Origin of the sequence: Pseudomonas sp. HD6515 (assembly GCF_024971855.1) — a bacterium.
Lineage (GTDB): Bacteria > Pseudomonadota > Gammaproteobacteria > Pseudomonadales > Pseudomonadaceae > Aquipseudomonas > Aquipseudomonas alloputida.
In genome coordinates, this window is the sequence record NZ_CP079827.1 from 1,622,465 (window position 1) to 1,851,566 (window position 229,102).

The following is a 229,102-nucleotide window of genomic DNA, read 5'->3' on the forward strand; positions in this document are numbered from 1 at the left end:
GTGCCGCTTGCAGTGCCCGTGGCAACCACGGCCGCACGGCCAGCAGCATCACCAAGGCAGCCACGGCATAGATCAGCCACAGTGCAGCCGAGCCCAACCCCTGCACATGCGCGGCCAGTGCCAGTAGCCCGGTCACGGCAATACCCAGGCCGGGTCCGGCGAAAACCAGCGCTCCCAGGCGCTGGCGGTTGTGGGCAGTGGCTACTTGCTGGCTGAGGCTGGTGATCATCACCAGCACCCAGGCGCTGGCTACGCCTGTGCCGAAGCGCAGCAGCAGGTGGCCCCAAAAGCCGTTGGCAGCCCAGGAGGCCAGGGTCAGCAGCACACACAGCCACAGCCCCCCGTGCAGGCGCAGCCGGACCTGGCCTGGCGAGCGGGCGAACATGGCGTCCACCGCACCCACGAAATAGCCCAGGTAATTGGCCGCCGCGACCAGCCCGGCGACTGTCAGGTCGAACTGGCCTTCGGCAATCAGTTGTGGCAGTTGCGGGGTGAGGGCGAAACGACCGATGCCCATGGCCATCATCAGCGCCACGGCGCTGGCGAGCAGTTGAATGAGTGGCGACATGACAGGTCTCCTGCGCGGATGTAAGTGATGGCTGGCAGGTTAGGGTGCTTTTATTTTCAATAAAATTGAATAATGATGATCAAGTTGTTCTGTTTTGGAGAATGCCGTGGAATTCAGCCAACTGCGTATCTTTCAGGCCGTGGCCGAGGAAGGCTCGGTTACCCGCGCCGCAGAGCGCCTGCACCGGGTGCCATCAAACCTTTCCACGCGCCTGCGCCAACTCGAGGAGCAGCTGGGCGTCGAACTGTTCCTGCGCGAACGTCAGCGCCTGCAACTGTCGCCAGCAGGCAAGGTGCTGCTGGACTATGCCAACCGTATGTCCGCCTTGCGCGACGAAGCGCTGGGCGCCGTGCGTGGCGGTCAGCCGGCTGGGGACTTCGTGCTGGGGACCATGTACAGCACGGCGGCGACCCACTTGCCGGCGTTGCTGGCGCGCTATCACCAGGCTTACCCACAGGTGAACCTGCAAGTGCGTGCAGCACCCAGCGGCGAGTTGCTTGAAGGGCTGTTGAACCACTCCCTGGATGCTGCTCTTGTGGACGGGCCACCGAGCCTTGCCGGGTTGGATGGCGTGCCGCTGTGCGATGAGCAACTGGTACTGATCACCAGCCCCGAGCACCCGGCGGTCCTCACCGCCAAGGACGTGGCGGGCAAGGCGGTGTTCACCTTCCGCCAGGGCTGCTCGTACCGCATGCGCCTGGAGGCCTGGTATGCCCATGCCCATACGCCGATGGGGCGGGTGATGGAGATCGAGTCGTACCAGAGCATGCTGGCCTGTGTGATCGCGGGTGCAGGTGTGGCGATGATGGCCCAGTCGATGCTCGACAGCCTGCCTGGACGTGATCGGGTGAGGGTGCACCCGCTGCAGGCACCTTTCGATCAGGCGGTCACCTGGCTGATGTGGCGCCAGGGTATGCGCGGGGCTAATCTGCAGGCATGGATCGACCTGCAACAAAGCGAAACGATTAACCAGTCGTCGGAATGCGCCGCCACGGCTTGATCCGAGTCAAAATCGCCCTTATCTGTAGGAACAGAGGCATGCGTAATACAGGACATAGGGCTATGATCTGTATGAAACATTGCAGGATTGATTTGCCGTGAGGCTGACCCGTCAAGGGGGCATTATGAATAAACCACTGTCAAACTGGCTCCACGACCTGGCCGTCGCCTTGGGGCTGATTCCACCACCCTTGCAGCCGGTGCCGATCCCGACTGATGAAGAGCAGCGCAAACGTCAACCGCGTCGGCGCTGATTAACGACAAAGGCCGCTTCACCCGAGTGGGTGCAGCGGCCTTTTTGTGTCTGCTGATTGTCTATTGCCTGTACTGGCCCTTTCGCGCGTGCAAGCCCGCTACAAACGAAAGGGCCGGTACAGCAGTCAGGCCAGCTTCACCGCCGCCACCGACTTGCGCGACACCAGGCTCACGCCCACAAAGCTCACCAGCCCTACTGCCAGGCTGTAGTAGATCGGGGTATTGGCCTCCAGCCCGTCCAGGAACATGAACAGCAGGGCGGTGGCAAAGCCCAGCGACATGCTGGCAATCGCGCCTGCGGTGGTCGCACGCTTCCAGAAGATCGCCCCGATCAACGGGATCAGCATGCCGCCGACCAGCAGGTTATAAGCCAGGGTCAGGGCGTTGATCACATCATTCACCACCAGCGCGATGCCCAGCACCACCAGGCCGGTGAGCAGGGTGAACAGGCGGCTGGTGCCCAGGCTCGACTGCTTGCCGCCACGCAGCTTGGGCAGCAGGTCTTCGGTCACGGTGGTCGAGGCAGCCAGCAGACCGGCGCTGGCGGTGGACATCATGGCCGCCAGGGCCGCGGCCATCAGCAGGCCACGAATGCCATCGGGCAGGGTGGTCTTGATCATCTCGGCAAAGGCGTTGTTCGGGTTGGCCAGGTCGGGCATCAGCACATGCGCAGCCATGCCGATCGCCGCACAGGCCAGGCCATACAGCACGCAATACACACCGGCGGTGGTGCCGGCTCGCTGACAGACCTTTTCGTCACGGGCGGTGAACACTCGCTGCCAGATGTCCTGGCCGATGAGGATGCCGAAGAAGTAGATCAGGAAGTAAGTGATGATGGTGTCCCAGCCAATGGTAGTCAGCTGGAAGCTGGCCGCTGGCAGTTTGGCCACCAGGGTGTCCCAACCACCGGCCTTGTACAGGCACACTGGCAGCAGGATGAACATCAGGCCGACGGTCTTGATCACGAACTGGACGATATCGGTCAGGGTCAGCGACCACATGCCGCCGATGGTCGAGTACAGCACTACCACGCCGCCGCCGAGCATCAGCGAAGCCCAGAACGGCAGGTCCAGCAGCACCTGCAGGACGGTGGCCATGGCCAGGGTCGAGGTGACCCCGATCATCAGCGCGTAAGCCAGCATGATGACGGCGCTGGCCTGGCGTGCGGTGGGGTTGTAGCGCTGTTCCAGTACCTGGGTCACGGTGAAGATGCGCAGGCGCAGCAGCGGTTTGGCGAGGAACAGGTTGATGGCGATGATGCCCAGGCCCAGGGCTGCGCACAGCCAGAAGCCGGAAATGCCGTGGACGTAGCCCAGGCGCACGGTGCCGACGGTGGAAGCGCCACCGAGTACGGTGGTGGCCATGGTGCCCATGTACAGCACCGGGCCGAGGTTGCGCCCGGCTACCAGGTAGTCTTCATGGGTTTTCGCGCGGCGCATGCCATACCAGCCAAGCCCGAGCATGCCGGCGGTGTAGATCATTACAACAATGATGTCCAAGGCCATTGGGGGTCTCCCGATTATCTTTATTATGGCGAGATCGACCGCGCGGGCGTTTGCACGGCGCCCGGCGGTCTTTTCTTGTGTTGGCGGGCCTCAGTGGCCCTCCCTCATGGCTCCTGCCGGGGTAGAGCGGTATTAGCGACGCACCACGCCCGGTAGCACGCAGAGCATCTCGAACAGCAGGTTGGCACCGAGCAGCGAGGTGTTGCCGGTGGTGTCGTAAGGCGGGGAGACTTCGACAAGGTCACAGCCGATCAGGTCCAGGCCGTGGCAGCCGCGAATGATCTCCATCGCCTGGATGGTGGTCAAGCCGCCGATTTCCGGGGTGCCGGTACCGGGTGCCCAGGCCGGGTCGATGCCATCGATGTCGAAAGACAGGTAAACCGGGCCACCGCCGACTTTTTCCCGCACTTCGGCCATCAGTGGCTCCAGTGACTTGTGCCAGCACTCTTCGGCCTGGACCACGCGGAAGCCCTGGCGACGGCTCCAGTTGAAGTCATCGGCGGTGTAGCCCTGGGCGCGCAGGCCGATCTGCACCACGCGGTCACAGTCGAGCAGGCCTTCTTCCACGGCGCGGCGGAAGGTGGTGCCGTGGGCGATCTTCTCGCCGAACATGTGGTCGTTGACGTCGGCGTGGGCATCGATGTGTACCAGGCCGATCTTGCCGTGTTTCTTGTGCAGCGCACGCAGGATCGGCAGGGTGATGGTGTGATCGCCCCCCAGGGTCATGGGAATGACGTTGTGCTCGACGATCTCGTCATACGCTTCTTCGATGATGCGCACGGCGTCCAGCAGATTGAAGGTGTTGATTGCCACATCGCCGATATCGGCGACCGACAGCGAGTCGAACGGGGCGGCACCGGTCGCCATGTTGTACGGGCGGATCATCACCGATTCGGCGCGGATCTGCCGCGGGCCGAAGCGGGTGCCGGAGCGTAGCGAGGTACCGATATCCAGCGGTACGCCAATGAAGGCGGCATCCAGGCCTTCGGCGCTTTGCAGGTGGGGGAGGCGGAGCATGGTGGCGATGCCGCCGAAACGCGGCATTTCGTTGCCGCCCAGTGGTTGGTGGAGAGTCTTGTCCACGGTGGGCCTCATCAGTCGGTCGATTGTTGTGTTTGTTCGAACCTGTGCCGCCGCGCGCCATTCACGTGTGGTTTGCCGGCGGGCAGGGACATTTCGGCCAAGTCTGCTCAAGGGAGTACCGGGGAAGAATCGCTACCGACAAATACTTAGTTCAGGATTTTCTGAACTAAAGGCGGTAGAGCAGTTAGACTGCGCGCACATACCCTTGTGGAACCGTTGCACCATGGCCTCGACCTTGCCCGACCTGAAACTGCTGCGCATCTTCATCAGCGTGGTGCGCCACCAGGGCTTTGCCAACGCCCAGCGCGAGCTGAACCTGTCGACCTCGGCCATCAGTACCTACATGAGCCAGCTGGAGGGCGCCTTGGGTATCGTGTTGTGCCACCGGGGTCGGGGTGGCTTCAGCCTGACCAGCAAGGGCGAGCTGTTCCATCAGGAAACCCTGCGCCTGCTGGCCGAGCTGGACGGTTTCGAGCAGTATGCCGCCGCCCTCAAGGGCGAACTGCGTGGCACCCTCAACCTTGGCGTGATCGACTCCACGGTCGGTGACCGCGCCTTGCCGCTGGCCGAAGCCATCGGTGCCTACAGCCAGGAGCACCCGGCGGTGCACCTGCACCTGTCGGTGTCCAGCCCCTACGAGCTGCAACTGGGTGTGCAGGACAACCGCCTGGACCTGGCCATCGGTGCGTTTTCTTCGCGGATGAGCGGCCTGCTCTACCAGCCGTTGTACCGCGAACAGCACTGGCTGTACTGCAGCAGCCGCCACCCGTTGTATGCCGAGCGGCGCATTCCCGAGCAGGTGGTGACCCAGCAGCGCATGGTCGGCCGTGGTTATTGGAGCCAGGCCGAACTGGCCCGGCATGGCTTCAAGCACAGTGCGGCGACGGTTGAAAGCATGGAGGCGCAGCTGATCCTGATCCTTTCCGGGGCCTATATCGGCTACTTGCCTGAACACTACGCCCAGGCCTGGGTCGACAAAGGTGACTTGCGTGTACTGTCGCCGTCGACCTTTGGTTACCAGGCCCCGTTCTCGCTGATCATTCGCCGCGGGCGCAGCCGCGAACCGCTGATCCAGACCTTCCGTGACCTGCTGAAAAGCCAGCTCAACGTGGGCTGAGATGCGACGCATTCATGCATTCCGTCGGGAGCGGGTTAAATTCCGGTAAACGCTGGCCGCTAACCTGATAGCGCTCTGCTACATATCAACTTGCGCTGATGATTTCCCCTTATTTCATCCTGCAAGGATCGCCCAAGATGCGCATGAATTTGCCCGTCACTGAGCACGAAAGAACCTTCCCCGGCGATCAACGCCTTATTTCCACGACTGACCTCGGCAGCCGAATCACCTACTGCAACGACGCCTTTGTGGCAATCAGCGGCTTTACCTACGACGAGCTGGTCGGCCAACCGCACAACCTGGTGCGCCACCCGGACATGCCGCCGGCGGTGTTTGGCCACATGTGGGAGACCATCAAGCAGGGCAAACCTTGGATGGGCATCGTCAAGAACCGGGCGAAGAACGGCGATTACTATTGGGTAAGCGCCTATGTCACGGCGATATACGAACAAGGCCGGATCAGTGGCTACGAGTCGGTGCGCTCGGTGCCCACGCGCGAGCAGATCCGCCGTGCCGAGGCACTGTATGCGCGTTTGCGTGATGGTCGCGGCCCAGTGCCGTGGGCTGCTCGCCTGGGGCACGGCCTGGGCCATGGCTGGCCACTGATCGGCGCAGGCCTGCTGTCGGCGGCGGGTTACCTTTGGTTGCCCCCCTATGCGGCGCTCGCGGTGCTGATGGCAAGTCTGCTGCTGGCTTGGTACTGGGTCGAGCACCGGCAGAACCAGGCCATTCGCCGCACGTTGGCTGAGCATCCCAAGGCCTTTACCAGTCCGTTGGTGGCGCTGACCTACAGCGACAACCCAGGCCTGCAGGGCCAGCTCGACCTGGCCATCATCAGCGAAGAAGCCCGCCTGCAAACGGCCCTGACCCGCCTGGTGGATGCCGGGGTCGGGGTAAAGTCGCGGGCGGCGCAATCTTCCGACTTGTCCGATGCCCAGGCGCAGATGCTCGACCGGCAGCGCAGCGAGACTGACCAGTCCGCCACCGCCATCGCGCAGATGGCGGCAACCATCCAGCAGGTCACCCACAATGTGCAGAGCACGGCACACGCGGCAGGTGATGCCGACCAACTGGCGCAGCAGGGCAGCGAGCTGGCCCTGAAGAGCCTGCAAGCCATGGGCAGCATGAGCGACGCGGTCAATGACATTGGTCAGGCGGTCAACGCCTTGGCCGAGCAGACCCAGTCGATTGGCAGCGTGGTCGACGTGATCACTTCGATTGCCGAGCAGACCAACCTGCTGGCGCTTAACGCCGCCATTGAAGCGGCGCGCGCCGGTGAGCAAGGACGCGGGTTCGCCGTGGTGGCTGATGAGGTGCGGTCGTTGGCGCAGCGTACCCGCGCGTCGACCGAAGAGATCCACCATATCATCGCCTCGTTGAGGGCCGGGGCGGAGCGAGCGGTGAGCACTGCCAGCCGGGGCGAGCAGATTTCCCGGGACAGTGTGCACAGTGTCGAGGCGGTGCAGGCGGCGCTGAGCGGGATTGCCGTGGCGGTCAGCCGCATCACCGGCATGAGCCAGCAGATGGCCACGGCATCGGAGCAACAGAGCCATGTGGCTGAAGACATCAACCAGCAGATCGTGAGGATTGCCCAACTTTGCGACCAGAGTGCCGGGCAAGCCAGGCAAGGCGCGGAAATCAGCCAGGACCTCGAGCGCATGGCGGAGTACCTGCATAGCCTGGCGGAAAGGTTCAACCGTTGAAATCGCGGGGCCCGCAAAGCGGGCCCCTGTTATGTGGCAAACTGTCCCCGCCAAGGAGACCGCCATGCCCAGACCCCGCTGCGAGCGCTGCCAGCGCCCGCTCGACCATTGCCTATGCCCACTGATCCCCGCGCTCGACAGCCGCACCCGTGTGATCCTGCTGCAGCACCCCAGTGAAACTGCCCATGCCCTGAACACGGCGCGCCTGGCTGCCCTTGGCCTGAACAATGCCGAGTTGCGGATTGGAGAGGTGTTCGATGACCTGCATGACCTGCTCGCCACCCCCGGATACCACCCGGTGCTGCTGTTCCCGGGTGATGACGCCCAGGTGCTGACAGCTTATGGCGAGGCGGGCGACAAACCTTTGCTGCTGATCGTGCCCGACGGCACCTGGCGCAAGGCGCGCAAACTGCTGTACCTGAACCCATTGCTGGGGGGGCTGCCACGGGTGACGCTGGGGCAGGTGGCCGCTTCACGCTATCGGTTGCGCAAAGCGCCGGAGGCGGGAGCATTGTCGACGATCGAGGCGGTGGTCGGGGCATTGAACACGCTGGAGCAACCGGCCTGCTTCGATGCACTGCTGGCGCCGTTCGAGGCGTTGATCGAGGGGCAGATCAGGGCCATGGGCGTAGAGACTTTTCAGCGTAATCATGGCCGCGAATGAGGGTTGGGGGCTGCTTTGCAGCCCATTCGCAGCACAAAGCAGCCCCGCTACCTAAAACCCGCTCAACGCATCTCAGGCAGACGCGCCTCGGTGCGGACTTCGGTGGTCGCCAGCGCCTCTGGTGGCAACGAAATATGCTGTTTGCTCAGCAATTCACCCATGGTCGCCAGTACGCGGTAGCGCGAGAACTCTTCGGTATAACGCACCTCGGTGTAGCGACGGTCTGCGTTGTACAGCTCGTTCTCACTGTCGAGGACGTCCAGCAGGGTGCGCTGGCCCAGGCCGAACTGGTCCTGGTAGGCCGCGCGCACACGTTTGGTGGTCTCGGCGTATTCGCGCGCGGTTGGCAGCTGCTTGCTGGCGTTGTTCATGGCGTTCCACGCCAGGCTCAGGTTTTCGGTCAACTCACGCAGGGCGTTGTTGCGAATGTCCAGTGCCTGGTTGATCTTGTGCGCGTCGGACTGCAGGCGAGCCTTGTCGCTGCCACCGCGGAACAGGTTGTAGTTCATCTCCACGCCAGCTTGCCAGTCGTTGTTGTTGTGGCCTTTCTCGCCGCCGGTGTTGTTGTTGGCACCGGTTGCCAGAATGGCGTCGAAGCGCGGGTAGAAGGTCGACTTGCCCACTTCGTACTGCCGCTCGGCGGCGTTGACGTCAGCCTGGGCAGACTTGATGTACGGGTTGTTCTGGCGCATGCCGTCGCGGGCTTCGTCGAGGGTGCCTGGCACCTCGCCCCTGATGCTCTGCGGGCTTTCCAGCTCGTCCGGGGCGCGACCGATCACGCTGAAGAAGTTGGCCTCGGCATCGGCCAGGTCGACTTCGGCGGTGTCCAGGTTGTTTTCCGCCAGGGCGCGACGGGCGCGGGACTGGTCGAGGTCGGCGGTGCTGCCGACGCCGCGCTCGTTGCGCAGGCCAATCTGGTCGTTGACGCGCAGGTGAGCTTGCAGGTTGTTCTTGGCCAGCGTCACCAGTTCACGGCGTTTGAGCACTTCCAGGTAGACCTCGACTGCACGCAGGGCGACATCCTGGGCAACGGCCTGGGTGTAATAGGCGCGGGAGGTAGAGACCGCCTCGGTGCGGCCTACTTCATTCGAGGTGTTGAAGCCGTCGAAGATCATCTGCCGCAGGCGCAGTTCGGACTGGGTGTAGTTGAGGGTTTCCTTGTTGTGGTTACCCTCGGCACGGGTCGTGGCGTTGTCCGAGCGCTGGCGGCCATAACCGGCAACCAGGTCCACGGAAGGGTAGTAGCCACCACGCGCGAACTTCACGTCTTCATCGGCCGACAGCTTGCTGTTACGGTTGGAGCTGACTTGTGGGTGGTAGTCCACGGCGCTTTGGACAGCCTCGGTAATCGACATCGCCTGTACGTTGGCACTCGCCAGGGCCAACAGTAAAGCACTGGTGATGGGGTTCAAAACGCGCATGGTACATCTCCCTGATCCTGGAATTGATCCTGCTGTTCGCCAAAAAAATGACGATAAACGTATCGCGTATAGTGTTGCAGGTTTTTAACAACACAGCTAAGTACATTCAACGCGATAGATAAGAAGATTTATTCATATCAAATTGCCATATAAGATCGTTGTTGTCTAATAAGTGTGTATTCAAGGGCACGGAACGAAGGCGGGAAATGCCTCGAAAACCCATGGATACAAGGTCTACACGCGGTTCCAGAACTAATTCGGATAAAGAAGGTGTTGATTAGGCGAAAGCGATATTTGGCGACAAAATATTGTCACTTTGGCTTGTGCAGGGTTTTCAGCCTGAGCAGGTACAAGGTAACCAGCACGGCACTGGTCAGCATGAAGGTACGTGCCCAGAACAGCGGGACCAGGTAGCACGACAGGCCAATGCTGGCCCACATCAGGCCGATGGCGTAGACCTTGCCCTTGAGGGGGATGCCTTCACCACTGAGGTAGTCACGGATCCATGGTCCCAGCTTGGGATGATGGACCAGCCAGTGGTGAAAGCGCGGCGAGCTGCGGGCAAAGCAGGCCGCCGCCAAAAGCAGGAATGGGGTGGTGGGCAAGACCGGCAGGAATATCCCCAGCACCCCCAGCGCGACGCTGAGCCAGCCAGTGGCCAGCAGCAGGTAGCGCACAGGTTGCTCAGTGGTGGCGTGGCTTGAGCAGCGCCGGTTTTTCGTCAGGGGCGTGCAGCAGCAGGAACAGTGCGCTCAGTGCCTCAGGGATCTGCACGATCATGTCATCCTGCAGGTTGGCGTTGCTGGCGATATCGGCGAACTCTGGCTGTTCGTCAAACAACCCCGAACCCACCATGATCGGCAGCAGCATTTCGCTGACTTCTTCCTCGGCGTTTTCGAACCACGCCTCTTCCCGCAGGAACACGCCTTCCATGAAGCCGATGCACCAGCCGCGCAGGTCGGAATCGTCCGGCTCATCGGTCAGGTCGAGCTCGCAGGGCAGGTCGAATTCTTCGTCGCTGGCCAGCTGGCGGGCAATGTGCGCCTTGAGCGCCACCAGGGTGGCCTCGATCTCGGTGCGCTGGGCTTCGCTGGCGTAGTGCGGCTCCTCGGCGAACAGGGCGTCGATCCACTCGCGCTCGGGCACGTCCTCGGCGTTGATCGAAAGAGCGGTGAGGTAGCCGTGTGCGGCGACATAGTCCAGCGCTTCTTCGTGCAGCTCGTCGGCGTCGAGGAAGGCTTGCAGGCGGGTCAGTTGCTCGGCGAAGGACATTACAGGGCTACCTTGGGGAATAAACGATAACGAATTCTAGCACCTTGCAGCGGCAGCGGGGCAAAGGGAACGTCTATCGCCGCGGTGCATGTGCAGCGCGGTGCTGCGGTATACTCCGCGATTTTTCATCCAGGGGCAGGTTTTAACGGCTGCCTGGCAAAAACCGCTTACGCATTTGGCGTGTGCGGGGCGGGTTTTTCGTCCAGCCTTTATCCAGGATGGTACGGCGATTTGGAGTTGCACATGCTCGAACAGGCTCAGCGCGTTCTCAAGGACATCTTCGGCTACGACAGTTTCCGTGGGCGCCAGGCAGCGATCATCGAATGCGTGGCCAATGGCGGCGATGCCTTGGTACTGATGCCCACCGGTGGCGGCAAATCGCTGTGTTTCCAGGTGCCGGGGCTGCTGCGCCCGGGCTTGACGGTGGTGGTATCGCCACTGATCGCGCTGATGGACGACCAGGTCGCCACCCTTGACGAGCTGGGTGTGTCTGCGGCCGCCCTGAACTCTACCCTGACGGCGGAGCAGCAGCGTGAACTGGCCGGGCGCCTGCGCCGTGGTGAAGTCAAGATGCTGTACCTGGCGCCGGAGCGCCTGGTGCAGCCGCGCATGCTCGACTTCCTGCGCGATCTGGACATCTCGCTGTTCGCCATTGACGAGGCCCACTGCGTTTCGCAATGGGGTCACGATTTCCGCCCCGAGTACCTGCAGCTGGGTCAGCTGGCCGAACTGTTTCCGCATGTGCCGCGCATTGCGCTTACCGCTACGGCCGACATGCGAACCCGCGAGGAGATCGTTCAGCGCCTGCACCTGCAGGGCGCCGAGCGCTTCCTGTCGAGTTTCGACCGGCCCAACATCTTCTACCGCATCGTGCCCAAGGAGGCACCGCGCAAGCAGTTGATGGCCTTTCTCGGCGAGCGTCGTGGCAACGCTGGCATCGTCTACTGCCTGTCGCGCAAGAAGGTCGACGAAACCGCCGCCTTCCTCTGCAGTCAGGGGTTCCCTGCGCTGCCGTATCACGCCGGCCTGGCCGCCGAGACACGTGCGGCCAACCAGCACCGCTTTCTCAACGAGGAAGGGTTGATCATGGTCGCTACCATTGCTTTCGGCATGGGTATCGACAAGCCTAACGTGCGCTTCGTTGCTCACCTCGACCTGCCCAAATCGCTTGAGGCCTACTACCAGGAAACCGGCCGGGCCGGCCGTGACGGCCTGCCCTCCGATGCCTGGATGGCCTACGGGCTGCAGGACATGGTGATGCTCAAGCAGATGCTGCAGAACTCTGAAGGCGACGAGCGCCACAAGCGCATCGAGCAGCACAAGCTGGACGCCATGCTGGCGCTGTGCGAAGAAACGCGCTGCCGCCGCCAGTCGCTGCTGGCCTACTTCGACGAAACCCTCGAACAACCGTGCGGGCACTGCGACAACTGTGTCGACAACATCCAGACCTGGGACGCCACCGAGCCGGCCCGCCAGGCGCTGTCGGCGGTGTTCCGCACCGGCCAGCGCTATGGTGTAGGCCACCTGGTCGATGTGCTGTTGGGCAAGGACACCGAGAAGGTGCGCAATTTCGGCCACGAGAAGCTGTCGGTATTCGGCGTTGGCAAAGGCTTGGCCGAGGTCGAGTGGCGTTCACTGTTCCGTCAGCTTGTGGCGCGCGGCCTGGTCGATATCGACCTGGAAGGCTACGGCGGTCTGCGCCTGTCCGACAGCTGCCGGCCGCTGTTGCGCGGCGAGGTGACCTTGCAACTGCGCCGTGATCTCAAACCGCAGACCACGGCCAAAACCTCGTCGTCCAGCGGCGGCAGCCCGGCCAGCCAGCTGGTGCGTGCCGAAGAGCGCGATCTGTGGGAAGCGCTGCGTACCCTGCGCCGCAAGCTGGCCGAAGAACACAGTGTGCCACCCTACGTCATCTTCCCCGACTCGACACTGCTGGAGATGCTGCGCAGCCAGCCGGTCAGCCTCAGCGACATGGCCCAGGTCAGCGGTGTGGGGGCGCGCAAGCTGGAGCGCTACGGCCAGGCGTTCCTCGAAGTGCTGAACAGCAGCGGTGGCACCGACGAGGCACCGAAAGTGGTGCTCGACCTGCGCCACGAACTGGTCAGCCTGGCCCGTGCCGGCATGACCCCGGCGCAGATCGCCGGGCAGCTCAACTGCAGCGAGAAGAATGTGTATAGCCTGCTGGCCGAGGCGCTGGGCCGCCAGGAGCTGAGTCTGGACCAGGCCATCGACTTGCCGGAAGACCTGATGATGGAGGTGCAGGACGCCTTTCTTGATGGCGAGGGTGAGCTGCCACCGGTGTCGGCCATTGCCCCGCAGTTCGGGGCGCGGGTGCCGGAGGGTATACTTTATTGCGTGCGCGCAGCGCTGGCGGCGGAATTCGAATTGTAAACGCATGCAGGATCGAAGGCAGAAGCGCCATCTGCTGACCTTTGTCATGCTTTTTGACGATTATCGAACGCGTAACCATGGCCGAGCCTTGCCTCGTGGGGCAGGGCATGGTTAGCTGCCTAATAATTAGATCTACTCCAATGAGTTCCTTATGCCCCTGAACGACAACCAACACCGCTTTGGCATGCAACTGGCCCAGATGTCCCGAGGTTGGCGTGCCGAGCTGGACCGCCGCCTGGCCGGGCTCAACCTGTCCCAGGCGCGCTGGCTGGTGTTGCTGCACCTGGCGCGCTTCGAAGACGCCCCGACCCAGCGTGAGCTGGCCCAGAGCGTAGGTGTCGAGGGCCCGACCCTGGCGCGTCTGCTCGACAGCCTGGAAGCGCAAGGGCTGGTGCGCCGGCAGGCGGTGCTGGAGGATCGGCGGGCGAAGAAGATCGTGCTGTGCCCGCCGGCCAAGCCGTTGATCGATCAGATCGAGACCATCGCCAACCAACTGCGGGTAGAGCTGTTTACCGGCGTGGACGAGGCGGACTTGCAGGTCTGTATGCGCGTGCATGCCAAGATCCTGGCCAACCTCGAAAAGTCCTGAGCTCCCCCCATCGTTGCAGGTGCAGTGCAAGCCTCAGAAGGTGTGCCCAAGGTTCAGGTACACCGCCTGCTCATGCGCACTGTTGGCGCCGTAGCTGAAGTTCAGCGGCCCTAGAGGCGTCTCCAGCCCCAGGAAGATGCTCGCCGCATTGATGTACCCACTGTCGAATTCGTTGTCATTGTTCCACGCCCGCCCACGCTCCAGCGAGCCGCCGATGTACAGCGGGAAGTCCAGCGGCACATAGGCCCGTGGCGTCAGCCGGCGGTAATAGACCATGCGCAGCAGGCTCACGTTCTGCCCCGATACCGAGTCCTGGCGGAAGCCTGACAGCTCTCGCGCCCCGCCCATCACAAAGCTCGACGTCACCACTTCGGTGTCGTCCAGCGTGCGCCCGTAGCGCCCACCCAGTACGAACGTGTTCGGCCCGCTGCTGATGGCCTTGTCCAGGGTGAACAGCCACTGCCGGTAATCCTGGTCGGAGTCCAGCGACTTGTCGTATTTGCGCAAGGTGAGGCCGATATCCTCGCCATGGTGCGGGAAGTACACGTTATCGAGGGTGTCGAACGAGTACTTCAGCTCGTAGAAACCTTCGTTGAAACTGACTTTGGGCAGGTCCTGGTCGCCGATGCGCACCTCGGCTTCGCCCCAGGCCTTGCCCACGCCCAGGCGCACTTCACCGCTGTTGCCGATCTGCCGGCCTACGTTCAGGCCAAAGCCATAGCGTTCCAGGCGATACTCGGCGACCGGGTCGTTGTCCAGGGTGGCTTCGATGTTCTGCGAGCCCAGGTCCAGGTACGGCGCGATGAAGTAGCGTGAGCCCACATCCAGGGGTTGGTAGAACTCGCTGTACAGCGCTTGCTGGTCACCGATCTGGCCGCGGGTCAGCCATTCGGCGCCAAGGCTGTTGATGCCGTTGACCCGGTAGCTGGCGCCCAGGTTGAAAGCGCTGTCGCCGCGCAGGTCATCGGACAGGTTCAGGCCCAGGCGCAGGTAGTCCGTGCCGCCGCGTCGGCCCCGGGCGTTGATCACCAGGGTATTGTCGTTGCCCTTGTGCACCACGCGGTACTGCACCCTGTCGAAGTAGTCCAGGCCATACAGCGTACCCATGTCGGTCTGCAGGCGGCCCAGTTCCAGCGGTGCGTCGATTGGCTGGCGGATGTACGAGCGGATTACATCATCGCTGACCTTGGAGTCGTTTTCGATCCGGATTGCGGTAATTACCGGCGTGCGCTGGCGCGGCGAGCGGGCCACGGCCAGGCTGGCGTCGCCCTCGAGCTGGCGCAGGGTGGCCAGGCGTGGGTCAAGCAGGCGAGTGGCGCGGTAACCGGCGTCGATCATGTCGCGGGCACGGCCGAAGTCAGTCACGCCGAAGGCGGTCAGCGATGGCTGGATGAGGATGTCGTCGCGGTGCAGACTGGCCAGTTGTTCTTCGGAGTTGCGCCGGGTCATCAAAGTGATCGACTGATTCAGCACGTCGACCACTGTCAGTAATTGCTTGCGATCGCGCAGCGGGGTGCCGATGTCGACCACGATGGCCAGGTCCACGCCCATTTCGCGGGCCACATCCACCGGAATGTTGTCGACCATCCCGCCGTCCACCAGCAGGCGGCCGTCCAGTTCGACCGGGGCGAACACGGCGGGGATCGACATGCTGGCGCGGATTACCTGGGGCAGGTGACCCCGGCGGAACACGACTTTTTCGCCACTGGCGATGTCGGTAGCCACGGCGCGGAAAGGAATGGGCAGCTTATCGAAGTCGCGGGTGTCGGCGGTATGCGCCAGTTTGCTTTCCAGTAGCAGTGACAAGTTCTGGCCCTGAATCACACCCAGCGGCAGGCCCATGCTGCCGTCGTCGCGAAAGCTGAGCTTCTGCTTGACCAGGAAGTCACGGTCATCCTGCTTGCGCCGGAACGGCACATCCTTGCGCGGCGGGGCATCGGAGAGCGCCTGTTGCCAGTCAAGGGTGGTCGCAAGTTTTTCCAGCTCTTCGACACTGTAGCCCGAGGCGTACAGGCCGCCGACCACCGCGCCCATGCTGGTGCCGGCGATGGCGTCGATGCGCACACCCTGTTCCTCCAGTGCTTTGAGCACGCCGATGTGGGCCAGGCCACGGGCAGCACCGCCAGACAACACCAGGCCGACCTTGGGCCTGGCGGGTTCCGCAGCGATTGCCGTAAGCGAGGTGAGTGCGAGCAGAAAACAGAACAGCAGACGGCGCATCGTGACTCTCAAACCGTGGGCTAAAGACCGCTAGTATAAGCGGCCCCTTACCTGGAGATGTTTCACCATGGCTGACAACAAGCCGGAAATCGTCATCACCTATTGCACCCAGTGCCAGTGGCTGCTGCGTGCGGCCTGGCTGGCTCAGGAACTGCTCAGCACCTTTGCCGACGACCTTGGCCGGGTTGCGTTGGAGCCGGGCACCGGGGGTGTCTTCCGCATCACCTGCAATGGCGTGCAGATCTGGGAGCGCAAGGCCGACGGCGGTTTCCCCGAGGCGAAGGCACTGAAGCAGCGGGTGCGCGACCTGGTCGACCCGCAGCGTAACCTTGGTCACAACGACCGCTGATCAGGCGCCCTCGGTCAGTGGCCGCTGCCTGGGCGGCTGCTCGGCAGCCAGGCGGCTGGACAGCACGATGGCGAAGATGATCAGCGCGCCGCCCAGCAGCATGCGCACGGTAGGTGTTTCGGCGAACACTGCCCAGGCCACGGCAATGCCGTAGACCGGCTCCATGCCGAACACGACCGCAGCGGTGCGCGCCTTGATCACTGCCAGGCTGGCGACGAACAGGCTGTGCGCCACCCCCGTGCAGAAAATGCCGAGCAGGGCGATCCACAGCCAGTCCAGGGTCGCAACGTCGGCCAGGCCGGGCGCCGCGAACGGTAGCAGGCACAGGCCCACCACCAGGTTTTGCCACAGTGCGGCCTGCACTGCAGGCAAACGTCCGGAGCCGGCCCGGTTGGTCAGTGACAGCAGCGAGAACAGCAGGCCCGAGAGCAGTGCCCAGAGCAGGCCGCCGGTGGCTTCGCTGGCCAGGTCGAATGCCGGTGTGACCAGTATCAGGCCAATGCTGACCAGCACGACCAAGACGGCTTCGTTACGGTGGATACGCTCGCGGAACAGCAGGCTTTCGAGGATCACCGTAAAGGCCGGGAAGCTGGCGAAGCCGAGGGTGGCGATGGCTACGCCGCCCACTTTGACGGCGATGAAGAAGCTGACCCAGTGGCCGGCCAGCAGCACACCACCGAGCAGCAGGCGGCGCGTATCCTGGCGGCTCACGCGTTGCCAGCCCGGGCCGGCCAGGCTGGCGAACAGGGCCAGGGCGAGTACGGCGAAGGCGGCGCGACCGAAGACAATGATCGCCGGGCTGGCGCTGGCGGCCAGTTTGCCGAAGACGCCGGTAAGGCCGAAGAACAGCGCGCCAATGTGCAGTGCGCCGAGGGCGGTGCGGTGGTTCATGATGGGTCCTTGATGAAGATCTCTACAGGCAGTGCCGGCCCTTTCGCGGGTAAACCCGCTCCTACAGGTTGTGCCGGCCCTTTCGCGGGTAAACCCGCTCCTACAGGTTTTGCACAACCTTCAGGCGGGGGCATCCTGTAGGAGCGGGTTTACCCGCGAAAGGGCCGGTAAAGGCAAAGTCTAAAGCCTCAGGCGAACACGTTCTGTCGCAAGACTGCTGTCAGTTATCGCCAGACTCTCGCCGCAAAGCCAAAGGTGTACACCCGAACGCCCGTAGCATCGCCGCTGAAAAGGCACTTTGCGAGCTATACCCCACCTGCGCCGCAATTTCGCCCATCGGCAGCACGGTCTGCACGATTAGCCGCCGCGCCTTGAGCAAACGCCGCTGGCGAATGTAGTCCATCGGAGTCATCCCGCACTCAGTGGTAAAGCGCGCATGCAGCCGGGCACTGGACAGCCCGGCGATGCGCGCCAGGTCAGCTACCTGCAGCGGGTAAGCCGCATGTTGCTCGATATGCGCATCGAAGGCGCTGTAGGGCAGGCGCTGGCTGGCGTGCACGCTGGCTGCCGCCGTGGCGTTGAGGCTGGCCAGCAGCAGTGCCGCGCCTTGACGGGCAATCAGTGGGTCGTGCACGGGGCTGGTCGCCAGCCAGTCCACCAGTTGCTGCTGGCGCTCATCCAGGCTCACGGCGGCGGGGCGGTCGAGCAGGCGGCGGCTGGCATCGGCATGCTCGCCCAGGTGCTCGCGCAGCCAAGGCTCCCCTGGCACATCAAGCACCAGGCAATCACTGCCGGCATCGCTGGCGCACGTGTGATGAGCACCCGCCGGGACCACGATCAGCCCCTGGCGATCGATGCCGGCGCCATGTCCCTGGACCTCGAACTCCAGGCGGCCGCGCAGGCCGAACACCAGTTGCGGGTGTTCGTGGCTATGGGCGATCAGGCTGTCGCGGTAATGGCGCAGCGAGAGGATCGGGCCGGCGGTCATGGGGGCTTCCTCGCAGGGCAGGCGCCCATTGTGCCTCAATCCCTGCACGCCATCACTCGTCACTGTTTTGCCATGGCGCTGTCATGCACGCCTGCCAGTCTCCAGCAAACTGCGCCGGAGCCTGCCCATGAGCCATGCCGAACTGTCCCGCCCCTCGCGCAAGCAACGCGTGCGTACCCTGTGGATCTCCGACGTGCACCTGGGTACCCGCGACTGCCAGGCCGAACACCTGTCGCAATTCCTCAAGGGCTACCAGGCTGACCGCGTCTACCTGGTGGGCGATATCATCGATGGCTGGAAACTGCGCGGCGGGATCTATTGGCCGCAAGCTCACACCAACGTGATCCGCCGGCTGCTGACCATGAGCAAGCGCGGTACCGAGGTGATCTACGTCACCGGCAACCATGACGAATTCCTGCGCCGCTACTCAAAGTTGATTCTGGGCAACATTCAGCTGGTAGACGAGGCCGAGCACCTGACAGCCGATGGCCGCCGACTGCTGGTGGTCCATGGCGATCAGTTCGATGTGATTACCCGTTACCACCGCTGGCTGGCGTTTCTGGGTGATCGCGCCTACGAATTCACCTTGGTGCTCAACCGCTGGCTCAACCACTGGCGAGCGCGGTATGGCTATGGTTACTGGTCGCTGTCGGCGTACCTCAAGCACAAGGTGAAAGGCGCGGTGAACTTCATCAGCGACTTCGAGAATGCCATTGCCCATGAATGCACCCGTCGTGGGTTTCATGGAGTGGTGTGCGGGCATATCCATCATGCCGAGATACGCAAGGTGGGTGAGGTGGACTACCTCAATTGCGGGGACTGGGTGGAGTCGTGCACGGCCCTGATCGAGCATTGGGATGGCAGCGTCGAACTGTATCGGCTGGCCGAAGCGCAGGCCGTGGCGGCGTTGCGCGAGCCGGCTTAGGGGCCGAGGGCAGAGTGCCGCCAAGCGGCCTCGGACGCTTACAGCCTGAGCTTGCCCAGCAGGATATCCCGGAACATCACGAAATCCCCGGCCAGGCTGTACAGCGGATAGGTAAAGGTCGCTGGCCGATTCTTCTCGAAAAAGAAGTGCCCGACCCAGGCAAAGCCATAGCCGAACACCGGCACGGCCAGCAGCAGCAACCATTTGCCACTGCCAATGGTGTAGGCCAGCAGCGCTATCACCAGGCTGGTGCCGACGAAGTGCAGGCGGCGGCAGGTGGGGTTGCTGTGCTCCCCCAGATAGTACGGATAGAACTCGGCAAAACTGCGAAACTGCGCTGTGCTGTTCATGGCAGTGCTCCGGGATTAATACTTCTGGACAAGATACACGGCGTGGAGCCTGATTCGAGTCTAGAGTGACTGACGGGGCCTACCAGTGACAATAGGCGCCAAATGAGTATCCTTGGGGTTCACCGCAGGAGCGGTTGGTAAAAGAAGCCTGTCATGAGCGAAAGAACAACGTCAGCCAGTTGGGCATCAGGGATCGTGAAGGCACTTGAACTGGAAGGGCTGGATTGCAGAGCCATGTTCAAGCAATTGGGGTTGGACTTTGCCGCCCTCGACGACCCCGATGCACGTTTTCCGCAAGACTCCATGACCCGCCTCTGGCTGCTGGCGGTGGAGCTGTCGGGCAATGAGGCCATCGGCCTGAACATGGCACGGGTGGTCCGCCCGGCGTCGTTCCATGTGGTGGGCTATGCGTTGATGTCCAGCCGCACCCTGGCCGAGGGCTTCGAGCGCCTGGTGCGCTACCAGCGCATCATCGCCGAAAGCTCCGACCTCAGTTTTGTCCTCGGTCCCGAGGGTTATTCGCTGATTCTGACCGTGCACGGTGACCACCTGCCGCCAACCCGGCACAGCGCCGAAGCGTCGCTGGCCTGTGCGTTGGCGCTGTGCAAATGGCTCAGTGGCCGGCCGGTCCAGCCGCGGCGGGTACTGGTGCAGGGGCCGCAGCCGAAGAATGTCGAGCCTTACAAGGTGGCGTTCCATTCGCCGCTGGTGTTCGGCGCCCCACATGATGCACTGGTGTTCGAGCGGGCCGACATGGAGGCGCCGCTGCCGACCGCGAACGAGGCCATGGCGGTGCTGCACGACCGGTTTGCCGGCGAGTACCTGGCACGCTTCTCCGAAAGCCGGGTTAGCCACCGCGTACGCCAGGTGTTGTGCCGCATCCTGCCGCAGGGTGAGCCCAAGCGCGAAACCCTGGCCCAGGCCCTGCACCTGTCGCAGCGCACCTTGCAACGGCGGCTGCAGGAGGAAGGCACCAGCTTCCAGACCTTGCTTGACGACACCCGCCGCGAACTGGCCGAACAATACCTGGCCCAGCCGGGTATGACCTTGCTGGAAACCGCCTACCTGCTGGGCTTTGCCGACCCCAGCAACTTCTATCGGGCGTTTCGCCGCTGGTTCGATGCCACGCCCAGCGAGTACCGCGCCCGCCTGGGCGCGGAAGGCGAAGTGCTCAGTGACGCCAGAACGCCGGCATGCACAACACCAACACCGTGATGATTTCCAGGCGACCCAGCAGCATGCCGGCCGCCAGAATCCATTTGGCCGCGTCAGGCAGCGTGGCGTAGTTGCCCGACGGGCCGATCACTTCACCCAGGCCTGGGCCTACACCCGAAACCGTGCCGGCGGCACCGGTCAGCGCAGTCATCCAGTCCACGCCCAGCAGCGACAGCAGCAGCGCCAAGACACAAATGGTGATGGCGAAGAAGAACGAGAACGTCAGGATCGAACGCACGATGTCTTCATCGAGGCGATGACCGTTGTATTTTTGCTTGATCACCGCGCGCGGGTGAATCAGCTGGTTGAGGCTGGCCTTCAGCAGGATGTAGGCCACCTGGAAGCGGAAAATCTTGATACCGCCGGCGGTCGAGCCAGAGCAGCCGCCAACGAAGCCCAGGTAGAAGAACAGCATCAGCGAGAAGTTGCCCCACAGGCTGTAGTCCCCCAGGGCGAAACCGGTGGTGGTGACCACAGAGGTCACATTCAGCGCCACGTGGCGCAGGGCGTCGAGCCAGTGCAGGTTGGTGCTGTACCAGTACCAGGTGCCCAGTACCAGCCAGGTGACCACCAGCATGCCCAGCAAGCCTTGTACCTGCTGGTCACGAATCAGCGCCTTGCGGTTGCCGCGCAGGGTGGCTACGTAAAGGGTGAACGGCAGGCTGCCCATGATCATCACCACCACCGCCACCCAGTGCACGGCCGGGATATCCCATTTTGCCAACGACTGGTCGGAGGTGGAGAACCCACCCGTAGAGATAGCCGACATGGCGTGGTTGATCGCATCGAACGGGCTCATGCCTGCCCACCAGAAGGCCAACGCACCAAGGATGGAGAAACCGACGTAAACCGCCACGATCGACTTGGCGACCATGTGCGAGCGCGGCATGACTTTTTCCGAGCGGTCGGACGATTCGGTCTGGAACAGGCGCATGCCGCCGATGCGCAGCAGCGGCAGGATCGCCACCGCCATGGCGATGAAGCCGATACCGCCGAGCCAGTGCAGCATCGAGCGCCACATGAGGATGCCCGGTGACATGTTATCGAGCCCGCTGAGTACGGTAGCGCCAGTGGCGGTGATGCCTGACATGCTTTCGAAGAAGGCGTCGGTGTAGCTGATGTGCTGGGTCAGCAGGAACGGTAGCGCGGCGAATACGCACACCACCAGCCAGCTGCTGACGGTCAGCAGGTACATGTCGCGTGGGCGTAGGTGTACATGCTCCGGGCGCCCCTGCACCACCAGGGCCAGGCCGGCGATGAAGGTGATCAGGCTCGACCAGAGAAACGACGGCATGTCACCGGTGCGCTCGAAGATCACCAGGGTCGCCATGGGCACGGCCATGCCGACGGCCAGGGTAATCAGGAAGATGCCGATGATGAAACCAATGATCCTTAAGGTCGGCAACGCCATGTGATCTGCTCAGACTCGAAACGGAAGGGCGCCATTCTACCTATGGGTCTGGTGATGTAAACGCTAGAATGGCCGCACATTCAACTGCCAGGAGGGTAGCCGATGGAGGCTCTCGACGCATTGCTCAACCGTGTTTCCGTGCCACGCCTGACCGACCCGGCGCCCAATGCCGCCCAGCGCGAGGCGCTGTTCCAGGCTGCCCTGCGCGCCCCGGATCACGGCCAGCTGCGGCCGTGGCGTTTTCTTACCATCGAAGGCCAGGGCCGCGAGAAGCTGGGTGAGCTGTTCGCCGAAGCCGTGCAGCACAAGGGCGATGCCAGCCAGGCTGCACTGGACAAGGCCCGTGCGATGCCGCTGCGGGCGCCGTTGCTGATCGTGGTGGTGGCCAGGTTGCAGGACCACTTCAAGGTGCCCAAGTCCGAGCAGCGCCTGGCGGCGGGCTGTGCGGCGCACGGTATTCTGATTGCTGCGCACGCGCAGGGGATCGGCGCGGTGTGGCGTACCGGTGACATGGCCTTCGATGCCCATGTGCACAAGGGGTTGGGGTTGGCCGAGAACGAGGAGCTGATCGGCTACCTGTACGTCGGCACGCCGCTGACCGAGCCGCGGACAGCGCCGGTGCTGGAAACGGCTGATTTCGTCAGTGGCTGGGGTGAGTAACCTGGCCTTGGGCTGATTCAGGTATCAAGGCTTCCGGCCTTTTCGCGGGTGAACCCGCTCCTACAACAGCATCCACATCCCCTGTAGGAGCGGGTTTACCCGCGAAGAGGCCAGGTACCTTTACACCCCATCAACTGCCTGTCGCTTCAGCCAGGGGCAACTCCAGCCTGGCCACAAACCCACCCTGTGGATGATTCTCCAGCACCAGGCTACCGCCATGGCGCTCCGCGGCCTTGCGCGCAATCGCCAGCCCCAGGCCATGCCCCGGTGCTTCCTGCCCTGGCGCGCGGAAGAACGGCTCACCCAGTTGCGCCAGGTGCTCCGCTGCCGCCCCAGGCCCATGGTCACGCACGCTGATCACGATGCGGTCCTGCTCGCGTGCGGCGCTGACCTCGACCGGCTGGCCCGCCGGGTTGAAGCGCAGGGCATTGCGCAGCAGGTTGTCCACGGCACGCTCGATCAGCGTTGGCCAACCCTGCAAGTTCAACCCCGGCTGCGCCTCCAGGCGCACGTCCTGCTCCGGTGCGCTCAGCAGGGCGTCCTTGCGTACGCTGCCGAGCAAGGCATTGATGTCGACGGGTTCGGCATGAGCCTGTTCGGCATCCACTCGGGCCAGGGCGAGGATTTCGCTGATCAGGTCTTCCAGGCGGTCGCACTCGCGGGTCAGGCGTGGCCACAGCGCTTGCCGCTGCTCAGGCTCGGCGCGTTCGGCCAGGGCCAGGGCGATACGCAGCCTGGCCAGCGGCGAGCGCAGTTCGTGGGACACATCGCGTAGCAGCTGGCGCTGGCTGCCAATGGTGCTTTGCAGGCGCGCGCCCATCTTGTTGAAGTCCTTGGCCAGCACGCCAAACTCGTCGCGCCGCGCTGCCAGCCGTGCCAGGCTGTTCTGCTGATAGGTGGTCTGGCCCAGATCGTGTACGGCGCTGCGCAGGCGGCTTAACGGGCGGGTGATGGACAGCGTCACCAGCAGGCTGAACAGGGTCAGCACGACCAAGGCAATGCCCAGGGCGCTGAGTGGCCACAGCAGGCTTTCACGGTGCCAGGCATCCAGCGCCGGGTGGGGGATGCGGTAGATCAGCAAGTAGGTTTCGCCGGTGTCGGGGCTGGTGTATTCCTCGGTCAGCCGGCGCCATGGCAAGCGCCGCTGGTCATTGTGCTGGCGCGCTTCGAAGGCTGCCGCACGGCGTGGAAAGGTACCGGGCACCACGGCCTCACCGCTATCGTCGAGCACCTGCACGTCGATCTTGTAGCGGTCCTTGCGTCGTTCCAGAAAGTGCTGGGCCGCCTCCAGGCCTTCCTGCTCATAGTGCTTGGCCCACTTGCTGGCCAGGGTATTCAGGCCCGGGTGGCGGCTGAGGATCCAGGCGTCCTGGTTGAGCATGTGCCCCAGCAGGATCGACAGGCCTGCGACCAGGGTGATGGCCAGCCAGAAACTGGCCAGGATGCGCCAGAACAGTGAACGCAAGTGCACCTCCTAAACGGGAAAAGCCCGGCCCGCAGTGATGCGGGCCGGGCACGGGGCGGACAGCTTACTGGGCCTTGGCGCCTTTTTCAGCTTTCCAGGCCTGGAACTCCTGCCACTCGGCTTTCTTGGCGGCGCGTTCTTTTTGCAGTTCATCGAACTTCTTCTGCTGGTCAGCCGTGAGCAACTTGCGCACTGCGCTGTCGGTCTTGTCGCGGTTGGCTTGCAGTTCATCCTTCATGGCTTTCTGGTCGGCGGCCGGCAGCTTGGACAGGTAGCGCTCGGTAATGTCGCGGCGCTGCTGCATTTGCTCGCCCATCAGCTTGCCGATCTGCTGGCGCTGATCGCGGCTCAGGTCCAGTTGGTGGAAAGGCGCATCACCGCGATGATGCGGGCCGTCGTGGCGCGGGCCGCCATCTGGCATGGCCATGGCTACGGTCGGCAAAGCGGCAGCGAACATCAGGGCGATAAGGGTCTTGCGCATGGTGTCTCTCCTTTCATAGGCCGGTGATTACCGGATGAGCACAGTCTAGGGAGATCACCGTCAAGCGCAGTCAGGGGAGGGTAAAGGCAAAGTAAAGATGATGGGGCCGTGCAGCCCGGCCTTGTGCCGCGAAGGGGCGCGCAGTGGCCCCGGCGTTTTTACAGGCAGTAGTAATAGCCACGGCTACGCAACGCCACAATGCGTGGCCGGCCATCGGCGTGGGGGCCGATCTTCTTGCGCAGGTTGCTGACATGCATGTCCAGGCTGCGGTCGTACAGGGTCAGCTTGCGGCCCAGGCCGATCTGCGCCAGTTCCTGTTTGTCCAGCGGCTCGCCGGGCTGGCGCAGCAGCGCTTCAAGAATACGGCTTTCGGACAGGGTCAGGGTCATTTCGCGGCCATCGATGCTGGCCACGCCCCGCGCAGGGCTGTAGACCAGGTCACCCAGCTCCATCTGGCTGGTTGTGGCGGTGGGGTGGCTGCGGCGCAGCACCGCGCGCAGGCGGGCAGTGAGCTCGCGCGGGTCGCAGGGTTTGGCCAGGTAGTCGTCGGCACCCAGTTCCAGGCCGAGAATGCGGTCCAGCGGCTCGCCGCGGGCTGACAGCATCAGCACCGGTAGCTCGGCATGCTCGCTGCGCAGCTGCTTGAGAAGCTCCAGGCCACTGCCGTCGGGCAACATCACATCCAGTACCACAGCAGCAGGGGCATGCTCGGCCAGGGCCAGGCGTGCGCTCTGCCCATCGTGGCAGGCACGCACGGAAAACCCTTCCTGGGTCAGCCAGCTGCCGAGCAGCTCGCACAGTTCCTGGTCATCATCAATCAGTAACAGCTCGCTCATGACTCACTCAATTCAACCATTGACGGCGGTTATTCGGCCCGCCAGTGGCAAAGATACCGCAGACTGATGGCCTGAGTATAACTGCTGGTGCCGCGTGGCCCTCTTCGCGGGTAAACCCGCTCCTACAGCGGGCTGTGTCCAACCACCGAGATGTGTCCACCACCAATCTGTGTAGGAGCGGGTTTACCCGCGAATACGGTAGCGGCGGCAACGGTGAACAGCGTGTGGAGATTGGCCAGCAGGCTCGGCCCTTTCGCGGGTGAACCCGCTCCTACAAAGGGCTGTGTCCAACCGCCGACGTGTGTCCACCACCAATCTGTGTAGGAGCGGGTTTACCCGCGAATACGGTAGCGGCGGCAACGGTGAACGGCGGATGGAGATTGGCCAGCAGGCCTGGCCCTTTCGCGGGTGAACCCGCTCCTACAAAGGGCTGTGTCCAACCGCCGACGTGTGTCCACCACCAATCTGTGTAGGGGCGGGTTTACCCGCGAATACGGTAGCGGCGGCAACGGTGAACGGCGGATGGAGATTGGCCCGCAGGCCCAGCCTCTTCGCGGGTGAACCCGCTCCTACGGGCGATGGCACAGATCCGAAGGTTTGTGTAGCGAAGAAGGCCGTGCCGTCTCAGGTCAAGGCAGCACTTGCTTGAACGGCTTGACCACAACCTTGTCGTACACGCCGGCAGCGATGTACGGGTCGGCATCGGCCCAGGTCTGCGCCGCCGCCAGCGATTCGAATTCGGCAACGATCAGGCTACCGCTGAAACCCGCTTCGCCCGGGTCGTTGCTGTCGATGGCCGGGTGCGGGCCGGCCAACACCACGCGGCCTTCGGCCTTGAGCTGCTGCAGGCGTTCGATGTGCGCCGGGCGGGCAGCCAGGCGCTTTTCCAGGGAGTTTGCGACGTCGCTGGCGATAATGGCGTAGAGCATGTCAATCCTTGGGTTTGGAGGTAGAAGGGTCATCGTGCAGGTGGCGCGACAGGTACACGCCTTGCGCCACCAGGAAGATCACGGTCATGCCCAGGCTGCCGAACACCTTGAAGTCCACCCAGAAGTCCTGGAAGGTAAAGGCGACGAACAGGTTGGCCGCGCCGCAGAACAGGAAGAAAGCGATCCAGGCCAGGTTCAGGCGCGTCCAGATGGCATCAGGCAGGGTCAGGGCGTGGCCCATGATGCGCTTGATCAGCACCCGATCGCCGATGAAGTGGCTGCCGGCAAAACCCAGGGCGAACAGCCAGTTCACGACAGGAGCTTTCCACTTGAGAAAGGTCTCGCTGTGAAAGGTCAGGGTCAGGCCACCGAACACCAGGCAGGCGATCAGCGTCAGCCACTGGCCCTTTTCCAGCTTGCGCTGGCGCAGGAACAATACGCCGTACACGACCAGCGAGCTGATGATCAGCATGGCTGTGGCGCTGTAGATGCCGCCAAATTCGAAGTGATGGCCGGCGACTTCCATGGGGCGCGGGTCGAGCTTGTAGACGATGAAGAACAGCAGCAGCGGGATGAAATCGATGAATTGTTTCACAATGGCAGCCAGAATCGGGATGTGACGGCATAATAACAAACATCGATTCCAGCGAAAGCGCTCCTCCATGAATGTTGATCTGCACTGTCACAGCACGGCCTCCGACGGCGCCCTGTCGCCTTCGGTACTGGTTGCCCGGGCCCATGAACACGGGGTGCAAGCGCTGGCGCTGACCGACCATGACACCCTCGAAGGCCTGCCCGAAGCGCGCCAGGCCTGCGTTGACCTGGGTATGCGCTGGGTCAGCGGTGTGGAGCTGTCTTGCACGTGGGGCGGCGCGACCATTCACGTGCTGGGCTATGATTTCCCGCTCGACGCACCGCCATTGCTGGCGGCGATTCAAGCGTTGCACCGCGGCCGCTGGCTGCGTGCCGAAGAAATCGACAAACGGCTGGCGGCCAAGGGCATGCCCGGCACGCTTGAAGGCGCGCGCGCCGTGCAGCACGAGCTGGGTGACAGCGGCAACGCCCCGGCGCGCCCGCATTTTGCCGAATATCTGGTGCGTGCCGGGCACGTCAAGGACCGTGGTGAAGCGTTTCGCAAGTGGCTGGGCGCCGGCAAGCTGGGCGACGTCAAGCAGCACTGGCCGACGCTCGACGAAACCGTTGCCACGCTGAGGCAGTCCAACGCCTGGGTGAGCCTGGCGCATCCCATGCACTACGACCTGACCCGCAGCAAGCGCAGGCGGCTGATTGCCGACTATATTCAGGCAGGAGGGCAGGCGCTTGAAGTGGTCAACGGGATGATGCCTGCCGAGCAAGTGGGCACTATGTCCATTCTTGCCCGTGAGTTCGGCCTGCTGGCAAGCGCTGGCAGTGACTTCCACGGCCCCGGCACCTGGGGCGAGATCGGTGCCTATCGGCCTTTGCCCGAGGATCTGCCACCTTTGTGGCGTCGATTCAGCCATGAACAGCCTTTGGCGCTATGAACAGGACGATTACGTGAGCCAATTTTTCCAGATTCATCCGGAGAACCCACAGGCGCGCCTGATAAAACAGGCCGTCGAGATCATCCGCAAGGGGGGCGTGGTGGTGTATCCGACGGACTCGGCCTATGCGCTGGGTTGCCAGATAGGCGACAAGTCGGCAATCGAGCGGGTGCGACGCCTGCGCGGGCTGGACAAGACGCACAACTTCACCCTGATGTGCTGCGACATGTCGCAACTGGGGTTGTATGCCAAGGTCGACACCGGCACCTTCCGCATGCTGAAGGCGCATGTACCGGGGCCTTACACCTTCATTCTCAACGGCACGCGTGAAGTGCCGCGTCTGCTGTTGCACGATAAGCGTCGCACCATCGGGCTGCGTGTACCGGACCACGCCATCACCCTGGCCTTGCTGGCCGAGTTGGGCGAGCCACTGATGAGCGTCAGCCTGATCCTGCCGGGCGACAGCGAGCCGATGACCGACCCTTATGAGATCCGTGAACGGCTGGAGCACCATGTTGACCTGGTGATCGATGGCGGGTTTGGCGACCTCAAGGCGTCGACCATCATCGACCTGTCCGGCGACGAGCCGGAACTGATCCGCGAAGGTTGTGGCGACCCCACGCCGTTCCTGGTCAACGCGTGAGCCAGCTGGAAGCGCCTGAGGCGCCGGCCGAACGGGTCGAAGCGCCTCGGCAACTGCAGTTGGCGCTGGTCTATGGCGAAGCCCTGACCGAGCTGCCGCTGGACCTGTACATCCCGCCGGACGCCCTTGAAGTCATCCTCGAAGCGTTCGAAGGCCCGCTGGACCTGTTGCTGTACCTGATCCGCAAGCAGAATATCGACATCCTCGACATCCCTGTGGCCGAGATCACCCGGCAGTACATGGGCTATGTGGAGCTGATGAAAAGCGTGCGCCTTGAACTGGCTGCCGAATACCTGGTGATGGCTGCCATGCTGGCCGAGATCAAGTCACGCATGCTGCTGCCGCGTTCCGCCGACGTCGAGGAGGAGGAGGGTGACCCTCGCGCCGAGCTGATCCGCCGCCTGCAGGAGTACGAGCGCTTCAAGGCCGCCGCCGAGGGCATCGACGAATTGCCACGGGTCGGGCGCGAGGTGGTGGTGCCGCGCCTGGAAGCGCCGCAGGCCAAGGTACGCAAGCTGTTGCCTCAGGTCAGCCTGGAAGAGCTGCTGATGTCCATGGCCGAGGTGATGCGCCGCAACGACCTGTTCGAAAGCCATCAGATCACCCGTGAGACCTTGTCCACCCGCGAGCGCATGAGCCAGGTGCTGGAGCGTCTCAAGGGCGGTGCCTTTGTGCCGTTCATCGCGCTGTTTGCTGCCGAGGAGGGCAAGCTCGGTGTGGTGGTGACCTTCATGGCCATTCTCGAACTGGTGAAGGAATCGCTGATCGAACTTGTGCAGAATGAACCTTTCGCCGCCATTCACGTGCGGCTTCGCCCGGCGCCAGTTGAAGAACCCGATGAACCTGAATGAACCCCGCGACCTGGCGTCGCTGATCGAAGCCTTCTTGCTCGCTTCGGGCAAGCCGCAATCCCTTGAGCGCCTGTACGAGCTGTTCGAGGAAGCCGAGCGCCCCGAGCCCAAGGTGTTCAGGCAGGCCCTGGAGGTGCTGGGCAAGTCGTGCAATGGGCGTGCGTTCGAGCTCAAGGAGGTGGCCAGCGGCTATCGCCTGCAGATTCGCGAGGTTTATGCCCCTTGGGTCGGGCGCCTGTGGGAAGAGCGCCCGCAGCGCTATTCGCGAGCGCTGCTTGAGACACTGGCCCTGATTGCCTACCGCCAGCCGATCACCCGTGGTGAAATCGAGGACGTGCGGGGCGTTGCGGTGAACAGCAATATCATCAAGACCATGATGGAGCGCGAGTGGATTCGCGTAGTCGGCTACCGCGAAGTGCCCGGCCGGCCGGCGATGTTCGCCACCACCAAGGCGTTTCTCGATCATTTCAACCTCAAGAGCCTTGAGGACCTACCGGCCTTGGCCGAGCTGCGCGAAATGGAACCAGCGCCGCAACTTGACCCGGATGATGCGCCGGTGCCTGCGCACCTGCAGGCGTTGGCGGATGCCAGCCTTGGGGAAGAGGAGGTTGGTGAGCCGAGAGAGGAGACCAGCTTCCGTAGCCTGTTGGTGGAGCTGGATGCCATGGAAGACGGTTTGAAAACCGATTTTGATGATTTGCGGGGAGAAGAGCCTGAGCCTTCGGTGGAGGAAGAGAACAAGGCACAGCCCTGATTGATCTGCTGCCTGTGCTGCCCGCGGAGCGGCCAGCACAAAGCCCATTGGGCAGAAAATCATGCCCAGCCCCACAAAACCCTCTACCCTCCAGTGCGTTCCCCTGATGAACCGCGTATGATGCGCGGCCTTTTGGCGCGTTCGTCGCCAGAAACCTGTTTTCATTCCTACACCGGGAGGTGCCCAGATGAGTGAGCAAGACCTGAAAGAAACCGAAATCACCCCGCCATCCGGCGAAAAGCTGCAGAAAGTGCTGGCGCGCATTGGCGTGGGCTCGCGGCGTGATGTCGAGGCCTGGATCAGCCAGGGTCGCATCAAGGTCAACGGCGTCGAGGCCACCCTTGGCCAGCGCGTCGACCTGCACGACGCCATCGCCGTGGACGGCAAGCTGATCAAGCGCGAGGAGGCCGCCGAGGCCACCCGCCGGGTGATCATGTACAACAAGCCCGACGGCGAAATCTGCACCCGTGACGACCCGGAAGGGCGCCCGACCGTGTTCGACCGTTTGCCACGGCCAAAAGAAGGCCGTTGGATCAACATCGGCCGCCTCGACATCAACACCACTGGCTTGCTGCTGTTCACCACCGACGGTGAGCTGGCCAACCGCCTGATGCACCCGTCCTACGAGATGGACCGCGAGTACGCGGTACGTGTGCGTGGTGAAGTCGACGACGAGATGATCGAGCGCCTGAAAGCCGGCGTAATGCTGGAAGACGGCCCGGCCAAGTTCACCGATATCCAGAAGGCACCGGGTGGCGAAGGCTTCAACCACTGGTACCACTGCGTGGTGATGGAAGGTCGTAACCGTGAGGTGCGTCGCCTGTGGGAATCCCAGGGCATGGTGGTCAGCCGCCTGAAGCGTGTGCGTTTCGGCCCGGTGTTCCTCAATTCGGACCTGCCGATGGGCCGCTGGCGCGAAATGACCCAGGGCGAAATCGACATCCTCGCCGCCGAAGTGGGCCTGCAGCCGGTCGCGCTGCCAGCCATGAAACTCAAGGCCAAGGACAAGATGGAGCGCCTGCAGCGCAAGTCGACCCGTCCGCTGGGCCGTGGCGAGCGCGTGCGCAACCTGCGCCCGGCTCACGAAGGTGCCGCTACTGGCGAACGCCCTGCGCGTCAGCCGCGTGAAGAAGCGCCGCGTAAACCCACCCGTGGCAGCACGGTGGCTGAGCGCCCGAGCGAGATGCGCAAGCGTCCGGGCAAGCCTGATGGCGACAAGCCGGCAGGCCGTGGTCGCGGCAAGCCGCGTGGCTGATAAGCCAGTGTGGTTATCAAGGAACCAGCCTTCGGGCTGGTTTTTTTATGCCTGCGGGAATGTGGACCAAGCCCAAGATATTGAACAAAAAGAATTTTTCGGACGACTGGCAAGTTCTTGAACCGCCTTGTAAAGAAATCTGTACGAATGTGGCCGTTTTCAGTCCGCATTTCAGATCAAGCCCGATCGTGTAAACAAACCTTGCCGGCGCCCCTGTGCCAAAGCCGGATCGTGTCCCGGGAAGTGGTGTAACTGAACCAGCCGAAGGCGCCCTGCGGGCGAAAGAGGATGGTCATCGTGGTTCTTGGCTAACGTTGAGTTTGCGAAGACCAAACACTCACCAGAGAAACCACGATGACCAAGCCCACTATCGCATTGACCGAGTTGGTTGAGAAAGGGGCAGACGCTGATCTGCTCAAGCAAATGATCCAGTTCGTTGCCCAGCGCATGATGGAGTTCGACGTCGAAGGCCTGTGCGGCGCGGGCTTCGATGTCAAAAGCCCAGACCGGACAAATAGCCGTAATGGCTACCGCGATCGTCTTTGGCAAACCCGCGCAGGCGACGTCGACCTTAAGATTCCCAAGCTGCGCCAAGGCAGCTATTTCCCTGGTTTCCTTGAACCTCGACGCACCGCTGAGAAAGCCATGGCGGCAGTCATCCAGGAGGCCTACATCCAAGGCGTTTCAACACGCTCAGTGGACGAGCTGGTCAAAGCCATGGGCATGACCGGCATCTCCAAAAGCCAGGTCTCACGGCTAGCTGGTGAGATCGATGAGCGCGTTCACGCCTTCCTTGACCGCCCGCTTGAGGGCGACTGGCCCTATCTCTGGATCGATGCCACCTACGTCAAAGTGCGGGAGGCCGGACGCATCGTCTCGGTCGCCGTAATAATCGCCGTGGCCGTGAACACCGACGGTGGCCGCGAAGTCCTGGGCATGCGGGTTGGGCCGTCAGAGGCTGAGCCGTTCTGGACAGACTTCCTGCGCAGCCTCACGCGACGTGGCTTGCGGGGCGTGAAACTGGTCATCTCCGACGCCCACGAAGGGCTCAAGGCGGCTGTTTCCAAGGTCTTCAACGCGACCTGGCAGCGCTGCCGTGTGCATTTCATGCGTAATGCCATGGCCCACGTCGGCAAAGGTCAGCGCACCATGGTGGCGGCCCTACTGCGCACAGTCTTCGCCCAGGACAGCCGTGCCGAATGCCATCAGCAATGGCGTTTGGTCGCTGATCAGCTACGCGAAAAATACCCCAAGATCGCGACACTCATGGACGGCTGCGAGGATGAAGTGCTGGCTCACATGGCGTTTCCAAAAGCGCACCGACAGCAATTACACAGCACCAATCCACTGGAGCGGCTTAACGCGGAGATCAAACGCCGCACCGACGTCGTAGGCATCTTTCCCAACGATCCTGCAATCACACGGCTGGTAGGCGCGATGCTGCTGGAGCAGAACGACGAGTGGTGCCTGCAACGGCGTTACATGCAGTTGGAGGCCTTTGAGGCAGTCAGCGATAATCCACAGGCCAAGCTGTCGGCCGTGATCAACTAAACGGCGAACTCAGCGGCCAGAACCATGATGAGTTACACCACTTCCCGGGACACGATCCAAAGCCGTCGCCATGGCGCCAGCCACCCTTGCCCAAACCCCCGTCCCCACGGTGTTATAGCCGCCATTGCCTTGTGCAGGAGCCCGTCCAAAGAGCCGGGCTGACAAAACAACAAATGGAGGCGCCATGTACGCCGATCACTTCGCCTTTGAAGGCCTGAACCACAGGAACGCTGCGTTTTTTCCCGAGGAAACGATGCAACGCGTTGACGCCTGCGCGTTTGCAGGGGTATACAGTGCGCCGCGTTTTACCTGTGACCCTCTTGCGTACCGCGCACTCTTGATCACGCCTGGTTGACCTGCTCCGGCGGCACCTGAGGTCAAGAAACCCAAGGTAACCACCTTGCCCATTCCGCTGCGCCACGAGCGCGGTGGGTCCGATTCCGTCACAGATAAAAACAATGCAGGTGACTTCGTTCATGAGTGGACAAAACATGCATTCAGGCGAGCTAAAGCGGGGCCTGAAGAACCGCCATATCCAGTTGATCGCCCTCGGCGGTGCGATTGGTACCGGCCTGTTCCTCGGCTCGGCTGGCGTGATGAAATCCGCCGGCCCGTCGATGATTCTTGGCTACGCCATCTGCGGCTTCATCGCCTTCATGATCATGCGCCAGCTGGGTGAAATGATCGTCGAAGAGCCGGTGGCCGGCTCGTTCAGCCATTTCGCCCACACCTACTGGGGTGGTTTCGCCGGCTTCCTGTCGGGCTGGAACTGCTGGGTGCTGTATATCCTGGTGGGTATGTCGGAGCTTTCGGCGGTCGGCAAGTATGTTCACTACTGGTGGCCGGAGATCCCCACCTGGGTCACGGCGGCAGCCTTCTTCGTGCTGATCAACGCCATCAACCTGATGAACGTGAAGTTCTTCGGTGAAGCCGAATTCTGGTTCGCCATCATCAAAGTGGTCGCCATCGTCAGCATGATCGGCCTGGGTGCCTACCTGCTGACCAGCGGCAGCGGCGGCCCTGAAGCCACCGTGGCCAACCTGTGGTCACATGGCGGTTTCTTCCCCAACGGCGTCAGCGGGCTGGTAATGGCCTTGGCTTTCATCATGTTTTCCTTTGGTGGCCTGGAAATGCTCGGCTTCACCGCCGCCGAGGCCGACAAGCCAAAGACCGTGATCCCCAAAGCGATCAACCAGGTCATCTACCGCATCCTGATCTTCTATGTCGGTGCCCTGGTGGTGCTGCTGTCGCTGACCCCGTGGGACAACCTGGTCGCCAGCATCGACGCCTCGGGTGGCAGCTACGGCAGCAGCCCGTTCGTGCAAGTGTTCTCGCTGCTGGGCAGTGACGTGGCTGCCAACCTGCTGAACTTCGTGGTGCTGACTGCGGCGCTGTCGGTGTACAACAGTGGCACCTACTGCAACGCCCGCATGCTGCTGGGTATGGCCGAGCAGGGCGATGCCCCGGCGTCGCTGGCCAAGGTCGACAAGCGGGGCGTGCCAGTGCGTTCGATCCTGGTGTCGGCTGCCGTGACCTTCGTCGCTGTGCTGCTGAACTACCTGATGCCGCAAAACGCGCTGGAGCTGCTGATGTCGCTGGTCGTGGCCACCCTGGTGATCAACTGGGCGATGATCAGCTACTCGCACCTGAAGTTCCGTCAGCACCTCGACCGTACCGGCCAGAAGCCGCTGTTCAAGGCACTGTGGTACCCGTACGGCAACTATGTGGTGCTGGCTTTCGTGGTGCTGATTCTGGGCATCATGCTGATGATCCCGGGCATCCAGGTGTCGGTGTATGCGATCCCGGTGTGGCTGCTTGCGATGTTGGCGGTGTACATGGTCAAGTCGCGTCGCCAGGTGAATGCGGGCGGTGCTGTTGAGACTGTGACCAAGTAAGGCGCCATAAGCGGTATGCGAAAACCCGGAGTCAGGTGGCTGGCTTCGGGTTTTTTGTTGCCTGTGCGGGCCTCTTCGCGGGTAAACCCGCTCCTACAGGTACAGCGTTGGCCTCAGGTCAGGTGATCCCGCCAACAATCAGATCTGCTCCAGCAACCACCCCCTGAATGCCCGCAGCGACGGCAGTGCCTCATTCCTCGGCGGGTAGATCAGGTAATAACTACGCTGGCTGGCAAACGCCACACCCGGGCTGTACAGCTCGCCCTTGGCCAGTTCCTCCTCCACCAATATGCGCGGCACCAGCCCGATCCCGATCCCGGCACGTACCGCCTGGATCAGGTGCGAGGTCAGCTCGAAACTCGGCCCCAGCCGCATCGCCCGGTGCGGCAAGCCATGGTGGGAAAACCACTCGCCCCACGCATGCGGGTTGTTGGCCACATTCAGCAGCACCTCTTCACTGATCCGCGCCGGGCTCCAGCCCTGGCTGCCGACGCCGGCCTCCGGCGGCAAGATCACCACCAGCTCCTCGGCATGCAGGCGATGGCAGACAAGCCCCGGCAAGTCGTGGCTGGCCACGCCGATGGCGGCATCGATTTCGCTGGTGTCGAAGTTGATGGTTTCAATGCGTGAATGAATGTGCACCAGCATGCCTGGGTGAGCGCTGTAGAACGCATGCAGCCTCGGCAACAGCCATTTCGAGCCGAAGGTTGGCAGGGTAGCCAGGCGCAAGGTGCCTACCCCCGATTGATAGGCCAGTGCCTGCAAGGTGGCGCTGCGGATGCGCCCCAGTGCCTCGCTCAGCTCGCGCTGGTACAGGCGGCCGACATCGGTCAACTGCACCTGGCGCCCCTCGCGGCGGAACAGGGTCAGGCCCAACTGCTGCTCCAAGGCTTGCACCTGGCGGCTGACCGCGCTTTGGGTCAGCGACAGTTCGGCGGCGGCACGGGTGTAGCTTTCATGCCGGGCGGCGGCCTCGAAAGCCAGCAGCAGTGACATGGATGGGGTCAGGTGGCGGTAATTCATTCATAAAAGTCATTGATAGCGGCAGGATTATCCGTTTGCCCCTGACGCGAAACTACAGGAACATTGGCCTATACGTCATCCCTGCATGCCTCAACCCATGCCGGGGCGACAGGGATCCCGTGATTTAGCCAATATCAAGAGGCCATCCTTCGATGATCGCCCAGCTGTCCACCGTTGCACCGAGCGCCAATTACCCCGAATTCCTCGAAGCCCTGCGCAACAGCGGCTTCCGTGGCCAGATCAGTGCCGACTACGCAACCCGCACGGTACTGGCCACCGACAACTCGATCTACCAGCGCTTGCCGCAGGCGGCGGTGTTCCCGCTGGATGCCGACGATGTGGCGCGGGTCGCCACGCTAATGGGTGAACCGCGCTTCCAGCAGGTCAAGCTGACCCCCCGCGGTGGTGGCACCGGCACCAACGGCCAGTCGCTGACCGACGGTATCGTCGTCGACCTGTCGCGGCACATGAACAACATTCTCGAAATCAACGTGCAAGAGCGCTGGGTGCGGGTACAGGCCGGCACGGTCAAGGACCAGCTCAATGCTGCGCTCAAGCCGCACGGGCTGTTCTTCGCCCCTGAGCTGTCCACCTCCAACCGCGCCACGGTCGGCGGCATGATCAACACGGATGCCAGTGGCCAGGGCAGTTGCACCTACGGCAAAACCCGCGACCACGTGCTGGAGCTGCACAGCGTGCTGCTCGGTGGCGAACGCCTGCACAGCCTGCCGATCGACGATGCTGCGCTGGAGCAGGCCTGCGCCGCGCCGGGCCGGGTCGGCGAGGTGTACCGCATGGCCCGGGAAATTCAGGAAACCCAGGCCGAACTGATTGAAACCACCTTTCCCAAGCTCAACCGTTGCCTGACCGGCTACGACCTGGCGCACCTGCGCGACGAGCAGGGCCGCTTCAACCTCAACAGCGTGCTGTGCGGCGCCGAGGGCTCGCTGGGCTACGTGGTCGAAGCCAAGCTCAATGTGCTGCCGATTCCCAAATATGCGGTGCTGGTCAATGTACGCTACACCAGCTTCATGGATGCGCTGCGTGATGCCAACGCGCTGATGGCGCACAAGCCGCTGTCGATCGAGACGGTCGACTCCAAGGTGCTGATGCTGGCGATGAAAGACATCGTTTGGCACAGCGTTGCCGAGTATTTCCCGGCGGACCCCGAACGCCCCACGCTGGGCATCAACCTGGTGGAGTTCTGCGGCGACGAGCCGGCCGAGGTCAACGCCAAGGTGCAGGCGTTCATCCAGCACCTGCAAAGCGACACCAGCGTCGAGCGCCTGGGCCACACCTTGGCCGAAGGCGCCGAGGCAGTCACCCGCGTCTATACCATGCGCAAGCGTTCGGTGGGCCTGCTGGGCAACGTCGAAGGCGAAGTGCGCCCGCAGCCGTTCGTGGAGGACACCGCGGTACCGCCAGAGCAGTTGGCCGACTACATCGCCGACTTCCGCGCACTGCTCGATGGCTACGGCCTGGCCTACGGCATGTTTGGCCACGTCGATGCCGGCGTGCTGCACGTGCGCCCGGCACTGGACATGAAAGACCCGGCGCAGGCCGCGCTGGTCAAGCCGATTTCCGACGCCGTTGCCGCGCTGACCAAGCGTTATGGCGGCCTGCTGTGGGGTGAGCACGGCAAGGGCCTGCGCTCGGAATACGTGCCCGAGTACTTCGGTGAGCTGTACCCGGCGTTGCAGCGCCTGAAGGGCGCCTTTGACCCGCACAACCAGCTCAACCCGGGCAAGATCTGCACGCCATTGGGAAGCGCCGAGGGCCTGACCCCGGTCGATGGCGTGACCCTGCGCGGCGACCTTGACCGTACCATTGACGAGCGCGTATGGCAGGACTTCCCCAGCGCCGTGCACTGCAACGGCAATGGCGCCTGTTACAACTATGACCCCAACGACGCCATGTGCCCGTCGTGGAAGGCTACCCGCGAACGCCAGCATTCGCCCAAGGGCCGCGCCTCGCTGATGCGCGAGTGGCTGCGCCTGCAGGGCGAGGCGAACATCGATGTGCTGGCTGCGGCGCGCAACAAGGTGTCGTGGCTCAAGGGCCTGCCGGCGCGTCTGCGCAACAACCGCGCGCGCAACCAGGGCCAGGAAGACTTCTCCCATGAAGTGTACGACGCCATGGCTGGCTGCCTGGCGTGCAAGTCGTGCGCCGGGCAGTGCCCGATCAAGGTCAATGTGCCGGACTTCCGCTCGCGCTTCCTCGAGCTGTACCACGGTCGCTACCAGCGCCCGCTGCGTGACTACCTGATCGGCTCGCTCGAGTTCACCATCCCCTACCTGGCGCACGCACCGGGGCTGTACAACGCGGTGATGGGTTCGAAGTGGGTGAGCCAACTGCTGGCCGACAAGGTGGGCATGGTCGACAGCCCGCTGATCAGCCGCTTCAACTTCCAGGCTACCCTGACCCGTTGCCGCGTTGGCATGGCCACGGTGCCGGCCCTGCGCGAGCTGACCCCGGCCCAGCGCGAGCGCAGCATCGTGCTGGTGCAGGACGCCTTCACCCGCTACTTCGAAACACCGCTGCTGTCGGCCTTCATCGACCTTGCCCACCGCCTGGGTCACCGGGTATTCCTGGCGCCGTACAGCGCCAACGGCAAGCCGTTGCACGTACAGGGTTTCCTTGGCGCGTTTGCCAAGGCAGCGATCCGCAACGCCACGCAGCTCAAGGCCCTGGCCGATTGCGGTGTGCCGCTGGTGGGGCTGGACCCGGCGATGACGCTGGTGTATCGCCAGGAGTACCAGAAGGTGCCAGGCCTGGAGGGTTGCCCGCAGGTGCTGCTGCCGCAGGAATGGTTGATGGATGTGCTGCCCGAGCAGGCGCCTACCGCACCGGGCAGCTTCCGCCTGATGGCGCACTGCACCGAGAAGACCAACGTGCCGGCCAGCACCCGGCAGTGGGAGCAGGTGTTCGCCCGTCTGGGGCTGAAGCTGGTGACCGAGGCCACGGGTTGCTGCGGTATGTCCGGTACCTATGGGCACGAAGCTCGCAACCAGGAAACCTCGCGGACCATATTCGAGCAGAGCTGGGCGACCAAGCTGGACAAGGACGGGGAGCCGCTGGCGACCGGTTATTCGTGCCGTAGCCAGGTCAAGCGCATGACCGAGCGGAAGATGCGTCACCCGCTTGAGGTGGTGTTGCAGTACGCTCAGCGCTAAGTTTGAGGCCTTTTGGGGCTGCTTTGCAGCCCTTCGCGGGTGAACCCGCTCCTACGGGGGGATCGTGCACGCCAGGCTGGCGCGTCAACCCTGCAGGGGCGGGGTGGGCCGCGAAGAGGCCGGCACCGGCTTTCAGGCTGCTGTTGTACGGTCCCTGTCCCGACGCCCCTGGCGGTACAAATAGAGGCTCAATACCAACCCACACGCTGCCGCAGCCGCCGCGAACAGAAACATCGAAGCGAAGCCGAACCCCGCCGCCACCGCACCGACCAATGGCCCGGTCACCCCCAGTGACAAGTCGATGAACAGCGAATACGCCCCCACCGCTGCCCCGCGGTTAGCTGCCGACACTTGGTTCACCGCCTCCACGCCTAATGCCGGAAACACCAGCGAGAAACCAAACCCACTCAGTGCAGCCCCCGCCAAGGCCAGTTCGGCGTTGGGTGCCAGCCACAGCATCAACAGCCCAAGCGTTTCCACCGACAGGCAGGCGATCGCCACCCTGAAGCCACCGATGCGATTGATCAGGTTGCCAAAGAGCAGCCGTGCGCTGATGAAACTGGCGCCGAACAGGCTCAGGGTCAGCGCCGCATTGGCCCAGCCACGGCTTGCGTAGTAAAGGGTGATGAAGGTGGCGATGGTGCCAAAGCCGATCGAGCCCAGGGCAAGCCCCGAGCCATGCGGAAATACCTTGCCCAGCACCCGCAGGAACGGCAGGCGTACACCGCTGACGATGGGGGCGGCCTGCTTGGGCCAGGCCAGCAGCAAACCGAGTATGCACAGCAGGATGATGCTCACACCCATGCTCCACAGCCCGAGGCCTTTGACCATCAGCACGCCCAGTGGGGCGCCGATGGCCAGCGCACCGTAGCTGGCGATGCCGTTCCAGGAGATGACCTTGGCCGTGTTTGCGGCACCCACCCGGCCAATGCCCCAGCCGATCGCACCCGAGCCTACCAGGCTTTCGGCGCTGCCCAGCACCAGGCGACCGACCAGCAGGCAAGCCAGGCTCAGCCAAGGTAGGTGAGTGAGGAAGGCGCAGGCCAGCATGAATACCCCGCTGAGCCCGCAGCCAGCCAGTCCGTACATGACCGCCTTCTTGCTGCCGTGGTTGTCGATGATGCGGCTGGCGCCAGGGCGGCTGAGCAGCGTCGCGAGGTACTGCACGCTGATCACCAGGCCGGCGACCACGGCACTGAAACCCAGGTCGTTGTGCACATAGCCGGGCAACACGGCCAAGGGGATGCCGATGTTCAGGTAGCCGATGAAGGTGAACAGGACGATGGAGACGACTTGCCCAGTGACGGCAAGGGATGTGGGACTGCGTGCTGGCATTGGGGATCCGTTGCTGCGGTAAGGATGGCAGTGTGTGCCGCCATCTTAACCACAGCAAGGGTGTTTGCGGGCGAAGCTGTCAGGTTGTAGTCAGTTGGTGTAATCGAGCATCCAGGTCACACTGAACTCGGCTTTCGGGTAATCCAGCCGCAAGCGCGGCAGGACGAAGCCGCCACAGGAGCGACAGGAGTCGAGCAGTGTGAAGACATCGATACGCTCGACCTCGGTGTGGCGGTGAAGCAGTCTGCGGTTCAGCGCGCTGGCGATGTGTCGTTCGGCATCGAGATGTCGCTTATGGACGCGCGTCCACAGGAAATCTGCGCGCCGCAGGATTGGCAGCTCGGTAAACCGCGGGTCTGGTGGGAAAAACTGGTTAACCTGGCGTGCATCGACGTAGTCCACTGCCGGTGTGAGGCGGGGCGTCGGGATGATATGCAATGCGCGCCGGCCAGGGCTGCCTGACAGGGCGAAGAACACCACGCGGCTATGGTCCTTCAGCGTGACGCTGGCAAAGGCCAGGTTGACTGGGTAGAGGTGCTGACGCAAGGCGGCCATCGCGTTGTCGTCCAGCGACTGTGCACCTGCTGTCGGTGTGTAAGGGTGAGTGGCGCCGCGCGCGGGTAGCAGATCGTCCAGTATGCCGAGCATGTGTTGGCGGTCTGCGGCGCTGGTGCCGTGGAATTGCCTCCAGATCGGGATTATCTCCCGGTTCAATGCTGCGATGCCGCGACTGGCGGGGCCCGCCAAAGCGTCCTGGGCCGCGCTCTGCGTGAGGATGTTGCGCGCGTATTCCGGGAGCAGGCGCGACTCCATAGCTTCGATGAACTGCAGGAATCGCGAGGGGTGGCGGAGTTGCCATGTTCGCCCTTGTTCTATCCAGTCGCGCAGCAATCTGACCACGTTATCGACATCGCGCTGCAGGTTGGGGCGTTCGGCGACGATGCGGTAGGTTTCGCTGATTTCCAGGTACCGCTCGATGGCCTCGTGGTCGGTGATCCTCTCGAACCTGCGACGCAGCCCTCTGGGCGGATGTGGCAGCGAAGCTGGCAGTGCCGGGGCATCCAGCAGCCTTGTCTGCCACGCCCAGGGCTGATGAGGGGCGCCATAAAAAACTCCCAGATCGGCCTCGACGATCAACCACTGCTCACCGCGCCAGTCGATCAATGCGCCGCGCAGGGTGCGGCGGTCGGGGATGGTCCGTGCCAGCCCGCCCAGGCGCACGGGAGGGCAGTAGTCGGTAATCTGCCTGACTTGCTCGATCGGCATGTCCGCAGGCAAGCCAAAGCGTAGTTCAGGCGATGGGTCGACCACGATGCGCCTGTGGTACACGGGAGGCGAGATGACGCCAAGGCGTAACTGGGTTTCTTCGACGGGCAAGGCTTTCAATCGCCTGGGGTGATTAGGGGCGTGTACGACGACCTTGCCCTCGCGCACCATGACCTGCGCCCAGATGTCGAAGCGTGTGTGCTGGGGGCGATAACGAATCGGTACCGGCTCGATCCGCACGGTTTGGAAGGCGTGACTGACGTGTTGTCCGAATACGGGTGTGCCGGCGTCATTGGGCAAGGGCGAGAAGTTCAGGGCCATTTGCGCTTCGCCGCCGGTGTAAGGCGGCGGCACCTCGGTGGGTGGCTGGCCGAGTAGCGGCTCATGCGCAACCCGACGTAGCAGCCCCGAGGTGTTCGGTGTTTGAAGGCGATAGGCGGCGCCATGAATGATTGCATCGACCGTGGCATTGTCGCGGGGGATCAGTGTGGCTGTTTCGGGTAGCTCGCGTGGCACCGGACCATGGCTGTCGGGTATCTGGTCAAGTAGCACGGCATCGGGCGTCTGGCCCGGCAGTACCCTTCGCTGCGTCATGAGTTCCCGGGATTCGGGGGCGACCGTCGTCAGTTCGGGCGCGCTGCGCCAGCGCTTGGGCGGGGTAAGGCGCTCGCTGAAGTCGGGCGTGACGGGGATGCTGCTCCAGCGTCGGGCGGCGCGCGCGGCGTTCAGGCGTGCGGTGTTGGCGCTTTGGCCCAGCACGCCGGGAAGCTTGGCCAATGGTTTGAAGGCCCGTCCACCAAGCGTGACTGCCGCGCCTTTCAGCGCGGCGATGTCCAGGACACAAGCCAGTGCATCGCTGCCATCCTCTGGGTTCAGGCAACTCAAGCCCGGTATCAGGTTGGAAAACAACCGTTGCAAGTAGCGCCCAGTGCTCACGGACTGGCGCTTGGCCAGGAATTGTTCATGCGGGGTAGCGCCTTTGCCCAGTGCATGCAAAGCATCCCGATTGCCCAAGGCGATATCGCTAGCGTAATGCCTGGCCAGTGAGTCGAGGCGATCTTGCGTGGGGGCGATGAGCACTTGTCGCAAGGCGGGAAAGTCGGCAGCGATCCACGGCAGTTGTGATTGGTTGTATTCGCTGTAGAGCAGCGTCAATTGCTCGGCCAGGCGCGTCGGCGCTGTGTGGGCAATGAAGTGCGCTTGCCAGTGCAGCCGTTCAGGGAACAGCTCGTAAAGCCAATCGCCCTCTGTGCCCGGGGCATGTACGACGAAACCCTGGGTGGCCGTCTGCATGTGCCAGTCCGCTCTGGGGCTGGAGCCGTACTCAGGTCGGTTATCGTGGCCCACGTAGATCGGCCAGGTCACGGCATAGGCGGTCCAGGGGCCATCACGCAGGCGGTCCTTGATATCTTCCGGCAGGTGGCTCAAGCAGCGGTGCAGGATAGCTTGATAGACGTTGGTGGCACGCTGTTCCCAAGCGCCGAAGGCCACTTCATACCAGGCGGTCACGTCCGGCAGGCGGGGATTGCTTCGGTAGCCTGCGCCATGGTCAAGGTACATCAGCAGGTGCACTTGGCCATCCGCGTTGCGCGACTCGGGCGCTATCCGGCTCTGGAGCAACTGACGACGCGCCTCCTCGAAGCGGTCCGGGAGATCATTGAGGCTTTCAACGTCCCTGACCGCCAGGTAGCGATGCAACGCCAATTGCCATTGCTGGTGCGACCAGGGCGGGGGGAGTTCGAATGATCCGCGCAAGGGGGCCCACACCGCCAGCGTCTTGCGCAGTGCTTCTTCGGGAGCAGGGTCATCCTCGTGCAGGGCCTGGCGCATGACCTGTTCTGCGTTGTCGAAGGTCATCGGTTGCTGGCGGGCGCTGAGTATCAGGGCTCCCTGGCGGATGCTGGCCCAGCGCAGGTCGGGCTCGAAGCTGAAACCGGCCGGGTAGCCACTGAGCAGTAGTTCGGGCGCGAAGCGGCGCATCAGCAGTTCACCGGCCAGTTGCGCAATCGCCGGGGTGCAGGCGAGACGGATTTGCACACTGTTGATCAGGTCAAGGCGGATTTCCTCGACGGGGAGCGTGGCATTGTCCGGGCTGAACAGCTCGAAAGCCATGATCAGCCCCGGCTGGCGGTCATCGGGTGGGTACAACACGTCGATCAAGGTTTGTTCGGCCAAGGCCAAGTGATCGGAGCTGGCATCCCATTCTGCCGAGGCGGCCAGTTCGCCGGCCCATCGGGTGAACATGGACGAATGCAGCACGGCGTCGAGCGCTTGAGCGGCTGGCGCATTCAATGCCGGGCCTGGGAGAAACGCCTTTCCATTTTGATCAGGGGTTATGCCTGCCTCCCGTTCGCGGGCAGTGGGCGGGCGGTAACGCCTGCCTTGTGCATAGACTGTCGCACCGAGGGCGTTGAACAGGTGGACGGCAAGGTGAACACCGGCTGGAGGCTTCAGCAGGTGTCTGGCCAGTGTGGGGAGATCCAGGTAGTTGTCCAGCACCAGTGGACGGGAGGCCGATCGTGGGGGCTGGGGGGGAGTTGGCAAACTGGGGTACAGCAGCAAGGCGGCCGCTACGAAGCAGTCACGCTGGGTCAGGCACACCCGCCGAGCCCAGAGTGCCTGGGCAAGGCTGCAACTGGCATAGGGCCATGGATTGGGCAGGCCTTCGTTCAACCCGGCGATCAGTGAGGCATCGGTTGCCGTGATCACGATATGGGCGAGTTTTGCCTGCAAGGTCGCCACCAGGTTCGCCTCTACTTGGCTGCCGGCGGGGCGTCGCAGGGTGCGGTTGAAGTGCTCACGCGCCGGTTCACGGGCGAAAGCTTCGGTCAGCTGCTGGTGCAGGTCATGATCGCTCAGGTCGACGGGGAACAGGTCTGTGAAGCCCAGTGCCTGGTTGAAATGTTCGCGCAGCGATGTGGCCAGGTCCATTGGACCGGACAGGTCGCTGTGCAGGCGCACGCTTTCGGCGTCCAGGGTGTCTATCCGGGCGAGTAGGTCGGCGGCGTCAGTGATGGATGACATGGCTCTGCCTCTTTGCGGTTGGAGGCACGAGTCTGTGTAGGGAAGGGGCGGGGCAGGTGGTAGTGGGTTGTTACAACGTTGATTTTAGACGGTGTGAAAACGTGATGACGGGGGTAGCCCGCAGGTCAGCCGTTTTCACACAGTCGGGGATGCGCAGTTATTCCTGGTCAGCGCTGGATTGATCGTCACCATCCTGCTCGGCGGCAGCTGCCGGTTCGGCGTGAACGGTCACGGATGGCTCTTCTGGGTTCAGGCTTGGGAAGGGAAGATTCGGGATTTCATGCATCTCGTCGTTCCTCGCAAGTGTGAGTGAAAAGTCTGCGCCAGGCGCGTTTGTGGCTTCAAAAAGCTGGGGCAGGATACACAAGTCTGGATGACAGTTTGGTTTTTTTCCCGGTCGTTTGTCGGTTTTGCGGGCGAACAGCGCACAGATGCCCCATGAAAAAAGGGGCCTCTGGCCCCTTCGTTCTGGTGATTACTTCCGGCCTTCAGCCGTTTCCGCCACCTTGTCAGTGCGTGCGCACATGATGAAGTCGTTGCGGTGCAGGCCTTTGATCGAGTGGCTCCACCAGGTCACGGTGACCTTGCCCCATTCAGTCAGCAGCCCTGGGTGGTGGCCTTCGGCCTCGGCGATTTCGCCCACGGCATTGGTGAACGCCAGGGCGTGCTTGAAGTTCTTGAACAGGAACACGCGCTCCAGCTCCATGTGGCCGTCACGTACTTCGATGTTCCAGTCCGGGATTTCGCGGATCAGCTCAGCCAGCTCTTCGTCGGTGACTTTCGGTGCGTCGGCGCGGCAGGCTTCGCAATGGGCTTGGTTCAAGGCATTCATGAGGTGTTTTCCGGTTCGAGTTGTTATCGGCAAGGTCGCTCAGGCAGCGACCTTGGGTGGAAATTTCGGTGCGTGCAGACCCAGCTGCATGGCTTTATGGACCATGCCCATGATGTCCTCGTGGGCCAGGTCGAACAGGCGCTTCATGTTCGGCAGCACGAAATACACCGGTTGCAGAATGTCGATGCGGTAGGGCGTACGCATGGCCTCGATCGGGTCGAAGGCTTGGTGCTCAGGCTCGTCAGACAGACTGTAGACGGTCTCTTTCGGCGACGAGAGGATGCCGCCACCATAGATTTTGCGGCCTTGCGCGGTTTCCATCAGGCCAAACTCGATGGTCATCCAGTACAAGCGCGCCAGGTACACACGTTGTTCCTTGGTCGCGGCGAGGCCGAGCTTGCCGTAGGTGTGGGTGAACTCGGCGAACCAGGGATTGGTCAGCAGCGGGCAGTGGCCGAAGATCTCGTGGAAGATGTCCGGCTCTTGCAGGTAGTCCAGCTCTTCCGGGGTGCGGATGAAAGTGGCGACCGGAAAGCGCTTGCTGGCCAGCAATTCGAAGAAGGTCTGGAAGGGGATCAGCGCCGGTACCCGGGCAACCTGCCAGCCGGTGGTGGCACCCAGCACCTTGTTGATCTCGCCCAATTGCGGAATGCGGTCATGCGGCAATTTCAGCTGGTCGATGCCGTCCAGGTATTCCTGGCACGCACGGCCTTCGATCACTTTCAGCTGGCGGGTGATCAGGGTGTTCCACACCGCATGCTCTTGCTGCGGGTAATCGATAAAACCATGCGCATCGGGCTCGCGTGCCACGTATTGCGTCTGTTTCATGAGGCTCTCCTGGTGAGGGCTTTTCTTGTTATGTGCAGGACATGCCGAAAGGAATATCCCTTCGCCAGCGGTTTTGCACGGGGGTGGGCCTCGGCCGCGAAGGGTGCTGACGTGGGTTTTCGTAACGATAATTTTACAAAGCTCGGCAAGTGTCGGAAAATTCGAGGCATCTGGTTGATAGAAACCCGGTTTTTGTCAGCTTATCTTTACGAATTTTCCGCGCGGTGTTGAAAAACATCAGCGCTTCGAGAGCCCTCATGCGTATCAAAGTCCATTGCCAGAACCGCATTGGCATCCTGCGCGACATCCTCAACCTGCTGGTGGAGTACGGCATCAACGTGCTGCGCGGTGAGGTTGGCGGTGACCATGGCAACGCCATCTACCTGCACTGCCCGAACCTGATCAACCTGCAATTTCAGGCCCTGCGGCCGAAGTTCGAGGCGATTGCCGGGGTGTTCGGCGTAAAGCGTGTGGGCCTGATGCCCAGCGAACGCCGGCACATGGAGCTGAATGCGTTGCTGGGGGCGCTGGACTTCCCGGTGCTGTCGATCGACATGGGCGGCAGCATCGTTGCGGCCAACCGTGCCGCCGCGCAGTTGCTTGGCGTGCGGGTTGATGAGGTGCCGGGCATGCCGCTGGCGCGCTACGTAGAAGACTTCGATCTACCGGAGCTGGTGCGGGCCAACAAGTCGCGCATCAACGGCTTGCGCATCAAAGTCAAAGGCGATGTGTTCCTGGCCGATATCGCACCGCTGCAGTCCGAGCACGATGACAGCGAGGCGCTGGCCGGCGCGGTGCTTACCCTTCACCGCGCCGACCGAATCGGCGAGCGTATCTACAATGTGCGCAAGCAAGAGCTGCGTGGCTTCGACAGCATCTTCCAGAGCTCGCGGGTGATGGCTGCCGTGGTGCGTGAAGCGCGGCGCATGGCGCCGCTGGATGCACCGTTGCTGATCGAGGGCGAAACCGGTACCGGCAAGGAGTTGCTGGCGCGTGCCTGCCACCTGGCCAGCCCGCGTGGACAGTCGCCGCTGATGGCGCTCAACTGCGCCGGGTTGCCCGAGTCGATGGCCGAGACCGAGCTGTTCGGTTACGGCCCAGGGGCATTCGAAGGGGCACGGGCCGAAGGCAAGCTGGGGCTGCTGGAGTTGACTGCAGGCGGCACGCTGTTCCTTGACGGGGTAGGGGAGATGAGCCCGCGCCTGCAGGTAAAGCTGCTGCGCTTTCTGCAGGACGGCTGCTTCCGTCGGGTAGGTAGCGATGAAGAGGTCTACCTGGATGTGCGGGTGATTTGTGCAACCCAGGTGGATTTGTCCGAGTTGTGTGCCCGTGGCGAGTTTCGCCAGGACCTGTATCACCGGCTCAATGTACTGTCGCTGCACATTCCGCCTTTGCGCGAATGCATGGATGGTCTGGAGGGGTTGGTGCAGCATTTTCTCGATCAGGCCAGTCGACAGATTGGCTGTGCCATGCCGCGCCTGGCACCGGCGGCAATGGACAAACTTGGGCAGTACCACTGGCCAGGTAATGTAAGGCAGTTGGAAAACGTTTTGTTCCAGGCGGTTTCGTTATGTGACGGCGGCGTGGTTAAAAGCGAGCATATCCGCTTGCCGGATTATGGCGTGCGGCAACCGTTGGGTGAGTTTTCGCTGGAAGGGGATCTTTCGCAGATAGTAGGGCGCTTTGAAAAGGCGGTGCTGGAAAGTTTGATAGGTGAGTTTCCCAGTAGTCGGGCCTTGGGCAAAAGACTGGGTGTTTCGCATACCACGATTGCCAACAAGTTGAGGGATTATTCGTTGGGCAAATCGACTGATTAAATGGCTGTAAGTTAATAGCCTGTTAATCAGGTGGTGAATGCTTCGCGGGTGAACCCGCTCCTACAGGTACCGCGCCGCATTCATGGTGTGCGAGGTACCCGTAGGAGCGGGTTCACCCGCGAAGGGGCCCGCAGGGCCCCCGATTCCAAGGTATCAGCCGTTAGAGCAGCCGTTCCCCATCACGCGGTATTCGAGAATGTGCTTCTGGCCCTGGGAGTCCTCGTAGGTCATGCGGGCGGGCACGACTTCGCACACATTGGGCACTTCGCTCATGGAAATGACGCGAGCAATGTCCAGGTGCTGCGAGTAACTGTACTGTTCAACCGGAATCTGCTCGGCATCTTTGGCTTCGCCGGCCATTGCCGCGCCGCAAAGACTGCCAAGTACCAATACCAGTAAAGCTTTCATTTTCTATTTACCTGTCTAAGGTCGTGAGGGGGCACGCGGCGCTTATGGCGCCGCGAGTACAGCGAGTGTTAACTATCGGGATTAGAGGGGGATTAACGTTTGCCTTCGTGGGGGCTGTTACCAGTTGTTAATCGCCTTGCCGTTGCTGGCGAGGTGAATTTTATGGCGGTGGCCAATGCTGAAACAGTGGGTGTTTTGATAAAGTGTTTTGACAGAATCTGTAACAATCCTGTGGCAAACCCCTCGTTTTTTCGTCGGCAAGGCTGTAATGCCCGCGCCAGAGCGTTTTGCCGGAACGGGTGTACCAAATTACTACCAACGTCGAATGGCTTTTGTCGCTCTGGTACAGTTACAAACGGTTCCATACAAAAACAACTATTACACCGAGGTAACACAGATGAGTGCGGCTCCACTGTATCCCGTTCGTCCCGAGGTTGCGGCCACTACCCTGACCGACGAGGCCACCTACAAGGCCATGTACCAGCAATCGGTGATCAACCCGGACGGCTTCTGGCGCGAGCAGGCCCAGCGTATCGACTGGATCAAGCCGTTCACCAAGGTCAAGCAGACCTCCTTCGACGACCACCATGTCGATATCAAATGGTTCGCCGACGGCACTCTGAACGTTTCCTCCAACTGCCTGGACCGCCACCTTGAAGAGCGCGGTGACCAGTTGGCCATCATCTGGGAAGGTGACGACCCTTCCGAGCACCGCAACATCACTTACCGCGAGTTGCACGAGCAGGTCTGCAAGTTCGCCAACGCCCTGCGTGGCCAGGATGTGCACCGCGGTGACGTGGTCACCATCTATATGCCGATGATCCCCGAAGCGGTGGTCGCCATGCTGGCCTGTGCACGCATTGGTGCGATTCACTCGGTGGTGTTCGGCGGCTTCTCGCCCGAGGCGCTGGCTGGCCGTATCATCGACTGCAAGTCCAAGGTGGTGATCACGGCCGACGAAGGCGTGCGTGGTGGCCGCCGCACACCGCTCAAGGCCAACGTCGACCTGGCGCTGACCAACCCTGAAACCAGCAGCGTGCAGAAAATCATCGTGTGCAAGCGCACCGGTGGCGACATTGCCTGGCACCAGCACCGCGACATCTGGTACGAAGACCTGATGAAAGTCGCCTCCAGCCACTGCGCACCCAAGGAAATGGGCGCTGAAGAGGCGCTGTTCATCCTTTATACCTCCGGCTCCACCGGCAAGCCGAAGGGCGTGCTGCACACCACGGGCGGTTACCTGGTTTACGCCGCGCTGACCCATGAACGCGTATTCGATTACCGCCCGGGCGAGGTGTACTGGTGCACCGCCGACGTCGGTTGGGTCACAGGCCACAGCTATATCGTCTACGGCCCGCTGGCCAACGGCGCTACCACCTTGCTGTTCGAGGGCGTGCCGAACTACCCGGACATTACCCGCGTATCGAAGATCGTCGACAAGCACAAGGTCAACATCCTCTACACAGCGCCAACTGCCATTCGCGCCATGATGGCTGAAGGGCAGGCAGCTGTTGAGGGCGCCGACGGTTCCAGCCTGCGTCTGCTGGGGTCGGTGGGTGAGCCGATCAACCCTGAGGCCTGGAACTGGTACTACAAGACCGTCGGCAAGGAGCGTTGCCCGATCGTCGACACCTGGTGGCAGACCGAGACCGGCGGCATCCTGATCAGCCCGCTGCCTGGCGCCACCGGCCTCAAGCCGGGTTCGGCAACCCGTCCGTTCTTCGGTGTGGTACCTGCCCTGGTCGATAACCTGGGCAACCTGATCGACGGTGCTGCCGAAGGCAACCTGGTAATCCTCGATTCCTGGCCGGGTCAGTCGCGTTCGCTGTACGGCGACCATGACCGCTTCGTCGACACCTACTTCAAGACCTTCCGTGGCATGTACTTCACCGGCGACGGTGCGCGCCGCGACGAGGACGGCTACTACTGGATCACCGGCCGTGTGGATGACGTGCTCAACGTGTCCGGCCACCGCATGGGTACTGCCGAGATCGAAAGCGCCATGGTTGCGCATTCGAAGGTTGCCGAGGCCGCAGTGGTTGGCGTGCCGCATGACATCAAAGGGCAGGGCATTTATGTGTATGTCACCCTCAATGCCGGCATCGAGGCCAGCGAGCAATTGCGCCTGGAGCTGAAGAACTGGGTACGCAAGGAGATTGGCCCGATTGCCTCGCCGGATGTGATCCAGTGGGCGCCAGGGCTGCCGAAGACCCGCTCGGGCAAGATCATGCGCCGCATCCTGCGCAAGATTGCCACCGGTGAATACGACGCCCTGGGCGATATCTCGACCTTGGCCGACCCAGGTGTGGTGCAGCACCTGATCGATACCCACAAGGCGATGAACCTGGCTTCGGCCTAATTCCCTCCCCGGCAATACCCCCTGTAGGAGATCACCCAGCCCTTCCGGGCTGCGCTGTCGCGCAGCAAACATGAGGTGTACGGCTTCAGTTCCGCAGCGACGCTGACATTTTGAAAAAGAAAAGGCGGTTGGCCCGGTAGGGCCAGCCGCCTTTTGCTTTGTTAGGGTTCGTGTGCGCGGGACAGAGATCGTAGCCAGCACTGGTGTGTGTCCGCACACCCGCGTAGGAGAGTGATCCGCACGGTATCGGCGTGAAGTCCCTGTAGGCATCAGCTGATTCAGCTGTGACCACGTATGAGAGAGTGAACCCTTTCGCCACCGTGTGCCCCGCGCGCCCTTTATCCTGCGAGGATTCATCATGGCGCGCAAGCCTTCCAAGCAACGCTTTACCGTCGTCCATCCCGATTGCGCGGCGATCGATGTCGGTGGTCGAGAACATTTCGTGGCGGTCGATCCCCGGCACGAAAATCCCGTCCAGTCGTTCACGTCCTTTACTGACGACCTACTCAAGATGGCTAACTGGCTTGAAAGCCTGGGGATCAAGGTCGTTGCCATGGAATCCACGGGGGTTTATTGGATTCCAATTTACGAGATTCTCAGCGAGCGCGGTTTTGAGGTTTATCTCGTCAATGCCAGAGCAACTCGGCAAATCACGGGCCGTAAATCAGATGTGTTGGATTGCCAGTGGATTTGGCAGCTGATGACTCATGGACTGCTCAGAGGCGCATTCCGCCCCGATGATCTGACCTGCTGCGTCCGGTCATTGGTCAGGCAGCGTGCTTCCAAAGTGAAAGACCAGGCGCAGACGCTGAACCGTATGCAAAAGGCCATGAGCCAAATGAACATCCAGCTGGCCAATGTCATCAGTGATATTTCCGGTGTAACTGGCATGAAGATTTTGCGAGCCATCTGCGCAGGTGAACGGGACCCAGTGCAACTGGCTGAACTGACCGACCGCCGCATCAAGGCAGGCAAGGAGGCTGTCGCTCGGAGTCTTCATGGCAATTGGCGGCGCGAGCATTTGCATGCGCTAACTCAGGAATTGGCTGCCTATGACTTCCTGGAGCAGCAAATTGCTGATTGTGACGACGCCATAAAAGCCGCGTTAGAGCAGTTGCCGGTGCTGCAAAACAAGCCAGAGCCATCCAATAAGCCTTTACGGAGCCCACACCGAAACGGTGTCCAACAGACTGAATTGCATCAGACATTGTGGAAAGTTCTTGGCGTGGACCTAACCGCAATTCCAACCATTGGGGTGGACACTGCATTAGTGCTGGCAGGGGAGATCGGTACAGATCTATCACGCTTCCCGTCCTCACAGCACTTCTGCTCTTGGTTGGGACTGGCTCCCCCTACCCGAATTTCCGGCGGTCATCGACTGGCAGGTGGCGGGCCCAAAATAGTCAATCGAGCAGCTCAAGCACTCAAGCAGGCCGCATCCAATGCCCGTAACGACAAGGGTTTCATTGGTGCATCACACCGAGCCAGACTGACTCGAATGGATACCAGCTGCGCCATCAAGGCCACTGCGCATCAGTTGGCACGTCTGGTGTACAACCTGTTAACCAAGAAGCAGGCTTATGTTGAACAAGGTCTTGAGGAGTTTGAAACCAGAAGCCAAGACCGGCAGGTCCGGGCTTTGCTTCGCAAAGCCCGGAAACTGGGGTATCAACTGGTGGCCGCTTGAGTGTTTAGAAAACAATGGGTTGCATTTTGTTTGATGAGAGCGGGCTTGCCCGCGAATGCGTCAGTTCAGGCTAAGCTGTCTCCTGACCTCATGCATTCGCGGGCAAGCCCGCTCTTGCATTGTTACCCGACAATCATCGGTTACTGTTCTGTCACCGGCCCCGCACAGGTTCGGGGCGCCAGGAAACAATTCCGGCCCGTTTCGGTGCATCGGGGTCAGCATTTTGTGCATCAAGGCACGCTGCACTTGCCGTCGTACAAGGGTTTGCCAATAATAGGCCCAGGAATTGCTAGGTCTATAGGTTTTATTTCTTGCGCCATTGCATATTCTGCACTGGCTGTCAACATCGCCCGCGGCGGTTTCAAGCGCTTCTATAAGTAGTTGTCGCTTTGAAGAAATATCGACTACCGGGCTGTCGTTAAAATGCCACTCACTCGCTCGTGGTATGCGGCCTTGGTCGAACCCTGCGCGGCTCGCGTTGTACTCATTCGCATATCGGGCAGCCGTTACCTGCCTTGTATTGCCCCGTACCGATGGAGTTACCTGATGAAGAAGCTCGCACTGCTTGGCGCCCTGGCGCTGTCTGTGTTTTCCCTGGTGTCGCAGGCTGCTGAAAAACCGCTGAAAATCGGCATCGAAGCGGCCTACCCACCCTTCGCCTTCAAGCAACCTGACGGCAGCATTGCCGGCTTTGACTACGATATCGGCAACGCGCTGTGCGAAGAGATGAAAACCAAGTGTACCTGGGTCGAGCAGGAGTTCGACGGCCTGATCCCGGCGCTGAAAGTGCGCAAGATCGACGCCATCCTGTCGTCCATGTCGATCACCGATGACCGCAAGAAGTCGGTCGACTTCACCAAGCGCTACTACCTGACTCCGGCGCGCCTGGTCATGAAGGACGGCACCACCGTCAGCGACAGCCTGGACGAACTGAAAGGCAAGAAGATCGGTGTGCAGCGCGGCTCCATTCACGACCGCTTCGCCAAGGAAGTGCTGGGCGCCAAAGGTGCCACCGTGGTGCCTTATGGCACCCAGAACGAAATCTACCTGGACGTCGCAGCTGGCCGCCTCGACGGCACCGTGGCTGATGCCACCCTGCTGGAAGACGGCTTCCTCAAGACTGACGCCGGCAAGGGCTTCGCGTTCGTAGGCCCGGCCTTCACCGACGCCAAGTACTTCGGTGACGGTATCGGTATTGCCGTACGCAAGGGTGACAAGGCCAATGTCGACCGCATCAACGCGGCGATCGACGCCATCCGTGCCAACGGCAAGTACAAAGAAATCGAAAGCAAGTACTTCAATTTCGACATCTACGGTCCAGACTCGAAGTAAGACGTCGGGTTTCACCTGTGCAATGGTGCAAACAGCAGAGGCTCTGAGGTTTGCACCATTTTTCATTCTCTAGGTCGAGGACCTCATCATGTTGAAAGGCTACGGGGCAGTCATCCTCGACGGGGCGTGGCTGACGCTACAGCTCGCCCTGTCGTCGATGGCCCTGGCCATCGTGCTCGGCCTGATCGGTGTGGCGCTGCGTTTGTCGCCAGTGCGCTGGCTGGCCTGGCTGGGCGATCTGTATTCCACGGTGATCCGTGGTATTCCGGACCTGGTCCTGATCCTGCTGATCTTCTACGGCGGGCAAGACATCATCAACCGGGTGGCGCCGCTGCTCGGCTATGAAGACTATATCGATCTGAATCCGCTGATTGCGGGTATCGGTACCCTGGGCTTCATCTTTGGCGCCTACCTCTCGGAAACCTTCCGCGGTGCCTTCCTGGGCATTCCCAAAGGCCAGGCCGAGGCGGGCGTGGCGTATGGCATGAGCCCTCGCCAAGTGTTCTTCCGCATCCAGGTGCCGCAAATGATTCGCCTGGCCATTCCGGGCTTCACCAACAATTGGCTGGTGCTGACCAAGGCCACTGCGCTGATTTCGGTCGTCGGCCTGCAGGACATGATGTTCAAGGCCAAGCAGGCGGCTGACGCCACCCGCGAACCCTTCACCTTCTTCCTGGCAGTGGCGGCGCTGTACCTGGTGCTGACCAGTGTTTCGCTGCTGGCCCTGAAGTATCTGGAGCGCCGCTACTCGGTGGGCGTCAAGGTGGCTGAACTATGATCTTCGACTACAACGTCGTCTGGGAAGCGCTGCCGATGTACTTCGGCGGCCTGCTGACCACCCTGAAATTGCTGGCGATTTCGCTTTTCTTCGGCCTGTTGGCAGCCATTCCGCTGGGCCTGATGCGGGTATCCAGGCAGCCGGTGGTCAACCTTGCTGCATGGCTGTACACCTACGTCATCCGTGGCACGCCGATGCTGGTGCAGCTGTTCCTGATCTACTACGGCCTGGCCCAGTTCGAGGCGGTGCGCGAGAGTATCTTCTGGCCGCTGCTGTCCAGCGCCACCTTCTGCGCCTGCCTGGCGTTCGGCATCAATACCAGTGCCTACACGGCCGAAATCATTGCCGGCAGCCTCAAGGCGACGCCGCATGGCGAGATCGAAGCTGCCAAGGCCATGGGGATGTCGCGCATGAAAATGTACCGCCGCATCCTGCTGCCTTCGGCACTGCGTCGGGCACTGCCGCAGTACAGCAATGAAGTGATCATGATGCTGCAGACCACCAGCCTGGCGTCGATCGTCACCCTGATCGACATCACCGGTGCTGCGCGCACGGTCAATGCCCAGTACTACCTGCCTTTCGAGGCCTATATCACGGCGGGCGTGTTCTACCTGTGCCTGACCTTCATCCTGGTGCGCCTGTTCAAGATGGCCGAACGCCGCTGGCTCGGCTACCTGGCGCCGCGCAAGCACTGACCGCTTTGTGAGAATCGACAGCATGTACAAACTCGAAGTCCAAGACCTGCACAAGCGCTACGGCAGCCACGAAGTGCTCAAGGGCGTGTCACTGGCGGCCAAGGCCGGCGACGTCATCAGCATCATCGGCTCCAGCGGTTCGGGCAAGTCGACCTTCCTGCGCTGCATCAACCTGCTGGAGCAGCCGCACGCCGGCAAGATCCTGCTCAACAACGAAGAGCTGAAGCTGGTGGCCGGCAAGGATGGTGCGTTGAAGGCCGCCGACCCGCGTCAATTGCAGCGTATGCGCTCACGCCTGTCGATGGTGTTCCAGCACTTCAACCTGTGGTCGCACATGACAGCGCTTGAGAACATCATCGAAGCGCCAGTGCACGTGCTGGGCGTGAACAAGAAGGAAGCCCTGGAAAAGGCCGAGCACTACCTGGCCAAGGTGGGGGTTGCCCATCGCAAGGATGCCTTCCCCGGGCATATGTCGGGGGGTGAGCAACAACGTGTGGCAATTGCCCGGGCATTGGCCATGGAGCCGGAGGTCATGCTGTTCGACGAGCCGACCTCGGCGCTCGACCCTGAGCTGGTGGGTGATGTGCTGAAGGTGATGCAGGCGCTGGCCCAGGAAGGTCGGACCATGGTGGTGGTGACCCACGAAATGGGCTTTGCCCGCGAGGTGTCCAACCAGCTGGTGTTTCTGCACAAAGGCCTGGTGGAAGAAACCGGCTGCCCGCGTGAAGTGCTGGCCAATCCGCAGTCGGAGCGCCTGCAGCAGTTCCTCTCCGGCAGCCTGAAGTAAAAGCTGCATTTTTGCACCAGAATAGGGCATGCTGCGCGGCGAGCGCAGCCTGACCCGGCGCACAGACTCGAACGACCTCAGGTTTCGGACCGTACCCTATGACCACCCAGCGAATCGGTTTTCTCATCTGGCCCAGCACCAGGCCTTTGACCCTGGCGTTGGCCGAGGAAGTGTTGCTGGTGGCGCAGCGTGTGCATCCGGATGTGGTCTACGAGTTGGTCTTCCTGCAGGCCGAGCCTGCGCAGGAAGGCGCCTGGCGGCTGCCGGGCGAGCCGTGGACCGGCCGCCTGGAGGGCTGCCACAAGCTCTTTCTGCTGGCCGACGAGCCGCCTGCGGCGATGGGGGCTGCCTTTTCAGCGGCGCTCAAGCAACTGGCGCGCAGTGGTTGCCTGATCGGTGGCTTGTCGGCCGGTGTGTATCCGCTGGCCATGCTGGGCCTGCTCGATGGGTACCGGGCAGCCGTGCACTGGCGCTGGCAGGATGACTTTGCCGAACGCTTCCCCAAGGTGATTGCCACCAGCCACCTGTTCGACTGGGATCGCGACCGACTGACCGCCTGCGGCGGTATGGCCGTGACCGACCTGCTGCTGGCGGTGCTGGCGCGCGATCACGGGGCGGAGCTGGCCGGGGCGGTATCGGAAGAGCTGGTGGTAGAACGCATCCGCGAGGGTGGCGAGCGCCAGCGTATTCCGCTGCAGAACCGCCTGGGCTCGAGTCACCCCAAGCTGACTCAGGCCGTGTTGCTGATGGAAGCCAACATCGAAGAGCCGCTGACCACCGACGAAATCGCCCAGCATGTGTGCGTGTCACGTCGGCAGTTGGAGCGTATCTTCAAGCAGTACCTGAACCGTGTGCCCAGCCAGTACTACCTGGAGTTGCGGTTGAACAAGGCGCGGCAGATGCTGATGCAGACCAGCAAGTCGATCATCCAGATCGGGCTGTCCTGTGGCTTCTCCTCGGGGCCGCATTTTTCCAGTGCCTACCGTAACTTCTTTGGTGCAACGCCGCGGGAAGACCGGAACCAGCGTCGCAGCAGCAGCCCGTTTGAATTGAGCTCGGCGCCGGCTGAAAAGGGCTGAGATTTCGGTTGGGTTCGGGGTGTATGCCTTGGGGTTGGTGTTGGGTTGCAAATCGAGCGCCGCCCACGCGGCGCTTCGCGGGTAAACCCGCTCCTACGTTTGTTTCGGGCCAGTTATGCCTGTGGCATTTGCGCGCGAACGCCTTGGCGCACACCTCGATATCCCGTCGAACAAACAAGGCGGTCGCGCGCGCCAGGCACAGGAGGGACTGGCCCGAAACAAACGTAGGAGCGGGTTTACCCGCGAAGCGCCGCGCGGGCGGCGCTCGATCTCCCCGTCAACACATTAACATCGCCGTACATCCTGCCCCCTCACAATCCTGTGTGAACACCCGTACATCCCGCCCCCTCACAAACCTGTGTGAACACCCGTTCACCCAGCCCCCTCTCTCCCGTACACTGCGCGATTGCGACAGTGTTTGTCGCATTGCCGAAAGCCTTGTCAAAACTGGGTTTTGCGCTGTAACAAGTTGTCGCTTGGCCGCAAGGACAGGCGCGGATCAGTCCTTACAATCCCCCCATCGCTCGCCACTTCCAGGCCAGCGTTCCTCTTCAGGAGACTCAGATGTCCGTTGAGCAAGCCCCGGTGCAACGTGCCGATTTCGACCAGGTGATGGTCCCCAACTATTCTCCGGCGGCCTTCATTCCTGTGCGAGGCGAGGGTTCCCGCGTCTGGGACCAGTCGGGTCGCGAGTTGATCGACTTTGCCGGCGGCATCGCGGTCAATGCCCTGGGCCACTGCCACCCGGCACTGGTCAAGGCCCTGACTGAACAGGCCAACACCCTCTGGCACGTCTCCAACGTGTTCACCAACGAGCCGGCCCTGCGCCTGGCCCACAAGCTGGTGGACGCCACCTTTGCCGACCGCGCGTTCTTCTGCAACTCCGGCGCCGAGTCCAACGAGGCCGCTTTCAAGCTGGCCCGTCGTGTGGCTCATGACCGCTTCGGTCCGCAAAAGCACGAAATCATCGCCACCGTGAACAGCTTCCACGGTCGCACCCTGTTTACCGTCAGCGTGGGTGGCCAGCCGAAGTACTCCGATGGCTTTGGCCCGAAGATCACCGGTATCAGCCATGTGCCGTACAACGACCTGGAAGCGTTGAAGGCACAGATTTCCGACAAGACCTGCGCCGTGGTGATCGAGCCGATCCAGGGCGAGAGCGGCGTGGTGCCGGCCGACAAGGCCTACCTGGAAGGCGCGCGCAAGCTGTGTGACGAGCACAATGCGCTGCTGATCTTCGACGAAGTGCAGACTGGCGTGGGCCGTACCGGCTCGCTGTATGCCTACCAGCACTACGGCGTGACCCCGGACATTCTGACCAGTGCCAAGAGCCTGGGCGGCGGCTTCCCGATTGGCGCCATGCTGACCACCACCGAGCTGGCCAAGCACCTGGCCGTTGGCACCCACGGCACCACCTATGGCGGCAACCCGCTGGGCTGCGCCGTTGCCTGCGCGGTGCTGGATGTGGTCAATACTCCGGAAACCCTGGCCGGTATCAAGGCTAAGCACGAGCGCTTCAAAACCCGCCTGGAACAGATCGGCCAGCAGTACAACCTGTTCAGCCAGGTGCGTGGCGTTGGCTTGCTGCTGGGCTGTGTCTTGACCGAGGCCTGGCAAGGCAAGGCCAAGGACGTGCTCAATGCTGCCGAGAAAGAAGGCGTGATGGTGCTGCAGGCCGGCCCGGACGTGGTCCGCTTCGCGCCAAGCCTGGTGGTTGAAGACGCCGACATCGACGAAGGCCTGGACCGCTTCGAACGCGCTGTGGCCACGCTGACCAAAGGCTGATCCGCCAGCGGTCCTTTCGTCGGTCCCGGCGCAGCCTCAACCCGAGGCTACGCCGGGCCGGCGATACCCGATTCCAGTGCAGGTGCCTGGGTGCCTGCCGTTTTTCCGTGCCGACGTGAATGGCCCGTATTCCAAAGGAGTGACACCATGCTGGTGATGCGCCCCGCGCAAATGGCTGATCTGAACGACGTGCAGCGCATGGCTGCAGACAGCCCCATTGGTGTCACCTCGCTGCCGGACGACACTGCTCGTCTGGGCGACAAGATTGCCGCCTCTGAGACATCCTTCGCCGCCGAGGTCAGCTTCAACGGTGAAGAGAGTTACTTTTTCGTGCTCGAAGACAGTGAAACAGGCAAGTTGGCCGGCTGCTCGGCCATCGTCGCTTCGGCCGGGTACTCCGAGCCGTTCTACAGTTTTCGTAACGAAACATTCGTGCACGCCTCACGCGAGCTGAAGATACACAACAAGATCCATGTGCTGTCGCTGTGCCACGATCTGACCGGCAACAGCCTGCTGACCAGTTTCTATGTGGCGCCGGAGTTGGTGAACAGTGGCTGGGCCGAGCTCAACTCGCGCGGCCGACTGCTGTTCATGGCTGCGCACCCGGAGCGCTTTGCCGATTCGGTGGTGACCGAAATCGTCGGCTTCAGCGACGATCAGGGTGAATCGCCGTTCTGGGATGCCATCGGCCGCAACTTCTTCGACCTCAACTATGCCGACGCCGAGCGCCTGTGCGGCCTGAAGAGCCGTACCTTTCTCGCCGAGCTGATGCCCCACTACCCGATCTACGTGCCGTTGTTGCCAGACCTGGCGCAGGAAGCCATGGGCCAGGTACATCCGCGAGCGCAGATCACCTTCGACATACTCATGCGCGAAGGCTTCGAGACCGAGCACTACATCGACATCTTCGACGGCGGCCCGACCCTGCATGCGCGCACCTCTGGCATCCGCTCGATCGCCCAGAGCCGGGTGGTCCCGGTGAAGATCGAAGAGGCCCCGGCCAAAGGCGGTCGCCCGTACCTGGTGTGCAACGGCCTGTTGCAGGACTACCGCGCGGTGTTGCTGGACCTGGACTGGGTGCCTGGCAAGCCGGTCAGCCTGAGCGTGGCAGCAGCCGACGCGCTGGGCGTGGGCGAGGGCGCCAGCGTGCGCCTGGTCGCGGTTTGAGGTCTGGCAACAGACGTTTCGGGATTGATGCGTTAGCAGAGTTTCGCGCCGGCCGATGCCGCCGCACAAGGAGATAGCATGATCGTTCGTCCTGTACGCAGCAGCGATTTGCCTGCGTTGATCGAATTGGCACGCAGCACCGGCACCACCGGGCTGACCACGCTGCCGGCCAACGAAGAGCGCCTGGGGCATCGCGTTGGTTGGGCGGAAAAAAGCTTTCGTGGCGAAGCCGAGCGTGGCGACACCGATTACCTGTTCGTGCTGGAAAACGACGAAGGTCTGGTGGTGGGCATCAGTGCCATCGCCGGCGCCGTCGGCCTGCGTGAGCCTTGGTACAACTACCGGGTCGGCCTGACTGTCAGCGCCTCGCAGGAGCTGAAGATCTACCGCGAAATCCCGACGCTGTTCCTGGCCAACGACCTGACCGGCAACTCCGAGCTGTGCTCGCTGTTCCTGCGTAGCGACTACCGCTCGGGCCTCAATGGCCGCCTGCTGTCGCGTGCGCGCATGCTGTTCATTGCCGAGTTCCCCGAGCTGTTCGGCAAGAAGATCATTGCCGAAATGCGCGGCATGTCTGACGAGCAGGGTCGTTCGCCGTTCTGGGAAAGCCTGGGCCGGCATTTTTTCAAGATGGAGTTCAGCCAGGCCGATTACCTCACTGGCGTGGGCAACAAGTCGTTCATCGCCGAACTGATGCCCAAGTTCCCGCTGTACACCTGCTTCCTGTCCGAAGCGGCGCGCAGTGTGATCGGCCGTGTGCACAAAGACACCGAGCCGGCGCTGGCTATGCTCAAGCAGGAAGGCTTCAACTACCAGGGCTACGTCGACATCTTCGATGCCGGCCCGGCCATCGAGTGTGACACTGCCAAGATCCGCGCTGTGCGCGAGAGCCAGACCCTGGTGCTGGCGGTAGGTACGCCAGGCGATGACGCGACCCCTTTCATCATCCACAACCGCAAGCGCGACGATTGCCGCATCACTGCTGCACCTGCACGGTTGGCCGCCGGCACCCTGGTGGTCGACCCATTGACCGCCAAGCGCCTGCGCATGGGCGTCGGCGACAATGTCCGCGCGGTGCCGCTGTCGGCCAGCCGGGAGGCCCAGTAAATGACCACGCATTACATCGCAGGCAATTGGCAGGCCGGCCAGGGCGAAACCCTGCAGTCGCTCAACCCGGTGACCCAGGCCGTGATCTGGCAAGGGCAGGGCGCTGACGCCAGCCAGGTCGACGCTGCCGTGCAGGCCGCGCGGCAGGCCTTTCCGGCCTGGGCGCAATTGAGCCTGGAGGCACGTATCGATGTGCTGGAGAAGTTTGCCGCGCAGCTGAAAGTGCATGCCGAAGCCATGGCCCAGTGCATTGGCGAGGAAACCGGGAAGCCGCTGTGGGAATCTGCGACTGAAGTCACCAGTATGATCAACAAGGTGGCGATTTCAGTACAGAGCTACCGCGAGCGCACCGGCGAAAAGAGTGGTCCGCTGGCCGATGCCACGGCTGTTCTGCGGCACAAGCCTCATGGCGTCGTGGCGGTGTTCGGCCCTTACAACTTCCCCGGGCACCTGCCCAATGGCCATATCGTGCCGGCGCTGCTGGCAGGCAACTGCGTGGTGTTCAAGCCCAGCGAGCTCACCCCCAAGGTCGCTGAGCTTACCGTCAACTGCTGGATTGCTGCCGGCCTGCCGGCGGGTGTGCTGAACCTGGTGCAGGGCGCACGTGAAACCGGTGTGGCGCTGGCCGCCAACCCAGGTATCGATGGCCTGTTCTTCACCGGCTCCAGCCGCACCGGCAACCTGCTGCATCAACAGTTCGCAGGCCGCCCAGACAAGATCCTGGCCCTGGAAATGGGGGGTAACAACCCGCTGGTGGTGGACGAGGTCAAGGACCTCGATGCGGCGGTGTATACCATTGTCCAGTCGGCGTTCATTTCCGCCGGCCAGCGTTGCACCTGCGCGCGGCGCCTGCTGGTGCCGCAAGGCGCCTGGGGCGATGCGCTGATCGCGCGCCTGGTCGAAGTGTGCAAAACCATCACGGTGGGGGCGTTCGATGAACAGCCGGCGCCTTTCATGGGGTCGGTGATTTCGCTGCAGGCGGCTCGGGCGCTGCTTGCCGCCCAGGTTGAACTGGCCGCCAAAGGTGGCGTGAAACTGCTGGAAATGACTCAGCCGCAGGCCGATGCCGCACTGCTGACCCCGGGCATTGTCGATGTCACCGCCGTGGCTGACCGCCCGGATGAAGAGTTTTTCGGCCCGCTGTTGCAGGTGATCCGCTACGCCGACTTCGATGCTGCCATCGATGAAGCCAATAACACCCAGTATGGCCTGGCCGCCGGCTTACTGTCTGATTCGCGGGCCCGCTACCAGTACTTCTGGTTGCGCAGTCGCGCTGGCATCGTCAACTGGAACAAGCAGCTGACGGGGGCTGCCAGCAGCGCGCCGTTCGGTGGTGTGGGTGCCAGTGGCAACCATCGCGCCAGCGCCTATTACGCGGCCGACTACTGCGCTTACCCCGTGGCTTCGCTGGAGACCGCCAGCCTTGCCTTGCCGGCGACCCTGACGCCGGGCGTCACCCTATAACAACAGGTCACGGAGCCTAGCCGATGAAATCCTATGAAGTGAATTTTGATGGCCTGGTGGGGCCTACCCACAACTATGGCGGCCTGTCTTACGGTAACGTGGCTTCGCAGAGCAACAGCCAGCAGGCGTCCAACCCGCGTGAGGCCGCGCGCCAGGGCCTGGCGAAGATGAAAGCGCTGGCCGACATGGGCTTCAAGCAGGGTGTTCTGGCGCCACAAGAGCGCCCGGACGTGGCGGCGCTGCGCCGCCTGGGGTTCAGTGGTAGCGATGCCGACGTTATCCAGCGCGCCGCCCGCGAGGCCATGCCGTTGCTGGTGGCCAGTTGCTCGGCCTCGAGCATGTGGGTGGCCAACGCCGCGACAGTCAGCCCGAGTGCCGACACTGCTGACGGTCGCGTGCACTTCACTGCCGCCAACCTCAACTGCAAATATCACCGCAGCATCGAACACCCGACCACCAGTCGCGTGCTGGGCGCCATGTTCAACAACGAGAAACACTTTGCCCACCACGCTGCGCTGCCTGCCGTGGCACAGTTCGGTGACGAGGGCGCGGCCAACCACACGCGCTTCTGCCGCGCCTATGGCGAGGCTGGCGTGGAATTTTTTGTCTACGGCCGCAGTGCCTTCGACAGCCGTTACCCCGCGCCACAGAAGTACCCGGCCCGACAAACCCTGGAGGCCTCGCAAGCTGTGGCCCGGCTGCACGGCCTGAGCGATGACGGTGTGGTCTACGCTCAACAGAACCCGGCGGTGATCGACCAGGGTGTGTTCCACAATGATGTGATTTCGGTCGGTAACGGCGAGGTGCTGTTCTACCACGAGGACGCGTTTCTCGAGACCGACGCGGTACTTGGGCAACTGCGAGCTAAACTGGCCAGCAAGGGTGGCAACTTCCAGGCCATCTGCGTGCCCAGGGCCGCGGTGGCGGTGGAGGACGCGGTGCGTTCCTACCTGTTCAACAGCCAGCTGCTCAGCCGCGACGATGGTTCCATGCTGCTGGTCGTGCCGGAAGAGTGCCGCAACAACGAGCGGGTCTGGGCCTATCTGGGCCAGCTGACCAGCCAGGGAGGCCCGGTGAAGGAGGTCAAGGTATTCGACCTCAAGCAAAGCATGCAAAACGGCGGCGGCCCGGCCTGCCTGCGTTTGCGCGTGGCTTTGAAAGAAGCGGAACTGGCAGCCGTCAACCAAGGCGTTATCATGACGGCCCCGCTGTATGACACGCTGCTGCAGTGGGTCGACAGGCACTACCGCGATCGCCTTGGCGAAGCAGACCTGGCTGACCCGCAACTGCTGGTGGAATGCCGTACGGCACTGGACGAATTGACCCAGATCCTGAAGTTGGGCTCGGTGTATCCGTTCCAACGCCAACCTTGAAGAGAGACTCTGTAATGACCGACGCCTTGCGCCTGATCCTTGAAGATGAAGACGGCACCCAGCTGGAAACTTCCTGCACCCGCTTTGCTGTGGTCTGGCAAGGCAAGGAAGTGTGGATTCAGCAGGATGGCCGTGGCCAGTTGCTGATCGGCGTGGATGTCGAGGAAGACGACACCGAGTATGCCAACTTGCTGCTGCGCCCGATGGCCACCAATCTGGTCAGCCTGCAGCTGGAAATGGAACCGGCAGAACTTGGCGAAGACGACGATCACGTTCATGGCCCTGACTGCGGTCACCACCACTAAGGAAGCACCTATGCTCGCCCTTGGCAAATTGCTTGAGCTGACCCTCACCGCTCACGAACCGGCTGAGAAGACCCAAGTGACACCCGGGGGCGCGCGTTTGCGATGGCTGGGGGAGGGCGCGCTCGAAGTGCGTCCGGCCGAAAGCGAAGATTGCGGGCTGGACTTGCTGTTGTCCGCCGGCATTCATGGCAACGAAACAGCGCCGATCGAATTGCTCGAACGGCTGCTGCACGGCGTGGCCAACGGCAAGATCAAACCCAGGGCACGGGTGCTGTTCCTGTTCGGCAACCCGGCGGCGATCCGCAAGGGCGAGCGCTTTATCGAACAGGACATCAACCGCTTGTTCAATGGTCGCCATGAGCTGTCCAGCGGGTTCGAAGCACTGCGTGCTGCCGAGCTTGAACAGTTCGCCCGGGTGTTCTTCAGCAAGCCGGGGCGCAACCGCCTGCATTACGACCTGCATACTGCCATCCGCGGTTCGAAGATCGAGCAATTCGCCTTGTACCCTTATAAAGAGGGGCGCAAGCACTCCCGTCGTGAGCTGGCGCGCCTGGCGGCGGCAGGTATGGAGGCGGTGCTGCTGCAAAGCAAGTCGTCCATCACCTTCAGTGCTTTCACCTACGAACAGCTTGAGGCTGAAGCTTTCACCCTGGAGTTGGGCAAGGCCCGCCCGTTCGGCCAGAACGAGCAGGTGAACCTCGACAAGCTCGAAGAGCGGCTGATCCGCATCATCGAGGCTACCGAGCCCGAAAACGAAAGTTCGCTGGATGGCCTGCAGCTGTTCAGTGTTTCCCGCGAAATCATCAAGCACAGCGACAGCTTCCACCTGCACCTGCCGGCGGACATCGAAAACTTCTCCGAGCTGAGCAAGGGTTACCTGCTGGCTGAAGACCTGGCCGAGATGCGCTGGGTAGTCGAGGAGGAGGGTGCGCGCATCATTTTCCCCAATCCCAAGGTCAGGAACGGCCTGCGCGCCGGCATTCTGATCGTGCCGGATTCGGGGCAGCGGCTGGGGTGAGAGCGGTGTCGCCTGTTTCGCGGGTGAGCCCGCTCCTACGGGCACGGCGCCACATTAAGGTCTTGCACATACCCTGTAGGAGCGGGTTTACCCGCGAACCAGGCGACACAGTTTCGGATCCTATCCATGATGAAAACCTTTTAATTCACCGCCTGTTCCCTTTTCCCCTCCCTTAAGCGGTAATTGGCTTGCCAGTGGCGAAACACAGGATTTAGCATCCGGTCATGTCGTTTTCGTTTGCATAGCCCGAAAAACCGTCCAAACGATGGCTTCTATCGTATAAACACACTGCATCAAGACTGCAGGACCGATATAATGCGGCCCTTTGCCGTCGTTTCGTCGACGCGTTTGCCCAACAGGGCCGCCGTTTCCGTGGAAGAACCTATGAAAAGCGCAGAAATCCGTGAAGCCTTCCTTCGCTTCTTCGAAGAGCAGGGACATACCCGAGTCGCCTCCAGTTCGCTGATCCCGAACAACGACCCGACCCTGCTGTTCACCAACGCAGGCATGAACCAGTTCAAGGACTGCTTCCTCGGTGCGGAGAAGCGCGCCTACACGCGTGCTGTCAGCAGCCAGAAGTGCGTGCGTGCCGGTGGCAAGCACAACGACCTGGAAAACGTCGGTTACACCGCGCGTCACCACACCTTCTTCGAAATGCTGGGCAACTTCAGCTTCGGCGACTATTTCAAGCGCGATGCCATTACCTTCGCCTGGACCTTCCTGACGTCTGAGCAGTGGCTGAACCTGCCCAAGGAAAAGCTCTGGGTCACCGTCTACGCCACCGACGACGAAGCCTACGACATCTGGACCAAGGAAGTCGGCGTGCCGGCCGAGCGCATGGTGCGCATCGGCGATAACAAGGGCGCCCCGTACGCCTCCGACAACTTCTGGACCATGGGCGATACCGGCCCGTGCGGCCCATGCACCGAGATTTTCTACGATCACGGCCCGGATATCTGGGGTGGCCCACCTGGCTCGCCAGAAGAAGACGGTGACCGCTACATCGAGATCTGGAACAACGTCTTCATGCAGTTCAACCGTACAGCCGACGGTGTGTTGCACCCGCTGCCAGCGCCGTCGGTGGACACCGGCATGGGCCTGGAGCGCGTCAGCGCCGTGCTGCAGCACGTGCATTCGAACTACGAGATCGACCTGTTCCAGAACCTGCTGGCTGCCGCAGCCCAGGCCATCGGTTGCAGCAATGACGGCCAGGCCTCGCTGAAAGTGGTCGCCGACCACATCCGTTCGTGCGGCTTCCTGATTGCCGACGGCGTGCTGCCGTCCAACGAAGGCCGTGGCTACGTGCTGCGCCGCATCATTCGCCGCGCTTGCCGTCACGGCAACAAGCTGGGCGCCAAGGGCAGCTTCTTCTACCAGATCGTTGCCGCACTGGCCGCTGAAATGGGCGAAGCCTTCCCGGAGCTGAAGAGCCAGCAAGCGCACATCGAGCGCGTGCTCAAGGCCGAAGAAGAGCAGTTCGCCAAGACCCTGGAGCAGGGCCTGCGCATCCTCGAGCAAGACCTGGCCCAGCTGAAAGGCGACGTGGTACCGGGCGACGTGGTGTTCAAGCTGTATGACACCTATGGCTTCCCGATGGACCTGACTGCCGACATCGCCCGTGAGCGTGAACTGACTATCGACGAAGCCGGCTTTGAGCGTGAAATGGACGCCCAGCGTGAGCGTGCCCGTTCCGCCAGCGCCTTCGGCATGGATTACAACAGCCTGGTCAAGGTCGACAGCGCCACCGAGTTCCTCGGTTACGACACCACCGAGGGCCAGGGCAAGATCATCGCCCTGTACAAGGACGGCCAATCCGTTGACCAGCTGGGTGAAGGCGAGCAGGGCGTTGTGGTGCTCGACCGCACGCCGTTCTACGCCGAGTCCGGTGGCCAGGTCGGTGACAGCGGCTTCCTGCAGGCGGGTGCTGCACGCTTCGACGTGCGTGATACCACCAAGACCGGCGGCGCCTTCCTGCATCACGGCGTGGTGGCCAGCGGTGCGCTGCTGATCGGTTCGCCCGTCGAGGCCAAGGTCGATGCCGACGTACAGCACGCCACCTCGTTGAATCACTCCGCCACCCACCTGCTGCACGAAGCATTGCGCCAGGTACTGGGCGAGCATGTACAGCAGAAGGGCTCGCTGGTCGACAGCCAGCGCCTGCGTTTCGACTTCAGCCACTTCGAAGCGGTGAAGCCGGAGCAGATCAAGCAGCTGGAAGACATCGTCAACCGCGAGATTCGCAAGAACACCCCGGTTGAAACCGAACTGACCGACATCGAAACTGCCAAGGCCAAAGGTGCAATGGCGCTGTTCGGCGAGAAATACGGCGACACCGTGCGTGTGCTGAGCATGGGCGGTGATTTTTCGGTGGAATTGTGCGGCGGTATCCACGCCAAGCGCACCGGTGACATCAGCCTGTTCAAGATCATCAGCGAAGGCGGCGTAGCCTCTGGCGTGCGCCGTATCGAAGCCGTAACCGGTGCCGCTGCGCTGGCTTACCTGAACGCTGCCGAAGAGCAGGTCAAGGAAGCCGCACAACTGGTCAAGGGTAACCGCGACAACCTGATCGACAAGCTGTCGGCTGTGCTTGAGCGCAACCGCCAGCTGGAGAAGCAGCTGGAACAGCTGCAGGCCAAGGCCGCCAGCGCCGCCGGGGACGATCTCTCCAACGCGGCCGTTGAGGTCAAGGGTGCCAAGGTCCTTGCCGCCCGCCTGGATGGGCAGGATGGCAAGGCCCTGCTGGCCCTGGTCGATCAGCTGAAGAACAAGCTCGGCCACGCAGTGATCCTGCTGGGCAGCGAGCATGAGGGCAAGGTTGTGCTGGTGGCCGGCGTGACCAAGGACCTCTCCAGCCAACTCAAGGCTGGCGATCTGATGAAACAAGCCGCTGCGGCGGTGGGTGGCAAGGGCGGCGGCCGTCCGGACATGGCCCAGGGTGGTGGCGTCGACGTCGCTGCCCTGGACCAGGCCCTGGCGCTGGCCGTGCCATTCGCAGAGCAGGGACTTTGAGATGAGGGGGTGGAGGGTCTAGTGGCCACACAGGCCACTCCCGTCCACCCCTTCATGTTGGATTGTTTTTTGGGGCCCTGTATGGGCTGAGGCACCATTGAAATGGCGTTGATCGTACAGAAATTTGGCGGCACCTCTGTCGGTTCCATCGAGCGGATCGAGCAGGTAGCCGAAAAGGTCAAGAAACACCGTGAAGCGGGCGACGACCTGGTGGTTGTGCTGTCGGCCATGAGCGGTGAAACCAATCGCCTGATCGACTTGGCCAAGCAGATCACCGATCAGCCGGTTCCTCGTGAACTGGACGTGATCGTGTCGACGGGTGAGCAGGTCACCATTGCCCTGCTGACCATGGCCTTGATCAAGCGTGGTGTGCCAGCGGTGTCCTACACCGGCAACCAGGTGCGTATTCTCACCGACAGCTCGCACAACAAGGCGCGCATTCTGCAAATCGACGACCAGAAGATTCGTGCCGACCTCAAGGAAGGTCGCGTGGTCGTGGTTGCAGGCTTCCAGGGTGTCGACGAGCACGGCAGCATCACTACCCTGGGTCGTGGTGGCTCTGATACCACCGGCGTGGCCCTGGCGGCAGCGCTGAAGGCTGATGAGTGCCAGATCTACACTGATGTTGATGGCGTCTACACCACCGACCCGCGCGTCGTGCCACAGGCTCGTCGCCTGGAGAAGATCACCTTCGAAGAGATGCTGGAAATGGCCAGCCTTGGTTCCAAGGTGCTGCAGATCCGTTCGGTGGAGTTCGCCGGCAAGTACAACGTTCCGCTGCGCGTGCTGCACAGCTTCAAGGAGGGTCCGGGTACCCTCATTACCATTGATGAAGAGGAATCCATGGAACAGCCGATCATTTCCGGTATCGCCTTCAACCGTGATGAAGCAAAGCTGACCATTCGCGGCGTGCCGGATACCCCGGGCGTGGCCTTCAAGATCCTCGGCCCGATCAGCGCTTCGAACATCGAAGTCGACATGATCGTGCAGAACGTTGCTCACGATAACACCACCGACTTCACCTTCACCGTGCACCGCAACGAGTACGAGAAGGCGCAGAGCGTGCTGGAAAACACTGCGCGCGAAATCGGTGCCCGTGAAGTGATCGGCGACACCAAGATCGCCAAGGTCTCGATCGTTGGTGTCGGCATGCGTTCGCACGCCGGTGTTGCCAGCTGCATGTTCGAAGCCCTGGCCAAGGAGAGCATCAACATCCAGATGATCTCCACTTCCGAGATCAAGGTTTCGGTGGTGCTCGAAGAGAAGTACCTGGAGCTGGCCGTGCGCGCGCTGCATACCGCGTTCGATCTGGATGCTCCTGCCCGACAGGGCGAGTAAGGCGCTGCCTGGAAGGGCGCGGCTTGCCGCGCCCTTCGCGTTTCTGCTCGCCGCGCAGGCCCTGTCCTGCCCTGTGCGGCGAGTAACCGGGGCCATGGTCGTCGTCCGCGACCCGGCCCGATATCCAAGACTGTTACCCCTGAATGTTTTGCGTAAGGAGAAAGCTATGTTGATTCTGACTCGTCGGTGCGCCGAGAGCCTGATCATTGGAGACGGCGAGATCACCGTGACGGTGCTTGGCGTCAAAGGCAACCAGGTGCGTATTGGCGTGAGCGCCCCGAAAGAAGTGGCAGTTCACCGCGAGGAAATCTACCTGCGGATCAAGAAGGAGAAGGATGAAGAGCCAAGCCTTTAATTTTTTTGAAGTTTTTTTCAAAAAAAGGGTTGCAAAGGTGAAAGAGGTTCTTTAATATTCGCCTCGTGTTGCGGTGAGGTGGCCGAGTGGCCGAAGGCGCTCCCCTGCTAAGGGAGTATACCTCATAAGGGTATCGGGGGTTCGAATCCCCCCTTCACCGCCATTATTTGCGTAGGGCGCTGTAAACGGTAGGAACGCTAAGTAGTTGTTTTATAACGAAAAGCTTCTTGCAAAAATGTTTCAGCGACCTATAATGCGCGGCAAGACACGGACTCATAGCTCAGCTGGATAGAGTACTCGGCTACGAACCGAGCGGTCGCAGGTTCGAATCCTGCTGAGTCCGCCACTTTTGAAGTGGCTTTGTTTGCAAGGCTGCTTCAATCAACCAGCGGTATCTGGTCTAAAACTGCCAATCGCGGACTCATAGCTCAGCTGGATAGAGTACTCGGCTACGAACCGAGCGGTCGCAGGTTCGAATCCTGCTGAGTCCGCCACTTTCTTGAAGTGGTTCTGCTTGCAAAGCTACTTCAGTCAACCAGTGGTAACCTGGTCTAAAACTACCATCACGGACTCATAGCTCAGCTGGATAGAGTACTCGGCTACGAACCGAGCGGTCGCAGGTTCGAATCCTGCTGAGTCCGCCATACCCCATCAAAAAGCCCGCTCAATAGAGCGGGCTTTTTGTTTGTGCGCCAATGAATTCTTGAGCCTGTCGATCTACGCTCTTCTGTAATGATTGCGGTGTAGTCTTGAGCCGCTGAGCGGCCTCAAAAATCAAATGTGCTTTCTCATCCACAACAACCGTCGCACTGATAGCTTCGAGCGTTGTCCCAGCTTTATCACGCAAACGATTGTTCTGGCCAAAAATTTAAGCGATCTGACAGCTTTAGCAGTGTATGATTGCGCCCGTCAGCCCCGCCGGGGCTTGTGGAAAACCACCATGGACTTACCCAGTAGTTACTCGCTAACACGATTCATACAGAAAGATCTGACCGATTGATTCCCTCGGCGTGCTCCGCTGCTGGGAGTGGAGTTCGCCTATGACCGAAGTAGAAGTTAAAAAAGCGCAAGAAAGCCTGCAGGATCGCCTGGCCCAGGTGGTCGAACTGCTGCAGCGTCAGCGCATGGTCGAAGACCTGACCCATCGCCAGGAAGGCGCGCACAATGACCTGGTGGAAAACCTGGTCCACCGCCAGAACCTCGTCGAGCTGCAGCGCAAGCTCGATGACCTGCACCCCGCCGACATCGCCTACATCCTCGAAGCCTTGCCCCTGGAAGATCGCCTGACGGTCTGGCAGCTGGTGCGCTCGGAGCGCGATGGCGACATCCTGCTGGAAGTTTCCGATTCGGTTCGCCAATCGCTGATCGCCGACATGGACGATCACGAGCTGCTGGCTGCCGCCAAGGAGATGGACGCCGACGAACTGGCCGACCTCGCCCCAGAGCTGCCGCGTGACGTTGTTCACGAGCTGATGGAAACCCTCGATGCCCAGCAACGCGAGCGGGTGCGTTCGGCGCTGAGCTACGACGAGGAGCAGGTCGGTGCGCTGATGGACTTCGAGATGGTCACCATCCGCGAAGACGTCAGCCTGGAAGTGGTGCTGCGCTACCTGCGCCGCCTGAAAGAATTGCCGAACCACACCGACAAATTGTTCGTGGTCGATTACGACGGCATCCTCAAGGGTGTATTGCTGATCAAGCGCCTGCTGGTCAACGACCCGGAGAAGAAGGTGGCGGAGGTCATGGCGACCGACCCTGTCTCCTTCCAGCCCGAGGAAGATGCCTACGATGCAGCGCAGGCTTTCGAGCGTTATGACCTGGTATCCGCCCCTGTGGTGGACAAGAGCGAACGCCTGATCGGCCGTCTGACCATCGACGAAATGGTTGACCTGATCCGTGAGGAAAGCGAGAGCGAAGTCCTCAACATGGCGGGTCTGCGTGAAGAGGAAGATATTTTCGCCTCGGTCTGGCGTTCGTTCCGCAACCGTTGGGCGTGGCTGGCAATCAACCTGATTACCGCGTTCGTTGCTTCGCGAGTGATCGGGTTGTTCGAAGGTTCGATTGAAAAGCTGGTGGCGTTGGCTGCGTTGATGCCGATCGTTGCGGGTATTGGTGGCAACTCTGGTAACCAGACCATCACCATGATCGTCCGCGCCATGGCCCTGGACCAAGTGTCACCAGGCAATACCAGCCGCTTGATGCGCAAGGAATTGGCGGTGTCGCTGATCAACGGCCTGGTTTGGGGCGGAGTGATTGGTGCGGTGGCTTTCTGGCTGTATGGCAGCTGGTCGCTGGGGGTGGTGATGACCGCAGCGATGACCTTGAACTTGTTGTTGGCAGCGCTGATGGGCGTGCTGATCCCGATGACATTGGCTCGCCTGGGGCGCGACCCTGCGATGGGGGCGAGCGTGATGATCACTGCTGTGACCGACAGCGGTGGTTTCTTCATCTTCCTTGGGCTGGCGACGCTGTTCCTGTTGTAAGCCGGTCCTCCCTGTGGGAGCGTCCCACAGGGAAATGCCTTTGCTGCCAATCAGTCATCCACAAAAAAGCCAGCTTACGCTGGCTTTTTTGTGTTCGCTGCAGGCCTCAGGAAGCGTCTGCGGCCATTTCCACATCGTGAGCGATGAGGGCGACCAGGGCGTTCTGCTGGCGGTGGGACAGTTGGCGGAAACGCTGCAGCAACTCGCGCTCATGCAGGGACAGCTCGGGGCTGTCCAGGCGCATGCTCAGTTCATCACCCAGCGCACCTTCCTGGATAAGGCTCTGCTCCAGGCGTGCAATGATCTCGGAGTTCATGCTGCGATGGTGGTTGCGCGCTACCTCGGCAATGCGCTCACGCATTCCGTCAGGCAGGCGGACGACGAACTTGTCAGCAGTGCGGCTCGAATAAATAGCCTGTTTCATTGGGCGCATATAAATTGACCAGAGTTTGGTTCAGGGGAAGCGGTTCTCAAATTGGCCGCACGGGATGGAAGTACGACCGTGGCGACGACAAAATGTTCAACCGCCAGTGAAAAATGGATGCTCATCTTGCCTCATGGTCGCCGTTTGCTTGGCGTCAATTATGTGACAAATAGTGAGCCGGATAAAGGCTTTATGCCAGTACCAATTATCAGAAATGAGCACTGGTTTGAAAAGTTTTACATGCTCTGGCTAGCCTGGCCGTCAGTCTTTTGCCGTCAATAATCGGTAAAACGCAGAAAAATGCCCAGAAAAGCCCTAGAATGCGCCGGTTCTCTCCATAGAGCATAGTGGCTATGCAACATGACGCAAGCGACCGCCGATCAGGGACGGGCCGGTTGATATTTCTGGTTGGGCCGTCGGGTTCCGGGAAAGACTCCCTGATCGACGCTTCGCGTGAGCAACTGGCCCTCGCCGGGGTAGAAATTGCCCGCCGGGTCATCACCCGTTCGGCCGAAGCCAAAGGCGAAGCTGCCCAAGGGGTCACGCCTGAGCAGTTTGATACCTTGCGTGCGCAGGGTGCGTTTGCCATGCACTGGCGGGCCAATGGCCTGGACTATGGCATACCCCGGCAGGTGGACCAGTGGTTGGCGGCGGGGAGGGCAGTGCTGGTGAATGGCTCGCGGGCTTATCTGCCAGAAGCCCGTCAGCGCTACCCGGATTTGTTGGCCGTGTTGGTCGAGGTCAAGCCTGAGGTGCTGCGCCAGCGCTTGCTGGCCCGGGGCCGGGAAACTGCAGAAGAAGTGGAGCAGCGCCTGGCGCGCAGCGCACGCTTGCAAGCTGCAGCCGACCCATCGGTACATGTGCTGGATAATTCTTCCACACTGGAGGCGGCGGTCGCCGCATTTGTTTCGCTGCTTCGCTATCAGGGCGTGCTACCACGGGGATAGCAGCGGCAGAAAAGGATTACGCGAAAAAGCCCAGTTCAGGCATGACAAACGCCAGCATGCTGGTTAACATGCTGGCCATCCCGCTGTGCAGCGCTCGCTGCCGGTCGTAGCGTCTCAGTAGCTCAATTGGATAGAGCATCCCCCTCCTAAGGGGAAGGTTGCAGGTTCAATTCCTGCCTGGGACGCCATTCTCGTCATTCCCATTATTGTCTCCGTTGCCTTTGTCGCCGTCGTGCTGCTGTTGACAGCACCTGCGCTTGGCCAGCGCTGTCATGCATCACGTCCGTGGGCTAACGCCGCGCTTGGGGCCAGCCGCTGACGCATCAGGAAGTACCCCGCCACCACCAGCAGTACCGTCAGCACCGTGAACCAGAATTGGAAACGCGATGCCGGGTCGAACGCCTGGGTGCCGATGACTGCCAGCAAGGCGAACAGCGCAATGATATTGGTGTAGGGGAACAGCCAGGCACGGAAGGCGTTTGGGGCGACCGCTTCGTGGCGGGTTTTCCTGCGCATCGCCACGTGGGCGATGATGATGAAGATCCATACGACCATGACCAGGCTGCCGGTACTCTTGGCCAAGGTCATGAACAGGTCGCCGCCACTGACAAAGTGCACGGTCAGGATCATCGTGCAGATCGACAGGCTCAGCAGCAGTGCATTGATCGGTACGCCCTTGGCACTGGTGCGTGAGAACAGCTTGGGCGCGTGACCGCGCTGGCTCAGCGAGAACAGCATGCGCGAGTTGGAGAACATGAACGAGTTCATCACCGACATGAACGAGACGAACAGCACCAGTTTCATGGCCACTGCAGCACCACCGAACCCGGCCAGGCTGAACAGCGAAACATAGGGCGAGGCCAGGTTGGCCTTGTCGGTCCAGGGCAGGCAAAGGATCAGGATCGACACAGAGCCTACGTAGAACAGCATCACCCGCAGGATCACGCTCTTGATCGCACGGATCACGTTCTGTCGCGGGTTCTCTGACTCACCCGCGGCCACAGCGGCAATTTCGCTGCCGCCAAGGGAGAAAATCACCACGATAACGCCGGCCATCACCGGTGACAGGCCGTTGGGCATGAAGCCGTCATGGGCGGTGAGGTTGATCAGGCCGGGGGCGGGAATCTCACTGTGCAGGCCGAGCAGGATCGAGACGCCCAGCAGCATGAAGATGAGGATGGTGGCGACCTTCATCGCGGCGAGCCAATACTCGACTTCGGCAAACGAACGCACCGAGTAGGCGTTGCTGGCCATGAGTGTCACCAGCATCAGGAAGGCACCTGCCCAGATCGGTAGCCAGGGCAGGAAGTCATGCAGGATGGCGCCCAGCAGTACCGCTTCCAGGGTGATGGTCATCATCGACTTGAACCAGTACAGCCAGCCGACCGCAAACCCTGCCCAGTCACCGAGGTAGGTGTTGGCGTAGGTCGAGAACGACCCTGCATCCGGGTTGCGGCAGGCCATTTCGCCCAGCATGAACATGACCAGGGTGACCACCAGGCCACCAATGAAATACGACAGTATGGCCGCGGGCCCTGCCGATGCGATCAGTGAGCCCGAGCCCATGAACAGCCCTGCACCGATCACCCCACCCAGCGCGATCATGGTGATATGCCGCTGCTTGAGGCTTTGCTTCAAACCGTGTGATTGCATTTCCTTGTCCTCTCTTATTTTAGGAGGGATCCGACATCGTCCCCCTACGCAGGCATCGTCATGCGCCTGCGTCCACGCGTGGCAAATAGCTACCAGCCTGCCACCCTGGACAATAAGGCCAAGGACCTCAAACGAATTCTCTGCACAACATCCTGCCGATTTTTCCTGAGACCGGTCATGGCGCCGGCAGCGTTGCAGTTGACGAAGCCATGCACCACCTGAACATCGACGCCACCGCACGCCTTCAAACCGCTCAGGCTGGGGCGCCTTGGACGAACCGTGGCGCTCTCCTTAGCGGCCGCTGGCATTCCCTCACACCGGGCTTGCCGCTTGTTGCTCTTCATCCACGCCGCCGTCCACCTTGGCGACCTGCTCTTGCGCTTTCTCCTCGATCTTGCGCTTGATGTCTTCTTTCATGCGCTGGGCGATCAACTCGTCGACCTTTGCTTTCATTTCGGGCGGCAGGGCGTCGTACTCTTCTTCGGTCAAGCCTATTTCACGCAGCAGTTTTTCCTTGATCATCTCGCCGGGCGACTTGGACATGAAGTCGTGAAATTCCTGCCGGGCAGTCTTGGACGGCAGAGGTTCTCCGATGACCGGCTCGGTGGTCGCAGAACTCAGGTTTTGCAGCATCACCTTGAATTTGGCAAAGGCTTCTGCACGAGCATCCTCTGCGTTTTGCTGAGCGGTGCTGCCTCCATTCTGCTGTTGGCTCGCCGTGTTGGCGGTGGATATTGGCGTGCGGACCGGTGCAATCTGGGCCACTGCCTGCTCATCGCTGGTGGACCGAGGCTGATGGAGCGTGGGCTGCCAGCTGACGCCGTTAGGGGCGATTATCATGTTTCCTCCTTGGAAATCTCGTTGGCAGGTACCAAGCGCAAAAGCCATGCCAGCGCTGTGCCGGTCGAAATCAGGGCGTTGGCACTATTTCGGTTGCACGCGGGTGGGCATATGCTTGCCCGTGATAGGCATCATCTTGCCGCTCGCGGCAATCAACACCACTGTCGGCAGCCCCTTGATCGGAGCGCAGTTGCTGGGCATCAGGGAGAGCGTCCATGAGTCAAGACACCAGGCCGGTACCTGCCGGCTTCAGTGAACAGCAGTTGCACACCTTGTTCGATTTGATCAGCGACGGCATCTGGGATTGGAATGCCAATACCGGCTACGTTTATCGCAACCCGGGCTGGTACAACATGCTGGGTTATGCCAGCCACTCCATGGCCAACTCGGTATTTACCTGGGAAAGCGTGATCCATCCCGAAGACTACCCCCGGGTAATGGCCCATTTCGAGGCCTATATCAATCAGCGCAACGAGCGCTACCGCATTGAATACCGTTGCCGTTGTCAGGACGGCAGCTACATCTGGATCGAAGACAGCGGCTACGTCATCGCGCATAACGAGGACGGTTCCGTGGCACGCATGCTGGGTGCGCATCGCAATATCGACGCTGGCAAGCGCTTGGTGACGCAACTGGAACAGAAGAACCAGTCGCTGGAATTTCAGGTGGCCGAACGCACCCGTGAGTTGTCCAGGGTGAACCAGCAGTTGCAGCGGCAACTGGACGAAAACCGTGAATTGGCCGAACGCGATGCGTTGACCCGTGTTGCCAACCGTTACCGGCTGGAGAGCGCGTTGCAGCGGGAGTGCCAGCGCGCCCAGCGCTTCCGCCAGCCGTTGTCGCTGATCGCCATGGACATGGATGATTTCAAACCGATCAATGACCGCTACGGTCACGCCCGTGGCGATGCGGCGCTGGTCCGGGTGGCCGAAAGCCTGCGCACCTGCTTGCGCGAACTGGACCTGCTGGCGCGCTGGGGCGGCGACGAGTTCGTCATCGTGCTGCCGCAGACCGCGTTGGGGGAGGCGCTGGATGTGGCGGCGCGCTTGCGCCAGGTGCTGGAGCAGGTGGAGCCGGTGGGTGATTGCCGGCTGACCATGAGCTATGGCGTGGTGCAATGGCTGGAAGGGGAGGACCAGCACGCGCTGCTGGCGCGTGCCGACAAGGCGCTCTACAGGGCCAAGGGGACAGGCAAGAACGCAATTGCCGAGTAGCTAGTGTGGTGTTTCACAAATAACGACCATAATTCGCGGCGCTTTTTGCGCTCATGCGGCGTTGTCGCTCCTCGCCGTAGCTGGGCTACGACTCGTCGCGACGCCTTGCCTGAGCGCAAAAATCGCTCGCGAGTTATTGGCCGTATTTGCAAAACACCACACTAGCCCCTCAAAGAGCGCGCTGTTTTCTGGAGGCTTGGATGGCCTGAATGAAAAAAGACCCGCAGCGCCTCTCGGCGCAGCGGGCCAAATCGGCCTCGGCCGCTTCAGTGTCAGATATGCAAGGCGTGGCCCAACGCGCGCAGGGCGGCTTCTTGCACCGCTTCACCCAACGTGGGGTGGGCATGAATGGTGCCGGCCACATCTTCCAGGCACGCGCCCATCTCCAGCGATTGGGCAAACGCGGTGGATAGCTCGGAGACCGCCACGCCAACCGCCTGCCAACCCACGATCAGGTGGTTGTCACGGCGCGCCACCACCCGCACGAAACCGCTTTTCGACTCCAGGCTCATGGCCCGGCCATTGGCGGCAAACGGGAACTGCGCGACGATGCAGTCCAGGCCCTGCTGGCTGGCTTGTTCCGGGGTCTTGCCGACCACCACCACTTCCGGGTCGGTAAAGCACACGGCGGCAATCGCTGCCGGCTCGAAGCGTCGGGCCTTGCCGGCGATGATTTCGGCGACCATCTCGCCTTGGGCCATGGCCCGGTGCGCCAGCATCGGTTCGCCAGCGACGTCGCCGATGGCCCAGACGTTGTGCATGCTGGTATGACAGCGCTCGTCGATGGCAATGGCGGCGCCGTTCATCTTCAGGTCCAGGCATTCCAGGTTGAAGCCCTTGGTGCGTGGCCGGCGGCCAACGGCCACCAGTACCTGGTCGGCCTCCAGGCGCAGTTGCCCACCCTTGCCGTCGCTGGCCAGCAGGCAGCCATTTTCGTAGCCCTCGACGCTGTGGCCCAGGTGCAACGCGATGCCCAGTTTCTTCAGCGACTCGGCCACCGGGGCGGTCAATTCGCTGTCGTAGGTCGGCAGGATGCGCTCACGTGCTTCCACCACACTCACCTGTGCACCCAGCTTGCGATAGGCAATGCCCAGCTCCAGGCCGATATAGCCACCGCCAACCACTACCAGGTGTTGCGGCAGGGCTTTCGGCGCCAGAGCTTCGGTCGAGGAAATCACCGGGCCACCCAGCGGCAGCATCGGCAGTTCGACACTGCTGGAACCGGTCGCCAGCAACAGATGCTCGCACTGGATACGCTGGCCATCGACCTCGACCTGCTTGCCGTCCAGTACCTTGGCCCAGCCATGCATCACTTTCACCCCGTGCTTTTTCAGCAAGGCGGCCACACCGGTGGTCAGACGGTCGACAATGCCGTCCTTCCAGGTGACGCTCTGGCCGATGTCCAGGCGCGGCGAAGCCACGCTGATGCCCAGCGGCGAGGGTTCGGTAAAGCGCGAGGCCTGGTGAAACTGCTCGGCCACGTGGATCAGCGCCTTGGACGGGATGCAGCCGATGTTCAGGCAGGTGCCGCCCAGTGCCTGGCCTTCCACCAGTACGGTAGGAATGCCCAGTTGCCCGGCGCGGATGGCTGCTACATAGCCGCCAGGGCCGCCGCCGATGATCAACAGGGTAGTCTGGATAATCTGTTGCATGCTCACTCCACGAACAGGCAGGCGGGTTGTTCGAGCAGGCCACGCACGGCCTGGATGAACAGGGCGGCGTCCATGCCATCGACCACGCGATGGTCGAACGAGCTGGACAGGTTCATCATCTTGCGCACGACGATCTGGCCGTCGATCACCACTGGCCGTTCGACCATGCGGTTGACCCCGACGATTGCCACTTCCGGGGTGTTGACCACCGGCGTGCTGACAATGCCACCCAAGGCGCCGAGGCTGGTCAGGGTGATGGTCGAGCCGGACAGCTCTTCACGGCTGGCCTTGTTGTTACGTGCCGCGTTGGCCAGGCGCGAAATCTCGCCGGCATTGGCCCACAGGCTGCCCGCTTCGGCGTGGCGCAGCACGGGTACCATCAGGCCGTTGTCACCCTGGGTGGCAATACCCACATGCACCGCGCCATGGCGGGTGATGATCTGCGCTTCGTCGTCGTAGGTCGCGTTGATCTGCGGGAAGTCACGCAGCGCCACGACGAGGGCGCGCACCAGGAATGGCAGCAAGGTCAGCTTGCCACGGCTGTCGCCGTGCTTGCTGTTGAGTTGCTGGCGCAGGGCCTCCAGGGCGGTGACGTCGATTTCCTCGACATAACTGAAGTGCGCGACCCGGCGTTTGGCGTCCTGCATGCGCTGGGCGATCTTGCGGCGCAGGCCGATCACCGGCACCTGCTCGCTGTCGGTGCGCTTGGCATAACCATCAGGTGCTTGCCCGGCATTGCTTTGCGGCTTGCTCATGAAGGCGTCGAGGTCTTCGTGCAGAATGCGCCCGGCCGGGCCGCTACCATGCACATAACGCAGTTCGATACCGGCGTCCAGGGCGCGTTTGCGCACGGCCGGCGAGGCCAGCGGCTTGTCGCCCGGCTGGCGCGGCACGATGGGCGCAGCTTCGTGGTTGGCGGGCGCCTGGTACACGGCGGGTTTTACGTCTTTCTGCGGTTCCGGCTTGGCTGCAATCGGGGCGGCCGGGGCCTCTACCGTTTTTGGCTGAGGCACGTCCACATGGTTGCCGCTGCCTTCCACTTCGATGCGGATCAGTTCGCTACCGACCGCCATCACTTCCCCGGGCTGGCCACCCAGGGCCAACACCTTGCCGCTGACCGGCGAGGGGATTTCCACAGTGGCCTTGTCGGTCATGACGTCGGCCACCACCTGGTCCTCGGCGATGATGTCGCCGACCTTGACGAACCATTCCACCAACTCGACCTGCGCGATGCCTTCGCCAATGTCCGGCATCTTGATGACGTGCGTGCCCATTCAGACCTCCATGACCTTTTTCAGTGCCGCACCTACCCGCGAAGGGCCGGGGAAGTAAGCCCATTCCTGTGCGTGAGGGTAGGGGGTGTCCCAGCCGGTGACGCGCTCGATCGGCGCCTCCAGGTGGTGGAAGCAGTGCTCCTGCACCAGCGCCACCAGCTCGGCACCGAAGCCGCAGGTGCGGGTGGCCTCGTGCACCACCACGCAACGGCCGGTCTTTTTCACCGACTCGACGATAGTGTCCAGGTCCAGGGGCCACAGGCTGCGCAGGTCGATCACTTCGGCATCGACGCCGCTTTCTTCGGCGGCCACCTGGGCCACGTACACCGTGGTGCCGTAGGTCAGCACGGTCACGTCATTGCCAGGGCGGGTAATGGCGGCCTTGTCCAGCGGTACGGTGTAATAACCGTCGGGCACGGCGCTGTGCGGGTGCTTCGACCACGGTGTTACCGGGCGGTCGTGGTGGCCATCGAACGGGCCGTTGTACAGACGTTTGGGCTCCAGGAAGATTACCGGGTCGTCGCATTCGATCGAGGCAATCAGCAGGCCTTTGGCGTCATAAGGGTTGGACGGCATCACGGTGCGCAGGCCGCAGACCTGGGTGAACATCGCTTCCGGGCTCTGGCTGTGAGTCTGGCCGCCATAGATGCCGCCGCCGCAAGGCATGCGCAGGGTCAGCGGGGCAATGAACTCGCCGGCCGACCGGTAACGCAGGCGGGCCAGCTCGGAGACGATCTGGTCGGAGGCCGGGTAGAAGTAGTCGGCGAACTGGATCTCCACCACCGGGCGCAGGCCATAGGCACCCATGCCCACGGCGGTACCGACGATGCCGCTCTCGGAGATGGGCGCGTCGAACACGCGCGATTTGCCGTACTTGTTCTGCAGGCCTTCGGTGCAGCGGAACACGCCGCCGAAGTAACCGACGTCCTGGCCGTACACCACCACATTGTCGTCGCGCTCAAGCATGACATCCATGGCCGAGCGCAGGGCCTGGATCATGGTCATGGTAGTGGTGGCCATGGCGGTTTCCGGGTTGATGCTGTTGTTGTGGTCGTTCATCTCAAACCCCCAGTTCCTGGCGTTGACGGCGCAGGTGTTCGGGCATCTCCTTGTACACATCCTCGAACATCGAGGCGGCGCTCGGGATGTGCCCGTTAGCCAGGGTGCCGTACTGCTCGGCTTCTTTCTGTGCGGCAATCACCGCAGCTTCGAGCTCGGCCGTGACGGCCTGGTGTTCTTCTTCGGACCAGTGGCCGATCTTGATCAGGTGCTGCTTCAGGCGGGCGATCGGGTCACCCAGCGGGAAGTGGCTCCAGTCATCGGCAGGGCGGTACTTGGAGGGGTCGTCCGACGTCGAGTGCGGGCCGGCACGGTAGGTGACCCACTCGATCAGGCTTGGGCCCAGGCCGCGGCGGGCGCGCTCGGCAGCCCAGCGCGAGGCGGCGTACACGGCGACGAAGTCGTTGCCGTCAACCCGCAGCGAAGCAATACCGCAACCCACACCACGGCCGGCAAAGGTGGTCGACTCGCCACCGGCGATGGCCTGGAAGGTGGAAATGGCCCACTGGTTGTTGACCACGTTGAGGATGACCGGGGCGCGGTATACGTGGGCAAAGGTGAGGGCGGTGTGGAAGTCTGACTCGGCAGTAGCGCCGTCACCGATCCACGCCGAGGCGATCTTGGTATCGCCCTTGATCGCCGATGCCATGGCCCAGCCGACCGCCTGCACGAACTGGGTCGCCAGGTTGCCGCTGATGGTGAAGAAGCCGGCTTCGCGCACCGAGTACATGATCGGCAACTGGCGGCCCTTGAGGGGGTCGCGCTCGTTGGACAGCAGTTGGCAGATCATCTCGACCAGCGACACGTCGCGGGCCATCAGGATGCTTTGCTGGCGGTAGGTCGGGAAGCACATGTCGGTGCGGTTCAGCGCCAGCGCCTGGCCGCTGCCGATGGCTTCTTCGCCCAGGCTTTGCATGTAGAAGGACATCTTCTTCTGGCGCTGGGCAACCACCATGCGGCTGTCGAAGATCCGCGTCTTGAGCATGGCGCGCATGCCTTGACGAAGGATCTGTGGGTCGATGTCTTCGGCCCAGGGGCCTTGCGCATCGCCTTGCTCGTCGAGCACGCGGACCAGGCTGTAGGACAGGTCGGCAGTGTCGGCAGCATCGACATCGATCGCGGGTTTACGGGCTTGACCTGCATCGTTGAGGCGCAGGTAGGAAAAATCGGTCTGGCAGCCTGGCCGGCCGGTGGGCTCGGGCACATGCAAACGCAGGGGGGCGTACTCGTTCATGCTTTTTACGCTCGCTCGGGTATTTGTTTTTGTGAGCTCTGAAGCGGCCGCCGCTGAGTACCGGCTTGTGACTGGTAAGTCAGCGTCACCTACATCTTAGTGGCCCGGCAGGAGAATTTTTCTCTCAAGTTGATTGCCTTTGCGGAGCGGGGCAGATAAACATTCCGCATAAACACAAAAAACCGGTGATTTTGTCTTATGCGCAAACTCGATCGTACTGATATCGGCATTCTCAACAGCCTGCAAGAGAACGCCCGCATCACCAATGCCGAGCTGGCACGCTCGGTGAACCTGTCGCCCACGCCTTGTTTCAACCGGGTGCGGGCCATGGAAGAGCTGGGGGTGATCCGCCAGCAGGTGACCTTGCTGTCGCCTGAGGTGCTGGGGCTGGATGTGAATGTGTTTATCCATGTCAGCCTGGAAAAACAGGTGGAGCAGTCGTTGCATCGGTTTGAAGAAGAGATCGCCGAGCGGCCCGAGGTGATGGAGTGCTACCTGATGACCGGGGACCCGGATTACCTGTTGCGGGTGCTGCTGCCGAGCATCCAGGCGCTGGAGCGGTTTCTCGATTACCTGACGCGCTTGCCGGGGGTGGCCAATATTCGTTCGAGTTTTGCCCTGAAGCAGGTGCGCTACAAGACGGCGTTGCCGTTGCCGGCCAATGGCATGACCTTGCGGGAGTAGGGGGGGCTGTGCCGGCCTGTTCGCGGGTGAACCCACTCCTACACGGGGCGCACCCACCTGTAGGCGCGGGGTCACCCGCGAAGAGGCCGACACAGGCACCTATATAGGCTGCTTGATATTTTAAACACCCGCAGCCTATGTTGTTGTCAGCCTACAACAACAAGGACAAGCTTCATGAGCACCGCTCAGCTCCAGGGCATCGATGAAATCGAATGCGTCACCCCCGACCTCAACGGCGTCCCGCGCGGCAAGGTGATGACCGCCGACGGCTTCCTCGAAGGCCGTCGCCTGCAGATGGCCCGGGGTGTGCTGCTGCAGTGCATCATGGGTGGCTACCCAGCGGCGAAGTTCTACGGCAGTGATGACGGCGACCTGGCACTGGTGGCCGAACCCAGTCAGGTCCACCGCCTGCCCTGGAGCAACGACGGCCGTGCCTTGGCCATCTGCGATGCCAACGAGCTGGATGGCCGGCCCTCGGCACTGTCCACCCGGGGCCAGCTAAAAGCCGTGATAGCCCGCTATGCGGCACTGGGCCTGGCGCCGGTAGTGGCAACCGAGCTGGAGTTCTTCGTCTTTGCCCCCAACACAGACCCGCAGCAACCGTTCCTGCCGCCTGTAGGCAGCGATGGCCGCCGCGAGCTGGGCCATTCGGCGTTCAGTGTCAGTTCCAACAACGGCCTGCGCCCGTTCTTCAAGGAGGTGTACCACTGCATGGCCGCGCTCGGTCTGCCACGTGACACCTTCATGCACGAAATGGGTGTCAGCCAGTTCGAGATCAACCTCCTGCACGGCGACCCGCTGCTGTTGGCCGACCAGACCTTCCTGTTCAAGCACCTGCTCAAGGAAGTGGCGCTCAAGCACGGGCTGACCGTAGTCTGCATGGCCAAGCCGCTGGCGCGTACGCCCGGCAGTTCCATGCACATTCACCAGAGCCTGGTCGAGGCCGGCAGCGGGCGTAACGTGTTCAGTGACGAGCAGGGCCTGCCGACAGACACCTTCCACCACTTCATCGGTGGGTTACAGGCGTGCATGGCCGACTTCACCGCCCTGTTCGCGCCCAACGTCAATTCCTACCAGCGCCTGTGCCACCCCTATGCCTCGCCGAACAATGCGTGCTGGTCCGAGGACAATCGCGCTGCTGGCTTGCGCATTCCGGCCAGTGCGCCGGTAGCGCGACGGGTGGAGAACCGCCTGCCTGGCGCCGATGCCAACCCGTACCTGGCCATTGCTGCCACCCTGGCCGCCGGGCTGCATGGCATCGAGCAGCGCTTGCAACCATCGCCAGCCATCCAGGGCGAATTCGAAGTGCCCGAGCACCTGAGCCTGCCGTGCACGCTGCACGCGGCCCTTGAAAGGCTCAAGCGCAGCGCGCTGGCGCGGGAACTGTTCGGCAGCGAGTTCATCGAAGGCTACATTGCCAGCAAGACGCTTGAGCTGAGCGATTTCTTCGACGAGATCACGCCGTGGGAGCGCCGGGTCCTGGCGGCACAGGCCTGAGCGCGACACAACCTGCACCGGGCACGCCCCCGCAATGCCAAATAGCTGTCGGGGGGCCTGCGCCAGGCGGTTTTTGCCTTTATGCTGCTAGCACCCAAAACTGCCACCTGACCAGGGAGCTCCACGGGACGTATGCGAAATGTATGGAAGCCGTTTCAGTCGTTGTATTTCGCCGCGCTGATGATGTTGATCGGCTCGGGCCTGCTCAGCACCTACCTGGCCCTGCGCCTGGCTGCCGACCACGTCGACAGCCTGTGGGTGGGTGCGTTGATGGCGGCCAACTACTTTGGTCTGGCGGTTGGCGGCAAGGTTGGCCACCGGCTGATCGGACGGGTAGGGCACATACGTGCCTATGCCACCTGTGCCGGTATCGTCGGCGCTGCGGTGCTCGGTCATGGCCTGACCAGCTGGCTGCCGGCCTGGGTCGGGCTGCGCATGATCGTCGGCCTGGGGATGATGTGCCAATACATGGTCATCGAGAGCTGGCTCAATGAGCAGGCCGATGTGAAACACCGGGGCGCGGTGTTCAGCGGCTACATGATTGCCTCGTACCTGGGGCTGGTGCTTGGCCAGTTGATTCTGGTGGTGCACCCGCAGCTCGGCCCTGAGCTGCTGATGCTGGTGGCGATGTGCTTTGCCCTGTGCCTGGTGCCCGTGGCGATGACCCGGCGTATTCACCCGGCGCCCTTGCGCCCGGCACCGATGGAGCCGAAGTTTTTCATCAAGCGCGTGCCGCAGTCGCTCAGTACGGTTTTGGGCTCGGGGCTGATTGTCGGCTCGTTCTACGGTCTGGCGCCTTTATATGCGTCAAGCCAGGGGATGAGTACCGAGCAGATCGGTCTGTTCATGGGTAGCTGCATTTTTGCCGGCCTGCTGGTGCAGTGGCCGCTGGGCTGGTTGTCTGACCGTTATGACCGGGCGGTGCTGATTCGGAGTGTGGCAGTCGGGCTGGCGCTGGCGGCTGCGCCATTGGCAATACTGCCCAGTGTGCCGCTGGAGTTGCTGTTCGGTATCGGCTTCCTGATCTCGCTGCTGCAGTTCTGCCTGTACCCGCTGGCGGTTGCCTTTTCCAATGACCACGTGGAAAGCGAGCGCCGGGTATCGCTGACGGCGATGCTGTTGGTGACCTACGGTGTGGGGGCATGCGTCGGCCCCCTGGCGGCAGGAGTTCTGATGAAAGTGCTGGGCGCGCAGATGCTGTATGCGTTCTTCGTATTCTTTGCCCTGGTGCTGGTCTGGCGTATTCGGCCGAAAGCGGTTACCGGCCTGCATCAGGTGCAGGACGCACCGCTGGGCCACGTGGCGATGCCGGCGGCCGGTTCGCCGTTGTCGGCGGCGCTGGACCCGCGGGTGGATGAGCAGACGGTGCAGGACATGATGCAGGCGCCGGTGGCGGCTGAAGATACCGAGGATGAAGAGAAGGGCGCGCAGCAACAGGCGCCTGAACCTGAAGAGGTCAGCAAGTCGGTGTAGGAGCGGGTGTACCCGCGAAGAGGCCAGCCCAGCAGAAACACAAATGAAAACGCCACCTCAGCAGGTGGCGTTTTCTGTTTTACCGACCGACGATCAATAATCGTCCTTGTCGAACCGCCGCGCTTCACGCTGCAGCTGGTACACAAAACTCTCGATCTTGCGTTGAGCCTGGCCGCTCAGGTTGTGGAAGCGTACGCCGGCAAAGGTGGTGTTGATGCGCTCTTCATAGTGCAGATGACGCAGCTCGACCATGGTGTCCACCAGGCCCAGTGGGTTGCCCGCCTTGAAACGCTCATACACCTGGCCCAGTTGCAAACGGTCTTCGACATTGCCTTCAAAGCGCAGTTTGCAGCCAGTGGCCGAGATATCCAGCAGCTTGCCTCGCATGGCGCCGTTGCCCTTGAGGTGAGCGCCGTCGAGGATGATGTCGACCAGCTGCGATAGCTTCAGCGCGGCGCGGAAGGCGTTGCGGCGCTGGTGATAGGTCATCTCTTGCGGCAGGGCGCCGCTGTAGCAACGGTGGCCGTCGACTTCGCTGATTTTCAGCGTGTTATCGCATTCCCAGGCGATGCGTACACCATCGTGGAAGCCTTCGACACGGAAGTGCTCGCCGTTCTCAATGAATTTCTCGCCGTCACGGGGGATCATCTCATCCAGTGCCAGGGTGTTGCTTTCGCGGTCCACGTGCACCACATAGCTCTGGAAGCGCTGGCTGCGGTCATGGAAGGTGATGATCAGGGGGTCGTGGCTTTCCTGCAGCTGCCGCAAGTTGGCCGCAATCTCCAAGGGGGTGCTCAACACCTTGGGTGGTTGCGGGGCATCGGATTCATTGAACACAGCTTTTCGTTCTCCAGGCAAAAGCGACACACGCAAGTAACGGCATTTTGCCACTATGTTCTGTGCCTTGATAGAAAAATCACACTTGGCTGAGCGCGCGCGGCTTGGCCAGCGGCGAGGTGCTGCCACGGCTGTCGTAGAGCGAAGGTGAGTCGCCGCCCTGAAGGATGCGAATCTGGTTGTTGGTGACGTGTTGCTGCACCTGGATGATCCGGCCATTGGTCTGGTTGACCTGCTGGCACTCGTCCATCAGTTGCGACAACATGTCGAGCCGCTGCAGCATCACATCACCATGGGGTGACTGCGCGGCTACAGCCTGCATACCGGTGCGGTCGGCACTCAGGCCCAGGCTGCCGAGCAATTGGCTGCGGCGCTGGCCGTGCTGCTCGAGCAAGATGATCAACGACTGCTTGCGCGCCAGGATTTGCTCCAGCAGCGGCATGTCGCGGCCATGCAGGGCGATTGCTTCCTTGTGCAGAAGGTCGAGCAGTTCCTGCATCGGGGCAATGTCATCTTCGATCAGTTGCAGCAAGGTGGTGTCGTGCATGGCTAACTCTTGGCTTTTCTGGCGTCCGTGAAGTCAGCGCGCCGTACGGTCAGCGCTGGGCTTCGAAATCAAGCAGTTTGCTGGCGACCCGGCCGGCATCGACCTGGTAGCTGCCGTCGGCGATTGCCTGCTTCAACTGGGCCACACGGGCGCTGTTGACCACGGGCTCGTCGCGCAGCTTGTCGCTGATTTTCTGCAACTGCTGTGCCTCCTGGCTGAGGTGTACCGCCTCTCCGCTGGCGCTGGTGTCTTTCACCGCTTCCTGGCTGGCTGCCGGTTTTTCGGCGCTGCCGGACGCGGTGTTGCCGCGCACGCCGCCCGTGACGGACGGAGAGTTATTCAAACGACTGAAGTCGATGACCATGATCAGAAACCTCTGGGTATTTGGACGCTTGCCTTGTTTTCGGCCAACCCGATATAAACTTTAGGCACAAATGCATTGCCGCCTGTCGGCAAGCCCGCGAACCCGTGTTCTGACACAGTTTAGGAAAAGCGGTTCCTCACTGCCAGCGCAATCTGGTGGCTGGCCTACATACTGACCTCGACTTGGCCCGGGCCGGTCACCCTGGCCTTGACCACGCGTTTTGAATTGAGGTTGCGTACCCGGATCTGCTCGCTCAGGCCGCCCTTGCTCAGGGCTTCGCCCGGCATGCGTACACTCAGGCTGCCACTGCGGGCAATGATCACCACCTGGTCACCCTTGCGCACCACCTCGGCCTGTTCCAGGTGTTGCGGGGTGAGCACTTGGTCGATCACCGTGGGGCGCAGCATCTTCATGCCCACCGCCTGGTCCAGCTCGGTCAGAAAGCCCTGGCCCAGGGTGCCGACATCGCGCTCGCGCAGGGCCACGTCACCTTCGCCGACCGTGTTGTCGCGCTTGAGCGGGCGGGTCACCACCACCACGTCGCGGAAAAGTCGCACGGTGGCCGGCACAAATACCGTCCACGGTGCTGCGCCGTTGCAACGTACCCGTACCGTCACCCGGCCCAGCGGCTGGGCCGGGCTTTCCAGTGAGGCGTCCAGCTGCTGACTGCACAACGGCATGCGCAGGCGTGGGTCCAGCGGGTTGACCTGGATTTCATAGCGGCCGGCGGTCTGGGTAGTGGACAGATAATCTTCAATGGTGAATTCAAGAAACCCTTGGGTGACACCGATAAGCTGTTCAGGCAAGGTGAACGCGTTCGCCACCGTGCGAACGCCGGGCATCAGCAGGCACAGCGTGGCCAGCGGGCCAGTCAGCAGGCGTGTCAATCGTCGGGAAAATGTCGTTTTCGTGTGCATGACACTCAAAAAAGCAAAGCCCGTGCCGACTCGCTACCTGAGTTGCAACGAAAGGCTGAAACGTTAAGGAGTCTGGCATGGCGGGTGTTATGGATTCGGTCAACCAGCGCACGCAGCTGGTGGGGCAGAATCGCCTGGAATTGCTGCTGTTCCGCCTCAATGGCGAACAGCTTTACGGCATCAATGTGTTCAAGGTCAGGGAAGTACTGCAATGCCCTGCGCTGACCCTGCTGCCCAAGGCGCACCCTGTGGTGCGTGGCGTTGCCAATATTCGTGGGTCGACCATCCCGATCCTCGACTTGTCGATGGCCACCGGGTTGCGACCGCTGCAGGAAGACACACGCAACAGCTTCGTGATCATCACCGAGTACAACACCAAGACCCAAGGCTTCCTGGTGCATTCGGTGGAGCGCATCGTCAACATGAACTGGGAAGAGATCCATCCGCCACCCAAGGGTACTGGCCGTGATCACTACCTCACCGCGGTCACCCGGGTGGACAACCGCATGGTCGAGATCATCGACGTGGAGAAGGTGCTGGCCGAAGTGTCGCCGTCGTCCGAGTCGGTATCGGCCGGTGTGATCGATGCCGAAGTGCAGGACAAGGCGGTGTTGATGCGGGTGCTGACCGTTGACGATTCGTCAGTGGCGCGCAAGCAGGTCAGCCGTTGCCTGCAGACCGTAGGGGTCGAGGTGGTGGCGCTCAATGATGGCCGTCAGGCGCTCAACTACCTGCGTCAGCTGGTGGATGAGGGCAAAAAGCCGGAAGAAGAGTTCCTGATGATGATCTCGGACATTGAAATGCCGGAAATGGACGGATATACGCTAACGGCGGAGATTCGCAGCGATCCGCGCATGCAAAAATTGCACATCTGCCTGCATACTTCGCTTTCCGGGGTGTTCAACCAGGCAATGGTCAAGAAGGTCGGTGCCGATGACTTCCTGGCCAAGTTCAAGCCGGACGACCTGGCCCAGCGGGTGGTCGACCGGATCAAGGCAGCGCATTGAAGCAGCCGGGGGCATGCCCCCCGGCACCAGTGATTGAAAAGAGGCGGCAGTAGTGTCTACGGGTAATTTGGATTTCGAACAGTTCCGGGTCTTCCTGGAGAAAGCCTGTGGCATCCTGCTGGGCGAGAATAAGCAGTACCTGGTTTCCAGCCGTCTCAACAAGCTGATGGAACAACAGGGCATCAAGAGCCTGGGTGAGCTGGTGCAGCGCATTCAGGCCCAGCCGCGCGGCGGTTTGCGCGAGCAGGTGGTCGATGCCATGACCACCAACGAGACCCTGTGGTTTCGCGACACCTACCCCTTCGAGGTGTTGAAGAACAAGGTGATCCCCGAGTTCATCCGCAACAACCCCGGCCAGCGCCTGCGCATGTGGTCGGCGGCCTGTTCGTCGGGGCAGGAGCCGTATTCCATCTCGATGGCGATCGACGAGTTCGAGCGCAGCAACCTCGGCCAGTTGAAGATGGGGGCGCAGATCGTCGCCACCGACCTCTCCGGCACCATGCTGACCAACTGCAAGACCGGCGAATACGATAGCCTGGCGATTGCCCGCGGCCTGTCCCAGGAGCGCCTGCAGCGCTACTTCGACCCCAAGGGGCCGGGGCGTTGGGCGGTCAAGCCAGCGATTCGCAGCCGTGTCGAGTTTCGCTCGTTCAACCTGCTCGACAGTTATGCCAGTCTGGGCAAGTTCGACATCGTGTTTTGTCGCAATGTGCTGATCTATTTCTCGGCGCAGGTGAAGAAGGACATCCTGCTGCGCATTCACAGTACCCTCAAGCCCGGTGGCTACCTGTTCCTCGGCGCCTCGGAAGCGCTGAACGGCTTGCCGGACCATTACCAGATGGTGCAGTGCAGCCCGGGGATCATCTACCAGGCCAAGTAAGCACGAAGGCCGGTATCGAGAGATGCCGGCCTTTTTGTATGCCTATCCGCTGTTCCTGCCAAGCTCCCCGTAGGACCGGGTTTACCCGCGAAGAGGTCGGCCCTGCTGGCCAATCTTCACCCGCCGTTCACCGTTGCTGCCGCTACCGTATTCGCGGGTAAACCCGTTCCTACGACGGATCGGGGGGGGGCATAGGTCTGTGGTTGGGCACAGGCCGCGTGTAGGAGCGGGTTTACCCGCGAAGAGGCCCGCTCAGGAAAACACTGACGTCAATTTTTTGTTTTGCCGCTTTTGCCGCCCATCAATTGCCGCTTTTGTCACCTCAGGCGGAAGGCCTTTGCCGCTTTTCTGGCATCAGTCTGACAGTACGATTCCGCCAAGCCCCATGAACAGGGGCTTCTTCGTGGTTGGCACAGCCCTTGCTAAACCAAGCTCAACGAAATTCCGGTCAACCTCTGAAGGTTTCCCCGACATGAGCATCAGTTTCGACAAGGCGCTTGGTATCCACGAAAAGGCCCTGGGCTTCCGCGCTCAGCGCGCCGAGGTGTTGGCCAACAATATCGCCAACGCCGACACGCCCAATTACAAGGCGCGTGACATGGACTTTTCTTCGGTGCTCGCCGCCGAGACCAGCAGGCAGCAAGGCGGCCGCTTCGCCATGGACCGTACCAACAGCCGGCATATCGAAGCCGAAGGCCTCGCCATCGCGGCTGACGATACCCTCAAGTACCGCACGCCGCTGCAGCCGTCGATCGACCAGAACACCGTGGATGCGCAGATCGAGCAATCGAACTACACGGAAAACGCGATTGGCTTCCAGGCCAGCTTCACCTTGCTCAACAGTAAATTCAAAGGGCTGGTTTCCGCCCTGCGGGGAGAATGACCATGTCCCTTTCCAGTGTCTTCAACATTGCCGGTAGCGGCATGAGCGCACAGAACACGCGTCTGAACACCGTGGCGTCCAACATCGCCAACGCCGAGACCGTGTCTTCGAGCATCGACCAGACGTACCGCGCCCGCCACCCGGTATTCGCCACCACCTTCCAGAATGCGCAGGCCGGCAGCAGCCAGTCGCTGTTCGAAGACCAGGGCGAGGCAGGGCAGGGCGTGCAGGTAAAAGGCATCGTCGAAGACCAGAGCACGCTGGAAGCACGCTACGAGCCTAACCACCCGGCGGCGAACAAGGACGGCTACGTCTACTACCCGAACGTCAATGTGGTCGAGGAGATGGCTGACATGATCTCCGCCAGCCGCGCGTTTCAGACCAACGCTGAACTGATGAACACGGCCAAGAACATGATGCAGAAAGTGCTGACCCTGGGGCAGTGATAGGAAGCCGACATGACCACCACCAATTCCACTACAGACGTCGGCAGCGCATACCTGACCTCGCTGCAGAAGCAGACGTCCAAGACTGACAGTTCTACCGGTGCCGCCGGCAGCGCGCTGGGCAAGGACGCGTTCCTGCAGTTGCTGGTCACCCAGATGCAGAACCAGAACCCGCTCGACCCGCAGGAAAACGGCGAGTTCGTGGCCCAGTTGGCGCAGTTCAGCAGCCTGGAAAGCATGCAGTCGTTGAACGACGCAGTGACCTACATCGCGGCCGGGCTGCAATCTTCCCAGGCCTTGCAGGCCTCCTCGCTGGTCGGGCGCAATGTCATTGTCCAGACCGACAAGGCCGTGGTCGATACCAGCAAGGACATGAAGGGCTCGGTCAACCTGACGTCGTCCAGTACCGCCACCTCGGTGGGGATCTACGACAAGGACGATAAGCTGGTGCGCACCATCGAGCTCGGTACCCAGAAGTCTGGCAGCATCGACTTTACCTGGGATGGCCTGAACGATGACGGTGAAGTCGCGGCCGCCGGGACCTACACCTTCAAGGCCACCGCCTCGATCGATGGCAAGGCCACGGCCATGACCACCAACCTGCCGGCCTCGGTAACCAGTGTGACCATGGGTAGCAACGGTTCGGAGATGACGCTCAACCTGGCCGGGCTGGGCAGTGTTGCGCTTTCCAAAATCCAAAGCATCGGCATCTAGGGCCTGAGCAAAACGACAGGAGTTACACATGTCTTTCAATATCGGCCTTAGCGGCCTCTATGCAGCAAACAAGGCCCTGAACGTTACCGGCAACAACATTGCCAACGTTGCCACCACTGGCTTCAAGTCGTCGCGTGCCGAGTTCGCCGACCAGTACTCCAACTCCATCCGCGGCACCAGTGCGGGCAAGACCGTGATCGGCACCGGGGTAAAGACCGCTGCGGTTTCGCAGCTGTTCACGCCAGGCAACATCAACGCCACCGGCCAGGCGCTGGACATGGCCATTGATGGCAACGGCTTCTTTGCCCTGAACGACAACGGTTCGAAGATCTACACCCGTGCGGGCGCGTTCTACAGTGACAAGGCCGGTTATGTGGTGAATGCTTCGGGTGCCAACCTGCAGGGTTATGCGGTCGGCGAGGATGGCAAGATCATCCAGGGCATACTGACCAACCTGCAGATCGACACGTCCAACCTGACGCCGAAGCCGACCAGCCTCATCACTGAGAAGATCAACCTGAACTCGGCCGCGACCTCCCCTTCGGTGACGCCCTTCGATCCCACCAACGCCAGTTCGTACAACTTCACGTTCAATACCCCGGTGTTCGACAGCCAGGGTAACGAACACCAGATGAATCAGTATTTCATCAAGGACGACACGACCAATACCTGGTCGATGCACACCACTATCGATGGGCGCAACCCGGCTGACCCGGCTTCCACCACGCCGTTGGTCAACGCCGTGCCGTTCAAGTCCGATGGTACGCTGGACAAGGATGCAATGACTGCGGGTGACGTCGCGGGCGGCCTGAGCATTGGCGAAGACAAGATCTTCCAGCTCAACGACTGGATCCCGGCACAGAAAAATGCCGCCGGAGAGTGGTCGGCCAATGGCGCCATCGCCAACGCGGACGGTGTGAAGCTGGACATGCTGGGTGCCACCCAATACAACGCGTCGTCCGCAGAAATCGCCAAAACCCAGGATGGCTTCGCCACCGGTGAGCTGTCGGGGCTGAGCATCGACCAGAGCGGCTATCTGTTTGCCAGCTTCACCAACGGCAAGGACAAGGTGATCGGCCAGGTGGCGATTGCCAGCTTCGCCAACCTGCAGGGCCTGACGCCGATTGGCGGTACCAACTGGAAAGAGTCCTATGCCTCGGGCGTGCCGGTGGTCGGCGCTCCGGACACCGGTACCCTCGGCCAGATTTCCGGTGGTGCCCTGGAAGACTCCAACGTCGACCTGACCGGCGAGCTGGTCAACCTGATCAAGGCGCAGAGCAACTACCAGGCCAATGCCAAGACCATTTCCACTGAAAGCACCATCATGCAGACCATCATTCAGATGACCTGATGATTGTTTTGGCTGTGGTGTTTGTAATTGGGGCCGCTACGCGGCCCCAAGAATGTGAAGGTTCACGCCAATGAAGCGGCTGTCGTTACTGGCCTTGTTCCCCTTGCTGGTGCTGGTTCTGCCGGCCCCCGCCGCCCCCGCCCCGTTCTATCAATGGCAAAGCCTGGTCACCGGCCGCTACCTGTGTTCGGCCCACAACCCGGGCAAAGGCTGGGTGCGCCATTCCGGCCCCTACAACAACGCCGCCTGCCGCGCCCATTGAGCAAGCCTTTGCCGCAGGCGGCAAACATCCGCCGACAAACTGACGGTTGTTGCCCTTTGCCGCGCTGAAAGCCCCGTAAAACGGGTGTTTCAGACTTGGTTCAATTATTGCTTGGAACCTGCCCAGTGACAGCGCGGCAGCTACGCGCAGAGGAGAAACTGTGGACAAGTTGCTTTATGTGGCCATGACCGGCGCCAGCCAGAATGCGCTGGCGCAGAAGGCCCACGCCAACAACCTGGCGAACATTTCCACCAACGGTTTTCAGCGCGACCTGGAGCAGGCCCGCTCGATGCCGGTGTTCGGTGACAGCTTTCCGGCGCGTGCATTCGCCATGACCGAGCGCCCGGCCACCGACTTCAGTGAAGGCCCGTTGGTCGAAACTGGCCGCGACCTTGACGTGGCGGTGACCGGCAAAGGCTTTATCGCCGTGCAGGCGCCGGACGGCAGCGAAGCCTATGTGCGTACCGGTAGCCTGAACATCGATGCCCTCGGTGTGCTGCGTGCCGGCAATGGCATGCCGGTGATCGGCAACGGTGGCCCGATCGCCATCCCGCCGGAGCAGAAAGTGGAAGTGGGTGCCGACGGTACCATCAGCATCCGCTCCATGGGTGAAGACCCGCGGGTGATGGCCGAGGTCGACCGCATCAAGCTGGTCAACCCGGACACCAAAGGCCTGACAAAGGGCCTGGACGGCCTGATCCATACCGCCTCCGGCCAGCCGGCCGATGCCGACGTCAACGTGCGGGTGGTGGCTGGCTTCCTGGAGGGCAGCAATGTCAACGCTGTCGAGGAAATGACCTCGGTGCTGGCGCTGTCCCGCCAGTTCGAACTGCACGTCAAGATGATGAATACGGCCAAGGAAGGCGACGAAGCCATGGCTCGGGTTTTGCAAATCGGCTAATCACTTTTGAACGGGTGCCGTAAAACAGGCGCACGAGGAGAACTCACATGCTTCCGGCTCTTTGGGTCGCTAAAACCGGCCTGTCCGCTCAGGACACCAACCTGACGGTCATTTCCAACAACCTGGCCAACGTCTCGACCACCGGCTTCAAGCGTGATCGCGCCGAATTCGCAGACCTGCTCTACCAGATCAAGCGCCAGCCTGGCGCCCAGTCGACTCAGGACAGCGAGCTGCCCTCGGGCCTGCAGGTCGGTACCGGTGTGCGTATTGTGGGCACCCAGAAAAGCTTCGTCGCCGGCAGCCTGCAAACCACCGAAAACCCGTTGGACATGGCAGTCAACGGCCGCGGTTTCTTCCAGGTCCTGCAGCCGGACGGCACCGTGTCGTACACCCGTGACGGCACCTTCCACCTGAACTCCGATGGCCAGATCGTCACCGCCAACGGCTACGCCCTGGAACCTGCCATTGTCGTGCCTAACGACGCCCAGACCTTCACCGTTGGCCAGGACGGCACCGTGTCGATCACCACCGCCGGCAACCCGGCTGCACAGGTGATCGGCAACATCCAGACCGCCGACTTCATCAACCCGGCTGGCCTGCAGGCGATCGGCGACAACCTGTTCCTCGAGACCGCCGCCAGTGGCGCACCGCAGGTCGGTACCCCAGGCCTGAACGGTTTTGGCACCACCTTGCAGCAGACGCTGGAGAACTCCAACGTCAGCACCGTGGAAGAGCTGGTGAACATGATCACCACTCAGCGTGCCTATGAGATGAACTCCAAAGTCATTTCCACGGCCGACCAGATGCTGTCGTTCGTTACTCAACAGCTCTAAGCCCTGTCACTCAGCTGCGCCCGTGAGGTAAGTGTCATGAATCGTCTGTTGTCCGTTTTCGCCCTGGGGGGGGCGGTGTTGCTGGCAGGTTGCGTCGCACCGACGCCCAAGCCCAACGACCCGTACTATGCGCCGGTGTTGCCGCGCACCCCGTTGCCGGCAGCGGCCAACAACGGTTCGATCTACCAGGCCGGTTTCGAGCAGAACCTGTACAGCGACCGCAAGGCGTTCCGGGTGGGTGACATCATCACCATCACGCTCAATGAGCGCACGTCCGCCAGCAAGAACGCGGGCTCGCAGATCGCCAAGACCAGCAAGACCGACATTGGCCTGACTTCGCTGTTTGGTAGCACGCCCAACACCAATAATCCGTTTGGTGGCGGTGACCTTTCGCTGGAGGCCGGTTATAGCGGCGATCGCGCGACCAAGGGCGACAGCAAAGCCACCCAGGGCAACACGCTGACCGGTTCGATCACCGTCACCGTGGCCGAGGTGCTGCCCAACGGCATCATCGCCGTGCGCGGCGAGAAGTGGCTGACCCTGAACACCGGCGAAGAGCTGGTGCGCATTGCCGGTATGGTTCGCGCTGACGATATCGCCACCGACAACACCGTGCCGTCCACCCGTGTGGCCGACGCGCGCATCACCTACTCCGGTACCGGTTCGTTCGCCGATGCCAGCCAGCCCGGGTGGCTGGACCGCTTCTTCATCAGCCCGCTTTGGCCTTTCTGAGTACGGATGACCATGTTCAACGTAAGGCAGCTGATTGCCACAACCCTGCTTTTGTCCTGCGCCTTCGCTGCCCAGGCCGAGCGCCTGAAGGACATTGCCAGCATCTCTGGCGTACGTTCCAACCAGTTGATTGGTTACGGCCTGGTGGTGGGCCTCAATGGCACGGGTGACCAGACCACCCAGACGCCGTTCACCCTGCAAACCTTCAACAATATGCTGTCGCAATTCGGCATCAAGGTGCCGGCCGGTTCCGGCAACGTGCAGCTGAAGAACGTTGCCGCAGTGTCGGTGCATGCCGACCTGCCACCGTTCGCCAAGCCGGGCCAGGTGGTGGACATCACCGTGTCGTCGATCGGTAACTCGAAGAGCCTGCGCGGCGGCAGCCTGTTGATGACCCCGCTCAAGGGTATCGACGGCAATGTCTACGCCATTGCCCAGGGCAACCTGGTCGTGGGCGGCTTTGATGCCGAAGGTCGTGACGGCTCGAAGATCACTGTCAACGTGCCGTCGGCCGGTCGTATTCCGGGTGGTGCCAGTGTCGAGCGTGCGGTGCCGAGCGGCTTCAACCAGGGCAATACCCTGACCCTTAACCTCAATCGCCCCGACTTCACGACCGCCAAGCGCATCGTGGACAAGGTCAACGACCTGCTCGGCCCTGGCGTGGCCCAGGCCGTGGATGGTGGTTCGGTACGGGTCAGCGCGCCGATGGACCCAAGCCAGCGCGTGGATTATCTGTCGATCCTCGAAAACCTCGAAATCGACCCGGGCCAGGCGGTGGCCAAAGTCATCATCAACTCGCGTACCGGCACCATCGTCATCGGCCAGAACGTCAAGGTGTCGCCGGCGGCGGTGACCCACGGCAGCCTGACCGTGACCATCACCGAAGACCCGATCGTCAGCCAGCCGGGTGCCTTCTCCAATGGCCAGACTGCCGTGGTGCCACGCTCGCGGGTCAATGCCGAGCAGGAAGCCAAGCCGATGTTCAAGTTCGGCCCAGGCACCACGCTGGATGAAATCGTCCGCGCGGTGAACCAGGTGGGCGCAGCGCCCGGCGACCTGATGGCGATCCTCGAAGCCTTGAAACAGGCCGGCGCCTTGCAGGCCGACCTGATCGTGATTTGAGGACGGCGCGGATGAATATCAAAAGCCAGGTATCCGGTAGTGCCGACAGCGGCGCCTACACCGACCTCAACCGTCTGAGTGCCCTCAAGCACGGCGATCGCGACAGCGAAGCCAATGTGCGTAAGGTGGCCCAGGAGTTCGAGTCGCTGTTCATCAGCGAAATGCTCAAGGCCTCGCGCAAGGCCAGTGACGTGCTGGCCGACGACAACCCGATGAACACCGAAACGGTCAAGCAGTACCGTGACATGTACGACCAGCAGTTGGCCGTGAGCATGTCTCGCGAAGGTGGCGGTATCGGCCTGCAGGACGTGCTGGTGCGCCAGCTGACCAAGGGCCGCAGTGCAGCGGCCAATACCAGCCCGTTCCCGCGCGTTGATAGCGGTGGTCCGGCATTGTGGGGCAACAAGGTGGCGGAGCCAGCGCATGCCATGGCCTCGTCCGCTACCCGCAATGACGTTGCTGCACTCAACGCGCGGCGCCTGGCCTTGCCCAGCAAACTCACCGACCGCCTGTTGGCCGGTATCGTGCCGTCGGCGCAAACCACCAATAACGCCGCCGTGCCTGCCCGTGACGGTCAGCCAGTCGCCAAGGCCTTCGCCGTACCGGACAACGGCCTGCGCATTGTCGGCCGCGCCGTGGCCCAGCCACCGCTGGCGCCGAACAAGGCTTTCACCGACAGCGACGCCTTCGTCGCCACCATGCTGCCAATGGCCGAGCAGGCCGCCCGGCGCATTGGTGTCGACCCACGCTACCTGGTGGCCCAGGCCGCGCTGGAAACCGGTTGGGGCAAGTCGGTGATGCGCAACAGCGACGGCAGCAGCAGCCACAACCTGTTCGGCATCAAAGCCACCGGCAGCTGGCAAGGCGAGCAGGCGCGGGCGATCACCAGCGAATTCCGCGATGGCCAGTTCGTCAAGGAAACCGCGGCGTTCCGCAGCTACGACTCCTACCAGGACAGCTTCCACGATCTCGTTACCTTGCTGCAGAGCAATGCTCGCTATCAAGGTGCGCTGGATGCGGCCGATAACCCTGAGCAGTTTGCAAGAGAGCTGCAAAAAGCAGGTTATGCGACCGACCCGGGCTATGCGAAGAAAATCATCAGCATCGCCCAGCAAATGCAGTCAACCCCGCAATACGCCATGGCTGGCAGAACCACGAACTTATAAAAGGACTAAATCATGTCGAGCCTGATTTCCATCGGCCTGAGTGGCCTGAGTGCCAGCCAGGCGGCCTTGTCGGTAACCAGTAACAACATCGCCAACGCCGCGACCAGTGGCTACTCGCGCCAGCAGACGGTTCAGGCTGCGGGGCCCTCGCATAACATTGGCGCAGGTTTCCTGGGTACCGGGACCACGCTGGCGGATGTGCGTCGCATCTACAGTTCCTACCTGGACAACCAGCTGCAGACAGCCACCTCGTTGCAGGCAGACTCACTGACGTTCCAGGATCAGATCACCAGCGTCGACAAACTGCTGGCTGACCGTGACACCGGCATCAGCTCGGTCCTTACCGCCTTCTTTTCGGCCCTGCAGACTGCGGCGGCGAAACCGGGTGACGTTGCCTCGCGTCAGCTGCTGCTGACCCAGGCGCAAACCCTCAGCAACCGTTTCAACGCGGTGAGCACCCAGCTGACCCAGCAGAACGCCACGATCAACTCCCAGCTCGACACCATGGCCGGCCAGGTGAACAAGCTCACCGCCAACATTGCCGAGTACAACAAGCAGATCACCGCCGCCAGCGCCTCCGGCAACACCCCCAACAGCCTGCTGGATGCGCGCAGCGAAGCCGTGCGCCAGCTCAACGAGCTGGTAGGGGTGACGGTGCAGGAGCGTGATGGCAACTACGACGTGTACCTGGGCAGTGGCCAATCGCTGGTCACCGGAACCAAGGCCAACACCTTGTCGGTGGAGCCGGGTGTGGCCGACAAGAGCCAGGTTGCCCTGCGCATCAACTATGACTCGTTCAGCTCGGACGTGACCTCGGTGGTGTCCGGTGGCGCCATTGGTGGCCTGTTGCGTTATCGCCAGGACGTGCTGACGCCGTCGATGAACGAGCTTGGTCGCGTTGCCCTGGTCGTCGCCGACAGCATCAATAGCCAGCTGGGGCAGGGCCTGGATGCCAACGGCCAGTTCGGCAGCTCGCTGTTCTCCAGCATCAACAGCGCCACCGCCATTGCCCAGCGCAGCCTGGCCTCGTCGAACAACAGTGCCGGCTCTGGCAATCTGGATGTCACCATCGCCAACAGCGGTGCGTTGACCACCTACGACTACGAGGTGAAGTTCACCAGCGCCAACCAGTACAGTGTGCGCCGCTCGGACGGCACCGACATGGGCAGCTTCGACCTGAATACCGACCCGGCACCGGTGATCGATGGTTTCAGCCTGGCGTTGAAAGGCGGCGGCCTGGCGGCCGGCGACAGCTTCAAGGTCATCCCCACCCGTGCAGCTGCCGGGAGCATTACCACGACCTTGACCGATGCCAACAAGCTGGCCTTCGCCGGCCCTGTCAGCGCGACCTCGGGCAGTGGCAACAGCGGTACTGGCACCATCACCCAGCCGACCCTGAGCGAGTCGCTGGACATCTACGGCGGTGCCGATACCGCGCTGATCCAGCAGTCGATTCGCGATTCGATGCCGGTGCGCGTGGTGTTCGACGCTGCCAGCGGTGGCTCCCAGGGCTACAAGCTGTTCGATGCCAAGGGCACCCAGATTGGTACCGGCAGCGTGGTGCCTGGGCAGGACAACAAGTTGTCCATCGCCGTGCCGATGCTGGATGCGGCCGGCGACCCGATTCTGGATGGTAGCGGTAACCCGCGTACCTTTGCCGTCGAGACCACAATCGGTGGCAGCCCTGCGGCCAATGACAGCTTTACCCTGTCGTTCAATGCCGACGGCAAGGCGGACAACCGCAATGCCAACGCGCTGCTGGATCTGCAGACCAAGTCGACCGTGGGCACCAATTCCGGCACCGGTACCAGCTTCACCTCGGCCTACGCCTCTCTGGTCGAGCGGGTAGGGGCCAAGGCCAGCCAGGCCACCATTGACACCACGGCGACCCAGGCAGTGCTCAAGTCTGCGACCGAAAGCCGCAGCGCAGTGTCGGGCGTCAACCTCGATGACGAAGCGGCCAGCCTGGTGAAGTTCCAGCACTACTACACAGCGTCGTCGCAGATCATCAAGGCGGCGCAAGAAACCTTCTCCACCCTGATCAACGCCCTGTAAGGAGTAGCGGACCGTGCGTATTTCAACTGCTCAGTTCTATGAGACCAGCGCCACTAGCTACTCCCAGAACTACTCCAACCTGGCCAAGATTACCGAACAGGTCACCTCCAAATCGCGCATCCAGTCGGCCGGTGACGACCCGGTCGGCGCTGCGCGCTTGCTGGTGCTGCAGCAACAGAGCGCCTTATTGGAGCAGTACAGCGGAAACATGACCACGGTCAAGAACGCCCTGCTGCAGGAAGAGAGCGTGCTATCGACCATCAACGATGCCCTGCAGCGTGCCAGCGAGCTGGCGATCCAGGCGGGTAACGGGGGCCTGAGCGATGCCGACCGTACCTCGATCGCCAGCGAGATCAAGGAAATTGAAGCCAACGTGTTCGGTCTGCTGAACTCGCGCGATGCCAACGGCGACTACATGTTTGGCGGCTCCAAGTCGTCGACCCCGCCCTATGTGCGCAACGCCGACGGCACCTACAGCTACCAGGGCGACCAGACCCAGCTGAGCCTGCAGGTGTCCGACACCTTGCGCCTGGCGACCAACGACACCGGCTACAGCATTTTCGACCAGGCCACCAACAACAGCCGCACCCAGTCGAGCCTGGTAGCACCGTCGCCGGATGACGGCAAGGTATTGCTGTCTGGCGGCCTGTTGACCTCGGCCACCACCTACGGCAATCAGTTTGCCGCTGGTCAGCCGTATTCTGTCACCTTCACCAGTGCCACCGAGTACAGCGTGAGGGATGCCGCCGGCAATGACATCACCAATGAAACCGCCGGCAAGGGCAAGTTCGACGTCAATACCGAAGGCGGCAAGATGATCTCGCTGCGCGGTGTCGACTTCGAGATCAACCTGAACCTGGCGGAAGGTGACGATGCTGACGCCGTCGTTGCCGGCCATGTGTTCACCCTCGAAGCCAAGCCCGATACCCTCACGGCGACGCGTAGCGCGGGTAACCCGTCGACGGCGCAGGTTACCGGCACCAGCGTCACCGACCCGGAAGCTTACCGTAGCACCTTCCCAAGCAACGGCGCGGTGATCCGCTTCACCAGCGACACCGAGTATTCTCTGTATGCGCAGCCGTACAGTGCCGAAAGCAAGCCGATTGGCTCGGGTACAGTAGGGGCGGGCAACGCAGTGACGGTGGCAGGCGTTACCTACCAGTTCGACAGCGCGCCGAAGCAAGGCGACCAGTTCTCGGTCAATGCCAATACCCATCGCACGCAGAACGTACTGGACACCCTGGGCCAGCTACGCAGCGCTCTCGAAAAGCCACTGGACACACCCGAGGCGCAGGCTGCACTGAAAACCGCCACCGACTCGGCGATTTCCAACCTGGCCAGTGCCCGGGATCGTATCGACATTACCCGTGGTTCGATCGGTGCGCGGGGCAACTCGCTGGATATTCAGGCGCAGGAAAACGAAAGCCTGGGGCTGGCCAACCAAAGCACACAAAGTGCCATTGGCGATACTGACATGGCCTCGGCCACCATTCAGCTGACCCTGCAGCAGGCCATGCTTGAAGCTTCGCAGTTGGCGTTTGCGCGCATTTCTCAGCTAAGCCTGTTCGACAAGATCTAGTCTGCCTGCCTGATCCTGGGGCTGCTGCGCAGCCCTATCGCGACACAAGGCCGCTCCCACAGGTCCTCCTCTCTCCTGGAGGTGGCGTATTTCGGCTGCCCCCCAAGGGTTGGATTGATGTCCAGCTTCTTGGGGCATTCCAGGTCCTCCTCTCTTCTGAAGGTGGCGTTCGTGGGAGCGGCCTTGCGTCGCGAAAGGGCCGCTAAGCGGCCCCATCGATATCTGCTGCGAAGCTGATCATTCGGGGTCCAGTACCCGCCCGGTCATTCCGCAAATTCCCCAGTCCCCACACCCTCGCCACGGCTTTCGTAGCATTTCAATGTGACCAATGAGTCAAAACGCTCATCTTCCCTGTATTCTATGCAGCAGCTGTTGCAGCATTTTGTTACCGGTGCGCAGGCGAGCCCTGGCTACAACCCCTGGCGGTGACCGCTCCGGTATTTGGCGCCCTCAATTCATCGAGTGGTGGTCTTTGGCTGTTTTCATTGGGAAGCCAGAATGATTGGCATCAAAAGCATTGCGAGTTACGTGCCCACCGCTGGCCTGGACAACTACGTTCAGGGTGCGAAGTTCGGCAAGGACGAAGAGTTCATGTTCGGCAAGATCGGTGCGTCGTTCCTGCCGCGCAAGGCCGAAGAGCAAGAAACCTCCGACTTGTGCGTAGAAGCCGCCCAGGCGCTGTTCGCCAGCAACCCCGACCTTGATCCGCAATCGATCGATGCGTTGATCGTGGTCACCCAGAACGGCGACGAAGAAGGCCTGCCGCACACCGCAGCCATCGTCCAGAGCAAACTTGGCCTGTCTACCCGCGTGGCGGCGTTCGACGTGTCGCTGGGCTGCTCCGGCTATGTGTATGGCCTGTATGCGATCAAAGGCTTCATGGAGGCGGCAGGCCTGAAGAACGGCCTGCTGATCACCGCCGACCCGTATTCGAAGATCGTCGACCCGGAAGACCGTAACACCACCATGCTGTTCGGCGACGCCGCCACGGCAACCTGGATGGGTGAAAACGCGGTTTGGAACCTGGGCCAGGCGCGTTTCGGCACTGATGGTTCCGGTGCTGAGCACCTGAAAGTCAGCGACGGCAAGTTCTTCATGAACGGCCGCCAGGTATTCAACTTCGCCCTGATCAAAGTGCCAGCGCACCTGCACGAGCTGCTGGACGCCAGCGGCCTGAAGTCGTCGGATATCGACGCCTTCTGCATCCACCAGGGCAGTGCGGCGATTGTCGACGCCGTGGCGCGACGCTTTGAAGAGCAACACCCGGAGAAGTTCGTCAAGGACATGCTGGAAACCGGCAATACGGTGTCCTCCAGTGTTCCGCTGCTGCTGCAGAAGCATATGCTCGATGGCAGCTGGAAGCGCGTGGCGATCAGTGGCTTTGGCGTGGGCCTGTCGTGGGGCTCGGCCATCCTGTACCGCGACTGATCCCCTGTCAGCCCACAAAAGCGCCCGGCGGCCACCGCCCGGCGCTTTTTTTGTGCCGAAAATAAACTTCTGCCTGACGCAGCCCATTGTAGGAGCGGGTTCACCCGCGAAGAAGGCAGCTCGGTCTATGGCACCGGCTTCGCCGGTGTTCGCGGGTGAACCCGCTCCTACAGACGGGATGAGGCATTCAGCCCCAGTTCGAACAGTTTTTGACGCCAATAAACCGCCCTTAACCCCTTGATTTCTCAGGGCTGGCCCCATGCCAGTATTTTTTTTTTGAAAAAAACCTCAAGCAACCCGCGCACCCGACGATAACCATTACGAAGGTTCTCTAGGCCACACCCGGCTGTCGCCAGGGCCGGAAGCCGCAGTATCCATACAACGAGGAATTCGTCATGGCTTTGACCGTTAACACTAACATCACCTCCTTGGGCGTTCAGAAGAACCTGAACCGTGCTTCCGACGCGCTGGGCACCTCCATGTCCCGCCTGTCCTCTGGCCTGAAAATTAACAGCGCCAAAGACGACGCCGCTGGCCTGCAGATCGCCAACCGTCTGACTAGCCAGATCAAAGGCCTGAGCGTTGCCGTGAAAAACGCCAACGACGGCATCTCCATCGCTCAGACTGCTGAAGGTGCGATGCAGGAATCGACCAGCATTCTGCAGCGTATGCGCGAACTGGCCCTGCAGTCGGCTAACGGCTCGAACAGCGATGATGACCGTACTTCCCTGCAGCAGGAGTTCACCGCTCTGTCGGGTGAGCTGACTCGTATTGCAAACACCACTACCTTCGGTGGTCGTAACATTCTGGACGGCTCTTTCCAGAACATCGGTTTCCAGATTGGTGCTAGCGCTAACGAAACAATTTCGTTCGGCATGACTGACATCAGTGCAACTGGTCTAAAAGGATCTTACAGCGAGGCAACTGTTGCTGGTAATGAAATGGGGGGGCTGACTGCCACTGCATTGGGTACTAAGCTGACCACTCCAGCGCCGGTGGTGGGTGCGGCGGTCGTGAACAGCACATCAGTACCAGACGAGATTAAGGCTGGTGGAGGCGGCTTCGCTGCGGAATTCGGCTTCGCTATCGGTAATCAATCTGTATTGGTAGAGGTTGGTGACGAAGGTGCAGCTATTGCTACTAAGATGCAAGCCGCTCTGCGAGCTGCGACTGGTGATAATACCGCCACTGTAGGCTTTACTGACGCTGATGGCTTCACCATGTCTGCCTTGGCAGATATAGAAATTTCCGGCGCTGGTGCTTCCGCTGTTGGTCTAGCTACCGGCACCACTAACGCTGTTCGTGCAGGTACTCCAACCCCTGCAACTGGCGCAACTACTCTTGCTGCTGGTGGCACTATCAAGGTCAATGACACTCAGGTTACTTGGGCTGCAGGTGCTGATATTGACTCTGTTCTCACTCAAATCAACGCTATCGGTACTATCGACGCAACCAAAACCAAAATCGATGCTGATGGTCGTTTGAATATCGTTTCGAAAGATGGCAGCGATGTTCGTCTCTCGAATGATCAAAGCGGTTCCTTGGCTCAGTTGGGCCTGACTGCTGGTACTTCTGAAGCTAAAACTACTGAAGATACTTCGATTACTCTGAATGGTGTAGAAGTCAAGTTCGCCAAGGGCTCCAGCGCTCAGAACGTCGTTTCGGCGATCAATAGCGCTAGCACGGGTGTTACTGCCAGTCTGACTGATGATGGTAAGCTGTCGCTGTTCTCCGACAAAGACATTACTGTTGCTGACGGTAGTGCAGGTACTGGTCTCGCCGCTCTCGGTCTAGCCGGCAAAACTGGTGCGACGGCAGTTGCAATGGAAACTACCGTTTCCAACCTCAGCATTACTGACGCTAAGTCGTCGCAGATATCGATCCAAGCATTGGATGCTGCTATCGCCCAGGTCGACAGCCAGCGCGCCCAACTGGGTGCCGTTCAAAACCGCTTCGACAGCACCGTAGCCAACCTGAACAGCATCTCGGAAAACTCCACCGCTGCCCGCAGCCGTGTGCAGGACGCCGACTTTGCTGCTGAAACCGCCGAGCTGACCAAGCAGCAGACCCTGCAACAGGCTTCCACCGCGATCCTGTCCCAGGCCAACCAGCTGCCGTCGTCGGTACTGAAACTGCTGGGCTAATTTCAAAAGCTGAGTAGTTTGACGAAGGGTACGGCGACGTACCCTTTCGTCTTTCCGAGAATAAGGGGTGTAAGACATGGATATGAGCGTGAAACTGGGCCTGTCCTATCCCGCCTCCGCTGCGCCCGACACATCGACGAGCAAGCGGCAAGCAAGCGACCCGGCAGCCAGCGAGCCGGTCGACAAACAACCCAAACCTGAAGCTCGGCAAGACCTGGAAAGCGCCATCAGTGCCATCCAAGACTTCGTCAAGGCTTCAGAGCGACAACTCGACTTTTCGATCGATGACTCCACCGGCCAGGTGGTGGTCAAGGTCATAGCCCGCCAAAGCGGCGAAGTCATCCGCCAGCTGCCATCCGAAGTGGCACTGAAACTGGCGGAAAACCTGAAAGACGCCAACAGCCTGTTGTTCGATACCCAGGTCTGAGTTGGCACGGCATTTGTTTATTAGCGCACGGATGCCTTTTCGTCGGTAAACCGGCGGCAACGATTAAGGAGATGTGATATGGCGAGCTCAACCATCAATGGGCTTGGCTCTGGCCTCGATATCAGCGGTATCGTGAAGGCGCTGGCAGATGCCGAAAAGGCGCCCAAGCAAACCCAGATCAACAACCAGACCACCACAGCCACCACCTCGCTGTCGGCCATCGGTACTGTGAAAAGCGCACTGGATACCTTTCGTGCAGCCGTTGCCAAGCTGAACACGGCTTCGAGCTTTTCCGGTTTGGCGTCGTCGTCGTCCGATGAAGCCGTTGCCAAGATCAAGCTGGGCGATGGCGCGTCGTCCGGTAACTATGCTCTCGAAGTTACCCAGTTGGCGACAGCTTCCAAGATCTCGACACAGGTCTACGAGAAGACTTCGACTATCGTCAACGATTCGGGGCAATCGCAAACCCTGACGATTAGCCAGGGCAGTGCTACCCATAGCGTGACCATCGCCAACGGCGCGACCCTGCAGCAGGCTCGTGACACGATTAATGGTCAACTGCAGTCAAAAGGTATCACCGCGAACATCGTCACCGACGCCAGTGGTTCACGCCTGATCTTCTCGTCCACTAAAATGGGTGAGGGCACCGAACTGACGTTGGGCGGCGACGCCAGCATGGCTAGTGATGTGACGACCATCGCCAAGCCACAGAACGCAAAATACACCCTGGACGGTCTTGAGCTGGAATCGGCCTCGAATACTGTGACAGGCGCCATCAGTGGCGTGGATATCACACTGGTCAAGGAAGGCAAGGCCAGCCTAGCGGTATCGAGCAATAACGATACGCTCAAGACCTCGGTGCAGTCGTTCGTCACCGCTTACAATGCGCTGATGACTACTATCAATGCCCAGACCAAGGTCACCACAGGCTCTGATGGCTCTGCCACCGGCTCGGCCGCATTGACCGGTGATGCGACCATGCGCTCGCTGGTCAATTCCATTCGTAGCGAGATCAGTCGGAGCGTTGGCAGTACAGGCCTGCGCACTTTGTCGCAATTAGGCATCAATACCGTCCAGAAAACCGGCCTGTTGGAGCTCAATGACACCAAGTGGGACGCTGCGGTCAAAACGTATGGTGCTGACATCAGCGGTCTGTTCACCGGTAAGGAAGGCCTGCTCACGCGCATGACCTCCGCCACCGAGGAATACGCCAAGACCGGTGGCATCCTGGCCTCTCGTCAGACCAATCTGACTAATCAGCTCAAGCAACTGGAAGAGTCGCAAACCGCCCTGGACCGTCGTATCGAGTCTTTGACCGAAACCCTGACCAAGAAATATAACGCCATGGACACCATGGTCGCCCAGCTCAAGGCTACTAGTGACAGCGTGATGACCACGCTCAACGCGTTGAACAAAGCCAATAGCGACAGCTGATCATTAAAGAAACGCCGGGCCGGGCCGATGTAGTAGACATGCGGCCCACGTCCAGCCCCGTTCAATGAGGATCCCCCATGCACCCGATGAGAGCCCTTCGCCAGTACCAGAAGGTCAATTCCCACGCTCAAATTTCCGAAGCTACCCCGCACCGCTTGGTGCAATTGCTGATGGAGGGTTCGCTTGACCGCATGGCTCAGGCCAAAGGTGCGATCGCGCGCGGCGATGTGGCGCTGAAGGGTGTGATGCTGGGCAAGGCTATTGACATCATCGGTGGTCTGCGTGAGGGGCTGGATAAGGAAAAGACCGATAACCCAGACGAACTGGACCGCCTCGACAGCCTGTACGACTACATGGCTCGCCGCCTGACTCAGGCCAATCTGCATAGCGACCCGGCCATGATCGACGAAGTCGCGCAATTGATGATCACTGTCAAAAGCGGCTGGGATGCCATCGCCTCCGCCGAGCAATAACACCCTAAGGAGCACCCCCATGAGCGCGCTGCAGCAAATCGAAGACACCCGCCTTGCCCTGAGCGAGGCCCTGCAAGTGCGCGACTGGGCGGCCATTGGTGAGTTGGACTTGGCCTGTCGTGCGCTGATGGATGAATTACTGCAAGAGAATCAGGATGATGAGGCCGCAATCCGGGCCAATCTGGAAGCGTTGATGGCGGTTTATCGTCAGCTGATCGACGTTGCAAGTGACGAGCGTCAATCCTTGGTCGCACAAATGTCGAATATCAACCAAGCGAAACACGCCACAAAGGTATACCATCTGTTCAGCTGAAGCTGGGCAGAGAGCAACGCTTCGGCGCCATAAATTTGACTGCCTTTAAGTTTTTGACTTTACTAGTGGCTGTTTTCGAATTTCAGACGTCCGAACACTGACCATTCAGTCGGAATGATGTCGAGCACGCCCCTGCAGGGCGCCGATATGACTAGGGAAGTTGCTATTGCATGTGGCGTGAAACCAAGATTCTGCTGATCGATGACGACAGCGCGCGCCGCCGCGACCTTGCGGTGGTGCTGAACTTCCTCGGCGAAGAAAACCTCGCATGTGCCAGCCATGACTGGCAGCAGGCGGTCGAGCCATTGTCCTCGAGCCGCGAAGTGCTGTGCGTGCTCATCGGCACCGTGAATGCTCCGGGCAATCTGCTTGGGCTGCTTAAGACAGTGGCTACCTGGGATGAGTTCCTTCCGGTTCTGCTTTTAGGTGAAATTTCTTCTGCCGAGCTGCCGGAAGACCTTCGCCGCCGGGTGCTGTCCAACCTGGAAATGCCGCCAAGCTACAGCCAGCTGCTGGATTCGCTGCACCGTGCCCAGGTCTACCGCGAAATGTATGACCAGGCGCGCGAGCGCGGTCGCCAGCGCGAGCCCAATTTGTTCCGTAGCCTGGTGGGCACCAGCCGTGCCATTCAGCACGTGCGGCAAATGATGCAGCAAGTGGCGGATACCGACGCCAGCGTGCTGATCCTGGGTGAGTCAGGCACCGGCAAGGAAGTGGTGGCGCGCAACCTGCATTACCACTCCAAGCGCCGTGAAGCGCCGTTCGTGCCGGTCAACTGTGGCGCGATCCCGGCCGAGCTGCTGGAGAGCGAACTGTTCGGCCACGAGAAGGGCGCCTTTACCGGGGCCATCACCAGCCGTGCCGGGCGTTTCGAGCTGGCCAACGGCGGTACCCTGTTCCTCGATGAAATCGGCGACATGCCGTTGCCGATGCAGGTCAAGCTGCTGCGTGTGCTCCAGGAGCGCACCTTCGAGCGCGTGGGTAGCAACAAGACCCAGAGCATCGACGTGCGCATCATCGCTGCGACGCACAAGAACCTCGAAACCATGATCGAGGACGGCACCTTCCGCGAAGACCTGTACTACCGCCTGAACGTGTTCCCTATCGAAATGGCGCCGTTGCGTGAGCGGGTGGAAGACATCCCGTTGCTGATGAACGAGCTGATTTCGCGCATGGAGCACGAGAAGCGCGGTTCCATTCGCTTCAATTCCGCCTCGATCATGTCGCTGTGTCGTCACGGCTGGCCGGGCAACGTGCGCGAGCTGGCCAACCTGGTCGAGCGCATGGCGATCATGCACCCGTACGGGGTCATTGGCGTGTCGGAACTGCCGAAGAAATTCCGCTATGTCGATGACGAAGACGAGCAGATGGTCGACAGCCTGCGCAGCGACCTGGAAGAGCGCGTGGCGATCAATGGCCACACACCCAATTTCAGCAACCACGCCATGCTGCCGCCCGAAGGCCTGGACCTCAAGGACTACCTGGGTAGCCTGGAGCAGGGGCTGATCCAGCAGGCGCTGGACGATGCCAACGGTATCGTTGCGCGCGCGGCTGAACGTTTGCGTATTCGCCGTACCACACTGGTCGAGAAAATGCGCAAGTACGGCATGAGCCGCCAGGGCGGTGAGGAACAGGCGGAAGATTGAAGCCTGGCGGTTACCTATGATGGCTTCTTCGCGGGCACGCCCGCTCCCACAGGATCGATACACATCTTCAATTCGGTGATATCCCTGTAGGAGCGGGCGTGCCCGCGAAGAGGCCGGCACAAATCCCTATCTCCGGCACGGCTATTGCTACATCGCTGGCAACACACCGTTTTTATGACGGTCAGCCACGCGAGAGAGCACGATGCCCCAGGCCGCCCACGTATCCCGAGCCCCCGAACAGCAGGGGCAAACCCCGGTCGCGCAGGACAGCGGCCAGGGTATCGCGCAGGCCTTCGCCCTGTTCAATCAGGTGTCCAGCCAACTGAGCCAGTCCTACAGCCTGCTCGAAGCCCGGGTCAGTGAGCTCAAGGGCGAGCTGGCCGTGGTCAGCGCCCAGCGCATCGACGAACTGAGTGAAAAGGAACGTCTGGCCAACCGCCTGCAGAACCTGCTCGACTTGCTGCCCGGCGGGGTGATCGTGATCGATGGCCAGGGCCTTGTGCGCGAAGCCAACCCGGCTGCTTGCGAGTTGCTCGGCGAGCCGCTGATCGGCCAATTGTGGCGCCAGGTGATCGCCCGTAGCTTTGCCCCGCGCAAGGACGACGGCCACGAAGTCTCGCTGCGCGACGGTCGCCGCCTGTCGATCGCCACCCGCTCACTGGATGCCGAGCCTGGCCAATTGGTGCTGCTCAACGACCTGACTGAAACCCGTCGCCTCCAGGACCAGCTGGCTCGCCACGAGCGGCTGTCGTCGTTGGGGCGCATGGTTGCCTCGCTGGCCCACCAGATCCGCACGCCGCTGTCGGCAGCCATGCTGTATGCCGGCCACCTGGCCGACAACGAGCAAGCGCTGAGCGCGCAAACCCGTCAGCGCTTCGCCGCGACCTTGAAGGAGCGCCTGCACGAACTGGAACACCAGGTGCGCGACATGCTGGTGTTTGCCCGTGGCGAGTTGCCACTGGGGGACCGGGTGACCCCGAAAGCGCTGTTCCAGGCCCTGCAACAGGCGGCCCAGGCGCATGTGCAGGGGCACGCCGTGCGCTGGCAGTGCGACAGTCATCTGGGTGAGCTGCTGTGCAACCGCGACACCCTGGTCGGTGCCTTGCTCAACCTGATTGAAAATGCCCTGCAGGCCAGCGATGGCCCGGCACGGCTGAAGGTGCACCTGTACCGCCGCGAACGTAGCTTGCACCTGTGCGTCAGCGATGCCGGCAGTGGCATCGATGCAGGCTTGCTCGGCCGTTTGGGCGAGCCGTTCCTCACCACCAAGGCCACCGGCACCGGCCTGGGCCTGGCCGTGGTCAAGGCGGTGGTGCGTGCGCACCAGGGCACGATCAACCTGCGCTCGAAGGTCGGCCGTGGTACCTGCGTGCGGGTAGAGCTGCCATTGATCGACGGGCAATTGGCGGAGGGGGTGTAATGGCAATCAAGGTGCTGCTGGTCGAGGATGACCGCGTATTGCGCCAGGCGCTGGGCGATACCCTGGAAATCGGCGGTTTCGCCTACCAGGCCGTGGGCAGTGCCGAAGAAGCGCTGGAGGCCGTACTGGATGACGCGTTCAGCCTGGTGGTCAGTGACGTCAACATGCCCGGTATGGACGGGCACCAGTTGCTCAGCCAGCTGCGCCGCCAGCAGCCACAGTTGCCGGTACTGTTGATGACGGCGCACGCTGCCGTCGAGCGTGCGGTCGAGGCCATGCGCCAAGGCGCCGTCGACTACCTGGTCAAACCGTTCGAGCCCAAGGCGCTGCTCAGCCTCGTGGAGCGGCATGCCGCCGGGCGTGTGACCGGCGAAGAGGGGCCGGTGGCCTGCGAGCCGGCCAGCCGCCAGTTGCTGGAACTGGCGGCCCGTGTGGCGCGCAGTGACTCGACCGTGCTGATTTCCGGCGAGTCCGGTACTGGCAAGGAAGTGCTGGCGCGCTACATTCACCAGCAGTCGCCGCGCGCGGCGCAGCCCTTCGTGGCGATCAACTGCGCGGCGATCCCCGACAACATGCTCGAGGCCACCCTGTTCGGCCACGAGAAGGGTGCCTTCACCGGCGCTATTGCGGCTCAGGCGGGCAAGTTCGAGCAGGCCGAAGGCGGCACCTTGCTGCTCGACGAAATCTCGGAAATGCCCATGGCCTTGCAGGCCAAGCTGCTGCGTGTGCTGCAGGAGCGGGAGGTGGAGCGGGTAGGCGGGCGCAAGCCGATCAGCCTGGACATTCGGGTGCTGGCCACCACCAACCGCGACCTGGCAGGCGAAGTGGCAGCCGGGCGCTTCCGCGAAGACCTGTACTACCGCCTGTCAGTGTTTCCGCTGGCCTGGCGCCCGCTGCGTGAGCGGCCGGGCGATATCCTGCAGCTGGCTGAGCGCTTGCTGGCGCGCCATGTGGCCAAGATGAAGCACGCCCCGGTGCGCCTCTCGCCAGGGGCGCGGGCCTGCCTGCAAGCCTATGCCTGGCCGGGCAACGTGCGCGAGCTGGACAACGCCCTGCAGCGGGCGTTGATTCTGCAGCAGGGTGGTGTGATCGAGGCGGCGGATTTTTGTCTGGCAGGCGCCATTCCATTGTCAGCTGGCACCGAGCCATCTCTCGAGGTGGTTGCTGATGCCGGCGGCCTGGGGGATGACATGCGTCGCCACGAGTACCAGATGATCATCGACACCCTGCGCGCCGAGCGCGGCCGCCGCAAAGAGGCGGCCGAACGCCTCGGGATCAGTCCGCGGACGTTACGCTACAAGCTGGCGCAGATGCGCGATGCCGGGTTTGACGTCGAGGCCAGCCTGTTCGGCTGACAGGCCAATCACCTGCAACTGGCGCGGACCTCTGTGGGAGCGGCCTTGCGTCGCGATAGGGCCGCAAAGCGGCCCCGGTGATCTTTGCGGCGGAGCTGAAGTCCTGGGGCCGCTTCGCGCCCCTATCGCGACGCAAGGCCGCTCCCACAGGAATTGTGTGAGCCCTGGGAAATGAGTCGCGAAGGCTGGCACCTTTGTTGCTTTAGGTAGGTCATTCGCCGCATGAGTGTCAAAAAAATGCGGCCGCAGGAGAGAGAAGGGTCATGAGCCAAGGTGTTGAATTCAATCGTCTGATGTTGGACATGCGGGCCATGCAGGCCGATGCCATGTCGCTGCCCAAGGTAACTGCCGCCCCCGAGCTGGCGCCAGGGCAAAGCACCTTCGCCGACATGCTCGGCCAGGCCATCGGCAAAGTGCATGAGACGCAGCAGGCCTCGACCCAACTGGCCAACGCGTTCGAAATCGGCAAAAGCGGCGTCGACCTGACTGACGTGATGATCGCTTCGCAAAAGGCCAGCGTGTCGATGCAAGCCATGACCCAGGTACGCAACAAGCTGGTCCAGGCGTACCAGGACATCATGCAGATGCCGGTTTGAGGACGGATGTAACCCATGGCTGAAGCAGTCGTCGAAAACGCCCCCGCCAAAGCTGGCTCGCCAGCGGCCAAGCCGCCGCTGTTTGGCATGGCGTTTCTGGAAAACATCTCGCAGATGCCCATGCTGCGTCAGATCGGCCTCATGGTCGGCCTGGCGGCCAGCGTGGCCATCGGCTTTGCCGTGGTGCTGTGGTCGCAACAACCCGATTACCGTCCGTTGTACGGCAGCCTGTCGGGCATGGACACCAAGCAGGTCATGGACACCTTGGCCGCTGCTGACATCCCCTATAACGTGGAGCCCAACTCGGGGGCCCTGCTGGTCAAGGCCGACGACCTCTCCCGTGCGCGCCTGAAACTGGCAGCCGCCGGCGTGGCGCCGAGCGATGGCAATGTCGGCTTCGAGCTGCTCGACAAGGAGCAGGGCCTGGGCACCAGCCAGTTCATGGAAGCTACCCGCTACCGCCGCAGCCTTGAAGGCGAACTGGCCCGTACCGTTTCCAGCCTCAACAACGTCAAGGCCGCGCGCGTGCACCTGGCCATCCCGAAAAGTTCGGTGTTCGTGCGTGATGAACGCAAGCCCAGCGCCTCGGTACTGGTCGAGCTGTACCCAGGCCGTGCACTGGAAGCCGGGCAGGTGATGGCCATCGTCAACCTGGTCGCCACCAGCGTGCCGGAACTGGACAAATCCCAGGTCACCGTCGTCGACCAGAAAGGCAACCTGCTGTCCGAACAGATTCAGGATTCCGCGCTGACCCAGGCCGGCAAGCAGTTCGACTACAGCCGCCGGGTGGAAGGCATGCTCACCCAGCGTGTGCACAACATTCTGCAGCCGGTGTTGGGCAACGACCGCTACAAGGCCGAAGTGTCCGCCGACCTCGACTTCAGCGCGGTCGAGTCCACCTCCGAACAGTTCAACCCCGACCAGCCGGCGTTGCGCAGCGAGCAGTCGGTCGACGAACAACGTGCCAGCAGCCAAGGCCCGCAAGGCGTGCCTGGCGCGCTGAGCAACCAGCCGCCAGGCGCCGCTTCGGCACCGCAGACCACTGGTGGCGCGGCTACCCCGGCTGCTGCCATTCAGCCTGGCCAACCGCTGGTGGATGCCAATGGTCAGCAGATCATGGACCCGGCCACCGGTCAGCCGATGCTCGCGCCGTACCCGTCAGACAAACGTCAGCAAAGCACCAAGAACTTTGAGCTGGACCGTTCCATCAGCCACACCCGCCAGCAGCAGGGGCGCATGACCCGCCTGTCGGTAGCGGTGGTGGTGGACGACCAGGTCAAGATCGACCCGGCCACTGGCGATACCACGCGGGCGCCATGGGGTGCCGAAGACCTGGCGCGCTTTACCCGCCTGGTGCAGGACGCAGTCGGCTTCGATGCCAGCCGTGGCGACAGCGTGACGGTGATCAACGTGCCGTTCGCCGCCGACCGTGGCGAGGAAATCGCCGATATCGCCTTCTACCAGCAGCCGTGGTTCTGGGATATCGTCAAACAGGTGCTGGGCGTGGTGTTCATCCTGGTGCTGGTGTTCGGCGTGCTGCGGCCAGTGCTGAACAACATTACCGGGGGCGGCAAGCAGGCTGCCCCGGACAGCGACATGGAGCTGGGCGGCATGATGGGTCTGGATGGCGAACTGGCCAACGACCGCGTCAGCCTGGGTGGCCCGACAAGCATTCTGCTGCCTAGCCCGAGCGAGGGTTACGAGGCACAGCTCAACGCAATCAAAGGCCTGGTGGCCGAAGACCCGGGCCGTGTGGCCCAGGTCGTGAAAGACTGGATCAACGCCGATGAGTGATAACCGAGCCGTTACCGCCAAGCTGAGCCGCGTCGACAAGGCGGCGATCCTCCTGCTCTCGCTGGGCGAGACCGATGCGGCCCAGGTGCTGCGGCACATGGGCCCGAAGGAAGTGCAGCGGGTGGGTGTGGCCATGGCGCAGATGGGCAATGTGCACCGTGACCAGGTTGAACAGGTGATGAGCGAGTTCGTCGACATCGTCGGCGACCAGACCAGCCTGGGCGTCGGTTCTGATGCGTACATCCGCAAGATGCTCAACCAGGCCCTGGGCGAGGACAAGGCCAACGGCCTGGTCGACCGCATCCTGCTCGGCGGCAATACCAGCGGCCTGGACAGCCTCAAGTGGATGGAACCGCGTGCCGTGGCCGACGTGATCCGCTATGAGCACCCACAGATCCAGGCCATCGTGGTCGCCTACCTCGACCCGGACCAGGCCGGTGAAGTGCTGAGCAACTTCGACCACAAGGTGCGCCTGGACATCGTCCTGCGCGTGTCATCGCTGAACACCGTGCAACCCGCGGCGCTGAAGGAGCTGAACCAGATTCTCGAGAAGCAGTTCTCGGGCAACTCCAACGCCGCGCGTACCACCCTGGGTGGCATCAAGCGGGCGGCCGACATCATGAACTTCCTCGACAGCTCGGTGGAAGGCGCACTGATGGACGCGATCCGCGAAATCGACAGCGACCTGTCGGAGCAGATCGAAGACCTGATGTTCGTCTTCAACAACCTGGCCGACGTCGACGACCGGGGCATCCAGGCGCTGTTGCGCGAAGTGTCCTCCGACGTGTTGGTGGTGTCGCTCAAGGGCGCCGACGAGCGGGTCAAGGACAAGATCTTCAAGAACATGTCCAAACGTGCTTCGGAGTTGCTGCGCGACGATCTGGAGGCCAAAGGGCCGGTACGGGTCAGCGACGTGGAAACCGCGCAGAAAGAAATCCTCACCATTGCCCGGCGTATGGCCGAGGCCGGCGAGATCGTGCTTGGCGGCAAGGGCGCCGAGGAAATGATCTAAGGTATTCGCGATCCCATGGCCGACGCCGCCTTTTGTAGGCGCGGGTTTACCCGCGAAGGCGTCGGCCCTGGCAATCGAGGTTGTCGCTGCCGACGCATTCGCGGGTGAACCCGCTCCTACAAGGGACCGTGTCGGCCGAACATGGTTTGAGAACATGACAGCATGCCCACCAAAGAACAACACCCCAGCGACCTGATCCGCGCCCGCGACCTCGAGGGCGTGGACGTGTGGACGCTGCCCAGCTTCGACCCGGAACCGGAGCCTGCGCCCGAGCCAGAGCCGGAACCCGAGGTCATCGAGGAAGTCGAGGAAGTGCCGCTGGAAGAAGTCCAGCCACTGACCCTGGAAGAGCTCGAAGCCATCCGTCAGGAGGCCTACAACGAGGGCTTCGCCACCGGGGAGCGCGAGGGCTTCCACAGCACTCAGCTCAAAGTCCGCCAGGAGGCCGAAGAGGCCCTGAAGGCCAAGCTGGAAAGCCTCGAGCGGCTGATGGCCAACCTGATGGAGCCGATCGCCGAGCAGGACACGCAGATCGAGAAAAGCCTGGTGCACCTGATCGCGCACATGAGCCGTCAGGTGATTGGCCGCGAGCTGCGCAACGATTCCAGCCAGATCACTCAGGTGCTGCGCGAAGCGCTCAAGCTGCTGCCCATGGGCGCGGACAATATCCGCATCCACCTCAACCCGCAGGATTTCGAGCTGGCCAAGGCCCTGCGCGAACGCCATGAGGAGAACTGGCGGCTGTTGGAAGACGGCGCGCTGCTACCGGGTGGTTGCCGCATCGAGACGGCCCACAGCCGTATCGATGCCACCATGGAAACGCGTATCGAAAAAGCGGTGGCGCAGCTGTTCGACCAGTTGCACGACCATTCCCTGCACCCGGCGGCGCCAGACATGACGATAGACCTGGACGCGCCGGCCGAGCGTGCCGTGGACAGCCCAGATGCACCTTGAACGCACCAGTTTCGGCAAGCGCCTCGGCTCTTACGCTGAGGCCATCGAGCTGCCTGCCCAGCCCATCGTCGAAGGCCGCTTGCTGCGTATGGTTGGCCTCACCCTGGAAGCCGAAGGCCTGCGCGCAGCAGTGGGCAGCCGCTGCCTGGTGATCAACGATGACAGTTATCACCCGGTGCAGGTCGAGGCCGAAGTCATGGGCTTTGCCGGGCCCAAGGTGTTTCTGATGCCGGTGGGCAGCATCGTCGGCATCGCGCCGGGGGCCCGGGTCGTGCCGCTGGATGACGGCGGCCGTCTGCCCATGGGCATGAGCATGCTGGGCCGGGTGCTCGACGGCGCCGGCCGTGCGCTGGATGGCAAGGGCGGAATGAAGGCCGAGGACTGGGTGCCGATGGACGGCCCGGTGATCAACCCGCTCAACCGCGACCCTATCAGCAAGCCGTTGGATGTGGGCATTCGCAGTATCAACGGCCTGCTTACCGTCGGCCGTGGTCAGCGGCTGGGCCTGTTTGCCGGTACCGGGGTGGGTAAATCGGTGCTGCTGGGCATGATGACCCGCTTCACCGAAGCCGAAATCATCGTGGTCGGCCTGATCGGTGAGCGGGGGCGCGAGGTGAAGGAGTTCATCGAGCACATCCTCGGTGAAGAGGGCCTCAAGCGCTCGGTGGTGGTGGCTTCGCCGGCCGACGATGCCCCGCTGATGCGCCTGCGCGCCGCCATGTATTGCACACGCATTGCCGAGTACTTCCGCGACAAAGGCAAGAATGTGCTGTTGCTGATGGACTCGTTGACCCGTTTCGCCCAGGCCCAGCGGGAAATTGCCCTGGCCATCGGCGAGCCACCGGCCACCCGGGGTTACCCGCCATCGGTGTTCGCCAAGCTGCCCAAGCTGGTGGAGCGGGCAGGCAATGGCGAGCCTGGCGGTGGTTCGATCACTGCGTTCTATACTGTGCTGTCTGAAGGCGACGATCAGCAAGACCCGATCGCCGACTCGGCGCGGGGCGTGCTTGACGGCCACTTTGTGCTGTCGCGTCGGCTGGCTGAGGAGGGCCATTACCCGGCCATCGACATCGAAGCGTCGATCAGCCGGGTCATGCCCCAAGTGGTCGATGCCGACCACTTGCGCCAGGCGCAGAAGTTCAAGCAACTGTGGTCGCGCCTGTCGCAAAGCCGCGACCTGATCAGCGTGGGGGCTTACGTGGCCGGCGGTGATCCAGAGACCGACCTGGCCATTGCCTTGCAATCGAAGCTGGTTGAGTTCCTGCGCCAAGGCCTGTGCGAGAATGTGGGCATGGCGCAGAGCCGCGAACAGCTGGGGGCAATTTTCACGCCCCCGGCAGGTTGATAAGCCATGGCGCTGCCCGGACGTGCCGCGCGCCTGGCGCCGGTGGTGGACATGGCCGAAGAAGCCGAGCGCAAGGCGGCTCAGCGCCTTGGTCATTTCCAGCAGCAGGTGGCCACGGCCCAAGCCAAGCTGGCCGAGCTGGAGCGCTTTCGCGAGGATTACCAGCTGCAGTGGATCAACCGCGGCGGGCAAGGGGTCAATGGCAGCTGGCTGGTCAATTATCAGCGTTTTCTGGGGCAGCTGGAAACGGCCATGACCCAGCAGCGGCAAAGCCTGGTCTGGCACCAGAACAACCTCAATAACGCCCGGGGTACCTGGCAGCAGGCCTATGCCCGGGTGGAAGGTTTGCGCAAGCTGGTACAGCGCTACCAGGACGAGGCCCGGCGCGCTGAAGACAAGCGTGAGCAGCGCTTGCTGGATGAGCTGTCGCAGCGCCTACCGCGGCAAAACCATCTATAGGTGTTCGCCGCAGGCCTTGCAGCGGAATAATTGGCCCGAAACAAATGCGAGGTCTTGCCCGCGAATGCGGTGGCGGCTGCGACGGTGTATGACCGGGTATGTTGGCTGGCAGGTCCGGCCTATTCGCGGGTGAACCCGCTCCTACCACGGTATTGGGCGACACCACCGATTGATGTAGGAGCGGGTTTACCCGCGAAGAGGCCGTACAGGCCATCAAAGCCACGAGCCTGCATCCGCTTGCCACCCCCACCATCGCCTGCTAAACCTTAGAGCAGTTGCATCCGCCATCATCGAAGGAATCGCTAGCATGGCAGTCGAGACTGATTTTTCGCAGGACGGGAAAAAGCTGACCATCAAGATCAAGGGGCGCTTCGATTTCGGCAAGCATCAGGAGTTTCGCGACGCCTACGAACGCCAGCCCAGGCGCCCGGATTCGGTGGTCGTCGACCTGAAGGACACCACCTACCTCGACAGCTCCGCGCTGGGCATGCTGCTGTTGCTGCGCGACCACGCGGGCGGCGACGAGTCGGATGTGCGGGTAGTGCATGCCAGCTCCGACGTGCGCAAGATTCTCGCTATCTCCAATTTCGAAAAACTCTTCGATATCAGTTGAGCGCCGACATGCCGGCTGAACAGGCGTTGACCGTGCTGGTCGCCGAAGACAGTGCTGTCGATCGCCTTCTGCTTGCGCAGATCGTGCGCCGCCAGGGGCATCAGGTATTCACTGCGGAGAACGGCGAGCAGGCGGTAGCGCTGTACCTCGAGCGGCGCCCGCAACTGGTGCTGCTGGACGCCCTGATGCCGGTCATGGATGGCTTCGAGGCGGCGCGGCAGATCAAGGCATTGGCTGGCGAGGCGCTGGTGCCGATCATTTTCCTGACGTCGCTGAATGAAGAAGAAGGCCTGGTGCGTTGCCTGGAGGCGGGGGGCGATGATTTCATGGCCAAGCCCTACAGTGCGGTGATCCTCGCTGCCAAGATTCGCGCCATGGACCGTCTGCGTCGCTTGCAGGCAACGGTACTAGAACAGCGTGACCAGATCACACGGCATCACCATCACCTGCTTAACGAGCAGCGGGTGGCCAAGGCGGTGTTCGACAAGGTGGCCCACTCGGGTTGCCTTTCCGCCCCCAACATTCGCTACCTGCAATCGCCTTACGCGCTGTTCAATGGCGACCTGATGCTGGCGGCATTTACCCCGGCCGGCGACATGCGTGTGCTGCTTGGCGATTTCACCGGTCATGGCCTGCCGGCGGCGGTCGGCGCCATGCCGATGGCTGAGGTGTTCTACGGCATGACCGCCAAGGGCTACGGCATGGCGCAGATCCTGCGCGAGATGAATGCCAAGCTCAAGCGCATCCTGCCGGTGGACATGTTCTGCTGTGCGCTGCTGCTCAACCTCAGCATGCAGCGCGGCTCGGTGGAGGTGTGGAATGGCGGTATGCCCGATGGTTATCGCCTGTCGGTGGATGGCCAAGTGCTGTCGGCACTGAGTTCGCGGCACCTGCCGCTGGGCATTCTGGCCGCTGAGCGCTTCGATGACAGCACAGAGGTGTTGCCGCTGGCACCGGGCGAGCGCCTGTTGCTGCTGTCAGACGGTGTGCTCGATACCGCCGACGACCAGGAGCGCCTGTTTGGCGTACAGCGCCTGCGAGCGGTGCTGGCCGACAACCGCGACCCTGTGCAGTTGTTCGATGAGCTGATGCTGGCCCTGGAGCGTTTTGGTGGGCAGCCACGCGATGACATCAGCTTGTGCGACATTCGCATGTTCACTGCCGAGGAGCGGGTGCCGGCACCGATGATCTACTCTGATAGTGGCCGCTCCAGCCCGCTGGACTGGTCGCTGAGCTTCGAAGTGCGGGGCGAAAGCCTCAAGCGCTTCAACCCTGTGCCTTACCTGGTGCAGTTGTTGCAGGAAATTCATGGCCTGCGCGCGCGTACCGGCAACTTGCACAGTGTGCTTAGCGAGTTGTATGCCAATGCGCTTGAGCATGGTGTGCTGGGCCTGGACTCACAGCTCAAGCGCGATGTGCAGGGCTTTACCGACTATTACCAGGAGCGCGCCCGGCGCCTGGGCTCGCTGACCGAAGGCTTTGTAAGCATCGATTTCAAGGTTGAACCGCATGGCGGCGGTGGGCGTCTGATGATCGAGGTGCGCGACAGCGGTGCCGGCTTCGACGTGCAGCAAGTGCTTGCGCGGCCTTCGCTGGATCAGGGGCTGAGCGGTCGCGGTCTGAATCTGGTGCGGCAGTTGGCCAGTGACGCGCGCTGGAGTGAAGGCGGGCGTTGCGCGCATGTGGAGTTCGTATGGTGAGCCACGGGTTGGCTCGGGCATAATCTGGCTTGATCAAGGAGTGAACAAGTGACTGACATGCATATTGACCACAAGGTACTCAGTGACCTGCGTGAGGTCATGGAAGATGGCTACCTGCAGTTGGTGCAGACTTTTCTCGACGACTCAGAGCGGCGTCTTGGCCAGCTGCACGCGGCCAAAAGCGCCGAGGAGCTTGGCGCGGCAGCCCACAGTTTCAAGGGCAGCAGCAGCAACATGGGCGCGGTGGCCTTGGCCAGCCTGTGCCAGCAGCTCGAAGAGCGCGCACGGCGGCCCCCGTTATATGGAATTGAAGACTTGATCAGCCGCATCGACATGGAATTCGTCGTGGTGCAGCACTTTTACCGTGGTGAGCAGCAACGTATTTCCGCAGGCTGATACGCGAGTTGGCGCGAGTCTTGCCTGTCTCTGCCCGATGATTTTTGTTTCTGGCGCGGAGACCGCTCGATGCCTGTCGCACCCAACCCTTTGTTGCAAGCCAATGCCATTGCCAAGACCTCGCGTTCGGCCACCGTGCAGGCGGACAAGCCGCTGCAGGCGCTGGGCGACAAGGGCGATGCCTTTGGCCAGGTGATGGCCAAGCAGGGCCGCGACAAGGTTACCGGGCAGGACGACAAGGTTGCTCAAGCCAAGCCCAAGGACAAACCTGATGCGGCAGCCGGCGGCAAGAAAGACCCGGCTGGCAAAGCTGCAGTTGCCGATGACGGCAACAAGTTGCCAGAAGAGGATTCGGCCCAGGCCGATACGGGTGTGCGTGATGCCAGCCTGGTGGCCGGTCAGGTCACTGATGCCCAGCCCGGCGCACAACTGATCCAGGCTCAGGCCGAGGCGGTGGCGCCCGTGCTGCAGGCGGCCACGGCGCAAACCCAGGTCGCCGCGGCACTGCCTGAAGAGCCGTCCGCCGAGGAGGCCTTCGATCCGGATGCTGACCCCCTGGCCAACCTGCCAACCCTGCGCCTCGCGCTGGAGCACAGTGCCCAGGCCAAGGGTGGCACCTCGGCACATGCCCTCGATGCTGCCCAGGCTCAGGGCGAGGAAGGGCAGGCGGCCGTCAATACCTTGGCGAATTTGGTCGAGAATACCGATGGCGAAAGCGCCGAATCCGGTGACAAGGCCTTTGGCAGCTTGCTTGAGGACGGCCTGAAAGACACCAAGAGTGCCAGCAGCGACACCCGCATCGATGATTTTGCCAACCGCCTGGCCAGCCTGACCCAGGCGGCCACGGCCAAGACCGCCAATGCCGTGCCGGCCAATGCGAACCCGCTGCATCAGCCATTGCCAATGAACCAGAACGCTTGGGCCGAAGGCCTGGTCAACCGGGTCATGTACCTGTCCAGCCAGAACCTCAAGTCGGCTGATATCCAACTGGAGCCGGCAGAACTCGGTCGCCTCGACATTCGCGTCAATGTTGCGGCGGACCAGGCCACCCAGGTCACCTTCATCAGCGGCCACGCCGGCGTACGTGATGCCCTCGACAGCCAGGTGCATCGCCTGCGCGAACTGTTTGCCCAGCAGGGGTTGGCGCAGCCGGATGTCAACGTGGCTGACCAGTCGCGCGGGCAGCAACAACAGCAGGGGCAGGCGCAGGGCAGCAACCTTTCCGGGGTGGCGGCGCGCCGCTCCGAGCAGGGTGGGGTCGAGGCGGTCGATAGCGCCCGGCCTTTGGAGCAGCAGGTGGTTGTCGGCGACAGTGCGGTCGATTACTACGCCTGATAACGGTTGGCCTGGGCTGGCTTCTTCGCGGGCGAGCCCGCTCCCACAGGCATTTCGTTGATTTCGAACCCTGTGCGGTAGCTGTGGGAGCGGGCGTGGCCGCGAAGAAGCCAGCACCGCAAAACCTGCTGGAATCCATCCCCTGCGAAATCTGGCATAACACTTGCTCAAGCCAAGCCATCCTCCCTTGAACCCCCCGATGGACGACGGATTATTGGCATGGCGAAGAGCGAAGCAGTCAAAGACCCCGCCACTAAAGGCAAACTCAAGCTGATCCTGCTGGCCGTCGTCGGCCTGCTGCTGGCGATCGGCCTTTCGGTGGGCGCTACCTGGTTCATCATGCACAAGAGCGAGCCCGCTCCGGCCGCCGAGGCCGCGGCCAGCAACGTCAAGCCAGCGGCGATCTACGAGGCGCTGACCCCGGCCTTCGTGGTCAACTTCAACCAGAACGGCCGCCAGCGCTACATGCAGCTGAGCATCACCCTGCAGGCGCGTAACCAGGCCGACCTGGATGCCCTCAAGGTGCACATGCCGGTGATCCGCAACAACCTGGTGATGATGTTCTCCGGGCAAGGGTTCGACACCCTCGCCAGCAGCCCGGTAGGGCAGGAGATGCTGCGTCAGAAGGCCACCGCGGTGGTCCAGGAAGTGGCGCAGAAGGAAGTCGGCAAGCCGGTCATCGACCAGTTGCTGTTCACCAATTTCGTATTGCAGTAGGAGTCCGCAATGGCCGTACAGGACCTGCTGTCCCAGGATGAAATCGATGCCCTGTTGCACGGTGTCGACGACGGGCTGGTGCAGACCGAGAGTGCATCCGAGCCTGGCAGTATCAAAAGCTACGACCTGACCAGTCAGGACCGTATCGTGCGGGGTCGCATGCCGACCCTGGAAATGATCAACGAGCGCTTCGCCCGCTACACCCGTATCAGCATGTTCAACCTGCTACGCCGCTCCGCAGACGTGGCCGTGGGGGGCGTGCAGGTCATGAAGTTCGGCGAATACGTGCACTCGCTGTACGTGCCCACCAGCCTCAACCTGGTCAAGATCAAGCCGCTGCGTGGCACTTCGCTGTTCATCCTCGACGCCAAGCTGGTGTTCAAGCTGGTGGACAACTTTTTTGGCGGCGATGGCCGCCACGCCAAGATCGAAGGGCGTGAGTTCACCCCGACCGAGCTGCGTGTGGTGCGCATGGTGCTGGACCAGTGTTTCGTCGACCTCAAGGAAGCCTGGCAGGCGATCATGCCGGTCAGCTTCGAGTACATGAACTCCGAGGTCAACCCGGCCATGGCCAACATTGTCGGCCCCAGCGAGGCGGTGGTGGTGTCCACCTTCCACATCGAACTGGACGGCGGCGGCGGCGATCTGCACGTGACCATGCCGTACTCGATGATCGAGCCGGTGCGGGAAATGCTCGACGCCGGTTTCCAGTCGGACCTGGACGACCAGGACGAGCGCTGGGTCAAGGCCCTGCGCGAGGACGTGCTGGACGTGGCCGTGCCAATGACCGCCACGGTCGCCCGACGCCAGCTGAAGCTGCGCGACATCCTGCACATGCAGCCGGGTGACGTGATCCCGGTGGAGCTGCCCGAGCACTTGGTGCTGCGCGCTAACGGGGTGCCAGCGTTCAAGGCGCGGCTGGGCTCGCACAAGGGCAACCTGGCCCTGCAGATCATTGACCCGATCGAACGCCGCTGACGGTGTGCCGGTCGCTTACAACGAATTGAATGCCTGTCGAGGAAATCATGGCTAACGAAAACGAGATCACCTCCCCAGAGGACCAGGCACTGGCCGATGAGTGGGCCGCAGCGTTGGAAGAAACCGGTTCTGCCGGCCAGGCCGACATCGATGCACTGCTGGGCGGGGACACCGGCAGCAGCGGCCCGGGCCGCCTGCCGATGGAAGAATTCGCCAGCTCGCCGAAGCCGAACGAAAATGTCAGCCTCGAAGGCCCTAACCTGGACGTGATCCTGGACATCCCGGTGAACATTTCCATGGAAGTGGGCAGCACCGAGATCAACATCCGCAACCTGCTGCAGCTCAACCAGGGCTCGGTGATCGAGCTCGACCGCCTGGCCGGGGAGCCGCTCGACGTGCTGGTCAACGGTACGCTGATCGCCCATGGCGAAGTGGTCGTGGTCAACGAAAAGTTCGGCATCCGCCTGACCGACGTGATCAGCCCCAGCGAACGTATCAAGAAGCTGCGCTGAGTGAAGGGCACGATGCGCGCCATCGCCGTGGCAGCGGTGCTGTTCGCCAGCCACGCCTGCCTGGCTGCGGCCACGCCAGCGGCCACCCCGGCGGCTCAACCTGGCAGTCTCGGCGGGCAGCTGGCGCAGATGGTCTTGGGCCTGCTGCTGGTGGTGGGCCTGATCTTCTTCCTGGCCTGGCTGCTGCGGCGCCTGCAGAGCACCGCTGTGAAGGGTGGGCAGGTGATCGAGATTGTCGGCAGCCGTGCCATCGGCCCGCGTGACCGCCTGCTGCTGGTGCAGGTGGGCAAGGAGCAGATCCTGATAGGCCATACCCCCGGCACCATCGAGGCCCTGCACGTACTGGCCGAACCCGTGGAAGTGCCGGCAAGCGTCCGTCAGGCGACGCCGGAGTTTGCCCAGCGGCTGATGGAGCTGATGGGCAAGGACCCTAAGGACAACAAGTGATGAGCGGCGCGCTGCGTACGTTGTTGACTCTGGCGCTGCTGCTGGCTGCGCCGCTGGCCCTGGCCGCCGACCCGCTGTCGATCCCGGCCATCACCCTGTCCAACACCCCGGACGGGCAACAGGAATATTCGGTCAGCCTGCAGATCCTGCTGATCATGACCGCGCTGAGCTTCATCCCGGCGTTCGTCATTCTGATGACCAGCTTTACCCGCATCATCATCGTGTTTTCGATTTTGCGCCAGGCCCTGGGCCTGCAGCAGACGCCATCGAACCAGCTGTTGACCGGCATGGCGCTGTTCCTGACCATGTTCATCATGGCGCCGGTGTTCGATCGGGTGAACCAGGACGCGCTGCAGCCGTACCTGAAGGAGCAGATGACTGCCCAGCAGGCGATCGACAAGGCCCAGGGCCCGCTCAAGGACTTCATGCTGGCGCAAACCCGGCAGAGCGACCTTGACTTGTTCATGCGCCTGTCCAAGCGCACCGACATCGCCGGCCCCGACCAGGTGCCGCTGACGATCCTGGTGCCGGCATTCGTCACGTCGGAGCTCAAGACCGCGTTCCAGATCGGGTTCATGATCTTCATCCCGTTCCTGATCATCGACATGGTGGTGGCCAGTGTGCTGATGGCCATGGGTATGATGATGCTGTCGCCGCTGATCATCTCGCTGCCCTTCAAGATCATGCTGTTCGTGCTGGTCGACGGCTGGGCGCTGATCATGGGCACCCTGGCCAGCAGTTTCGGCGGCGTCTGACGCCGTCAAGGAGAGCCGCCGATGACACCTGAAGTAGCTGTCGACCTGTTCCGTGATGCCCTATGGCTGACCACCTTGATGGTTGCCGTGCTGGTGGTGCCGAGCCTGTTGGTGGGCCTGGTGGTGGCGATGTTCCAGGCGGCCACGCAGATCAACGAACAGACCCTGAGCTTTCTGCCGCGCCTGCTGGTGATGCTGATCACGCTGATCATTGCCGGGCCGTGGCTGGTGCAGAAATTCATGGAGTACATCACCACGCTCTACACCAACATCCCGCAGCTCATAGGTTGATGCGGCGATGCTGGAACTGACCGACACGCAGATCGGCACCTGGGTCGCCACCTTCATCCTGCCGTTGTTCAGGGTGACCGCGGTGCTGATGACCATGCCGATTTTCGGTACCCGCATGTTGCCGGCGCGGGTGCGCTTGTACGTGTCCGTGGCCATCACCGTGGTAATCGTGCCGGCACTGCCGCCACTGCCTGAATTCGACCCGCTGAGCCTGCGCGGTTTGCTGCTGTGCGCCGAGCAGATCATCGTTGGCGCACTGTTTGGCCTGGCCTTGCAGTTGTTGTTCCAGGCTTTCGTGATTGCCGGGCAGATTGTTGCGGTGCAGATGGGCATGGCCTTCGCCTCGATGGTTGACCCCGCCAACGGGGTCAACGTCACGGTAATCAGCCAGTTCATGACCATGCTGGTGAGTGTGTTGTTCCTGTTGATGAACGGCCACCTGGTGGTGTTCGAGGTGCTGACCGAAAGTTTTACCACCTTGCCGGTGGGGAGTGCGCTGGTGGTCAACCACTTCTGGGAGCTGGCCGGGCGCATGGGCTGGGTGTTCGGTGCCGGCCTGCTGTTGATTCTGCCGGTGATTGCCGCGCTGCTGGTGGTGAACATCGCCTTTGGCGTAATGACCCGCGCAGCGCCACAGCTGAATATTTTCTCCATCGGCTTCCCGCTGACCTTGGTCATGGGCATGTTCGTCTTCTGGGTGGGCTTGGCCGATATACTGTCTCACTATCAGGCATTGGCCAGTGAAACGCTGCAGTGGCTGCGTGAGTTGGCGAGGGCGCGCTGAACATGGCAGAAAGCGAGAGCGGTCAGGACAAGACAGAAGACCCCACCGAAAAGCGCAAACGCGATGCCCGCGAGAAGGGCGAGGTCGCGCGCTCCAAGGAGCTGAACACGGTGGCGGTGACCCTGGCGGGCGCTGGTGGCCTGCTGGCATTCGGTGGTCACTTGGCCGAAACATTGCTGGCGTTGATGCGCATGAACTTCAGCCTGACCCGCGACATCATCGTCGATGAACGGGCCATGGGGGCCTTTCTGCTGGCCTCGGGCAAGATGGCTATCTGGGCGGTGCAGCCGGTGTTGATCCTGCTGTTCGTGATTTCCTTCGTGGCGCCCATCGCGCTTAGCGGCTTCTTGTTCTCGGGCAGCTTGCTGCAGCCCAAGTTCAGCCGCATGAACCCGCTGTCGGGGATCAAGCGCATGTTCTCGATGCAGGCCTTGACTGAATTGCTCAAGGCGCTGGCCAAGTTTTTCGTGATTCTGGTGGTGGCGGTGGTGGTGCTCTCCGGTGACCGCCAGGCCTTGCTGTCGATTGCCAACGAGCCGCTGGAGCAGGCGATCATCCATAGCTTGCAGGTGGTGGGCTGGAGTGCCTTGTGGATGTCGGCCGGGCTGTTGCTGATTGCCGCGGCAGATGTGCCGTTCCAGCTGTACCAGACGCACAAGAAAATGAAGATGACCAAGCAGGAAGTGCGCGACGAGTACAAGGACAGCGAGGGCAAGCCCGAGGTCAAGCAACGTATTCGCCAACTGCAGCGCGAGGTGTCGCAGCGGCGCATGATGGCGGCGGTACCGGATGCAGATGTGATCATCACCAACCCGACGCATTATGCGGTGGCGTTGCAATACGACCCGGAGAAAGGCGGTGCGGCGCCGTTGCTGCTGGCCAAGGGTAGCGATTTCATGGCGTTGAAGATTCGTGAAATTGGCGTGGAGCACAACATCCAGATCCTCGAGTCGCCGGCGCTGGCGCGGGCGATCTATTACTCCACCGAACTTGAGCAGGAGATCCCGGCGGGGCTGTACCTGGCGGTGGCGCAGGTGCTGGCGTATGTGTTCCAGATTCGCCAATACCGCGCCGGCAAGGGCAAGCGCCCAGAGCCGCTGAAGGACGACCTGCCGATCCCGCCGGACCTGCGCCGCGACAGTTGACCTTGTGTCACGGCTTCTGGCTCTTTCGCGGGTAAACCCGCTCCTACCACGGTGGTGGGCACATGTCGGCGGTTGGCGCGCTGTAGGAGCGGGTTTACCCGCGAAAGGGCCGGGCCTGCTGGCCAATCTCCACCCGCCGTTCACCGTTGCCGCCGCTACCGTATTCGCGGGTAAACCCGCTCCTACACCTGATCGGGGATGGACACACATCGGTGATTGGGCGCAGGCCGTCGTGTAGGAACGGGTTCACCCGCGAAAGGGCCGGCACCGGCAACATAAATCTCCCTTCGAGCAAAGTTGGAAGGCTTCTTGCAGAGCCACGCCCAGGCGCCCCCTGGGCGTCAAAGTTTTGCATCAAGAGGACTCGCGGTGGATCGCACTCAGTTAATCAGCAACGCCCGCAACAACCTGGCCGGGCTCGGCCGGGGCAACCTGGGTGTGCCGCTGTTACTGCTGGTGATGTTGGCAATGATGATGTTGCCGATACCGCCGTTCCTGCTCGACGTGTTCTTCACCTTCAACATCGCCCTGTCGATCGTGGTGCTGCTGGTCTGTGTATACGCCTTGCGCCCGCTCGACTTTGCCGCGTTCCCCACCATCCTGCTGGTGGCCACGTTGTTGCGCCTGGCCCTGAACGTGGCGTCCACCCGTGTGGTCATGCTGCATGGCCAGGAGGGCCACGGCGCTGCCGGTAAAGTGATCCAGGCCTTTGGTGAGGTGGTGATCGGCGGTAACTACGTGGTCGGTGCCGTGGTGTTCGCCATCCTCATGATCATCAACTTCGTGGTGGTGACCAAGGGTGCCGGGCGTATCTCGGAAGTGAGTGCGCGTTTCACCCTCGACGCCATGCCTGGCAAGCAGATGGCCATCGACGCCGACCTCAATGCCGGCCTGATCGACCAGGCCCAGGCCAAGCACCGCCGTGCCGAGGTGGCGCAGGAGGCCGAGTTCTACGGTTCGATGGACGGTGCCAGCAAGTTCGTGCGCGGCGACGCCATCGCCGGCTTGCTGATCCTGTTCATCAACCTGATCGGTGGCATGCTCATCGGCATGCTGCAGCACAATATGTCGTTCAGCGAGGCCGGCAAGGTCTATGCCCTGCTGACCATTGGTGACGGTTTGGTGGCGCAATTGCCATCACTGCTGCTGTCCACCGCCGCCGCGATCATGGTCACCCGTGCCTCAGGCTCTGAAGACATGGGCAAGCTGATCAATCGGCAGATGTTCGATTCGCCCAAGGCGCTGGCGGTGTCGGCGGGGCTGATGATCGTCATGGGCCTGGTGCCGGGCATGCCGCACATTGCCTTCCTCAGCCTCGGCCTGATGGCGGCCGGCGGCGCCTACCTGGTGTGGAAGAAACAGCAACAGGCCAAGGTCAAAGCCCAGCAAGAGGCGCAGCGTCAGCAGGACCTGCTGCCCTCGCCACAGCGCGCGCTGGAAACCAAGGAGCTGGGTTGGGACGACGTCACCCCCATCGACATGATCGGCCTGGAGGTCGGCTATCGTCTGATCCCGCTGGTCGATCGCAACCAGGGCGGCCAGTTGCTGGCGCGGATCAAGGGCGTGCGCAAGAAGCTGTCGCAGGACCTGGGCTTCCTGATGCCCACCGTGCACATTCGTGACAACCTCGACCTGCAGCCCAGCGCCTATCGCCTGACCCTGATGGGGGTGATTCTGGCCGAGGCGGAGATCTACCCGGACCGCGAACTGGCAATCAACCCTGGGCAGGTGTTTGGCACCCTCAACGGTATTGCCGCGCGCGACCCGGCGTTTGGCCTGGAAGCGGTGTGGATCGACGTCGGCCAGCGCTCACAGGCGCAGTCGCTGGGTTACACCGTGGTCGATGCCAGCACCGTGGTGGCCACCCACCTCAACCAGATTCTGCAGAAGCACTGCCACGAGCTGATCGGCCACGAAGAGGTTCAGCAGTTGCTGCAGGTGCTGGCCAAGGCATCGCCTAAACTTGCAGAAGAGCTGGTGCCGGGTGTCATTTCCTTGTCGGGGCTGCTCAAGGTGCTGCAAGCCCTGTTGTCGGAACAGGTGCCAGTGCGCGATATTCGCAGTATTGCCGAGGCTATCGCGAACAACGCCGGCAAGAGTCAAGATACCGCCGCACTGGTGGCGGTGGTGCGCGTCGGATTGTGTCGCGCCATCGTGCAAAGCATTGTCGGCGTTGAGTCGGAGCTTCCAGTGATTACCCTGGAGCCAAGGTTGGAACAGATTTTGCTGAATAGTCTGCAAAGGGCCGGGCAGGGTCAGGAAGATGGTGTTCTTCTGGAGCCTAGCATGGCCGAGAAGCTGCAACGTTCGCTGATCGAGGCGGCCCAGCGCCAGGAAATGCAGGGTCAGCCGGCCATCCTGCTGGTCGCCGGCCCGATCCGCGCCATGTTGTCGCGTTTCGGTCGCCTGGCTGTACCGAATTTGCATGTTCTGGCGTATCAGGAAATACCGGACAACAAGCAAGTCACCATCGTTGCCACCGTGGGCCCTAACGGCTGAGGTAGGGGATAATGCAAGTTAAGCGATTTTTCGCCGCCGATATGCGTCAGGCCATGAAACTGGTCCGTGACGAGCTGGGCGCCGATGCCGCAATCATTGGCAACCGCCGCATTGCCGGTGGTGTCGAGCTGACGGCCGCGCTGGACTACAAGCTGTCCGCCCTGGCCCCGCGTGTGCCCAACGCCGAGCTGGAAGAAGAGCTGCGCAAGACCCACACGCGCATTGCCACTGCCCAGGCCGAGCTGGACCAGCGTCAGGACAGCAGCGACAACAACCGCCAATTGTTCGCCGGGCAATCTTTGACCGCTGCCGAACCGTTGATCGAGCCGCACGTCGATGCCCCTGAGGCCGCTGCCGTACCGGCTGCTGCGCCGGTTGACCCACGTCTGTTCGATGCCATGCGCTCGGAGCTGTCGGGCCTGCGCGAGCTGCTGGAAGTGCAACTCGGTTCGCTGGCCTGGAATCAGCTGCAGGGCAGCAAGCCGCAGCAGGCCAACCTTTGGCGCCGCCTGCAGCGCATCGGCCTGTCCGGGCCGATCGCCCGCGAGCTGCTGGACCTGACCGCCGAGATCGAGGAACCGCGCCAGGCCTGGCGCATGCTGCTGGCTCACTTGGCGCGGATGATCGAAGTACCTGAAATCGAGCCGATCGAAGAGGGCGGGGTGATCGCCATGGTCGGCCCGGCGGGCATGGGCAAGACCACCACCCTGGCCAAGCTGGCCGCGCGCTACGTGCTCAAGTACGGCGCGCAGAACCTGGCGCTGGTGAGCATGGACAGCTTCCGTATCGGCGCCCAGGAGCAGCTCAAGACCCTGGGCCGCATCCTCAACGTGCCGGTGACTTACGTCGACCCGGGCCAGTCGCTGGCAGCAGCGCTGGAGCCACTGCTGCGCAAGCGCGTGGTGCTGATCGATACTGCCGGCCTGCAAGCCAGCGACCCTGCGCTGCGCATGCAACTGGAAACCTTGGCCGGGCGTGGCATTGCCGCGAAGAACTACCTGGTGCTGGCCACCACCAGCCAGAAGCAGGTGCTGACCGCCGCCTACCACAGCTACAAGCGCTGTGGCCTGGCCGGCTGCATCCTGACCAAACTCGATGAAACGGCAAGCCTTGGCGATGTGCTGAGCCTTGCCATCAGTCATGAACTGCCAGTGGCCTATCTTACCGATGGCCCACGCATTCCTGACGACCTGCACCTGCCAAGGGGCCACCAGTTGGTCACGCGGGCGGTGAATGTGCAGCAGCAGGACGAGCCCAGCGAAGAGGCCATGGCCGACATGTTCGCTGATCTCTATCACAACCCACGGCGAGCGGGTTGACCATGAAGCGTGTGCAAAGTCGCTATGCCAAGGGGCACGCAGAATTGCCCTACGTGTGGCCTGAGTCCCAGCGAGACAAGGTAAAGAACAGACATGGGTAGCATGCATCCCGTACAGGTGATCGCCGTGACCGGTGGCAAAGGTGGCGTCGGCAAGACTAACGTTTCAGTGAACTTGTCCCTGGCGCTGGCCGAGCTTGGCCGCAGGGTCATGCTGCTGGACGCCGACCTGGGCCTGGCCAATGTCGACGTGTTGCTGGGCCTTACCCCCAAACGTACCCTCGCCGATGTGATTGAAGGGCGTTGCGAGCTGCGTGACGTGATGCTGCAGGGCCCCGGCGGTGTGCGCATCGTACCGGCAGCCTCGGGCACCCAGAGCATGGTGCATCTGGCCCCGGCCCAGCATGCCGGGCTGATCCAGGCGTTCAGCGAGATCGGCGACAACCTCGATGTGTTGGTGATCGATACCGCTGCGGGTATCGGTGACTCGGTGGTCAGCTTCGTTCGCGCCGCCCAGGAAGTGCTGCTGGTGGTGTGTGATGAACCTACCTCGATTACCGACGCCTACGCGTTGATCAAGCTGCTCAATCGCGACTATGGCATGAACCGTTTCCGTGTGTTGGCCAACATGGCGCAGAGCCCGCAGGAAGGGCGCAACCTGTTTGCCAAGCTGACCAAGGTCACCGACCGCTTCCTTGACGTTGCCCTGCAGTACGTGGGTGCCGTGCCGTACGATGAGTGCGTGCGCAAGGCGGTGCAGAAGCAGCGTGCCGTCTACGAAGCCTTCCCTCGCTCCAAGTGTGCGCTGGCCTTCAAGGCGATTGCCCAGAAGGTTGACAGCTGGCCGCTGCCGGCCAATCCGCGCGGCCATTTGGAGTTCTTTGTCGAGCGCTTGGTGCAACCCACCAGCGCGGGACCCGTACTATGAACGCCAGCGGCTTCAAGATGTACAGCCGGGCGGCAAAGGACGCCCAGTACGAGCTGATCGAACGCTACGCCCCGCTGGTCAAGCGCATCGCGTACCACCTGTTGGCGCGCTTGCCGGCCAATGTGCAAGTCGAGGACCTGATCCAGGCCGGCATGATCGGCCTGCTGGAAGTGGCCAACAAATACGACGCCAGCAAGGGCGCCAGCTTTGAGACCTACGCCGGCATCCGCATCCGCGGGGCCATGCTGGACGAAGTGCGCAAAGGCGATTGGGCACCGCGTTCGGTACACCGCAACACCCGTATGGTCAGTGATGCCATGCGTGCAGTTGAGGCCAGAACAGGCCGTGACGCTAAAGATCATGAAGTTGCTGCCGAACTCCAATTGAGTCTCGATGATTACTACGGGATCTTGAACGATACCCTGGGCAGCCGCCTGTTCAGCTTTGACGACCTGTTGCAGGACGGCGAGCACGAAGGGCTGCATGAGGATGGCGCCAGTGGCCAGGTCGAACCTGCGCGCGGCCTGGAGGAGGAGCGCTTCCAGGCTGCCCTGACCGAGGCCATCGCCAACCTGCCGGAGCGTGAGCGCCTGGTGCTGGCGCTGTACTACGACGAAGAGCTGAACCTCAAGGAAATCGGTGAGGTGCTGGGTGTCAGCGAGTCGCGGGTCAGCCAGTTGCACAGCCAATGTGCCGCGCGCCTGCGCAGCCGCCTGGGGGAATGGCGGGCGCGTTGAGCCCACTGTCGTTGCAGTCGTTTTCCACGTTGTACCGAATTGAATGAGTGCGTGCTCGGTAGGCCGAGCGCGTTTGAGACTGCTTGGAGGTCTAATTGGACAAGAACATGAAAATCCTCATCGTTGACGACTTTTCGACGATGCGGCGGATCATCAAGAACCTGTTGCGTGACCTGGGTTTCACCAACACCGACGAAGCCGATGACGGCACCACGGCGTTGCCGATGCTGGAAAACGGTCACTACGACTTCCTGGTGACCGACTGGAACATGCCGGGCATGTCCGGCATCGACCTGCTGCGTAAAGTGCGTGCCAGCGACAAGCTGAAAAGCATGCCGGTCTTGATGGTGACCGCTGAAGCCAAGCGCGACCAGATCATTGAAGCGGCACAGGCCGGCGTCAATGGTTACGTGGTCAAGCCGTTCACCGCTCAGGTGCTCAAAGAGAAGATCGAGAAGATCTTCGAACGCGTCAACGGCTGAGTCACGTCAGGGGGGCGCGTCATGGATTCATCACAAACGTCTTTGGGCGAGTTCGAGTCGACCCTGAAGAAGCATGCTCAGGAGTTGGTCGAAAGCCTGGAGCGGGGCCGTTTCGGCGAGGCGGTGCAGTTGATTCACGAACTGAACCAGACCCGCGACCGCGGCCTGTACCAGGAAGTCGGCAAGCTGACTCGCGAGCTGCACAGTGCCATCGTCAGTTTCCAGATCGACCCCACCATGCCGCAGGCAGAAGAGGTGTCGCAAATTACCGACGCCACCGAGCGCCTGTCGTATGTGGTCAAGCTGACCGAGGGCGCGGCCAACCGCACCATGGACCTGGTCGAGGAAAGCACACCGGTGCTCAATGAGCTGGCCAGCGAGGCCAAGGCCCTGAGCACCGACTGGCAGCGCTTCATGCGCCGCGAAGTGGCTGCGCCGGAATTCCGTGATCTGGTCAAGCGAGTCGACAGTTTCCTGACGCACAGCGCCGAGGGCAACCGCAAGGTTTCCGGGCACCTCAATGACATTTTGCTGGCCCAGGACTATCAGGACCTGACCGGCCAGGTGATCAAGCGCGTCACCGCACTGGTGACCGAGGTGGAAAGCAACCTGCTCAAGCTGGTGCTGATGGCCAGCCAGGTCGACCGCTTTGCCGGTATAAAACATGACCACGATCAATTGCGTGCAGAAAAAGATCGAGAAAAACATCCGACTCGGGGTGAAGGTCCGCAGATTCATGCCGATAAGCGTGAAGACGTCGTGTCCGGTCAGGACGATGTCGATGATCTGCTGTCCAGCCTTGGTTTTTAAGGAGCACGTTTGATGAGCTTCGGCGCCGATGAAGAAATCCTCCAGGATTTCCTGGTAGAAGCCGGCGAAATTCTTGAGCAATTGTCCGAGCAACTGGTCGAGCTGGAAAGCCGACCTGACGATGCCGACCTGCTCAATGCGATCTTTCGCGGTTTCCACACTGTAAAAGGGGGCGCCGGCTTCCTCCAGCTGAACGAGCTGGTGGAGTGCTGCCATATCGCCGAGAACGTGTTCGACGTCCTGCGCAAAGGTGAGCGCCGGGTCGATGCGGAACTGATGGATGTGGTGCTCGAGGCACTGGATACGGTCAACAGCATGTTTGGCCAGGTGCGTGAGCGTGCCGAAGTGACACCGGCCACCCCCGCACTGCTGGCAGCGTTGTCGCGCCTGGCCGAACCTGGCGCAGCCGAAACTGTTGCAGCGCCTGCACCGGCGCCGGTTGCCGACGTGTCGGTTGCCGCGCCGGCCGAGGCCGAGGAGCAACACCAGGACATCACTGACAGTGAATTCGAGCAGTTGCTCGATTCGCTCGATGCGATCAAGGCGCAAGCGGCGGCCGACGAGCAGATGCAGGGCGAGACTGTCAGCGGTGCGGGTGATGAAATCACCGACGCCGAGTTCGAATCGCTGCTCGACCAGTTGCACGGCAAGGGCCAGTTCAATGCCGAGGTTGCCGCGCCGCCGGTGGCCGTCAGCAGCGAAGCGGTCAGTGATGAGATCACCGACGCCGAATTCGAATCGCTGCTCGACCAGCTGCATGGCAAGGGCACCTTCCAGGCTGGCGCCTTGCCAGCCGCCCAGGCACCAGCGCCTGCCGCACCCGACAACAGTGCCGCCAGCGATGAAATCAGCGAGCACGAGTTCGAAGCCCTGCTGGACCAGTTGCACGGCAAGGGCAAGTTCGGTGGCGATGTTGCCGCTGTAGAGGCCCCGGCTGCTGTCCAGGCGCAAGCGCCGGCTGCCGCCAAGGCCGAAAGCCCGCCGGTGGCCAAGCCCGCTGCCGCGCCAGCGCCTTCGCTGGCCAGCAAACCTGCCGCGGCGCCTCGCGCGCCGGCCCCGGCCGCTGAAAAGCATGCCGCCAGCGAAGCGGAAACCACGGTACGCGTCGATACCGCGCGCCTGGACGAGATCATGAACATGGTCGGCGAACTGGTGCTGGTGCGTAACCGTCTGGTGCGCCTGGGCCTGAACAGCGGCGACGAGGCCATGTCCAAGGCCGTGTCCAACCTTGACGTGGTCACCGCCGACCTGCAGACCGCGGTGATGAAAACCCGTATGCAGCCGATCAAGAAAGTCTTCGGCCGCTTCCCGCGCCTGGTCCGCGACCTGGCGCGCCAGTTGAAGAAAGAGATCAATCTGGAGCTGGTCGGCGAAGAGACCGACCTTGACAAGAACCTCGTAGAAGCCTTGGCCGACCCGCTGGTGCACTTGGTGCGCAATGCGGTCGACCACGGTATCGAGATGCCCGACGAGCGTGAAACGTCTGGCAAAGCCCGTACCGGCCGCGTAGTGCTGTCGGCCGAACAGGAAGGCGACCACATCCTGCTGTCGATCTCGGACGACGGCAAGGGCATGGACCCGAACATCCTGCGTGCCAAGGCCGTGGAAAAGGGCCTGATGGACAAGGACGCCGCCGAGCGCCTGAGCGAGTCGGACTGCTACAACCTGATCTTCGCCCCTGGCTTCTCGACCAAGACCGAGATTTCCGATGTGTCCGGGCGTGGCGTGGGCATGGACGTGGTGAAAACCAAGATCTCCCAGCTCAACGGCTCGATCAACATTTTCTCGGCCAAGGGCCAAGGCTCCAAGATCGTCATCAAGGTGCCGCTGACCCTGGCGATCATGCCCACCCTGATGGTGATGTTGGGCAACCAGGCGTTCGCCTTCCCGCTGGTCAACGTCAACGAGATCTTCCACCTCGACCTGTCGCGCACCAACGTGGTCGACGGCCAGGAAGTGGTGATCGTGCGCGACAAGGCGCTGCCGCTGTTCTACCTCAAGCGCTGGCTGGTCCAGGGCCAGGTGCACGAAGAGCAGCACGAAGGCCACGTGGTGATTCTGTCGGTCGGCACCCAGCGCATCGGTTTTGTCGTTGACCAACTGGTGGGCCAGGAAGAAGTGGTCATCAAGCCGCTGGGCAAGATGCTGCAAGGCACCCCGGGCATGTCCGGGGCCACCATTACCGGCGACGGTCGCATCGCGTTGATTCTCGACGTCCCGAGCATGCTCAAGCGTTACGCCGCGCGGCGTATTTGATTTCGGTGGCGCGCCCTGGCGGGTTGCGCCGCCTAATGGAGTGTTTATGGCAGTCAAGGTCCTGGTGGTGGATGATTCTGGTTTCTTCCGCCGCCGTGTCTCGGAAATCCTCTCGGCGGATCCAACGATCCAGGTAGTGGGTACCGCGACCAACGGCAAGGAAGCAATCGACCAGGCGCTGGCGCTCAAGCCCGATGTGATCACCATGGACTACGAAATGCCCATGATGGATGGCATTACCGCCGTGCGGCACATCATGCAGCGCTGCCCGACGCCCGTATTGATGTTCTCGTCGCTGACCCATGAAGGCGCCCGCGTCACCCTCGACGCGCTGGATGCCGGCGCAGTGGACTACCTGCCGAAAAACTTCGAGGACATCTCGCGCAACCCTGACAAGGTCAAGCAGTTGCTGTGCGAGAAGGTGCACACCATTTCGCGCAGCAACCGCCGGATCGGCAGCTATGCCAGAACGGCGCCGGTCGCCGCGCCAGCGCCGGCCAGCACCTTCGCCAGCCAGGCGCAGACGCGCCCGGCAGCACCTGCCCGTGCTGCGGCCCCGACACCGGCGGCCTCGCAGTCGCCGGCACCCAAGCGCAAACCCTACAAACTGGTGGCCATCGGTACCTCCACGGGGGGGCCGGTGGCGCTGCAGCGGGTACTGACCCAGCTGCCGGCCAATTTCCCGGCGCCGATCGTGTTGATCCAGCACATGCCGGCGGCGTTCACCAAAGCGTTTGCCGAACGCCTGGACAAGCTGTGCCGCATCAGCGTCAAGGAAGCCGAAGACGGCGACATGCTGCGCCCGGGCCTGGCCCTGCTGGCCCCCGGTGGCAAGCAGATGATGATCGATGGCCGTGGCACAGTGAAGATCCTGCCCGGCGACGAGCGCCTGAACTACAAGCCGTGCGTGGACATCACCTTCGGTTCGGCGGCCAAGTCGTACGGCGACAAGGTGTTGTCGGTGGTGCTCACCGGCATGGGCGCCGATGGCCGCGAGGGCGCGCGCCTGCTCAAGCAGGGTGGCAGCACGGTGTGGGCCCAGGATGAAGCCAGCTGCGTGATTTATGGCATGCCCATGGCCATCGTCAAGGCCAACCTGGCGGATGCCGTGTACAGCCTGGATGAAATCGGCAAGCACCTGGTGGAGGCGTGCGTCTGATGGATGTCCTCAGCCTGATCGGTTTGATTCTGGCTTTCGTTGCCATCGTCGGTGGCAACTTCCTTGAAGGCGGTCATGTCGGTGCTCTGGTCAATGGCCCGGCGGCTCTGATCGTGCTGGGAGGCACCCTGGCGGCGGCGTTGTTGCAGTCGCCGCTGTCGTCGTTCAAGCGTGCCTTGCAGATTTTGCGTTGGATCCTGTTTCCGCCGCGGGTCGATCTGGCGGGCGGCATCGACCGTGTGGTGAACTGGAGCCTGACCGCTCGCAAAGAAGGCCTGCTGGGCCTGGAAGGGGTAGCGGACAGCGAGCCCGACCCCTATGCGCGCAAGGGCCTGCAACTGCTGGTGGATGGCGCCGAGCCGGAAGCGATCCGCAGCATCCTTGAGGTCGACTTCCTTACCCAGGAAGGCCGTGACATCCAGGCAGCCAAGGTATTCGAAAGCATGGGCGGCTATGCGCCGACCATCGGCATCATCGGGGCGGTCATGGGCCTTATCCATGTGATGGGCAATCTGGCCGACCCGTCGCAACTGGGCAATGGCATTGCCGTGGCCTTTGTCGCGACCATTTACGGTGTGGCCAGTGCCAACCTTGTGCTATTGCCGGTCGCCAGCAAGCTCAAGGCCATCGTCATGCGCCAGTCGCGCTACCGTGAAATGCTGCTCGAAGGCCTGCTGTCGATTGCCGAAGGTGAAAACCCGCGCTCGATCGAGCTGAAGCTGCAAGGCTTCATGGAGTAACCCATGCGTCGCCGTCGTCATACCGAGGAACACGAAAACCACGAGCGCTGGCTGGTGTCGTACGCCGACTTCATCACGTTGCTGTTCGCCTTCTTCGTGGTGATGTATTCCATTTCCTCGATCAACGAGGGTAAGTACAAGGTTATTTCCCAGGCTTTGCTAGGGGTATTCAACGACCCCGAGCGCAGCATGAAGCCGATCCCGATTGGCGATGAGCAGCCGCTGAGCGTTCGCCCGGCCCAACCGCTGGTCAAAGACAGCGAGCAGACCGAAGCGGGCCTGGCGGCGACCAATGTCGACCCGTTGAAAACCATCAGCGATGACGTGCGCGATGCCTTCGGCGACCTGATCAACAGCGACCAGATGACTGTGCGCGGCAACGAGCTGTGGGTGGAGATCGAGCTCAACTCATCGCTGCTGTTTGGCAGCGGTGATGCGATGCCCAGTGACAAGGCGTTTGCGATCATCGAGAAGGTGGCCAACATCCTCAAGCCGTTCGCCAACCCGGTGCACGTCGAAGGCTTCACCGACAACCTGCCGATCCGCACCGCGCAGTACCCCACCAACTGGGAGTTGTCCTCGGCGCGCGCGGCCAGCATCGTGCGCCTGCTGGCCATGGAGGGCGTCAACCCGGCACGCATGGCTTCGGTAGGCTACGGCGAGTACCAGCCGGTGGCCAGCAACGATACCGCCGAAGGGCGCGCACGCAACCGCCGGGTGGTGCTGGTGATTTCCCGTAACCTGGAAGTGCGCCGCAGCCTGACAGGCTCGGGCAGCGCCAATGCCACACCGGATGCCGCATTGCGCCGTGCTGGCACACAAAGTGCACCGGCAACACGAGCAACAGTGGCGGGGCAGTGATACGTCAATTCCCCGTCGCCGCTGTCCCCTGCAGGCGCGGGTTTACCCGCGAGCCGGGCGACGCGGTGTATGGCACCGGTTGCACCGGTGTTCGCGGGTAAACCCGCTCCTACATTGATTGCGCGAGCTTTCGAATTTTGAGCAAGGCAGTGTCCCTGCCAAATCAATAGATAGAGTTTGCTTGATGAGAGTCTGGGCAGTAGCCAATCAAAAAGGTGGTGTCGGCAAGACCACCACTACCATTGCCCTGGCCGGCCTGCTGGCCGAGGCCGGCAAGCGCGTGGTTGTCGTCGACCTCGACCCGCACGGCTCGATGACCAGCTACTTCGGGCACAACCCGGACGCCCTGGAGCACAGCTGCTACGACCTGTTCCTGCACAAGGGCACGGTGCCCGAAGGCTTGCCCGGGCAACTGCTGCTGCCCACCAGCGATGAGCGCATTTCGCTGCTGCCGTCGAGTACCGCCCTGGCGGTGCTGGAGCGCCAGTCGCCAGGGCAGAATGGCCTGGGCCTGGTAATCGCCAAGAGTCTGGCGCAGCTGTGGCAGGATTTCGACTATGCCCTGATCGACAGCCCACCCTTGCTGGGTGTGCTGATGGTCAATGCCCTGGCCGCCAGCCAGCAGCTTGTGATCCCGGTGCAAACCGAGTTCCTCGCCGTGAAGGGCCTGGAGCGCATGGTCGGCACCTTGGCCATGGTCAACCGTTCGCGCAAGCAGGCGCTGCCGTACCAGATCGTACCGACCCTGTTCGACCGTCGTACCCAGGCGTCGCTGGGCACCCTCAAGTTGCTGCGTGACACCTACGGGCAGCATGTGTGGCAGGGCTACATCCCGGTGGATACGCGCCTGCGTGATGCCAGTCGCAAGGGCGTCACGCCTTCGCAGTTCGACAGCAAGAGCCGTGGGTTGATCGCCTACCGGGCGCTGCTCAAGCACCTGCTCACCTACAAGACCGCAGTGCAGGTGGCCTGATGACTCAAACCCGGCAAACCAGCACCCGGCCCCAGATGGCCCTGCAATCGTACCTGGACGGCCTGCTGCAGGAGGCCACCGAGGCCGAAGACCTGAGCGAGCAGCCGGCAGTGGCGGATGAGTTCGCCGAGGCGGTGCGCGAGGAGCAGGCACGCGATGCCCGGCAGCCAGCCCGGCCTGAGCCCGCCGAAGCCGCCGCCAGCTTTGCCCCGCGGCCGTTCGCCGAACCCCGTCTGGCGGTGCTGACCAGCGTGATGCCAGTGGAAGCCCCGGTGGTGACGGTGGTCGAGCAGGAGGTCGTGGCCGAAGCCAGCATCCCGGTACTGGTCGAAGAACAAACCGTGGAACCGGCTGTGCCGCTGGTCGATGTGCATCTGCCGGCACCCAACCTGCCCGTACCCCCGGCCACTGTCGACGGTCGTCCGGTGTGGGCGGCCGAGCCGTTCGAATGCCTGCTGTTCGACGTTGCCGGCCTGACCCTGGCGGTGCCGTTGGTGTGCCTGGGCTCGATCTACACCCTGGCTGGCCAGGAGCTGACGCCACTGTTCGGCCAGCCCGACTGGTTCCTCGGCATCCTGACCTGCCAGGCCGGCAACCTGAAGGTGCTGGACACTGCGCGTTGGGTAATGCCCGACCGCTACCGCGATGATTTTCGCCAGGGCCTGCAATACGTGATTTCGGTGCAGGGCTACGAATGGGGGCTGGCGGTGCATCAGGTCAGCCGCTCGCTGCGCCTGGACCCGTCGGAGATCAAGTGGCGCAGCCAGCGTGGCCAGCGCCCGTGGCTGGCCGGCACCGTAATCGAACACATGTGCGCACTGCTCGACGTCGCCGCACTGGCCGAGCTGATCGCCAGCGGTGCGGTCAAGCAGATGCACGCCAAACAGAAATGACACAGAACATACCGCCAACGGCGGATTTTGAGGGTAGGGGAATGAAAAAGTCGTCTGCACAAGGTTCCGAAGATCCGATCCTGCAGTGGGTTACCTTCCGTCTGGACAACGAGTCCTACGGCATCAATGTGATGCAGGTGCAGGAAGTCCTGCGCTACACCGAGATTGCCCCGGTGCCGGGTGCGCCGAGCTACGTGCTGGGCATCATCAACTTGCGCGGTAACGTGGTGACGGTGATCGACACGCGTCAGCGTTTTGGCCTGATGCCGACCGAAGTGACCGACAACACCCGTATCGTCATCATCGAAGCCGACAAGCAAGTGGTCGGCATTCTGGTCGACAGCGTGGCCGAAGTGGTTTACCTGCGCCAGTCCGAAATCGAGACCGCGCCGAACGTGGGTAACGAAGAGTCGGCCAAGTTCATTCAGGGCGTGTGCAACAAGAATGGCGAACTGCTGATCCTGGTCGAACTGGACAAGATGATGACCGAGGAAGAGTGGTCCGAGCTGGAGAACATCTGAGTTGATCCTAGAGGTTGCTGTCATCTTCCTGGCGCTGGCCTGGGCGCTGAGCCTGTGGTTTTTCCTCAACTACAGCAAGCGCCAGCGCGAGCTGGCAGCGCAGCAGGCCGAGGGCGATGCGCTGCGTGACCAGCGCATCAAGGACTTGGCCAAGCGTCTGGATGACTACCAGAACGGCACTGTGCGCATGGGTGAGGCCATCCATGAGCTGCGTGCGACGGTGGCTACCCTGCCAGACCGGCTGGAGCGCCTCGAGCAGCGCGACCCCAGCAACGTTACCTTTAGCCAGGCGGCCAAGCTGGTGGGGATGGGGGCGAGTGTCGATGAGTTGACCCAGAGCTGCGGCCTGACCCAGGCCGAGGCGGAGTTGATGAGCAAGGTGCACCGGGCTCCTTGACGGGGGCTGGCAGGTAGCCTCGTTAGCAGGCTCGTCACCTGGGACATCGAGCGGCGCCCATGCGTCGCTCGATCTGAAGGGCGCCGCCAGGCCCGTTCAGTTCCCCATGCATTTCAGTTGCGAACCCAGGAGTGATTGCCGCCGACGCCGGCAAAACGGTTCAGGGGCAGCAATTGCTTCAGGGCAGCATTGGCCTGTGAGGCGTCGATGAATGGGTAGGTGTTGACGCGTGGCATGATGTGCAAGTTGATGATCTGGCGCAGGGTCCGCAGGCCGGGTAGATGGCGATCGACCATCTCGGTGAGCAGCGCCGGGCCGGTGAGGTAGCTGAGCTTGTTGGCATAGCGGTAGAAATTGCCAGGGTCCTGTTCCAGGCTCGGTCGGCTGTCGTAAAAGTCTGCATGGGTCTGGTAGCGTGCGAGCATTTCATCCGAGATCGCATCCAGCACCGGGTTGCCTGGGTGGCTACCTATGAGGCTGGTGTTGTACAGGCAATTCATGCTCATTTTTTCGTTGCACATCGGCGGTGGCAGCAGCAGCCCATCGGGCGGGGTGTGCAGCTCGACCTGGTCGATCGTTTCGCCCTTGCCGTCCGGCAGCAGGAAATCGTCTACGTCCATGTACAGCCCACCCTCATGGTGCAGCATTCGGTAGCGCAGCACATCCGTCGCCGACGCGTAATTGGTGGCGATACCACCGTTGCCATCCAGTGCTGCATCGTACTGTGCGTAATAGCGGCTCTGGCGGAAGGCCCGGAAGAAACCTTGCTCTTCAAGCGGCAATACCTGAAGCCTTGGCGCCCGGGCTGCCAATAGCCTTGCGTTCTGTTCGTAGGCGGTAGGCGAAGCCTTCGACAGAAACAGGCGCATGCTGTATTCACTGTCGCTCAGGCGCGCTGCGTTGGCGGCAAGGTTGGCCAGCAATGGCTCGCCAAGGACGTTGTTGCCGACCCAGAGGCTGGATATGAGTTTTGGGATAGGTGCGCTGTCCGGCGCCCGTGTCGGTATTTGCACCGGCAGGGGCAGGTCGACACCCAAGGCGCGCAAAGTGCGCGTGCGCATGGCGTCGGTTACCGGCCGAGGCATGTCGAGCGCCACCAGGTCACGGCTGCCGGGGACTGCCACGTAGGCTTGCGGATCGACCTCGTTGACGTCGTCCTTGAGGATGAACGCATTCCGCTCCATGTCATAGACCACCCGCGCGTTGTAGGTTTCGATGCTGCATTCCAGGTCGTCCAGTTCGCCATCGTAGTGGGGCAACCGTATCACCGCGCCGGCAACCTCCGGGTCGCCGTCATCAAGGGGTGCAATGGGCTCGTGGTTGTGGAAGTACTCCGCGCCTTCTGGCTCTGGAAGCCGCGGTGGGCTGGTCGGGCTCAACGGATAGCCGAGCTGCCCGTTGACCTCGCGCGGCATGACAAAACCATCGCTTTTGAACTCGAACAGGGCCTTGATGCCTGCTGTGCCCTCCGTTGCCAGCGGTACGGCGTTGAACAGCCCCCAGGCGATGTCGCCCACCCCATCCTGTTTGGCTTTCAGGCTGTGGCCGTTGATCACCTGATCCAGGCCCAGGCCCAACTGGGCAATGCCACCGAGCGCCAGCAGGGGCGCCAGCCCCGGCACCACCAGGCACAGTGGCGCTAGCAGGTTGAGCGTGTTGGTGAGGTAGCCACGCCATTTGGCTTTGGTAACCTGGCTATCGGTGGTGATGACAAAATCGGCATCGTCGTAGCTGCGCTGGCGCTGGCGCTCGGTCAGGGCTGCGAACATATCCCCGGTCAGTTTGGGGTTGTACTTGCCAGGTTTGTAGTTCACGTAGGTTCTGGGGGGCCAGACGCCATCATCGTTGAAATAACCATGTTCAGGTGGCAACCGGTGCCGGCCCGGATAGTCGCCAAGGCCCTCGAGCGCGGTGTCCAGGCCGCTGAAATCGAGGCCCTGAGGGCGGTCGGCAAGCCTGAAGTGTTGTTTGAGTGCCTCGCGTCGGGCGGGGTCCTTGCACTGATCGCCCACCCAGTCCTTGAGCAGGTTCTCGCTGGCGAATTCGAGCAAGGGCGAGCTGTTACCTGGCATGTACAGCAGGGTCAGATCGCTGTGGGGGGCATTGATGTACAGCAGGTCGGTGGCCGCATAGCCATAGATGCTCAGCGTGCTCACCCGTATCTTGAAACGCTGCGGCATCATGCCGGCGGCTTGCCATGCCAGCTCCCTGGCGGCATCGCTCAGGCGCCCCTGGCTGACCTGGGCGTTGCAGGCGGCGATGAAATTGAGCTTGCTGGCCAGGCGGTGACTGTCCTGATGCTCCTGCCAGTACGTGTCGAGCATGGCTTTGAACGGCCTGTGAAAATCCAGCGCTTCTATGAACCGCTGGAAAGCTTCAGCCGGTACCTGAACGTGGGTCGAGGCATCGTAACGGGCAGGGGACGATCGCTGGAACAGGCCGTTGTACACTTCGAAGGCTGCGCCCTGATGGCCAAAGCCCAGCGCTGGCAGGCGATCGACCAGCTTCAACGGCCCTTGGGGGAAGGTGCCTGCCCAAGGGTTGGCGAACAGCGCGCCGATGAGGTTGTTATCGGACTCCCCTTGCCAGTTGCCCAGCAGCGCCTGGGTCATGCTCTGGGTCTGCTGGATCGCTGCCACATACCCTTGGTCATCCGGCCGGTAGTGCAGGGTGACCACATCGACGCGATCGGGGTCGATATGCACACCTTGCCCGGCAAGCCACTGCCGGATCAAGCGATTGGCTTCGCGGTCCGGGCGTGGGATGTTGGCCAGATGGTCTACTACGAACTGCACGCCTTTGGCGTTGATTCTGCTGTCGATCATGACGGTCACCTTGTACGTGGGAAGCCGACAAGGTTGGGCGCATGGAGGGGGAGGGGGTGGTAGATAGTTACTGGCCAGTGCCGGGCAGCGGGGGCAATGGTGGGGTGATATCGCGTTCTGTCGGGCGCGGATCATCGAAGCCGGCGGGTACCTTGCCGCGCAGTTGCCAGGCGAAGGCGATGATTTCGGCAATGGTCAGGTACAGCGCTTCGGGTATTTGATCGCCCAGCTCCAGCCGCGCCAGCAGGCGCACCAGCTCGGCGTTTTCGTAGATCGGCACTTCGTGTTCGCGGGCGAGCGCAAGGATGGCCTCGGCCAGGTCCTCGTCGCCCTTGGCGGTGAGGGTCGGTGCCTGATGGCCGTCGTAGTTCAGCGCTATGGCTTGGCGTGGTGTCGTATCGTTCATGCGGTTTCGTCCACCCAGCGTTGTTCCATCCGTGTGCGTGGCCCCTGCGGCGGGATGCCCGGGTGGCACTCCAGGTCGCCGACTTCCAGGCCCCGGGCCACCAGGCGCGCGCGCAGCGCGCCAAGCTGGGCGTCGATCAACCGCGCGGTCTGCTCGCGCTCCGCCCATAGCTGCCCGCTCAGGCGGCCCTCGCTCAGTTGCGCCTGCACTTGCAGGGGGCCGAGCGGGTACAAGTCGAAGGCCAGCTCGATGCGCCACAGGGCTTGCCGAGGGTTTTGGGCTTCATGTTGGCGGTCGGCCTGTTGTTGTGGGGTTTCTTCGCGCTGCAGTTTGACTTGCAGCGGGATGAAGTCCTGGCCGTGGCGGATCGGCACTTCGGTTTGCCAGGTGGTCTGCAGGTTGCCGTTTTCCAGCGTGCCGGTTTGTTGCAGGCTGCTCATGGCGTGGCTCTGCAAACGTGAAACAGCAGCGGCAGCCAGGCGCAGCAGCTGTTGCAGGTCGCCTTCCTCTTCCAGGGCCTTGAGCAGGCGCGACGGTAATGGGAACGCGCCCGGCTGCGGCTTGGGGCTGACCCGCTCGAGCATGCCCAGTGCGCTGCGCGCCAGTATCGGCATGGTCAGGGCCAGGTTGGCGGGGCTCAGAGTGGTGGCCCCTGCCGGGAGGGCAGGGGCCTGGGCCATCAGCCGCAGTAAATGTGCTTTGAGGTCGGTGTCGACGCTGGCGGTGGACCCACTCAGCAGCTTCGCTTCGAGAAAGATGCCGCTGTTGTTCAGGGCCTGGGCCACTGCCTTGGCGTCGCCCAGTTGTCGGGCGTCCGGCAGGCCGGCCAGCAGGCGTTCGGCGCTGGCGCGCAGCTCGCCATCGACGCCTGGGTCGCGGGTGAGCTGTTGCAGGGTGTTGAGCAGGCCGGGCAGCGAGGCTTGACGGTTTTGCTGTGTCAGCAGCTGTTGGGCAATGCTGAGTTGGTCCTGCCTGCCGCTGAGCGGCACGAAGCGCAATGACTGATCACCCTGCACCAGGGCGCTGAGCAGGCTGCCAATGGCCAGCGGGCGCGGGCTGTCGATGCTCAGCGTGGCACCGGCCTGGGTGCTGTTGAGCAAGCTGACCAGCGCCCGGTACACGGCCGGTTGGCCGGGTGCCTGAGCCAGCGGTTGGTTGGTCAGGACCTTGCCTTGCAGCAAGGTGCCGACCGGCACCTTGCTGGTGTCCAGCTGGGTGAGGGTGGCGACCTGGCTGGCGCTGGCCTGTTGCAACATGATCGCCAGGCGATTGCTTTCGGTCTGGCTGACGGTGATCTGGCTGCCTTGGGGCAGCGGCTGGCTGGCGTTGGCCTGTAGTTGGGTCTGCACGCCGTTGGCCTGCATCAGCCTTAGCACCAGCTGAAAGTCCTGGCCCGCCTGGCGCAACGATAAAACCTCGGCTTGCGCGGTTTCGCCGGGGGCCAGCAACCCGGGCTGTGCCTGGATAAGGCGCAGCAGTTCGCCGGTCGTGCCCGCCTTCATGGCTTGGCTGTTGATCGCGGTTTGTGCGCCGAGACTATTGATTTCAGTCATGATTGTATACAACCTGTCGAGCCCGGCCTCTTGGCAGCGCGGCGGCGCGTGTAATAATGCCGAGCGCCCGTGGTTGCCAGTATAACGGCAGCGCGCGGGGCGACTTGAGACACAAGGGTTCTGGAGCGGTGTTGGCTGCTTCGCGGGTGAACCCGCTCCTACAGGGTTCTGTGGGAGCGGGTTCACCCGCGAAACAGGCGACGCCGCTCCAAAGCCCTACTGAAGATAAGGCGAAACCGTGACCCTTCACCTCCAAGCCGCGGGCCTGGCCTGCGAGCGCGACTGGCGCCTGCTGTTCGAACAGCTCGATTTCGAGCTGGGCGCCGGTGACATGCTGCAGATCAGTGGCCCCAACGGCAGTGGCAAGACCAGCCTGTTGCGCCTGTTGGCCGGGCTGATGCAGCCGACAGCCGGGCAGATTCTGCTGGGTGGCAAGCCACTGGCAGAGCAGCGTCATGCCCTGGCCAGCGCCCTGCTGTGGATTGGCCACGCCGCTGGCATCAAGGACTTGCTCACCGCCGAGGAGAATCTCACCTGGCTGTGCGCCTTGCACCAGCCGGCCAGCCGCGAGGCGATCTGGGCGGCGCTGGAGGCTGTCGGCCTGCGCGGTTTCGAAGACGTCCCCTGCCATACCCTGTCGGCCGGCCAGCAGCGCCGCGTGGCGCTGGCTCGGTTGCACCTGGCTTGCCCGCCGCTATGGATTCTCGACGAGCCGTTCACCGCGCTCGACAAGCAAGGCGTGGCGCAGCTTGAAGCGCACCTGGCAGCCCACTGCGAGCGGGGCGGCACGGTGGTGCTGACGACTCACCACACACTGGAACGCAAGCCCTCCGGTTACCGAGAACTGAACCTGGGGCAATGGGCTGCATGAGCGTATTCATTTTGTTGCTGCGCCGCGAAGCGCGCCTGCTGTTCCGTCGCCCGGCCGAACTGGCCAACCCGTTGGTGTTCTTCGCCATTGTCGTGGCCATGTTCCCGCTGGCGGTCGGCCCGGAAAGCCAATTGTTGCAAACCTTGTCGCCGGGCCTGGTCTGGGTGGCGGCGTTGCTGGCCGTGTTGTTGTCGCTGGACGGCCTGTTCCGCAGCGATTTCGAGGACGGCTCGCTGGAGCAATGGGTGCTGTCGCCGCACCCACTGCCGCTGCTGGTGCTGGCCAAGGTGCTGGCGCACTGGATCTTTTCCGGGCTGGCGCTGGTATTGTTGGCGCCACTGCTGGCACTGATGCTGGGGCTGCCAAGCCATTGCCTGCCGGTGCTGCTCGGTTCGCTGCTGCTGGGTACGCCGGTATTGAGCTTGCTGGGCGCGGTAGGTGCCGCACTGACAGTCGGCCTTAAACGCGGAGGTTTGTTACTGGCGTTGCTGATTCTGCCGTTGTATATCCCTGTATTGATCCTGGGCAGTGGTGCGTTGCAAGCGGCGTTGCAAAATATGCCGGCAACCGGCCATCTGCTCTGGCTCGCCAGCCTGACGGCCCTGGCCGTTACCCTGGCACCCTTTGCGATAGCGGCCGGCCTGAAGATCAGCGTCGGCGAATAACGAGTCCCGGGCTCTCAAGCCCGGCAAATACCCTGGATGTACCCTGATGAAAATAAGCTGGACGTGGTTCCACAAGCTGGGCTCCCCGAAATGGTTCTATGCCATCAGCGGCCGCATGCTGCCGTGGCTGGCCGGTGCTGCCGTGCTCCTGCTGCTGGTCGGCATCACCTGGGGCCTGGCCTTCGCCCCCCAGGACTACCAGCAAGGCAACAGCTTCCGCATCATCTATATCCACGTGCCGGCGGCGATGCTGGCGCAGTCCTGCTATGTGCTACTGGCGGTGGCCGGGGTGGTGGGGCTGGTGTGGAAGATGAAACTGGCCGACGTCGCCCTGCAATGTGCCGCGCCCATTGGCGCCTGGATGACCGCCGTGGCCCTGGTTACCGGCGCCATCTGGGGCAAGCCGACCTGGGGCAGCTGGTGGGTGTGGGATGCCCGCCTTACGTCCATGCTCATCCTGCTGTTCCTGTACTTCGGCATTATTGCGCTGGGCCAGGCGATCAGTAATCGTGACAGTGCAGCCAAGGCCTGTGCGGTGCTTGCGATTGTCGGTGTGGTGAATATCCCGATCATCAAGTATTCAGTGGAGTGGTGGAACACCCTGCACCAGGGCGCCACCTTCACCCTTACCGAAAAGCCGGCGATGCCGGCCGAAATGTGGCTGCCGCTGTTGTGCACGGCGCTGGGTTTCTACTGTTTCTTCGGCACCGTACTGCTGCTGCGCATGCGCCTTGAAGTGCTCAAGCGCGAAGCACGCGCCAGTTGGGTCAGGGACGAAGTATTGAACAGCCTGGGACGGAGGGCCGCACAATGAGCTTTGCCACCTTCGGTGACTTTCTCGCCATGGGCCACCATGGCCTGTACGTGTGGTCGGCCTATGGCATCTGCCTGGCGGTGCTGGCGCTGAATGTCGGTGCGCCACTGCTGGCCCGTCGTCGCTATTTGCAAGAAGAGGCGCGCCGTTTGCGCCGGGAGAACAACCAGTGAATCCGCAGCGCAAGAAACGCCTGTTGCTCATCGTCGGCCTGCTGGTCGGCGTCGGGGTTGCCGTCGGCTTTGCCTTGAGCGCATTGCAGCAGAACATCAACCTGTTCTATACACCGACCCAGATCGCCAACGGCGAAGCCCCGCTGGACACGCGCATCCGCGCCGGCGGCATGGTGGAGAAAGGCTCGGTGCAGCGTTCGGCCGACTCGCTGGACGTGCGTTTCGTGGTAACCGACTTTAACAAGTCGGTACCCATCACCTACCGCGGCATCCTCCCCGACCTGTTCCGCGAAGGGCAGGGCATCGTCGCCCTTGGCAAGCTCAATGCCGACGGTGTGGTGGTAGCCGATGAAGTGCTGGCCAAGCACGACGAGAAATACATGCCGCCCGAAGTCACCAAGGCCCTGAAGGAAAGCGGCCAGGCCGCTACCGGCGGGGAGACGAAGCCATGAACGCAGCACTGGTGGTCCCCGAACTGGGCCAGTTGGCGATGATTCTGGCCATCTGCTTTGCCGTCGTGCAGGCCAGTGTGCCGTTGCTTGGCGCGTGGCGTGGCGACAGCCTGTGGATGAGCCTGGCGCGGCCGGCAGCGTGGGGGCAGTTCGCCTTCCTGGCGTTTGCCTTTGCCTGCCTGACCCATGCCTTCATGACAGACAATTTCTCGGTCGCCTATGTGGCCAGCAACTCCAACAGCGCCTTGCCCTGGTACTACAAGTTCAGTGCGGTGTGGGGCGCCCATGAGGGTTCGTTGCTGCTTTGGGCGCTGATCCTCGGCGGCTGGACCTTTGCCGTGTCGGTGTTCTCCCGGCAGTTGCCGCAGGTGATGCTGGCCCGCGTGCTGGCGGTAATGGGCATGATCAGCGTGGGCTTCCTGAGCTTCCTGATCATTACTTCCAACCCGTTCCAGCGCCTGCTGCCGCAGGTGCCGACTGATGGCCGTGACCTCAACCCGCTGCTGCAGGACTTTGGCCTGATCGTTCACCCACCCATGCTCTACATGGGCTATGTGGGCTTCTCGGTGGCCTTCGCGTTCGCCATTGCCGCCTTGCTCGGCGGCCGGCTGGACGCTGCCTGGGCGCGCTGGTCGCGGCCGTGGACCATCGTCGCCTGGGCTTTCCTGGGTGTTGGCATCACCTTGGGGTCGTGGTGGGCCTACTACGAACTGGGCTGGGGTGGCTGGTGGTTCTGGGACCCGGTGGAAAACGCCTCGTTCATGCCTTGGCTGGTGGGCACCGCACTGATCCACTCGCTGGCGGTGACCGAGAAACGCGGGGTATTCAAGAGCTGGACGGTGCTGCTGGCAATTGCCGCATTCTCGCTGAGCCTGCTGGGTACCTTCCTGGTGCGTTCCGGGGTGCTGACCTCGGTGCACGCGTTTGCCGCCGACCCGTCGCGGGGTATTTTCATCCTGTTTTTCCTGCTGTTCGTGGTCGGCGGGTCGCTCACCCTGTTCGCCCTGCGCGCACCGGTGGTCAAGAGCCAGGTCGGTTTCGCCCTGTGGTCGCGTGAAACGCTGCTGCTGGCCAACAACCTGGTGCTGGTGGTCGCGGCTTCGATGATTCTGCTCGGTACCCTGTACCCATTGGTGCTCGATGCCCTGACCGGGGCCAAGCTGTCGGTCGGCCCGCCCTATTTCGACGCCTTGTTCCTGCCACTGATGGCGCTGCTGATGGTGGTGCTGAGCGTGGGCGTGGTGGTGCGCTGGAAGGACACCCCGGGCAAATGGCTGGTCAGCATGATGACCCCGGTATTGATCGGCAGTGCCATCCTTGCCCCGGTTGCCGGCTTTATCGTCGACGACTTCGACTGGCCGACGCTGACGGCCTTCGCCCTGGCCGCCTGGGTAGTGCTTGGCGGGCTGCGTGACATTTTCGACAAGACCCGCCACAAGGGCCTGGTCAAAGGCCTGCCGGGCCTGGGCCGCAGCTACTGGGGCATGCAACTGGCGCACCTGGGCCTGGCGGTGTGTGCGCTGGGCGTGGTGCTGTCCAGCAACAACAGCGCCGAGCGCGACCTGCGCATGGCGCCGGGCGAAAGCGTGGAGCTGGGTGGCTATCACTTCCTGTTCCAGGGCGCCAAGCACTTCGAGGGGCCGAACTTCATCTCTGACAAGGGCACCATCGTGGTCAGCCGCGATGGCCGTGAAGTGACCACACTGTACCCGGAGAAGCGCCTGTACACCGTGCAACAGTCGATGATGACCGAAGCAGGTATCGACGCCGGCTTTACCCGCGACCTGTACGTCGCGCTTGGCGAGCCACTGGAGAATGGCGCCTGGGCTGTGCGCGTACATATTAAGCCTTACGTCCGCTGGATCTGGCTGGGCGGTCTGCTGACCGGCCTGGGCGGGTTGCTGGCGGCCCTCGACCGGCGCTACCGCGTCAAGGTCAAGACCCGGGTGCGTGATGTCCTGGGCGTGTCTGGAGCAGCTGCATGAAGCGTTGGATCATGGTAGTGCCCCTTGCAGTGTTCCTGCTGGTGGCGGTCTTCCTCTACAAGGGGCTTTTCCTCAAGCCCGACGAGCTGCCTTCGGCAATGATCGGCAAACCGTTCCCGGTGTTTTCCCTGGCGTCGACACAGGGGGACCGCACCCTGACTCAGGCCGACTTGCAGGGGCGCCCGGCACTGGTCAACGTGTGGGCCACCTGGTGCCCGTCGTGCAAGGTCGAGCACCCGTACCTGAACCAGCTGGCACAGCAGGGGGTGGTGATCCATGGGGTCAACTACAAGGATGACAACGCCGCCGCGCAGAAGTGGTTGGCCGAGTTCCACAACCCCTATCAGCTGGATATTCGTGACGAACAGGGCAGCCTGGGCCTGGACCTTGGGGTGTATGGGGCGCCGGAAACCTTCCTGATCGATGCCAAGGGCATCATCCGCTACAAGCACGTCGGCATCGTCGATGCCACGGTCTGGCGTGAACAGCTGGCGCCGTTGTACCAGGGCCTGATTGATGAGGCCAAGCCATGAGGCGTTGGCTGGCAGCTGCGGTGCTGGGCATGAGCCTGGCCGGTGTGGCCAAGGCGGCTATCGACACCTACCAGTTTCGCGACGAGGCAGAGCGCGAGCGTTACCAACAGTTGACCAAGGAACTGCGCTGCCCCAAGTGCCAGAACCAGGATATTGCCGACTCCAACGCGCCGATTGCTGCCGACCTGCGCCGAGAAATCTTCCGCATGCTTGGCGAAGGCCAGAGCAACCAGCAGATCATCGACTTCATGGTCGACCGCTATGGCGACTTCGTGCGCTACAAGCCGGCGCTCAGCGGGCGTACCTGGCTGCTGTGGTTTGGCCCGGGGATCTTGCTGGCCGGTGGCTTCGTGGTGCTGGCGGTGATCGTACGCCGGCGCCGTGCTACGGCCGTGCAGGGCGCCGATGAGTTGTCTGCCGAAGAACGCGAGCGTCTCGCCAAACTGCTGGAAAAAGAACAGACCCATGATTGAATTCTGGCTTAGCGCGGGCCTTCTGCTGCTCGCTGCCCTCAGCTTTTTGCTGCTCCCGATCCTGCGTGGCCGCCGTCGCCAGCAGGAAGAAGACCGCACGGCCTTGAACGTGGCCCTTTACCAGGAACGTGTCGCCGAGCTGGCGGCCCAACAAGCCGCCGGTGTGCTCGATGAGGCGCAGATGGCCAAGGGCCGGGACGAGGCTGCCCGCGAGCTGCTGGCCGATACCGAAGGCGCCGAGGCCCCGCGCCAGGGGCATTTGGGCAAGGCCCTGCCGCTGCTGGCTGCGGTACTGGTACCGCTGATGGCGCTGGGGCTGTACCTGCATTTTGGGGCGGCCGACAAGGTGGCGCTGACCCAGGAGTTTGCCGAGGCTCCCAAGTCGATGGAAGAAATGACCACGCGCCTTGAACGCGTGGTGCAGGCCCAGCCGGATTCGGCCGAGGCCATGTATTTCCTTGGCCGGGCCTACATGGCCGAGCAGCGCCCGGCCGACGCCGCGCGTACGTTCGAACGGGCCGTGGCCCTGGCTGGCCGCCAGCCCGAGCTGCTGGGGCAGTGGGCCCAGGCCCAGTACTTTGCCGCCAACAAGCAGTGGAGCCCGCAATTGCAGGCGCTGACTGACGAAGCGCTGAAGGCGGACCCCAACGAGGTGACCAGCCTGGGCCTGCGCGGTATTGCCGCGTTTGAAGGCGAGCGCTATCAGGAAGCCATCGACTACTGGAAGCGCTTGCTGGCGCAGTTGCCAGAAGGTGATGCATCGCGAGCGGCGTTGCAGGGGGGGATCGACCGTGCCGCCGAGCGCGTGGGTGGCGCGCCAGTGCAGGCTACTGAGCCTGCACCTGTGGCGGCTCGCCTGAAAGTGCGGGTGGAACTGGCGGCTGCCTTGAAGGACAAGGTCCAGCCGGACGACACGGTGTTTATCTTCGCTCGCGCCAGCAATGGCCCGCCGATGCCGCTGGCGGCCAAGCGGGTGACCGTGGCGCAGTTGCCGATCGAGGTGGAGTTGTCTGATGCTGATGCGATGATGCCGCAGATGAAACTGTCGCAGTATGCCGAAGTCCAACTGGTTGCACGTGTTTCACGCGCGGGTCAGCCTACCCAGGGTGAGTGGATTGGCCAGGGGGCGCCGTTGTCTAGCGCCACCCAGGCTACCCAGCGCCTGACCATCGACACTCCAGACCAGTAAGAGAGCAATGCCATGCACAGCACCGTCCGCCTGACCCTGATTACCTTGGCCCTGGGTTTGTCTGCGTGTACGGTGCATGAGCCGTACGAGCAGCCCGCGCCACCGATCGAGCGTGTGCCGCCTTCGGGGCCGGTGGTCAAGCCCTTGCCGGGCAGGCAGCCTTCCACTCAGCCGAGCAAGCCGGCGGCGATACCCAAGCCCATGCCGCGCACCTCGGCCAGCTTTGCGCCACCGCCTGGCGGGGCAAGTCACTGGGATCCCAAGCTGGGTGTATATGTGTTGGAGAAGCAGCCCAATACCTTCTACCGGCAGCGTACCTACTATCGGTTTGATAACGGCTGGAGCTGGTCGTTGAGCCCGAATGGGCCTTGGCAGGAAACTGACAGCAGTGGTGTACCCGGTGGGTTAGGGCGCGCGTTCGCGCAGTAACGCTGTTTCTGTATCTGCTTATTCTGCTTCTGCTTCTGCTTCTGCTTCTGCTTCTGCTTTTGCTTGTAAGCGCGCGGTAGTTCAGGCGACGCAGATTGCGACTTCAGGAGGCCGAGCGCAGGGCTTGCGAAGGGAGGTGACGGGCATGGATGCCCGTCAAGCGCTGAGGCCCCATGGATGGGGCCTGCAGCGCGTACTCCCGGGAGCAAGACCGTAGCGAGGGAACCCCGGAGCGTAGCGCAGGGGCCGGATGATAGGAGCCAGCGTTTTTTGGTTACTTTTTGTCGCGTTTGACAAAAAGTGACCCGCCGTAAGGGCGGAAAGGTGACTATGCGCCACGTGCGTGAATGAATACCTACTCGATGTGAATGCCCACATCCAAGAAGCAAGAAGCAAGAAGCAAGAAGCAAGAAGCAAGAAGCAAATTCGTCTGTTTTGACTCAGCGAACAGTCCATTCGCGATGGCGACGCTGACTCACCTTTTCGCCCTTACGGCGAGTCACTTTTTGTCAAACGCGACAAAAAGTAACCAAAAAACGCTGCGCTCCCATCATCCGGCCCCTGCGCTGCGCTCCGGGGTCCCCTCTCTCCGGCCTCGCTCCCGGGAGGACCGCGCTGCAGGCCCCATCCTGGGGCCCAGCGCTTGACGGGCATCCATGCCCGTCACCTCCCTCCGCAAGGCCTACGTTCGGCCTCCTGAAGTCGCGAAGATCAAGATCAAGATCAAGATCAAGATCAAGATCAAGATCAAGATCAAGATCAAGATCAAGATCAAGATCAACAGCAACAGCAACAGCAGCACAGTACAGTTTTGCCTTGTTATTTCCATTGACTGTACCGGCCGGTGACTCCGCATAATGACGCCTCGAATTCACCCGGAGGTGGCATGAGCAAGACAGTCCTGGTACTGGTGGAAACCGTCGACGATTACCTGCCCATGCTGGAGCAGGCCGGTTACCACCTGATCCGTGCCCCTTCGCCGCAACTGCGCGCCGATGCCATTCATCGCCACGCCGAAGAAATCGATGCGGTACTCACCCGTGGGCCGCTGGGGCTATCCGCCACCGAAATTGACGCATTACCCAGATTGCAGATCATCTGCGTGATCGGCGCCGGCTACGAGCAGGTCGACCTGGCCGCCGCCGCTGCCCGCGGCATAACCGTCACCAATGGCGCCGGGGCCAATGCCGCAGCCGTCGCCGACCACACCCTGGCCCTGCTGCTGGCGCTGCTGCGCGACATTCCTCGTGCCGATGCCAGCACGCGGCGCGGTGAATGGAACCGGGTGATCAGCCCCTCGGTGAGTGGCAAACGCCTGGGCATTCTCGGCCTCGGCGCAGTGGGGCTGGCGGTCGCCAAGCGGGCCCACTTGGGCTTCGACATGCCCGTCAGCTACCACAGCCGCACACCACGCCAGGATGTGCCCTATGCCTGGTACGACAGCCCTCGGCACTTGGCTGAAGCCGTCGACATCCTGGTGGTGGCCACCCCCGGTGGCGCCAACACCCGGCATCTGGTCGATGCCCACGTCCTTCAGGCCCTGGGCGCTGAAGGCTATCTGGTGAACATCGCCCGTGCCAGCGTGGTCGACACGCAGGCCCTGATTGCCGTATTGCAGCGTGGCCAGCTGGCTGGCGCCGCGCTGGATGTTTTCGATGACGAGCCAGCAGTGCCCGATGCACTCAAGGCCTTGCCCAACACTGTGCTCACACCCCACGTGGCTGGCCAATCGCCAGAAGCCGCGCGCGACACGGTGGCCTTGGTGCTGCGCAACCTGCAGGCGTTCTTTGCCGGTGAGCCAGTTTTGACCCCGGTACGCCCGTAGCCCTTTTCCAGATATCTGCCTGGCAGCGCCCAGGTAACAAGGAGTGTGTGCATGCAACTCGAAATCTTCCAGGTCGATGCCTTTTCCACTGAACCGTTCGGTGGCAACCCGGCCGCAGTGATCCCACTGGAAAGCTGGCTGCCGGACGATGTGCTGCAGCGCATCGCTGAAGAAAACAACCTGTCAGAAACAGCCTACTTCGTGCGCAAAGGCGAAACGTTCGACCTGCGTTGGTTCACCCCCACCGTGGAAGTCGACCTGTGCGGCCATGCTACCTTGGCCTCGGCTTACGTGCTGTTCGAGCAACTGGGTGAGCAGGCGCAAGTACTGCGCTTCAACACCCGCAGTGGCGAGCTGCGTGTCAGCCGCGGCACTGATGGCCTGCTGGCCATGGACTTCCCGGCCAAACAACCCGTAGCGGTGGACACGCCGGCGGGCCTGCTGCAGGCGCTGGGCTTGAGCCAGGCGAAGGCGGTGTACCGTAGCGACGATTATGTGGTGGTGATCGATGACGCCATGCTGCTCGAAACGTTGAAACCCGACTTTGTTGCGCTGTCGGCCTTCGACGTCCGTGGCATTGCCGTGACCGCGGCAGGGCGTGGCTTTGACTTCGTCACCCGCTGGTTCGGCCCGCGGGTTGGGGTGAATGAAGACCCGGTAACCGGCTCGGCGCACACTTCGCTGGCACCGGTATGGGCCCAGAGTCTGGGCAAGAACGTGCTGAGCTGCGAGCAGGGCGGGGCACGCAAAGGGCAGTTGCAGTGCGAAGTGCCGGGCAATGGCCGCGTAATCATCAGTGGGCGGGCGGCGTTGTACCTGCGTGGTACTGCGTACATCTAGCCGTGAGTGCGATGCCCTGTAGCAGACAGCCAGCCCTTTTGGGCAGCGCTGTCTCGCAGAGTACAAAAGCAGCAAGCAAGCTGCTTTCGCGGCGAGCTTCTATAATTGCTGGCCCATCTTTGCATTCGAGGAGCCACCCATGGCCCTGGAAAAACACGGCACCTGCCTGTGCGGCGACACGCGGCTGACGGTCACCGTCGACAATACCCATATCAGCGCTTGTCATTGCAGCATGTGCCGCAAGTGGACCGGCGGCCCGCTGCTGGTGGTGCACTGCAGCAAGCCTCCGCTGATCGAAGGGCGTGCGCCCAGCGTCTATGATTCGTCCGACTGGGCCCAGCGTGCTTTCTGTGGCCGCTGTGGTACGCACCTGTACTACCGGCTCAAGGCCAACGACTTCCATGCCGTGCCGGTCGGCCTGCTCGATGGCGACCAAGCCTGGGATTTCGACCTGCAGATCTTCGTCGAAGAGAAACCCGCGTGGTACTGCTTCGCCAATCAGACCAAGGAGCTGTCCGGCCAAGAGGTGTTCGAGCAGAACAGCTGATTCAACGTCATGTCTGTACGGAGGCATTCCGTCGGCGAATGCCTCCGGACATTTCTGCGTGAACTTGCCAAACCGGTGCATTCCTGAGAAAAGGGCGGTTTTGTTTTTCAGCGTTTTGGAGTGTACCCGTGAGCCAAGAACTGCAGATCATCGACCTGGTCGAGGGAGACGGCAAAGCCGCCGTCAAAGGTGCCCTGATCACCACCCAGTACACCGGCTGGCTGGCCGATGGCAGCGAGTTCGACTCGTCCTGGTCGCGCGGTAAGCCGTTCCAGTGCGTGATCGGTACCGGCAGGGTAATCAAAGGCTGGGACCAAGGCCTGATGGGCATGCGCGTAGGCGGCAAGCGCAAGCTGCTGGTACCGGCGCACCTGGGGTATGGCGAACGCAGCGTAGGGGCGATCCCGCCGAATTCGGACCTGACCTTCGAGATTGAACTGCTGGAAGTGCTCACGCGGGATGATTGAGTGGGCACGTTGCAACCCGAGGTTCTTGCACCTTACACAATTGCGCAACACCCAGCCCCTAATCTAGGCCTTGCCTAGGGAACGGCATCCACCTCCAGGGAGGAACCAAACGGGTTCGGGGCACTCTGACCCTGACGCGTTGCCAGGGATGGCATTCACTACACGGGCGCCCTGCAACTGGCCGGGCGATGTGGCGGGTAAACCCGATTTTCTCTGCCACACGAGCCTGCCTTGATGAAGTTGCCAACATTCTTCCGTCGTCGCCGCCACTTGCTGCTGAGCCTGGTGCTCACAGCCGTCGCCGTACCATTGGCGCTGGAGGCTGTCGAAAGCCGGGCACGACCGGTGGATGGCACCCAGACCCTGGTGTTTCTGCGTCATGGCGAGAAGCCGGGCGAGGGGCTCGGGCAGTTGAATTGCCAGGGCCTCAACCGTGCGCTGGACCTGGCCACTGTACTGCCCGAGCGCTTCGGCAAGGCCGACTATGTGTTTGCTGCCAACCCCACGCGGCATGTCGAGGAAGGCAGCCGGGATGAAAGCTACAGCTACATCCGCCCATTAATGACCATCACCCCCAGTGCCATCCGCCTCGGCTTACCGGTGAATATCGACTACGGCGCCAACGACACCGCTGAACTGGCCGATGAGTTGCTGAGCGACAAATACCGCAATGCGACCATCTATACCGCCTGGTCCCACGGCTACCTGCCGGAACTGATCAACACGGTGGCCGGCAAGGCCCTGGGGGAGGAGCGGGTGATCACCGAGGACTGGAGCGGCGAAGACTTCGACACCCTCTACGTACTGACCCTGACCTGGCACGATGGCAAGGCCAGTCTGCTGAGCCGCAATGTGCGCCAGGGCCTGAATGACGGTGCGCATAGCTGCCCGACCTGATCCGCTGGTACTGTTTGGCAAGGAAGCCGGAACAGGGATGAGCGATGAAGCAGCGGGTAACGGTGATCGGTGGTGGAGTGGTGGGGCTGGCGACGGCTTACGCGCTGGTTCGGGAAGGGTGGTCGGTTGACCTGATCGAGGCCCGCGACAGCCTGGCGTCGGCCACCAGCTTTGCCAATGGCGGGCAATTGTCCTATCGCTATGTGGCGCCGCTGGCTGATGCCGGGGTGCCGTGGCAGGCGCTGGGCTGGCTGTTGCAGGGCGAGTCGCCATTGCGCTTGCGCTTGCGCATGGACCCGGCCCAGTGGCGCTGGCTGCTGGCATTCACCCTGGCTTGCAGGCGTAGCGTCAATCGCCGTAATGCCGGGCACTTGCTTGAGCTCGCGCTGTACAGCCAGGCCGTTCTGGCGCAGTGGCGCGAAGACCAGAACCTGGGGGATTTCGCCTGGCGGCGCAATGGCAAGCTGGTGGCTTTTCGCAGTGAACGGGCCTTTGCCCAAGGCCGGGAACAGTTGACGGACCCGGCCAGTCAGCAGGTGCTGGCGGCTGCCGAGCTGCGCGCGCTGGAGCCTGCCCTGGATGGCGCACCGTTTGTGGGGGGCGTGTTCACGGCGGGCGAAGAGGTTGGCGATTGCCACGTGTTTTGCTTGCGGCTGGAGGCGCTGTTGCGCGCGTCGGGCCAGTGCCGTTTCCTGCTTGGCCGGCCAGTGACGCAATTGGTTCAGCGCCAGGGCCAGGTCGTGGCACTGCAACTGGGCGATCAGCAGCTGGACGTGGAGCAGTTGGTGCTGTGTGCTGGGCATCGCGGCCCAGGCTTGGCATTACCGGGGGTGCAGATACCGGTTTACCCGCTGAAGGGCTACAGCCTGACCGCACCGATCAGCGCCGGGCACCTGCCCCCGGAGGTGAGCCTTACCGACTATGAGCGCAAAATCGTCTATGCACGCCTGGGGCAGCAGCTGCGGGTAGCGGCGATGGTGGACATTGTCGGCTTCGACGAGTCGGTGGACATGCGCCGTTTGCAGAGCATGCGGCGGCTGGCGCTGGAGACGCTGCCGAGGGCGGCGGATTATGGCCAGGCGGTGGAGTGGGCGGGGATGCGACCAGCGACACCTACCGGCGTGCCGATCATAGGTGGGACGGTGTACCGCAACCTGTGGCTGAACCTGGGGCATGGGGCGTTGGGGTTCACCTTGGCCTGTGGCAGTGCGCAGCGTTTGGCCAGGATGATGCGTTAAGCGGGCCGGCCTCTTCGCGGCTAAAGCCGCTCCTACGAGGCCCCCACGGTATTCAGGCTTGCGCTGGTCCGGTAGGAGCGGCTTTAGCCGCGAAGAGGCCGGTACAGGCGAAGGATGTCTAGCGGCCGAAGCGCATCGGCCAGCCCACCACTTTCTTCGCCCGTGGCGTCGCATAGGTACGCACTTTGGACGTGCTCAAACCCATGCGCACCAGCGATTCGGCAATGGTCACCGCTGCACTCACACCATCCACCACCGGCACGCCGGTGCGTTGGCGAATCTGCTCGTCCAGCCCGGCCATGCCGCCACAACCCAGGCAAATCACCTCGGCCTTGTCGTCACGCACGGCGCGTTCGGCCTGCTCGACAATCGCCTCCACGGCCCGCAGCGGGTCGGCTTCCAGTTCCAGCACCGCCAGCCCGCTGGCTCGCACCGAGGCGCAGCGGTCATACAGGCCCGAGAGCTTCAGGCGGTCCTCGATCAATGGCACGGTGCGGTCAAGCGTGGTTACTACGGAATAGGCGTGGCCCAGGTACATTGCCGTGCTGGCGGCGGCATCAGTAATGTCCACCACAGGCACGTTGAGCAGTTCCTGCAGGCCTTCGCGGCCATGTTCGCCATAACCGGCCTGGATCACGGCATCGTAGGGCCCTTCAAAGGCCAGGACCCGGTCCATCACCGCGATGGCCGCCAGGTAGCTCTCGAAGTTGCCCTCCACCGATTCGGCGCCGAACCAGGGCGTGAGGCCGACGATTTCGGTACCGGGTGCGGCCACCGCACGGGCCTGCTCGGCAATGGCCTGGGTAATGGCTTCGGTGGTGTTGACGTTGGCGATCAGAATACGCATGGGCAGTCCTCCTTGATTAATGGCCGCTGTGGTCGACGGCGATGCACTCGCCGCTGACGTCGTGGTAGTGGCGGTTACGTGGCGCGATCAGCAGGTACAGGGCGGCGGCGATGCCGGCACCGATCAGCCAGGAGAACGGCGCGATACCCTGGAAGTTGGGCACCAGGGCCAGCACGATGGCCAGCAGTGCGGCCGGCACGAAGGCGGCAACGGCGCGCAGGTTGATGCCCTTGCTGTAGTGATAGGCACCGGCCGGGTGCTCGGTATACAGCTCTGGCACGTTGATGCAGCCTTTGCGCAGCAACCAGTAGTCGGACATGATCACGCCGTACAGCGGGCCGAGCAGGGCGCCCAGGCCCGACAGGAAGTACACGATCACCAGCGGGCTGTTGTACAGGTTCCACGGCAGGATCAGCACCGCCAGGGTGGCACTGATCAGCCCGGCACGGCGGAAGTTCAGGTGGCGCGGCGCCAGGTTGCTGAGTACGAAGGCCGGGGCGACGAAGTTGGCCATGATGTTCACCGCCACGGTGACGATCAGGAAGGCCAGGCAGCCGAGCACCAGGAATGGCGTGCTGGGTATGGCGGCGACGATCTGCGTAGGGCTGTCGATGATGTGGCCGTTGATCTGGAATTGCGCGCCGCACAGCACCACGGTGATCACGGCGAACACCAGGATGTTCACCGGCAGGCCCCAGAAGTTGCCGACGCGGATGGTCTTGCGGCAAGGCGAGGAGCGGGCGAAGTCACAGAAGTTCAGCACCAGGGTGCCGTAGATCGCCAGCCACAGTGCGCCGCCGGCAAAGATGTTGCGCCACATCTCGTAGCCGGTCAGCGGGGTAGCCACCGACCAGGCAATGCGCGCGTCGGCCTTGAAGTACATGAACACCGCCAGGGCGGCGACGGTCAGCAGGATCACAGGCCCGGCAAAGGCCTCGTAACGGCGCACCATCTCCATGCCGTAGGCCAGGATCACCAGCTGCACCAGCCAGATCGACACGAAACACACCCAGCCCAGGCTCGACAGGCCGAGGATGCTGTCGTGGTCGTAGGCTGCCAGTTGCGGCCACACGGCGGTGAGCAGCACCCGCAGCACCACCGATGCCAGGTAGGTCTGGATGCCGAACCAGGCGATGGCGATGATGGCACGGATCAGCGCCGGGATCTGCGCGCCGTGGATGCCGAAGGCAATGCGGCTGATGACCGGGAACGGTACCCCGGTTTTCTGCCCCATGTAACCCGACAGGTTCATGAAGAAGTACACCAGTGCCGCGCCGATGGCCAGCGACAACAGAATTTGCCAGCCGCCCAGGCCGAGGGCGAACAAGCCCATGGCGAACGAATAGTTGGCGATATTGTGCACATCGTTGGTCCACAGCGCGAAGATGCTGTAGCCGCCCCAGCGACGGCCTTCCATACGCGTGGGCGCCAGGTCGCGGTTATGCAGGCGCGGGCTGAGAACAAGGTTCGGCTGGTGGCCGGCAAGCGTGGACGCGGGGTGTGTGCTGGCGACGGATAGTTCAGGGGCAAGGTCGAGGCTGCTACTCATTCCGGCGGGCTCCTGATGCACATGGACTGCGATGAGCGGGCATGCGCACGGGCTCGCCATCTCGTCGGTGCAGCGTTGGCATCACAGGGTTGTGGGCGCGGCGGCCGACATTGGGTCGGCGTCGCGGATTCTTGTGTATCTATGTTTTGTTTAAGTTGTATACAAAACACGAACACACAAAAGCGAGTTCCATGCCAAGGGAAGAGCAGGTTTCATCAGGCGATCATTTCGAACTTATCTTGTTAAAAGGTAAGTTAATGAAATACAGAGAATATAAGTTGACCAAATGAACAAGTTATATTTTTTGAAAGATTGATTAGTTGATCATTTGGTCAAAATAACGGGTGGAAAGTGTGTAACGAATTGGGGCGCCACTGAAGAAAGTGCACACAAAAATGGCACCTATGGTTACGTTTTTGTGTACAAAAAATAGTCAGCTTTTCCTGTGCTGGCCTCTTCGCGGGCACGCCTGCGAAGAGGCCAGCACAGGAGCCAATCAATCCATTGGCGGCAACCGCCGCTTGACCGGGGTCTTCTTGATGATCGCGGTATTGGTCTCGGCCAGCACATTCATGAGGTCGAGCAGGGTGTCCAGCTGCTCCATCGAGCGCACATGCAGTCGGGCGACGAAGCAGTCTTCGCCAATGACCTTGTCGCATTCGGTGAACTCAGGGATGGCAATGATCTGGCGCTCCACCTCCTGCAGCTTCCCCGGTAGCGGACGGATGCGCACGATCGCCTGCAACTGGTAGCCAAAGGCGCGCGGGTCGACCTCCACGGTATAGCCGCGCAGCACGCCACGCTCTTCCAGCCGGCGCAGGCGCTCGCTGACGCTGGGTGCGGACAGCCCGCTGACCTGCGCCAGCGCCTTGAGCGAGCGGCGCGAGTCCTCCATCAGTGCGTTGATCAATAATTGGTCGATGGCATCGGTCATACCCACCTCATCAGGTGATTCGTGTTATTTGCCTTGATAGTAAAGGCAGGTTGGCGAAAATGCCTTGGTTATCCGCTGGATGGCCAGGCTGCCGCCTTTGCATACTGTGGCCATCATCAACGGGAGGTTTGAGATGGACAGTTCATTGCGCCGTGGCTCGCTGGAAATGGTCGCTGCCATGCTGATTTCCGGGACCATTGGCTGGTTCGTGCTGGTGTCCGACCAGCCGGTGCTGGATGTGGTGTTCTGGCGCTGCGTGTTCGGTGCCGTGACCTTGCTGGCGATTTGCGCCGCGTTTGGCTTTCTGCGCCCGGGGGTGATCAGCCGCACGGCATTTTTGCTGGCGATAGCCAGCGGGGTGGCCATTGTCGGCAACTGGCTGCTGTTGTTCGCTTCATACGCACGGGCGTCGATTGCCATCGGCACGGCGGTGTACAACGTGCAGCCGTTCATGCTGGTGGGGCTGGCGGCGCTGTTTCTGGGCGAAAAGATCACCTTGGCCAAGGTGACCTGGCTGAGTGTGGCGTTCCTCGGCATGCTGGCCATTGTCAGTGCCCATGGCGCTGGGCAAAGTGATGGCGAGGACTATCTGCTGGGGATTGCCCTGGCGCTGGGGGCGGCGTTTCTGTATGCGATCGCGGCCTTGATCATCAAGCGCCTGAGTGGCACGCCCCCGCACCTGATTGCGTTGATTCAGGTAACCACGGGTGTGTTGCTGCTGGCGCCATGGGTCACGCTTGGCGGGTTGCCGGTTGAAGTGCCGGCGTTGGCCAGCTTGTTGACACTGGGCATGGTGCACACCGGCCTGATGTATGTGCTGTTGTACAGCGCCATCCAGCGTTTGCCCACGGCGTTGACCGGTGCGCTGTCGTTCATTTACCCGATTGCGGCAATTCTGGTGGACTGGGTGGCGTTCGGGCACCGCCTGGCGCCGCTGCAGTGGCTGGGGGTGGGGTTGATCCTGCTGGCGGCGGCGGGGATGCAGCAGGGGTGGTGGTTCCGCTCGGCGCGGCATCCTGTAGGCGCGGGTTTACCCGCGAAGAGGCCCGCAAGGTAGAATGCCGCTTTTTGCCAGCCTGCGATCCGCCATGACCTCGCCCATCGACACCCTTGAGCAACACCTGCTTGCCGCCCTTGACCCCGCACCACGGGAAACCCGCCGCTTGTTTCACGGACGCGGCCGCTGCTGGCAGGGCCTGGAGCAGGTCACCGTCGACTGGCTGCAGGGCGTGCTGTCGGTCGCTTTGTTCCGTGAGCGGGCCGAAGGCCAGCTCGCCGAACTGGAAGCCATGCTGCGCAGCTTGGCCGAGCGCCCGCAGTGGACGGGTCAGGCAGTCATCATCCAGCACCGCTACCTGCCCGACAGCCCGGGCCAGTGGCTGCTGGGTGAGCCGTGCCAGCAACGCGAAGTGATCGAGGACGGCCTGACCTACCTGCTGGACTTGGGCGTGCGGCAAAACAATGGCCTGTTCCTCGACATGCGCTATGGCCGCCGTTGGGTGCGCGAGCAGGCGGCGGGCAAGCGCGTGCTGAACCTGTTCGCTTATACCTGCGGCTTTTCCGTGGCAGCGATTGCCGGTGGCGCTGAGCAGGTGGTGAACCTGGACATGGCCAAATCGGCCCTGTCGCGGGGCCGGGACAACCATCGCCTCAATGGCCACGATGCATCACGGGTGGCGTACCTGGGGCATGAACTGTTCAAGTCGTGGGGCAAGGTGCGCAAGTACGGGCCTTATGACCTGATCATCATCGACCCGCCAACCTTCCAGCGTGGCAGCTTTGTGCTGACCCAGGATTACGCAAAGATCCTGCGGCGTTTGCCTGAGTTGTTGAGCGAAGGCGGGACGGTGCTGGCGTGTGTCAACGACCCGGGGATCGGGCCTGAGTTTCTGATTGAACGCATGGCAGAGCAGGCGCCTTCGTTGGCTTATGTCGAACGCCTGGAAAACCCGCCGGAGTTTCCGGACGTTGACCCGGCTGGCGGGCTGAAGGCCTTGGTATTCCGTCAGGTTTGATGCTGCCCTTGCTGGAAGCTTCGCGGGCGAGCCCGCGAAAGGGCCGGTGCAGGCGAATTCAAGCCCCCAGGGCCTGCAGCGGCAGCGGGTACACCTGGGCAAAGCGGTCCACTCCGGATACCTGTAACGGCCCTTGCAGGTTGATGCGCAGCAGCGGGTCTTCGCTGATCGACTTGCCCACCTCATGGATCAGCGCGAGTGACGCATCCACATCACTGTCGTAAGTGAACTGCACCGAGAAGAACGCATAGGCGAACTGCCGCGACTGGTTGGTAACCGCCTTGATCTGGCCAAACGGCACCGAGTGCACGAAGCCTTTGCCATCGCGCAGCCGCTACGGATCGTCAGGCTTTCGACTGTACCGGTATGGCCGGAATCGAGCACTACCCAGTCGCCGATGGAAATGGAATCCTCGATGAGGATGAACAACCCGGTAATCACATCGTGCACCAGGTGCTGCGAGCCGAAGCCGATGGCCAGGCTGATCACCCCGGCACCGGCCAGGAACGGCGTGACGTTGGTGCCCAGGTTGGCCATGGTGGTGATGGTGTAGATGACGATCAGGACCACTTTGATCGCATTGTGCAGCATCGGCAGGATGGTCCGCACCCGGGTGCTCGGCTGACGCGCGCTGCGGCGGCCGACGGGGGGCTTGAGTGCTTCCTGGATGGCCGTATCGAGTACCACCCACAGCAGCCAGGTGACCAGCAGGATCAAGCCAATGCTCGACAGCGAGTTGCTGATCGCCTGGCCCAGGCTGTTGCTCAGGGCGAAATCGACCACCGAGAAGCCCCAGATGCGCCCCAGCAGCTCGATGAAGGTGACGGCCATGGCGATGCGCAGTAGCGCGTGGGCGAGGCTGCGCATCCCTTGTAGGAGCCGAGGTGAACGGCACGCTGTTGTCCGGCAGGCGGGTTACCAGTTGTTCGGCACCTTACTGGCCTGTGCCAACGACCCAGGCATCGGGCTGCAGTTCCTTATCGAAGAGTTGTCCTTGCATGCCCCGGCGCTGGTGTTTGCCGAGCGGCTGGCGAGTCCGCCAATTTTTCGGATGCGGGCGTGGAGGAGCACTCAAGGTGATGAAGTTCTATTTTAAATACGTCATTATTCATCCGTTAATGTAGGATTTATCTTACGGATATGATTTATTTATATTCATTGTGTGGGGGTTAATTGTTTTGACAATTTTTAATATTTGCAATGAAATTGGCCGTCTACTAGGATCCGAGTTCCTATTTGGATGCGGCGCCGACAATCAGTGATCGGCTTGATCAAGGCAGGGAGAATGCCAATGTTCAACACTTACCAGCGATGGCTCGTATTGGCCGTCCTGTCCTTCGCCTTGCTATTGGTTGCGATCGACATGACGGTCCTTTACATCGCCTTGCCCACACTTACCCATGCGCTCGGGGCATCTACCTCCGATAAGCTGTGGATCATCAACATGTATCCCCTGGTCGTCGCCGGCCTGTTGCTGGGTGCTGGCACCTTGGGTGATCGCATCGGGCACCAGCGATTGTTCGTGATCGGCCTTATGCTGTTCGGTGCGGCGTCGCTTCTGGCTGCATTCGCGCCATCTTCCGCGCTGCTAATCCTGGCTAGGGGCGCGCTGGGCGTCGGTGCGGCGGCCATGATGCCGGCCACGCTGGCGATCATCAGCCTGACCTTCGAGGATGAGCGTGAGCGTGGTTTTGCCATCGGCGTCTGGACGGCCGTGGCTTCCGGTGGTGCAGCGATTGGTCCGCTGATAGGGGGGGCGCTGCTTGAGCATTTCTGGTGGGGTTCCGTGTTTCTGATCAACGTGCCCATCGTGCTGGTGGCCCTGGTGTTGTCCTTGCTGCTGATCAGGAACACGCAACAGGCCAACGCCGGGCCATGGGACTTGCTTGGCTCCCTTCAGGCGATGGTAGGGCTCATCAGCCTGGCGTACCTGATCAAGGAATTCGCCAAGCCCGAGCCCTCGCTGGTGGCGGCGCTGGGGGCGTTGGCCATCTGCGCGGGCTTCGGCTGGATGTTCGTGCGCGGGCAGCGCAAGCGTGGTTTTCCGTTGATCGACGTGCAGATTTTCCGCAGCCCCGCGTTCTCCTCTGCGGTCATCGCCAGCCTGGCCGCGGCCGGCTGCCTGATGGGCATCAACCTGGTACTGAGCCAGCGCCTGCAACTGGTTGTCGGGCTATCCCCGCTCGAGACCGGCCTTTATTTCCTGCCCCTTTCCGTGGGAGCGATCGTGGCCGGTCCGTTAAGCGGCTGGTTGCTGCCCAAGGTTCGTTGTGATCGGTTCCTGGTGCTCGCACTGTTGATCTACGCCGGTGCCATTGGCCTGTTCATGTACAGTTTCAGCCAGTCGGTCGCCCTGCAACTGCTGCTGCTGTTCGTCATGGGTGCTTGCGTAGGGGCGAGTATGACCGGGGCGTCCACCACCATCATGGCCAGCGCGCCGCCGGAGCGAGCGGGGATGGCCGCTTCGGCCGAGGAAATTTCCTACGAGCTGGGAGGAGGGTTGGGCATCGCCTTCATGGGTAGCCTGATGTCGGTGGTGTACAGCCGCTCGCTGGTCGTGCCCGAGCAGGCCGCCGACGCGGCGCGCCTGCAGGACGGGATCGACAGCGCGCTGACCGCTGCCGCGCAAATGCCCGCCCCGCTGGGGCAGGAAATCGCTGTGAATGCGCGATTGGCGTTCGACCAAGCGGTGTCCTCGGTAATGATGGCCACCGTGGGGGTACTCGTGGTCATCGCACTGTTGGTGTTTGTGAACTTTCGAAGGTATTCGACAGTTTCTGCCGAACAGCAAGTTTCTTCTTAATTTAGTCAAATAATGCTCGGCCCGGAACTGTTCAGTTGAATGGTTTCGGGTCTGGATTTGTGCTGCTTTAAATTTGGAGAGGAGGCATGCGCCTATTATTGGGGCAATTGTATGATCAGCGTGCGGCCTTGCATCTGGAACAGCGTTATGTCGGCGAAGTCCTGATACCGCAGGAGCATCTTTGTGCTCATCATCTGCGTGAGGCCGTGCGGTTTGTCGTGAGGAAGTATCCGGCACTTCGTGGCTGTTTCACGCGCAGCGAAGGCGAATGGCGCATGGACTTTGTTGCCGTTGACGCGTTTCCCGTGGACCAGGCATTGAATGTAGTTGCCGCCGCCCCCGGGGTGTTGCCTGGTGCACAGGTTCAGGCCAGCGTCTAAGCACTGCTCACGACCTTTCCTTTGACGGTTTTGCTCAATAGCCGCGCTTTAATCTCTAATGTGGTGTTTCAGAGAGAGGGCTTTTGACAGGCGCATAAAAAATCCGATGCTCGTTTCCAAGCATCGGATTTTGCGGCCTACAGGCTAAAGGTCAATGAGTCTGTCTTAACTGACTGGCATTAGGCCAGATGCCCCCTTATGGCTATTGGTTGGTATAGATTTGGTCAAAAACCCCACCGTCATTGAAGTGGGTCTTCTGCACGGTACGCCAGTCACCGAAGGTTTTCTCCACCGACAGGAAGTCCACTTTCGGGAAGCGGTCGGTGTACTTGGCCAGTACCGTTGCATCACGCGGGCGCAGGTAGTTGTTGGCGGCGATCTCCTGGGCTGCGGGTGACCACAGGTACTTCAGGTATTCCTCGGCCACGGCCTGGGTGCCTTTCCTGTCCACTACCTTGTCGACCACCGTCACCGGTGGCTCGGCTTCGGCCGATACGCTTGGGTAGACCACTTCGAACTGGTCGCGGCCGAACTCGCGGGCGATCATCTCGGCTTCGTTCTCGAAGGTGACCAGCACGTCACCGATCTGGTTGGTCATGAACGTGGTGGTGGCGGCACGGCCACCGGTGTCCAGCACGGGTGCCTGTTTGAACAGCTTGCCGACGAAATCGCGGGCTTTGCTTTCATCGCCGCCTTGCTTGAGTACGTAGCCCCAGGCCGACAGGTAGGTATAGCGGCCATTACCCGAGGTTTTCGGGTTGGGCACGATCACCTGCACACCGTCCTTGAGCAGGTCGGGCCAGTCTTTGAGGGCTTTCGGGTTGCCCTTGCGCACGATGAACACAGTGGCCGAGGTGAACGGCGCGCTGTTGTTCGGCAGGCGGGTTACCCAGTTGTCGGGCACCAGCTTGCCATTGTCGGCCAGGGCGTTGATGTCGGTGGCCATGTTCATGGTGATGACATCGGCCGGCAGGCCATCGATCACTGCACGGGCCTGCTTGCTCGAGCCGCCGAAGGACATCTGCACGTTGACCTTCTCGTTGTGCTCGGCTTCCCAGTGCTTCTGGAAGGCCGGGTTGTAGTCCTTGTAGAAGTCGCGCATCACGTCGTAGGAAACGTTGAGCAGGGTGGGGGCGGCCTGGGCGAGGTTGCCCAGGGCCAGGCCTGCGGCGAGCAGCGAGGCGGTGAAGAGTTTTTTCACGTTGCTTCCTTGTTCTTGAAGGGTGTTGGGGCAGATTGCCAGCGACTATAGCGGGTGGGTTTATACGGGTTAAAGAACAAAAAATGCTTTGGTTATGCTTCTGCCTGTGCCGGCCTCTTCGCGGGTGAACCCGCTCCTACAGGGACCGCGCACGGTCCGGGCCTGTTGTAGGGGCGGGCTCACCCGCGAAGAGGCCGGCGCAGGCGCTGTCACGCTTTGGGAAACAACCCATTCCCACAGCGAGAACAGAACGCCGCCCCATGCTCGTGGGTCTTCTTGTGGCAGGTCGGGCAATCATGCTGCAGCTGCTCCCCTCGCATGGCATTGGCCAGCTCGGCGGTGAAGATGCCGGTCGGCACGGCAATGATCGAGTAACCGGTAATCATCACCAGCGACGACAGCACCTGCCCCAGCGGGGTCTTCGGCACGATGTCGCCAAAGCCCACGGTGGTCAGGGTAACGATGGCCCAGTAGATGCCTTTGGGGATGCTGGTAAAACCATGCTCAGGCCCTTCGATCACGTACATCAGCGTGCCGAACACTGTCACCAGCGTCGATACCGTCACCAGGAACACGATGATCTTCTGCTTGCTGCCGCGTAGCGCCTCCATCAGGTAATGGGCCTGCTTGAGGTACGGGCTGAGCTTGAGTACACGGAAGATCCGCAGCATCCGGATGACCCGGATGATGAGCAGGTACTGGGCGTCGCTGTAGTACAGCGCGAGGATCCCCGGCACGATCGCCAGTAAATCGACCAGGCCGTAGAAACTGAAGGCATAGCGCAGCGGCTTGGGCGAGCAGTACAGGCGGGTGATGTATTCGGCCAGGAAGATCGCGGTAAAGCCCCACTCGATGCCGGCCAGCAGGCCGGCGTAGCCTTGGTGCACCTCGTCGATGCTGTCGAGGATCACCGTGACCAGGCTGGCCAGGATGATCAGCAGGAGGATCTTGTCGAAGCGGCGACCGGCTACGGTGTCGGTCTGGAAGACCATGATGTAGAGGCGTTCGCGCAGGGATTGCGGGGTAGACATGGGCTTAGGTTCCGCGATCTGGAAAAGGCAAGCCTAGAGGGTCTGGGTGGATGACGGGAAGAGGGGATGGTCTACCTGACAAAACTGATAGTTTTCCGCTGCTGCGGTAGGAACCATCATGGGCATCAGATTGACTGAAAAGGAGCGAGCAGGGGCTGAGCTTGAGTACAGATGGCGGCCAGTAAGCCGGCTTAGCTCTGGTGCACTTCGTCGATGCTATCGAGGATCACCGTGACCAGGCTGGCCAGGATGATCAACAGCACGATCTTGTCGAAGCGGCGACCGGCTAGGGTGTCGGTATGGAAGACCATGATGTAGGGGGGCCGAAGGCAAAGCGGAAAGCCTAGAGGGTCTTTGCCCAAGGCTGCAACGAATGAACTGTTAAAATTGCTAGTTCTCCGGATCGGATTGGCTGGGGCAGAATCCCGTAGGGTCAGGGGGGAGGCGAGCATGAAACTGCAGAATGGACAGTTACCCGAGCAAATTGCTGTTGAGCGTGCTCAGACGAAGTGGATACGGTCATACGCAGCTTATGGGTATTCACTGAATTGGCCGATTCCTTCATTGGGTTTCAATGGCGAACGGCACGATGGCATCTTGCAAGCCTATGCGCTGGGCAATGGTCACCGATTTTATAGCCCCATTTTTATGCGTTTTTACAGCCCGGATGGTTTAAGCCCTTTTGGGAATGGTGGGCTGAATGCTTACTGTTATTGTGAGGGTGATCCGATAAACAGCTCTGACCCGTCAGGTCAGATGAAAAGTGTGAAAACTGGGCTAACTGCTGAGTTTAAGCGCTTTGGCATACCGAAAATTTTCAAAAGGGGAGTGAAGAATCATTTCGAGAACAGCTCTGAAGCTTACAGCTTGGGTATTGGTAGTGCTGGATACGAAATTTCCAGAGGTGAGGATGGTCGGTATACGGTGGTCAAGGTTGATGGTTTGGGCGCTACTCGGAAACACTTGGAGCGCTCTCAAGCAGACAACGTTCTCCTTCAAAAACAGAATCAAGTGCTGCAGAGCAGGCTAAATGAGCAGCTAGCGCTACGCTCTCTTCCAAAGCCTCTTCGTCCTCTACCTCCGTCTCCGCCCCCGCGCCCGCCAAAGGGTATTTCCTCGGCACCCGATCCAGCTCCCATTAGGCTGCCATAGGCGGAGTGGATATCTGCGCCCCCCCGTTAGTTCGGTAATCGATGTGAGCTGTCTTTCTGTGTCCTGTGACCTAGGTGATCAGCTACATGCATCAGCCAGCAGGCGGCGACAAAGGGCGCGGTCAGGCCGGGCACAGGCATCAGCTTGAACAGCGGTTGCAGCAGCAAGGCCAAGGCAATCGCCAGCAGGGTCACCCAGGGTTTTTCACCTCGCCTGCTGAAGGCCAGTGCCGCCAGGGCTGCGTTGAAACCGTATAGCCCCAACCAGGCAGCTTGCGGTTGATCGGCGAGCAACGCCACGCCGCCACCAATGGCCGAACCGATTACAGCCCACATCGCCGCATAGGGATTGGCAATGAACATGCCGACGATGATCAGCAGCCCGGCCAAGGGTTGATCAAGCAGGAAGATCTGGCCCACGCCGCGGGCCAACGCGTACAGCGGGTCAGCTTCGACGAAGCCGCTGGGCGAGGGGCTGACGACTAGCAGTGTGCCCCAGCCCAGCAGCACGAATGGCGCGGTGTAGGCGACCAGCAACTTGCCGCCGCGCTTGCGCCACTGGTGGGTGATGATGCTGGACAGGCCGCCGGCGGCGATGATCAGGGGGGGCAATATGACCGACCAGGGCAGCACGGCGCTGATCAGGATGCCGATCAGCACGCCGTTGTAGCAGTACAGCCCGGCCTGGCGGTCGGCACGGTCATAGCCGCGTGCCTGGGCGGTGAGCAGGCCGGCCAGGGCGCCAAGCAGCGCGCCGCCGACCAGGTTGGGCGCCGTCAGCAGGATGGCCAGCAGGCAGCACAGGCCGCACAGGGGGTTGCGCAGCAGCAGCACTTGGCTGAAGCCGTTGAGTAACGCCGTGGCCCAGTCGGGGCACGGGTTGACGAAATTTTTGGTGTACATGGGGCAGTCAGTGAGGTTGATGGGGGAGCGGTGGGCCTCTTTGGGCCTCGGTTTTCCGCGGTCGGGTAGAGCGGTATTCAGGGAGGGCTTTGCCCTCCAATCGCGACACAAGGCCGCCCCCACAGGGATCGCATTCCCTTGTGCCAGCGTGGCCCTGTGGGAGCGGCCTTGTGTCGCGAAAGGGGCGCAACGCGCCCCCGGCAATCTCAGATCAAAGTCTCGATCCGCAGTGTGTTAGTCGTACCCGGCTTGCCGAAAGGCACGCCAGCGGTGATCAGCAGCGTGTCGCCACGGCTGGCCATGCCTTGCGCCTGGGCAATCTCCAGGGCGGTGGAAACCACCTCGTCGACCTGACGCAGGCGGTCGTTGACCACCGAATGCACACCCCAGGCCACGCTCAGGCGGCGCGCGGTGTTTAGGTTCGGCGTCAGGTTGAGGATCGGTGCCCGTGGCCGTTCACGTGCCGCGCGCAGGGTCGAGGCACCCGACTCGCTGTAGTTGACCAGCACCGCCACTGGCAGGATGCCGCTGATGCGGCGGATCGCGCAGCTGATGGCGTCCGACACGGTGGCCTCGGCTTTTGGCCGGCCGACGTCGAGCTGGGCCTGGTAGTCCGGGCCGTTCTCCACCTGGCGGATGATCTTGCTCATCATCTGCACAGCTTCCAGCGGGTAGTCGCCCGAGGCCGTCTCGGCCGACAGCATCACAGCGTCGGCACCTTCAGCCACGGCGTTGGCCACGTCAGTGACTTCGGCACGGGTTGGCGCTGGCGAGAAACGCATCGACTCGAGCATCTGCGTGGCCACCACCACGGGTTTGCCCAGCTGGCGGCAGGTGCCGATGATGCGCTTCTGGATCTGCGGCACGCTCTCGGCCGGTACTTCCACGCCCAGGTCACCACGGGCCACCATGATCGCGTCTGCCAGCTCGGCGATGGCTTGCAGTTGTTCGACGGCCGATGGTTTCTCGATCTTGGCCATCAGGTAGGCGCGGTCGCCAATCAGCTGGCGCGCTTCGACGATGTCCTCAGGGCGCTGCACGAACGACAGGGCGACCCAGTCCACACCCAGCTCCAGGCCAAAGGCCAGGTCGCGGCGGTCTTTTTCGGTGAGTGGGGAGAGGTCGAGCACCGCTTGCGGTACGTTGACGCCCTTACGGTCGGAAAGCTCGCCACCGTTCAGCACCTCGGTGTCAATCGCGTCGCTGTGCTTGGCGGTCACGCGCAGGCGCAGTTTGCCGTCGTCCAGCAGCAGGTCCATGCCGGGCTCGAGGGCGGCGATGATTTCGGGGTGCGGCAGGTTGACCCGGCGGCTGTCGCCCGGGGTTTTGTCCAGGTCCAGGCGCAGGGCCTGCCCGCGTTGCAACTGCACTTTGCCTTCGGCGAAGCGGCCAACGCGCAGCTTCGGCCCTTGCAGGTCCATGAGGATGCCCAGCGGGTAGTTCAGTTGCTGCTCGACTTCGCGGATCCACTGGTAGCGCAGGGCGTGGTCGGCATGCTCGCCATGGCTGAAGTTGAGGCGAAAGATGTTCACCCCGGCTTCGACCAGCTGGCGGATATCGTCGATGCCGTTGATCGCAGGGCCAAGGGTGGCGAGGATCTTAACTTTTTTATCAGGCGTCATGATTGGGCAGTCTCGAGGATCAGGATGGCGCGGAAGTCGTTGACGTTGGTGCGGGTCGGTTCGGTGACGATCAGCGCATCCAGTGCGGCGAAGTAGCCGTAGCCGTTGTTGTTGTCCAGCTCGTCGCTGGCCGACAGGCCCAAGGCTTCGGCGCTGGCGTAGCTGGCCGGGGTCATGAAGGCACCGGCGTTTTCTTCCGAGCCATCGATGCCGTCGGTGTCACCGGCCAGGGCGTACACGCCCGGCAGGCCTTTCAGGCTTTCGGTGAGGCTGAGCAGGAACTCGGCGTTGCGCCCGCCACGGCCATTGCCGCGCACGGTCACGGTGGTTTCGCCACCCGACAGGATCACGCAGGGCGCTTTGAGCGGCTGGCCGTGCTGAACGATTTGCCGGGCGATACCGGCATGCACCTTGGCCACTTCGCGCGATTCACCTTCCAGGTCGCCGAGGATCAGCGGGCTGAAACCGGCCTGACGGGCTTTGACCGCGGCGGCCTCGAGCGACTGCTGGGGTTTGGCGATCAACTGGAAGTGGCTGCGGGCCAGGGCCGGGTCATCGGCCTTGACGGTTTCCGAGGCCGGGTTGTTCAGCCAGTCGATGACCGCTTTGGGCGCTTCGATGTTGTAGCGTTTGAGGATGGCCAGGGCGTCGGCCGAGGTGCTCGGGTCGGCCACGGTGGGGCCGGAAGCGATGACCGTGGCGAGGTCGCCCGGTACATCGGAAATGGCATAGGTGTAGACCGTGGCCGGCCAGCAGGCCTTGGCCAGGCGCCCGCCCTTGATCGCCGAGAGGTGCTTGCGCACGCAGTTCATCTCGCCGATGGTGGCGCCGGATTTCAGCAGCGCCTTGTTGATCTGCTGCTTGTCGGCCAGGGTCAGGCCTTCGGCAGGCAGGGCCAGCAGCGCCGAGCCACCGCCAGACAGCAGGAAGATGACGCGGTCTTCTTCGTTGAGGTTGCTGACCAGTTCCAGCACGCGCTTGGCCACAGCCAGGCCGGCAGCGTCCGGGACCGGGTGGGCGGCTTCGACCACCTCGATCTTCTGGCAGTTGGCGCCGTGGCCGTAACGGGTCACGACCAGGCCGGAGACTTCGCCCTGCCAGCTTTTCTCGACCACTTCGGCCATGGCAGCTGCGGCCTTGCCGGCGCCGATGACGATAACCCGGCCGCTGCGATCGGCGGGCAGGTAGGGTTCGAGGACTTGACGGGGGTGGGCGGCGGCGATGGCTGTGTCGAACAGTTCGCGGAGAAGTTTTTGCGGATCGACCGACATGGCAGGCTCCCAATTATTGTTGTTCTGCAGAATCAAAAACGCCCCTGGAACTGCCTCCGTGCAGGCCGAACCAGGGGCGGGTGTTGCTCGATGCCACCATTGGGCCTGTGGTCGCAGGTTCAACGGCGTTGGCTTCTTCGCGGACAAGCCCCGCTCCTACATGCACAGCTCTGAGCGATTGTGCGGTCTTTGGTAGGAGCGGGTTTACCCGCGAAGAGGCCAGTGAAGGCTAAAAACGACTTATTTGTCGTCGCGGATCGAGAAGTTGGCCATGTGCTCCAGGCCTTTGATCAGCGCCGAGTGGTCCCAGTTGCCGCCGCCCAGTGCCTGGCAGGTGTTGAACACTTGCTGGGCATTGGAGGTGTTGGGCAGGTTGATGCCCAGTTCCTTGGCGCCTTGCAGGGCCAGGTTCAGGTCCTTCTGGTGCAGGTTGATGCGGAAGCCTGGGTCGAAGGTGCCCTTGATCATGCGCTCGGCGTGCACTTCGAGGATTTTCGACGAAGCAAAGCCGCCCATCAGTGCTTCACGCACCTTGGCAGGGTCGGCGCCGTTCTTGGCGGCGAACAGCAGGGCTTCGGCCACGGCCTGGATGTTCAGGGCGACAATGATCTGGTTGGCGACCTTGGCGGTCTGGCCGTCACCGTTGCCACCGACCCGGGTAATGTTCTTGCCCATGGCTTCGAACAGCGGCAGGGTGCGCTCGAAGGCTTTCGGGCAGCCACCGACCATGATGCTCAGGGTCGCGGCCTTGGCGCCGACTTCACCACCGGACACTGGGGCGTCCAGGTAGGCGGCACCGGTAGCCTTGATTTTTTCGGCGAAGGCTTTGGTAGCGGTAGGGGAGATCGAGCTCATGTCGATCACCACCTTGTTCGGGCCAACGCCTTCGGCCACGCCGTTTTCACCGAACAGGACGCTTTCGACCTGCGGGGTGTCGGGAACCATGACGATGATGAATTCGGCTTCCTGGGCAACTTCTTTCGGGTTGGCCAGGGCCACGGCACCGGCGGCGATCAGGTCGGCTGGCGCGGCGTCGTGGTGGGTGGAAACGAAGATGCTGTGACCTGCTTTTTGCAGGTTCTGGGCCATGGGCTTGCCCATGATGCCGGTGCCGATGAAACCGATTTTAGCCATGAGAGATTACCTCGTTGTATTTGTTGAATCTCGATGGAGCAGGCTGCACAGGCCCGTTGTTGGACACAGAATTCTGTGGGAGCGGGCTTACCCGCGAAAGCGGCAGTGAAGCCAACGTCGCATTCGCGGGTGAACCCGCTCCTACAGGGTCAGGCATGTGTCACAGGACCTCGATCAGCCTTAGATTGCGTTGTGGGTTTTCAGCCAGCCCAGGCCTGCTTCGGTAGTGGTCTTGGGCTTGTACTCCGCGCCCACCCAGCCCTGGTAGCCAATGCGGTCCAGGTGTTCGAACAGGAAGCGGTAGTTGATCTCGCCGGTGCCTGGTTCATTGCGGCCGGGGTTGTCGGCCAGCTGGATGTGGTTGATCAGTTTCAGGTTGGCTTCCATGGTGCGAGCCAGGTCACCTTCCATGATCTGCATGTGGTAGATGTCGTATTGCAGGAACAGGTTGTCGCTGCCCACCTCGGCCTGGATTTCCAGGGCCTGCTGGGTGGTGTTCAGGTAGAAGCCTGGGATGTCGCGGGTGTTGATCATTTCCATGACCAGGCGAATACCGGCGCCCTTGAGCTTGTCAGCGGCGTAGCGCAGGTTCTCGACGAAGGTCTTGCGCACGGTGGCGCAGTCCGGGCCTTGTGGGCGGATGCCGGCCAGGGCGTTGACCTGGGTGTTGCCCAGCACCTTGGCGTATTCGATGGCCTTGTCGACACCCGCGCGGAATTCCTCGACGCGGTCAGGGTGGCAGGTGATACCGCGCTCACCTTTGGCCCAGTCGCCGGCCGGCAGGTTGAACAGCACCTGGGTCAGGCCGTTGGCCTCCAGCTGCTGCTTGATTTCAGCTGCGCTGAAGTCATAGGGGAACAGGTATTCGACGCCGCTGAAACCAGCATCGGCGGCAGCCTTGAAGCGGGCCAGGAAGTCCTGTTCGGTGAACAGCATGGACAGGTTGGCAGCGAAGCGAGGCATGAGTTGTCTCCTTGCGATGAAGGCCCCCAGGGCGTGCCTGGGGGCGTCAGGCGATCAGTCCAGCAGCGAGATGGCGGTTGGCGCGTCGTTGCCGACCAGGGCCAGGTCTTCGAATTCGTTGACCGCGTTGATCTCGGTGCCCATGGAAATGTTGGTCACACGCTCGAGAATCACTTCAACCACCACCGGCACGCGGAACTCTTCGGCCATCTTCTGTGCCTTGATCAGGGCAGGGGCGATTTCTGCTGGCTCGAACACACGGATGGCCTTGCAACCCAGGCCTTCGACCACAGCGACGTGGTCGACACCGTAGGTGGCAGCGTCGGTCGAGTTGATGTTCTCGAACGCCAGTTGTACACAGTAATCCATGTCGAAGCCACGCTGCGCCTGGCGGATCAGGCCCAGGTAGGCGTTGTTCACCAGTACGTGAACGTACGGCAGGTTGAACTGCGCACCCACCGCCAGTTCTTCGATCATGAACTGGAAGTCGTAGTCACCCGACAGCGCCACAACCTTGCGCTTCGGATCGGCTTTGACCACGCCCAGTGCAGCAGGGATGGTCCAGCCCAGCGGGCCGGCCTGGCCGCAGTTGATCCAGTGGCGTGGCTTGTACACATGCAGGAACTGCGCGCCGGCGATCTGCGACAGGCCGATGGTGCTGACGTAGCAGGTGTCTTTGCCGAACACCTGGTTCATTTCTTCGTAGACGCGCTGCGGCTTGACCGGCACGTTGTCGAAGTGGGTCTTGCGCTGCAGGCTCGACTTGCGCTCCTGGCACTCTTCCAGCCAGGCCTTGCGGCACTTGAGCTTGCCGGCGGCTTTCCACTCGCGGGCCACTTCCAGGAACACGTCCAGTGCCTTGCCAGCATCGGAAACGATGCCCAGGTCCGGGGTGAACACGCGGCCGATCTGGGTCGGTTCGATGTCGACGTGCACGAACTTGCGGCCTTCGGTGTAGACATCGACGGAACCGGTGTGGCGGTTGGCCCAGCGGTTACCGATACCGAATACCAGGTCGGACTTCAGCAGGGTTGCGTTGCCATAGCGGTGCGAGGTCTGCAGGCCAACCATGCCGACCATCTGGGCGTGGTCGTCCGGGATGGTGCCCCAGCCCATCAGGGTCGGGATCACGGGTACGCCGGTCAGTTCGGCGAATTCGACCAGCTTGTCGCTGGCGTCGGCGTTGATGATGCCGCCACCGGCTACCAGCAGTGGGCGCTCGGCGTCATTGAGCAGGGCCAGGGCTTTCTCGGCCTGTACGCGGGTGGCGGATGGCTTGTTGACTGCCAGTGGTTCGTAGGCATCGATGTCGAATTCGATTTCGGCCATCTGCACGTCGAACGGCAGGTCGATCAGCACCGGGCCTGGGCGGCCGGTACGCATTTCATAAAAGGCCTTCTGGAAGGCGTAAGGCACCTGGCCTGGCTCCAGAACGGTGGTCGCCCACTTGGTCACTGGCTTGACGATGTTGGTGATGTCGACAGCCTGGAAGTCTTCCTTGTGCAGGCGGGCACGTGGCGCCTGGCCAGTGATGCACAGAATCGGGATGGAGTCGGCCGAGGCGCTGTACAGGCCGGTGACCATGTCGGTGCCGGCAGGGCCGGAAGTGCCGATGCACACACCGATGTTGCCCGGGTTGGCGCGGGTGTAGCCCTCGGCCATGTGCGAGGCACCTTCGACGTGACGAGCGAGGACGTGATCGATGCCACCGACTTTCTTCAGGGCCGAATACAACGGGTTGATGGCAGCCCCCGGGATGCCGAACGCGGTATCTACACCTTCACGGCGCATGACCAGAACGGCTGCATCGATTGCTCTCATTTTGCTCATGGTTTGTGCCTCATCGATTTTGTAATTGTATACAACTTGCTTTGCGACAGAGTGTATTCACGCCTGGCGGCTCAGGTCAATGGGTTTTCATCGGGTGGGCTCGCTTTCGTCAAAGCGGCCGTGAAAACGGCTATTTGCGCCATCGAATACGATCGTTTCAAAATATTGTATACAAAAATACATCTCGTTGTGTTCTATTTGCTCTATCGGTTTTCAACTGCCCTTAGGGCTTCTCACAACAAGAAGAGGACCTTTCCATGAACGTCTTGAACCTGAAAATCGCTGTCAGCCTGGTAAACGCCGCACTGGCGGCAGGCCGCAAGATCAACGCCGCGCCACTGACCGTTGCGGTGCTGGATGCCGGCGGGCACCTGCTGGCGTTGCAGCGTGAGGATGGCGCGAGCCTGATTCGGCCTGAAGTGGCCACTGGCAAAGCCTGGGGTGCGATTGCCTTGGGCAAGGGGTCGCGCTTGCTGGCGCTGGATGCGCAGCAGCGGCCGGCTTTTTTTGCCGCGTTGAACGGGATGGGTGAGCGGCCGGTGGTGCCGGCGCCAGGTGGGGTGCTGATTCGTGATCAGGACGGCAAGGTGCTGGGTGCCGTGGGGATCAGCGGCGATACGTCGGATATCGACGAGCAGTGTGCGATCAGTGCGATCGAGGAGGTGGGGTTGCGGGCAGATGCCGGGGTAGCGGCGTAAGGCTCAAGTCAGCTGGGGCCGCTTTGCGGCCCATTCGCGACACAAGGCCCCACAAGGACTGCGCCAGGCTTTAGATGTGTACGGCGACTTTCAGGGCTTCCAGCGCCGGCTCGACCTTGATGCCCAGCGCTGCACCCAGCTCCATTACCCAGGGTTGATGGGCGGGTTTGCGGTGATGATGTTTCTCGACACTGCGCTGGGCTGAGGCTGAACACCGGCCTGTGGGAGCGGCCTTGTGTCGCGAAAGGGCCGCGAAGCGGCCCCGGCATTATTTGCATCGACGCTGAAACCCCGGGGCTGCTGTGCAGCCCTTTCGCGACGCAAGGCCGCTCCCACACGGATCGCGCCAGCTTTCAGAAATTGAGCAAGACGGTTGCTCCCACAGGGGCGTGCGACCCCAGTGGAATGCGGTCCCCATTGGCCATGTCAGGCCACCTCTGGCTCACAACCCTTGAGCACCATGCGGATAATGGTTTCGGCCGCCGCGTCATAATCACTGTCGGCCAGCTTGGCCTTGCCGGTCACCGCAGAAATCTGCCAGTCGAAGTCGGCATAGGTCTGGGTCGCCGCCCAGATGCTGAACATCAGGTGGTGCGCATCCACATGGGCGATCTGCCCGCGGTCGATCCAGCGCTGGATGCACTCGATGTTGTGCCGGGCCTGCTCGTTCAACTGCTCTACCTGGTTTGCTGACAGGTGCGGCGCGCCATGCATGATCTCGCTGGCGAACACCTTGGACGCATGGGGCAGGTCACGCGAAATGCGAATTTTCGAACGAATGTACGCACTCAGCACTTCCTTCGGGTCGCCGTCTGCATTGAACGGCGTGGATGCCTGCATGATCGGCGCGATGATGCTTTCCAGGACCTCGCGGTAAAGGTTGTCCTTGGACTTGAAGTAGTAGTACACGTTCGGCTTGGGCAGGCCGGCCTTGGCCGCGATATCGCTGGTCTTGGTGGCGGCGAAGCCCTTGTCGGCGAATTCCTCGCTGGCCGCGCGCAGGATCAATTCCTTGTTGCGCTCGCGAATGGTGCTCATGGTCAGGGATCTTCCTCGTGTCTGGCCACCTCTAAGGGGGATCGGGCATGGTAGCACCGGGGTCGACGGGCGCTCAAGGCAGCGGCTTTGGGCTAGAATCCGGCACATTGACTTATTTGGATACAAGCAAACATGGCAGGAAGCAGTCTACTGGTACTGATCGACGACATCGCCACGCTGCTGGATGACGTCTCGCTAATGACCAAAGTCGCGGCGAAAAAGACAGCGGGTGTGCTGGGTGATGACCTGGCGCTGAATGCCCAGCAGGTCACCGGCGTGCGCGCCGATCGCGAACTTCCGGTCGTGTGGGCGGTGGCCAAGGGGTCGTTCGTCAACAAGGCGATCCTGGTTCCGGCCGCGCTGCTGATCAGTGCGTTCATACCGTGGGCGGTTACGCCGTTGTTGATGCTGGGTGGCGCGTTCCTGTGCTTTGAGGGTTTCGAGAAGCTGGCGCACAAGTTCCTGCACAGCAAGGATGAGGACGACGCGCAGCACAAGGCTCGACAGCAAGCCGTGGCGGACGCCAATGTCGACCTGGTGGCCTTCGAGAAGGCCAAGATCAAGGGCGCGGTGCGCACCGACTTCATCCTGTCGGCCGAGATCATTGCCATTACCTTGGGGATAGTGGCGGATACGCCGCTGCCGCAACAGATCATCGTGCTCTCGGGCATAGCCATTGTCATGACCATCGGGGTATACGGGCTGGTCGGCGGCATCGTCAAGCTCGACGACCTGGGGCTGTGGATGACCACGAAGGCCTCGCGTCTGGCTCAGTTGGTTGGCAACGGCATCCTCCGGGCTGCGCCCTACATGATGAAGAGCCTGTCGGTGATTGGTACTGCGGCGATGTTCCTGGTAGGGGGTGGGATCCTGGTGCATGGCATCGAGCCGCTGCATCATGCCATCGAGGCGTTCAGCGAAGGGCGTGGCGGGGCGTTGACCGGGGCGTTGCTCAACGGCGGGGCCGGAGTCATCGCAGGTGCTGTGGTGCTGGCGGTGGTAAGCGTTGCGGGGAAATTGTGGCGGGCGGTTCGGCCAGCCAATTGAGGCGTGTGCCCGGGGCTTTGCCCCGGTTCGCAGGTGAACCCGCTCCTACAGGGAATTGCTTGTTTCTGCAGGAACGGGCTTGCCCGTGAGCACCGGCAACGCCGGTGCCATCGCCGGATTGCAGGTCTACTGTTCGGCCACCGCCCCTTCCTCCTGCGGCTTCCAGGCCAGCAACCCCTTGCTGAAATCGTTGGCAGCACTTTGGTAATAGGCAATCGCCCGGCGGATCAGCGGGTTGTCACTGTCTGCACTCATTTCCCGGCTGTTGCCCAGGGCATCCTGGTGCACCCGCATGCCGCCGCGTGGGCTGAGGATCGCCAGGTCCTTGCCGTCGAACAGCCCCAGATGCTGGTAGTTGCCGATCAGTACCCGGGGTGGCAACTGGTTATTGCGCAGCAGGTCGCGGCCGAAGAAGGTCGAGGTATAGCTCAGGTTGAGCAGGCCGAGCAGGGTGGGTGCCAGGTCGATCTGGCTTGCCAGTTGCGGATCCTCGCGCGGGGCGATCAGCTTGGGTGCATAGATCCACAGCGGAATCTGGTAATTGCGCACCGGCAGGTCTTCCACCCCGGCGCTACCGGCGGTGTGGTCGGCGACAAACACGAACAGGGTATTGTCGAACCATGGCTTGCCCTTGGCTTCCTGCAGGAACTGCGCAATGGCATGGTCGGTGTATTTCACCGCACCTTCGCGGCCATCGCCCGAAGGAATGTCGATGCGGCCGTCCGGGTAGGTGTAGGGGCGGTGGTTGGAGGTGGTCATCAGTTGCAGAAAGAATGGCTGCTGCCTGGCGTGGCCGGCATCGGCCAGCCTGAGGGTCTGCCGGTACAGGTCCTCGTCGGCCATGCCCCAGGCGTTCTTGAAGCTGATTTCGTTCTCGGGGACGCTGCTCTGGTCGACGATGCGATAGCCGTTGCCGCTGAAGAACGCGTTCATGTTGTCGAAGTAGCCACGCCCGCCATAGACGAACACTGCGTCATAGCCGACAGCCTTCAACTGCTGACCAAGGCTGGCATAGCCGCTTTCGCGGCCGATGCGCTTGACGATCGAGCGGCCGGGGGTAGGGGGGATTGACAGTGTGATGGCTTCCAGGCCCCGGTCGGTACGGGTACCGGTGGCATAGAAGTTGTTGAAGTACAGGCTCTGCGTGCGCAGTACGTCCAGGTTGGGCGTGAGGTTGCGCGGGTCGCCGTTGCTGCCCATGTACTTGGCGCTGAAGCTCTCGATGGTGACCAGGATGATGTTGGGCTTGCGTGGTGCGCCGCTGGCGTTGATATGACGGCGAATGTCCTCAGGTTCGCTGGCTTTGAACTGCGTGTTGGGCTCGGCCAGCTCTTGATGCATCTGCGCTCCGACTTCGCTGGCGTTGAGGCTGGCGTAGAACTGGGTGTAGTCCAGCTCGTTGTTCCGGAACGCGGCAAAGAACTGGTACGGGCCGTTGCTTGCCAGTTCGCGCTGATAGGCGTTACCGCCCTGCCCGCGGGGGAACTGCTGGTCGATCAGGAGTACGCTGAGCCCGCCCAGTACTGCCAGCAGGGCAAGGCCGCCAAGGCGCTGGCGCAGGTTGGCGCTGGGCGCAGCGAGTGCACGGGAGAGCGGTTTGCGCAGAATCAGTGCGAGCAGCACGGCCACCAAGGCAATGCTACCCAGCAGGGTCGGTAGCGGGTACGACTCGCGTATATTGTCCAGCACTTCTTTGGAGTAGACCAGGTAGTCGACGGCGATGAAGTTGAAACGCACACCGAATTCGTCCCAGAACAGCCACTCGGCCACGGCGACGAACAGCATCACGAACAGGCTGACGATGAGTGCGCCGCCCATCAGCCTGCGATGTAAGGCCGTGCGCCACAGTGCGGCCGGGCATATCGCCAGGTACAGCCCCAACGGCAGTGCAGCGTAGGTGAGGAAGCTCAGGTCGTACACGGCACCACTCAAGAATAATGAGAAGTAGTCGCCATGTACTTCATCAAGATGGGTGACCAGCAATACCAGGCGGGTCAGCAGGAAGATGCCGAACCAGAGTGAGCAAACTAGCATAAGATACCGCCACGGGGCGGCGAGGTGGGTGCGCATTAAGTAGGCCTGTTTTCTTTTTGGAGTGGTGCGAAGAAAAGCAGATTAGTTCAGGCTATGCAAAAAAAATGTCAAAAGTTTGAGCGGTGGCCATGAGGCGTTCTGTGCGTGGCCAGCAGACGCCACCACAGGGCTGCGTCGCCGCTGCCAGGCAAAACGTCGCGCCAGTGGATAAATGCCTGTGAGCGTGTAAGTTAAAGCTGATTTTTTACTGCGTAACAGCGCCGCTACATAACGGCGCTGTTAACTTTTCAGTGCGTCAGAAGTGCACTTTCACCAAGAAGCTCATGGTGTTCTGGTCGGTAGTGAAGGCATCGCTGTCCTTGATGCCGTACTTGTTCTTCCAGTAGTCATACTCCACACCCACATACAGCTGTTTCTCACCCAGGTGCAATGCCTTGCCCAGGTCATACTTGATCTGCGGGTTGAAGTGCAGGTTGGCCTGGTAGGTGCCGCGGCGGTTCTCGTCGTTGTCCACCACCCAGTCCATGAAGCCGTCGATCAGCACGTCGGAATCGCCGACCGGAATGGTGTACGACCACACCGGGGTGATCTGCCACACGTTGTCGCCGGCGCGGCTGCCGTCGGTGGTGCGGTTGTAGAAGTTCAGCTGGAAGTAGTCGAAGCCCGGGATGGCCAGGTCGAAGCCCGGGCCGATCAGGTAAGACTCGGTGTCACCCTCGCCAAACTCGTAGGTCATCGCCAGCAGCACGTCCTTGACCGGGCCCAACTCCAGCTTCTGGTCGAAGATCTTGCCGAACGACAGGCGTGGGCTGAACTCGCCATAGTAGGTGTTGGGGCCGTTGCTGGCGTCCTTCTTGCCTTGGTAGAAGATCTTGTCGACGAAGAAGAAGTTATCGCCGTACTTCCACGCGTCGGCGTGTTCGAAGGTGAATGTTTGCTGGGTCTCGGGGTTGACCTTGAAGTTCTTGCCCCACAGGTAGGTCAGGCTGTTGTTCTGCCATTGCAGCAGGTCGCCGCCGAAGGTGGTGCCGCAGGCCAGCAGGCCGCCGGCAAGGATCAGGCTGTTGATGGTACGCATTGCGAGTGTCGCTCCCTTGATTGATCTGTTGTCAGCGCTCGTTGTTGGCGCTTTTTTGTCTTTTAAGTCAGCTTTTTTCGATAGGCCACAGCTGTTTGGCAAGGGTCGAGCCAACTTTTCCGGGTTGGCAAAACCTTCCTGCTCGACTTCGTTCTGAACGGATGAAAAGGGTCTTTCAGGCTGGCAACACGTTGGCCAACCGCCCGTATTCATTGACTGAGCGGTCAGTAAACGCAGGCAGAATCCGTTCTGCCCTGATCGAGGGGGCGCGCAGATTACTGGCTTGCGCGCCGCGCCTCAAGTGCTCCGTCCTGGAGCGGGGTGATTCAAACTTGTGCGTTTGGTCAACTTCCTAGAAGTGCACCTTGATCAGCGCACTGGCCACGCTCTGGTTGCTGTCCAGGTTGCCGCGGCTGTCAATGCCGTACTTGTCTTTCCAGTAGCTGTATTCAAAGCCGACGTAGAGCTGCTTGGCGCCCAGGTTCAGCGCCTTGCCCAGGTCGTATTTGACCTGCGGGTTGAAGTGCAGGTTGGCGTGATAGGTGCCACGGCGGGTCTGGTCGTTGTCGGTAACCCAGTCCATGTAACCGTCGATCAGAATGTCTGACCGGCCGACAGGGAGGGTGTACGACCAGCCGGGGGTAATCTGCCAGACATTGTCACCGGGGCGGCTGCCTTCGGTGTTACGCACGTAGAAATTGAGGGTGAAATAGTTGAAGCCGGGGATGTTCAAGTCAAAGCCTGGGCCGATCAGGTAGGCCTCGTTGTCGCCTTCACCGCGCTCGTAGGTCATGGCCAGCAGCACGTCCTTGATCGGACCGAAGGCAAGCTTGCGGTCGAAGATCTTGCCCAATGACAGGCGTGGGCTGAACTCGCCGTAGTAGGTGGTCACACCTTTGCCGGGGTCGGCCTTGCCGTTGTAGAAGATCTTGTCGACGAACATGAAGGTGTCGCCGTACTTCCATTTGTTGGCGTGCTCGAAGGTGATGGTCTGCTGGATATCAGGGTTGACCTTGAAGTCCTTGCCGTACAGGTAGGTCAGGCTTTCGCCGTGCCATTGCAGCCATTCGCCTGCGTGCGAGGGTAGGGTGGCCAGCAGGCTGCTGCCCAACAACAGGGACGTGGTGATGCGCTTCATGTTGTGATTCCCGGACTTATTGTTTTTGTTGGCGGTTTTTTTGGCGCGCAGGCGCCCCGGGCGACCCATTCCGGCGGGTCGACGGCGTAGCGGTTACTGCAGAGGTGATGAGGGGCGGTCATGCACCGCCCCTTTTGGCTCAATGCTGGTGACAGACGTCGTTGTGCATTGCGCGGTCGGCACCGCCAAGGATGTTGAACAGAACGTTCAACACCAGGGCACAGACCGTGGCCATGGCGATACCGCTGTGGGTGATGGGTTCCATCCACTGTGGCATCTGGGCAAAGAACTCCGGACGCACCACGGGGATCAACCCGAAGCCGACGCTCACGGCAACCAACAGCTGGTTGCGGCGGTCGCCGATGTCCGCCTCCTGAAGAATCTTGATCCCGGTGGCGGTGACCATGCCGAACATGGCGATGGACGCGCCGCCCAGTACCGCAGGCGGGATCGAGGCAATCAGGAAGGCCGCCTTGGGCAGCAGGCTGAGCAGGATCAGCAGTGCACCGGCCACGATGGTGACATAGCGGCAGCGCACCCCAGTCATCTGCACCAGGCCGATGTTTTGGGCGAACGAGGAGTGGGTGAAGGTGTTGAAGAAGCCCGCAATGAACGACGCACCGGCATCGCACAGCAGGCCGCGACGCAGCATACCAGGGGTGACTTCGCGATCGGTCACCTTGCCCAGGGCCAGGAACATGCCGGTGGACTCGACGAAGATGATCACCACTACCAGGCACATGGACAGGATCGGCGCCAGGCTGAAGGTCGGCATGCCAAAGTGCAGCGGGGTGACCACCTGCAACCACGGTGCTTCATTCAGACCCGACAGGTCGACCATGCCGATGGAGCCGGCCAGGATGTAGCCAAGGCCCATGCCCACCAGTACCGACACGTTGACCCAGAAACCGCGCATGAAGCGGTTGATCAGCAGGATAACGGCCAGTACCAGGCCGGCCACCAGCAGGTAGATCGGCGAGCCGAACGTTTGAGCGTCTTGGCCGCCACCGGCCCAGTTGACGGCCACCGGGAACAGCGACAGGCCAATCGAGGTGATCACCGTACCGGTGACCAGTGGGGGAAAGAAGCGGACAACCTTGGACATGAACGGCGCGATCAGCATGCCGAAGAACCCGGCAGCGATGGTCGCGCCGAAGATCCCCTGCAGGCCCACGCCGGGCATGCCGGCCATGGCCACCATGCTGCCGACGGCAGCGAAACTGGCACCCATCATCACCGGCATGCGGATGCCCACCGGGCCGATACCGAACGACTGGATGATGGTAGCGACGCCAGCGACCAGCAGGTCGGCGTTGATCAGGAAAGCGACTTCTTCGCGGGACAACCCGGCGGCCTGGCCGATGATCAACGGCACGGCGATCGCGCCACCGTACATCAGCAGAACGTGTTGCAGGCCAACCAGGAACAGTTGGAACAGGGGCAAGGGTTCTCGCGGCGGCGCAATGGGGATATACGCCTTGCGTGACTCGGACATGCAGCACCTCGAGTTTTGTTTTTATTCTCGGATCCAAGCGGCAGGCCTCATGCCTGCGCGCTCGATGCTTGCTTGTTGCGTAACACATGGAGCTTGAGGCCGGGGCTTCCGGCCTCTTCGCGGGCAAGCCCGCTCCTACAGGGGAAGGTGATTCCCTTGGGGGCGGGTTGCCTGGCGAGGTACTGTCAGTTGACCTGGGCGCCTTTGGCGATCCAGTCGCCGACGAGCTTGCGCTCTTCGGTGGTCATCTGGGTGATGTTGCCCAGCGGCATGATCTGGCTGGCAACCGCTTGCGCCTGAATGCGCGCGGCCTGGGCCTGGATCTGCTGCGGAGTGTCGAACATCACGCCGGCAGGAGCGGCGCTGAACAGTGGGCTGGTCGGCTTGGACGAGTGGCACACGGTGCAGCGTTCCTGGATGACATTGTGGATCTTGTCGAAGTCGCCACCACCGGCCTGGGCAGCGGCCTGAGCCGGTGCTTGCGCAGGTGCGGCGGGTGCTTCGGCAGCCTTGGCGGCGTCCTCGGCACGCTGCTCGGCAGCGGTCTTGCCGCCTACGGCAGTTGCCGGCAGCGGTTGGTACTCGATCTTCGCTGCGGCTTGGTCAGGGCTTACGGCCATCGGTTTCGGGCCGGTAACGTAGGCCAGGCAGATCATCGCCAAGGCGCCGACGGGCAGGGTCCAGGCGTACTTGTTGCTGTCGTGGCGGGTGTTGAAGTAGTGGCGGATCAGAACCGCGGCTACTGCGATACCGGCCAGGATCAGCCAGTTGTACTGGCTACCGTAGGTGCTCGGGAAATGGTTGCTGATCATGATGAACAGCACCGGCAGGGTGAAGTAGTTGTTGTGACGCGAGCGCAGCAGGCCCTTGGCCGGCAGTACCGGGTCGGGCGTCTGATTGTTCTCGATCGCCGCCACCAGCTGGCGTTGGGCCGGCATGATGATGCGGAACACGTTACCGACCATGATGGTGCCTATGATCGCGCCGGTGTGCAGGTAGGCACCACGGCCGCTGAACACCAGGCTGAAGCCCCAGCAGGCAGCGATGATCAGCACGAACAGCACACCACCGAGCAGCGCTGGCTTCTTGCCCAAGGGCGAGTCGCACAGGAAGTCGTAGATGAACCAGCCAGCGATCAGCGAACCGATACCGATAGCCACGCCTTCGGCACCGCTCAGGGTGCTGCCAGGCGCCAGCAGGTACAGCGCCGGGTTCCAGTAGAACACCACGCACAGCAGGGCGATACCGGACATCCAGGTGAAGTAGGCTTCCCATTTGAACCAGTGCAGGTTCTCGGGCATTTTCGGGGGGGCGAGCTTGTATTTCTCCAGGTGGTAGATACCACCGCCGTGAATCGCCCAGAGATCACCCGACAACCCATCGCGCGGGTTGCTTCGGTTCAGGTGGTTCTCCAGCCAGACGAAGTAGAACGATGCACCGATCCAGGCAACGCCGGTGATCATGTGAACCCAGCGAATGCTCAGGTTCAGCCATTCGTGAAGGTGTGCTTCCACAGTATGTACCTCTGCCAGTCACCGAGAAGATGACTGACCTTTTCTTATTGGTGGGGATTGAGGATCAGCATCTGTTCCTCGGTGAAGTAATGCTCATCGCAGTTGTTGCCAGAACCACTGCGATCAACCACCAGGAAATCATCCCGCTTTTCGATCGTCAGCACCGGGTGGTGCCAGACGCCGCGATGGTAATTAACGCCCTGCCTGCCATTACTGCGGAAGGCTCGGACCAAGCCTGATACAGGTGCATCGCCAACGGGCGCGACCACGATCAGAAAGGGGTTGCCGAGCAGCGGGATAAAAGCCTGGCTGCCCAGCGGATGGCGTTCCAGCATGCGCACGGTCAGCGGCATGTCCTGCGCGTCGGCGCGGAAGATGCTGATGATCGCCTTGTCTTCAGGCTCGGCGGTTTCGACCGTGGCGAGCTTGTGAAAGCGCATGGTCGAGCCGTTGTTGATCATGAAGTGGTCGCTGCCGTCGGTTTCGATCACGTCTCCGAACTGGGCGAAGGCTTCTTTGGTCAAGGGCTCGATCATCAGGGTGCGCATGCGGTTATCTCTTCTATTGTTCGTTTTCTGAATAAGGTTCGGCTGTTGCTTACAGCTGCAGCAGGCGGAACAGGGCGATCAGGTTGATCTGCGCCAGGGCTTCCTTGAATTCGGCATCGGCATCGTTGTGGATGCGTTTTTCAAAGGCGGCGAGAATCTGGTGCCGGTTGCTGCCCTTCACCGCCATGATGAACGGGAACTGGAACTTGGCCTTGTAGGCATCGTTCAGTTCGGTGAACCGGGCGAACTCTTCGGCGGTGCACTGGTGGATACCGGCACCGGCCTGCTCGTTGGTGCTCGATTCGGTCAGTTCGCCCTGGATGGCGGCCTTGCCTGCCAGGTCCGGGTGAGCATTGATCAGCGCGAGCTGGTCAGCGTGGTTGGCGCTGAGCAGGATGTCGCTCATGCGCTGGTGCAGCGCCTCGATCTCGTCCAGCTCGCCCAGCTGGCCCAGGTCATAGGCTTTTTCGGCAACCCACGGCGAGTGCTCGTAGATGTCGGCGAAGGCCTTGACGAAGGCGTCGCGGTCCAGGGCGGATGGTTTGAGGGTATTGAAGGCGGTCATCAGGCGTTCTCTTTCTTGTACGGGTGGGTGGTGTGCCAGTGGCGGGCGATATCCACGCGACGGGCGAACCAGACCTGGTCATGACTTTTTGCGTAATCGACGAAGCGCTTGAGTGCAGCCAGGCGTGCCGGGCGGCCGACCAGGCGGCAGTGCAGGCCGATGGAAAGCATTTTCGGTGCTTCGGCGCCTTCGGCGTACAGCACATCAAAGGCGTCTTTCAGGTACTGGAAGAACTGCTCGCCGCAGTTGAAGCCCTGTACCTGGGTGAAGCGCATGTCGTTGGTGTCCAGGGTGTAGGGGATCACCAGGTGCGGCTTGCCGGTGGGGTTGTTCGGCTCCCAGTAGGGCAGGTCGTCGTCGTAGGTGTCGCTGTCATAGAGGAAACCACCTTCCTCCATCACCAGGCGGCGGGTGTTCGGGCCGGTACGGCCGGTGTACCAGCCCAGCGGGCGCTCGCCGGTGAGTTCGGTGAGGATACGGATGGCTTCGAGCATGTGCTCGCGCTCCTGGGCCTCGTCCATGTTCTGGTAGTCGATCCAGCGGTAGCCGTGGCTGCAGATCTCGTGGCCGGCTTCGACCATGGCGCGGATCACGTCGGGGTGGCGCTGGGCGGCCATGGCCACGGCGAAGACGGTGAGTGGCACGCCGCTGTCCTTGAACAGCTTCAGCAGGCGCCACACACCGGCACGGCTGCCGTATTCATACAGCGACTCCATGCTCATGTTGCGCTGGCCCTGCAGGGGTTGGGCAGCGACCATCTCGGACAGGAAGGCTTCGGATTCCTTGTCACCGTGCAGGATGTTGCGTTCGCCACCTTCCTCGTAATTGAGGACGAAAGACAGCGCGATGCGGGCGTTACCCGGCCATTGCGGGTGAGGAGGGTTGTTGCCGTAACCGATCAGGTCGCGAGGGTAATCAGCGCTCACTGCAGTCTTCCTTCTTGTGCGTTAGTGCGGGGGGTGGGCGGGCCGCGTCGGTATGTCGCACCACCGGATGGGCTGATTGTATACAACTTCTGAAATCTTTTGTAAGCCTGTTTTTCCGCATTTCTTCCCTTTTGTCGCCTGACAGCGACCTGGAAATACAGTGCAAGAAACCTGCCTGTTTGGTCAGCTAATGAGGTTGGCATCTTTATGGTGCGTGTATTTGCGACCGATGGGTCGTTTATGGGCAGCAAAGGGAGGGTGTGACAGAGGGGATCAAAAAATTGTGTACAATCCTTGGCTGGAATGTCTTAATAACGTCATTCCCGCCTGCCGCAGGCGCTAAGCTGGTGCGATGGCTGAGTATTTTTTGCCCACAGATTGAACAAGAGGCGACACGCAATGGGACGTTTGACCACACACGTACTGGATGCCGCGCATGGCTGCCCGGGTAGCTCGATCAAGGTCGAGCTGTACCGCGTCGAAGGCCAGCAGCTGGAGCTGGTGAACACCGCCCTGACCAACAGCGATGGCCGCGTCGACGCGCCGCTGTTGCAGGGGGACGATTACCGCACTGGCGTTTACCAGTTGCAGTTCAGCGCTGGGGATTACTACCGCGCCCGTGGCGTGCAATTGCCGGCCCAGGCGTTTCTGGATGTTGTCGTGCTGCGCTTTGGCATCGACGAGTCGCAGGAGCACTACCACGTGCCGCTGCTGATTTCGCCGTACAGCTATTCGACCTATCGTGGAAGCTAGTTGGTCGCTAGAAGAATCTTCGTAGGTCCTTTGGCCCGCTCTCACACTGGCGGGCTTTTTTTCGTCTGCTGTTTTTGTGTGGCCTGTGCCGGCCTCTTCGCGGGTGAACCCGTTCCTACGACGGCCTGCGCCCAATCACCGATGTGTGTCCACCCCCGCTCCTACGCGACGGCCTGTGTCCAATCACCCATGCGTGTCCATCCCCGATCAGGCGTAGGAGCGGGTTTACCCGCGAATACGGTAGCGGCGGCAACGGTGAACGGCAGGTGGAGATTGGCCAGCAGGTCCGGCCCTTTCGCGGGTGAACCCGCTCCTACGGCGGGCCTGTATCCAACTGTCCACCCCCGTTGTAGGAGCGGGTTTACCCGCGAATACGGTGGTGGCAGCAATGGTGAACGGCGGATGGAGATTGGCCGGCAGGCCCGGCCCTTTCGCGGGTAAACCCGCTCCTACGGGCGACCGCGTAGGCCTTTCAAATGTTGAGCAAGGGCGCCATATCGTGGCGTCCCAACAAGGCGTTCGCGCGTCCCTCGCAGGCATTAATGGGCCGGAACAAGCGTAGGAGCGACCTTGCTCGCGATGCGCCGCGCGTGCGGCGCTCGATTTCGAAAACACTGGAAATCTAAAGCCAAGCGCCCTTGCTCAGAGGAACACGAACTTGGCAATGAAGATTGCGCACAGTACCCACAGGCTGGCCGAGATTTCCTTGTACTTGCCGGTACCTGCCTTCAACGCGACGTAGGTGATGAAACCCAGCGCGATACCATCGGCAACGGAGAAGGTCAGCGGCATCATGATGACCGTGACAATCGCCGGAATGCTGTCGGTGGCTTCGTCCCAATGGATGTGCGCCATGCTGCCCATCATCAGCATTGCCACGTAGATCAGTGCGCCTGCTGTCGCGTAGGCCGGGATCATCCCCGCCAGCGGGGCGAAGAACATCGCTGCGACGAACAGCAAGCCGACCACCACGGCCGTCAAACCGGTACGGCCACCTGCGGCGACACCTGCGGCACTCTCCACATAACTGGTCACTGGGGGCACGCCGACCACAGCACCGAATACGCTGGATGCACTGTCGGCCTTCAAGGCGCGTGACAGGCCTTCGATACGCCCGTCCGGCGCTACCAGGTTCGCTCGCTGGGCAACCCCCATCAGCGTGCCGGCAGTGTCGAACATGTGCACGAACAGGAACGCCAGCACCACGCTGATCATGCTGACATTGAACACGCCAGCCACGTCCATGGCCATCCAGGTCGGTGCCAGGCTTGGGGGCATCGACATCACCCCGCCAAACTTGACCAGGCCCAGGCCCCAGCCCGCCAGGGTGACACCAATGATGCTGATCAGGATCGCGCCGAATACTCGCTTGTAGCTGAGGATGGCGATCAGCAGGAAGCACACGGCCGCCAGCAGCGGCCCCGGCTCATGCAACGAGCCCAGCTTGATCAGGGTGGCGGGGCTGTCGACGATGATGCCTGCGGTCTTCAGGCCGATCAGCCCGAGAAACAATCCGACGCCGGCCCCCATGGCATGGCGCAGGCTGACCGGGATGCTGTTGAGCAGCCATTCGCGCACTTTCGACAAGGTCAGGAACATGAACAACACGCCGGAGACGAATACCGCCCCCAGCGCCGTTTCCCAGTTGTAGCCCATGGTGCCGACCACGGTGTAGGTAAAGAAAGCATTGAGCCCCATGCCCGGCGCCAGGCCCACCGGCCAGTTGGCGTACAGGCCCATCAGCAGGCAGCCCAGCGCGGCGGCGATGCAGGTGGCGACAAAAGCGGCACCATGGTCGATGCCGGCGTCGGCCATGATGTTGGGGTTGACGAAGATGATGTAGGCCATGGTGATGAAGGTGGTCACCCCAGCGATCATTTCGGTTTTGACAGTGCTGCCGTGTTGCTTGAGTTTGAAAATCCGCTCCAGCCAGCTCGTTTCGAGCGGCGGAGCAAGATCCAGCGTAGGGGCTTCGGATTTGCGGCTTTCCACAGCGGGTACTCCTCAAGTCTTTCTTGTTGTTATGGAGCCAGTTTCCTGCGCAATGCACTTGGCGGCTCCGCGAGGGAAGGCAGACGTCTGACCTTTTTGTTGACTCAAGGGTCAAGAAGTTGCTCGATGGATTATGCTTTTGTGTACAAATAAAGCAAATAATGTTTTATGTTTTGTATGCGCAATGCGTCGTACAACGGCTATATAGGTAAAACGCCCCCTGCGGAATCGCCTCAGCCTGTGTACAATGGCGCCATACTTTCTCTTCGTGCCTCGAGAGCCCATGAACGAACAGCTGCAACCTCTGAAAAAACCTGCACGAGTCGGCAAGGCCGGCCGCAGCGGTACCCAGGACGACATCGTCTACGCGCATATTTTCGAGGCGATCCTCGAGCAGCGTCTGGCTCCGGGCACCAAGTTGAGCGAGGAAGCGCTGGGCGAGATCTTTGGCGTCAGCCGCACCATCATCCGCCGCGCCTTGTCGCGCCTGGCCCACGAAAGCGTGGTGCTGCTGCGGCCGAACCGCGGCGCGGTGGTGGCCAGCCCGACTGTAGAAGAGGCGCGCCAGGTGTTCTTCTCGCGGCGCATGGTCGAACGCGCCATCACCGAGCTGGCGGTGCAGCATGCCACCCCCGATCAGCTTAACGAGCTGCGGCAGATGGTGCGTGAGGAGCGCGACAGCTTTTCGCGCGGTGACCGGGGTGCCGGCATTCGCCTGTCCGGTGAGTTCCACCTCAAGCTGGCCGAAGCGGCGGGCAATGCACCGCTGGTAAGTTTCCAGCGCAGCCTGGTATCGCAGACTTCGCTGATCATTGCCCAGTACGAAAGCGGCAACCGCTCGCACTGCTCTTACGATGAGCACATGCAGCTCATCGATGCCATCGAGGCGCGCGATGCCGAGCAGGCCGTGAGCCTGATGATGCATCACATGGACCACATCGACAGCAAGCTGAACCTGGACGAGGAGAGCGCCTCGGACGATTTGCATGCGGTGTTCTCGCATTTGCTGAAAAAGCCCAAGGTTTCCGTCAAGGGTTGAACGTTTGCCGGTGTGATCGAGGGGCTGCAAATCAGCCCCTAGCCACTACTGGCCATAACCCAAAGGTCTGCTAAATTCTTGTGAGCAAACCTTCATCAAGCAGTTGGGCTTGCGCATTCGTTGCGTTCAACTTCTTGAGGAATGGATTCATGAGCATGTCCCTCGGTAAACGCATGGGGGCCGAACTGATCGGCACCTTCTGGCTGGTCCTTGGTGGCTGTGGCAGTGCGGTACTCGCAGCCAGTTCCCCTCTCGGCATCGGTGTGCTCGGTGTCGCCTTCGCCTTCGGCCTCACCGTACTGACCATGGCCTTTGCCATCGGCCATATCTCGGGTTGCCATCTAAACCCTGCCGTGTCGTTCGGGCTGGTGGTCGGCGGGCGCTTCCCGGCCAAAGAGCTGCTGCCTTATGTGATCGCCCAGGTGATCGGTGCCATCCTGGCGGCCGGGGTGATCTACCTCATCGCCAGTGGCAAGGCCGGGTTCGAGCTGTCTTCGGGGTTGGCTTCAAACGGCTACGCCGACCATTCGCCCGGTGGCTATACGCTGGGTGCAGGCTTTGTCAGTGAAGTGGTGATGACGGCGATGTTCCTGGTGGTCATCATGGGGGCGACCGACGCCCGCGCACCGGCAGGTTTTGCACCCATCGCCATCGGCCTGGCCCTTACCCTGATCCACCTGATCTCGATCCCGATCACCAATACTTCGGTCAACCCCGCGCGTAGCACGGGGCCGGCCTTGTTCGTCGGTGGCTGGGCCCTGCAGCAGCTGTGGCTGTTCTGGGTGGCGCCGCTGATCGGTGCTGCAATCGGCGGCGCGCTGTATCGGGGCCTGGCGAAAGAACCTTAGCGCTGGTGCACGCAGCGCCCGGCGGCGTAGGTTTCACGCACGGTACGGTCATCGCCCAGGGTAGTGAGCACGAACAAGGTTTCTTCGATGCTGTTGGACTGCTGGATGCGGTAGTCCAGCAGTGGTGTGGCCTTGTAGTCCAGCACCACGAAGTCGGCATCGTTGCCTGGGCGCAGGCTACCGATACGGTCGTCCAGGCGCAGTGCGCGGGCGCCGCCGAGGGTGGCCAGGTACAGCGATTTGTACGGATGCAGGCGCGCGCCTTGCAGCTGCATCACCTTGTATGCCTCGTTCAGGGTGTTAAGCAGAGAGAAGCTGGTGCCGGCGCCAACGTCGGTACCCAGGCCCACGTTGACCTTGAACCGCTCGGCCTGGGGCAGGTTGAACAGGCCACTGCCAAGGAACAGGTTGGAGGTGGGGCAGAAGGCCACGGCCGAGCCGGTTTCGGCCAGGCGCTGGCACTCGTCGTCGCACAGGTGCACGCCGTGGGCGAACACCGAGCGCTCGCCCAGCAGCTCGAAGTGGTCGTAGACGTCCAGGTAACCCTTCTGCTCGGGGAACAGCGACTTGACCCAGTCGATTTCCTTGAGGTTTTCCGACAGGTGCGTGTGCATGTACACGCCGGGGTGTTCCTTGAGCAGTTGGCCGGCCAGGGTCAACTGTTGTGGCGTGCTGGTCGGGGCGAAACGCGGGGTCACTGCATAGTGCAGGCGGCCTTTGCCGTGCCAGCGCTCGATCAGTGCCTTGCTTTCGGCATAGCCGGACTCGGCGGTGTCGGTCAGGTAGTCTGGGGCATTACGGTCCATCATCACTTTGCCGGCGATCAGGCGCAGGTCCAGGCGCTCGGCCTCTTCGAACAGGGCGTTGACCGATTCCGGGTGCACGCTGCCGAATACCAGCGCAGTGGTGGTGCCGTTGCGCAGCAGTTCCTTGAGGAAGATCTTCGCCACCTGGTCGGCGTGGCCTTTGTCGGCGAACTGCTTTTCGCACGGGAAGGTGTAGGTGTTCAGCCAGTCCAGCAACTGCTCGCCGTACGAACCGATCATGCCGGTCTGCGGGAAGTGGATGTGGGTATCGATGAACCCCGGGGTGATCAGCGCGTCCTGGTAGTGCTCGACCGGGATGCCGGCATCCAGCGTCGGCAGCAGTTCACTGGCGTGCCCAACGGCGCTGATGCGGCCATCGTCGACCACCAGCAGGCCGTCTTCGTAGTATTCATGGGAAGCCTCCAGGCCCACCTCGGCCGGGTCGGCAATGCTGTGCAGGATGGCGGCACGGTAGGCTTTACGGGTAACGGTCATAACACACTCGTCAAATGGCTTGGCTGCGGCGGGAGGGCGGCAGCAATTGGGCAATGGGGCCGCCATTGGCGGCAGCGTCGTGCTGGCCGAAGCAGGCGTTGTAAGTGGCAATGATTTCACCGGCGATAGACACGGCGATCTCGATGGGCAGCTTGCCCTTGACCTCGGCCAGGCCCATCGGGCAGCGCATGCGTGCCATGACGGCCTCGTCGAAGCCTCGCTCGCGCAGGCGGTGCTCGAACTTGACCCGTTTGGTCTTCGAGCCGATCAGGCCGAACCAGGTGAAATCGTTGCGCTTGAGAATGGCGGCGGTCAGTTCCAGGTCGAGCTGGTGGTTGTGGGTCATGACGATGCAGTAGCTGCCGGGCGGCAGGTCTGCGACTTCGTCGACCGGCTCTTCACTGACCACCTTGGTCACCCCGTTGGGGATGAGCTCGGGGAATTCCTGTTCACGCGAGTCGATCCAGCGCACCCGGCAGGGGAGCGCCGCGAGCAAGGGTACCAGAGCCCTGCCGACATGGCCCGCGCCGAACACGGCGATCTGAGCCTGCACGGCGGCCATGGGTTCGAACAGCAGCACGGTCACGCCGCCGCAGCACTGGCCCAGGCTGGCGCCGAGGCTGAAGCGCTCAAGGTGCGGCGTGGTGCGCTGCGCTTCGAGCATTTGCCGGGCGATGTGCAGCGCCTTGTATTCCAGGTGGCCGCCGCCGATGGTGTCGAACAGACCGCTGGCGCTGACCACCATCTTCGAGCCGGCATTGCGCGGTGTCGAGCCGCGTTCCTCGATGATGGTCACCAGCACGCAGGCTTCGCCACGGGACTGGTGGTCGGCGAGGGCGTTGATCCATTGGTGCATGATGCAGATCCTCTTCAGGTCAACGCGGTCCGCTTCTTTGTGGGAGCGGCCTTGTGTCGCGATAGGGGCGCGAAGCGACCCCAGAATATTTAAAGCAACATACATATTTGGGGCTGCTGCGCAGCCCTTTCGCGACACAAGGCCGCTCCCACAGAAAAAGCGGAGCGCGGCGTTACTGGGTGACGGTTTCCAGCTCCGGTTCTGCGGACTGAGTGGCAGCCACCGCCTTGCGCATCTGCTCACAGCCCCACAGCACCCGCTCCGGTGTTGCCGGCGCGTCCACCTGCGGCTGCACGCGGTAATCAGCCAGGCTGGCTACGGCATCCTTGATCGCGCACCAGGCGGCAATGCCCAGCATGAACGGCGGCTCGCCCACGGCCTTGGAGTGGAACACGGTGTCTTCCGGGTTCTTGCGGTTTTCCACCAGCTTCACCCGCAAGTCCAGTGGCATGTCGGCCACGGCCGGGATCTTGTAGCTGGCCGGGCCGTTGGTCATCAGCTTGCCTTTGGCGTTCCACACCAGCTCTTCGGTAGTCAGCCAGCCCATGCCCTGGATGAAACCGCCCTCTACCTGGCCGATGTCGATCGCAGGGTTCAGCGAATCGCCCACGTCGTGCAGGATGTCGGCGCGCAACATCTTGTATTCGCCGGTCAGCGTATCGACGATCACTTCCACGCATGCAGCGCCAAAGGCGAAGTAGTAGAACGGCCGGCCGCGTGCCTGGCTGCGGTCGTAGAAGATTTTCGGTGTGCGGTAGAACCCGGTGCTGGACAGCGACACCTGAGCGAAGTAAGCCTGCTGCACCAGTTGCTCAAAGCTGACGATCTGGTCGCGCACCCGCACATGGCCGTTACGGAATTCGACGTCTTCCTCGGTCACCTGATAATGCCGTGCGGCAAACTCGGTCAGGCGTTTCTTGAGGATTTCGGCCGCGTTCTGCGCCGCCTTGCCGTTCAGGTCGGCACCACTCGACGCTGCGGTTGGCGAGGTGTTGGGTACCTTGTCGGTGTTGGTGGCAGTGATCTGGATGCGGCTGAAGTCCACCTGGAAGATCTGCGCCACCACCTGGGCCACCTTGGTGTTCAGGCCCTGGCCCATTTCGGTGCCGCCGTGGTTCAGGTGAATGCTGCCGTCGGTGTAGATATGGATCAGTGCACCGGCCTGGTTGAGGAAGGTGGCGGTGAACGAAATGCCGAACTTGACCGGTGTCAGTGCCAGGCCTTTCTTCAGGATCGGGCTGTTGGCGTTGAAGCGGCGGATCGACTCGCGGCGTTCGGCGTAGTCGCTGCTGGCTTCCAGTTCGGCGGTCATCTCCTCGAGCATGTTGTGCTCGACGGTCTGGTAGTAGTGGGTGACGTTGCGTTCGGTCTTGCCGTAGTAGTTGGCCTTGCGCACGGCCAGTGGGTCGCGGCCCAGATGACGGGCGATATGGTCCATCACCTGCTCGATGGCGACCATACCCTGTGGGCCGCCAAAGCCGCGGTAGGCGGTGTTGGAGGCGGTGTTGGTCTTGCAGCGGTGGCCGTGGACGGTGGCGTCGCCCAGGTAGTAAGCGTTGTCGGAGTGGAACATGGCGCGGTCGACGATCGAACCGGACAGGTCGGGCGAATAGCCGCAATTGCCGGCCAGGTCGAAATTGATACCGTGCAGCCGGCCGTTGTCGTCGAAGCCCACGTCATACTCGACGTAAAACGGGTGGCGCTTGCCGGTCATGGTCATGTCTTCGACCCGCGGCAGGCGCATCTTGGTTGGCTGGCCGGTCAGGCGCGCGACTACCGCGCACAAGCATGCCGGGCTGGCGGCCTGGGTTTCCTTGCCGCCAAAACCGCCACCCATGCGGCGCATGTCCAGCACCACCTTGTTCATCGGCACGTCGAGCACTTCGGCGACCAGTTTCTGCACTTCGGTGGGGTTCTGCGTGGAGCAGTAGACGATCATGCCGCCGTCTTCGGTGGGCATGACCGAGGAAATCTGCGTTTCCAGGTAGAAGTGCTCCTGGCCGCCGATGTGCAGGGTGCCCTGAATGCGGTGCGGGGCGCTGGCCAGGGCGGCAGCCGAATCGCCGCGCTGGTGGGTGTGGCTGTCGAGCACGAAGTGCTTCTTGCGCAGTGCATCGACCACGTCCAGCACCGGCTCCAGGTCTTCGTACTCGACGATGGCGGCCATGGCCGCTTTACGTGCGGTTTCAAGATCGCGGGCAGCGACAGCGAGCACCGGCTGGCCGAAGAACTCGACCTTGTCGATGGCCAGCAATGGGTCGCCGGCCACCACCGGGCCGATGTCCTTCAGGCCGGGGATGTCTTCGTGGGTGATGGCAATGCGCACGCCCTCGAAGGCGTAGCACGGCGTGGTGTCGATGCGCAGGATGCGCGCATGGGCGCGGTCGGCGGTGCGGGCGTAGACGTGCAACTGGTTGGGGAATTCCAGGCGGTCGTCGATGTACACAGCCTCGCCGGATACATGCTTGTCGGCGCTGTCGTGCTTGACGCTGCGGCCGACCCCGGTGGTCAGGTCCTGGCTGAACAGTTCGGCCATCTCGGCCTGGCTTTTGGCTACGTGATGGTTAGACATAAGCGGTCACCCGGGTTTCGATGTGCGGCGTTTGCTGTTCGATGAAGTACTTGCGCAGCAGGTTCTGCGCGGTCAGCAGGCGGTATTCCTTGCTGGCGCGGAAGTCGCTGAGTGGGGTGAAGTCCTCCGCCAGGGCCTGGCAGGCGCGCTCGATGGCGGCCTGGTTCCACGGCTTGCCGCGCAACGCTGCCTCGCAGGCACGGGCGCGCTTGGGTATCGCCGCCATGCCGCCGAAGGCGATCCGCACACCGCTGACCACACCGTCTTCGATGCTCAGGTTGAAGGCTGCGCACACGGCCGAGATGTCGTCGTCCAGGCGTTTGGATACTTTATAGGCGCGGAACGCCCAGTCACTGGAGGCGCGCGGTACGATGATCTTCTCGATGAACTCGCTGTCCTGGCGAGCCGTGATGCGGTAGTCGATGAAGTAGTCTTCCAGTGGCATCACCCGTTGGCGTTCACCCTGGCGCAGCACCACCTGCGCGTCCAGGGCGATCAGCAGGGGTGGCGAGTCGCCGATTGGCGAGGCGTTGCCGATGTTGCCGCCGAGGGTGCCCTGGTTGCGTATCTGCAGCGAGGCAAAGCGGTGCAGCAGGGCGCCGAAGTCGGGATATTCCTCGTTAAGCGCGCCATAGCAGTCGGTGAGCGGGGTGGCGGCGCCGATTTCCAGGTGGCTGGCGGTTTTCTCGATGCGCTTGAGCTCGGCCACGTGGCCGACGTAGATCATCACGGGCAAGGTCTTGTGGAACTGGGTGACTTCCAGCGCCAGGTCGGTACCACCGGCCAGCAGCCGCGCTTCGGGGTGCGAGCTGTACAGGTCGGCCAGATCCGCCACGGTCAGCGGCACCAGGCAGCGCTTGTCGCCGCTGTTCAGCTCGCCGGTCTGCGTCGGGGCAATGGCCTTGAGGCGGCTGATGGTTTGCGCCTGCTGGGCATCGAACTGGTCGCGGCAGGGCTGGCGGCAGCTCTGCTCGGCGGCGTCGAGGATCGGCCGGTAACCGGTGCAGCGGCACAGGTTGCCAGCCAGGGCTTCCTGGGCCTGGTGCAGGTCAGGGCCGCTGCTGTTCTTTTGCAGGGCGAACAGCGACATGACAAAGCCGGGGGTGCAGAAGCCGCACTGCGATCCATGGCAATCGGCCATGGCCTGTTGCACGCTGTGCAGCTGGCCTTGGTGCTTGAGCCCCTCGACGCTGATCAGTTGCTTGCCGTGCAGCGACGACACAAAGGTCAGGCACGAATTGAGGCTGCGGTAGCGCAGGCTGTCGTTGCCTTGGTCGTCCTGGCTCAGTTCACCGACCACCACGGTGCACGCACCGCAGTCACCACTGGCGCAGCCCTCCTTTGTGCCGGGTTTGCCCAGGTGCTCGCGCAGGTACTGCAGCACTGTCATGTTAGGGTCCAGGGCGTGCTCACTACGCAGCTCCTGGTTGACGAGAAACTGGATCACGGGGATGGCCTCGCAATGGTTTTATTGTTGTTGGGCGGACTCTAAGCAAGACCTGTCTAGCAGGTCAATATTTTTCTGACTAAAAGGTCAAGAAAATGCACGTATCCATGCCCAGCCGCACACACTGCCTCTATTCCAAGCATAGATCGCGCCGGGCGCGTGGCTGTCTGAAAGGTCAAATAAACCACCTGGCCCCTCTGCGCGATTACCGCCCAAGTACGCTACAATTCGCCCCTTGTGCCCAGTTCAATGATTTTGAAGGAAAACCATGACGTTCAAGGCCCCGGACAGCCTCTCCGAGCAGATTGCCGATTACCTGGCCGAACGCATCATCCGCGGCGAGCTGGCGCCGGGCGAACGTATCCAGGAGCAGAAGGTTACCCAGGCGCTCAACGTCAGCCGCGGCTCGGTGCGCGAAGCACTGCTGATCCTCGAACGCCGCCATCTGGTGGCGATCCTGCCGCGACGTGGTGCCCATGTCACCGAACTGGACGAACGCAGCGTTCGTAGCCTGTGCTCGCTGATGGGCGAGTTCTACATCCTGCTGGGCAATGCGGTTGCGCAAAAATGGCGCACCGAAGCCGACCTGCGCCCGTTTCTGGAGATCCAGCAGCGGCTGCAGCGTGCCCATGACCAGCTCGACATCAAGACCTTCGTCGCCGACAGTTTTGCGGTCATGCGTGCGGCCTATCCGTTCGCCGACAACCCGTTCCTGCAGGAAACCGTGGAAAACCTGCAACCGGCCATGAGCCGTGCCTATTACCTGTCGCTGGACCAGCGCCAGGCCAACATGATCGACTATCTCGACCTGTTCGCCCGCCTGCTCGAAGCCGTGGTCTCCCGCGACCTGCCGCGCATTCGCGAGGTGCTCACCGCCTATGGCCAGCGCAGCTGCGAACTGGTGCTGGCGGCACTGGCCAGAGGCTGACCGATGCGCCTGAAGTGCATTCGCCTGGCCGGGTTCAAGTCGTTCGTCGATCCGACCACGGTCAACTTCCCCAGCAACATGGCGGCCGTGGTCGGCCCAAACGGCTGCGGCAAGTCCAATATCATCGACGCGGTGCGTTGGGTGATGGGCGAGAGTTCGGCGAAAAACCTGCGCGGCGAGTCGATGACCGACGTCATCTTCAACGGCTCCAGTGGCCGCAAGCCGGTCAGCCAGGCCAGTATCGAACTGGTGTTCGACAACAGCGAAACCACCCTGGTCGGCGAGTATGCCGCCTACGCCGAGATTTCGATCCGCCGCAAGGTTACCCGCGACGGGCAGAACAGCTATTACCTCAACGGCACCAAGTGCCGCCGGCGTGACATCACCGATATCTTCCTCGGGACGGGGCTGGGGCCGCGCAGCTACTCGATCATCGAGCAGGGCATGATCTCCAAGCTGATCGAGGCCAAGCCCGAGGAGCTGCGCAACTTCATCGAGGAAGCGGCGGGGATTTCCAAATACAAGGAGCGCCGCCGCGAAACCGAGAACCGCATCCGCCGCACCCAGGAAAACCTGGCGCGTCTGACCGACCTGCGCGAAGAGCTCGAGCGCCAGCTGGAGCGTCTGCATCGCCAGGCCCAGGCCGCCGAGAAGTACCGTGAGTACAAGGCTCAGGAGCGGCAGATGAAAGCGCGCCTGTCTGCCTTGCGCTGGCGAGGCCTGGACGAACAAGTCCGCCAGCGCGAATCGGTGATCGGCGACCAGGGCGTTTCTCACGAGGCGCTGGTGGCCGAGCAGCGCAATGCCGATGCCAGTATCGAACGCCTGCGCGACGGTCATCACGAACTGTCCGAACGCTTCAACCAGGTGCAGGGCCGTTTCTACTCGGTGGCCGGTGACATCGCCCGGGTCGAGCAGAGCATTCAGCACGGCCAGCAGCGCCTGCGCCAGTTGCAGGACGACTTCAAGGAAGCCGAGCGCACACGCCTGGAAACCGAATCGCACCTGGGGCACGACCGTACCTTGCTGGCAACCCTGAGCGAAGAGCTGGTCATGCTCGAACCCGAGCAGGAAATGACCCTGGCGGCTGCCGAGGAAGCCGCTGCCGCGCTTGAAGAGGCCGAGCTGGGCATGCACGGCTGGCAGGAGCAGTGGGACAGCTTCAACAGCCGCTCCGCCGAACCGCGCCGCCAGGCCGAAGTGCAGCAGGCGCGTCTGCTGCAGCTGGAAACCAGCCTTGAGCGCCAGGCCGAGCGCCAGCGCAAGTTGGTCGAGGAGCGCGAGCAACTGGGCAGCGACCCGCAGGATGCCGCCATGTTCGAACTGGCCGAGCAATTGGCCAGCAGCGAAATGCTGCTGGAAGAACTGCAGCTCTGCGAAGAGCAGGTGATCGAGCGCCTGGAAAGCGCGCGCGAGCAACTGCAGCAGGCCACCCGGGCGCAACAGCAGGCACAGGGCGACCTGCAGCGCCTGGGCGGGCGCCTGGCCTCGCTTGAAGCCTTGCAGCAGGCCGCCCTGGAGCCGGGCGCAGGTGCTGCGCAATGGCTGCACGGCCAAGGGCTGGAGCAACAGCCGCGGCTGGCCGAAGGCTTGCGGGTGGAGCCGGGTTGGGAGCTGGCGGTAGAGACGGTGCTTGGCGCCGATCTGCAGGCTGTGCTGGTGGACGATTTCAACGACCTCGATTTTGCGGGCCTGGAACAGGGTGAGCTGCGCTTGCTGCTGGCCGTCGGCGCGGGGGCGACGTTGCCCGGCAGCTTGCTGGAGAAGGTTGAGGGCCGTATCGACCTGGCGCCCTGGCTGGGCCAGGTCAGGCCTGTGGAAGACCTGGCTCAGGCACTGGAGCAGCGCGGGTCGCTCGGCGAAGGGCAGAGCCTGGTCAGTCGTGATGGCTACTGGGTCGGCCGGCACTTCCTGCGGGTACGCCGAGGTGGCGAGGCCGAAGGCGGCGTGCTGGCGCGCGGCCAGGAAATCGAACGCCTGGGCCAGGAACAACTGGAGCAGGAAGCGGCGCTGGAACAGCTCGATCAACAGTTGCAGGCGCTGCGCGAGCAGCAACTGGACCTGGAGGAGCAGCGCGAACAGTTGCGCCGCCGCACACAGGATGAAAACCGCCTGCACGGCGAGCTGAAGGCCAGTCTTTCGGCCAGCCGCGCGCGCGCCGAGCAGGTCGAGCTGCGCCGCCGCCGCCTGCACGAAGAGCTGGGCGAGCTGGAAGAGCAGCGCGCCCTGGAACACGAGCAACTGGGCGAAGCACGCCTGCTGCTGCAAGAGGCTCTGGAGCTCATGGCCCAGGACACCGAGCAGCGCGAACAGTTGAAGGCCCGCCGCGACACCCTGCGCGAAAGCCTTGACCGGGTGCGTCAGGAGGCCCGCCAGCACAAGGACCACGCTCACCAGCTGGCGGTGCGCCTGGGGTCGTTGCGTGCCCAGCACGACTCCACCCGCCAGGCGCTGGAGCGTCTGGAGCAGCAAGCTGCGCGCCTGACCGAGCGCCAGGAACAACTGAGCCTGAACCTGGAGGAGGGTGAAGCCCCGCAGGAAGAACTGCGCCTGAGACTGGAGGAGCTGCTGGAGCGGCGCATGAGCGTCGACGAGGAAATGCGCCTGGCTCGCCTGCACATGGACGAAGCTGACCGCGAACTGCGCGATGCCGAAAAACGCCGTACCCAGGCCGAGCAGCAGGCCCAGCTGCTGCGTGGTCAACTGGAGCAGTTGCGCCTGGAGTGCCAGGGCCTGGATGTGCGGCGCAAGACCCTGCAAGAGCAGTTGCTGGCCGACGGCTATGACCTGCAAGGCGTGCTCGCCACCCTGGAAACCGAGGCCAGCGAGCAGGGTACCGAACAGGAACTGGAGCAGCTTGAAGCGCGCATCCAGCGCCTGGGGGCGATCAACCTGGCGGCCATCGAAGAATACGAGCAGCAATCCGAGCGCAAACGATACCTGGACGCTCAGGACGCCGACCTGGTCGAAGCGCTGGAGACCCTCGAAAACGTCATCCGCAAGATCGACAAGGAAACCCGCAACCGCTTCAAGGATACCTTTGATCAGATAAATGCCGGATTACAGGCACTTTTCCCAAAAGTTTTCGGTGGTGGCAGCGCTTATCTGGAACTGACGGGCGAAGATCTACTCGATACAGGGGTAACGATCATGGCGCGACCGCCGGGCAAGAAGAACAGCACCATCCATCTGCTGTCCGGCGGCGAGAAGGCACTGACCGCTTTGGCGCTGGTGTTTGCCATCTTCAAGTTGAACCCCGCACCGTTCTGCATGCTCGACGAGGTCGATGCGCCGCTGGACGATGCCAACGTCGGGCGCTACGCGCGTCTGGTCAAGGAAATGAGTGAAAGCGTGCAGTTCATCTACATCACCCATAACAAGATTGCCATGGAGATGGCGGACCAATTGATGGGGGTGACCATGCATGAGCCGGGATGTTCACGCCTTGTTGCAGTTGATGTGGAGGCGGCCATGGCCATGGTCGACGCTTGATGCACGACGATAGGGGCACATTCTGCAGCGAAATGCCCCGCCGTGTGCGACAGACGGTGTAAAGTTGTCTTTGGTCGTGCTAGCTTAATGTCACTCGTTTTTTGCGTGGGTAAAACGCCTGTCAGAACATAGAGTTGGCGCCACGTGTTAAAGGGCTTTGAACCCTTTGTTTTCAAGCATATTTTTATAGAGGCACGGGATTACATGGAAATCGGTCTGCGCGAGTGGCTGATCCTCATCGGCATCATTGTTATCGCCGGGATTCTTTTCGACGGCTGGCGCCGCATGCGCGGCGGGAAAGGCAAGTTGAAATTCCGTCTGGATCGCAGTTATTCCAACCTGCCGGACGAAGAGGGTGGCAGTGCCGAAGTGCTCGGCCCGTCGCGAGTGCTCGATACCCACAAGGAGCCTGAGCTGGACGAAAGCGACTTGCCGTCGCTCAGCGCGTCTGCGCGTGATCGCGAGCGTGAGCCCAAGCCGGTCAAGGCCAGCAAGCGCGGCAAGCGTGCCAGTGCGGCTGCCGATGTACAGCAGGGTGACCTGAACCTGAGCGCCGAGCAGCGCGAGCCCGACCTGTTTGCCGACAGCGATGACGACTTTGCCGCCGACAACAACCGTAGCAGCGGCGCAGCGCCTGCCAGCAGCAGCGTCAAGGAGTTGCCACCCGCCGAAGAGGTGCTGGTCATCAGCGTGATCTCCCGCGACGAGGGTGGCTTCAAGGGCCCGGCGCTGCTGCAGAACATCCTGGAAAGCGGCTTGCGCTTCGGCGAAATGGACATCTTCCACCGCCACGAGAGCATGGCCGGTCACGGCGAGGTGCTGTTCTCGATGGCCAACGCAGTCAAGCCTGGCGTGTTCGACCTGGACGACATCGATCACTTCAGCACTCGCGCTGTGAGCTTCTTCCTCGGTTTGCCGGGCCCGCGTCATCCGAAGCAGGCTTTCGACGTGATGGTTGCCGCGGCACGCAAGCTGGCCCACGAACTGAACGGTGAGCTCAAGGATGACCAGCGCAGCGTGCTGACTGCCCAGACCATCGAGCACTACCGCCAGCGTATCGTCGAGTTCGAGCGCCGTGCGCTGACCCAGAAACGCTGACAGATCCAGACGAAAGAGCAGCCTGAGGGCGTGCTGGCCGGTTCGGGTATCGTCGTTGCCTGTGCCGGCCTCTTCGCGGGTAAACCCGCTCCTACAGGTACATCACCGCCCTAGGGCATGTGACGCCCTTGTAGGAGCGGGTTTACTCGCGAAGAGGCCGGCACAGTCAACAGACACCTGATACCCCACGCACCACCCCCAAGCTGCTCTTTTGCTTTGCAAGAGAAGACAAATCCCATGACCGCCGAAACCCGTATCCTCGAACTGCGTGCCGAGCTCGATCAGCATAACTATCGCTACTACGTGCTCGACGAGCCCAGCGTGCCTGATGCCGAATACGACCGCCTGTTCAACGAGCTCAAGGTGCTGGAAGCCGAACACCCGCACCTGGTAACCCCCGACTCGCCCACCCAGCGCGTTGGCGGCGCTGCCTTGGCTGCGTTCAGCCAGGTGCGCCACGAAGTGCCCATGCTCAGCCTGGGCAACGCCTTTGAAGAAGCCGACCTGCGTGAGTTCGGTCGCCGTGTGGTAGAAGGCCTCGATCAGCCGGGTGCGGTCGACTACAGCTGCGAACCCAAGCTCGATGGCCTGGCCGTGAGCCTGCTGTACCGCGACGGACAGTTGGTGCAGGGCGCCACCCGGGGCGACGGCACCACTGGCGAAGACATCAGCGCCAACGTACGCACCGTGCGCAACATCCCGCTCAAGTTGCAGGGTAAGGGCTGGCCGGCAGTGCTGGAGGTGCGCGGCGAGGTGTACATGAGCAAGGCCGGTTTCGACCGGCTCAATGCCGCCCAGGCCGAGGCCGGTGGCAAGACCTTCGCCAACCCGCGCAATGCCGCTGCTGGCAGCTTGCGCCAGCTGGACTCGAAAATCACCGCCAGCCGCCCACTGGAGTTCTGCTGCTATGGCGTCGGCCAGTTGTCCGAAAGCATCGGCGACAGCCACATCGGCATCCTCGAGCAACTCAAGGCCTGGGGCCTGCCGATCAGCCGCGAGCTCAAGCATGCGGCGGGCATCGAAGAATGCCTGGCCTACTACCGCGACATTGGCGAGCGGCGTAACAGCCTGCCGTATGAGATCGACGGTGTAGTGTTCAAGGTCAACAGCCTGACCGCCCAGCGCGAGCTGGGCTTCCGCGCCCGTGAGCCGCGCTGGGCGATTGCCCACAAGTTCCCGGCCATGGAAGAGCTGACCGAGGTGCTGGACGTTGAGTTCCAGGTTGGCCGTACGGGTGCCGTAACGCCTGTGGCGCGGCTGAAGCCGGTCAAGGTGGCCGGTGTGACCGTGTCCAACGCCACCTTGCACAACATGGACGAAATCGCCCGCCTGGGCCTGCGCATCGGCGACACGGTGATCATTCGCAGGGCCGGCGACGTGATCCCGCAGGTGATGCAGGTGGTGCTGGAGCGTCGTCCGCAAGACGCCCGCCCGGTAGAAGTGCCAAGCGAGTGCCCGGTGTGTGGTTCGCAGGTTGAGCGCACCCAGCTGGTCAAACGCAGCAAGGGCAAGGAAACCACCAGCGAAGGTGCGGTGTACCGCTGCGTCGGCCGCCTGGCCTGTGGCGCGCAGCTCAAGCAGGCGATCATTCATTATGTGTCGCGCCGTGCCATGGACATCGACGGCCTGGGTGAGAAGAGTGTCGAGCAGTTGGTGGATGAAGGCCTGATCGGCTCGCCGGCTGACCTGTACAAGCTGCAGTTCGAGCAGGTCGTCGGCCTTGAAGGCTTTGCCGAGGTGTCGACCCAGAAGCTGCTGGATGCCATCGAAGCCAGCAAGCGCCCGAGCCTGGCGCGCTTCATCTACGCGCTGGGCATCCCGGATGTCGGCGAGGAGACTGCCAAGGTGCTGGCCCGCTCGCTGGGCAGCCTGGCGCGCGTGCAGCAGGCATTGCCGCAGGTGCTGACCTATTTGCCGGACATCGGTCTCGAAGTGGCCTACGAGATCCACAATTTCTTTGAAGACGAGCACAACCAGAAGGTTATCCAGCAGCTGCTCGACAGCGGTATGCAGTTGCAGGACGAAGGTGAGCTGGCCGCCGAATTTGCCGCCAGCACCACCTTGGCCGGGATGATCGCCAAGCTCGACATTGCCTCCGTCGGCCCGACCGGTGCCGAGAAGTTGGTGGCCAAGCTCGACAGCCTGGACAAGATCATCGCCGCCGACGGCATTGACCTGCGCCAGGCCCTGGCGGCCAAGCAGGCCGACGCAGTGCGTGAGTTCTTCAAGGATGAAGCAAACCAGAAACTGGCCCGGGACATCGAAGCGCAGCTGCTGGCATTCGGCATGCACTGGAGCAGCGAGAAGAAGGTGGCCGAAGGCTTGCCGCTGGCCGGCCAGACCTGGGTGCTGACCGGTACGCTGGAGCGCATGAGTCGGGACATTGCCAAGGACAAGCTGGAAAGCCTGGGGGCCAAGGTTGCCGGTTCCGTTTCCGGCAAGACCCACTGCGTGGTGGCAGGGCCGGGGGCAGGTTCCAAGCTGGCCAAGGCTGCTGAGCTGGGTGTGAAGGTACTGGACGAAGATGCCTTCGTCACATTCCTGGCCGAACAGGGCATAGCGGTCTAGGCATCCGTGCCCCCCCTGTGGGGGGCAACTGCCTTGCTCAAAACTCGAAAAGCCTGCGCGGTCCCCCGTAGGAGCGGGTTTACCCGCGAAGAGGCCCGTCCAGGCCGTCTCGCCCCTGACAAGTCATTGAGAAATGATGACTTTTTCTGCCGCAGTGGTTGTATCTGCCCCAAAGACCGGTACAATGGCGCCACTCGCTGCTCAGCGAGGCATGTAGTGGTGGCCCCATCGGTCCCCCCGCATTGATTACCCGTTAACCTGGTCAGGCCCGGAAGGGAGCAGCCATAGCGGGAACATCGAGTGCCGGGGTGTGGCTGGTGGGGCCGCCTCCATTTCTGGGGTCGGAAAACCTCAATCTGTAACGAACGTCTTCGTTCTTTTCTGCTTTTCGCCCAATGCTCCTGCCGCCGACAGCTTCATCAGCTGCTGGAATTTCGGGCATGTCAGATGATCTTTCTCAGGGCATTGCGCGGCATGCCGCAACCCCTTGCTCATCGCCTGCAAGCGCTTGATCCGCGCATCCAGCTCGTCCGCCTTTGCTATCAGCATCTGCCTGTCGACCTGCAGGTCCACCAGCATCGCCCCCACTTCATCCAGCGAAAACCCCGCAGCCTGCCCCAGGGCGATCAGCGCCAGCCTGTCCGCCACATCGGCTGCAAACTGTCGACGCTGACCGTGCCCGGCAAGCGACTTGAGCAAGCCTTTCTTCTCGTAGTAACGCAGTGTCGATGCAGGTACGCCTGTGCGTTTGGCGACGTCGGCAATGTCCATTTCGGGGCCCTTGACTTGAAGTTGACTTCAACTTCTATGCTGCGCGGCATGGGTAATGACCGTCAACTTTCGAGGGCTTGTTCAATGACGTTTACTGCGATGTTTTTAGCTGCATTGCCGATTGGCATAGGTGCCACTGTAGTGATGGACCTGTGGGGGCTGCTGCTGAGGCGGTTGGGTGTGGCAACGCTGAACTTTGCCATGGTCGGGCGTTGGGCGGGGCACTTGCTAGGTGGGCGTGTTTCGCACCAAGCGATTGCCAAAGCGGAACCGGTGCGAAATGAGTTGGCGTGGGGATGGGTGATTCACTACGCCACCGGCGTGCTTTTCGCGATGCTGCTGCTTGTGATCGTAGGGGAGGGCTGGTTGCGGTCGCCTACTCTTTTACCTGCAGTAGTTGTGGGTGTGGGTACAGTCGTGGCGCCGTTTTGCCTCATGCAGCCGGCGATGGGGGCAGGGTTCTTTGCGTCCAGAACGCCGACACCTGCGCGGAACTGTCTGAAGAGCCTGGCCACGCATTTTGTGTTTGGTGTGGGGTTGTTCTTGAGTGCGTATTTACGGGCTTTGGTGTGAAGACAGGGAGCCCGATAACAGTAAGCACATGATCAGAGTGCCCACTTTAAGATAGGTCTGATAACAGTCTAGGAAAGCCCCTACACGTCAGGCAGGCATAGCGAATTATCCTACGTGTTCCGTCGACTCCCGTCTGATTGTCCCGGTCAACCTCGCCCACTAGGCTTTCGCGGTCGCTGTCAGTTCAGTGATCGGGTGTGGAAGCCTGGGTGGTTTGGCGGCTGTCGATATGACGGTTGTGCGTGGGAGGCCTTCGGGCCTGCCGGGTTTGCCATACCCCTGGTCTTCCACCCCGCGTACAACTGTCACCCTAAGTGTGGAAGCGAAAGGGTGCTCTCAGCCCGGTATGGTGAACTCATGAAAAAACGGGTCCCCGATCCGCCCCACGTCTTCGATCTTCCCCAAGGCAAATCCCTTTCCCGCGCGATCAGCGAAGGCATCGTCCCGATGGAGTTCGCGTTGATGAATGTTTCCCACTACCTGATGTTCGCCTACAGCGATAGCCGGCGGGCGCTTGAGCGTATTCAGGACGAAGAAACCAGGCAGTTGTTGGAGCATGGTTTGCGGGCCATGCAGATTGCCTGGGGGCAGGCGGATGCTGTGGCATTGGCGTTTGAGCGGAGAAGCCATTGATTCCGGCCTTGGAGCAAGTAGAGATTGCAGGGATAGCGAATAACCCTGTGGGAGCGGATTCACCCGCGAAGCAGGCGACGCGGTGGATGGCACCGGCTTTTAGAAATTGAGCAAGACAGTTGCTCCCACAAGGTGGACTGCCCCCCAAAAGTTGGACAGTTTTAAGCTGCAGCCTGAGCCCTGTACTCCACAGGGCTCAGGCCATTGAGCCTCAGCTTGATGCGATCATGGTTGTAGTAGTGAATGTACTCATCCAGACCCGCTCTCAGCTCATCAATGCTCTCGAAACGCTTCAGGTAGAAAAACTCAGACTTGAGCGTGCCGAAGAAGCTTTCCATGGCCGCGTTGTCCAGGCAATTGCCTTTTCGAGACATGCTCTGCTTTACCCCACATTCGCTTAGCTTACGGCGGTATTGCGCCTGCTGGTAATGCCATCCCTGATCCGAATGCAGCACGAGCTTCGGTTTCTCTCCCAGGCAATCGAGCGCTTTGCCAAGCATGTTCCCAACCAGGCTATAGCACGGGCGGCTGGCCATTTCGTAGGCCACGATTTCGCCGTTGTACAAATCCATCACGGGCGACAGATAGAGCTTCTGTTGAGCTACTTTGAACTCGGTTACGTCAGTCACCCACTTTTGGTTTGGGCGTTGAGCGATAAAATTTCGCTCCAGTACATTCGCTGCCACTTTACCGACGGTACCTCGATAGGAGCGATATTTCTTGGGGCGCACTACTGATTTCAATCCCTGCTCAGCCATCAGCCGTTCAATGACCTTCTTGTTCACCCGCTTTTCCTTCCTGATTACGAGTGCGATACGGCGATAACCATAAAGCCCTTTCTGCTCGTGGTAGACGCGATGCACCAATGCCTTGAGCTCAGCATGCCGATCTGGCTTCTGCTGAGCTTTGAGCTGGTAGTAGAAGGTGCTGCGCGCCAGCTCGACCAGTTGAAGGAGGTCAGGCAAAGGAAACCTGCGCTTGAGTTTGGAAACGATCAGGACTTTTTCCCGCGTGTTCGTTCCTTTTCCTCGCGCAGAGCCTTGAGCTCCTTTAGGACAGCATTCTCCATGCGCAGGTACTCAAGTTCAGCCATCAGCTGATCTCGAGACTTCTGATCATCATTGGTATCGGTGGGTTTGGCAGGCTTGATCTTCTTCGACACGTCGATTGGCTTTCTTGGCTTGATGGCAGTAGAGGGTGCAGGACTGCCACTGTAGTACTGCCGCTGCCAAATGCCTATCTGAGAAGACTGCCCAAGACCAAAGTGGGCAGCGGTCTGGCGCAGCGAAAGCCGATGCTCGTGCATATAGCTAAGCACCTGCTGTTTGAAATCACTGGTATAGCGCCGCCCATGCGAGCCTGGACCAATGCCATTATTGGCCTGATAACTGGCCACCCAGCGTCGAAGCAGGCTGAAATCGATACCTAAGTGTTGAGCCACCTTTCGGAAACCGTTGCTGCCATCCAGGTAGGCTGTGATCGCTGTGAGCTTGAATTGCTCGGTGTACTTACCCATAGATCCCCCAAGGGTTGGATTGGTGTCCAACTTCTTGGGGGCAGTCCAAGGGGCGCGCAAGCTTTGCGAGGGTTTGCCTTCCATCAGGCTACTGGCTAGGGCTGGGTCAGCGACATAGAGCCGGAGTCGCTCACCCTTCCATACCGCTGCAAAATCCGCTCGATCTCCCCCGACTGCTTCATCCTTACCAACGCCCGCAACAGCCCTTGTGTCGGTATCGCCGGATCGTTGCGCACCATGCACCCCAAATCCTGTTCGTCCAGCACTGCCAGCGCTTGCAATTGCTGCTCCGCTGGCAACCCTTGGTTGAACCACTGCAACGACAACTGATTGCTCACCGCATGGCGATACCGGCCTGCCTGCAGCTTTTGCAGCACCAGCAACTGGCTGCGGCTGTCCTCACGGTGCAGCTGGCCGTGGTCCAGCAGCGGTTGCAGGGTTGAATAGGTGTAGCCAAGCACCGTGCCGATCGCCTGGGGTGGCAGTTGCTCCGGGGATATCGGGTTGCTGTCGCCGGCGAGGCCGACCAGTACGTCACGCTGATGAATCAGCGGGATACTCCACACAAAATCCCTTGGGCGGTCGTTGAGCCATTGGGTACTGACGTAGCAACGGACATCAATGTCGCCGCTGCTCATGGCCTCCTCCAGGCGCAGGCGGGCCATGACATGGAACTCGGGGCGAGCGCCCACTTGCCTGGCAACGGCTTGCATCAGGTCGTAAAGCAATCCCTCCACTGGCTGATCGCCTTCGATGCGTACCAGCGGCATGCTCCAGCTCTCGGCGACGGAAAAGCGCAGCACCGGCTGGTCAGCCAGGCTGTTTGTAGACCACAGCAGTAACAGGGCCAGCAGTCTTCGCAAAGGCAATCCTCCCTGGACAATGCGCCATTCCAAGCTTAGACGAGTTGCGCAGGGTGCAATTTTGCCCCCGCTCCGCTAGCATTAGCGATCTTCCGCTCGATCAGGCTACGATGGTTTTTCGATGAGTTATCAGGTTCTTGCACGAAAATGGCGTCCGCGCTCGTTCCGCGAAATGGTCGGCCAGACCCATGTGCTCAAGGCCTTGATCAATGCCTTGGACAACCAGCGCCTGCACCATGCCTACCTGTTCACCGGTACCCGCGGCGTGGGCAAGACCACCATCGCCCGTATTATCGCCAAGTGCCTGAACTGTGAAACCGGCATCACCTCCACGCCCTGTGGCACCTGTTCGGTGTGCCGTGAAATCGACGAAGGCCGTTTCGTCGACCTGATCGAGATCGACGCCGCCAGCCGTACCAAGGTCGAGGACACTCGCGAACTGCTCGATAACGTGCAGTACGCCCCCAGCCGTGGGCGCTTCAAGGTCTACCTGATCGACGAAGTGCACATGCTCTCGACCCACTCGTTCAACGCCTTGCTCAAGACGCTGGAAGAGCCGCCGCCCTACGTCAAGTTCATCCTCGCCACCACCGACCCGCAGAAGCTGCCGGCCACCATCCTGTCGCGCTGCCTGCAGTTCTCGTTGAAGAACATGAGCCCGGAGCGGGTGGTGGAGCACCTCAGCCACGTACTGGCCGCCGAGAACGTGCCGTTCGAGGAGGATGCCCTGTGGCTGCTGGGCCGTGCCGCCGATGGTTCCATGCGCGATGCCATGAGCCTGACCGACCAGGCCATCGCCTTTGGTGAAGGCAAGGTACTCGCTGCCGATGTACGTGCCATGTTGGGTAGCCTCGACCATGGCCAGGTGTATGGGGTCTTGCAGGCACTGCTCGAAGGCGATGCCAGGGCTTTGCTGGAGGCCGTGCGTAACCTGGCCGAGCAAGGGCCGGACTGGTCGGGCGTTCTGGCCGAAATGCTCAATGTGCTGCACCGTGTAGCCATTGCCCAGGCGCTGCCCGAAGCGGTAGACAACGGCCAGGGTGATCGCGAGCGGGTATTGGCGCTGGCTTCGGCGCTGCCGGCCGAGGATGTGCAGTTCTATTATCAGATGGGCCTGATAGGCCGCCGTGACCTGCCCCTTGCGCCGGACCCGCGCGGTGGCTTCGAGATGGTGCTGCTGCGCATGCTGGCGTTCCGCCCGGCAGACACGGACGATGCACCGAAGCCGGTGCTAAAGCCAACGGGGATCAGCCAGGCCACAGCTGATCCTGCAGGGCAGGTGGCAGCCGCGGCGCCGGTCGCGCTTTCATCGCCTGTCGCGGCTGTGCCGGCGGAGCCTGTTGCGCAAGCCCCGCAGCTGGAGGTGCCTGCACCCGCGACGGCTGATCATGAACCGGAGGCCGAGGCAGATGTTGAGCTGAAGGCCGAAGCCGAGGCCATCTCCGTACCTGAGCCTGTTGCCGAAGTGGTCGACCTGCCGTGGGAAGAGCCTGCCGTTGCACCCGCGCCGTTAGCGGCCGAACCCGCGCCTGAACCGGCACCTGCGCCCGAGCCTGTTGCCCCGGTGGCGCCCCCACAGGCCGCCCCGGCACACGACGAGCCGCCTTTCGACCCGTCTGCCTACGCTGCCGTAGGGATGGAGCGCGACGATGAGCCGCCGCTTGACGAAGACTATTACGGCGGCGAAAGCGATCCGGCAGGTTTCAGCTACCTGGACGAATTGGCCGAGCATGTTCAGGAAGACGTGTCCAAACTGGCTGCCGAACCGTTGCCGGCAGCCAAACCGGCCACCGGCCTGGCCTTGCAATGGCTGGAATTATTCCCACAGTTGCCTGTGTCCGGGATGACAGGCAACATCGCGGCAAACTGTACGCTGATTGCCGCCGATGGCGACGACTGGTTGCTGCATCTGGACCCGGGCCAGGGTGCGTTGTTCAACGCCACCCAGCAGCGGCGCCTGAACGAAGCGCTCAACCAGCACTTGGGGCGCACGCTGAACCTGCGCATCGAGCTGATCCTGCCCGAGCAGGAAACCCCGGCTCAGGCCGCAGCGCGCAAGCGTGCCGAGCGTCAGCAGGACGCCGTCGCGTCGATCGAGCAGGATCCGTTGATCCAGCAGATGATCAAGTTGTTCGGCGCCAAGGTGCGGCAGGATACTATTGAGCCTGTAGAAGCCCTGGCCAGTCAGGGCCAGTAACGGATAACCATGCGGCCGGCCCGGTGCCGGGCCGCATCACACGACCCAATCGAGGTATACCCCATGATGAAAGGTGGCATGGCCGGCCTGATGAAGCAGGCCCAGCAGATGCAGGAAAAAATGCAGAAGATGCAGGAAGAACTGGCCAACGCCGAAGTCACCGGTCAGTCCGGTGGCGGTCTGGTGAGCGTGGTGATGACCGGTCGTCACGACGTCAAGCGCGTCAGCATCGACCAGAGCCTGATGTCGACTGATGAAGACGACAAGGAAGTTCTGGAGGACCTCATTGCCGCTGCGCTGAACGACGCCGTGCGCAAGGTTGAGCAAAGCAGCCAGGAAAAGATGGGCGGCATGACCGCCGGCATGCAGCTGCCGCCAGGCTTCAAGATGCCGTTCTAAGGCATTGAGGTACTCAAAAACGCCGCTGATATCAGCGGCGTTTTTTTTGCGTAGATTTCACCCGGCTGCGGTCTGCTCTTTATGTGGGGGCGGCCTTGTGTCGCGAAAGGGGCGCGAAGCGGCCTCCGGATTCCAGCTTTGCAGCATAGAGTGCCGGGGCTGCTTCGCAGCCCTTTCGCGACACAAGGCCGCTCCCACAAAAAAGCAGACCTTTCAGGCTTTGGGCGAGGTGATTTGACGCCACCGCCCCCGCTGGGTATAAACCGCCTCTTATTGAATTGTCAGGCCTTTCCCATGAGCTTCAGCCCCCTCATCCGCCAACTGATCGACGGCCTGCGCATCTTGCCAGGCGTTGGCCAGAAAACCGCCCAGCGCATGGCCCTGCAACTGCTCGAGCGCGACCGCAGTGGCGGGCTGCGCCTGGCTCAGGCCTTGACCCAGGCCATGGAAGGGGTAGGGCATTGCCGCCAGTGTCGCACCCTCACCGAGCAGGAACTGTGCCCGCAGTGCGCCGACCCGCGCCGTGACGACACCCAGCTGTGCGTGGTCGAGGGGCCGACCGATGTGTATGCGGTGGAGCAGACGGGCTACCGTGGCCGTTACTTCGTGCTCAAGGGGCACCTGTCGCCGTTGGATGGCCTGGGGCCTGAGGCGATCGGTATTCCGCAGCTGATGGCGCGGATCGAAGAGCAGGGCACCTTTACCGAGGTGATCCTGGCGACCAACCCGACGGTGGAGGGGGAGGCGACGGCGCATTACATTGCCCAGTTGCTGAGCGAGAAAGGCTTGGTGGCGTCTCGCATTGCCCATGGTGTGCCGCTGGGCGGTGAGCTGGAGATGGTGGACGGTGGTACCTTGGCCCATGCCTTTGCAGGGCGCCGGCCCATTTCGCTCTGATTCATTGGGGCCGCTTGGCGGCCCATTCGCGGGTAAACCCGCGCCTACAAAAAATATGCGGCCTTTGTAGGCGCGGGTTTACCCGCGAATGGGCTGCAAAGCAGCCCCAACAGCCCGCTCAGTACTCGCTGAGGGAAAACTCGGTCAGGCAGAAGGTAGGCACCCCGGCCGCCTGCAACCGGCGCGAACCGTCCAGTTCCGGCAGGTCGATGATCGCTGCCGCCTCGAACACCTGCGCCCCAGTACGACGCACCAGGTTGGCCGCCGCCAGCAGCGTACCGCCAGTAGCAATCAGGTCATCGAAGATCAGCACCGAGTCGCCTTCACACAGGCTGTCGGCATGCACTTCCAGGAAGGCCTCGCCGTACTCGGTCTGGTAACCCTCGCTCAACACGTCGGCCGGCAGCTTGCCCTGCTTGCGGAACAGGATCAGCGGCTTGTTCAGCTGGTGGGCGATGATCGAGCCGATCAGGAAACCCCGCGCGTCCATGGCGCCGATGTGGCTGAATTCAGCCTCGACATAGCGCTCGATGAACTGATCGGCCACATAGCGCAGCCCGCGTGGCGACTGGAACAACGGGGTAATGTCGCGGAAGATCACACCCGGTTTGGGGAAATCCACTACCGGGCGGATCAGGGCTTTGAGGTCGAAGGCTTCGCTGTGCATTGTTGCGGGTATCCTGGGAAAACGAATGCCCAAGTATACCCGCTAAAGACCAGCGTCAGGCCTCGATTGCACCACCGGCCAGCGCGCACAGCTGGATCGGGTCGAGGATGTGCACTTCCTTGCCCTCGGCGCGCAGCAGGCCGTTCTGCTGGAAGCGGGTGAACACCCGCGACACGGTTTCTACCGCCAGGCCAAGGTAATTGCCGATTTCGTTGCGCGACATGCTCAGGCGGAACTGATTGGCTGAATAGCCGCGGGCGCGGAAGCGCGCCGACAGGTTGACCAGGAAAGTGGCAATGCGCTCGTCCGCGGTTTTTTTCGACAGCAGCAGCATCATTTGCTGGTCGTCGCGGATTTCGCGGCTCATTACCCGCATCAGCTGGCGGCGTAGCTGTGGCAGTTGTACCGACAGCTCGTCCAGCTGCTCGAAGGGGATTTCACACACCGAAGTGGTTTCCTGGGCCTGGGCCGATACCGGGTAGGCCTCGGTATCCATGCCTGACAGGCCGACCAGTTCGCTGGGCAGGTGAAAGCCTGTGATCTGCTCTTCGCCGCTGTCGCTGAGGCTGAAGGTTTTCAGGGCCCCGGACCGTACTGCGTAGACCGAGCCAAAACTGTCACCCTGGCGGAACAGAAACTCGCCTTTCTTGAGCGGCCGCCCGCGTTTGACGATTTCATCCAGTGCGTCCATGTCTTCCAGGTTCAGCGAAAGAGGCAGGCACAGGGGGGCCAGGCTGCAATCCTTGCAATGGGCCTGGTTGTGTGGGCGCAGTTTGACTGGCTCGGACATTTGAATCGATCCTTGTGGGAAAGCACACATAAGTCGTAAGGGTAACTCACGACACAGGGTGTAGGCCAGTGTGCGCGGTGATGGTGCGCGCTGGCGAAACCCCGGCAGGTGGCCTGCCGGGAGTCCTTGTGTGCTCATAGTGTGCCTGACAAGGAAGCTTGTCCATGCGGTTGAACGCCTTGTTTTTCAGATCACTCGCGAGAAGCGCTGGCGGTTGTGCATCGCCAGATAGGCGTCGAATACCATGCATACCGAGCGCGCCAGCAGCCGGCCGGCGGGCAGGATGCGAATGCCCTTGTCGTCCAGGCTGATCAGGCCGTCGCGCTGCAAGGTCAGCAGCTCGGGCCAGAGGTCGTTGAAGTAACCGCGAAAATCCAGGGTGAAAGCCTGTTCGATGGGTTCGAAATCCAGCTCGAAATGGCAGATCAGTTGCTGGATCACTGCCCGGCGTATGCGGTCGTCGTGGTTGCACAGCAAGCCGCGCTGGGTGGCCAGCTGGGCGTTGGACAGGCTGTCCTGGTAGGTGTTGAGGTCACTGCTGTTCTGGCAGTACAGGTCGCCGATCTGGCTGATCGCCGACACGCCCAGGCCAATCAGGTCGCAGTGCCCGTGGGTGGTGTAGCCCTGGAAGTTGCGCTGCAAGGTGCCTTCTTCCTGGGCAATGGCCAGTTCGTCGTCGGGCAGGGCGAAGTGGTCCATGCCGATGTAGCGGTAACCGGCGGCGGTCAGTTGGTCGATGGTGGCGTGCAGCATCTCCAGCTTGGCGGCCGCGCTGGGCAGATCGTTGCTGTCAATGCGCCGTTGCGGCATGAAGCGTTCGGGAAGGTGAGCGTAGTTGAACACCGACAGGCGGTCGGGCTGCAGGCGGATCACCTCTTCGACGGTGCGGGCAAAGCCTTCCGGGGTTTGCTTGGGCAGGCCGTAGATCAAGTCGAGGTTGACCGAGCGAAACTGCAGCGTGCGCGCAGCCTCGATCAAGGTGCGGGTCTGCTCCAGGCTCTGCAGGCGGTTGATCGCGCGCTGCACGACCGGGTCGAGGTCCTGTACACCCAGGCTGACGCGGTTGAAGCCCAGTTCGCGAAGCAGGCCCATGGTCGACCAGTCGGCTTCGCGAGGGTCGATCTCGATGCCGTAGTCGCCGGAATCGTCGTCCAGCAGGTGGAAGTGCTGGCGCAGGGTGGCCATCAGCTGGCGCAGTTCCACATGGCTGAGGAAGGTCGGTGTGCCGCCGCCAAAATGCAGCTGTTCAACACGTTGTTTAGGGTCCAGGTGGCAGGCGATCAGCTGGATTTCCTGCTCCAGGCGCTGCAGGTAGGGCGCGGCGCGCGCACGGTCTTTGGTGATGACCTTGTTGCAGGCGCAGTAGTAGCAGATGTTGGCGCAGAACGGCACATGCACGTACAGCGACAGCGGGCGTACGGCCCGTCGGCTCTCGCGCAGGGCGTTGAGCAGGTCGAACGAACCCACCTCGCTGTGCAGTTGCACGGCGGTTGGGTAAGAGGTGTAGCGTGGCCCGGCGAGATCGTAGCGGCGGATCAGGTCGGTATCCCAACGGAGGTCGTCGAGCATGAGGGTAGTCCCCGGAAAGAGCAGCAGTGCACCGGAGTCTATGGCCGTCTGTAGGAAACTGTGTTGATTTGTATCAAGGGCATTGGGGCTGCTTTGCAGCCCCGTCAATGCCCCATCAGCCAGTGCTGGTGTGGGCCCGGCAGGGTCCAGACACCGAATAGCATCACCAGCACACCGCCCGCCACGCGCACGCTGCGTCGCCGCAACAGGGCGTTTACCCGTTCGGCTGCCAGCCCGGTTGCCAGCAACACCGGCCAGGTGCCCAACCCGAACGCGAGCATCAATACCGCGCTGTACCCGGCGTTGCCCTGGCTGGCGGCCCACAGCAGGGTGCTGTACACCAAACCGCACGGCAGCCAGCCCCACAAGGCGCCCAGCAGCAACGCCCGGGGCAGGCTGGACACCGGCAGCAAGCGCGACGCCATCGGCTGGATATGCCGCCACAACCCGCGGCCCAGCGCCTCGATACGGGTCAGCCCGCTCCACCAGCCGGCCAGGTACAGGCCCATGGCAATCAGCAGCAGCGCTGCAGCCACCCGCAGCGCCAGCGCTGCCGGGCTGCTGGCCACGGCCCAGCCGGCCAGGCCCAGCAACAGGCCGGCGCAGGCATAGCTGAAAATGCGCCCCAGGTTGTACGCCAGCAACAGGCGCAGGCGCTTGCCGCGTTGTTCGGGGGGGATGGCCAAGGTCAGTGCGCCCATCAGGCCACCGCACATGCCCAGGCAGTGACCGCCCCCTAGCAGGCCAAGGACCAGTGCCGAGCCCAGCAGCGCAAGCAGGTCAGGCACGGGGCGGTGGTTCCTTGTCGGTGTCGGCCGGGGCATCGTCAAGCTTCACTGCCGCCTGGTGGCGCGGGTCCTGATCGTCGAACAGGATGCTGTGGGCGGGGCCTTCAAGGTCATCGTACTGACCGCTGTCGACCGCCCAGAAGAAGATGTACACGGCCACGCCGACCAGCAGCAGGGCTGCCGGGATCATGACATAGAGGGCGGGCATGGCGACTTCCTCCCGGGTAAAGGGGCTTCGTGGGGCAGCGGGCCCGAGGCCACTGGCATACGGGTCAGGCGCAAGGCATTGAGCACCACGATCAGCGAGCTGACCGACATGCCGATGGCGGCCCACACCGGCGTGATCCAGCCGAGCGCGGCGAACGGCAACATCAGGCCATTATACAGGGTCGCCCACAGCAGGTTCTCGAGGATGTTGCGGCGGGTGCGGCGGGCCAGCTCGAACGCCTGCACCAGCGCTTGCAGGCGGTTGGACAGCAAGACGGCGTCGGCACTGGTCTTGGCCAGGTCGGTGGCGCTGCCCATGGCGATGCTGATATCGGCGGCGGCCAGTACCGGTACATCGTTGACCCCGTCGCCGAGCATCAGCACCTTGCGCCCGTCAGCCTGCAGGGCTTTCAGGCGGTCCAGTTTGTCATCCGGGCGCAGGCCGCCAATGGCCTGCTCGATACCCAGCTGCGCGGCCACTTCGGCAACCATCGGCGAGCTGTCGCCCGACAGCAGCAGGGTGTGCCAGCCGCGCGCCTTGCAGGCAGCGAGCAGGGCCGGGGCATCGTCGCGCAGGCGGTCATCCAGGCCGAACCAGGCCAGTGGCCCCTGGCGGTCGCCCAGCAGCAGCCACTGGCCGCGAGGCTCGGGCACAGCGGGGATTTCCGCACCACTCAAGGCGCAGACGAAGGTAGCCTGACCAATGCGCAGGCGCTGGCCGTCGACCAGCCCCTCCAGGCCCAGGCCGGGTACGCTCTGTACGTCATCGGCAGGCGTGGCGGTACGACCAAAGGCGCGAGCGATGGGGTGTTCGGAGCGGTTTTCCAGCGCCGCGGCCAGGGCCAGGCAGCGGTCGGCGGCCTGGCTGCCGAGCGGGCGGATGCTGCGCAAGGTCAGGCGGCCTTCGGTCAGTGTGCCGGTCTTGTCGAAAATCACCGTGTCGATGTGGTTCAGGCCTTCCAGCACGTGGCCGCGGGTGACCAGCAGACCAAGCTTGTGCAGGGTTCCGGTGGCGGCGGTCAGTGCGGTTGGCGTAGCCAAAGACAGGGCACAAGGGCAGGTGGCCACGAGCATGGCCAGCACGATCCAGAACGCCCTTGTCGGGTCCAGGTGCCACCACCACAGGCCGATGGCAACGGCGGCCAGCAGCGAGAACAGCAGGAACCACTGCGAGGCGCGGTCGGCAATTTCCGCCAGGCGCGGTTTTTCAGTCTGGGCGCGTTCCAGCAGGCGGACGATGGCCGACAAGCGTGAGTCATGGCCGAGGGCTTCCACTTCCACATTCAGCGCGCTTTCGACGTTCAGCGTACCGCCAGTGACCCGCTCACCCACCCGGCGTGGTTGCGGCAGATACTCGCCGGTCAGCAGCGATTCGTCGACGCTGGAGCGGCCCTCGACGATGCGCCCGTCGGCAGGGATGACCGCGCCGGGCAGCACCTGCACGGTGTCGCCGCACTGTAACTCGCTGAGCAGGATGCGTTCGCTGCGCCCGATGGCGTCCAGGCGCAGGCATGAGGCTGGCAGCAGGTTGACCAGCTGCGCAGTGGCCGCCGCTGTGCGCTCGCGGGCGCGGCGCTCCAGGTAGCGGCCGGTCAGCAGGAACAGGGCGAACATGCCCACCGTGTCGAAATAAAGCTCGCCGCTGCCAGTGATGGCTGTCCAGATGCCGGCGCCGAACGCCAGGCCAATGGCCAGCGACACCGAAACGTCCATGGTCAGGTGGCGCGTTCGCAAGTCGCGCGCCGCGCCCTTGAAGAAGGGCGCGCAGCTGTAGAACACGATGGGAATGGTCAGGAACAGCGCCACCCAGCGCAGGATCGTGTGCAACTCGGGTGTCAGGTCGATGTTGAATTCCGGCCAAGTGGCCATGGTCGCCATCATCGCCTGGAACCACAGCAGCCCGGCCACGCCCAGGCGGCGTAGGGCGCTGCGGTTTTCCCGGGCCAATTGCTCGGCGGCCTGGTCAGGCTGGTAGGGGTGGGCGGCGTAGCCGATCTGGCGAAGTTCGGCGAGCAGGCGCGACAGCGGCAGCTGCTTGTCGTCCCAGTTCAGCGCCAGGCGGTGGTTGGACAGGTTCAACCGGGCTTCGGCGACACCGGGCAGGTTGCGCAAGTGCTTTTCGATCAGCCAGCCGCAGGCGGCGCAGCTGATGCCCTCGACAAGCAAGGTGGTTTCGGCCAGCTCGCCCTGGTGGCGGACGAAGGTTTGCTGCACGTCGCTGCGGTCGTACAGGGCCAGTTCGTCCTGCAGTTGCTTGGGCAGGGCTTCGGGGTTGGCGCTGTTGTCGCTGCGGTGCTGGTAGTAATGTTCCAGGCCACCCGCGACGATCGACTCAGCCACCGCCTGGCAACCGGGGCAGCAGAACTGCCGCGGCTGGCCGAGGACCACGGCGGTGAAGCGGCTGCCGGCCGGGACGGGCAGGGCGCAGTGGTAGCAGGGGGTGGGCTGGGTCATTTTGGAACAGTCTTATGTCGTGAGATCGCCGGGGCTGCTTCGCCGCCCTTTCGCGACGCAAGGCCGCCCCCACAGAAGCATGCGTTCTCCTGTGGGAGCGGCCTTGCGTCGCGAAAGGGGCGCAAAGCGCCCCCATTCATACCAGGAATCATTACTGGTGTTCGGCACCTTGAAGGGCTTCGTCACCCAACTGCAAGGTCACACCATGCGCCACTTTTTCCTCTTCGAACAGGCGCCAGACCTGGCCCCCTTCGCTGCCCAGCAGTTCCACAAAGCGCCGCCCGTCGACCTTGTCCTCCAGTTGTCCCACATAGCGCCCTGCTTCGACACGGCTCAGCAGCACCTTGCGGTCCTTCTCTGGCTGGGTCGGCGAAATCAGGTTCAGCTCCAGGTTTTGCGGGCCACTGCTACCGGTCAGGCGCAGGTCCACTTCGCCGGTCAGTTCGTCCAGATGCACGCTGGCTTTCAGGCCCAGCTGCTGCGCCAGCAGCTCGCGGTCCAGCGAGCGGTTGATGCCCTTGCCGGCCTCGTAGTAGTTGTCATTCACCAGGTTGTCCGGGTTGTGCACAGCGATGCTGACCATGGTCAGGCTCAGGCACACCGAGGTGGTGAGAATGCCGATGATGATCCAGGGCCAGAGGTGCTTGTACCAAGGGCTGGCGGCGGTGGCGGCAGGCATTGTGCGTTATCTCTCTTAGCGGATCTGTGGGCCGATGAAACGGCTCTTGGCTTCAACCTGGGCGTCGCTGTCGTCGGCGCTCTTGAGGATGAAGGTGATTTCGTTGGTGGTCGATGGCAGCTTCTCGGGGGCAACCGACAGCTGCACGGGAAGGCTGACGATGTCACCGGCGGCCACGCGGATCTCGCGCTGGCCTTCGAGCTTGAGGTCTGGCAGGCCGGCGGCGTCCAGCACGTAGACGTGATCGCGCTGATCCTTGTTCATTACCTTCAGGCTGTACACGTTCTCGATCCGGCCCTGGGCGTTTTCGCGGTACAGCACGCGGTCTTTGCTGACGTCGAAACCGACCAGCGAACGGGTGGCGAAGGCCGTCGCCAGCCCGATCATCATCACCAGCAGTACCACGGCATAGCCGATCAGACGCGGGCGCAGCAGGTGGGTCTTCTGCCCGGACAGGTTGTGCTCGGTGGTGTAGCTGATCAGCCCTTTGGGGTAGTTCATCTTGTCCATGATGCTGTCGCAGGCGTCGATGCAGGCTGCGCAGCCGATGCACTCGATTTGCAGGCCGTCACGGATGTCGATGCCGGTCGGGCAGACCTGCACGCACATGGTGCAGTCGATGCAGTCACCCAGGCCCTGGGCTTTGTAGTCGGTATCTTTCTTGCGCGGGCCGCGGGTTTCGCCACGGCGCGGGTCGTAGGACACGATCAGTGTGTCCTTGTCGAACATCACACTCTGGAAACGTGCATACGGGCACATGTACACACACACCTGTTCGCGCAGCCAGCCGGCGTTGCCGTAGGTGGCGAGGGTGAAGAAACCGACCCAGAAGTAGGCCCAGCCATCGGCCTGGCCCGTGAAGAATTCGACCACCAGCTCACGGATCGGCGAAAAGTAGCCGACAAAGGTCATGCCGGTGACAAAGCCGATCAGCAGCCACAGGCTGTGCTTGGTGAATTTGCGCAGGAACTTGTTGCCGCTCATGGGGGCTTTGTCGAGCTTCATGCGCTGGTTGCGGTCACCCTCGGTGACCTTTTCGCACCACATGAAAATCCAGGTCCACACGCTTTGCGGGCAGGTGTAGCCACACCACACCCGGCCGGCGAACACAGTGATGAAGAACAGGCC

Annotated in this window: 210 protein-coding genes, 5 tRNA genes, 1 other RNA gene and 3 pseudogenes (2 of these 219 cut by a window edge); 143 read left to right on the forward strand and 76 right to left on the reverse strand. The window is 62.1% G+C overall.

What is annotated here, in order from left to right:
- Positions 1-568 carry the 5' end (the start) of an MFS transporter gene (locus tag KW568_RS07590; protein WP_004576873.1) on the reverse strand. It extends 605 nt beyond the left edge of the window, so the window shows 568 of its 1,173 coding nt (coding positions 1-568); the start codon lies at positions 566-568; its stop codon lies beyond the left edge, outside the window.
- A gap of 106 nt (positions 569-674) precedes the next feature.
- On the opposite strand from KW568_RS07590, the gene ptrR reads away from it, so the two are divergent.
- Together ptrR and KW568_RS07600 are read left to right on the forward strand one after the other, a co-directional pair.
- Entirely contained in the window at positions 675-1,568 is an 894-nt protein-coding gene (gene ptrR, locus KW568_RS07595; protein WP_003254589.1) for a putrescine utilization regulator PtrR, read from the forward strand.
- A gap of 124 nt (positions 1,569-1,692) precedes the next feature.
- On the forward strand, positions 1,693-1,821 hold the full coding sequence (locus tag KW568_RS07600; RefSeq protein WP_009683677.1) for a PA1414 family protein: 129 nt from the start codon (positions 1,693-1,695) through the stop codon (positions 1,819-1,821).
- Positions 1,822-1,947: 126 nt separating this feature from the next.
- Here the strand turns inward: KW568_RS07600 and KW568_RS07605 are convergent, their stop codons facing one another.
- Together KW568_RS07605 and speB are read right to left on the reverse strand one after the other, a co-directional pair.
- Positions 1,948-3,327 (reverse strand): sodium:solute symporter, encoded by a 1,380-nt coding sequence (locus KW568_RS07605; RefSeq protein ID WP_003254587.1) that lies wholly within the window; start codon positions 3,325-3,327, stop codon positions 1,948-1,950.
- Positions 3,328-3,459: 132 nt separating this feature from the next.
- Positions 3,460-4,410, reverse strand: coding sequence for an agmatinase (speB, locus tag KW568_RS07610; protein ID WP_003254586.1), 951 nt, complete (start codon positions 4,408-4,410; stop codon positions 3,460-3,462).
- A gap of 223 nt (positions 4,411-4,633) precedes the next feature.
- On the opposite strand from speB, the gene KW568_RS07615 reads away from it, so the two are divergent.
- The 3 genes from KW568_RS07615 (at position 4,634) to KW568_RS07625 (ending at position 7,894) form a co-directional block, all read left to right on the forward strand.
- Positions 4,634-5,527, forward strand: coding sequence for a LysR family transcriptional regulator (locus KW568_RS07615; RefSeq protein WP_003254585.1), 894 nt, complete (start codon positions 4,634-4,636; stop codon positions 5,525-5,527).
- A gap of 137 nt (positions 5,528-5,664) precedes the next feature.
- Positions 5,665-7,230: a PAS domain-containing methyl-accepting chemotaxis protein gene (locus tag KW568_RS07620; protein WP_004576874.1), complete on the forward strand. Its 1,566-nt coding sequence runs from the start codon at positions 5,665-5,667 to the stop codon at positions 7,228-7,230.
- Positions 7,231-7,294: 64 nt separating this feature from the next.
- Positions 7,295-7,894, forward strand: coding sequence for a tRNA-uridine aminocarboxypropyltransferase (locus KW568_RS07625; RefSeq protein WP_003254580.1), 600 nt, complete (start codon positions 7,295-7,297; stop codon positions 7,892-7,894).
- Positions 7,895-7,956: 62 nt separating this feature from the next.
- Here the strand turns inward: KW568_RS07625 and KW568_RS07630 are convergent, their stop codons facing one another.
- The 3 genes from KW568_RS07630 to KW568_RS07640 form a co-directional block, all read right to left on the reverse strand.
- Positions 7,957-9,315, reverse strand: coding sequence for a TolC family outer membrane protein (locus KW568_RS07630; RefSeq protein WP_004576875.1), 1,359 nt, complete (start codon positions 9,313-9,315; stop codon positions 7,957-7,959).
- Positions 9,316-9,626: 311 nt separating this feature from the next.
- Positions 9,627-9,992: a YbaN family protein gene (locus KW568_RS07635; protein ID WP_003254578.1), complete on the reverse strand. Its 366-nt coding sequence runs from the start codon at positions 9,990-9,992 to the stop codon at positions 9,627-9,629.
- A 7-nt stretch (positions 9,993-9,999) separates the two neighbouring features.
- On the reverse strand, positions 10,000-10,587 hold the full coding sequence (locus KW568_RS07640) for a YecA family protein (RefSeq protein ID WP_003254577.1): 588 nt from the start codon (positions 10,585-10,587) through the stop codon (positions 10,000-10,002).
- A 243-nt stretch (positions 10,588-10,830) separates the two neighbouring features.
- On the opposite strand from KW568_RS07640, the gene recQ reads away from it, so the two are divergent.
- Together recQ and KW568_RS07650 are read left to right on the forward strand one after the other, a co-directional pair.
- On the forward strand, positions 10,831-12,978 hold the full coding sequence (gene recQ / locus KW568_RS07645) for a DNA helicase RecQ (protein ID WP_004576876.1): 2,148 nt from the start codon (positions 10,831-10,833) through the stop codon (positions 12,976-12,978).
- 151 nt (positions 12,979-13,129) lie between these two features.
- Entirely contained in the window at positions 13,130-13,567 is a 438-nt protein-coding gene (locus KW568_RS07650; RefSeq protein WP_003254575.1) for a MarR family transcriptional regulator, read from the forward strand.
- A 33-nt stretch (positions 13,568-13,600) separates the two neighbouring features.
- On the opposite strand, the gene KW568_RS07655 is transcribed toward KW568_RS07650, so the two are convergent.
- Positions 13,601-15,787 (reverse strand): patatin-like phospholipase family protein, encoded by a 2,187-nt coding sequence (locus KW568_RS07655; protein ID WP_003254573.1) that lies wholly within the window; start codon positions 15,785-15,787, stop codon positions 13,601-13,603.
- Between the two features lie 67 nt (positions 15,788-15,854).
- Between KW568_RS07655 and KW568_RS07660 the strand changes: the two genes are divergently transcribed.
- Positions 15,855-16,136 carry a SelT/SelW/SelH family protein gene (locus tag KW568_RS07660; RefSeq protein ID WP_004576877.1) on the forward strand — a complete coding sequence of 94 codons (282 nt, stop codon included), beginning with the start codon at positions 15,855-15,857 and terminating at the stop codon, positions 16,134-16,136.
- Here the strand turns inward: KW568_RS07660 and KW568_RS07665 are convergent, their stop codons facing one another.
- Together KW568_RS07665 and KW568_RS07670 are read right to left on the reverse strand one after the other, a co-directional pair.
- The gene (locus KW568_RS07665; RefSeq protein ID WP_003254570.1) at positions 16,137-17,027 is read right to left on the reverse strand and encodes a DMT family transporter; all 891 of its coding nucleotides are present in this window, start codon (positions 17,025-17,027) and stop codon (positions 16,137-16,139) included. It abuts the gene before it with no gap.
- A 220-nt stretch (positions 17,028-17,247) separates the two neighbouring features.
- Positions 17,248-18,015 (reverse strand): AraC family transcriptional regulator, encoded by a 768-nt coding sequence (locus tag KW568_RS07670; protein WP_003254568.1) that lies wholly within the window; start codon positions 18,013-18,015, stop codon positions 17,248-17,250.
- A 127-nt stretch (positions 18,016-18,142) separates the two neighbouring features.
- On the opposite strand from KW568_RS07670, the gene KW568_RS07675 reads away from it, so the two are divergent.
- Positions 18,143-18,940 (forward strand): UDP-2,3-diacylglucosamine diphosphatase, encoded by a 798-nt coding sequence (locus KW568_RS07675; protein WP_003254566.1) that lies wholly within the window; start codon positions 18,143-18,145, stop codon positions 18,938-18,940.
- A 38-nt stretch (positions 18,941-18,978) separates the two neighbouring features.
- Here KW568_RS07675 and KW568_RS07680 read toward each other — a convergent pair whose 3' ends face one another.
- Positions 18,979-19,290 carry a DUF962 domain-containing protein gene (locus KW568_RS07680; protein ID WP_003254563.1) on the reverse strand — a complete coding sequence of 104 codons (312 nt, stop codon included), beginning with the start codon at positions 19,288-19,290 and terminating at the stop codon, positions 18,979-18,981.
- 153 nt (positions 19,291-19,443) lie between these two features.
- Here KW568_RS07680 and KW568_RS07685 point away from each other — a divergent pair, with 153 nt between their 5' ends.
- Positions 19,444-20,505, forward strand: coding sequence for an AraC family transcriptional regulator (locus KW568_RS07685; protein ID WP_003254561.1), 1,062 nt, complete (start codon positions 19,444-19,446; stop codon positions 20,503-20,505).
- Here the strand turns inward: KW568_RS07685 and KW568_RS07690 are convergent.
- A complete protein-coding gene (locus KW568_RS07690; protein WP_004576878.1) occupies positions 20,462-21,916 on the reverse strand; it encodes a TrkH family potassium uptake protein in 1,455 nt (484 codons plus the stop codon). The genes KW568_RS07685 and KW568_RS07690 overlap by 44 nt on opposite strands.
- 102 nt (positions 21,917-22,018) lie before the next feature.
- Between KW568_RS07690 and KW568_RS07695 the strand changes: the two genes are divergently transcribed.
- Entirely contained in the window at positions 22,019-22,576 is a 558-nt protein-coding gene (locus KW568_RS07695; RefSeq protein ID WP_003254557.1) for an NAD(P)H nitroreductase, read from the forward strand.
- Positions 22,577-22,706: 130 nt separating this feature from the next.
- On the opposite strand, the gene KW568_RS07700 is transcribed toward KW568_RS07695, so the two are convergent.
- The 5 genes from KW568_RS07700 to KW568_RS07720 all read right to left on the reverse strand — a co-directional run bounded on the left by KW568_RS07700 (position 22,707) and on the right by KW568_RS07720 (position 26,882).
- The gene (locus KW568_RS07700) at positions 22,707-24,047 is read right to left on the reverse strand and encodes a HAMP domain-containing sensor histidine kinase (RefSeq protein ID WP_003254555.1); all 1,341 of its coding nucleotides are present in this window, start codon (positions 24,045-24,047) and stop codon (positions 22,707-22,709) included.
- A gap of 58 nt (positions 24,048-24,105) precedes the next feature.
- Positions 24,106-24,522 (reverse strand): Spy/CpxP family protein refolding chaperone, encoded by a 417-nt coding sequence (locus tag KW568_RS07705; protein ID WP_003254553.1) that lies wholly within the window; start codon positions 24,520-24,522, stop codon positions 24,106-24,108.
- 158 nt (positions 24,523-24,680) lie between these two features.
- Positions 24,681-25,358 carry a response regulator transcription factor gene (locus KW568_RS07710; protein WP_003254551.1) on the reverse strand — a complete coding sequence of 226 codons (678 nt, stop codon included), beginning with the start codon at positions 25,356-25,358 and terminating at the stop codon, positions 24,681-24,683.
- A 629-nt stretch (positions 25,359-25,987) separates the two neighbouring features.
- Positions 25,988-26,287 (reverse strand): YciI family protein, encoded by a 300-nt coding sequence (locus tag KW568_RS07715; RefSeq protein WP_003254549.1) that lies wholly within the window; start codon positions 26,285-26,287, stop codon positions 25,988-25,990.
- A gap of 1 nt (position 26,288) precedes the next feature.
- The gene (locus tag KW568_RS07720) at positions 26,289-26,882 is read right to left on the reverse strand and encodes a septation protein A (protein WP_003254547.1); all 594 of its coding nucleotides are present in this window, start codon (positions 26,880-26,882) and stop codon (positions 26,289-26,291) included.
- Between the two features lie 67 nt (positions 26,883-26,949).
- Here KW568_RS07720 and KW568_RS07725 point away from each other — a divergent pair, with 67 nt between their 5' ends.
- The 7 genes from KW568_RS07725 to KW568_RS07755 all read left to right on the forward strand — a co-directional run bounded on the left by KW568_RS07725 (position 26,950) and on the right by KW568_RS07755 (position 34,759).
- A complete protein-coding gene (locus tag KW568_RS07725) occupies positions 26,950-27,810 on the forward strand; it encodes a PHP domain-containing protein (protein WP_003254545.1) in 861 nt (286 codons plus the stop codon).
- A 13-nt stretch (positions 27,811-27,823) separates the two neighbouring features.
- Positions 27,824-28,453, forward strand: a complete 630-nt coding sequence (locus KW568_RS07730) for an L-threonylcarbamoyladenylate synthase (RefSeq protein ID WP_003254544.1) — start codon at positions 27,824-27,826, stop codon at positions 28,451-28,453.
- Positions 28,454-28,563: 110 nt separating this feature from the next.
- Positions 28,564-29,304 (forward strand): ScpA family protein, encoded by a 741-nt coding sequence (locus KW568_RS07735; RefSeq protein ID WP_162470266.1) that lies wholly within the window; start codon positions 28,564-28,566, stop codon positions 29,302-29,304.
- Complete coding sequence (scpB, locus tag KW568_RS07740) at positions 29,291-30,058, forward strand: SMC-Scp complex subunit ScpB (protein WP_003254540.1); 768 nt, start codon at positions 29,291-29,293, stop codon at positions 30,056-30,058. Before KW568_RS07735 ends, scpB begins: the two co-directional genes overlap by 14 nt.
- A 187-nt stretch (positions 30,059-30,245) precedes the next feature.
- A complete protein-coding gene (gene rluB / locus KW568_RS07745; RefSeq protein ID WP_003254539.1) occupies positions 30,246-31,313 on the forward strand; it encodes a 23S rRNA pseudouridine(2605) synthase RluB in 1,068 nt (355 codons plus the stop codon).
- A 354-nt stretch (positions 31,314-31,667) separates the two neighbouring features.
- Complete coding sequence (locus KW568_RS07750; protein WP_004575957.1) at positions 31,668-32,864, forward strand: IS256 family transposase; 1,197 nt, start codon at positions 31,668-31,670, stop codon at positions 32,862-32,864.
- Between the two features lie 476 nt (positions 32,865-33,340).
- Positions 33,341-34,759: an amino acid permease gene (locus KW568_RS07755; RefSeq protein WP_167398635.1), complete on the forward strand. Its 1,419-nt coding sequence runs from the start codon at positions 33,341-33,343 to the stop codon at positions 34,757-34,759.
- A 138-nt stretch (positions 34,760-34,897) separates the two neighbouring features.
- Here the strand turns inward: KW568_RS07755 and KW568_RS07760 are convergent, their stop codons facing one another.
- Positions 34,898-35,782 carry a LysR substrate-binding domain-containing protein gene (locus KW568_RS07760; RefSeq protein WP_003254537.1) on the reverse strand — a complete coding sequence of 295 codons (885 nt, stop codon included), beginning with the start codon at positions 35,780-35,782 and terminating at the stop codon, positions 34,898-34,900.
- 152 nt (positions 35,783-35,934) lie between these two features.
- Between KW568_RS07760 and KW568_RS07765 the strand changes: the two genes are divergently transcribed.
- Positions 35,935-38,955 carry an FAD-binding and (Fe-S)-binding domain-containing protein gene (locus KW568_RS07765; RefSeq protein ID WP_004575994.1) on the forward strand — a complete coding sequence of 1,007 codons (3,021 nt, stop codon included), beginning with the start codon at positions 35,935-35,937 and terminating at the stop codon, positions 38,953-38,955.
- Between the two features lie 132 nt (positions 38,956-39,087).
- Here KW568_RS07765 and KW568_RS07770 read toward each other — a convergent pair whose 3' ends face one another.
- The 5 genes from KW568_RS07770 to phhA all read right to left on the reverse strand — a co-directional run bounded on the left by KW568_RS07770 (position 39,088) and on the right by phhA (position 46,240).
- Positions 39,088-40,290 carry an MFS transporter gene (locus KW568_RS07770; protein WP_003254535.1) on the reverse strand — a complete coding sequence of 401 codons (1,203 nt, stop codon included), beginning with the start codon at positions 40,288-40,290 and terminating at the stop codon, positions 39,088-39,090.
- A 90-nt stretch (positions 40,291-40,380) separates the two neighbouring features.
- Positions 40,381-44,580, reverse strand: coding sequence for a deaminase domain-containing protein (locus tag KW568_RS07775; RefSeq protein ID WP_004575993.1), 4,200 nt, complete (start codon positions 44,578-44,580; stop codon positions 40,381-40,383).
- Positions 44,581-44,737: 157 nt separating this feature from the next.
- The gene (locus KW568_RS07780; RefSeq protein WP_003254533.1) at positions 44,738-44,866 is read right to left on the reverse strand and encodes a hypothetical protein; all 129 of its coding nucleotides are present in this window, start codon (positions 44,864-44,866) and stop codon (positions 44,738-44,740) included.
- A gap of 189 nt (positions 44,867-45,055) precedes the next feature.
- The gene (locus KW568_RS07785; RefSeq protein ID WP_003254532.1) at positions 45,056-45,412 is read right to left on the reverse strand and encodes a 4a-hydroxytetrahydrobiopterin dehydratase; all 357 of its coding nucleotides are present in this window, start codon (positions 45,410-45,412) and stop codon (positions 45,056-45,058) included.
- Between the two features lie 39 nt (positions 45,413-45,451).
- A complete protein-coding gene (phhA, locus tag KW568_RS07790) occupies positions 45,452-46,240 on the reverse strand; it encodes a phenylalanine 4-monooxygenase (protein WP_003254528.1) in 789 nt (262 codons plus the stop codon).
- 257 nt (positions 46,241-46,497) lie between these two features.
- On the opposite strand from phhA, the gene KW568_RS07795 reads away from it, so the two are divergent.
- Entirely contained in the window at positions 46,498-48,057 is a 1,560-nt protein-coding gene (locus KW568_RS07795; protein ID WP_003254527.1) for a sigma-54-dependent phenylalanine hydroxylase transcriptional regulator PhhR, read from the forward strand.
- A 153-nt stretch (positions 48,058-48,210) separates the two neighbouring features.
- Here KW568_RS07795 and KW568_RS07800 read toward each other — a convergent pair whose 3' ends face one another.
- A complete protein-coding gene (locus KW568_RS07800; protein WP_003254526.1) occupies positions 48,211-48,465 on the reverse strand; it encodes a DUF2790 domain-containing protein in 255 nt (84 codons plus the stop codon).
- Between the two features lie 397 nt (positions 48,466-48,862).
- Between KW568_RS07800 and acs the strand changes: the two genes are divergently transcribed.
- The 21 genes from acs (at position 48,863) to KW568_RS07905 (ending at position 70,747) form a co-directional block, all read left to right on the forward strand.
- A complete protein-coding gene (gene acs / locus KW568_RS07805) occupies positions 48,863-50,824 on the forward strand; it encodes an acetate--CoA ligase (RefSeq protein ID WP_003254525.1) in 1,962 nt (653 codons plus the stop codon).
- A 358-nt stretch (positions 50,825-51,182) separates the two neighbouring features.
- A complete protein-coding gene (locus KW568_RS07810) occupies positions 51,183-52,511 on the forward strand; it encodes an IS110-like element ISPpu9 family transposase (RefSeq protein WP_004577239.1) in 1,329 nt (442 codons plus the stop codon).
- Between the two features lie 546 nt (positions 52,512-53,057).
- Positions 53,058-53,843, forward strand: coding sequence for an ABC transporter substrate-binding protein (locus KW568_RS07815; protein WP_003254524.1), 786 nt, complete (start codon positions 53,058-53,060; stop codon positions 53,841-53,843).
- Between the two features lie 88 nt (positions 53,844-53,931).
- Positions 53,932-54,621 (forward strand): ABC transporter permease, encoded by a 690-nt coding sequence (locus tag KW568_RS07820; RefSeq protein ID WP_003254523.1) that lies wholly within the window; start codon positions 53,932-53,934, stop codon positions 54,619-54,621.
- Positions 54,618-55,316, forward strand: a complete 699-nt coding sequence (locus KW568_RS07825) for an ABC transporter permease (protein WP_003254520.1) — start codon at positions 54,618-54,620, stop codon at positions 55,314-55,316. The genes KW568_RS07820 and KW568_RS07825 overlap by 4 nt, the downstream gene beginning before the upstream one ends.
- Positions 55,317-55,338: 22 nt before the next feature.
- Entirely contained in the window at positions 55,339-56,103 is a 765-nt protein-coding gene (locus tag KW568_RS07830; RefSeq protein ID WP_003254518.1) for an ABC transporter ATP-binding protein, read from the forward strand.
- A gap of 98 nt (positions 56,104-56,201) precedes the next feature.
- Positions 56,202-57,182 carry a transcriptional regulator ArgR gene (gene argR, locus KW568_RS07835; RefSeq protein ID WP_004576734.1) on the forward strand — a complete coding sequence of 327 codons (981 nt, stop codon included), beginning with the start codon at positions 56,202-56,204 and terminating at the stop codon, positions 57,180-57,182.
- A 564-nt stretch (positions 57,183-57,746) separates the two neighbouring features.
- Positions 57,747-58,967, forward strand: a complete 1,221-nt coding sequence (locus tag KW568_RS07840; protein ID WP_003254516.1) for an aspartate aminotransferase family protein — start codon at positions 57,747-57,749, stop codon at positions 58,965-58,967.
- A 147-nt stretch (positions 58,968-59,114) separates the two neighbouring features.
- Positions 59,115-60,134 (forward strand): arginine/ornithine succinyltransferase subunit alpha, encoded by a 1,020-nt coding sequence (aruF, locus tag KW568_RS07845; RefSeq protein ID WP_003254515.1) that lies wholly within the window; start codon positions 59,115-59,117, stop codon positions 60,132-60,134.
- Between the two features lie 78 nt (positions 60,135-60,212).
- Positions 60,213-61,241, forward strand: a complete 1,029-nt coding sequence (gene astA, locus KW568_RS07850) for an arginine N-succinyltransferase (RefSeq protein ID WP_003254513.1) — start codon at positions 60,213-60,215, stop codon at positions 61,239-61,241.
- On the forward strand, positions 61,242-62,705 hold the full coding sequence (astD, locus tag KW568_RS07855) for a succinylglutamate-semialdehyde dehydrogenase (RefSeq protein WP_004577069.1): 1,464 nt from the start codon (positions 61,242-61,244) through the stop codon (positions 62,703-62,705).
- 23 nt (positions 62,706-62,728) lie between these two features.
- Positions 62,729-64,078 carry an N-succinylarginine dihydrolase gene (gene astB / locus KW568_RS07860; protein WP_004577068.1) on the forward strand — a complete coding sequence of 450 codons (1,350 nt, stop codon included), beginning with the start codon at positions 62,729-62,731 and terminating at the stop codon, positions 64,076-64,078.
- A gap of 14 nt (positions 64,079-64,092) precedes the next feature.
- Entirely contained in the window at positions 64,093-64,383 is a 291-nt protein-coding gene (locus tag KW568_RS07865) for a topoisomerase II (protein WP_003254508.1), read from the forward strand.
- 10 nt (positions 64,384-64,393) lie between these two features.
- A complete protein-coding gene (astE, locus tag KW568_RS07870; protein ID WP_003254507.1) occupies positions 64,394-65,401 on the forward strand; it encodes a succinylglutamate desuccinylase in 1,008 nt (335 codons plus the stop codon).
- 384 nt (positions 65,402-65,785) lie between these two features.
- Positions 65,786-68,410 (forward strand): alanine--tRNA ligase, encoded by a 2,625-nt coding sequence (gene alaS / locus KW568_RS07875; protein ID WP_003254505.1) that lies wholly within the window; start codon positions 65,786-65,788, stop codon positions 68,408-68,410.
- Between the two features lie 102 nt (positions 68,411-68,512).
- Positions 68,513-69,748 (forward strand): aspartate kinase, encoded by a 1,236-nt coding sequence (locus KW568_RS07880; protein ID WP_003254504.1) that lies wholly within the window; start codon positions 68,513-68,515, stop codon positions 69,746-69,748.
- Positions 69,749-69,914: 166 nt separating this feature from the next.
- On the forward strand, positions 69,915-70,103 hold the full coding sequence (gene csrA / locus KW568_RS07885) for a carbon storage regulator CsrA (protein WP_003254503.1): 189 nt from the start codon (positions 69,915-69,917) through the stop codon (positions 70,101-70,103).
- Positions 70,104-70,175: 72 nt separating this feature from the next.
- A tRNA-Ser gene (locus KW568_RS07890) sits at positions 70,176-70,266 on the forward strand.
- Between the two features lie 106 nt (positions 70,267-70,372).
- Positions 70,373-70,449: transfer RNA gene (locus tag KW568_RS07895), tRNA-Arg, on the forward strand.
- Between the two features lie 71 nt (positions 70,450-70,520).
- Positions 70,521-70,597 (forward strand) — tRNA-Arg (locus KW568_RS07900).
- Between the two features lie 73 nt (positions 70,598-70,670).
- Positions 70,671-70,747: transfer RNA gene (locus KW568_RS07905), tRNA-Arg, on the forward strand.
- 20 nt (positions 70,748-70,767) lie between these two features.
- Here the strand turns inward: KW568_RS07905 and KW568_RS07910 are convergent.
- Complete coding sequence (locus tag KW568_RS07910) at positions 70,768-70,950, reverse strand: hypothetical protein (protein WP_127644222.1); 183 nt, start codon at positions 70,948-70,950, stop codon at positions 70,768-70,770.
- A gap of 193 nt (positions 70,951-71,143) precedes the next feature.
- Between KW568_RS07910 and mgtE the strand changes: the two genes are divergently transcribed.
- Positions 71,144-72,586 (forward strand): magnesium transporter, encoded by a 1,443-nt coding sequence (mgtE, locus tag KW568_RS07915; protein WP_259538016.1) that lies wholly within the window; start codon positions 71,144-71,146, stop codon positions 72,584-72,586.
- A gap of 106 nt (positions 72,587-72,692) precedes the next feature.
- Here the strand turns inward: mgtE and KW568_RS07920 are convergent, their stop codons facing one another.
- A complete protein-coding gene (locus KW568_RS07920; protein ID WP_003254499.1) occupies positions 72,693-73,019 on the reverse strand; it encodes an Arc family DNA-binding protein in 327 nt (108 codons plus the stop codon).
- Positions 73,020-73,088: 69 nt separating this feature from the next.
- On the opposite strand from KW568_RS07920, the gene KW568_RS07925 reads away from it, so the two are divergent.
- The 3 genes from KW568_RS07925 to KW568_RS07935 all read left to right on the forward strand — a co-directional run bounded on the left by KW568_RS07925 (position 73,089) and on the right by KW568_RS07935 (position 74,145).
- The gene (locus tag KW568_RS07925) at positions 73,089-73,292 is read left to right on the forward strand and encodes a hypothetical protein (RefSeq protein ID WP_014755754.1); all 204 of its coding nucleotides are present in this window, start codon (positions 73,089-73,091) and stop codon (positions 73,290-73,292) included.
- A 71-nt stretch (positions 73,293-73,363) separates the two neighbouring features.
- Complete coding sequence (gene phnN, locus KW568_RS07930; RefSeq protein WP_033727153.1) at positions 73,364-73,957, forward strand: phosphonate metabolism protein/1,5-bisphosphokinase (PRPP-forming) PhnN; 594 nt, start codon at positions 73,364-73,366, stop codon at positions 73,955-73,957.
- Between the two features lie 111 nt (positions 73,958-74,068).
- Positions 74,069-74,145 (forward strand) — tRNA-Arg (locus KW568_RS07935).
- Between the two features lie 82 nt (positions 74,146-74,227).
- Here KW568_RS07935 and KW568_RS07940 read toward each other — a convergent pair.
- Both KW568_RS07940 and KW568_RS07945 read right to left on the reverse strand, forming a co-directional pair.
- The gene (locus tag KW568_RS07940) at positions 74,228-75,610 is read right to left on the reverse strand and encodes an amino acid permease (RefSeq protein ID WP_003254493.1); all 1,383 of its coding nucleotides are present in this window, start codon (positions 75,608-75,610) and stop codon (positions 74,228-74,230) included.
- Between the two features lie 312 nt (positions 75,611-75,922).
- A complete protein-coding gene (locus KW568_RS07945; RefSeq protein ID WP_003254492.1) occupies positions 75,923-76,450 on the reverse strand; it encodes a hypothetical protein in 528 nt (175 codons plus the stop codon).
- Positions 76,451-76,665: 215 nt separating this feature from the next.
- Between KW568_RS07945 and KW568_RS07950 the strand changes: the two genes are divergently transcribed.
- Positions 76,666-77,664, forward strand: a complete 999-nt coding sequence (locus tag KW568_RS07950; RefSeq protein ID WP_003254490.1) for a diguanylate cyclase — start codon at positions 76,666-76,668, stop codon at positions 77,662-77,664.
- 272 nt (positions 77,665-77,936) lie between these two features.
- Here the strand turns inward: KW568_RS07950 and lpdA are convergent, their stop codons facing one another.
- From lpdA to KW568_RS07970, 4 genes are read right to left on the reverse strand one after another with little or no spacing between them, the layout of a single operon-like run.
- Positions 77,937-79,316 (reverse strand): dihydrolipoyl dehydrogenase, encoded by a 1,380-nt coding sequence (gene lpdA / locus KW568_RS07955; RefSeq protein WP_003254489.1) that lies wholly within the window; start codon positions 79,314-79,316, stop codon positions 77,937-77,939.
- A gap of 2 nt (positions 79,317-79,318) precedes the next feature.
- Entirely contained in the window at positions 79,319-80,590 is a 1,272-nt protein-coding gene (locus KW568_RS07960) for a dihydrolipoamide acetyltransferase family protein (protein ID WP_004575764.1), read from the reverse strand.
- Positions 80,591-81,649, reverse strand: coding sequence for an alpha-ketoacid dehydrogenase subunit beta (locus tag KW568_RS07965; RefSeq protein ID WP_003254487.1), 1,059 nt, complete (start codon positions 81,647-81,649; stop codon positions 80,591-80,593).
- Position 81,650: 1 nt separating this feature from the next.
- Positions 81,651-82,883, reverse strand: coding sequence for a 3-methyl-2-oxobutanoate dehydrogenase (2-methylpropanoyl-transferring) subunit alpha (locus KW568_RS07970; protein ID WP_003254486.1), 1,233 nt, complete (start codon positions 82,881-82,883; stop codon positions 81,651-81,653).
- A 198-nt stretch (positions 82,884-83,081) separates the two neighbouring features.
- On the opposite strand from KW568_RS07970, the gene bkdR reads away from it, so the two are divergent.
- The 3 genes from bkdR to KW568_RS07985 all read left to right on the forward strand — a co-directional run bounded on the left by bkdR (position 83,082) and on the right by KW568_RS07985 (position 86,537).
- Positions 83,082-83,567 (forward strand): Bkd operon transcriptional regulator BkdR, encoded by a 486-nt coding sequence (gene bkdR / locus KW568_RS07975; protein WP_003254485.1) that lies wholly within the window; start codon positions 83,082-83,084, stop codon positions 83,565-83,567.
- 255 nt (positions 83,568-83,822) lie between these two features.
- Positions 83,823-85,064 (forward strand): glutamine synthetase family protein, encoded by a 1,242-nt coding sequence (locus KW568_RS07980; RefSeq protein ID WP_167398638.1) that lies wholly within the window; start codon positions 83,823-83,825, stop codon positions 85,062-85,064.
- Positions 85,065-85,196: 132 nt separating this feature from the next.
- Positions 85,197-86,537, forward strand: a complete 1,341-nt coding sequence (locus KW568_RS07985) for an MFS transporter (protein WP_003254483.1) — start codon at positions 85,197-85,199, stop codon at positions 86,535-86,537.
- Between the two features lie 93 nt (positions 86,538-86,630).
- Here the strand turns inward: KW568_RS07985 and KW568_RS07990 are convergent, their stop codons facing one another.
- The 4 genes from KW568_RS07990 to flgA form a co-directional block, all read right to left on the reverse strand.
- Positions 86,631-87,374: a flagellar brake protein gene (locus KW568_RS07990; RefSeq protein ID WP_004575766.1), complete on the reverse strand. Its 744-nt coding sequence runs from the start codon at positions 87,372-87,374 to the stop codon at positions 86,631-86,633.
- A 79-nt stretch (positions 87,375-87,453) separates the two neighbouring features.
- Complete coding sequence (locus KW568_RS07995; RefSeq protein WP_259538025.1) at positions 87,454-87,921, reverse strand: flagella synthesis protein FlgN; 468 nt, start codon at positions 87,919-87,921, stop codon at positions 87,454-87,456.
- A 49-nt stretch (positions 87,922-87,970) separates the two neighbouring features.
- Positions 87,971-88,285, reverse strand: coding sequence for a flagellar biosynthesis anti-sigma factor FlgM (gene flgM / locus KW568_RS08000; RefSeq protein WP_003254479.1), 315 nt, complete (start codon positions 88,283-88,285; stop codon positions 87,971-87,973).
- Positions 88,286-88,449: 164 nt separating this feature from the next.
- Positions 88,450-89,202, reverse strand: a complete 753-nt coding sequence (flgA, locus tag KW568_RS08005; RefSeq protein WP_004575767.1) for a flagellar basal body P-ring formation chaperone FlgA — start codon at positions 89,200-89,202, stop codon at positions 88,450-88,452.
- Between the two features lie 77 nt (positions 89,203-89,279).
- Here flgA and KW568_RS08010 point away from each other — a divergent pair, with 77 nt between their 5' ends.
- From KW568_RS08010 to KW568_RS08280, 55 genes are all read left to right on the forward strand, one after another.
- Complete coding sequence (locus KW568_RS08010) at positions 89,280-90,209, forward strand: chemotaxis protein CheV (RefSeq protein WP_003254476.1); 930 nt, start codon at positions 89,280-89,282, stop codon at positions 90,207-90,209.
- Between the two features lie 52 nt (positions 90,210-90,261).
- Positions 90,262-91,089, forward strand: a complete 828-nt coding sequence (gene cheR, locus KW568_RS08015; protein ID WP_004575768.1) for a protein-glutamate O-methyltransferase CheR — start codon at positions 90,262-90,264, stop codon at positions 91,087-91,089.
- Between the two features lie 472 nt (positions 91,090-91,561).
- Positions 91,562-91,972: a flagellar basal body rod protein FlgB gene (gene flgB, locus KW568_RS08020; RefSeq protein ID WP_003254471.1), complete on the forward strand. Its 411-nt coding sequence runs from the start codon at positions 91,562-91,564 to the stop codon at positions 91,970-91,972.
- A gap of 2 nt (positions 91,973-91,974) precedes the next feature.
- Positions 91,975-92,418, forward strand: a complete 444-nt coding sequence (flgC, locus tag KW568_RS08025) for a flagellar basal body rod protein FlgC (protein ID WP_003254469.1) — start codon at positions 91,975-91,977, stop codon at positions 92,416-92,418.
- 12 nt (positions 92,419-92,430) lie between these two features.
- Positions 92,431-93,132 (forward strand): flagellar hook assembly protein FlgD, encoded by a 702-nt coding sequence (gene flgD / locus KW568_RS08030; protein WP_004575769.1) that lies wholly within the window; start codon positions 92,431-92,433, stop codon positions 93,130-93,132.
- Positions 93,133-93,160: 28 nt separating this feature from the next.
- Entirely contained in the window at positions 93,161-94,483 is a 1,323-nt protein-coding gene (gene flgE / locus KW568_RS08035; RefSeq protein ID WP_004575770.1) for a flagellar hook protein FlgE, read from the forward strand.
- Positions 94,484-94,553: 70 nt separating this feature from the next.
- Positions 94,554-94,745: a hypothetical protein gene (locus KW568_RS08040; protein ID WP_003254464.1), complete on the forward strand. Its 192-nt coding sequence runs from the start codon at positions 94,554-94,556 to the stop codon at positions 94,743-94,745.
- 160 nt (positions 94,746-94,905) lie between these two features.
- A complete protein-coding gene (gene flgF, locus KW568_RS08045) occupies positions 94,906-95,646 on the forward strand; it encodes a flagellar basal-body rod protein FlgF (RefSeq protein WP_003254463.1) in 741 nt (246 codons plus the stop codon).
- Between the two features lie 47 nt (positions 95,647-95,693).
- Positions 95,694-96,479, forward strand: a complete 786-nt coding sequence (gene flgG, locus KW568_RS08050) for a flagellar basal-body rod protein FlgG (RefSeq protein ID WP_003254462.1) — start codon at positions 95,694-95,696, stop codon at positions 96,477-96,479.
- 36 nt (positions 96,480-96,515) lie between these two features.
- On the forward strand, positions 96,516-97,211 hold the full coding sequence (gene flgH, locus KW568_RS08055; protein WP_003254461.1) for a flagellar basal body L-ring protein FlgH: 696 nt from the start codon (positions 96,516-96,518) through the stop codon (positions 97,209-97,211).
- Between the two features lie 12 nt (positions 97,212-97,223).
- Positions 97,224-98,333: a flagellar basal body P-ring protein FlgI gene (locus tag KW568_RS08060; RefSeq protein WP_004575771.1), complete on the forward strand. Its 1,110-nt coding sequence runs from the start codon at positions 97,224-97,226 to the stop codon at positions 98,331-98,333.
- Between the two features lie 11 nt (positions 98,334-98,344).
- Positions 98,345-99,499: a flagellar assembly peptidoglycan hydrolase FlgJ gene (gene flgJ / locus KW568_RS08065; RefSeq protein ID WP_003254457.1), complete on the forward strand. Its 1,155-nt coding sequence runs from the start codon at positions 98,345-98,347 to the stop codon at positions 99,497-99,499.
- Between the two features lie 12 nt (positions 99,500-99,511).
- Complete coding sequence (flgK, locus tag KW568_RS08070; RefSeq protein WP_004575772.1) at positions 99,512-101,554, forward strand: flagellar hook-associated protein FlgK; 2,043 nt, start codon at positions 99,512-99,514, stop codon at positions 101,552-101,554.
- Between the two features lie 13 nt (positions 101,555-101,567).
- Complete coding sequence (locus KW568_RS08075) at positions 101,568-103,133, forward strand: flagellar hook-associated protein 3 (protein ID WP_004575773.1); 1,566 nt, start codon at positions 101,568-101,570, stop codon at positions 103,131-103,133.
- Positions 103,134-103,631: 498 nt separating this feature from the next.
- A complete protein-coding gene (locus tag KW568_RS08080; protein WP_003254453.1) occupies positions 103,632-104,561 on the forward strand; it encodes a ketoacyl-ACP synthase III in 930 nt (309 codons plus the stop codon).
- A gap of 395 nt (positions 104,562-104,956) precedes the next feature.
- Complete coding sequence (locus KW568_RS08085; RefSeq protein ID WP_004575774.1) at positions 104,957-106,705, forward strand: flagellin; 1,749 nt, start codon at positions 104,957-104,959, stop codon at positions 106,703-106,705.
- Between the two features lie 76 nt (positions 106,706-106,781).
- A complete protein-coding gene (locus KW568_RS08090) occupies positions 106,782-107,132 on the forward strand; it encodes a flagellar protein FlaG (protein WP_003254450.1) in 351 nt (116 codons plus the stop codon).
- A gap of 78 nt (positions 107,133-107,210) precedes the next feature.
- Positions 107,211-108,566, forward strand: coding sequence for a flagellar filament capping protein FliD (gene fliD, locus KW568_RS08095; protein ID WP_003254449.1), 1,356 nt, complete (start codon positions 107,211-107,213; stop codon positions 108,564-108,566).
- A gap of 77 nt (positions 108,567-108,643) precedes the next feature.
- Positions 108,644-109,039 carry a flagellar export chaperone FliS gene (fliS, locus tag KW568_RS08100; RefSeq protein ID WP_003254447.1) on the forward strand — a complete coding sequence of 132 codons (396 nt, stop codon included), beginning with the start codon at positions 108,644-108,646 and terminating at the stop codon, positions 109,037-109,039.
- A 19-nt stretch (positions 109,040-109,058) separates the two neighbouring features.
- Positions 109,059-109,352, forward strand: a complete 294-nt coding sequence (locus KW568_RS08105; protein ID WP_003254445.1) for a hypothetical protein — start codon at positions 109,059-109,061, stop codon at positions 109,350-109,352.
- A 170-nt stretch (positions 109,353-109,522) separates the two neighbouring features.
- Complete coding sequence (fleQ, locus tag KW568_RS08110) at positions 109,523-110,998, forward strand: transcriptional regulator FleQ (protein WP_003254443.1); 1,476 nt, start codon at positions 109,523-109,525, stop codon at positions 110,996-110,998.
- Between the two features lie 202 nt (positions 110,999-111,200).
- Complete coding sequence (locus KW568_RS08115; protein ID WP_004575775.1) at positions 111,201-112,418, forward strand: PAS domain-containing sensor histidine kinase; 1,218 nt, start codon at positions 111,201-111,203, stop codon at positions 112,416-112,418.
- Positions 112,418-113,773, forward strand: a complete 1,356-nt coding sequence (locus tag KW568_RS08120; protein ID WP_004575776.1) for a sigma-54 dependent transcriptional regulator — start codon at positions 112,418-112,420, stop codon at positions 113,771-113,773. The genes KW568_RS08115 and KW568_RS08120 overlap by 1 nt, the downstream gene beginning before the upstream one ends.
- Before the next feature lie 263 nt (positions 113,774-114,036).
- Entirely contained in the window at positions 114,037-114,369 is a 333-nt protein-coding gene (gene fliE, locus KW568_RS08125; RefSeq protein WP_003254438.1) for a flagellar hook-basal body complex protein FliE, read from the forward strand.
- 15 nt (positions 114,370-114,384) lie between these two features.
- Positions 114,385-116,163, forward strand: a complete 1,779-nt coding sequence (gene fliF, locus KW568_RS08130; RefSeq protein ID WP_004577671.1) for a flagellar basal-body MS-ring/collar protein FliF — start codon at positions 114,385-114,387, stop codon at positions 116,161-116,163.
- Positions 116,156-117,175 (forward strand): flagellar motor switch protein FliG, encoded by a 1,020-nt coding sequence (gene fliG / locus KW568_RS08135; protein WP_003254434.1) that lies wholly within the window; start codon positions 116,156-116,158, stop codon positions 117,173-117,175. The genes fliF and fliG overlap by 8 nt, the downstream gene beginning before the upstream one ends.
- Positions 117,176-117,337: 162 nt before the next feature.
- Entirely contained in the window at positions 117,338-118,129 is a 792-nt protein-coding gene (fliH, locus tag KW568_RS08140; RefSeq protein ID WP_004577672.1) for a flagellar assembly protein FliH, read from the forward strand.
- Entirely contained in the window at positions 118,119-119,474 is a 1,356-nt protein-coding gene (gene fliI / locus KW568_RS08145) for a flagellar protein export ATPase FliI (protein WP_004577673.1), read from the forward strand. Before fliH ends, fliI begins: the two co-directional genes overlap by 11 nt.
- A 6-nt stretch (positions 119,475-119,480) precedes the next feature.
- On the forward strand, positions 119,481-119,933 hold the full coding sequence (fliJ, locus tag KW568_RS08150) for a flagellar export protein FliJ (protein ID WP_003254427.1): 453 nt from the start codon (positions 119,481-119,483) through the stop codon (positions 119,931-119,933).
- Positions 119,934-120,240: 307 nt separating this feature from the next.
- Positions 120,241-120,546 (forward strand): STAS domain-containing protein, encoded by a 306-nt coding sequence (locus KW568_RS08155; RefSeq protein ID WP_003254426.1) that lies wholly within the window; start codon positions 120,241-120,243, stop codon positions 120,544-120,546.
- A gap of 8 nt (positions 120,547-120,554) precedes the next feature.
- Complete coding sequence (locus KW568_RS08160; RefSeq protein WP_003254425.1) at positions 120,555-122,246, forward strand: fused response regulator/phosphatase; 1,692 nt, start codon at positions 120,555-120,557, stop codon at positions 122,244-122,246.
- 48 nt (positions 122,247-122,294) lie between these two features.
- Positions 122,295-122,642, forward strand: coding sequence for an Hpt domain-containing protein (locus tag KW568_RS08165; RefSeq protein ID WP_004577674.1), 348 nt, complete (start codon positions 122,295-122,297; stop codon positions 122,640-122,642).
- 69 nt (positions 122,643-122,711) lie between these two features.
- The gene (locus tag KW568_RS08170) at positions 122,712-123,977 is read left to right on the forward strand and encodes a flagellar hook-length control protein FliK (protein ID WP_003254420.1); all 1,266 of its coding nucleotides are present in this window, start codon (positions 122,712-122,714) and stop codon (positions 123,975-123,977) included.
- A 219-nt stretch (positions 123,978-124,196) separates the two neighbouring features.
- Entirely contained in the window at positions 124,197-124,694 is a 498-nt protein-coding gene (gene fliL, locus KW568_RS08175) for a flagellar basal body-associated protein FliL (RefSeq protein ID WP_003254419.1), read from the forward strand.
- A 9-nt stretch (positions 124,695-124,703) separates the two neighbouring features.
- Positions 124,704-125,672: a flagellar motor switch protein FliM gene (fliM, locus tag KW568_RS08180; RefSeq protein WP_003254418.1), complete on the forward strand. Its 969-nt coding sequence runs from the start codon at positions 124,704-124,706 to the stop codon at positions 125,670-125,672.
- Positions 125,673-125,719: 47 nt separating this feature from the next.
- The gene (fliN, locus tag KW568_RS08185) at positions 125,720-126,184 is read left to right on the forward strand and encodes a flagellar motor switch protein FliN (RefSeq protein WP_003254417.1); all 465 of its coding nucleotides are present in this window, start codon (positions 125,720-125,722) and stop codon (positions 126,182-126,184) included.
- 12 nt (positions 126,185-126,196) lie between these two features.
- Positions 126,197-126,631 (forward strand): flagellar biosynthetic protein FliO, encoded by a 435-nt coding sequence (fliO, locus tag KW568_RS08190; RefSeq protein WP_014860286.1) that lies wholly within the window; start codon positions 126,197-126,199, stop codon positions 126,629-126,631.
- Positions 126,631-127,386, forward strand: a complete 756-nt coding sequence (gene fliP / locus KW568_RS08195) for a flagellar type III secretion system pore protein FliP (protein ID WP_003254415.1) — start codon at positions 126,631-126,633, stop codon at positions 127,384-127,386. The genes fliO and fliP overlap by 1 nt, the downstream gene beginning before the upstream one ends.
- 21 nt (positions 127,387-127,407) lie before the next feature.
- The gene (fliQ, locus tag KW568_RS08200; protein WP_003254414.1) at positions 127,408-127,677 is read left to right on the forward strand and encodes a flagellar biosynthesis protein FliQ; all 270 of its coding nucleotides are present in this window, start codon (positions 127,408-127,410) and stop codon (positions 127,675-127,677) included.
- A gap of 7 nt (positions 127,678-127,684) precedes the next feature.
- Positions 127,685-128,461 carry a flagellar biosynthetic protein FliR gene (gene fliR, locus KW568_RS08205; protein WP_003254413.1) on the forward strand — a complete coding sequence of 259 codons (777 nt, stop codon included), beginning with the start codon at positions 127,685-127,687 and terminating at the stop codon, positions 128,459-128,461.
- Between the two features lie 2 nt (positions 128,462-128,463).
- Positions 128,464-129,606, forward strand: coding sequence for a flagellar biosynthesis protein FlhB (flhB, locus tag KW568_RS08210; RefSeq protein WP_004577675.1), 1,143 nt, complete (start codon positions 128,464-128,466; stop codon positions 129,604-129,606).
- Between the two features lie 369 nt (positions 129,607-129,975).
- On the forward strand, positions 129,976-132,105 hold the full coding sequence (flhA, locus tag KW568_RS08215) for a flagellar biosynthesis protein FlhA (protein ID WP_003254410.1): 2,130 nt from the start codon (positions 129,976-129,978) through the stop codon (positions 132,103-132,105).
- An 11-nt stretch (positions 132,106-132,116) separates the two neighbouring features.
- A complete protein-coding gene (flhF, locus tag KW568_RS08220; RefSeq protein ID WP_003254409.1) occupies positions 132,117-133,424 on the forward strand; it encodes a flagellar biosynthesis protein FlhF in 1,308 nt (435 codons plus the stop codon).
- Between the two features lie 93 nt (positions 133,425-133,517).
- The gene (gene fleN / locus KW568_RS08225; protein ID WP_003254408.1) at positions 133,518-134,351 is read left to right on the forward strand and encodes a flagellar synthesis regulator FleN; all 834 of its coding nucleotides are present in this window, start codon (positions 133,518-133,520) and stop codon (positions 134,349-134,351) included.
- Complete coding sequence (gene fliA / locus KW568_RS08230) at positions 134,348-135,088, forward strand: RNA polymerase sigma factor FliA (RefSeq protein WP_003254406.1); 741 nt, start codon at positions 134,348-134,350, stop codon at positions 135,086-135,088. The genes fleN and fliA overlap by 4 nt, the downstream gene beginning before the upstream one ends.
- Before the next feature lie 107 nt (positions 135,089-135,195).
- A complete protein-coding gene (locus KW568_RS08235) occupies positions 135,196-135,570 on the forward strand; it encodes a chemotaxis response regulator CheY (protein ID WP_010955070.1) in 375 nt (124 codons plus the stop codon).
- A gap of 21 nt (positions 135,571-135,591) precedes the next feature.
- A complete protein-coding gene (locus tag KW568_RS08240) occupies positions 135,592-136,380 on the forward strand; it encodes a protein phosphatase CheZ (protein WP_003254403.1) in 789 nt (262 codons plus the stop codon).
- A gap of 12 nt (positions 136,381-136,392) precedes the next feature.
- Positions 136,393-138,636, forward strand: coding sequence for a chemotaxis protein CheA (locus KW568_RS08245; RefSeq protein ID WP_004577453.1), 2,244 nt, complete (start codon positions 136,393-136,395; stop codon positions 138,634-138,636).
- 46 nt (positions 138,637-138,682) lie between these two features.
- Positions 138,683-139,795: a chemotaxis response regulator protein-glutamate methylesterase gene (locus tag KW568_RS08250; protein WP_003254400.1), complete on the forward strand. Its 1,113-nt coding sequence runs from the start codon at positions 138,683-138,685 to the stop codon at positions 139,793-139,795.
- Positions 139,795-140,535, forward strand: a complete 741-nt coding sequence (locus KW568_RS08255) for a flagellar motor protein (RefSeq protein WP_003254399.1) — start codon at positions 139,795-139,797, stop codon at positions 140,533-140,535. Before KW568_RS08250 ends, KW568_RS08255 begins: the two co-directional genes overlap by 1 nt.
- Positions 140,536-140,538: 3 nt before the next feature.
- Positions 140,539-141,396 (forward strand): flagellar motor protein MotD, encoded by an 858-nt coding sequence (motD, locus tag KW568_RS08260; RefSeq protein ID WP_003254397.1) that lies wholly within the window; start codon positions 140,539-140,541, stop codon positions 141,394-141,396.
- A 184-nt stretch (positions 141,397-141,580) separates the two neighbouring features.
- On the forward strand, positions 141,581-142,369 hold the full coding sequence (locus tag KW568_RS08265) for a ParA family protein (protein WP_003254396.1): 789 nt from the start codon (positions 141,581-141,583) through the stop codon (positions 142,367-142,369).
- Positions 142,369-143,262 carry a CheW domain-containing protein gene (locus KW568_RS08270; protein ID WP_003254394.1) on the forward strand — a complete coding sequence of 298 codons (894 nt, stop codon included), beginning with the start codon at positions 142,369-142,371 and terminating at the stop codon, positions 143,260-143,262. The genes KW568_RS08265 and KW568_RS08270 overlap by 1 nt, the downstream gene beginning before the upstream one ends.
- Positions 143,263-143,303: 41 nt before the next feature.
- Complete coding sequence (locus tag KW568_RS08275; RefSeq protein WP_003254393.1) at positions 143,304-143,783, forward strand: chemotaxis protein CheW; 480 nt, start codon at positions 143,304-143,306, stop codon at positions 143,781-143,783.
- A gap of 1 nt (position 143,784) precedes the next feature.
- Positions 143,785-144,180 (forward strand): DUF2802 domain-containing protein, encoded by a 396-nt coding sequence (locus tag KW568_RS08280; RefSeq protein WP_003254391.1) that lies wholly within the window; start codon positions 143,785-143,787, stop codon positions 144,178-144,180.
- Positions 144,181-144,293: 113 nt separating this feature from the next.
- Here KW568_RS08280 and KW568_RS08285 read toward each other — a convergent pair whose 3' ends face one another.
- From KW568_RS08285 to KW568_RS08295, 3 genes are all read right to left on the reverse strand, one after another.
- On the reverse strand, positions 144,294-147,005 hold the full coding sequence (locus tag KW568_RS08285; protein ID WP_004577454.1) for a dermonecrotic toxin domain-containing protein: 2,712 nt from the start codon (positions 147,003-147,005) through the stop codon (positions 144,294-144,296).
- A 67-nt stretch (positions 147,006-147,072) separates the two neighbouring features.
- A complete protein-coding gene (locus KW568_RS08290; RefSeq protein WP_004577455.1) occupies positions 147,073-147,411 on the reverse strand; it encodes an EscU/YscU/HrcU family type III secretion system export apparatus switch protein in 339 nt (112 codons plus the stop codon).
- Positions 147,408-148,964, reverse strand: coding sequence for a flagellar hook-length control protein FliK (locus tag KW568_RS08295; protein ID WP_004577456.1), 1,557 nt, complete (start codon positions 148,962-148,964; stop codon positions 147,408-147,410). Before KW568_RS08295 ends, KW568_RS08290 begins: the two co-directional genes overlap by 4 nt.
- Positions 148,965-149,202: 238 nt before the next feature.
- Here KW568_RS08295 and ccmA point away from each other — a divergent pair, with 238 nt between their 5' ends.
- From ccmA to KW568_RS08380, 17 genes are all read left to right on the forward strand, one after another.
- Positions 149,203-149,835, forward strand: coding sequence for a cytochrome c biogenesis heme-transporting ATPase CcmA (gene ccmA, locus KW568_RS08300; RefSeq protein ID WP_004577457.1), 633 nt, complete (start codon positions 149,203-149,205; stop codon positions 149,833-149,835).
- Positions 149,832-150,500 carry a heme exporter protein CcmB gene (ccmB, locus tag KW568_RS08305; protein WP_003254382.1) on the forward strand — a complete coding sequence of 223 codons (669 nt, stop codon included), beginning with the start codon at positions 149,832-149,834 and terminating at the stop codon, positions 150,498-150,500. Before ccmA ends, ccmB begins: the two co-directional genes overlap by 4 nt.
- Before the next feature lie 46 nt (positions 150,501-150,546).
- Positions 150,547-151,314 (forward strand): heme ABC transporter permease, encoded by a 768-nt coding sequence (locus KW568_RS08310; protein WP_003254381.1) that lies wholly within the window; start codon positions 150,547-150,549, stop codon positions 151,312-151,314.
- Positions 151,311-151,487 carry a heme exporter protein CcmD gene (gene ccmD / locus KW568_RS08315; protein WP_003254380.1) on the forward strand — a complete coding sequence of 59 codons (177 nt, stop codon included), beginning with the start codon at positions 151,311-151,313 and terminating at the stop codon, positions 151,485-151,487. Before KW568_RS08310 ends, ccmD begins: the two co-directional genes overlap by 4 nt.
- Positions 151,484-151,939, forward strand: coding sequence for a cytochrome c maturation protein CcmE (gene ccmE / locus KW568_RS08320; RefSeq protein WP_004577458.1), 456 nt, complete (start codon positions 151,484-151,486; stop codon positions 151,937-151,939). The genes ccmD and ccmE overlap by 4 nt, the downstream gene beginning before the upstream one ends.
- A gap of 11 nt (positions 151,940-151,950) precedes the next feature.
- Complete coding sequence (locus KW568_RS08325) at positions 151,951-153,924, forward strand: heme lyase CcmF/NrfE family subunit (RefSeq protein ID WP_004577459.1); 1,974 nt, start codon at positions 151,951-151,953, stop codon at positions 153,922-153,924.
- Positions 153,921-154,457: a DsbE family thiol:disulfide interchange protein gene (locus tag KW568_RS08330; RefSeq protein ID WP_003254377.1), complete on the forward strand. Its 537-nt coding sequence runs from the start codon at positions 153,921-153,923 to the stop codon at positions 154,455-154,457. Before KW568_RS08325 ends, KW568_RS08330 begins: the two co-directional genes overlap by 4 nt.
- Positions 154,454-154,930 carry a cytochrome c-type biogenesis protein gene (locus KW568_RS08335; RefSeq protein ID WP_003254376.1) on the forward strand — a complete coding sequence of 159 codons (477 nt, stop codon included), beginning with the start codon at positions 154,454-154,456 and terminating at the stop codon, positions 154,928-154,930. Before KW568_RS08330 ends, KW568_RS08335 begins: the two co-directional genes overlap by 4 nt.
- Positions 154,923-156,119: a c-type cytochrome biogenesis protein CcmI gene (gene ccmI, locus KW568_RS08340; protein ID WP_004577460.1), complete on the forward strand. Its 1,197-nt coding sequence runs from the start codon at positions 154,923-154,925 to the stop codon at positions 156,117-156,119. The genes KW568_RS08335 and ccmI overlap by 8 nt, the downstream gene beginning before the upstream one ends.
- A gap of 12 nt (positions 156,120-156,131) precedes the next feature.
- The gene (locus KW568_RS08345) at positions 156,132-156,548 is read left to right on the forward strand and encodes a hypothetical protein (RefSeq protein WP_004577461.1); all 417 of its coding nucleotides are present in this window, start codon (positions 156,132-156,134) and stop codon (positions 156,546-156,548) included.
- A gap of 656 nt (positions 156,549-157,204) precedes the next feature.
- Positions 157,205-157,396 carry a hypothetical protein gene (locus tag KW568_RS08350; RefSeq protein WP_259538047.1) on the forward strand — a complete coding sequence of 64 codons (192 nt, stop codon included), beginning with the start codon at positions 157,205-157,207 and terminating at the stop codon, positions 157,394-157,396.
- A gap of 38 nt (positions 157,397-157,434) precedes the next feature.
- On the forward strand, positions 157,435-158,373 hold the full coding sequence (locus KW568_RS08355; RefSeq protein WP_003254371.1) for a 2-hydroxyacid dehydrogenase: 939 nt from the start codon (positions 157,435-157,437) through the stop codon (positions 158,371-158,373).
- 51 nt (positions 158,374-158,424) lie between these two features.
- On the forward strand, positions 158,425-159,213 hold the full coding sequence (locus KW568_RS08360) for a PhzF family phenazine biosynthesis protein (RefSeq protein ID WP_003254369.1): 789 nt from the start codon (positions 158,425-158,427) through the stop codon (positions 159,211-159,213).
- A gap of 139 nt (positions 159,214-159,352) precedes the next feature.
- Positions 159,353-159,760 carry a GFA family protein gene (locus KW568_RS08365; protein WP_004577113.1) on the forward strand — a complete coding sequence of 136 codons (408 nt, stop codon included), beginning with the start codon at positions 159,353-159,355 and terminating at the stop codon, positions 159,758-159,760.
- Positions 159,761-159,888: 128 nt separating this feature from the next.
- Complete coding sequence (locus KW568_RS08370; RefSeq protein WP_003254365.1) at positions 159,889-160,227, forward strand: FKBP-type peptidyl-prolyl cis-trans isomerase; 339 nt, start codon at positions 159,889-159,891, stop codon at positions 160,225-160,227.
- A gap of 234 nt (positions 160,228-160,461) precedes the next feature.
- Complete coding sequence (locus tag KW568_RS08375; RefSeq protein ID WP_004577112.1) at positions 160,462-161,124, forward strand: histidine phosphatase family protein; 663 nt, start codon at positions 160,462-160,464, stop codon at positions 161,122-161,124.
- 44 nt (positions 161,125-161,168) lie between these two features.
- Positions 161,169-162,362, forward strand: coding sequence for a D-amino acid dehydrogenase (locus KW568_RS08380; RefSeq protein ID WP_004577111.1), 1,194 nt, complete (start codon positions 161,169-161,171; stop codon positions 162,360-162,362).
- 118 nt (positions 162,363-162,480) lie between these two features.
- Here the strand turns inward: KW568_RS08380 and KW568_RS08385 are convergent, their stop codons facing one another.
- The 3 genes from KW568_RS08385 to KW568_RS08395 all read right to left on the reverse strand — a co-directional run bounded on the left by KW568_RS08385 (position 162,481) and on the right by KW568_RS08395 (position 165,692).
- Positions 162,481-163,209 (reverse strand): aspartate/glutamate racemase family protein, encoded by a 729-nt coding sequence (locus KW568_RS08385; RefSeq protein WP_003254359.1) that lies wholly within the window; start codon positions 163,207-163,209, stop codon positions 162,481-162,483.
- A 16-nt stretch (positions 163,210-163,225) separates the two neighbouring features.
- Entirely contained in the window at positions 163,226-164,758 is a 1,533-nt protein-coding gene (locus KW568_RS08390) for an NCS1 family nucleobase:cation symporter-1 (RefSeq protein ID WP_004577110.1), read from the reverse strand.
- Positions 164,759-165,254: 496 nt separating this feature from the next.
- Positions 165,255-165,692, reverse strand: coding sequence for an Lrp/AsnC family transcriptional regulator (locus KW568_RS08395; RefSeq protein ID WP_003254357.1), 438 nt, complete (start codon positions 165,690-165,692; stop codon positions 165,255-165,257).
- Positions 165,693-165,825: 133 nt separating this feature from the next.
- Between KW568_RS08395 and KW568_RS08400 the strand changes: the two genes are divergently transcribed.
- Positions 165,826-166,749, forward strand: a complete 924-nt coding sequence (locus tag KW568_RS08400) for a DMT family transporter (RefSeq protein WP_004577109.1) — start codon at positions 165,826-165,828, stop codon at positions 166,747-166,749.
- A gap of 31 nt (positions 166,750-166,780) precedes the next feature.
- Positions 166,781-167,707, forward strand: coding sequence for a class I SAM-dependent methyltransferase (locus KW568_RS08405; protein ID WP_409077985.1), 927 nt, complete (start codon positions 166,781-166,783; stop codon positions 167,705-167,707).
- A gap of 58 nt (positions 167,708-167,765) precedes the next feature.
- On the opposite strand, the pseudogene KW568_RS08410 reads toward KW568_RS08405, so the two are convergent.
- Positions 167,766-168,568: pseudogene (locus KW568_RS08410) on the reverse strand (mechanosensitive ion channel family protein); the annotation flags it as partial.
- Between the two features lie 67 nt (positions 168,569-168,635).
- Between KW568_RS08410 and KW568_RS08415 the strand changes: the two are divergent.
- From KW568_RS08415 to KW568_RS08425, 3 genes and pseudogenes are all read left to right on the forward strand, one after another.
- A pseudogene (locus KW568_RS08415) lies at positions 168,636-168,803 on the forward strand (class I SAM-dependent methyltransferase); the annotation flags it as partial.
- Between the two features lie 195 nt (positions 168,804-168,998).
- Positions 168,999-170,510, forward strand: a complete 1,512-nt coding sequence (locus KW568_RS08420; protein WP_004577104.1) for an MFS transporter — start codon at positions 168,999-169,001, stop codon at positions 170,508-170,510.
- 86 nt (positions 170,511-170,596) lie between these two features.
- Positions 170,597-170,890 (forward strand): hypothetical protein, encoded by a 294-nt coding sequence (locus KW568_RS08425; protein ID WP_004577103.1) that lies wholly within the window; start codon positions 170,597-170,599, stop codon positions 170,888-170,890.
- Positions 170,891-171,092: 202 nt separating this feature from the next.
- Here the strand turns inward: KW568_RS08425 and KW568_RS08430 are convergent, their stop codons facing one another.
- The 3 genes and pseudogenes from KW568_RS08430 to KW568_RS08440 form a co-directional block, all read right to left on the reverse strand.
- A complete protein-coding gene (locus KW568_RS08430) occupies positions 171,093-172,091 on the reverse strand; it encodes a sulfate ABC transporter substrate-binding protein (protein WP_004577102.1) in 999 nt (332 codons plus the stop codon).
- A 209-nt stretch (positions 172,092-172,300) separates the two neighbouring features.
- Positions 172,301-173,122 carry an ion transporter gene (locus KW568_RS08435; RefSeq protein ID WP_003254352.1) on the reverse strand — a complete coding sequence of 274 codons (822 nt, stop codon included), beginning with the start codon at positions 173,120-173,122 and terminating at the stop codon, positions 172,301-172,303.
- A gap of 194 nt (positions 173,123-173,316) precedes the next feature.
- Positions 173,317-173,433: pseudogene (locus KW568_RS08440) on the reverse strand (ion transporter); the annotation flags it as partial.
- Positions 173,434-173,572: 139 nt separating this feature from the next.
- Between KW568_RS08440 and KW568_RS31080 the strand changes: the two are divergent.
- On the forward strand, positions 173,573-174,274 hold the full coding sequence (locus tag KW568_RS31080) for an RHS repeat-associated core domain-containing protein (RefSeq protein ID WP_004577100.1): 702 nt from the start codon (positions 173,573-173,575) through the stop codon (positions 174,272-174,274).
- Between the two features lie 26 nt (positions 174,275-174,300).
- Here the strand turns inward: KW568_RS31080 and KW568_RS08450 are convergent, their stop codons facing one another.
- The 6 genes from KW568_RS08450 to gcl form a co-directional block, all read right to left on the reverse strand.
- Positions 174,301-175,176, reverse strand: coding sequence for an urea transporter (locus KW568_RS08450; RefSeq protein WP_004577099.1), 876 nt, complete (start codon positions 175,174-175,176; stop codon positions 174,301-174,303).
- 206 nt (positions 175,177-175,382) lie between these two features.
- Positions 175,383-176,798 (reverse strand): pyruvate kinase, encoded by a 1,416-nt coding sequence (gene pyk, locus KW568_RS08455; RefSeq protein ID WP_003254349.1) that lies wholly within the window; start codon positions 176,796-176,798, stop codon positions 175,383-175,385.
- On the reverse strand, positions 176,795-178,069 hold the full coding sequence (locus tag KW568_RS08460) for a glycerate kinase (RefSeq protein WP_003254348.1): 1,275 nt from the start codon (positions 178,067-178,069) through the stop codon (positions 176,795-176,797). The genes pyk and KW568_RS08460 overlap by 4 nt, the downstream gene beginning before the upstream one ends.
- A gap of 240 nt (positions 178,070-178,309) precedes the next feature.
- On the reverse strand, positions 178,310-179,203 hold the full coding sequence (locus KW568_RS08465) for a 2-hydroxy-3-oxopropionate reductase (protein ID WP_003254347.1): 894 nt from the start codon (positions 179,201-179,203) through the stop codon (positions 178,310-178,312).
- 180 nt (positions 179,204-179,383) lie between these two features.
- The gene (gene hyi, locus KW568_RS08470; RefSeq protein WP_003254346.1) at positions 179,384-180,166 is read right to left on the reverse strand and encodes a hydroxypyruvate isomerase; all 783 of its coding nucleotides are present in this window, start codon (positions 180,164-180,166) and stop codon (positions 179,384-179,386) included.
- Positions 180,167-180,220: 54 nt separating this feature from the next.
- Positions 180,221-181,996 (reverse strand): glyoxylate carboligase, encoded by a 1,776-nt coding sequence (gcl, locus tag KW568_RS08475; RefSeq protein WP_003254345.1) that lies wholly within the window; start codon positions 181,994-181,996, stop codon positions 180,221-180,223.
- A gap of 257 nt (positions 181,997-182,253) precedes the next feature.
- Between gcl and KW568_RS08480 the strand changes: the two genes are divergently transcribed.
- Together KW568_RS08480 and KW568_RS08485 are read left to right on the forward strand one after the other, a co-directional pair.
- Positions 182,254-182,694, forward strand: a complete 441-nt coding sequence (locus tag KW568_RS08480; protein WP_003254344.1) for a heme-binding protein — start codon at positions 182,254-182,256, stop codon at positions 182,692-182,694.
- Positions 182,695-182,770: 76 nt separating this feature from the next.
- Positions 182,771-182,899 carry a hypothetical protein gene (locus tag KW568_RS08485; RefSeq protein ID WP_014754328.1) on the forward strand — a complete coding sequence of 43 codons (129 nt, stop codon included), beginning with the start codon at positions 182,771-182,773 and terminating at the stop codon, positions 182,897-182,899.
- A 221-nt stretch (positions 182,900-183,120) separates the two neighbouring features.
- On the opposite strand, the gene KW568_RS08490 is transcribed toward KW568_RS08485, so the two are convergent.
- Positions 183,121-183,732, reverse strand: coding sequence for a TetR/AcrR family transcriptional regulator (locus KW568_RS08490; protein WP_003254343.1), 612 nt, complete (start codon positions 183,730-183,732; stop codon positions 183,121-183,123).
- Positions 183,733-183,864: 132 nt separating this feature from the next.
- Between KW568_RS08490 and KW568_RS08495 the strand changes: the two genes are divergently transcribed.
- The gene (locus KW568_RS08495; RefSeq protein ID WP_004576920.1) at positions 183,865-184,779 is read left to right on the forward strand and encodes a DUF808 domain-containing protein; all 915 of its coding nucleotides are present in this window, start codon (positions 183,865-183,867) and stop codon (positions 184,777-184,779) included.
- A gap of 126 nt (positions 184,780-184,905) precedes the next feature.
- Here the strand turns inward: KW568_RS08495 and KW568_RS08500 are convergent, their stop codons facing one another.
- The 8 genes from KW568_RS08500 to puuE all read right to left on the reverse strand — a co-directional run bounded on the left by KW568_RS08500 (position 184,906) and on the right by puuE (position 194,077).
- Positions 184,906-186,813 (reverse strand): LTA synthase family protein, encoded by a 1,908-nt coding sequence (locus tag KW568_RS08500; protein ID WP_004576921.1) that lies wholly within the window; start codon positions 186,811-186,813, stop codon positions 184,906-184,908.
- Between the two features lie 295 nt (positions 186,814-187,108).
- On the reverse strand, positions 187,109-187,891 hold the full coding sequence (locus KW568_RS08505) for an outer membrane protein OmpK (protein ID WP_004576922.1): 783 nt from the start codon (positions 187,889-187,891) through the stop codon (positions 187,109-187,111).
- 352 nt (positions 187,892-188,243) lie between these two features.
- Positions 188,244-189,029: an outer membrane protein OmpK gene (locus tag KW568_RS08510; RefSeq protein WP_003254337.1), complete on the reverse strand. Its 786-nt coding sequence runs from the start codon at positions 189,027-189,029 to the stop codon at positions 188,244-188,246.
- Positions 189,030-189,168: 139 nt separating this feature from the next.
- Complete coding sequence (locus tag KW568_RS08515) at positions 189,169-190,524, reverse strand: nucleobase:cation symporter-2 family protein (RefSeq protein ID WP_003254336.1); 1,356 nt, start codon at positions 190,522-190,524, stop codon at positions 189,169-189,171.
- Positions 190,525-190,709: 185 nt separating this feature from the next.
- Entirely contained in the window at positions 190,710-192,038 is a 1,329-nt protein-coding gene (locus KW568_RS08520; RefSeq protein WP_004576923.1) for a urate hydroxylase PuuD, read from the reverse strand.
- A gap of 44 nt (positions 192,039-192,082) precedes the next feature.
- Complete coding sequence (locus tag KW568_RS08525; RefSeq protein ID WP_003254333.1) at positions 192,083-192,586, reverse strand: ureidoglycolate lyase; 504 nt, start codon at positions 192,584-192,586, stop codon at positions 192,083-192,085.
- Between the two features lie 49 nt (positions 192,587-192,635).
- Entirely contained in the window at positions 192,636-193,151 is a 516-nt protein-coding gene (gene uraD / locus KW568_RS08530; RefSeq protein WP_004576924.1) for a 2-oxo-4-hydroxy-4-carboxy-5-ureidoimidazoline decarboxylase, read from the reverse strand.
- Positions 193,151-194,077, reverse strand: a complete 927-nt coding sequence (gene puuE / locus KW568_RS08535) for an allantoinase PuuE (RefSeq protein WP_003254330.1) — start codon at positions 194,075-194,077, stop codon at positions 193,151-193,153. The genes uraD and puuE overlap by 1 nt, the downstream gene beginning before the upstream one ends.
- 399 nt (positions 194,078-194,476) lie before the next feature.
- On the opposite strand from puuE, the gene uraH reads away from it, so the two are divergent.
- Positions 194,477-194,830, forward strand: coding sequence for a hydroxyisourate hydrolase (uraH, locus tag KW568_RS08540; protein ID WP_003254328.1), 354 nt, complete (start codon positions 194,477-194,479; stop codon positions 194,828-194,830).
- 642 nt (positions 194,831-195,472) lie between these two features.
- On the opposite strand, the gene KW568_RS08545 is transcribed toward uraH, so the two are convergent.
- On the reverse strand, positions 195,473-196,822 hold the full coding sequence (locus tag KW568_RS08545; RefSeq protein WP_004577064.1) for an NCS2 family permease: 1,350 nt from the start codon (positions 196,820-196,822) through the stop codon (positions 195,473-195,475).
- Between the two features lie 283 nt (positions 196,823-197,105).
- Here KW568_RS08545 and KW568_RS08550 point away from each other — a divergent pair, with 283 nt between their 5' ends.
- Together KW568_RS08550 and aqpZ are read left to right on the forward strand one after the other, a co-directional pair.
- Positions 197,106-197,861: a GntR family transcriptional regulator gene (locus KW568_RS08550; RefSeq protein WP_004577063.1), complete on the forward strand. Its 756-nt coding sequence runs from the start codon at positions 197,106-197,108 to the stop codon at positions 197,859-197,861.
- Positions 197,862-198,010: 149 nt separating this feature from the next.
- Complete coding sequence (gene aqpZ / locus KW568_RS08555) at positions 198,011-198,709, forward strand: aquaporin Z (RefSeq protein ID WP_033725980.1); 699 nt, start codon at positions 198,011-198,013, stop codon at positions 198,707-198,709.
- Here aqpZ and guaD read toward each other — a convergent pair.
- The 4 genes from guaD to xdhA form a co-directional block, all read right to left on the reverse strand.
- Positions 198,706-200,010 carry a guanine deaminase gene (gene guaD, locus KW568_RS08560; protein ID WP_003254322.1) on the reverse strand — a complete coding sequence of 435 codons (1,305 nt, stop codon included), beginning with the start codon at positions 200,008-200,010 and terminating at the stop codon, positions 198,706-198,708. The two genes, aqpZ and guaD, sit on opposite strands and share 4 nt — an antisense overlap.
- A gap of 10 nt (positions 200,011-200,020) precedes the next feature.
- Positions 200,021-200,866 carry a xanthine dehydrogenase accessory protein XdhC gene (gene xdhC / locus KW568_RS08565; RefSeq protein WP_004577062.1) on the reverse strand — a complete coding sequence of 282 codons (846 nt, stop codon included), beginning with the start codon at positions 200,864-200,866 and terminating at the stop codon, positions 200,021-200,023.
- Between the two features lie 172 nt (positions 200,867-201,038).
- The gene (xdhB, locus tag KW568_RS08570) at positions 201,039-203,438 is read right to left on the reverse strand and encodes a xanthine dehydrogenase molybdopterin binding subunit (RefSeq protein WP_004577061.1); all 2,400 of its coding nucleotides are present in this window, start codon (positions 203,436-203,438) and stop codon (positions 201,039-201,041) included.
- On the reverse strand, positions 203,431-204,885 hold the full coding sequence (gene xdhA, locus KW568_RS08575) for a xanthine dehydrogenase small subunit (protein WP_003254319.1): 1,455 nt from the start codon (positions 204,883-204,885) through the stop codon (positions 203,431-203,433). Before xdhA ends, xdhB begins: the two co-directional genes overlap by 8 nt.
- A 268-nt stretch (positions 204,886-205,153) precedes the next feature.
- Between xdhA and KW568_RS08580 the strand changes: the two genes are divergently transcribed.
- The 5 genes from KW568_RS08580 to ffs all read left to right on the forward strand — a co-directional run bounded on the left by KW568_RS08580 (position 205,154) and on the right by ffs (position 213,294).
- Positions 205,154-205,813, forward strand: a complete 660-nt coding sequence (locus tag KW568_RS08580) for a GntR family transcriptional regulator (RefSeq protein ID WP_003254317.1) — start codon at positions 205,154-205,156, stop codon at positions 205,811-205,813.
- A gap of 3 nt (positions 205,814-205,816) precedes the next feature.
- Positions 205,817-209,305, forward strand: coding sequence for a chromosome segregation protein SMC (smc, locus tag KW568_RS08585; protein WP_004577060.1), 3,489 nt, complete (start codon positions 205,817-205,819; stop codon positions 209,303-209,305).
- A 204-nt stretch (positions 209,306-209,509) separates the two neighbouring features.
- Positions 209,510-210,403, forward strand: coding sequence for a cell division protein ZipA (zipA, locus tag KW568_RS08590; protein ID WP_003254313.1), 894 nt, complete (start codon positions 209,510-209,512; stop codon positions 210,401-210,403).
- 237 nt (positions 210,404-210,640) lie between these two features.
- The gene (gene ligA / locus KW568_RS08595; RefSeq protein ID WP_004577059.1) at positions 210,641-212,971 is read left to right on the forward strand and encodes an NAD-dependent DNA ligase LigA; all 2,331 of its coding nucleotides are present in this window, start codon (positions 210,641-210,643) and stop codon (positions 212,969-212,971) included.
- Positions 212,972-213,197: 226 nt separating this feature from the next.
- Positions 213,198-213,294: signal recognition particle sRNA small type (gene ffs / locus KW568_RS08600), an RNA gene on the forward strand.
- 28 nt (positions 213,295-213,322) lie between these two features.
- Here ffs and KW568_RS08605 read toward each other — a convergent pair.
- Positions 213,323-213,742 (reverse strand): helix-turn-helix domain-containing protein, encoded by a 420-nt coding sequence (locus tag KW568_RS08605; protein ID WP_003254311.1) that lies wholly within the window; start codon positions 213,740-213,742, stop codon positions 213,323-213,325.
- A gap of 84 nt (positions 213,743-213,826) precedes the next feature.
- Here KW568_RS08605 and KW568_RS08610 point away from each other — a divergent pair, with 84 nt between their 5' ends.
- Together KW568_RS08610 and KW568_RS08615 are read left to right on the forward strand one after the other, a co-directional pair.
- Positions 213,827-214,315 carry a DUF2938 domain-containing protein gene (locus KW568_RS08610; RefSeq protein ID WP_004577058.1) on the forward strand — a complete coding sequence of 163 codons (489 nt, stop codon included), beginning with the start codon at positions 213,827-213,829 and terminating at the stop codon, positions 214,313-214,315.
- A 357-nt stretch (positions 214,316-214,672) separates the two neighbouring features.
- Positions 214,673-214,948: a hypothetical protein gene (locus KW568_RS08615; protein WP_033725979.1), complete on the forward strand. Its 276-nt coding sequence runs from the start codon at positions 214,673-214,675 to the stop codon at positions 214,946-214,948.
- 161 nt (positions 214,949-215,109) lie between these two features.
- On the opposite strand, the gene KW568_RS08620 is transcribed toward KW568_RS08615, so the two are convergent.
- A protein-coding gene (locus KW568_RS08620) for an IS3 family transposase (RefSeq protein WP_085983016.1) occupies positions 215,110-216,464 on the reverse strand; the annotation gives its coding sequence in 2 pieces (ribosomal slippage) (positions 215,110-215,988 and positions 215,991-216,464; 1,353 coding nt in all).
- Positions 216,465-216,559: 95 nt separating this feature from the next.
- A complete protein-coding gene (locus tag KW568_RS08625) occupies positions 216,560-217,327 on the reverse strand; it encodes an ABC transporter substrate-binding protein (protein WP_004577057.1) in 768 nt (255 codons plus the stop codon).
- A 121-nt stretch (positions 217,328-217,448) separates the two neighbouring features.
- Between KW568_RS08625 and dnaX the strand changes: the two genes are divergently transcribed.
- The 3 genes from dnaX to recR all read left to right on the forward strand — a co-directional run bounded on the left by dnaX (position 217,449) and on the right by recR (position 220,820).
- A complete protein-coding gene (gene dnaX / locus KW568_RS08630; RefSeq protein WP_004577056.1) occupies positions 217,449-219,524 on the forward strand; it encodes a DNA polymerase III subunit gamma/tau in 2,076 nt (691 codons plus the stop codon).
- Positions 219,525-219,587: 63 nt separating this feature from the next.
- Entirely contained in the window at positions 219,588-219,923 is a 336-nt protein-coding gene (locus KW568_RS08635) for a YbaB/EbfC family nucleoid-associated protein (RefSeq protein ID WP_003254305.1), read from the forward strand.
- A 294-nt stretch (positions 219,924-220,217) separates the two neighbouring features.
- Positions 220,218-220,820: a recombination mediator RecR gene (gene recR / locus KW568_RS08640; protein WP_003254304.1), complete on the forward strand. Its 603-nt coding sequence runs from the start codon at positions 220,218-220,220 to the stop codon at positions 220,818-220,820.
- A gap of 118 nt (positions 220,821-220,938) precedes the next feature.
- On the opposite strand, the gene KW568_RS08645 is transcribed toward recR, so the two are convergent.
- From KW568_RS08645 to ccoG, 8 genes are all read right to left on the reverse strand, one after another.
- Entirely contained in the window at positions 220,939-221,487 is a 549-nt protein-coding gene (locus KW568_RS08645) for an adenine phosphoribosyltransferase (protein ID WP_003254303.1), read from the reverse strand.
- A 55-nt stretch (positions 221,488-221,542) separates the two neighbouring features.
- Positions 221,543-222,277, reverse strand: coding sequence for a Crp/Fnr family transcriptional regulator FnrA (gene fnrA / locus KW568_RS08650; protein ID WP_004577073.1), 735 nt, complete (start codon positions 222,275-222,277; stop codon positions 221,543-221,545).
- A 186-nt stretch (positions 222,278-222,463) separates the two neighbouring features.
- Positions 222,464-223,846 carry an oxygen-independent coproporphyrinogen III oxidase gene (hemN, locus tag KW568_RS08655; protein ID WP_003254299.1) on the reverse strand — a complete coding sequence of 461 codons (1,383 nt, stop codon included), beginning with the start codon at positions 223,844-223,846 and terminating at the stop codon, positions 222,464-222,466.
- A gap of 104 nt (positions 223,847-223,950) precedes the next feature.
- Complete coding sequence (locus KW568_RS08660) at positions 223,951-224,670, reverse strand: sulfite exporter TauE/SafE family protein (protein WP_265181024.1); 720 nt, start codon at positions 224,668-224,670, stop codon at positions 223,951-223,953.
- Entirely contained in the window at positions 224,627-224,842 is a 216-nt protein-coding gene (gene ccoS, locus KW568_RS08665; RefSeq protein WP_003254296.1) for a cbb3-type cytochrome oxidase assembly protein CcoS, read from the reverse strand. The genes KW568_RS08660 and ccoS overlap by 44 nt, the downstream gene beginning before the upstream one ends.
- Positions 224,821-227,295 carry a heavy metal translocating P-type ATPase gene (locus KW568_RS08670; protein ID WP_004577071.1) on the reverse strand — a complete coding sequence of 825 codons (2,475 nt, stop codon included), beginning with the start codon at positions 227,293-227,295 and terminating at the stop codon, positions 224,821-224,823. The genes ccoS and KW568_RS08670 overlap by 22 nt, the downstream gene beginning before the upstream one ends.
- Before the next feature lie 151 nt (positions 227,296-227,446).
- A complete protein-coding gene (locus tag KW568_RS08675) occupies positions 227,447-227,974 on the reverse strand; it encodes a FixH family protein (RefSeq protein ID WP_003254292.1) in 528 nt (175 codons plus the stop codon).
- Positions 227,975-227,989: 15 nt separating this feature from the next.
- Positions 227,990-229,102, reverse strand: the 3' portion of a protein-coding gene (gene ccoG / locus KW568_RS08680; RefSeq protein ID WP_004577070.1) for a cytochrome c oxidase accessory protein CcoG. The gene runs 303 nt beyond the window's last position; 1,113 of the gene's 1,416 nt are visible here — the last part of the coding sequence; its start codon lies beyond the right edge, outside the window; its stop codon occupies positions 227,990-227,992.

Bases quoted from the DNA above. Each gene is read 5' to 3' on its own strand.
- fliI (WP_004577673.1), top strand. From the start codon at position 118,119: ATGCACCTTGAACGCACCAGTTTCGGCAAGCGCCTCGGCTCTTACGCT.
- KW568_RS08250 (WP_003254400.1), top strand. From the start codon at position 138,683: ATGGCAGTCAAGGTCCTGGTGGTGGATGATTCTGGTTTCTTCCGCCGC.
- KW568_RS07630 (WP_004576875.1), bottom strand. From the start codon at position 9,315: ATGCGCGTTTTGAACCCCATCACCAGTGCTTTACTGTTGGCCCTGGCG.
- argR (WP_004576734.1), top strand. From the start codon at position 56,202: ATGACCACCCAGCGAATCGGTTTTCTCATCTGGCCCAGCACCAGGCCT.
- KW568_RS07840 (WP_003254516.1), top strand. From the start codon at position 57,747: ATGTCCGTTGAGCAAGCCCCGGTGCAACGTGCCGATTTCGACCAGGTG.
- KW568_RS07600 (WP_009683677.1), top strand. From the start codon at position 1,693: ATGAATAAACCACTGTCAAACTGGCTCCACGACCTGGCCGTCGCCTTG.
- KW568_RS07695 (WP_003254557.1), top strand. From the start codon at position 22,019: ATGGAGGCTCTCGACGCATTGCTCAACCGTGTTTCCGTGCCACGCCTG.
- KW568_RS07995 (WP_259538025.1), bottom strand. From the start codon at position 87,921: ATGCACGACACCACCTTGCTGCAACTGATCGAAGATGACATTGCCCCG.
- KW568_RS08080 (WP_003254453.1), top strand. From the start codon at position 103,632: ATGATTGGCATCAAAAGCATTGCGAGTTACGTGCCCACCGCTGGCCTG.
- aruF (WP_003254515.1), top strand. From the start codon at position 59,115: ATGCTGGTGATGCGCCCCGCGCAAATGGCTGATCTGAACGACGTGCAG.
- flgJ (WP_003254457.1), top strand. From the start codon at position 98,345: ATGAATATCAAAAGCCAGGTATCCGGTAGTGCCGACAGCGGCGCCTAC.
- flhB (WP_004577675.1), top strand. From the start codon at position 128,464: ATGGCAGAAAGCGAGAGCGGTCAGGACAAGACAGAAGACCCCACCGAA.
- KW568_RS08085 (WP_004575774.1), top strand. From the start codon at position 104,957: ATGGCTTTGACCGTTAACACTAACATCACCTCCTTGGGCGTTCAGAAG.
- KW568_RS08155 (WP_003254426.1), top strand. From the start codon at position 120,241: ATGGCAGTCGAGACTGATTTTTCGCAGGACGGGAAAAAGCTGACCATC.
- ligA (WP_004577059.1), top strand. From the start codon at position 210,641: ATGACCGCCGAAACCCGTATCCTCGAACTGCGTGCCGAGCTCGATCAG.
- KW568_RS08550 (WP_004577063.1), top strand. From the start codon at position 197,106: ATGAACGAACAGCTGCAACCTCTGAAAAAACCTGCACGAGTCGGCAAG.
- KW568_RS08425 (WP_004577103.1), top strand. From the start codon at position 170,597: ATGCGCCTATTATTGGGGCAATTGTATGATCAGCGTGCGGCCTTGCAT.
- KW568_RS08290 (WP_004577455.1), bottom strand. From the start codon at position 147,411: ATGAACGATACGACACCACGCCAAGCCATAGCGCTGAACTACGACGGC.
- flgG (WP_003254462.1), top strand. From the start codon at position 95,694: ATGCTTCCGGCTCTTTGGGTCGCTAAAACCGGCCTGTCCGCTCAGGAC.
- KW568_RS08060 (WP_004575771.1), top strand. From the start codon at position 97,224: ATGTTCAACGTAAGGCAGCTGATTGCCACAACCCTGCTTTTGTCCTGC.
- KW568_RS08675 (WP_003254292.1), bottom strand. From the start codon at position 227,974: ATGCCTGCCGCCACCGCCGCCAGCCCTTGGTACAAGCACCTCTGGCCC.
- KW568_RS08380 (WP_004577111.1), top strand. From the start codon at position 161,169: ATGAAGCAGCGGGTAACGGTGATCGGTGGTGGAGTGGTGGGGCTGGCG.
- KW568_RS08245 (WP_004577453.1), top strand. From the start codon at position 136,393: ATGAGCTTCGGCGCCGATGAAGAAATCCTCCAGGATTTCCTGGTAGAA.
- KW568_RS07770 (WP_003254535.1), bottom strand. From the start codon at position 40,290: ATGCCAGCACGCAGTCCCACATCCCTTGCCGTCACTGGGCAAGTCGTC.
- pyk (WP_003254349.1), bottom strand. From the start codon at position 176,798: ATGACGCCTGATAAAAAAGTTAAGATCCTCGCCACCCTTGGCCCTGCG.
- fleN (WP_003254408.1), top strand. From the start codon at position 133,518: ATGGGTAGCATGCATCCCGTACAGGTGATCGCCGTGACCGGTGGCAAA.
- KW568_RS08120 (WP_004575776.1), top strand. From the start codon at position 112,418: ATGGCAATCAAGGTGCTGCTGGTCGAGGATGACCGCGTATTGCGCCAG.
- fliL (WP_003254419.1), top strand. From the start codon at position 124,197: ATGGCGAAGAGCGAAGCAGTCAAAGACCCCGCCACTAAAGGCAAACTC.
- KW568_RS07705 (WP_003254553.1), bottom strand. From the start codon at position 24,522: ATGCGCAAGACCCTTATCGCCCTGATGTTCGCTGCCGCTTTGCCGACC.
- flgB (WP_003254471.1), top strand. From the start codon at position 91,562: ATGAGCATCAGTTTCGACAAGGCGCTTGGTATCCACGAAAAGGCCCTG.
- KW568_RS08525 (WP_003254333.1), bottom strand. From the start codon at position 192,586: ATGCGCACCCTGATGATCGAGCCCTTGACCAAAGAAGCCTTCGCCCAG.
- KW568_RS08310 (WP_003254381.1), top strand. From the start codon at position 150,547: ATGAAAATAAGCTGGACGTGGTTCCACAAGCTGGGCTCCCCGAAATGG.
- astD (WP_004577069.1), top strand. From the start codon at position 61,242: ATGACCACGCATTACATCGCAGGCAATTGGCAGGCCGGCCAGGGCGAA.
- KW568_RS07685 (WP_003254561.1), top strand. From the start codon at position 19,444: ATGAGCGAAAGAACAACGTCAGCCAGTTGGGCATCAGGGATCGTGAAG.
- fliM (WP_003254418.1), top strand. From the start codon at position 124,704: ATGGCCGTACAGGACCTGCTGTCCCAGGATGAAATCGATGCCCTGTTG.
- KW568_RS07970 (WP_003254486.1), bottom strand. From the start codon at position 82,883: ATGAACGAGTACGCCCCCCTGCGTTTGCATGTGCCCGAGCCCACCGGC.
- KW568_RS31080 (WP_004577100.1), top strand. From the start codon at position 173,573: ATGAAACTGCAGAATGGACAGTTACCCGAGCAAATTGCTGTTGAGCGT.
- flgM (WP_003254479.1), bottom strand. From the start codon at position 88,285: ATGGTCATCGACTTCAGTCGTTTGAATAACTCTCCGTCCGTCACGGGC.
- KW568_RS08115 (WP_004575775.1), top strand. From the start codon at position 111,201: ATGCCCCAGGCCGCCCACGTATCCCGAGCCCCCGAACAGCAGGGGCAA.
- KW568_RS07655 (WP_003254573.1), bottom strand. From the start codon at position 15,787: ATGCGCCGTCTGCTGTTCTGTTTTCTGCTCGCACTCACCTCGCTTACG.
- ccmB (WP_003254382.1), top strand. From the start codon at position 149,832: ATGAGCGTATTCATTTTGTTGCTGCGCCGCGAAGCGCGCCTGCTGTTC.
- KW568_RS08510 (WP_003254337.1), bottom strand. From the start codon at position 189,029: ATGAAGCGCATCACCACGTCCCTGTTGTTGGGCAGCAGCCTGCTGGCC.
- phhA (WP_003254528.1), bottom strand. From the start codon at position 46,240: ATGAAACAGACGCAATACGTGGCACGCGAGCCCGATGCGCATGGTTTT.
- KW568_RS07710 (WP_003254551.1), bottom strand. From the start codon at position 25,358: ATGAGCGAGCTGTTACTGATTGATGATGACCAGGAACTGTGCGAGCTG.
- rluB (WP_003254539.1), top strand. From the start codon at position 30,246: ATGAGTGAGCAAGACCTGAAAGAAACCGAAATCACCCCGCCATCCGGC.
- fliP (WP_003254415.1), top strand. From the start codon at position 126,631: ATGAGCGGCGCGCTGCGTACGTTGTTGACTCTGGCGCTGCTGCTGGCT.
- KW568_RS07980 (WP_167398638.1), top strand. From the start codon at position 83,823: ATGACCGCCGACGGCTTCCTCGAAGGCCGTCGCCTGCAGATGGCCCGG.
- fliH (WP_004577672.1), top strand. From the start codon at position 117,338: ATGCCCACCAAAGAACAACACCCCAGCGACCTGATCCGCGCCCGCGAC.
- gcl (WP_003254345.1), bottom strand. From the start codon at position 181,996: ATGAGCAAAATGAGAGCAATCGATGCAGCCGTTCTGGTCATGCGCCGT.
- astB (WP_004577068.1), top strand. From the start codon at position 62,729: ATGAAATCCTATGAAGTGAATTTTGATGGCCTGGTGGGGCCTACCCAC.
- KW568_RS07650 (WP_003254575.1), top strand. From the start codon at position 13,130: ATGCCCCTGAACGACAACCAACACCGCTTTGGCATGCAACTGGCCCAG.
- KW568_RS08235 (WP_010955070.1), top strand. From the start codon at position 135,196: ATGAAAATCCTCATCGTTGACGACTTTTCGACGATGCGGCGGATCATC.
- acs (WP_003254525.1), top strand. From the start codon at position 48,863: ATGAGTGCGGCTCCACTGTATCCCGTTCGTCCCGAGGTTGCGGCCACT.
- KW568_RS08275 (WP_003254393.1), top strand. From the start codon at position 143,304: ATGAAAAAGTCGTCTGCACAAGGTTCCGAAGATCCGATCCTGCAGTGG.
- fnrA (WP_004577073.1), bottom strand. From the start codon at position 222,277: ATGTCCGAGCCAGTCAAACTGCGCCCACACAACCAGGCCCATTGCAAG.
- KW568_RS07810 (WP_004577239.1), top strand. From the start codon at position 51,183: ATGGCGCGCAAGCCTTCCAAGCAACGCTTTACCGTCGTCCATCCCGAT.
- KW568_RS08635 (WP_003254305.1), top strand. From the start codon at position 219,588: ATGATGAAAGGTGGCATGGCCGGCCTGATGAAGCAGGCCCAGCAGATG.
- recQ (WP_004576876.1), top strand. From the start codon at position 10,831: ATGCTCGAACAGGCTCAGCGCGTTCTCAAGGACATCTTCGGCTACGAC.
- lpdA (WP_003254489.1), bottom strand. From the start codon at position 79,316: ATGCAACAGATTATCCAGACTACCCTGTTGATCATCGGCGGCGGCCCT.
- KW568_RS08355 (WP_003254371.1), top strand. From the start codon at position 157,435: ATGAGCAAGACAGTCCTGGTACTGGTGGAAACCGTCGACGATTACCTG.
- KW568_RS08610 (WP_004577058.1), top strand. From the start codon at position 213,827: ATGACGTTTACTGCGATGTTTTTAGCTGCATTGCCGATTGGCATAGGT.
- KW568_RS07780 (WP_003254533.1), bottom strand. From the start codon at position 44,866: ATGCATGAAATCCCGAATCTTCCCTTCCCAAGCCTGAACCCAGAAGAG.
- KW568_RS07940 (WP_003254493.1), bottom strand. From the start codon at position 75,610: ATGCAATCACACGGTTTGAAGCAAAGCCTCAAGCAGCGGCATATCACC.
- KW568_RS07640 (WP_003254577.1), bottom strand. From the start codon at position 10,587: ATGTCCTTCGCCGAGCAACTGACCCGCCTGCAAGCCTTCCTCGACGCC.
- KW568_RS07880 (WP_003254504.1), top strand. From the start codon at position 68,513: ATGGCGTTGATCGTACAGAAATTTGGCGGCACCTCTGTCGGTTCCATC.
- flgK (WP_004575772.1), top strand. From the start codon at position 99,512: ATGTCGAGCCTGATTTCCATCGGCCTGAGTGGCCTGAGTGCCAGCCAG.
- KW568_RS07725 (WP_003254545.1), top strand. From the start codon at position 26,950: ATGAATGTTGATCTGCACTGTCACAGCACGGCCTCCGACGGCGCCCTG.
- KW568_RS07765 (WP_004575994.1), top strand. From the start codon at position 35,935: ATGATCGCCCAGCTGTCCACCGTTGCACCGAGCGCCAATTACCCCGAA.
- KW568_RS08010 (WP_003254476.1), top strand. From the start codon at position 89,280: ATGGCGGGTGTTATGGATTCGGTCAACCAGCGCACGCAGCTGGTGGGG.
- KW568_RS08405 (WP_409077985.1), top strand. From the start codon at position 166,781: ATGACCTCGCCCATCGACACCCTTGAGCAACACCTGCTTGCCGCCCTT.
- fliA (WP_003254406.1), top strand. From the start codon at position 134,348: ATGAACGCCAGCGGCTTCAAGATGTACAGCCGGGCGGCAAAGGACGCC.
- KW568_RS07945 (WP_003254492.1), bottom strand. From the start codon at position 76,450: ATGATAATCGCCCCTAACGGCGTCAGCTGGCAGCCCACGCTCCATCAG.
- xdhB (WP_004577061.1), bottom strand. From the start codon at position 203,438: ATGTCTAACCATCACGTAGCCAAAAGCCAGGCCGAGATGGCCGAACTG.
- KW568_RS07750 (WP_004575957.1), top strand. From the start codon at position 31,668: ATGACCAAGCCCACTATCGCATTGACCGAGTTGGTTGAGAAAGGGGCA.
- fliN (WP_003254417.1), top strand. From the start codon at position 125,720: ATGGCTAACGAAAACGAGATCACCTCCCCAGAGGACCAGGCACTGGCC.
- KW568_RS08160 (WP_003254425.1), top strand. From the start codon at position 120,555: ATGCCGGCTGAACAGGCGTTGACCGTGCTGGTCGCCGAAGACAGTGCT.
- KW568_RS08480 (WP_003254344.1), top strand. From the start codon at position 182,254: ATGAACGTCTTGAACCTGAAAATCGCTGTCAGCCTGGTAAACGCCGCA.
- fliR (WP_003254413.1), top strand. From the start codon at position 127,685: ATGCTGGAACTGACCGACACGCAGATCGGCACCTGGGTCGCCACCTTC.
- fleQ (WP_003254443.1), top strand. From the start codon at position 109,523: ATGTGGCGTGAAACCAAGATTCTGCTGATCGATGACGACAGCGCGCGC.
- KW568_RS08605 (WP_003254311.1), bottom strand. From the start codon at position 213,742: ATGGACATTGCCGACGTCGCCAAACGCACAGGCGTACCTGCATCGACA.
- ccoS (WP_003254296.1), bottom strand. From the start codon at position 224,842: ATGCCCGCCCTCTATGTCATGATCCCGGCAGCCCTGCTGCTGGTCGGC.
- smc (WP_004577060.1), top strand. From the start codon at position 205,817: ATGCGCCTGAAGTGCATTCGCCTGGCCGGGTTCAAGTCGTTCGTCGAT.
- KW568_RS07620 (WP_004576874.1), top strand. From the start codon at position 5,665: ATGCGCATGAATTTGCCCGTCACTGAGCACGAAAGAACCTTCCCCGGC.
- KW568_RS08255 (WP_003254399.1), top strand. From the start codon at position 139,795: ATGGATGTCCTCAGCCTGATCGGTTTGATTCTGGCTTTCGTTGCCATC.
- KW568_RS08090 (WP_003254450.1), top strand. From the start codon at position 106,782: ATGGATATGAGCGTGAAACTGGGCCTGTCCTATCCCGCCTCCGCTGCG.
- KW568_RS07830 (WP_003254518.1), top strand. From the start codon at position 55,339: ATGTACAAACTCGAAGTCCAAGACCTGCACAAGCGCTACGGCAGCCAC.
- KW568_RS08670 (WP_004577071.1), bottom strand. From the start codon at position 227,295: ATGACCCAGCCCACCCCCTGCTACCACTGCGCCCTGCCCGTCCCGGCC.
- KW568_RS08390 (WP_004577110.1), bottom strand. From the start codon at position 164,758: ATGAGTAGCAGCCTCGACCTTGCCCCTGAACTATCCGTCGCCAGCACA.
- KW568_RS08335 (WP_003254376.1), top strand. From the start codon at position 154,454: ATGAGGCGTTGGCTGGCAGCTGCGGTGCTGGGCATGAGCCTGGCCGGT.
- KW568_RS08495 (WP_004576920.1), top strand. From the start codon at position 183,865: ATGGCAGGAAGCAGTCTACTGGTACTGATCGACGACATCGCCACGCTG.
- KW568_RS07625 (WP_003254580.1), top strand. From the start codon at position 7,295: ATGCCCAGACCCCGCTGCGAGCGCTGCCAGCGCCCGCTCGACCATTGC.
- xdhC (WP_004577062.1), bottom strand. From the start codon at position 200,866: ATGCACCAATGGATCAACGCCCTCGCCGACCACCAGTCCCGTGGCGAA.
- KW568_RS07960 (WP_004575764.1), bottom strand. From the start codon at position 80,590: ATGGGCACGCACGTCATCAAGATGCCGGACATTGGCGAAGGCATCGCG.
- flhF (WP_003254409.1), top strand. From the start codon at position 132,117: ATGCAAGTTAAGCGATTTTTCGCCGCCGATATGCGTCAGGCCATGAAA.
- aqpZ (WP_033725980.1), top strand. From the start codon at position 198,011: ATGAGCATGTCCCTCGGTAAACGCATGGGGGCCGAACTGATCGGCACC.
- flgD (WP_004575769.1), top strand. From the start codon at position 92,431: ATGACCACCACCAATTCCACTACAGACGTCGGCAGCGCATACCTGACC.
- fliQ (WP_003254414.1), top strand. From the start codon at position 127,408: ATGACACCTGAAGTAGCTGTCGACCTGTTCCGTGATGCCCTATGGCTG.
- fliJ (WP_003254427.1), top strand. From the start codon at position 119,481: ATGGCGCTGCCCGGACGTGCCGCGCGCCTGGCGCCGGTGGTGGACATG.
- KW568_RS08420 (WP_004577104.1), top strand. From the start codon at position 168,999: ATGTTCAACACTTACCAGCGATGGCTCGTATTGGCCGTCCTGTCCTTC.
- KW568_RS08460 (WP_003254348.1), bottom strand. From the start codon at position 178,069: ATGTCGGTCGATCCGCAAAAACTTCTCCGCGAACTGTTCGACACAGCC.
- csrA (WP_003254503.1), top strand. From the start codon at position 69,915: ATGTTGATTCTGACTCGTCGGTGCGCCGAGAGCCTGATCATTGGAGAC.
- KW568_RS08270 (WP_003254394.1), top strand. From the start codon at position 142,369: ATGACTCAAACCCGGCAAACCAGCACCCGGCCCCAGATGGCCCTGCAA.
- KW568_RS07665 (WP_003254570.1), bottom strand. From the start codon at position 17,027: ATGAACCACCGCACCGCCCTCGGCGCACTGCACATTGGCGCGCTGTTC.
- KW568_RS08400 (WP_004577109.1), top strand. From the start codon at position 165,826: ATGGACAGTTCATTGCGCCGTGGCTCGCTGGAAATGGTCGCTGCCATG.
- KW568_RS07755 (WP_167398635.1), top strand. From the start codon at position 33,341: ATGAGTGGACAAAACATGCATTCAGGCGAGCTAAAGCGGGGCCTGAAG.
- astA (WP_003254513.1), top strand. From the start codon at position 60,213: ATGATCGTTCGTCCTGTACGCAGCAGCGATTTGCCTGCGTTGATCGAA.
- fliO (WP_014860286.1), top strand. From the start codon at position 126,197: ATGCGCGCCATCGCCGTGGCAGCGGTGCTGTTCGCCAGCCACGCCTGC.
- KW568_RS07680 (WP_003254563.1), bottom strand. From the start codon at position 19,290: ATGAACAGCACAGCGCAGTTTCGCAGTTTTGCCGAGTTCTATCCGTAC.
- KW568_RS08265 (WP_003254396.1), top strand. From the start codon at position 141,581: ATGAGAGTCTGGGCAGTAGCCAATCAAAAAGGTGGTGTCGGCAAGACC.
- uraH (WP_003254328.1), top strand. From the start codon at position 194,477: ATGGGACGTTTGACCACACACGTACTGGATGCCGCGCATGGCTGCCCG.
- KW568_RS07815 (WP_003254524.1), top strand. From the start codon at position 53,058: ATGAAGAAGCTCGCACTGCTTGGCGCCCTGGCGCTGTCTGTGTTTTCC.
- KW568_RS07920 (WP_003254499.1), bottom strand. From the start codon at position 73,019: ATGCGCCCAATGAAACAGGCTATTTATTCGAGCCGCACTGCTGACAAG.
- KW568_RS07820 (WP_003254523.1), top strand. From the start codon at position 53,932: ATGTTGAAAGGCTACGGGGCAGTCATCCTCGACGGGGCGTGGCTGACG.
- hyi (WP_003254346.1), bottom strand. From the start codon at position 180,166: ATGCCTCGCTTCGCTGCCAACCTGTCCATGCTGTTCACCGAACAGGAC.
- motD (WP_003254397.1), top strand. From the start codon at position 140,539: ATGCGTCGCCGTCGTCATACCGAGGAACACGAAAACCACGAGCGCTGG.
- KW568_RS08375 (WP_004577112.1), top strand. From the start codon at position 160,462: ATGAAGTTGCCAACATTCTTCCGTCGTCGCCGCCACTTGCTGCTGAGC.
- KW568_RS08615 (WP_033725979.1), top strand. From the start codon at position 214,673: ATGAAAAAACGGGTCCCCGATCCGCCCCACGTCTTCGATCTTCCCCAA.
- fliF (WP_004577671.1), top strand. From the start codon at position 114,385: ATGGCTGAAGCAGTCGTCGAAAACGCCCCCGCCAAAGCTGGCTCGCCA.
- zipA (WP_003254313.1), top strand. From the start codon at position 209,510: ATGGAAATCGGTCTGCGCGAGTGGCTGATCCTCATCGGCATCATTGTT.
- scpB (WP_003254540.1), top strand. From the start codon at position 29,291: ATGAACCTGAATGAACCCCGCGACCTGGCGTCGCTGATCGAAGCCTTC.
- fliD (WP_003254449.1), top strand. From the start codon at position 107,211: ATGGCGAGCTCAACCATCAATGGGCTTGGCTCTGGCCTCGATATCAGC.
- flgE (WP_004575770.1), top strand. From the start codon at position 93,161: ATGTCTTTCAATATCGGCCTTAGCGGCCTCTATGCAGCAAACAAGGCC.
- KW568_RS07615 (WP_003254585.1), top strand. From the start codon at position 4,634: ATGGCCTCGACCTTGCCCGACCTGAAACTGCTGCGCATCTTCATCAGC.
- KW568_RS08465 (WP_003254347.1), bottom strand. From the start codon at position 179,203: ATGGCTAAAATCGGTTTCATCGGCACCGGCATCATGGGCAAGCCCATG.
- ccmI (WP_004577460.1), top strand. From the start codon at position 154,923: ATGATTGAATTCTGGCTTAGCGCGGGCCTTCTGCTGCTCGCTGCCCTC.
- KW568_RS08040 (WP_003254464.1), top strand. From the start codon at position 94,554: ATGAAGCGGCTGTCGTTACTGGCCTTGTTCCCCTTGCTGGTGCTGGTT.
- KW568_RS08435 (WP_003254352.1), bottom strand. From the start codon at position 173,122: ATGTCTACCCCGCAATCCCTGCGCGAACGCCTCTACATCATGGTCTTC.
- astE (WP_003254507.1), top strand. From the start codon at position 64,394: ATGCTCGCCCTTGGCAAATTGCTTGAGCTGACCCTCACCGCTCACGAA.
- flgC (WP_003254469.1), top strand. From the start codon at position 91,975: ATGTCCCTTTCCAGTGTCTTCAACATTGCCGGTAGCGGCATGAGCGCA.
- KW568_RS07670 (WP_003254568.1), bottom strand. From the start codon at position 18,015: ATGACCGCCGGCCCGATCCTCTCGCTGCGCCATTACCGCGACAGCCTG.
- KW568_RS08330 (WP_003254377.1), top strand. From the start codon at position 153,921: ATGAAGCGTTGGATCATGGTAGTGCCCCTTGCAGTGTTCCTGCTGGTG.
- KW568_RS08645 (WP_003254303.1), bottom strand. From the start codon at position 221,487: ATGCACAGCGAAGCCTTCGACCTCAAAGCCCTGATCCGCCCGGTAGTG.
- ccmD (WP_003254380.1), top strand. From the start codon at position 151,311: ATGAGCTTTGCCACCTTCGGTGACTTTCTCGCCATGGGCCACCATGGC.
- KW568_RS07675 (WP_003254566.1), top strand. From the start codon at position 18,143: ATGAGCCATGCCGAACTGTCCCGCCCCTCGCGCAAGCAACGCGTGCGT.
- KW568_RS08505 (WP_004576922.1), bottom strand. From the start codon at position 187,891: ATGCGTACCATCAACAGCCTGATCCTTGCCGGCGGCCTGCTGGCCTGC.
- KW568_RS07605 (WP_003254587.1), bottom strand. From the start codon at position 3,327: ATGGCCTTGGACATCATTGTTGTAATGATCTACACCGCCGGCATGCTC.
- KW568_RS08490 (WP_003254343.1), bottom strand. From the start codon at position 183,732: ATGAGCACCATTCGCGAGCGCAACAAGGAATTGATCCTGCGCGCGGCC.
- KW568_RS07785 (WP_003254532.1), bottom strand. From the start codon at position 45,412: ATGAATGCCTTGAACCAAGCCCATTGCGAAGCCTGCCGCGCCGACGCA.
- flgA (WP_004575767.1), bottom strand. From the start codon at position 89,202: ATGCACACGAAAACGACATTTTCCCGACGATTGACACGCCTGCTGACT.
- KW568_RS08170 (WP_003254420.1), top strand. From the start codon at position 122,712: ATGCCTGTCGCACCCAACCCTTTGTTGCAAGCCAATGCCATTGCCAAG.
- KW568_RS07800 (WP_003254526.1), bottom strand. From the start codon at position 48,465: ATGAAAGCTTTACTGGTATTGGTACTTGGCAGTCTTTGCGGCGCGGCA.
- dnaX (WP_004577056.1), top strand. From the start codon at position 217,449: ATGAGTTATCAGGTTCTTGCACGAAAATGGCGTCCGCGCTCGTTCCGC.
- KW568_RS07985 (WP_003254483.1), top strand. From the start codon at position 85,197: ATGCGAAATGTATGGAAGCCGTTTCAGTCGTTGTATTTCGCCGCGCTG.
- fliE (WP_003254438.1), top strand. From the start codon at position 114,037: ATGAGCCAAGGTGTTGAATTCAATCGTCTGATGTTGGACATGCGGGCC.
- mgtE (WP_259538016.1), top strand. From the start codon at position 71,144: ATGACCGAAGTAGAAGTTAAAAAAGCGCAAGAAAGCCTGCAGGATCGC.
- KW568_RS08105 (WP_003254445.1), top strand. From the start codon at position 109,059: ATGAGCGCGCTGCAGCAAATCGAAGACACCCGCCTTGCCCTGAGCGAG.
- KW568_RS08285 (WP_004577454.1), bottom strand. From the start codon at position 147,005: ATGATCGACAGCAGAATCAACGCCAAAGGCGTGCAGTTCGTAGTAGAC.
- KW568_RS08515 (WP_003254336.1), bottom strand. From the start codon at position 190,524: ATGTCCGAGTCACGCAAGGCGTATATCCCCATTGCGCCGCCGCGAGAA.
- guaD (WP_003254322.1), bottom strand. From the start codon at position 200,010: ATGACCGTTACCCGTAAAGCCTACCGTGCCGCCATCCTGCACAGCATT.
- KW568_RS07760 (WP_003254537.1), bottom strand. From the start codon at position 35,782: ATGAATTACCGCCACCTGACCCCATCCATGTCACTGCTGCTGGCTTTC.
- KW568_RS08660 (WP_265181024.1), bottom strand. From the start codon at position 224,670: ATGCCCCGGCCGACACCGACAAGGAACCACCGCCCCGTGCCTGACCTG.
- KW568_RS07950 (WP_003254490.1), top strand. From the start codon at position 76,666: ATGAGTCAAGACACCAGGCCGGTACCTGCCGGCTTCAGTGAACAGCAG.
- KW568_RS08240 (WP_003254403.1), top strand. From the start codon at position 135,592: ATGGATTCATCACAAACGTCTTTGGGCGAGTTCGAGTCGACCCTGAAG.
- KW568_RS08295 (WP_004577456.1), bottom strand. From the start codon at position 148,964: ATGACTGAAATCAATAGTCTCGGCGCACAAACCGCGATCAACAGCCAA.
- fliS (WP_003254447.1), top strand. From the start codon at position 108,644: ATGCACCCGATGAGAGCCCTTCGCCAGTACCAGAAGGTCAATTCCCAC.
- KW568_RS07965 (WP_003254487.1), bottom strand. From the start codon at position 81,649: ATGAACGACCACAACAACAGCATCAACCCGGAAACCGCCATGGCCACC.
- bkdR (WP_003254485.1), top strand. From the start codon at position 83,082: ATGCGCAAACTCGATCGTACTGATATCGGCATTCTCAACAGCCTGCAA.
- KW568_RS08365 (WP_004577113.1), top strand. From the start codon at position 159,353: ATGGCCCTGGAAAAACACGGCACCTGCCTGTGCGGCGACACGCGGCTG.
- phnN (WP_033727153.1), top strand. From the start codon at position 73,364: ATGCAACATGACGCAAGCGACCGCCGATCAGGGACGGGCCGGTTGATA.
- alaS (WP_003254505.1), top strand. From the start codon at position 65,786: ATGAAAAGCGCAGAAATCCGTGAAGCCTTCCTTCGCTTCTTCGAAGAG.
- KW568_RS08395 (WP_003254357.1), bottom strand. From the start codon at position 165,692: ATGACCGATGCCATCGACCAATTATTGATCAACGCACTGATGGAGGAC.
- KW568_RS08500 (WP_004576921.1), bottom strand. From the start codon at position 186,813: ATGCTAGTTTGCTCACTCTGGTTCGGCATCTTCCTGCTGACCCGCCTG.
- KW568_RS07660 (WP_004576877.1), top strand. From the start codon at position 15,855: ATGGCTGACAACAAGCCGGAAATCGTCATCACCTATTGCACCCAGTGC.
- KW568_RS08385 (WP_003254359.1), bottom strand. From the start codon at position 163,209: ATGCGTATTCTGATCGCCAACGTCAACACCACCGAAGCCATTACCCAG.
- fliG (WP_003254434.1), top strand. From the start codon at position 116,156: ATGAGTGATAACCGAGCCGTTACCGCCAAGCTGAGCCGCGTCGACAAG.
- hemN (WP_003254299.1), bottom strand. From the start codon at position 223,846: ATGCTCGACGACCTCCGTTGGGATACCGACCTGATCCGCCGCTACGAT.
- flgH (WP_003254461.1), top strand. From the start codon at position 96,516: ATGAATCGTCTGTTGTCCGTTTTCGCCCTGGGGGGGGCGGTGTTGCTG.
- KW568_RS08580 (WP_003254317.1), top strand. From the start codon at position 205,154: ATGACGTTCAAGGCCCCGGACAGCCTCTCCGAGCAGATTGCCGATTAC.
- uraD (WP_004576924.1), bottom strand. From the start codon at position 193,151: ATGACCGCCTTCAATACCCTCAAACCATCCGCCCTGGACCGCGACGCC.
- KW568_RS07795 (WP_003254527.1), top strand. From the start codon at position 46,498: ATGCGTATCAAAGTCCATTGCCAGAACCGCATTGGCATCCTGCGCGAC.
- KW568_RS08360 (WP_003254369.1), top strand. From the start codon at position 158,425: ATGCAACTCGAAATCTTCCAGGTCGATGCCTTTTCCACTGAACCGTTC.
- KW568_RS08350 (WP_259538047.1), top strand. From the start codon at position 157,205: ATGCCCGTCACCTCCCTCCGCAAGGCCTACGTTCGGCCTCCTGAAGTC.
- recR (WP_003254304.1), top strand. From the start codon at position 220,218: ATGAGCTTCAGCCCCCTCATCCGCCAACTGATCGACGGCCTGCGCATC.
- KW568_RS07825 (WP_003254520.1), top strand. From the start codon at position 54,618: ATGATCTTCGACTACAACGTCGTCTGGGAAGCGCTGCCGATGTACTTC.
- KW568_RS07690 (WP_004576878.1), bottom strand. From the start codon at position 21,916: ATGGCGTTGCCGACCTTAAGGATCATTGGTTTCATCATCGGCATCTTC.
- KW568_RS08450 (WP_004577099.1), bottom strand. From the start codon at position 175,176: ATGTACACCAAAAATTTCGTCAACCCGTGCCCCGACTGGGCCACGGCG.
- KW568_RS08345 (WP_004577461.1), top strand. From the start codon at position 156,132: ATGCACAGCACCGTCCGCCTGACCCTGATTACCTTGGCCCTGGGTTTG.
- KW568_RS07865 (WP_003254508.1), top strand. From the start codon at position 64,093: ATGACCGACGCCTTGCGCCTGATCCTTGAAGATGAAGACGGCACCCAG.
- KW568_RS07775 (WP_004575993.1), bottom strand. From the start codon at position 44,580: ATGTCATCCATCACTGACGCCGCCGACCTACTCGCCCGGATAGACACC.
- KW568_RS07715 (WP_003254549.1), bottom strand. From the start codon at position 26,287: ATGCTCTACGCCATTATCGCCAGCGACGTCGCAAACTCCCTGGAAAAG.